We start from the raw sequence: 230686 nt of genomic DNA, 5'->3' as shown, positions 1-230686 counted from the left end.
GAAGCGGCCATTAACTGCTGCTGCAACCGCCATTGCCGGCGATACAAGATGCGTGCGTCCTCCGCGGCCTTGACGGCCCTCGAAGTTACGGTTTGAAGTCGATGCACAGCGTTGGCCTGGCTGCAATACGTCAGGGTTCATTGCAAGGCACATCGAGCAGCCTGCTTCACGCCATTCGAAGCCAGCTTCGATAAATACTTTATCAAGGCCTTCTTTTTCTGCTTGAATCTTAACGCGTCCCGATCCTGGAACGACAATTGCCGTTACACGGTCGCTAACTGTGTAGCCTCTAGCAATTTCAGCAGCGGCACGCAGATCTTCGATCCGGCCATTCGTACAAGAACCGATAAAGACATAGTCGATCTCGATCTCGCTCATTGGTGTACCTGGCTTCAAATCCATATACTCAAGTGCTTTTTCAGCAGCTTTACGCTCATTCTCAGTAGGCAAATCTTGCGGGAATGGAACGGAAGAAGTGATGTCCGTACCCATGCCTGGGCTTGTTCCCCAAGTTACTTGCGGAATTAGGGAGTCTACGTCGAAGTCAACGATTGTATCGTACGTAGCGCCTTCATCAGTCGTCAGTTTCTCCCATTCTTGCACAGCCAGCTCATAATTGGCTGGGGAGTACTCACGGCCCTTCAAGTATTCAAAAGTCGTTTGGTCAGGTGCGATCAGACCAGCGCGTGCGCCGCCTTCAATCGACATGTTGCAGACCGTCATACGCTCTTCCATCGTCAGCGTGCGGATTGCTTCACCTGTATACTCGATTACATAACCTGTTGCAAAGTCAGTACCGTATTTCGCAATAACGCCAAGAATCAAGTCTTTTGCTGTTACGCCAGGCTTACGGGAGCCAATGAAGCGAACTTCCATTGTTTTTGGCTTGGATTGCTGCAAACATTGCGTTGCCATAACATGCTCAACCTCGGAAGTACCAATGCCAAATGCCAATGCGCCAAATGCGCCATGTGTCGATGTATGGCTATCGCCGCACACGATTGTTTTACCCGGATGAGTAAGGCCAATCTCAGGTCCCATTACGTGAACGACACCTTGATCAATATTATCGAGATCAAACAGCTTAACGCCGAAGTCTTTACAGTTCTGCGTCAGTGTGTCGATCTGTTGCTTCGAGATTGGATCTGTAATGTTGTAACGATCCTTTGTTGGTACGTTGTGGTCCATCGTTGCAAACGTCAGGTCTGGACGGCGTACTTTACGGCCGGACAAGCGAAGACCTTCGAACGCCTGCGGCGATGTTACTTCATGCACCAGCTGCAAGTCGATATAAATAATGCTAGGCTTGCCTTCTTCCTGATGAATGACGTGATTGTCCCAAATTTTCTCAAACATTGTTCTTTTTTTCGTCATTATATTCACCCCATCGTTCAAGCGTATATTCTCGCTTTGCTCTTTATTAGATGCATTAAGCATAGCATTTCATTCTTGATTGATCTAAGATATAATATCTATAATATTTATAGGTGCGAACTATAAAGCCTTTGCCCCGCATAGAAAGGAATAGATCAATGGAACTAAGACAACTCCAATATGTGATACAAATCGCGCTGGAAAAGAACTTTTCAAGAGCCGCTGAGAAGCTCCATATTGCACAACCATCCCTCAGCCAACAACTATCGAAGCTTGAGCAGGAACTCGGCGTTCTCTTGTTCAGACGGACGACGAATTCAGTAGAGCTGACGCATGCCGGGCAAATATTTGTCGACCGCTCCCAAAACATTCTCGATGCAGTCGAACAATTGAAGCAAGAGATGGATGACATGGCTCAAATGAGGCGTGGACGTCTCGTCGTTGGCACCTTGCCGATTACAGGCTCGCATATTCTTCCGCTCGTGCTTCCCGTTTTTGGAGAGCACTATCCGCAGATCGAGGTCATTCTGGTCGAGGATACCACTTCTCGTCTGGAGCAGCTCACCGCAAGCGGAGGAACAGACCTTAGCTTATTGTCACTGCCGCTTGGAGACGATACGCTGTCGTGGATACCTTTTATGGAAGAAGAAATTTGCTTGGCTGTCTCGCCGCAGCATCGTTTCGCTGATCGAACCGATGCCATTGATGTAGAAGAGCTGAAGGATGAGCCCTTTATCGGACTCAAGAAAGGACAAGGCTTCCGTCAAATAACAGTCGAGCTTTGCCAACAGCATGGCTTTTCTCCGACGATCGTATTTGAGAGCAGCAATATCGAGACGGTTCAATCCTTGGTCGCTGGCGGAATGGGCATAGCCTTCGTTCCTCAAATGCTGACACGGCAAAAAGGGAGCGAATTCGCTCCCAATTATCTTCGTTTGTCTTCAAGTCCATCTAGAACGCTTGTCATTGCCAGCCGCAAGGGCCGCTATTTGTCCAAAGCTGCCGACGCCTTCATTCAAACGATGACAATGACCATTCATCACTACAAATAAATTCCTCTTCATCTAATAGAGAGACGGTCTGCGATCCTCGAATACTGGAATTTTCGAGCGAACGGAATCTACCAAGGACAGATCAATGTCCGCGTAGACGATCGTCTCTTCTTCTCCTGCTTCCGCGATAGCTTCCCCCCAAGGGTCGAGAACCATGGAATGACCGAAAAATGAGGTATCTCCACTCTTCCCTACCCGATTGCAAGCGATAACGAACATTTGGTTCTCAATCGCCCGGGCAGTCAATAATGTACGCCAATGATGAAGTCTTGGATGCGGCCATTCCGCAGGTACGAAGAGCAGCTTGGCGCCTCCAAGAGCGAGCTTGCGTGATAATTCCGGGAACCGGATGTCGTAGCAGATCATCATGCCCGCATCCTCTCCCTCCAATTGCAAGTTACCCAGCTTGTCACCAGCTGCCAAATACTTCTCCTCATCCATCAATCGGAACAAATGAATTTTGGAATAATCTGCGATCACTTTTCCTTCACGGTCAAAAGCATAGATGGTGTTAAAAATACCATCTTCTTTCTTTTCTGCAATCGAGCCTGCCACTATATTAATGCCATGCTTGGAACAGAAGTCGGAGATGAACGCTTTCGTACGCTCCCCTTCACGATCAGCGAGCTCATTAATTTCTGTCAGGGCGTAGCCGGTATTCCACATCTCCGGGAATACGATAACGTCTGGCTTTGGCTCCGCACTAGCTGCTTCTTCCAACATACGGGACAGCTTGGTGAAATTCACTTCCGGCTTCCCAACTTCTATATCCATTTGTAATAGTGCTACACGCAATTGTTTACTCATGATATGCCTCCCAACAATCTAACGCTTATATCCCCTAATGATACCCTCTCATGGATTTGTGTCAAGTTGGGAACGTTATGAGGGATGAGGTTATCCACTGTATAAAAAGGAGAGAATACATGATGCATCTGAACCGATTAGCAGCTCTGCTGCTCACGTTATGCTCTGTTTTATTGTTTGCGGCAGGTACAAGCGTATCCGCTCAATCTGCTCCAGCTCCGGTAGAGCCCGTAAAACCTGTACAAGTATTTGATGTAAAGGCAGAAAAAGTTATTCAAACGCTTCCCAATGAGCAAGCCTATCAGGATTTCGCTAAGAGCTGGATTGACTCCGTAACAGGGTTGTCCCCACAGCTGACGAATGACGAAAGCTGCAGCTACGTCTATCGAATCCCTCTTGTTAAACCGGCTACAGTATCCGTGAATGGCATGCAGCTTGCTTCTGACGAGGTATTTTTATTTTATTGTGAAGGCAAGCCGCCGCTCTTGCTTGTATTCGATGAGCAGCGCAGGCCTTATTTGCTTCTCTTCAAAGAAGATATTAAGCCTTTCATCAAAAAAATCGGCGTTCCTACGCTCTAAAAGGTAGGGTAGCACTCGAATTCCACTCCATACCGACTAATATACTCGACATAAATGGTTTTGACATGCTACATTTATGCTAATGTCGTTATAATTTAGAGAGCAAGTGGAGTGTGAGCCCATGGAAACACAAATCGGTCAACAAATAATCAAGCCTGCGGATCGGATGACGGGACTGCCGACGCAGTTTTTTGCCAAGCTCGTCGGCAAAGCCAATGCCCAGATCGCCAAGGGGCGAGATGTCATTAACTTGGGGCAAGGCAATCCCGATCAGCCTACTCCCCCACATATTGTAGCCAAGCTTCAAGAGGCAGCAACCAATCCTTTGTACCACAAGTATCCCCCATTCAGTGGATATTCGTTCTTGAAAGAAGCGGTCGCCCATCGTTACAAAGAGGATTACAATGTCGATATTGATCCAACCACGGAGGTTGCCATTCTGTTCGGCGGCAAGACGGGCCTTGTTGAGATCAGCCAATGCCTCCTCAATCCCGGTGATGTCTGCTTGGTGCCAGACCCTGGCTACCCGGATTATTGGTCAGGCGTGGCCCTTGCAGGTGCGACAATGGAATTCATGCCTTTGAAGGCGGAGAACGCCTTCTTACCGGATTATAATGCAATTCGTCCAGAAGCACTGGAACAGGCCAAGCTTATGTTCCTGAACTATCCCAATAATCCAACTGGTGCTGTAGCAAGCTCCGAGTTTTATGCGGAGACAGTTGCATTCGCCAAACGAAATAACGTTGTCGTATCCAGTGACTTCGCATACGGTGCCATCGGGTTCGATGGCAAGCGCCCGGTCAGCTTCCTCCAGACACCCGGCGCTAAGGAAGTAGGCGTCGAGTTCTATACGTTATCCAAATCCTACAATATGGCGGGCTGGCGTGTTGGATTTGCTATCGGCAATGCTCAGGTCGTATCCTTAATCAATTTGATCCAGGACCATTATTACTGCAGCCTGTTCGGCGGCATTCAAGAAGCAGCCGCTGAAGCTTTGACAGGCTCTCAGCAATGTGTGGCCGATTTAAACACGATGTATGAAAGCCGTCGCGAAGCTTTGTTTGGCGCACTTGAGCGGATCGGCTGGAAGGCTGAGCGTCCGGGAGGCTCCTTCTTCTGCTGGCTCCCTGTGCCTGCTGGCCACACCTCTGAATCGTTCGCAGACCTCGTGCTGCAAGAGGCTGATGTTGTCGTTGCTCCAGGTGTTGGGTTCGGAACGCATGGCGAGGGCTATGTCCGCTTGGGACTGCTCACCAATGAAGCTCGCCTTGTAGAAGCGGTTGAACGTATAGGAAGGCTTGGCTTATTCAAATAAAACGATCGTATATTCGCTTAATGAGAGCGGCTAAAAATGCTTCATTTGCCTTTCTTTACAGCATACAAGGATCATGATATGCTACTAATAATTAAACACTTAACGTGATGACGGGAATAGTAAGCTTGATTGGATCGTGAACAGAGAGTAAATTCCTTAGGCTGCAAGAATTTACCTTGATCGCTCGCTGAACCAACCCCCGAACGGCCGGTGATGAGCCGGACAGCGCCTCCTGTTACGAGGCTCAAGCAGGATCGTAGGCTAATTTCGCCATGCGATCAACAAAGGTGGTACCGCGGAAGCCCAGACTTTCGTCCTTTACGGACGGAAGTCTTTTTATTATGTATGGAAATGGGATGGGATCGCATGTCGGAGAGAATCATTGTCAAAATCGGTAGCAGCTCGCTTACCTCTGAAGAAGGTGGATTGAACCGGGAACGAATTACCTATTTCGCCACAGAGCTGGCTGCCCTTCACAAGCAGGGCATACAGGTTATTCTAGTGACCTCTGGAGCAGTAGCCGCTGGATTCCGGCAGATTGGCTACCTCGTTAGACCTAAGGCTGTACATGAGAAACAAGCTGCTGCTGCAGTAGGCCAGGCATTGCTTATGCAAGCGTATCAGGAGGCATTCAACAAGTTCGAGATTGGTACTGCGCAAATTCTACTTACACGAGCTGACTTCTCCAATCGCAAGCGAATTCAGAACGCGCTTATGACGGTGGAAGAGCTGCTCCGACTACGCATCATACCAATTATTAATGAGAATGATACCGTCTCAACGGATGAGCTGGAGCTCAAGTTCGGGGATAATGATAAATTGTCCGCACTCGTCGCTGCTATGACCAAAGCAAGCCAGCTCATTATGATCACGGACATGGATGGATTATACACGGAAGACCCAAGGAAAAATCCAAGTGCGGTTAAGATCGATCGCGTGGAGCAAATATCCGAGGAAATTATGAAGCTTGCCGGCGGAGCTGGCTCATCTGTCGGAACCGGCGGAATGCGCTCCAAAATTGAAGCTGCACGAATTGCTATGCGAGGCGGCGTACATGCTTTTATCGGCAAGGTCCAACAGCCGGGCGACCTTCAAATCGCTGTAGACGGAACGGGCAGAGGCACTTATTTCGATACACAACTACATAGCCTGCCCATGAAGAAACAATGGCTTGGCTTCCACTCGATGCCGCAAGGCAGAATTATTATTGATGAAGGCGCCCAGCATGCCCTGCTAGCTTGCGGCAAGAGCTTGCTGCCTGCCGGGATAAAAAGCATTGAGGGTGAATTCCACCCAGGCGATGTCGTCGAGGTAGCAAGCTTGTCAGGTGAACTCGTTGGCAGAGGCGTCGTTAACTACGAAGCCTCTCAGATTCAAGCCGTTGCTGGTTTAAATACGGATGAGGTTCGCCGGCGCGTTGACGTCAGTAGAATTGAAGTCATCCACCGTGATGAATGGATTTCCATGCAATAGCCATTATTCGATAGGGGGTTTTATTTATGATAAGCGAAGTAAGAAGTAAAGCAACACTGGCACAAGCTGCTGCGAGCCTTATGAACCGTGTAACGACTGAGCAAAAAAATGCGGCATTATTAGCAATGGCAGATGCTTTAATCAACAATCAGGAATCCATTATTACAGCCAATAAGCTGGATCTTGCAAGAGGCCAGCAGCTTGGAACCAGCCCTTCCCTGCTTGATCGCCTTGCGTTGAACGAAGAACGGATCGGAGCAATTGCCGAAGGACTTCGCCAAATTGTCGAGCTGCCGGACCCTGTCGGTGAACTGCTAGAGCAATTCGATCGTCCCAACGGACTTCGCGTTGAGAAATCCCGAGTGCCGCTAGGCGTTATTGGCATGATCTATGAGGCACGTCCCAATGTAACAGTAGATGCAGCCGGTCTTTGTTTAAAGACAGGAAACTGTGTCGTTCTGCGCGGCGGATCAGCGGCCTTGGAATCAAACCGTAAGGTTGTTGAAGTACTGCGTCAAGCTTTGAGCGCTACGGCGCTTCCTGCTGATGCCATTCAGCTCATTGAGGATTCCGACCGCGCTTCGGTTAATGAAATGCTGAAGCTGAACGGCCTGCTCGATGTCGTTATTCCACGTGGCGGAGCAGCTCTTATCCGCAATGTTGTCGAGAATGCAACTGTTCCCGTAATCGAGACAGGAGCGGGCATTTGCCATACGTTCGCAGACGAAAGCGCCTCTTATGAAATGGCTGAGAATATTGCAATCAACGCGAAGGTTCAACGTCCTTCGGTATGCAATTCCATGGAAACCCTTCTATTGCATGAAAGCTTTGCCGACCGGTACTTGCTCCAGCTTGCAGATAAGTTCATCGCTTCTGGCGTGGAGCTCCATGGCTGTGAGCGTACGGTAGAGCTTATCTCGCAAGCAATACCTGCCACTGAGCAGGATTATGCAACCGAATATAACGACTATGTGTTAAATATCCGCATTGTAGCAAACTTAGATGAGGCGCTGGAGCATATTCGCACTTATGGTACGAAGCATTCCGAATGTATCGTAACGGAAGATCAGAATCATGCGGACCGGTTCCTTCAGGAAGTCGATGCTGCCGCTGTCTATCACAATGCCTCTACTCGCTTCACGGATGGTTTTGAATTCGGGTTCGGCGCAGAGATCGGCATCAGCACACAGAAGCTGCATGCGCGCGGTCCAATGGGACTTCCCGCTCTCACATCGACGAAATATCGTATTTACGGGAATGGGCAAATAAGAGGTTAATCTATATAGGATGGTTTGGAGGGATACACTATGAATAGAACAACAGATACAGAAGTCGTTTCCAGCATACATGCCCTGCAGCTCAGCTTCTACGGCGCAGGCTCGATGGCTGAAGCTATCGTACGTGGCATTCTTAACAATAAGCTTACCGCTCCCGCTCAAATCTCAATGCTGAATCGCCAGAACAGCGAGCGGCTCAATGAACTGACCAAACGCTATAGCGTGCAGACGATTCTGGAAGGCTCCAGCAATGAACAGTTTTTGCAACAGGCTGATGTTGTATTCCTGGCTATGAAACCGAAGGATGCGGCAGCTGCTATCGCAGCGATCAAGCCGCTGCTTAATGAGAAGCAAATGATCGTTTCTGTTATCGCTGGCCTTTCGATCGCTTCAATAGAAAGGCTGCTCGGCAGACCAATGTCCATCATCCGTACGATGCCCAATACATCCAGTACGATTGGGCTAGGCGTTACCGGAATTAGTTATTCCAGTTCAGTAACAGCTGAGCAGCGCCAGCTTGCCGAGACTATTTTCCAATCCGTGGGCATTACCTCAGTTGTTGAGGAATCGCTGCAAGATTCCATTACAGGCGTATCGGGCAGCGGACCTGCCTATATCTATTATGTAATGGAGGCTATGATGACAGCGGCCGAGAAGCTTGGGTTCAATGCTGAGCAAGCGAAGGAGCTTGTCGTTCAGACTGTTCTGGGCGCTGCCGAGATGGTTCGTACGACAGGCGAAGAACCTGCTGAGCTTCGAAAAAAGGTCACCTCCCCTAACGGAACGACGCAAGCGGCAATCGAATCCATGACCCAAAGCGGGCTGCCTGAGGCAATTATAAAAGGCATGCTTCGCTCAACAGAGCGTGCAGGCGAAATCGGTGCCGAGATTGAAAGGAGCACTTATTCATGAACGGAATGTGTATAGCCACTTACCGCAGCTTCGATGATAAAGCTGATTTCCATAAAAAAGCGCTGTCCATTGCTGTAGGACTTACAGTAGGCAGTTGGACAGAACTTCCCGAAGCACAAAAAGCTACAATGGAGAAGCATTTGGGTAAAGTATTGTCCGTTGAGGTTCACGAATCGCAGCAAGGCAGCGAACGCTATGCAGATATTCAAATTGCCTATCCTGACATCAACTTCAGCCGTGACATCCCTGCCCTGCTCGTAACGATCTTCGGCAAGCTGTCCATGGATGGTCGTATCCGCTTGATTGATTTGGACGTGTCTGAGCAGTTCCAAGCAGCTTTCCCAGGTCCTGCATTCGGCCTTCAAGGCGTACGCGAATTACTGGGTGTCCATGATCGTCCGCTGCTTATGAGCATCTTCAAATCAGTAGTTGGCCATGATTTGGCTAATCTTCAAGAGCAATTCTATAAGCAAGCGCTCGGCGGCGTAGATTTGATTAAGGATGACGAGATCTTGTTCGAGAACCCGCTCACTCCACTGGAGAAGCGTGTTGAGGTCTGCATGGAGGCAGCAAGGCGTGCTCAGCAGGAGACAGGACAAAAGCTGCTCTATGCCGTGAACTTGACCGGGCCGACTTCACAGCTGGCCGATCAGGCTCGCAAAGCGATTAGCGCCGGTGCGAACGCTCTATTGTTCAATGTCCTGTCCTATGGCTACGATGTACTCCATGAGCTAAGCAAGGATACCTCCATTAATGTACCGATTGCAGCACATCCGGCCTTGGCAGGCGCCTTGTATCCATCGCCGCATTATGGCATTGGCGCGTCAGTACTCCTCGGGAAGCTCATGCGGCTCGCAGGTGCTGATCTGGTTCTATTCCCTTCTCCTTATGGCTCAGTCGTTATGCCCAAAGAAGAGAATCTCGCCGTCAAAGATGCCCTGCTCGCGCCATCGGCAACGATGCGCACAAGCTTCCCTGTTCCATCTGCTGGCATTCATCCCGGCCTCGTTCCGCTTATCCTGCGTGATTTCGGTACGGACGTTGTCGTGAACGCAGGCGGCGGCATCCATGGCCATCCAATGGGAACGGCCGCTGGGGGTCAAGCCTTCCGCAGCGCCATTACTGCAGCTATGCATAATATTCCACTTCGTGAAGCAGCCGCGCAGCTTGGCAACGAACCGTTGCAAGCAGCTATCGACATCTGGGGAATTAAGGAGGATTAAGAATGACTACTACAGCTAAGAAACGCATCATCTTCTGTGATTTTGACGGAACGATAACGGTTAATGATAATATTATCGCGATAATTCGCCACTTCAACCCTGAGGGCTGGGAGCCTATTGCAGAGCGTGTCATCTCTCAGGAAATGAGTATCCAAGAAGGCGTAGGACAAATGTTCCGCCTTCTGCCTGCTTCCATGCAGAAAGAGGTCGTAGAATTTGGCATATCCAATGCTCGAATTCGCGATGGCTTCGCAGATTTGCTCGCCTATTGCAAGGAAGAACAGATCGAATTCTATGTAACGAGCGGCGGCATCGACTTTTTTGTATATCCAATCTTAGAGCCATTCGGCATTCCTCAGGATCATATTTATTGCAATGGCAGTGATTTCAGCGGAGATCGAATTGAGATAACATGGCCTCATCCTTGCGATGACCAATGCAACAATAAATGCGGCATGTGCAAAACAACCATTATGCGCCGCTTCCCTGCAGAGCAATATGAGCGTATTCTAATCGGGGACAGCGTAACTGATTTCGAAGGGGCAAAACTGGCTGATGTCGTTTTCTCCCGCTCCCATTTGACGGTCAAATGCAAGGAGCTTGGCTTGCCTCATCATGAATACGAGGACTTTCATCAAATTATCCATGAGTTAAAACAGGAAAGGAAGGCTTAAAGATGGGTTTTCAAGAAATTAAGCTAGAACAAAAACAGAAAGCATTCGCAGAATTGCGCGACGTCAAAGAGCTATTCGCTTCCCGCGGTTGGTTCCCTGGGACGAGCGGCAATCTCTCGGTCCGCGTCGGTGACTATACCCCAGAGGAATTTTACTTCGCTATTACTGCAAGCGGCAAAGACAAGACGGTACATACGCCGGAGGACTACCTATTCGTTGACCAAGATGGCAAGGCTTGCGAGGCAACTGGTCTTAAGCCCTCCGCTGAAACCTTGATCCATAACGAAATATATCGCCTTACGGGTGCTGGTGCTATTTTTCATGTGCACACCGTGTTCAACAGCGTTATTTCCGAATGGTTCTGGGAGCGCAAAGCTGTGCCAGTAGATGGCGTGGAGCTGATTAAAGGCCTTAATATCTGGGAGGAAGAAGCCCATATCGACATCCCAATTGTCTCGAACTTTGCGGATATTCCACGTATCGTCCCTGAGGTGACCGAGCGTCTGGACCAGCGTATTCCTGGTATTTTGCTAAGGAAGCATGGCATCTACGCTTGGGGCGCGAATGCGTTTGAAGCCAAACGCCATCTTGAATCCTTCGAATTTATATTCGAATATGTATATCGCTGGGAACTGCTGAACAATAGAAAATAATGATGAAAATAACAAAGACCGATTCTCAAGGTAGTGAACGATGAGGATCGGTCTTTGTTTGTGCCGTTCTTTTTTGTATAATTTTTAGAGAGCAATAGCAGAATTTCTTTCGTAAACTTATTAAAGACTTTTAGCTGCGAAGCGTTTGAGCAGGCTTATTGTATTATAATGCATTCCCTCGTGATACAGAGTAAAATTCAGAAATTCTCCAATTGTATGTAAAGTTATACCGCTGCCTGTGGTGAATGGAGTTTTCACTGGTTCGTTTACGCGATGCTGCAAAGCTTGCTGAATACGCTTCGGCTGCTCTGCAAGCAGCTCTAGCAATGATTCGATTGTTGGAGGCTCCACTTGCCAATCAGCTGGTTTGGTGCCTTTTGCGAACAGTGTCTCAAAATGATCAGGGATTTGGGTAGGCTCACCCGAAAAATGAAACGCAAACTTTTCTTGTACCAGATAAATATGACCCAGATTCCATCTCACATTGTTATTGAACCCTTCTGGAATGCTATCTAACAGTTGTTCAGATAGTCCCTCTGCTGCTTTAACCGTTACTTGGCGTACGAATGCAAGTTGTTTGAACATAATAGGCTCCATAATATCCCTCTTCCCATTGATTGCTGTTCGAAGACGATAATGATTATAATACCGTCAGTTTATCACACAACAAATGTTAGGTGAAGAAAAATTCCTTTTTTTGGTCGAGAATGGACCTTATTTAAATAGTGCTTGACCTTTCCGTTACGGAAAGGTTCATGCTTGTAGGATGGAGGCGATTCGAGTGAAGGTTCATGAGGCTGCCAAGCAGCTTGGCATTACACCGCGTACGCTGCGATTTTACGAAGAAAAGGGCTTGATCAGCCCACGTAAAGAACAGGAAAATGGCTATCGGCAGTATGAAGATGAGGACCTGCAGCGCTTGAGATGGATCGTCGCGCTTCGGGAGTTAGGAATGCCGGTTAGCTCCATTGCAGACGCTTTGGCTGTCAAAGAGAGCAATGATTCTTTTATTAGAAAAGCAGATGAAGCCAGAGCCCTGTTATATGCAGAATGGGTCTCTGCTTCCCAACGGCTGGATGCCCTTGATCAAGCGATTGCAGCTTGGCAGCAAAGCCCTCTTCCTCTTGCATTGGAGGTTGCCGAACAATTAGCTGAGCGAATTAAACATACTCGCACTCTTCGTTCCTCCTGGAATGATCAATGGGGTTATGATGAGCTCGCACGCCTTCATGGCCAATCTGCTCCTCTGGCAGCGCTGGAAGGAGAACTAACGAACGAGCAATACGAATACGCCTTGCTGCAAACACTGGAATGGCTTGATCCTCGCGTTGATGAGCATGGTCTAGAGCTCGGTGCTGGTACGGGAAACTTAACCGTCATGCTAACTGCTGCCGGCACGGAGGTTACCGTAGTTGAACAATCCGTAGAAATGCTTGCCGTGCTCCGCAGCCGCTTGCCACAGGTCGAAGCCAAGACAGGCAATTTACTCGCAATACCCGTTGCGTCGCAATCTTATTCTTTTATAGTCAGCAGCTTTGCTATGCATCATTTGGACCCATCTCAGCAAATCATCGCACTGGCCGAGATGGATCGTGTTCTAATGTCCCAAGGGCGTATCGTCATTACCGATACCTTCACAATCACATCTTCCCTATCTCGTGAGCCGCAAAAATTAAGCGACTGGCTAACTGATCGAGCCTACTCTGTTTTAACACAATGCTTAGACGGCGGTGTCACCCTCTTACTCGCTGTGAAATCCTAGATAAGTATTCATGATCACGCACTAAGGCTGCCTCTTGGCAGCTTTTAACTTACCCATAAAGTCTGTGCACTTGTTACTTGCCATTTATCTTTTTTCAACTCAACCACGATTCTCGTTCCAATTGCTCCTAACCCTGATCGATATTTAGAGCCTTCAACAATAAATTGTTTTTTTGAGTTTACTATCTTTTCGACCCGTAACAATACACCGTCAAGCGCCGTTGTATTGGGGTCATATAACCCCTTAGCTTTTAATTGCTCATAGGTTGCTTCCATTACTTCAACGTTATATTTATTGAACTGCTGTAAAATTTGTTCCTTATCTGATTCATCAAGCCCTTCAAAGTTGCTCATGTCAATTGCAATATATTTCATATTATAATTCAGAGCTTCATCATTAGACATATACGCATCTAACGCCAAGCTATATATTTCCCCCATATCTTTTGCGGTCTTAGTATTCGAACAGGCAGTCGCCAGTAATACACTGAGTAAAGAAAGACATAACAATAGCTTCGTTAATCTCATTGCTTTCCCTCCTGAATAAACATCTTTTACTACTAGAGGTTCTTTTGGTCAGACCTCATCTGCCGATTGAAGTAGAAACTCCAAATGATAATCTATGCTCTAATGAAATAAATAATTGGTCTAATAAAACGTAGTTATCCTTTTCACCAAAGAACATACGATTTATTGCTGCGAAACCTATTAGTTTGTTGCTTTCATCAAAAGCTCCAACTGCTTCACCTTCACATAAAATAGTTGCTTTCAATCTATTATAATGGTTGTCATAACCATTAGCCCAATCCGAATCTTGATAATTAATTTCGACCAACTGGCGAATTCCTCTTACTTCTCTCCATGCTCTTTTTATGTATTGAGAGGGATCTATATCATTTATTAATCGACATTCCTCCACCATTAGCTTCCTATACTCTATATTTAACATTAATTCCCTCCACCATAGGTATGGAATAATTCTGCTCGTTTGTTTCAACGAACGAACCATTTTCCGAAGTAGAATCTTCCATCATTATACATAAAAAAGAAAATGGCGACCACAAAGACCGCCATTTTTGAATGAGTCACTATTTAAGGTTTGCAACACTTATTTCGCATTTGTTTCATAAACGTAGCCCGTCACTTGAGAATCTCTTAACCAACTAGTCTATATTCCTGACTGCTTCTGCAACGATTGCAGCACGTCATCGATTTTTTTGCCATGGGCGAGAATCCCATAATTCATCCAACTGAGAAAATCAACCTCGAAGACGCGATTACAGCGAACGGCCGGAAGTGATCTCCAGAGCGATGTTGCGAAAAGCTTGTGCTTCTCCTTCTCTGAAATATCAAATGTCACGAAAAGATTATCCGCATCGAGTTGGTTCAGCATGTCTGGCGTTAACTCCGCTGTCCTGTCGCAATTAACGAGCTGCTGCACCAGCGGATGAGGCGTCAATTCCAAATCCTTATAAAGGACAGGTCCCGTGAAGCTTTTATCTGGACCCCCATACAGCCTTATTCCATTGGAGTTAACCCGCAGAAAAGCCGTCGTTTGACGACGCATCGCACGCAGCTTTTTCCGAGCTGCTTCCGCTTTGCGTTCATAGCTTGATATGGCTTCCACCATTTTGGCACTCTTGCCCCTTCCGATTATATCGGCTATCGTCTGCAAGGTTGCTTGCCAGTCCTCTCCTTGGTTAGACATTCGATAGATCGGCGCCTTCTCACTGAATAGATCGGAATCCCATTGTGAAGAAAATCCATAGTCTACCATAATCAAGTCAGGCTTACACGGTAATGGGATGACATCCTTCGCAGACATTTCAACAGCCGGAATAGAATGAAGCTGCAAATACGATTGTGCTCCCCATCTCGAAAATGAGCTTTGCAGCACAGGCGTAATACCCAGCGTTACGAGGAAATCTTCAAGAAAGGGAGCAAATATACGAATTTCCTCCCGATAATGCCGACGATATTGGCCTGGCGAGACACCCACCGTCTGCTTGAAGCGGCGATTAAAATAAAACTCGTCTCCAAAGCCTACGTTCTCGGCGATATTAAACAAGCGATCATCGGTTGCTTGCAGCAGATACTTGGCTTGTTCGATTCGAATACTAGACAAGTACTGCAAAGGAACCTGTCCCGTCATTTCCTTGAACAAACGCGTATATTGCCAACGTCCGAGATCTGCCATCTTCGCCATTTGGCTTACCGACCACTCGTGCCGATACTCCTGACGAAGCCGATTAATTGTAGCCTCTACAGCCTGACGGCTGTTCTGGAGAGGAGAGGTCTGTATATTCTGCCTAACAATATGACGAAGAAGCTCTTGGAAGTGAATATGCTGTTCCAAGCTCCCCAGCTCGTTCTTCGACTCTGATGAAGCGTAGCTGTAGATTGCTTGTATCCATTCCAAGCACTGGGATAACGGAGCACATTCCACTTCTCCTACAAAAGGAAAGGCAGGCTTCTTGTGCGTGGCAGGTTTGCCATATTTCTCAACCGACAGTACCTCGAAGGTCAACTCATAGCATTTAAGCCCATGCTTGTACGCTTCGCTTGTGACCGTCATGTCTGGCTCTGCTATAACACATTTGCCGCGCTCGACTTGATAGCCCAGACCATTCACAACCAGCCGTCCTTCCCCTTCTGTAAAGAGATGAATGCAATAAGCTTCATTCTTGCTTGCTTTCTTTTGTTCAAAAGGGCTATATGTAGAATATGCTATTCCCACCAAGCGATAGAGCTTGTCAGGAGAAGTATTTGGCTCAGGGCTGCTCTCTCGCATCGTTGAAATGTCCTCCTCCAATATTGAGAATGATTATCATATACATACTATAAACCAAAAAGAAAAGCACATCAACAATGTGTTGAAATGCTTTTCTCACCCTATTTTAGAAATATTTTTTGCAAGTCTTGAATTTTAAGCTGGTTGGCTTGAAAAGCTCCCGTCTGCCAGTAGGTTCTGTCAACTCGATAAACATTGCCTTTCTTCACTGCAGGAACACTTTTCCAGATAGGACTGTTCATTAACCCATCAATGGATTCTTGATTCTCGGATGATGACCATGATCCATTCGAGGTCAGAATAATAATATGATCCGCATTCAGCTCTGGCAATGCTTCCATGGAGAGAGTATCAATGAAAGCGTCCATTTCTGCCACCATTTTCGGAGGGGTTAGGCCTAATTCTTTATACAAAATAGAACCGACAAACTTATTCTTAATGCCAAGCAGATTCAAGCTCTTCTCGGCGACATTAAGACGCAGCACCGCTACAGACTCTTCTCCGATTGCTGCATGCAGCTTAGCTTTCGTATCCGCAATATTCTGGTCATACTCCTTCAACAGCTCCTCCACCTTATCTTGCTCACCGATAAGATCAGCAATCTTACGAAGCATGTCAGCGGAGCTGCCTGTCACAATTTCATCTGGCATGCGATAGGTAGGAGCGACTTTCGAATATTTCTGATAAATAGCCTCATCCGCGAAGGCATCGGTAATAATTAGATCCGGCTGGGCTTCTAATAGAGCTTCAATACTTCCGGTTATATCGAATAGCGGAACACTCAGATTCAAATACTCCTGTTTGCCCCAGCTAGGATGATACCATTGAACAATAGGCTCTACATCCAATGCCACTAGATAATCCTCTAAGTAAATAGCTGCTATACGCTTTGGCTTGACTGGAATTTCCACTTCACCGAATTGGTCAGTCACGATCCTTGTTTCATTTTCTGAAGCTGGCTCGCTTTCGTTATTTTTTGTATCTTTATTTGCCTGCGTGCTTCCCGTACCATTGTCGCTCACGGCTTCTTCTGCCGGCTTCTCCTTTGGCGAATTGCCACACCCTGTAAGTACCATCATGATCATTAGAAGGGTAATAATGCCCCCTAATAGAATGCTGCGTGATTCTCGGTGCTGTAACATCTCTTCCCCACTCCTGTATATATAAAATAGTAACGAAATGATATTAATGATTATCATTCTCATTCCGTTCATGAGCAATTATATCATTTGGAACTTGGAATGCAATGTCTATTCTATCGGTCCTCTTTTATCTAAATGCGTGATTGGTGTGTGAGAGCCAGCAGAACCTGCAATGGAATAATAAAAACCACAAAAAAAGCCCTCCAAGTTACTCACTTGAGAGAGCTTTCGCCAAGCTATAAGGTTCTTCAATCACCCGCGAGGGCCTCTAAATTTCTGTGAATGGGCTCTTGCTTCGTCTGCGTTCGTTACTCTATTGCGGCTCCAATCAATTAAGATCCTATCAATATAGCGAAAATTCAGCTTGCCTGCAAATACAGCCTCTTTGAGCGCAAATCGAATAAGCTCATCCGAATATTTATCCTCGTCCAGCCAGCCGCCAATGGTCTCACATTCAAAGGGCGACAGCAGCCTTCCGAATTCCTGCTCGAACACGGTGAATAGATTCGTTGGATCAATAGAACGTTTGACTGGCTTACGCTGCTGCGCTCGCTTCGACTCGCGCTGCTCCTGCGCAGCCCATTCCGCTGCCTTCAACAACCAACCATTCCAATTATAGCACTCGGATTGAATGCCCGACTGGGAATCAATTTCTTCCTCTATGGTTAGGAAGCCATCCTTCATTAATCGAGCGATAAGCTGCTCAACTGTACTAGTTGTTGTGCCTAATCGTTCGGCCAATTGGACGGGCGTAGGAAACTCATTGCCTTCTGACTCTCGGTACAGCATAAGCTGGAGCAGCAGCAGCGCTTCGGTATCTGACAGCTCCAGTTGGCGATAGGAGCGCAGCAGCAACGCTGACACATACATACCGCCCTCATTCATTACCGCAGCCATGCCGCGCGAATAAGCCTTCCAGATGTCGTCATTACTCACGATGTTGTCGTCTCTCCCTTCGCTTATACGGTTGCAGCGCTCGCTTTGGCGATGGTGTACGTATCACGTGCAATCAACAGCTCTTCATTCGTTGGTACGACCAGAACCTTCACGAGGGATGCATCCGTCGATATATAACGAGCATCCTTCCCTCTTTGCGAATTGCGCGCTTCGTCCAGCTCTATTCCGAAGAATGTGAGTCCTTCACATACCGCCTTGCGGAATACATCCGAGTTCTCACCCACGCCTGCTGTAAAGATCAGTACATCCAGTCCGTCCATAGCTGCCGCATAGGCACCGATGTATTTGCGAACACGATAGATATACATGTCGAAGGCCAGCTTCGCGTTGCGATCGCCTTCCTCCATCGCCTCTACAACCTCGCGCATATCACTGCTCACTCCGGAGATAGCCAGCATACCGCTATGTTTATTGAGCATGGAATTAACCTCATTGAGGGTCAGCTCTTCTTTGTTCATCACGAACGGGACAATAGCTGGATCTATGTCGCCGCTGCGGGTACCCATCATCAGGCCTTCGAGGGGAGTCATGCCCATGCTCGTATCGAAGGATTGACCGTCCTTAATCGCCGTACAGCTCGCCCCGTTACCAATATGACAGCTGATCATTTTGAGAGAGGAAAGCGGTTTTTCCAGAAATAACGCAGCCTGCTCACTAACATATTGATGCGAGGTGCCATGGAACCCATAACGGCGAACTTTATGACGGCGATATAATACCGTTGGGATCGGATACAAGTAGTTCGTGCTTGGCATCGATTGATGGAAGGCCGTATCGAACACGACGACCTGAGGAACTTCAGGCAGGTTCACCTCGACTGCTGTAATCCCCATCATATGGGCTGGGTTATGCAGCGGGGCCAGATCGAACAGCTTGCGAATCTCCGCCTTCACCTCAGGTGTAACAAGTACCGACTTCTTAAATACTTCACCGCCATGAACGACACGATGACCAACAGCCTGAATCTCATTCATGGAGGTCACTGCGCCATAATCAGGATGCCTTAACATATCAAGCACCCGCTTAATCGCCGTGACATGGTCAAGAATTTCACTGACATCACGAATCTCAGGCTTTCCTGGCGGCTCGTGGGTCACGATCGAGGAATCCATGCCGATACGCTCAACCTTGCCGCTCGCGAGTACAGACTCGTCCAGCATATTATACAATTGATATTTGAGAGAGGAGCTGCCTGCATTGATGACTAGTATTTTCATGAGATTCGGTCTCCATCCTTATCGTATTTGAAAAAACCTACGCCGGATTTCACGCCCAAATGTCCGGCTCGCACCATTTTTTTCAGAATGGTTGACGGGCGGTATTTAAGCTCCCCATATTCACGAAACATTCGCTCAAGTGCAGCCACTACTGAATCCAGGCCAAAGCGATCCGCCATCTCAAGCGGTCCGTGCTGGAAGGAATAACCTATTCTCATCGCATTGTCGATATCTTCAGCGGACGCAACGCCCTCTTCCAGAACATGAAGAGCTTCGTTAATAAACAGACAGATAAGCCGGGAAGTTACATAGCCCGGTGATTCGAATACCATGATACCTTTTTTCAATATAACCTCATCAATAAATTGCTTGGTCCGAACAAAGGTATCCTCTGATGTCTTCAATCCTCTAACAATTTCCACGAGATCAATCTTAAAGACCGGATAAATAAAGTGCATGCCGATGACACGATCCGGATTATTCGTCGCACTTGCGAGCTCCGTCATACTAAGCGTAGAAGTATTGCTCGCGAAAATAACATTAGGTCCGCATATGCTGTCCATTTGCTGAAACACTTGTTTCTTGCTATCCATATCCTCAGTAATGGATTCGATCACAAGTTCACAATCCGCCAAGCTGTTGTAGTCTAAAGTCATATGGATGCGATTCATAATCAGCTTCTTCTCAGCCTGAGTAAGTGCCCATTTCTCTATCTGCTTATCAAGGCTTAGCTCAATCATTTCCTTGCCATATGTTAAGCGCTCCGGTGAGCACTCAATTAAATTCACGTCCAGCCCTTTGGAAGCAAGCATTTCGGCAATGCCCTGCCCCATCGTTCCAGCTCCGATAACTCCTACTTTTTTAATAGACATGGTTCTCTCCTTATGGCTTCCTACTACGTATGTAATAGAGAAACATTCCTATAAAATGATTAGTCCTCTTCATTATAACGGTTTTTAGAGAAAAATGAAGACAGACATCCCGTCTGTCTCCAAATTGTTAGAATTATGCACTATGGGAAAGTTTATCGAGCAGCCTGCGGAATTCATCCCCGCCAATCGTTTCCTCACGGATTACAACATCAAGTGCATTTAGAAATACCTCACGCTTAACTTCCAGCATTGCTTTAGTCTGCGCCATAAGCCTGTCTAATATTGATCGGTTAACCTTAGCCCAAGCCTCAGGCGTCATCATGTTGGCATCAATAATGCCAAGCTCTGTTAATCCAGACTCCACAAGCGTTTTTACAATATTCATCGCTTGCTCAAAGTCACCTCTGGAGCCTGTACTGCGTCCGCCGTAGAACATCTCTTCAGCTGCAGCTCCACCGAGCGCAATCATTATTTGCCCATTTAAGAAATCAGGCGTATACAAATAATGATCCTGCTGCGGATTATGCCGAACATAACCGAGAGCTTGCCCGCGTGGTGACAGCGCCACCTGAGAGACGCTTCCGGGACGAATGAGCTCAGCCATAATCGCATGCCCTAACTCATGAAGGGCAACGCGCTCACGCTCCTCCTTCGTCGCCTCACGATCCGTCTTCTCGCCCATCATAACCTTATCTATCGCACTCGCTAGATGATGCTCCTTAATCAGCTCGCTATGATCCCGCATGGCGTAGATGGCTCCTTCATTCATAACGCCCTCTAGCTGTGCACCAGAGAAGCCGAAGGATTCAGAGGCAAAACGCTCCAAATCAACGGATGGGTCAAGCGGCTTATTAGCGGCGTGAAGGTTAAGAATATGAAGCCGGCCTTTCTTGTCAGGCAGTTCAACCCCAATATGACGGTCGAATCGTCCTGGGCGCAATAACGCGCTATCCAGCATTTCTTTTCTGTTGGTAGCGGCAATGATAAGAATTCGCGGCGCCTCATCAGAATGAATACCATCCATCTCGGTTAGCAGCTGATTCAAGGTCTGGTCATATTCACGATGCTGCCCGCCATCGCGCTTGCCGCCAATAACATCAATCTCATCTATGAAAATAACCGCGCTGCTCTTGCCTTCCTTCTTCGCCTTCTGTCTAGCTTCCTTGAACAGGTCACGAATGCGTCCAGCACCAACCCCAACATACATTTCCACAAACTCACTGCCCGAGGCTGCCAAATAAATCGAATCCGTGTATTGAGCAGCTGCTTTGGCAAGCAACGTTTTTCCTGTTCCCGGCGGTCCAGTAAGCAATATCCCTTTCATCGGGCGAATGCCCAGCTTCTTGATCTCTTCATATCTTACTAGAAAATCGAGCGCTTCTATAAGCTCCTGCTTCGCTCTGTCCTGACCGCCGATCTGTTCAAAGGTCATCGAAGTCTGATGCAGGTCCGCACGTCTCTTCTGCCCATTCATCGCCGTCATTCGCCCTTTACCGCCGCGTGCAGCATAGAAGAGCGCTGCTCCCAATATGGCAAGCAAAAGCACCGGCACGACATTATACCCCGCAAAAACAAGGAATAAAAAAAGTACGGGCACAAAACCAATCGCTATTTCCTTCCAATATTTAAGCATGGGCAGACACCTCCAGCATAGCCGGCGTACGAGGTAATACGACATATTTGGAGGATGTCTCGTCTTTGATCGTTACATAGACATTCGTCTGATCCATCTCGGTTACAACCTTGATGCCTGAATTCGTTTGAGCAAGCTTATCCATCGCAACGGGTATATCCGAATAGCGTTTCGTCTCCATCGATTCAGCTACAGTAAACAATACAGTAGACCATAGCTTTTCAAGCCGTTCGCTTGATGTAGCATTATTAATGGAAAGCTGCAGCTCCCGATTGCCTATAGAGCTTTTTCCTTGCTTATTAATTGAATCATAGACAGCCTTTAAATTGGCATCTGGCTCTAGTGTAACCCGAAGGGCCACTCGTTCTTTATCCATCTGGGGAGCATCTGCCGAAGCGATGCCTGATATTTGATTAACCGCCTTTTGCAAAGGCGCTTCAACAGCAAATTGATTATATAATACCCAACCGCCAAACAATACAAGAGCGGAAGCTGCAACAGTGAGCAATATCGGAGTAATTCGTAGTTTCACGCAAAAAGCCCCCTTTTGAAATGCATCAGTAGCATACCTGCGTATATCATCTCTGCTATACGGAAGTATATCACATTCATGCCTTCAAAAGAGGGTGTAAAATTAGGAAACTCGCCTTATGCGGCTATTTTGCAGTTTTTGCAGGAAGTCTGTATTGATCAATAAATGCTCCGTCCTTGAACGAATAGAAGGCGTAATAATAGATGCCCTCTTTATTCGTATAAAACACTTCGTAAGCAAGCTCGTTGTTGATTATTCCAAGCTGCATTCGTTTAATCTCTGCATCAGGATTGGCATTTATAAAGATGCTCTTCACGTCTGCCTTCAGTATGCCTTCACTAGTCTTCACCACTTGGATGTCTTGTTGCGCCTTGGCATCCTCTGCCTTCACATCAGGAACAGATACGATAACAGCTTCGCCAGCTTGATTGGTTCCTTCCACAATCCAGAATGGCTTCTCCCATACATATCTTGTTGCCAACTCGACTGAAGTCAGCTCAGCAGCTTCCACAGCCTTAGTTGTTGCTGCATTTTCCTCTGACCAATAGGGCCTTTGGATTGTATTATAGTACATAATCACGCAACCAACTATCGCTACTACAGCTACAAGGGCAACAGCCAGCCACCTTCGGCCGGACATGATGGACTTACGTTTCTTCGTGATCACTCTCATTAAGCATTCAGCAGCCGATCGAAGCTAGCTGCTGCCTCATAACGAATCTTCTCCTCATCCATGAACGTACATTGGCCGTTATCAACAACCTTGCGTCCATCCACCCATACATGCTTAACATCTCTTCCTGATGCGGAATAGACCAGATGCGACACAATATCCGTCTGTGGATAGAAATGAGGCTGTTCCAGATCAATCGCTATGAAATCTGCCTTCATTCCAACACGAAGCTGACCAATCTGATCCTCCTGCCAAATCGAACGTGCACCATACAATGTCCCCATACGCAATGCTTCCATAGCCGGAACGACTGTCGGATCACCCGATACACCCTTATGAAGAAGAGCAGCAAATTTAATTTCTTTGAATAGGTCTAAATTATTATTGCTCGCCACACTATCCGTTCCTAACGAAACGGTAACTCCGGCACGCAATAGCTCCGGTACGCGCGCAATGCCGCTTGCCAGCTTCAGATTGCTTGCCGGATTATGAGAGACCGCGACCTTGCGTTCAGCAAGCAAAGCAATCTCATCATCTGTTAGATGAACAGCATGTGCAACTAAAGAAGGACGGGAGAAGAATCCAAGCTTATCTAGATGCTCAACAGGGCGGGTTCCATAATCGCGAACATTTTGTTCAACCTCTGCCAATGTCTCAGACATATGCGTATGAAGAGGCAAATCATATTCATGCGCCGCTTGAACAATTTGCTCAATATAAGCTGGAGGGCAAGTATACGGTGCATGTGGCGACAACATCGTCGTAATCCGACCATCTGCCTTGCCATTCCAATCGCGCGCAAAGCTCAGTGCATCCTTCAATTTGGCTTGCTGCTCTTCAGGAGAGCATAGCCCAATAACCCCGCGGGTCAGAGCTCCGCGAATACCCGATTGCTCAACCATTTGCGCAACCTGGTCCATGCGATCATACATATCTACAAAGGCGGTGGTACCTGATTTGAGCATTTCAACAATAGCAAGAGCGCTGCCAGCACGAGTATCTTGATCAACATACTTCGCTTCCATTGGCCACATCTTTTGCTCCAGCCATACCTGCAGGCTTTGGTCATCGGAATATCCGCGCAGCAAAGTCATCGCCGCATGACCATGCGTATTAATCAGGCCTGGCATGAAGGCCAGCTTGCTTCCGTCGATCCGTTCAGCTTCTGTGCTAAGCCCCTCTGGTGCAGCTTCTCCGATATATGTAATTCGATCATCCGTCACAACCAAATGACCACGAAGTGTAGGTTGCTTCTCATCCATCGTTATGAACAGCCCATTCTCAATCCAGATCTGACTCATTGGCTTCATTCCTCTCTCGATTCAAATAATAAGCTAAGCTTAACAATTCCTTCGTAAAGTCAGCATGATGAATGCGAACCTCTTCCGGTACTCTTAGAATAGCCGGCGCAAAGTTAAGTAAGCCTTCAATACCTGCTTCAACGAATTGATTCGCCACATTTTGCGCCTCAAATCCGGGTACTGTAATGATGCCAAGACGTATATTATTTTCTTGTACCGTCTGCTTCAGCGCTTCCATTGGCATGACGACCAGATTGTTGATCATCGTGCCAATCTTGCTGGGATGCACATCAAATACAGCGATGATTTTCATATTGTCATTGGAATATTTATTATAATTGCATAGGGCATGACCCAAATTCCCGGCGCCGACCAGCGCGACATTAATCGTCTGGTCAAGCTTGAGGATTTGCCGAATCTTTTCAATTAAATAAGAAATTTCATACCCTATTCCTTTACGACCGAAATCACCGAAATAAGCCAAGTCCTTTCGTATTTGAGCTGGATTCAGATCAAGCTTAACGCCCAGTTCCTGCGATGAAACGGTCTGTATCTCCCGATGGTGAAGTTCATTCAACACCTGCAGATAAATGGGCAGCCTTCTGACTACAGCTTCGGATATTTTGGCTTGCTTCACCCGATTTCCTCCTCTTCCTTACTTAGCCACTCACGCATTCTTGGTACCATTTGTTCGATATGCATATGCTCAATTTTGGGTCCGGGCAAAGAATACAAGAAATGCTTGCCATAATAGGTCTCAATGACTCTTGTATCATAAATAATGACGATGCCTTTATCCTTCGCCGTACGAACGAGACGGCCAAATCCTTGCTTAAAGCGAATAACTGCCTGCGGTATAGAAAGCTTCATGAATGGATTCTGCTTTTGCTTTTGCAGCAGCTCTGACTTTGCTTCAACCAATGGATGATTAGGCGGCTGGAACGGCAATCTGACGATTGCCAGACAGGTCAGCGCTTCTCCTGGAATGTCTACCCCTTCCCAGAAGCTGCTTGTGCCGAGCAGAACGGTCTCTGGATGCTGCGTAAACCTTCTGGTTAGCTTTGTTCGATTGCCGCTATCGATTCCCTGTCCGAGCACAGTAATGCCCGTAGCCGAAAGTGCCTCCTTCAAAGGATCATACACCTGCTTCAGCATGCGATAAGACGTAAATAGAACGAGCATTCTTCCCTTAGTCTCCACCGCTGCATCCGACAATGAGCTAACCAGCATAGAAATAAATTGCGGGTCTCCGGCTGAGCCTTTCAACGTCGGGAAATTCCGGGGAATAATAACTAATGCTTGCTCTCTATAATTAAATGGGGATGGAAGCTGAACCGTCTTCAACCGATTGCTTGCTTCGAATCCTTCCAAGCCTAGCTGCTCCTCCGCATATTGAAATGATTTCTGTACGGATAAGGTAGCTGAGGTTAGAATAATGCTATCTTTTACATCGAAAAAATATTGCTGAAGCTGTCGGCTCACATCTACAGGCACCGAATAGAGCTGCACCGAGCGATAGCGGTAGGTCAAGCTCGCTTCAATCCACAGTACCTCAGAAGGCTGCTCCATCTTCATAAAGGTGCGAAGATCGTCCTTCACACGCATCAAATCACGTATTGCGCCATTCAAGTCGGTCACTAAGCCTTGAATGGAAGGATCGTCAATTCTTTCCTTAATATCGGCAGCCATTTTCTCTACTGTACGAACTACGCGGTTAAGCTCAGTATGAACATTCGTCTCAATCGTAATGGCATCCTCCCAATTGCCGGGGAGATTATCACTCCTTAGACGATATACCGACTGGCCATTCTCATTCGCCCCGCTTTCAACGGCAGCGCCCACCAAGCTGTAGAACAGCTCGAACAGCTTCTCCCAATGCTCCTTCACATCATTGAAGTGCGGAATAACGGTATCGATAGTCTCCGTCCACGCTTGGACGCGCTCATCATCTTCATTCTGCAGCCTCATTCGAAGTGCGGGCAATAAGCCGGATCGGTTGTCCTTGAATAAACGGCTCGTATTATGTGTCAATGAGAAATAGTTCAATTGCATGCCTAAGTGCTTGCTAGCTACTTCCTCCACATGATGGGCCTCATCAATAATCAAATGATTATAGCTTGGCAGCAGCCGATGATCAGCTTGTACATCTGTGAACAGCATGGAATGATTAGTCACGCATACGTCGGCAATATTGGCCTCATGCTTCGCACGATGATAATAACAACGCTTGAACCACGGGCATTGCCGATTAAGGCAAGAATCCGCATCACTTGCAACAGTCGACCAGAAGTCTGCGCCCTTGTTGCCAAAGTTCAGCTCTTCTTGATCCCCCGTCTCGGTCTCCCCGAGCCATACCACCATTTGGGATGCGGTAATTGCATCTTCAATAGGCGACACAAGGTCTTTCGTATTTATTTTACTTTCAAATTTGCGCAGGCACAAATAATTGCCGCGTCCTTTGAATATCGACGCACGAAACTCAAAGGGAAGAATCTCTTTAAGCAAAGGCAAGTCCCTTTGGCGCAGCTGCTCTTGCAGATTGATCGTATGCGTACTGACGACTATCTTGGTATTGTGCTGGACACCATAATACAAAGAAGGTATTAAATACCCAAGCGACTTGCCTGTTCCAGTGCCTGCCTCTATAAGAAGATGGCGGTCACTGTTAAGCGCATCATATACCTCGTGGAACATCGTCGTTTGTGCCTCACGCGCTTCATAATTCGAGAATTTTTCCATGAAACGCTGCTTGATGCCGTCGAGATAGTTCTCGAAAGACACATCCTGCAACGGTTCTGCTCCCGAATCAGCCCGTGCTGGCTGCTCTTCGTTCCATTCTCCTGCCTTCAATGCAAATTGATTGAAGTAATGGTAGTCATTGTTCTCAAAAACGACTTGCTGTTCCGCTCGCTGAAGCGTAACTCCAAGAAACCAGCTCATATCGCTTCCGTTATCCATAATAAAGGATAGCCGTTGCAGGGTAAGCAACGGCAATTCGCGAAGCTTGCGTACGGAATCGGTGAAAATAAGGGCGGTAGCCATAGCATCACTGTCAGCGCGATGATGCTGCTCATGCTTAATGCCGAACAGCTCGGAGACCACTCCGAGCTGATAAGTTGTAATAGATGGATAAAGAATTCTTAGAAATTCAATCGTATCTAATCGGCGGCCGACAAAGGTATGGTAACCGCATCGGTCTAACGCTTGATTAAGGAATCCTGCATCAAAATTAACGTTGTGCGCAACAAGAATCGCATCATCCAGCAAAGGAATCATTTGCATCAGAACTTCATCCAGCTCAGGCGCATCTGCTACCATTGCCGCATCAATGCCTGTCAGCTGAGTAATAAAAGCAGGAATTTCAACAGTTGGTCTTACAAAAGAATTAAACGTTTGTACGATAGCCAGATTATCGTCGAGAACAACAAGGCCTACCTGTAAAATATCATCATTTACACTATGCCCTGTCGTCTCCAAATCCAATACTGCATATTTCATTTGTTACCGTTCCCCTCACAAGCAGCAAAGTTCGGTACTACCGAAAAATAATGACAATTGCTGCGGCGTTTCTTTACAACATTTCAAGTTGTTAAGCGGGTCCTTGAAGCTAGGGCAGGCCTCATATGCCTTAATGAAGAATTGCTCTGCTCGCTCCATATTCATGTAAACCGCTTGAATGCACCCAAGGGCATTATAGCCTAAAGCACGCCACTTCGGATAGTCCGTTAGAGAAACTAACAGTTGGAAGTGACGCTGGGCTTCACTCCAATTTTGAAGATGCATGTAAGTCATCGCCAAGTACAACCGAGCCAGATTGCATTCCGGAAGACTGCCTACAACGACTTGGAACTGTGAAGCTGCGTTAGAAAACATAAATAATTTATAATACCCTTGGCCTTTTGTAATCAGGTCGGCCATTTCCCAAGATAATTCCATATCGAGCTCTTTGTCATAGATCGGCTTAGTCAAAGGGGCTGCTTCTGGCGGCGGTTGCTGTGAGGCACAAGGCTCCATCGAAGATGAATCCTCCAGCTCCACGAATCCTGTAAATTTCTCTTCAAAATCCATCCATTGCTCGACAACAGAATCACTCATTTTTTTGAGCATCATAATCTGTTCTTCATATTGCTTTTTCTGATCGCCTACTGCATCTGGATATGCTTCAATAATCTCATCGAGCATTTCGTTCATTACGGTAAATAGCTGCTGGAACATATATCGCATCCCGCCTTCACCAAAGAAATGAGGAGTGGTATGCTCATTCTTTGTTAAGGTGGTGCTTTTCATACCCGAGTACCAATGGTTACAGCTTTATCTCACAATATGGTCGCATGTATTTCTTCTGTCAAGCTTGTTAGCGGACGATTATGGCTGTCAAGAATGGTTATAAGCGGCTTATGGGTCCGCGCTTCTTCATTAGACATGGATGCGTAGGAAATAATAATGACTTGATCGCCTGGTTGAACTTGACGAGCAGCAGCGCCATTCAAGCATATAACACCAGAACCGCGCTTCCCGGTAATGACATACGTCTCAAATCTGGCTCCATTATTATTATTTACAATTTGCACTTTTTCGTTTTCCCAAATATCTGCTGCCTCCATCAAATCTTGATCGATGGTAATGCTTCCGACATAATTAAGGTTCGCCTCGGTTACAGTGGCACGGTGCAGCTTAGATTTCATCATCGTTCTATACATGGTATTCCACCTCTTCTGGCACCCATAATTCATTATCAATTAGTCGGGTAGCTCCGAATTTAACAGCTAAAGCCAATATATACGTTCGTGATTGGATTTGAATAGGATCATCTTGCACAGGAAGCGCAAGACTCGGATATTCAAGAAACTCCACGTAATCAATTACCGCCAAGCTTGCCTCTTCAATCTGTCCCTTTACTCTTTGGGTAAGCATTGCAGCCGTCATACCCGGCTCTGCCGCCCATTCTCTTGCCTTCTGAAGGGATTGCGACAATATAACCGCTTGCTGTCTCTGTTCGGCCGTTAAATAGACATTACGCGAGCTCAGAGCAAGTCCATCAGGCTCCCTCACAATAGGACAGGCAACGATAGCTACTGGAAAATTCAAATCATTCGTCATTTGTTGAATGACCGCGACCTGCTGAGCATCCTTCATTCCAAAATAAGCTTTATCCGGTTGAACGATATGGAATAGCTTGCTGACCACCGTTCCGACACCGTCAAAATGACCAGGCCTTGAGGCTCCGCATAATCTGTCTGTCAGCTGCCCAACCAATACGGTCGTAAGCGGCTTGCTAGGATACATCTCCTCTACCGAAGGAATGAATACAATGGCAATGCCATTCTCCTTAGCTTTCTCCAGATCACGTTCTTCATTGCGCGGATAGCTCTCAAAATCCTCATTCGGTCCGAATTGCAGCGGATTAACGAAGATAGACAGCACGGCTGCCTTATTCTCAGACACTGCCTGCCGCATCAGGCTTGCATGGCCTTCATGAAGAAATCCCATCGTTGGGACAAGTCCAATGCTTGCCGACCCTGATAATAAATGTTTGATCTTCCTGAGCTCAGCCTTTAATTCTGCAATCGTTCGACAGACGATCATGATTGGACAAACTCCTCTCTAGAGGGGTTATCCTTCTGATTCGGCTTGGACGTCCCGTACAAATCCTTCACTTCTTCTACAGGAGCTGACGCACCAAATACATGCTCCTCAGCCGGGAAGACTCCTGTCTTCACCTCTGAAACATAGGAACTGATCGCTTCTCGAATGGTTGTACCTACATCCGCATATGTTTTTACGAAACGCTTCTCCATATAAGGCGAAGCATATTGAATCAAGTCGTGATACACCAATACTTGGCCATCGCAAGCACGCCCTGCCCCAATTCCGATAATTGGAATCGACAATTCCTTGCTGATAATCTCGGCGATGGATTCCGTTACAAGCTCAATAACAATCGCGAACGCGCCTGCCGCCTCCAATGCTTTTGCATCCGCAAGCAGTTTCGCCGCATCAGTGTCAACCTTGCCCTGTACCTTGAAACCGCCAAGCTGATGGATGGATTGCGGGGTCAGGCCGATATGGCCCATCACAGGAATTCCTGCTTGTACAAGAGCGGATACGTCCTCTGTTATTTCTGCTCCGCCTTCGAGCTTAACAGCCTGAGCTCCGCCCTCTTGCATAATTCTTGCTGCATTACGTAAAGTCGCCTCGCGTCCAATACCATAAGTCATGAAAGACATATCCGTTACAATCATCGTCTGGTGCGCTGCTCTGGCTACTGCTCTCGTATGGTAGACCATATCATCTAATGTGACGGGTATCGTTGTTTCATAACCCAAGACGACATTGCCAAGTGAATCACCGACAAGAATAATATCAATTCCTGCCTCTTCAGCAAGCTTAGCAGAAGGATAATCATAAGCAGTCAACATCGAGATCGCATTTTTTTCCTGTTTCATTTTTCTCAAAGCAGTTATCGTTAATCGTTTCCTCATTCCTCTTCATCCCCTTTAGTTGATAGTAGTTAGGATAAACACAAAAAAACCTTTTAGCCGCCGCTAAAAAGGTTCCCGAACGAAAAAAGGAAACGAATGCTTAAATAAAGCTTCCTTCTGTCTCGGTCCCTTCGGCTCAGAGCAGAGTGTACATTCCCAATGCTTTCCTACATCTCTTGCTGTACGGCTAGTGCAGCTCCATAGATATGGATACCGCCTGCTATTCTATAGTAGCAAAAAATAGCGAATCCGTAAACGATTTCAGTTTACGGGTTCGCCCATTTCTGCAGAAAATACGACAACTGTATTTCCGTCTGCCTGCTCTACGATAATTGCTCCGCTTGCAGCCAGGCCAGTTGGAACTCCTTCAATAACGCCTTGAGGCGTAACTAGCCTAGCAGGACGATGAAGGGATACGGATAATGCTTCCCATAATGTAATAATCGGAGCAAAGCCCTGTTCTTGATACAGCAGGTATAGCTGCTCCCATTCCATCATGAACTCGGCAATAATCGTCGCACGATCAAGCTTGTTCCCGGAAGCCATACGAAGCGAGGTGACTCGCTCCAACATATCCGGAGAATAATCTGCTTCCTCAAGATTCACGCTAATGCCAATACCAGCAATGACATAACGCAGCCTTTCCTCTTCTGCTGATGACTCTAATAAGATTCCGCTTATTTTTTTGCCATCAATAAGAAGATCATTGGGCCATTTAATCCCAATTGACAATGCGGTCAAACGTTTAAGACTGCGGCATAGGGCGACAGCTGTCAATAGAGTCAGCTGTGGGGCGAAATGGATCGGTACAGTAGGTCTCATCACCAGACTCATCCAAATGCCTTTGCCTTTGGGTGAGATCCATTCCCTGCCCATTCTGCCTCGGCCATTCAATTGCTGCTCCGCAATAACCAGCGTCCCTTCAGCTGCCCCTTCCTCCGCAAGCCGCTGTGCAATATTTTGAGTGGAATCCACTTCATCATGCCAGTAAATGACTTGTCCGAATCGGGTAGTTTGCAGCTTATCTTTAATGTCCGCTACGTCGAGCTTATCCGGAACAAACAATAGGCGATAGCCAAGCCTGCGGGAAGCTTCAAACTGATAGCCTTGAGACTCCAGCTTTTTGATTTGCTTCCAGACAGCCGTTCGACTGACGTTCATTTGTTGACTAATCATTTCACCTGATACATATTCACCTGGCGTAGCTGCAAGCAGCTCAAGCAATTTAGTTGTGCTCATCGTTATTATCCTCAACATTCCAAATTCCGGCTTGTAGGAACAGCTGCTCACTCTCATTAGGAAGCTCCAGAGACGCCACGGCAAGCAATAGGCGCTGGAGCATAATTCCCGTCCAAGCACCTGGCTTGCGATTTAAGTAAAGGGCTAGCTGCTTGCCGTTAATATCCAGCTGCTTAACAGTCAAAGCGGGCATCGCTTCCAGCCAATCTTTGAAGTCATCTGTAAGCCTTGCCAGCCTATGATTAAGATTGACAGATGTCATCTCCAGCCAGCCCTGTGCGATCTCAAGACCATATCTCAGAACAATCCGTGTCCATTCGATGCGTAAGACTTCGGTTTGCTTTCCTGCAAGAGCAAGCATGTCCCAATCCATGGCAACAAAACCGCAGATTGTATTCATTCTTCGAACAGGGAGACGCAGCGCCTCTAATGTCTCTTCGCAAGCAGCTGGAGCAGCTTCTGACTCTAGGAGCAGCGCTGCATATCGAAGCTCCACTGTGCTTAACTTGCTTATATAAGCATAATGATTGCCTGCTGCAAAAGTCGACTTAGCTGGGCTTGCATGCCATGTCGCCACTGCTGGCAAAGAGCGAGCAGTATGGAGGAGAAGCTGGCTTGCCATTAACAATTCAATCGCGCGAAGCGGGTTCGCCCCACTAATCATACGATCTAATTCCGAGCAGACCCGCTCCATTGCAATATGCTTCAATAAACCCCGATGACGTTTGAGTGCCCTCCATGTACAATATCGGATGCCAAAGCCGAATTGAGCCGCAAAACGAACCGTTCGCAGCATCCGCAGCGCGTCCTCCTGATACCTTGCATTGGGATTGCCGACACAACATATTTGACCGCTCTTCAGGTCAGCAAGACCGCCATAGGGATCGTACAATTGACCATCCATTCTCATTGCCATAGCGTTTATGGTCAAATCCCGCCTTAATAGATCGCCATCCAGCTCAGAAATAAACGCTACGCTAGTCGGCCTGCGATGATCCTCGTAAGCTGATTCCGTACGGTAAGTCGTTACTTCATACATGTCATTATCCTGCAGTACAGTTACTGTCCCATGCTGAAGCCCTGTTGGTACGCAGCGAGGGAATAGTTCCATCACTTGCTCCGGTCTTGCAGAGGTAGCAATATCAACATCCTTAATAGGAAGACCCATTACAGAATCTCTGACACAGCCACCTACAAATACAGCTTCATAGCCATGGGCTTGCAATCGCTCCAGTACAGGCAGTGCCTGACGCATCGGCTCCGGCAGAATAAGGCGCCTGCTCATACGTATGCACCAACCTTCATTAGGCAGCAGCCATTATTCACACACGGGCACAGGGAGCTCTGCCTCAATACCCAGAACACGATAATAAATTTCTTCATACTGTGTTGTAATTAAGTCATTGCAGAATTCATTGCGAGCTCTGAACATGCAGGCCTCTTTGAAGCGCTTGTGCAGCTTCTCATCGCTAAGCAGCTCGGTCGCGTAATTGGCCATTCCTTCGACATCCCCGATCGGACATAAGTAGCCAGTCTCGCCATGGGTAACAAGCTCCGGAATTCCCCCTGCATTAGAGCCAACGGTAGGAACGCCGCAGGCCATCGCCTCCAAAGCGACTAATCCAAAGCTTTCTTTCTCCGATGGGAGCAGGAGTACATCTGCGAGCGAAATAACCTGGGCTACATCCTCTTGCTTCCCAAGGAAATGGACGCGATCCTCTAAGCCCAGCTGCTTGATTTTACACTGAATTTTGGATAATTCCGGGCCTTCCCCAACTAGCAGGAGCTTCGCAGGTACCCGCTGTGAGACGCGCTCGAATATGTCAACGACATCGCTTACCCGCTTCACTGGACGGAAGTTGGAAATATGCATAAGCACTTTTTCATGAGGCTCTGCATAATCCGCTCTTAGAGAAGCTGTGTCCCGCGGATAATAGACCCGTTTGTCAACAAAGTTATAGGTCAGGTCAATTGGGTTCGTAATATCCAGCAAACGTCTCGTTTCTTCGATAAGATCGCGAGATACCGCTGTAACTGCATCACTCTTATTAATCGCCAGCCTAATCAGATCTTTTAGCGACTCATCCTGTGCCAGAACGGTAATATCCGTCCCGTGCAGTGTGGTCACTGTCTTGAGATCATCCCCTATCATCTCTTTAGCAAGATGAGCGCATACAGCATGAGGTACTGCATAGTGGACATGCAATAAATCCAGCTTCTCCATCTTAGCCACCTGTGCCATCTTGCTGGCGAGTGACAAGTCATAAGGCGGATAGCGGAACACATAATAATCATTCACTTCGACTTCATGGAAAAAAATATTTTTATTAAAGTGCCCTAGTCTAAACGGGATGCTATGTGTAATAAAATGGATCTCATGGCCTCTCTCCGCCAGAAGCTTGCCAAGCTCCGTAGCAACGACACCAGATCCTCCTAAGGTGGGGTAACAAGTTATCCCTATTTTCAATTTGCGTGCCACTTTAGTCGCACCCCCTTTACTTACATTCCCATACTATAATCTATATCATTCTATTCTGTCTTATTGTCCTTTTTGTCAGAAAATTGTTCCAGCTTAAAATATTGAAACGGCGTGTGGGCGTTTGAGCGCGAAGCCCTCCGCATATTTCCAAGACCTTGCCTGACCGAGCAAAGCATCCCTTGCCTCAACCCGCTCGATATAACGGTCAGTCAAAGGCGTTGCTACACGGTCCTCGCCTGCAGCTGATGCTTGGAATTGTGAGCGATAAGCCATTAAAGACTTGCGTTTCGTCTCATAATAATCACTGACATCAACGACCAGCGAAACTTGATCTACATCATTAATATAATAGTAAACCAACTGCTCGACCTGAACAGCCGCAAGCTCAGGCATGTAGCGTCTTAGCTTGGCATTGAATACCGCTTCTTCTACAAGCTTGCTGCAGGCAATATGATCGGGATGACGATCAATCCAATACGGTGCGAAGACGACTCGCGGTCGTGACCGCCTAATTTCTGCAACAATCGCATCTATATGTCGTTTGGAAAGCTCCAATCCACGATCTGGCAAGCCCAGATTTGTACGCGAATACAAGGAAAGCGCCGAAGCAGCCTCAGCCGCTTCACGCTCTCTTAATTCCACGCTGCCGTTGGATGACATCTCCGCTTGTGTCAGATCGCAAATCCCTACACGCAAGCCAGCAGCCGTATGCTTCGCAATTGTTCCTCCCATGCCGATCTCTGCATCATCCGCATGAGCGCCGAAGATTAGAATGTCGAGGGGCTCGCTGTTCATAGCAATTCCTCCGCTTTATATTTGTGGACAAGCTCTCGCCATGCGAAATCGCCACGCTCCAAAGCTTTAACAAGCAGTTCTGCTGTTGCAACATTCGTTGCCACAGGAATGCCCTGCACATCGCATAAACGCAAAAGCGCAATAATATCCGGCTCATGAGGCTGAGCCATTAACGGATCACGCAGGAAGATAATCAGATCCATCTCATTTTGTGCCACCAAAGCCCCGATCTGCTGATCCCCGCCAAGCGGTCCTGACATAAAACGATGGATCTTCAAATCGGTCTGTTCCATAATTCTTGTCCCTGTTGTACCCGTTGAATACAACCGATGGGGAGCAAATACATGCTCGTATGCTATAACAAAGTTAACGATTTCCTCTTTTTTTCGGTCATGCGCGATAAATGCAATTTCTAACATGTGAAATACCCCTTTTCCTGCTATCTGAAGTCATTAATCCATAAGATGCTCAAAACCATAAACAAGCCCACTGTAAGTCATCACTTTCTTAATTGCAACGTTGACACCCGGCATATAACCCGCCCGATCATAGGAATCATGACGAATCTTCAAGGTCTGGCCATACCCGCCAAACACGACCTCCTGCTGGGCAAATACACCCGGAAGCCTCACGCTATGTATACGAAAACCGTTATAATAACCGCCGCGAGCACCCTCTATTGTTTCTTCCTCTTTTGGGTTGCCCTGTCTAAATTCCTCACGTACTTGTGAGATCAGCTCTGCTGTCTTAATGGATGTCCCGGATGGCGCATCCAGCTTCTGGTCGCCGTGGTATTCAATAATCTCGACATGAGGCAAATATTTGGATGCCTCTGCAGCGAATTTCATCATAAGAATAGCTCCGATTGAGAAGTTGGGCGCAATTAGAGCACCGAGGCCTTTCTCTTGGCAAAGCTTGTCCAACTCTTCGATTTGTTCTGGCGTAAAGCCTGTTGTGCCAATAATAGGACGAACCCCATATTCAATAGCTGTTTTTGTATTGCTGTAAGCGACCTGGGGTACGGTGAAATCGACTAATACATCCGCCTTCGCACTATTGAGCGCTTCTTCCAAAGTAGCACTTACTGTAACTCCCGTATTTGCTTTGCCTGCGAATATCCCCGCATCCACGGGGCCCGCTGAAGGAGCGACCGCAGCGACGAGCGCTAACGACTCATCCTCCAGCACCATTCTCACAACCTCACGGCCCATTCGTCCGCTCGCTCCGACTACTGCTACTTTTATCGTTGACATCTCTATCACCTGTTCCTTTTTCTTTGTGTTCCGATCTTAGATTTCCGCAGCAAACGCCGTTTGCGGTTCGCATCCGCGAATAGCCTGCGTGCAGCTGAATGACCAGGATCAAGCCGAATCGCTTCTCGCGCATGCAAGGCTGCTGAATCAAACTGCCCCGTCTCTGCATAGGCTAGTGCCATTAGGAAGAGCGCTTCAAAGCTGAGCGGATCAAGCTCAGCAGCCTGACGCAGCAAAGACAGGGCTTCTGTATACCGGGGCTCCGCCGTATTCAGCAGCTGCTCCGCAGATGCGACCAGAAGCTTCGCTTCAATAGTTTGCAAGTAAAAGCCATACTCCAAATGTGTATCATCCAACGCTACAGCCTGCTTCGCATATTCATGCGCTTTACTCCATTTGCCGCTGCGTGCGTAGGAAACCGCGCATTTGTGATGGTAGCCGGCATTGCTTGGATCTGTGGCTATCGCTTGCTCAAACCAATAAATCGCTTGCTCGAAATCACTATTCAAAATATACTCATACGCCTTTTTAACACAGCTCTCCCCATCCAATATGCCCATCCTCCTTGTACACAGGTTGATGGTACAGCATATGTAGGAAGTCATTCTACTGTTCGGCGTTTTTTCTTGTCCAGCGGTCTGCATCTCGCGTATTAAATTTATTCATCACCTTATTATGGGCTTCAGTCAGATCGATACCGAGCGAATTCGCAAAACAGGATAAGATAAACAAAATGTCTCCTAGCTCCATCTCGACTGAATTATCGGCTTCATCGGCCTTTTTCGGTTTCTCGCCATAAGAATGATTCACTTCTCGCGCAAGCTCGCCGACTTCCTCACTCATTCTCGCCATTAGAGCAAGCGGGCTGAAGTAGCCTTCTTTGAATTGAGAGATGTAGGCATCCACTTCACGTTGGATCTCAGCTAATGATTTTTCCGCCATTGTCTATATCCTTCCCGCTAAATAAGTGTCGTTAATAATTCATATGTTAACGTAAAGAGACGACGAAAACAATGTTTTTTGAACTTCAAGCTTTGTGAAATACTATGGAACAGCCACTTGAAAAGGAGCTCCCACCATGCTTCGTACACTCATTCGTCAATTACAGCTCATCCTTCCGATCATGACAGGTACAGCCATCTATGCCTTTGGCCTGCATTACTTCATTATTCCCAATCAATTAATGGAAGGCGGTCTTACGGGCATCGCTGTTCTGTTGAACTATGCCGCAGGCTGGCCGCTGTCGCTCTCCACGCTCCTGCTTAACATTCCATTATTCCTGCTAGGCTGGCGAGCACTTGGCAAGCAAGAAATGATCTATACGCTCATTGGCGTCGTCTCCCTTTCCTCCTTCCTTGCGCTTGTAGAATTTCTGATCGAGAAAGGCTGGCTCGTCCCCTTCCACACATCTCAGGATTATATTCTGGCAGCTCTATATGCTGGCGTTACTTTAGGGGCTGGACTCGGCATTGTATTTCGTTTTGGCGGAACAACCGGCGGTGTCGATATCATCGCAAGAATTGCCTCTCGCAAAAAATCATTCAGCATGGGCCAGATCATTCTTTCACTGGATGCAGTCATTATCGGCCTGTCTTTATTATACATCCCGATTGAAAAGGTGCTATATACGCTAGTCGCTGTGTTCGTAGCTTCCAAAATGATTGATTTCATTCAAGACGGCGCTTATTCAACTAAGGCTTTCTCCATCATAACCGATCATGGCTCCGCTATGGCAGCTGCCATTATGGAGCAAATGGAGCGAGGCGCTACTCTGCTTCCTGCTAAGGGAGCCTTTACCGGGCAAACAAAAGAGGTCGTATACTGCGTCATTCAAAGGCAAGAAATCAGGCGCCTCAAAACGATAATTCGCAGTATAGACCCCAGAGCATTCACTGTAATCAGTGAAGTTCATGACGTTCTTGGAGAAGGCTTCAAAGAAGAATAAGCTTCAACTAAGCGGCTTGACGCCGTACGGATTTTGTTTGTATTTTCTCCAGCCAATATAAGTTAGGACAGCCATAATAATTGCCCCGATTAAAAAAGTCCAGCTCACCGGGTTAGCCGCTCCGATAGGAGCAATGACAGGCTCTTCCACTTGCAAGAGCCCTCCTGCGAACAAACGGGACACCGCATACTCCAAATCTCGAATAGAGTCATCTGTCCAATCCTGCTTGGACTGCCCTCTTATTCCGGCATCGAGCAATACTTTTGTATAGCGAAGACGCTCACGAAGCTCATTCATGCGCTCATGGGGCCGCTGCATCTCTGCCGCTGCTTCGATTCGGGATAAATGCAATTCGAAGCTATCGAGCGCTGCTCTTGCTGCAACAGCACCATCACCGGTCTGCCGATTCCAGGCGAGAGTTACTCTTCGCAAATCATCCTGCATGACCTTCTCATATTGCAGCCACAGCGCACTAGACGGCCTTAATAGTGAATCTGTACTCAGTTGAATGCGAGCAGCAGCCGTTACCCAGTCTCGAGAAGAGCTTTCATACTGCAAAGTTGACTCAATAGAAGCAATGCTTTGCTGGATAAGCTCCCACCCTGCCGATTGCCCGGTTTCACGCAGTCCATCTTTCCCCAATAGCTGCTCAAGCTGCTGTACATATTTATAGCCTGCTTGGCGGTTATTCGTATAAGCAGCCTTATATAAAGAGGTAGCAGCTTCATTCAAGCGTTCCAGCTCCCGATAGGCTCCCTGCTCACTATGACTTGTCCACTCTTCTGATGGAAGAGCACGAACTGATGTTACTGTACCAATCAGCATGACGATACATAATACGAATGGAATAACAACTCGTATCTTCATGGACATCCCCCCATAGATAACTCTATGAGGGGATGTCCATCATTATTCCTGTTTTCGTGCGCGCAGCGCCAACCAACCAATGATAAAGCTGAAGATCGACAAGCCGTAGGTGAATCGTTCTACCTGAGGCAAATCATCCATTAACACTCTGGAGAGCCATGGAAAGACACCGTAGGTATAATCGATCGTATCATTCAGCAGCAGCCACAACGCACCGACAATCGCTGCTGCAGTGCCTGCCTTCATAAATCGGGCATAGAGCAGCACCTCAATAGCCATACCCAAATGTGACCCAATCAGCATAATATCCTGCCAAGCGACATCCGCACCTTGTACCCATGCTCCCACAATCATCGCGACTGCCCAAATTCCATATTTAAATGAAGTGAGAACCGCCAAGCCTTCAATAACCATTCGGGCGCCATTAACGAGTCTCGAGGTAGACTTCGGAGGGAAAAGAAAATAGAGCAGCACCAGCGTAAAGAATAGGCTGGCAGTAGGGCTGTCAGGAACGAATACGATCTGCCAGAGCGGCTGAGTCTCAAGCGTATCCACCAATTGATTGCCATACCAGATGTAACCATATATTGTACCTAAGAAATTAACCAGGAAGAGCAGCCATAGCATATAGCGATTCATTAAAAATGAGCGGCTCCAAAACCACGAGAGTGCCATCGTTCATCTACCCCTTTATTTGGACAAAGAACCTGACCGTAGAATACGATCAGGTTCTTTGTTGTGAAACTTTTATTCAGCAGCAGCCTTTTGCTTGGACAGCCAAGTAGCAAGCTGGTCGATCTCCGCATCGGAAATTCCACCTTTGAAGGCAGGCATTCCTCCGCTTTTACCATTGGTAATGATATCAACGATCTCTGCTTTCTCATATCTATCACCGACACCAGTTAGTGCAGGGAAAGAAGCTTGTCCCTTAAGCTCTGCAGCATGGCATTGCAAGCATTGTGCTTTGTAAATGTCCATTGCCGGGTCATCAGCGTCTACAAGAGCTACGGATGCCGATTCAGGCTTCTTGGTCGTAACTGGAGCAGGCTGGCCCTTCTCGAACGCTTCACGAGCCTTTTCTTCACGCACATGATGCTCTGGAATCGTATTCGTGATCTCCAGTTGGTGCTGGTAGTGATCCCAAGAAACCACTGTCAGATAAACGGTCGCAATTAGCGAGAGAATCATCAGTGATGATGCAATTGGACGACGGTAGAAACGACGTTCCTTGCCTGTATCCAAGAATGGAGCAAGCATTAGAGCACCGAACATAACCCCAGGAATACCTATCGTGCCTAGCAGGATATAATCCTGCGATACGTACGGATATTTCAGAAATTGATACAAGAACAAGAAGTACCAGTCCGGCATTGGAATGAACGAAGCATTCAATGGGTCTGCTGGGTAACCAAGCGGTGCCGGCTCTGCAATAACCCATGCTAGGAAGCCGACGAGAACTACGCAGCCGACCATCCATTCCTTAAGCAGGAAGTTCGGTATGAACGCTTCTGATTTCCCCGGAAAGGACGTATAGTCCGGCGGTATGTTCGGATGACTGGTTTTCTTCACCCGCGAGTCGCCGACATATACAACCTTCTCGTTTGATTTATGACCGTGCGCCATAATAAGTCCTCCCTTCGCTTAAAGTGGTCCCGAAATACCTTGCTTCCGAATCATCAAGAAATGCGCTGCCAGCATAGCAATCAATGCGCCTGGCAAGAAGAACACGTGAATCGCGAAGAAGCGAGTCAGCGTCTGTGCACCTACGATGTCGCCGCCATAAAGGAACTGCGCAATGTACGGGCCTAGATATGGTACAGATTCAGCGATTTGAACGCCTACTTTAGTTGCATAGTAAGCTTTGTTATCCCAAGGCAACAGGTAGCCTGTAAAGCCAAGGCCTAACATAATAAAGAAGATTGTCATACCTACAACCCAGTTCATTTCACGCGGAGCCTTATAAGAACCGGTGAAGAAGACGCGCAAGGTGTGCAGGAACATCATGACGATAACCAGACTTGCTCCAAAGTGATGCATACCGCGAACAATTCCGCCGAATGCAACCTTATGGTTCAAATAATCAACGCTGGCATAAGCATTGATAATATCCGGTACATAATACAGGGTCAGGAACATGCCGGACAAAATTTGGATGACCGTAATAAAAAACGTCAGACCGCCAAAGCAGTATACGAAGGCGGAGAAGTGATGCGCAGGGTTAACATGCTCAGGCACCTCATGGTCCGCGACATCTCGCCACAGCGGCGTAATATCAAGACGTTCGTCGATCCAGTTGTACATACTTTTAAACATCTGAAATACGCCCTCCTTAGACTCGTGTATTCGCTTTAATTGGACCTAAGTACACAAAACCGTTTTCAACCTTGACTTCATATTCATCCAAAGGATTTGGTGCAACGGTAATGTTCTTACCGTCTTTTGAATAACGAGCGTCATGGCAAGGGCAATCATATTCATTCTTCCCCTTCGCATTCCATGCGATCGTACATCCCAAATGCTTGCAGACCGGCGAAAGAGCGAAAATTGCATTATTCGCATCTTTGGAAATCCAGGCCGCAATTTCAGGATCACTTATGTACCACCCGTCTACCTGATGAATCTGAAACTTGAACTCTTGTGGCTCAGCAGTGATCTTGCTTTCTTCAACTACTTTTACCCAAGTGCCTTCGCCCTTTTTTACTAACAGCGGGTCTACTGCAAAACGGACCATAGGCAATACAGCGCCACCCATCATAAAAGCAGTCGTACCGCCGAGCGTATACGACAAGAATTGACGCCGGGACATCTCTTTGCGCTGAACCGGTCTGTGCGCGGTATCTTGATGTTCGTGGTTACTCATTTTCTGTTCTACCCCCTTTGCCAACCATTTCTCGCGTTTTGCTCCACAGCAAAACACATGACGAACTAGGACATAACTTATAATAGCCTAGGTGCTTGGGAGCGTCAAGAATATGGCTAGAGTTTTGTTTACCTATAAAATGTCGTTCATAAATTTGTAAGCAATTTGTCACATTTAACCTTGTCTGGCATTTGTTTTCCCCAAAACTTGATTTTATTATACAAAGTTTGAATAAGTTGACTTCATATTTGTGAAGTATTAACCGGATTCCATAGCTGCTGAACCCCCCTGGAAACGGTCAAGGAATCAGGCAAAATCCCCTCTTCATTAGGGCAGAGAATTAAGTCCGCCTCCGGGCATTCCAAGTCGAACTGATTCTTCGCCGAGGCAACGATTACGAACCGAAAGCCTGTTTTTTTCAAGGAGCTGCATAATTGATTCACAATGTCGGACTTCGAGGCTTCATTCGAATAATGCAACGCCGGGTAAGTAACCACCCTTCCCTTGAATGGGATTTCGATTAAATCCATCACATCCCGAAGCTGCTCGAGCGCTACTCTTGCTTCATGTGGCTGTTCAGAGCCCGTCATGCCAGTAACCGGCAGCAAGCAGGTATCCAGATAAGGACGAAGCTCGTCCCACTGTCCGTCTGCTATGTCACTAAACTTCATTGCTGTCTCTCCTTCATTAGCCTTTTTTACCTATCTCTTCTATGGTACTCGTATTTCGTATAATTGCCAATTGTTCCTCATAAAAAAACTTCCGCTTTCATGAAAATTGGCCAACCTGACCTTTCCATGAGGCGGAAGCTCTATTCTTTTATCTCTTGATTTCATTTAGCTGCTTTGCTAAACGATAAAACGTATCCTCGTCACCGGACGCTAACGCACGATCAATTCCTTTGTAAATCTGATCAGTGCGATATTTTAGAAACGCTTCATCGAGTACCATTTCTGCTGCTAATCCTAGCATTGCCTCATACGTAACCTTCATTTTGTCCATAGGATACACCTCCAAACGGGCGTTTAAAAGATCCTATTGTTCTTAACGATTTCCACCTTGCTGTTCATCGTCCTCGTGTTCTGTCAGCTATTCATTTTGTCTATACAACGACTACAACAGGTGTTAAAAGAAAGAGCATAGGTTGGAAAAGATTTCTCACAATTGATTCGGCTCCTACTAAAGCATATTCATCTGCATGCTTATCGTTTAGTACGATTGCCCCTATTCCAATTAATATGCCTCAGCCTACTAATCTTAAGGCCATAGCAAGGTAGAGCTAATAGAGGAACATTCTATCATTTGCCTCTAAGCTGACTCCTGATACAACAGCTCTTCCAGCTTTGGTCATCCGCACGACTGGCCCATGAATCTCATGCTCGCCGATGCGCAGCAGCCCCAAATGCATCATCATGCCGAGCAGTCTCTCCTCCAAGATTCGATCGGCATTATCATAATAGAAAGGCTTCACCAAAGGGATAAGCACTTGGCGCAGTGAATCTATCGTCACCCATTCCTCCGCCAGCGCATTCGTCCAATTGACCAGTGACAGTACATTCGGTATGGGGCCCTTGTATACCTTAAGCCAATACTTATAGATTTGCGCCAGTTCATTAGCTGGTTTTGCCTTAAGCCTCTCTATACCGGCAGGCGTTAACGTTATAACCAAGTTGTCGTCACTAAAAAATTTCATAGAGCTGCAGTAGTCATACAAGAGTGACATTCGATTGGGATAATGGTGAAATTGCCTGCCATAACCAAATCTCCATTCTCCCTTCATCGGGAGCTCTTCGCGAATGGCCAATCTTTCGAGAATTTGTGTGCTGAAGCGTTTGTACATGGAGCCATCTGCCGATAATTGAACCTCATTCTGCTCCATATAATGAAGAAGCTGCTGAACGTCATCTTGAAAAAGCTCCTGCTCATCCCGATACACCTGGGGTTCATCGGTATAGATGAGCTCTGCCGCGAATTTTCGTTTTAGCGTATCCCGAAATCGCGTCTTGAGATCTTGGGGAACCTGAAACAAATAACGATTGGGACCGCTTATTCCATTGAATAACCATCCATGCTGCTTGAATCTTGCAATCATGTCCCGCGGACCAGCATCCTTTGCTGGAGGAATTTCTGCTTGTTTTTTTTTCGTACGTCTCGGTTTCTTTGCCTGCTCCTCTGTTACACTTTGCTCTGGTTCCAATTCTCCGAATTTACTCTGCTGAACTCTTGCAATGAGATCCTCCAGACTAAAGGATTCTCTTACTTCAAAGAGCAGAGAATTCATGAATCTTAATTCCTCTAGCTTCATCGTGCTGATCTGCGCCTCGAAAACATCTTTACGGCTGACGGTAGAGAGAATAGATTGAATCAACTCATTCTTGGAATGCCCATTGCACTCGCAGCGATACACGGAAGCGATTCGACTGAGCTGCTGAATATCAGCAAAGCCCAGCATATCTGAGAAATTCATTGTTTCTCTCCTTCCCGCAATTGTTGCACTAGTTAGTACCATTATGGGAAAATTCTCAAATTTTATAACCGAGTGGAATTAAAAATATGACGGAAGTCCATTGGAGGGGAAAACTGAATGATTCCAGAGGGGCCAAGCAGCGCCATGAGCTATGTGATATTTCCACTCAAGCAGCACGCCATATATTCGCAAACTCCTTACGGAACTACTACTTATGCGCCAACAGTTAGGAATAGGTTAGTTTAATGAAAGGCGAATGGTTAAAGCTGCGGTTAATGGCTGGCGGGAGCCTTACAGATGGGGAAATTCGTTGACGCTGTGAGCATCGAGTGAGGATAAGGGAGGAATTGGGCTGGAGACAACTGCTATGAGGCGGGATCACATAGGTATGAGGGAAAGTGACTATAATTGGAGGGGAAAATAAAGGAATTTGCAAGGTATGAGGCTAGACTCATACCTCGGGAAGATAGACTCTTGAGCTATGAGGCCAGGCTCATACAATGCTTGTCTTATAGGATAAGCAGGTCGAATGGATGAGGATTGCCTCATACAAGAGTGAGGTTTAGTTGACTGCCCCTACATTTCGCCGCACCCCGCTGGAGGCTGGCTCAATGCAGAAAACAGAACACGATCTAAGTAGTCTCGATATTGTGACGAAGGCCCACTATTCAGTAGATAATTGCTATTTGATAACATGAATCCGGTATTATTTAGATAGTGAAAGAGCATTTATGCTCTAGGAAGGAACAGCATTCGCTAATTGGTGAATCCTATTACGTTGTTCTACTCCCTGTAACAGCAGAAAAATGAGACAGTGAAGCTGGGTTCAGTAGTGAGAAACCGAGTTTCTCGACTAAAAACCTTAGTGACGCTAATCCGCAATCAAGCTCGTAAAGTAATCCTATTAGCGAAAACATCCTCATTATGTAACGAAAATGCTTCACTAAGGGTCATCAAGCATATGAACTAGCTTTACTACCCTACCTGTTCATTCATTAATAAGTAAAAAAGATGCCCCATAAGTCCATATGCAAGTAGGCACTCCCACCGATATATAGCGCTACGAAAAAGAAGCTTCAAATCCACTTTACTTGTGAATTTGAAGCTTTTTATTAAAATCGGATTCTCTACCTTATATAAGTGCTTATCACAACGTCCTGAGGCAATCCTTACTTAGCTCTTCATGTATCTAAATGTCTTGTACAATTATATAAGAGAGAATTCCATTGTCCCTCATTAAATTGAAGAATAGAATAGGACATATTGTTCAAAAACTCATTGTTTAACGATACACATAGCTCTTCGAATATTTGGGCAAGGAAGGCCCCATGTGATACAACGAGCAATTTGGCATGCGGCTTGCGAGACTGCCATTCTTCAATAAACTCGCGGCCGCGGGAGCGCATTTCTGCATCCGTCTCTTGCCCCGCATCAGCATCCTTCCATTGCTCGCCCCATCTCTCAACTCGCTCCTCGGAGGTCGTGCCTTCGATCTCGCCAAAAAAACGTTCCCTCAACCGAGCATCGCTGGCAAGCAACGGTATATTCAGCTTCGCAGCGATAATTGCAGCTGTTTCTCTTGCACGCTGCAGATCGCTTGATAGAACGGCATCCCATTCTGCAGAATCAGCACTAAGCCGCTCCGCCAATCGCTGCGCCTGCACAATTCCTTGATCGCTTAACGGAATATCTGTCTGTCCTTGTATCCGCCCTAACGTATTCCACTCCGTATTGCCATGCCTTACAAAACCCATAATCACAATTGCGTCATCCCTTCTTATACAATAAAAAGAACCCCTACAGGAGCTCTCATCCAATCAGCTTCGTGTTCGAGATAACCAATTCAAGATCAACAAGGCAATAACCATGCCCAGCAAAGATAAAGCAACCCAATATTGAGGCAACGAAGGCACGACCTGCAGAACAAAAGGATCGCTAATACTTGCTACAGGAACTTCGAACTGGGCGCTAATGATCATTCCACTGCCGGAAGCATTGGCCGTATCCATTAAGCCGGATAGCGTCTCTCTTCTTTCAGGTGAAACGATATTCTCATTGCCTGTTACAAAATAAATCAGTGCACAAGCAAACATCGCCATACAGCCCGCTATAATTAGCGAGAGATTGCGACGAAATGATTTGGAGAATTGGTAGCTCTTATGGGCTACGGGCATTAGCCACGATTGCTCGGCATAAATGCGATCCATAACCGTACGATTGACATGCTCTGCCGGACCGAGAAGTTCAGGATCTTCCTCAGAAAAGAAGCGGATCATTTCGTCACTCTCTTCCCATAGACGAAATTGCTCCGCACAATGCTCGCATTCGAGCAAATGTGCCTCTATCGCTTCCCTTTCCATGTCGTCCTCGGACAAACTCCAATAGGAGCTGAACTTCTCTTGAACGTCATCACATCTCATCTCGTCTTCATCCCTTCGTATTCCTCCACCATCGGCGAATCACCAAAATAAGGCTCCAGCTGTGACTTTATGCTCGCCCTCGCCCGGAATAGCAGTGATTTGACAGAACTGACCGTTTGCCCCAATATGTTAGCAATTTCTTGATAGTCCAGCTGATCATATTCCCGAAGAATAAGTGCCGAGCGTTGCTTCTCAGGCAAATTGTTTATTGCATCCCGAACCATACTCATTCTCTCATTGCGCAAGACCTGCTGTTCAGGAGCAGATTCGGGCGCCGTGGTCGGGATAATGCCCGACTCTTCCAAGGGTAAGTTCGCTGTCTTCTGCTTGCGAAGCTCGCTTAATACAGTATTACGTGCAATCGTATACAGCCACGTCGAAAAAGAAGCATCCACTTCTCGGAACGAATGGAGACTACGATACGCTTTATAGAAAGTTTCCGAGCATAAATCCTCGGCCATTAATTCAAGCTTAGCGCTCTTAAGCATGTGGTAAATGAAAGACAAAATCTTTCGTTGGTAACGACCCATCAGCTCTGAATAAAGCTCGATATTGCCGTCTTTAATCTCTCGTATTAATTGGGAATCAGTCATGACAGGCGAACCTCCTCACCTGCGAATTCTTCTTCCCAGTTCGATTATGTAACATTGTACCGAACCGGAAGCGAAAAGTTGCGGTCATATAATAAATTTTTTAATAAAAATACGAGTACACCTTTAATTCGAGTCTTTTTATCAAATTCCTGCTGCCTTCGACAATAGGTTATTCTAGAACTATTAACCCAGATTTTAACAAGTGAAACATCCCTATGTATTGTATCATATGAGTCTATGCGCGTCTGTTAAATAAGTAAACTCTAATCTAAACAAAAAACCACCTCATGAGGTGGTTTGCACATAGTGTCCAGAATGTGAATCGGGAATTATTTCTTGGTAGCCATTGCCAGCAAGCTTTCCGTAATAACGTCCAGTTGAGTATTCAAGGAGAACAAATCGGTATAAAAGAACAGTCCAAATTCAGCTTCTAATACTCGACCTTCTTTTATTGCAGGTATGCTGCTCCAGATCGGATCCTTCGTAAGGTCGTCCATTCCTTCCCATGAGCTGCGCAACAAAATATCTCCTACAAATTGCGGGAAAACCTCCATTGAAACAACTTCGCTGAACACCTTGTCTGTCTGATCCATCTTCGTCTGAATGACCTCTGGTGCTTTCATTCCTAAATAATCGTATACAACCTGAGAGCCGCGACCGTATTCCTTGCTTTCAACAATCATCATTTCTTTCGCTCCGCCTTCAACAATAGTGACCGTCTTATCTAGCATGCCAGCTGCACGAAGCTTCTCCTTGCTCTCCTCTACATGGCTAGCGAAATTGTCAAGCAGCGTCTGAGCTTCCTTCTCCTTGCCTAATACCTCACCCATTTTTAGAATCCGTTCCTTGGTCGGCAATGTATCTGCTTGAATAATCACAGTGGGTGCAATCTTATTCAGGACGTTATAGGACTTCTCGTCTGGTACAATAATCACATCCGGATTAAGCGCTAATACGGCTTCAGGATTAACCTCACTATGATGGCCTAACGTTTGAACGCCTTCTAATTGCTCTGTGAATGCTGCCCCGTCATAAATTTCAGATATGCCGACTGGCTTGACCCCTAGAGCAACTACATCACCCAGCATATATAGCACCACAACACGTTTTGGAGATACTGGAACAACGATGTCTCCTTTAACAGTCGCAACTGTCCGTGTACCCTCTTGGCTTCCTTGTTCGGCATTAGTAGCTACTGGAGTTGGTGCAACTGAACTAGACGCGTTCTGACCAGCGTTAGCTCCTCCTCCTGAGCATGCGCCGAGCAACAACGTCAAACTGAGCAGCGTGCTCAGAAGAAGCATTGTTTTTGAATTCTTTTTCATGATGGTAAACCCTCCGCCCTTGTATTGGTAATGATTATCATTACCAATTAAATTATAGCGTCGCCCGATCAGACCGCCAATGGACAATCTGGAACCTGCGGATGGACTATCACCCGATATCGTCTTTTCTTGTACCATTGCTTGATATCGCGCTGGAGGCAGGCCTGTCTGTTTTTTGAATAGCCTGCTGAAATAATATTCGTCTGCATAGCCGACCTGGGACGCGATCACCCGTAATGTGCCTCCCGTCTCAAGCAGTTTTTTAGATTCATTAATACGAACCTGAATGAGGTATTCGATTGGGCTGCATCCTGTCTGTTCCTTGAATTTACTCGAAAGATAACGCTGACTATAATTGAATCGAGTAGACAGTAAGTCTAGTGTGATGCCCTCTTGAAAATGATTATGCAGATAACGCTTTACCTGGCTCACGAGATCAGATGGGTTGCTATTAGACTCGAATGCATGCTGGCTGCGCAATACTTCATGTATGAATAGATAGAAGTAACCTTTAATCTCCACCATGCTTCCCGAGCCTTTTAAGGACTGCTCCATTGAAGACATCAGAAGCAGCATAGTACGAGGCTCATTGGGCTCGAATCCGTAGCAAAGCTCAAGTGGCCGACTATGATCCACTAATCTTCTCAATTCCCGCCAGCCAGAGAAAGCAAGCTTGGCTCGATAAAAGAGCAAGTAAAATTCAAACTCTTCCTTCGCCTCAATTTCTAATTTCATCCCTTTTGCTCCATGCAGCAAGTAGAATCTCTCTGTCTGATGCAGATGTCCATCCAGCCCAAGATTGGCAGCACCTCGAACTCCATAAATAAAGCCACTCGCTGGAAATTGATAGTCCAGCCATTCCCCCGCATGCATTACAGTATGCCTGATATCAAAAACCTTAACTGCTGTATGATTCCATACAGCTAGCAGTTCACTATATTTCATGCTAGTTCCCCTTCAGCTTGAATTGCTATTTTCAATATTATAATTGAAAATGATTCTCAATGAAAGGCATTAAAGAAGAATGTTTCAGCCTGAGACATTTTCCCTGCCTTGTCTGCTTTTCTATTCATGAATGCTGCTTAATGCAAAACAAGGGATGTCCCAAAAAGCAGGTTCCCAAGCCAGAGAAGGAATGTCATGTACAATGTAATGAATACAATTGCTCTATCTCCCTGCTCAGACAGATAAAAAGGGGCAACAGTGAAGATATGTTCACTAGTGGAGCAGATCGGTTTCCGACTACTGAATATAGCTGACGTTATCTTTAATATCCCCCTAGAGCAAGCCCATTTTTACGAAAAACGCTTCCTAAAATAGGGTAAGCTCTTCCTATGCGCCATCAGTAGCGAAAGGGATAAGCTCCTAGAAGTTTAGGAGCTTTAAGCCCTTCTACCTTTAAATCTACCTGTGAAGGAAAGAGGCTGTCCCAAAATCATCTTCATAACTTTTGGGATAGCCCCTCGTTGTTTTTGTTATTTTGAAAAAACCACTCCAACGAGTGGACAGCACTCGTAGTTAGCACTTCTATTTTACTAAAGCTTTCATTTTCTTCTTTACTTTTTTATAAGATTGGCCGTCTAAATCGTAAAAATCAGATGTCCCCTGATAAATCGATTTGACCTTGTTATTGTCATCAAGTTTGTAATAGCTCGCTGTTGGATGAAAATCTATGTACCGTCCTATCATTTTGTTCCAGCTTAATAGAAAAATAAAATGCCCTCCTACTTTCAACTCCGGTCGCAAGATTTTATCTCCATCTGTGTGATACATCGTAATTTGTTGGCTTTGAATGCTTCCTTTTAGTACATCCCCAACTTTAATGATATAGTTCGTCCCGCTACGCGTTTCTGTGCTGCTTTGCCCCCTCAAGTCAGCTACTTTTCTTTCTGGTGTTCCCTCTTTTAATTCAAACCCTTCTTCCAAATCCGTTGTTTCAATAATCTCACCCTCAACAATAACTGTCGCGTAATCTACCATTTCAGCTAATCGCCGGGGATTCGTAATTTCAATTATAGGACCTTGACCATTATAACTAACCAATTCAGTTTCCACATAGTTACTTTCATCTATAACATCGTGACTCTTCCAGTCCTTAAACCATAGAGCAGCACCTATAATTGCAACTAAACAAGTCAATAGGATGTATTTCTTCATTGCATCGTTCCCCGCCTTCGGTTTAATATCCGTTTGAACACCGGATTCATTTCTTAAGCGTTAGGATTAACATCGGTAAAGTGATTCCCATTAACATGATAAACAGTTATTATATTCCCTACACCATCAAAGTTTTCATCTGGTACAGCTATGTCTTCATAGACCACTGTAATAGGATTAGCAATACCCAGATGGGTTTGAATGAGCTGAACAACTGCAGGCGTTGCAAGCAGCATCTCGCCATAATTATTCAAGTGAGTGCGAATAGCGATCAGCTCAGCCAGAGTCGGCTCCACCCCTCTGGCTGCCACCGAAATGGCATGAATAAGGCAGTTATTCACACCCAGCAGCAGATTCGCATCCGCATCAATACGTGAGGAAAGCCCACTCGAAGCGCTCTCGTGGCTATATCGATCTCCTACTTGCTTCAAGGCGGCAGATTCAACCAATTCATGAAACTTCTCGGGAGTTACCCCACCGCCTATGCCAATACTAAATCCTGCTTCGCCTGCTGACTCTGCCTTCACTCCAATATCAGTCGGGGAGGTTCCCTGATCTTTGCTAGAAACCGGAAACGAGTCGCCACCGATCGCTGTCGCCATTTTCTTCAAACTATCAGCACGCACTTCCGGAAAAGCTAATTTACTACTAAATAAAATGGCTTCGCTACCAGCCTTTAATGTAAACTCAACCATTACTTTTGAGTCAGAGCTTTTCCCTATGAAATATTTGAGAGCTTGCTTGAAGTCCCCTAGATGTCCACTTTTCAATACCGAATAATCACCCTTTTCTATTGCTTTCCAATGTTCTATTGACATGGTTCTATATATCTTGAGTTTTTTTGATTTGTCAATCCCACCCATTTTGGAGGGGGTTAGCGCTGCTTTCCAACCATATTGGGTCATGTAGCGCTCCTGAAGCGTCATTTGCTCTTTGGCCTCAGGATAAGACTTTGTTTGTAGGTCATATTCAAGTTCAATTCTAAACTGCTCTAGGTCGGCTATATCCTCTCCATCCTGAGAGAACAGTTGTCTAGCGAAAAACTCTACTCTGCTTTTTTTTTCGACATCCTTAGCATCATACATTCCAGTGATCATCTCAAAGAACTCTTTATTCTTCATTGCATTATCAAGATTGGCTAATTTCTTTTTTCCAATATTGAGCTTGCGCAGCTGTGCTGGACTTAAACCTGCTATATGATTTACACCAGTCAGCCTTGTTGATCTATCCACCATAGCTTCCACCGTCGGTGTCTGAGCAGCCTTCTTCCCCATTACATCCGCTTCATTCTCCAGCCGCTCATTATCATTAACTTGAAAACCTTCTTTCATTTGCAACGTCGGCTTTACTCTGCCCTGTGCCTGTTGAACCACATGCCACGCCTCATGCGCTAGATGCTTCTCTTGTCCTGGACCCATATGGATATCTGTACCTTGTGCATAGGCTAATGCCCCAACTTGAGCAGGCTTGGGTGAGTTATAATGAACCTTTACATTATCCATGGATATTCTCGAAATATTCTCAATCCCGGCTTTCAAACTATCAGGCATTCCGGTCGTATTTTCTCTTTTGGGCTGAATCGGTTGCTCTTTGTTGATTCTTTCGGACTCCAATTTTTCTAACACATTTTTCTGCTCAATTTTAGAATTGCCATTCATGGCTCCGTTGTTTTTTAAGTATTGAATAATGCCTTGATTTCCTAAAGAGCTTTGCATTTGAGCAACCATTCCATGAGTTAAATCTTTAAAATTACTTATTCCGTTTCCCAAACTATTTTGAATATCCAAATTTGCTGATGTTTTATTTTCCATCTTATATGACGCATTTGTATTTTCTCTTTTGCTTGGTTGATTGTTCATTTTTTGATCGCTAAGCATTCCCAAATTCACCGCCGCCAAAATTTTTCAAAACGTGAATCTAATCTCCTTTAAGCATAATTCACTCTAACTTTACCACATTTTGGTTCGGTATATTTTTTTTATTGCGTAATACCAATCCTACTACTAATTTTTTTAAATAATATGATGGTAAGAAGTAAAGCTATGACTACAGCAACAAAACCCAGCCAATTCAAATACAGGACTGATGTACGACTAATGAGAAGCCCCCCTAATCCAGATCCCAGTGCAAAACCAAATTGGATGAACGAAGTATTTATGCTAAGGGCAATATCCGGATTTCGAGGCGCTAGAGTAACCAAATATAGTTGCTGGGCAGGGGATATACTCCACGTGGCTAACATAAAAATCATTAAAACCAAGAGCAATACAAAGAAATTAACACCGGCTAGAACGAATAAAAGAAGAGTCATCCCTTGTAACAGAAGCCCGAGGTAAATTGTAAATTTCGATCCCTTTGCATCTGCCAATTGTCCGCCCACTCTTGATCCGACAAAGCTGCAGATTCCCGCCAAGAATAGAACACCGCTAATTTCGGTTATGGAAAGAGAGGATGTTGCTTGCAGGAAAGGCGTAATATAAGTGAACAGTGTAGAATAGCCGCCGATATAAAATAAAGTAATAGCCAAGGCAGTTAGAATGGCTGGATTCCTTAAAATAGAGAGCTGCATTCTGAGGGTAACCTTTTCTTCTTCTTTGATTGCCGGAACCTTTTTATAGATGATAAGTAAAGGAAGAATGCTTAATAAACCAATTAAAACAAATAAGACTCTCCATCCAAACAGCTCACTAAAAAATGTGCCAATGGGAACACCGAGGACTAACGAACTGCTGAGCCCCATCAAAATGATACCGATGGCATTGCCCCTTTTTTCTTTTTCAACGAGTCGTGTCGCTATTGCCATGGCCACTACAGTAGTGATTCCTCCGCTAGCCCCTTGAATAATTCGAACCCATAATACTGTTTCGTAAGCAAGATCTACAAACATAAGTCCGTTGCTGGCAATAAATACACTTAAGGCGGTCATCAGCAGCTTCTTGCGATCTGCATTTATCGTTATTGCAATCAGAATCGGAGCAACAATGGCCGCTGCGAGAGCAAACATAGTAACTAGTAACCCAGCCTCGGAAGTGGATACTCCCAAGTCCATGGCGATCATTTCAATGACTCCTGTAATGATGTATTCAATGGTTCCGATCAGAAAGACAGCCAGCGCTAGGACATAAATGATCCATTTATTTTGCAATTCACTCCACTCCTTCTCCAGTTATCTATTTAATATTGGAATTTGTATTTCCATGTAATGTGCATCATGTTCTGGCGATAATGGTAAATAGATTTCCCTACCGGATTCGTTTTCCTTGATTTGATAGTGATTTTTCTCAATCCATTTAGCTAAATAAACACAGGCTGTACGAGCAAAGTTAGAATTTGAACGAAAAGCCATTGTAGCCATCATCGGCTCAGCAGGAAGAGTCCTTAGCTGAAATGGCTCAGGCGGTAATAGCAGCTCACAAGTTAAAAAATAACCAACTTCAAATTCAAACTCATCCTCTTTTCCATCTATTTCTTTCCACAACACGACCTGCGGACCTTGAGTCAATTGGCGAATTTCCCTTGTTAATAACTGATTGAATTTATGGAACAGGTCTGGAATGTCTTCTTCTCTCCCGTAAGCTTTCTGAAAAAGAAACTGCTGAGCATCCTCTGCTTTGACTCTGATTTCTTGCCCTGTTTCGACTTGTCCCTCTTTTTCTATTAGCTGCATACGCTCCTCAATCCTGACGAGTTTGGCTTGTTCCGAATCGATGATTTGCTGGATTTCGCTTTTTTTCAGCTTAAACATCCCTTGAATATTCTCTAATGTAATATCTTCATGGAGCAACTGTGTAATTTGTGGCAATGTGAAACCCAATTCCTTATAAATTAAGATTCTATTGAGCTCAAGAAGCTGATCTGCAGAATAGTAACGGTAGCCAGTATCGTGATCCACCTTTCTCGGCTTTAAAACGCCGATCTGGTCATAGTAACGCAGTGCTTTTAGTGAAACCTTGCTTAGCCTAGAAAACTCACTGATTTTAAACAAACGATCATCTCCAATCTATAACATAATGGGAGTATACAGTTTCCCGTGCAGGGGAAAGTCAAGGGTGTGAACTGCCTTCCTTGTCATCACTCTATGTTGGTGTGATCGGCAAGTCAAAGAAACGTTATTGAATAGAACGTTCATTTTTTTTGAATTAAAAGGTGAGAACTGCCGTAGACTTGCACCACCTGAAGGCCTCTTGCTTCCACGCAATTAATTTTTCAGTATGCAATCTATCAAAGTCCAATCATCTGAAAAGGCCTTGCACAAAAAAAGACCACTTCTCAAAGTGGTCAGCCTTCTTATATAAGTACAGACTAGATAAGCAAATCAACACAATTCATCTGGAGATAACATATGTACCGATACGTGTAGACAATTTGGATCAACTTCTGGGTCACACCCTAATCCAAGATATTTTGAGATGCTCGAAATGATTGATTAATGCTTCCCTTTCGAAGCGTAGGGTTTTGATTTTTAGGATATCTCAAGCCTCCGTTCTGCTGGGGTGTTCGCTCTGCCATGTTCGAGGACGAGTTTGTAATGGTGTTTGTCGATTTCCGTTAATGGCATGTCGGTGATAAAGTCTATAATTTCGGGCTTTGACTACCTCACCATGTTTCCGAATCTCACACTTCTCATTTCTTAACGTTCTATAAATGAGTGAAGCAGTGCGCCTCTTGTCCTGTGCTAGAAAGATTGTCGCCTTCTAGTAGAGGGCAATAAAAAAAGAGAGAACCGACATTTTGAAAAAACGTGAGTTCTCTACAATCTGAAGCAGATTTCATCTGCTCTTTTGTTAAAGGATTACAGCCTGCCCCATCTTTTCCTTCAACAGAACCCTCTGCTAACGGTTGATTTCTCAGCGGGCTATTAGAACTAGAAAAAGCAAAACATGCAAACCCAAAATCATGAATTCGGATCTGCGTGTTCAGTGCCGCTTGAGGCTAACGGAATAAGCAGCAAAAGCTTCTTCGCGAGAAATGCCGGGCTATAAATCATATCATTGCGAAGCCAAGAAATAATAATTCCGAGGAATGCAGAAGCGCTATACCACAGAAGTATATCTTTTGGAACGTCTATAGCTGAAGCGGACGAGGATACGCCATACTTATCGATTTTTTCTGTGAAGTCATCAAGTATTAGCGTAAGGAATCGTTCGGTAAAAATTGGAATTCGCTTCGAAGCTAACAAAACTTTGTAAAGTTTTGCATTCTCCGCAAAATGCTCCAGCATCTTAATTAATCTAAACTCCCTAGGTTGTGCAGGGTCAGTCCCCCCCTCATTTAAGAAACTCTTGATTACACTTGACATGTCATCCGCCATCCTTTCCAGCATGTCGGGAATATCACGGTAATGAAGATAAAAGGTTACCCGGTTAATAGTTGCACGTTCTGTAAGGCGGTTCACCGTAATTTTCTCAAGTTCAATTTCTTGCAATAAATCAATAAACGCATCTCGTATCAGCAGACGCGTTCGTAGGACGCGCGGGTCCAAACGTAGTGATTCAGTAGACATATCGACTCAGTTCCTTTCACAATACCTTCTCTGGACGACAATCAAATAGGGTTTGTAGATCATCATCTATGTAGACGACAAATAAGAGAATTTCGTTAATTAATAAACAATTTGATAAGATATGTCGCTTGTGAAACAGGAGAGAGGCGATTATAGTTATTTGTATTCAGTTAATTATACAACAAACTGTCTATTAGTTTCTATTATGGAGAGGATTGAATTAGTGTGAGTAAAAGTTCAGATTTTGACAGCAACACGATTAAGAAAGGTCCGCTATTGTTTGTTATGATTCTAGGGGCGTTTATCGCCGTTCTGAATCAAACTATAATGAGTGTTGCGACCCCAGAGCTTATGATCGACTTTGACATTGCAGCGACAACAGCCCAGTGGTTGACGACAGGCTATATGCTGGTGAACGGCGTTCTTATTCCGATTACAGCTTATCTGATGCAACGTTTTACGACCCGTGAGCTATTTCAGACTTCCATGATAATTTTCCTTATAGGAACCACTGTTTCTGCATTGGCACACAGCTTCGACATATTGTTGGTGGGTCGCCTGATTCAAGCTGCAGGTGCCGGTATTATTATGCCTCTGTTGATGACTGTTGTTCTGACTATTTTCCCTCCTGATAAACGGGGGGCGGCAATGGGAATGGTCGGATTCGCAATTATTTTTGCTCCCGCCATCGGTCCTACACTCGCTGGATATGTCATAGAGAATTATTCGTGGCGTACGATGTTTTACGGTATGATTCCTTTTGTCATTATTGTGATTGGAATTGCCCTCTTTTATTTGAAAAACGTCTCTGAGCACAGTTATCCTAAATTTGACATATGGAGCGTTCTTTCTTCAACTATTGGTTTCGGAGCTATCCTTTATGGATTTAGTAGTGCTGGAAGCGCGGGATGGTCTAGTGCGGAGGTGCTGGTATCGCTTGCTGTGGGTGTAGTCTCCCTAATTTTATTCAGCTGGCGACAGTTAATCTCGAGCAGCCCATTACTTGATCTTAGGGCATTCAAATATAGTATGTTCTCCTTAACAACCATTATTAACATCGTGGTCACGATGGTCATGTATGCGGATATGATGCTCCTGCCATTGTACTTGCAAAGCGCGCGCGGCTACACCGCAATCGAGTCTGGGCTGTTGATGCTCCCTGGCGCACTTCTGATGGGATTTATGATGCCTATAACAGGAAAACTATTCGATCGGTTCGGTGCCAAGTGGCTTTCGATAATTGGCTTAATCATTACAATTGCAACGACGATCGGCTTCGTGAATCTAAGCGACTCCACCAGCTATACGTATTTGCTTCTAATGTCCACGGGACGGCGCATAGGCATGGCTATGTTCTTGATGCCAATTACGACGGCGGGCTTGAATCAACTACCAGCTAGGTTGAACGCACATGGAACAGCCATCTCCAACACCATTAAGCAAGTAGCTGGTGGGATTGGGACTGCCTTACTCGTTACGGTAATGACAACCGGTACAAAGAACCATCTCACAGAAATGATGGCTTCTGGCGGTTCTACTTCACAAGAACAATTAATCCAGCAGGCGGCTATTCAAGGTATTAATGATGCTTACTTGGTCATTGTCGGAATCGCAGCCATCGGATTATTGCTTTCGTTCTTCATTAAACGCACAGGGCAGGCCGTGGAGAAAGAGCATGCAAACCAGTTTGCTATTAAAGAAGTTAGCAAAGCTTAAGTTGATTACACACATTACACCTTTGTTCAGCCCTTTTAAGCAGTAAAAAACTTGCCCAGTAAACCACCTCAGTGCGAGGTGGTTTATTTGAACGATTGTTCCCCGTTTTCGTAACGATCCTTGGTAGAGCTCGAAATGAATTCTCTTGATTAGCTAGCTTATCATTTTACTGTTCTTTCGATGATCTGTTCTCTGCTAGGACCAATGGATATCCAACGTATCGGTACGCCTATTAAATTTTCAACATGGATCACATAATTTTGAGCCTGTATTGGAAGCTCATCAAATGAACGAGCCTGTGAGATATCACACATCCATCCAGATAATTTTTCATAGACAGGCACTGCCCGCCCTACTTGCGAAGGACTTGGAAAATCAAGCGTTTCTTCACCATCAATTTGATAGGCATAGCATATTGGGATTTCATCAAGATAGCCTAAAACATCGAGATTCGTTAATGCCACCTCTGTAGCCCCCTGTATTTTACAACCATACCTTGTTGCTACCCCATCGAACCAGCCTACTCGCCTTGGTCTCCCCGTCGTCACACCATATTCTCCAGCATCCCCTCCACGCTTACGCAGTTCCTCTGCAGATTCTTGGAAAATTTCCGATACAAATGGTCCTTCTCCGGCACAGCTTGAGTAGGCTTTCGTTACTGCTACAATTTTATTAATCATTTGTGGTGGTACGCCAGCACCAACAGCAGCAAATCCAGCTAGTGTGGACGAAGATGTCGTATAAGGGTAGATACCATGATCGGGGTCTCTCAGTGCTCCCAATTGTCCCTCTACTACTATGTGTTCTCCTTTAGCCAGGGCCGCTTGAAGAAGCTCTGTTGTATTACATACAAAAGGTTTGATGAAATTCGCTTGGCTCTGCAAATCTAACACCAGTTGTTCAACCTTAAACGATGGTTTCTTATATAAATGATTAAGAAGCACATTTTTTGCTTCAAGGGATGCTTTCAGCTTAGCTCTTAGATTCTCCTGGTCGAAAATATCTGCAACTTGAATACCAAGCTTTGCATACTTATCTGCATAAAAAGGGGCGATTCCCTGCTTAGTCGAACCAAACTTTCTCTCGCCTAGCCGTTCCTCTTCTAATTCATCAAATAAGATGTGATAAGGAAGAATGATTTGCGTCCGATCTGAAATACATAGCTTAGGCTCAGGTACTCTTCTCTTGGACAATTCATCCAGCTCATTACGTAGATAATTGATATTCAAGGCAACACCAGGACCAATAACATTAGTAACTCCTGGATAGAAAACTCCTGATGGTATTAAATGCAGAGCAAACTTTCCGTAATCATTAATGATCGTATGCCCCGCATTGCTACCTCCCTGATACCTGACAACAAATCTAGATTCCGCTGCAAGAATATCAGTTATTTTTCCTTTCCCCTCATCGCCCCAGTTCGCACCCACAACAGCTGTAATGGCCATTTCCGCACTCCTTCTCAATTGGAATAACTTTCTATAATTAAGTATAATGAAATACATTAGATTAGAAAAATTAATATTAATAATATCAGCTATAAACACTGATAATGGAGTTAGAGGTGAAGAAGATGATCCACAACATGGATTTGTATCAGGTTTTTTATTTCACGGCGAAGACAGGAAGCCTATCTAGAGCAGCTGAGGAACTTTACATCACACAGCCAGCCGTCACGCATTCTATTAAGCAGTTGGAGGGTAAGCTTGGCGGGCAGCTATTTCACCGAACATCCAGAGGAGTAACCTTAACTTCAGAAGGGGAAATGCTTTTTACGTATATCGAACAGGCCTATCATTTTATTCTTAATGGTGAACGTAAAATTGGAGAAATGCATCAACTTACTAACGGGGAGGTCAAGATTGGAGCAGGCGATACACTTTGCAAACACTTTTTATTGCCCCAGCTTAAAATATTCCATGAGTCTTTTCCAAAAATTAAAATTCAGGTGATCAATCGTACCACTGCTGATACGATCACTCTTTTAAAAGAGGGAAAGATTGATCTCGGCATCGTTAATCTTCCAATACATGATCATCAAATTGAAATCCAAGAAAGCATTGAAATTCACGATTGTTTTATAGCTGGCGACAATTATAAGTTTTTATCTGATACAGCCATCTCATTTGATAAATTACTTGAATTCCCAATCATACTTCTTGAGAAAGGAAGCAGTACACGAGCCTTCATTGACGGGTTTGCTGCGGAGAATGGTTTTACTATTAAACCGGAGATTGAGCTTGGAAGTGTAAATCTACTCATTGATTTTGCACGCAACGGATTCGGAATTGCTTGTGTGATTAGAGAGTTTATTGATCCAGAACTAACACATGATAACTATTGTGAAATTCGGCTGGAGAAGCCCTTCCCGGCAAGGAAAGTAGGTATTATTAAACTAAAGAGCACCCCGTTATCTGCTGCCGCAAAGCATTTACATAGCATGTTATTACAAAAGTAAACCTTTAAACTCTTTTAATTCCACCCAATGTCTGTACTAGCTGAAACCTTAATTGAATACACTCAAAAGTGGACTACCACAAGTAAAAGGAGGATTATTTATGGCGGTTAGACCTATCGGAATTATTGTATCGGAGTCCAAGCCTCTGCCAGGCCAAGGCAGTCGTTCGAGCGGCAACTTCTCGACGGTTTGGTTCGGAGGTGCTCATCAAATCCTCGTGGAAGTTACGGTCGATGGCCAAATTAATGATTCGATTGTTTTTAAAATCGCGGAAGATAAGAGCGGAAGCGACCCTGTAAGAGCTGACAATGTACGCCACAACACAGTATTACCTTATATCGAGAGCAATTCGCTATATATTATTGTACAACAGTGTCCTCCGAACAAAAATTTTAAGGTTACGCTTAATCCTTATGTGAGCAAATAAATTCAAGCTATTCAATGAATGAAGGACAATTATCTATAAAAGTTTGATTTCGAATAGGAGGAAAAAGCATGAGCAGGCCTATTGCAATCGTAGTTTCTAGCTATACAGAATTAACAGATCAGAGGAGCCGCGCAAGCGGTAATTTTTCAACAAAATGGTTTAGCTCCTGCTCATCCATGGAAATTGAAATAACGGTTGACGGCGTATTAAACAATGATATTACGTTCAGTATGGCAATTGATAAAGGCGGCAGCGATGAATTGAAATTTTCTGAGGTCAGAAATGGCTCTCGGTTAAACTATGTTGATTCTAATACGTTTTATATTTGCGAGGTGAAGGCCCCTTTAACGCAACATAATAATTTTACGGTAACAATCAAGCCCGTTTAAAACTTCGCGCTGTCTATAACAGCAAAAAAGGGTCATCCTCTTTGGATGGCCCTTTCTTTTTCTCGCGTTGTTCAATTATCGTTATCCATACTTTTTCTTTACTGGTATCCAGATTTCACCCTGTGTATGCCCAGGCATTCCATAATACATTTCGAATTGAGGGCCCTCAACCTGTTCATATCCAGATATCGGAAACCACTCGGCATATATTCGTTCCCTTAGTTTTTGCAAATCACATTGCGGCTCCGGGAAAATAGCCCATGTTAATGCCGGGACCGAAAGCTTTGTAAATCTCTCTGGAATTTCAAGTCCTTTCGGTAAATGATAGCATACCATGTACTTGAATGATTCTCCCGTATGATCATATAAGGCAGCATGCAGAACGGTATTGCCAAACCGCCCCAGTAACTCGTTCATTAGATCTACACTGCCGTCTTCATCACATTGTTCACGGAACTGAGGAACTTCAATAAATGCCGTTTGCATATCCTGGCTAACAAGGCCATAAACGCCGAACATCTCAAAAGGCCCTCTTTGTTCAATACGATAATTCATCTCGACATCTCCTTTTATTGAGATATGAAAGGACATTCGAGGATAGGCTTTTAAAGAGACGCCTTTATCGCGTGCAGATATCGGCATGATCCCCTGGAGATTCTTGAACGCACGTGCGAACGCTTCCGGCGATTGGTATCCATATTTCATGGCTACATCGATCACCCTTGCATCGGTTGTCTGCAGTTCAAAAGCGGCCAATGTCAGTCTTCGACGCCGGATGTACTCGGATAACGGGACTCCGGTAATGAACGGAAACATTCGTTGAAAATGATACGTAGAGCAACAGGCGATCTGCGCTATGTCATCATATGAGATATTGTCCGCCAAATTCGTTTCGATATAATCCATGGCGCTATTCATTCTCTCGAGCCAATCCATCGTTCACCCTCCCTTCGAGTTAAATACTATCGCAAATAAAAATGGCTTGCCGTGCATTTCCTGCACCAAATTATCAGCATCTTTCAGTAGTGATTACACTAAACTTAGCTTTTCAATTGCTTGCCTTTCATCTGGGAAGAAAAATATATCCCTCCCGTTATTACACTCATAAATAAAATCTCTCAAGCTTTTACTTGAATATATAGAAAAGTCCCCTATAATGGCTATTTTCACGTGGTAATTGATGAACTTTTGTAATATTTCCCCTGCAAGTTTTGTGCTCAAGTGAAAAAAGTCCTCACATATTGCCGCTTTATTCAACATTATACGATTACAGCCCGTTTCATACTGTACTGTCGCTATAAAATCCAAGGCCGACTGGACATCACTTATTATAATCTCGTTACTGCTTATAACAGCAATTTCAACATTATTCTGTTTAATAATATTTGTTTTCATTAACAGTCCCTCATTTCAGTAGATAAGTTTGATTCTGCTCTTATTCCAAAATCCCTTTTTCTCTTGCTTCCTTCAGCCATCTTGGGAACTCATTAAGGAGCCGATTATATAACTCCTCATCTGTTATTTTATCTAAATCATCTAATGCAAAAAAACTAGCATTATCAATGAATCGTCCTGGCAAATTATCCAGTCTCTTAAGAACGCCATAATTTGCATTTCCAAGGCCGACAAATTGCCAAAATATATTTTGTTTCGAGGCATTCACTAAAATCTTTGCAATCTCATTATCTTTATAAATGCCGCCATCACTAAAAAATATGACATATGCAGGAATATCTTTTCTGGGTTCCTTTTTTATATAGTGCTGGATGATATCCTTCATAACAGGCGGCTCATTATTTCCTGAGCCTAGACCGCCGAATATTCTGGGCGCAGGATAGGTTTTTTTAATATAACCTTCATAATCTCTCTCTGTTACACTTCTTGCTTTCATAAATTTAGAACCAAAGAACCAAACATCTAATTCGCCATTATCATCCATACAGGCAGCGACAGCCAGCACGCGTTCAAAAGCACGTTGAACGGTTCCACTATAATATAAGTGTGACATAGAGCCTGATGCATCAAAAACAACGGCTACACGAGATTTCTCAAGTGCAAGATTCTTCTTTTCCAACGAAATTGAAACTTTTCGTTTCAATAAATCAATTTTGCTTAAATTAAGTTCTTGAACTGGCTCCCTATGAGGGACAGATGGAGCTGGAGGAACTTCAGGAGCTGGAGGTTCTTCAACCTCCACTCCATACGATTCAGCTAACGGCTTTAGCCCGCCATTAAACCCTCTGCCGATCGCCCGAAATTTAAATTTGGATTGATGCCGATATATTTCTGCAAGAACCAATGCCCTTTCTTCAGTAGCATCATTGATTTGATAACAAACTTCTCCTTGAGCACCCTTTACTGTGATACTTAGCCCTTGAACGGTATTAAATGTAGAGTTTCCTTCTAATGTTGCAGTAAAAAAACAATGTTGTATAGTTCGTGAAAGCTTCTCCAACTCAATCGTAAAGACCACTTTATTTACTTCATTCGCTTTCAACCACACACTTCGTTCTGGGTCTGTTTCTTGGTTATAAAATATCATGTAATCATCTGATGGAACTTTGCCATTAGCAGTTACTAAAAAAGAACTGACATCTAATACGGACGTAGAATTCCATCGCACTTCCACTGTAATTATGCCACTCTCTGCAAGAACTGTATTGCCGCCTTTTTGTAACGAAACAATGTTAGTCATGTCCAAACTCCTTTATATATAATAAATATTACAAGTTTTATTAAATCAGACATTACATCTATTCAAGCCTATCTCACCTCTGCAAGTAGAGCAGTATATAACTGCTTTAGAGAAATGGTGTACTATAAATCCAGACTAACTTTCAAGAAAATTATACCATTTTATAAGAAAAAGCTTGAGCAATTTATATATGAATCTACTCTTTCGCAGCGACAAATTTATAAGCTACAAGCATTCAATCAAAAAAGGAACTCCAACGCAGCTAGCAAGCTGGCGCGAAATTCCCTACCTTTAAGCTTTTAAGACTATGGCAAAACGTTGTCAGAGGCCCCACCAATACGCTTTTTCCTATATACTTGGACAAGTTGAGAGCCAACTTTTTTTATTGAAAATTTCTTTCTGACTATTCTCGCACCAAATTTACCTAATGATTTAGCCTTACGGGGTCTAGTCAAAATACTATGGATGTCCTGCGACAGCTTTTTGACCTGGATTGGTGCAAAAGCGCCATGATCTCCAAAGTGAACTCGAATGATTTGTTTTATATTTTTAGGCTCTACAACACCACAATATCCCGCAACACCTGCCGCAATAACCGGTCTTGCACATGCCATAGCTTCGAGTGCAACACGCCCTGTTCCCACAATCATATCTGCTGCATAATAGGCATGTTGTATGGCAGTCAACGCGGGGCGAATATATATCGCTCTTCTACCAAGACGATTGTTGACTTTAGCAGCAAGCTTGACAAGCTTGGATCTCGTCGATGAAGACCCCGGGCCAAATAAAACGGCTACATATGAACGATTTTTTTGAGCAATGATTTCTGATGCCAAGATCACTTTGCTTGCTATGGGGTACTTATCAGCGGAGAATCTCCCAGCATAAACAAGAATCTGAGCAGCTTGTGGCAAGTTAAGTGCCCTTCTCCATTTATTTTTAACGGATGACGATTTAAATACAGAAGTATTAATTCCATTAGGTACAATCAGAATTTTATTGGCAGAAATTTTGAAATTCCTGACTAACCAGGTTGATAACTTCGGAGAAACAACAATTAGGTGTCTAGCCACTTTGGACATAGCTTTCAATGCAGAGCGATTATGATAAGTGCCATGTACTGTCGCAATCAATGGTATTTTAAGTTTTCGGCGTAAGTTTGCTGCATGGCGAAATGTCTTTGAATCATGGGCGTGTATAATCTCATAATTCCCTTTGGAAATGATTGAGGATAGTGAGGATATGCGTTTATCTAATGATTCTTTTGTTGAAGGAAGAAGGTGAACTGTAATCCCCGACTTTTTATACGAATTTAAAAGTGGCCCTCTATTAGCAACAACGCCAACTCGAAACCCCTTTGATATTAAATGCCGGGAAATAGATTGAATATATTGCTCGGTTCCTCCGATATTTAACCGCGAAACCAACATCAAAATTTTCACATTTGCACCAACCTACATTACCGATTTTCTCTTCAAAATAGAATCTGCACACTAACTAGCCTCTCTCCACATAGCATCCGTATAAATGTATGTGCCTTTAGTCTATATTGCCTGTGTGATTGCCTGTAGCAGAAACGAAAAAGCTGGCGCCTGTTGTATACAGGCGCCAGCTTTTATTACATGTAGCCAAGCTCTCCAAGCAGTCGGCTCAGCATAATTGCCATTTCGGCACGGGTTGCGGTTTGATGCGGCTTGAAATTGCCTTCGGGGTCGCCTTTAACGATGCCGTAAGCAAGCATTTGCTGCACGGCCTCGGCAGCCCATGTCGATACCTCACTCGAGTCGTTCAACAACGCTGAACCGTTGTTCAAGGCATTGGAGGCGGAGCCGCTATCGTAAGTAATCGCTCTCGCAAGGATTACGGCTAGTTCTTCCCGTGTAACCCTATCATTCGGGCGGAAGCTTCCGTCCTCGTATCCGGTCACCAATCCGGCCGATGCTGCAGAGGAAACCGCTGTTTCGTACCATTGCCCAGCAATATCGGATAAAGCTGCGGGCTGAGATGCCGCGGGAATACCTAGCGCTCTAACCAGCAGCGCTGCTGTCTCCGCTCGCGTTAAGCCGGCATTCGGATCGAAGATGCCTTCCCCTTTTCCTTCAAAGATGAGCAGGGAGGCCAGCTTCTCCGCTTCGTTTCTCGCCCAGTGTCCTTGCATATCGGCAAAAGCTTGTCGGTTAACAATATTCACGTACAAGCCGACGCTTCTGACGGGAAGCAGCGCATAGGCATGCCCTCCGATATTTTCATATCGGACCGGAACATATTGCAGCTGCCGAAGCTGCTCATTCCATACCGCCACCATGGTATCTGCGTCGGTAGTTGGAACTGCAATTCGCCTTTCTACTATGCTGCCTAATTGGTCAATGGAAACCTCAGTCCCGTCGCCAATGCTCATCACAATCTTAAACTGAACAGGGCCAGACAATAATTGTGCACCCTTGGATTGCAGCTCTGTCAATAAAGGAGCATCAACTTTAACCTCTCCAGCATGTATCGCAAACTTGAGCTTACTGCCGTCCTTGCCTGCATATTGCTTCTCAGCAGCAGCAGCCAGCTCGGAGACAGGCAGCCACATTATACCGCCGGACGTTGTCAATTGAATCGCAAATGAAGGATTCAACTGAAGCAGCTTGTGTACCGTTTCTCCATTTAGCTCGAAATATCCCTTTGCTGTGTTCCTAACGATCTCAATCCGTCCAGATTTCACTTCAGATGATGTAAGTTTAATTCGTTCCTTCTGATTATTCTCGTTAATGAAATCGATATAAAAATCCGATTGCGGCTGTTTAGGCTCCTCAGGCAGAACAATTGCACTATTCTTTAAAACAGTCAATTGAAACTGGCGGCTATCCGATTCCAGCTCTTTCGTAACTGTAGCTGTTAGCGTAACCATGTGGTCTCCAGCCTCAAAGGTTGGTCGTGAAACCGAACCATCAGTAGGACTAATCAGCTCCGATCGGCTAGAAGCCCATGTAATGGCAGAGCCATTCGTCCCTGCAGTTGGGAGCGTCAGCTTATTGCGCACATGCGTTTCGTCATCTCCGGCTGTATAGCCGATCGCAATCAGCGCTATGTCCCTCGCTACTGCCTCTTCATCCGTCATATCGGCAGCGGCAATCGTTAAGTTGTATTGGACGTTATAAATTGTCTGATTCGCATCAACAGCAGCTTCCAGCGTCACGGCGGAGTCGCCCGTCGAGTAAGCCGGCCGATGAACAGCTCCTGTTGTTGCATCAAGTAGGGTATTATCCGAAGATGTCCAGTGGATCGTACGGCCTGCGGCATCTGTACTCGGCAGCCCAACATTCGACTTCACCGCATCGGCCGTCTCTCCTGCGGCAAAGACTGGCTTGGGAGCAGTATAGACGGTTAGCTTGCCAGTGTCGGTAATGACGTGATAATTGGACAAACGGTTCAACGGATCGAGAAGCTGTGCAGTAATATCATAAACACCTTCAGCGCTAGCTTCTGTCGCTACAGATTCATACTGTGCCGTAATGGAGTCGTCGGCAACAACGCCTGCAAGACTGCCATTAAACTTCGGATTCGCTTTACCTACCCATCGCGATACCGAATCCGTCGCAACACGAAGCTCGGCTTTCGTAACCGTCAGCTCGCCTTCCTCCACGACAACATGATAGTTACTCAGCTTGCCTCCCGGATCAGAAAGGGACGGAACGATTGGATACAATCCCACAGGACTTGATGCGGTTGCTGCTGTCGAATAGGAGGCCAGAATAGAGTCTCCATTCACAAGACCGGTAAGTGAACCGGTCAAGGATGGATTGCTTTGCCCATATGCCCGGGATTGATCTGCAGCACTGACAGTTAAGGGTGCTTGTGTCACAGTTAGAGTGCCCGGCGAATAGTTGATTGTGTACTTCGTTGATGTCAAGCCGCTGGCTGTTATATCATAATTACCGATTGGGCTAGATGCATCAGCAGACGTCGAATACACCGGCTGCCCGAGCGAGGCAGCTGTGTCCCACGCCATTAGTCCACTAAAGTTCATTGTAAAATTGCCATTAGAAGCCCCATATGGTTTAGTCACATTGTTAGGCTTTACATCGAGTGGAGCTTTCTCGACCGTAAGCGTCGTTGTCTGCTCTGCAGCAGGGTACGGATACGAAGCTGCTGTCGATACTTTCAGTTCATAGCTTCCTGCAGCTTGCCTAATTGAATAGCTGCCTGAAGCATAACCCGCTGCATTCGTCGTTAAGTACCCAATAGTGCTTCCGTCAAGGTAGACATTAACTCTCTTTCCTGCAAGCGGACCTTCTGGCGTTGTCAGCGTTGCCGAGATATTGACTGCCTTGCCGTATGTACCGGTTATGGGAGATACGGCGAGCGCAGTCGTATAATCCCTTGGAGAATCACCCACATAAGTGGTAAAGCCCATGTCGTAATCAGACCCACTGGAAGCAGTATAAGCTCGTCCACCTGCGTATACGTCAGTAGCATAGAGCTTCCACGTCGTTTGCGGCGTGTCTCCGATGGAAGACGTTAAGTGCATCGTATATTGCTGTCCTGCTTGCAGCTGTGTTGGATGATCGAATAATACGGGCATCCAGCCTCCCGGATTGTAAGGGATATTGCTGCTGCCAAAAGTCGCTGAAGCAAGCACCGTACCGGACACGCTTTGTCCTGCATAGATACTAAGCGTGAACACAATTCCCGAGCTTCCATAATCCGCCATGTACAAATCAATTTGATTCAAATAGCCGGACTTACCCGCCGTAAAGCTTTGAGCGAGTCCGTTCGCACGATACGTGCTCCCCGGATCCCCTGCTCCTGATGTTTGGTCAGGCGCATCGGCAGCTGCTGCCGATGTGGGCAGCGCGGCAAGTATCGGCACAACCGTAAGAGCCAAGACCAGCAAAAAGCGGACCATCCAAGATATCGTCGAGATGTAAACAGGTTTGTTCGTATTCATGCTTATCAACTTTTTCTCTCCTATCTCAGGTATCTTCCAAATGCAATACTCGCCCCAATATACCTACTCTATTACTCTTTCTTTTTCATGCATTCCTATCTCCGGCATATGGAGCTATGAACTCTATTTTAACATCTTAATCACTAATTATCTTCAATTGATTCTACAACTATTTTTATGATGGAGTAACTCTCTGATCAGTATTGAGCGGAAGATATACAAAAAACAAACCGTGCTCTTACTCATACATTCTCCAGCCTTCTTTATCTGCTACGGCTCATAAATATGGACGATTAGTCACTTATGCCGATCGCTAATTTGACTTAGAATTACCTTAATAGATTGAAAAAGGCTGTGATTCCAATGTTATTCAAAAGAGACAAATGGTTGCAGTATCGCATTCTCCGCAAGGGTTCCTCTATCGCCAGACAGCTGCCAGAAACACAGTTGCTTAACAAGAACGCTTTAGCGAAGATGCTGCTTCATTATCAAAGTGTTGTACTGAAGCCTCGCGACGGGAGTTACGGAAAGGATATCCTATTCATTAAACGGATTAGTGCGAATTCCTTTCGTATTCGCAGCGAAAAGAATGCTGTCACCATGCGAGACACCGATAAGGTATTCCAAGAGCTTCGCAAAAAAAAACGTAGTGGTGGATATATTGTCCAAAGGCGTCTGCAGCTTGCCCAAATTCAACATAAGCCGTTCGACATTCGGATAATGGCTCAGCGAAAAAAAGGTTCTTCATCCAGTTGGAACGTGACTGGCTCGTACGCAAAAGTGGCGGCGCAAGGATATCTAGTCACAAATGTGACGAGCCGTATCATTCCAGCGCTTGAGGCGCTTCAATTAGCCAGAATCGGAGAGCGGAGCTTGCTTGCCAAAGCGGAACGGATCGCACTATTGGCTGCCAAAAGACTAGGAGAGCGTTACCCCAAGCTTCGACAAGTCGGCTTCGATATAGGTATCGACAGGAAACGTAGAATTTGGATTATCGAAGGCAACTATCAACCGGACTTGCGCCCTTTTCGGCGCTTAAAAGATTCCACGATGTATCGCAGAATAAAATGGTACAACAAACATTAAAGGAAAAAAAGACGACTAGCCATAAATCTGGCCCGTCGTCTTGTCATGCTTGCTCCCTAATGCCACGCTTGGAATTTTACCTGCGTTTACTGGTACTTACAACGCGCGTCACTTGAAACTTATTTACCCCGACTTGTATAATGGCAAACTTGCTGTATGAAGTGCCGGAAGAAGTATAAGGTTCCGCTTGAATATTTCCACTCGGCGTTCTAACCGTTGCGGTGATTCTAGTCACCAAACAGACTCCACGGCTAGAGGCTCTCCAAGTCTCATCACGCTGTACCTCATAATTGTCGTCACTGCAAAAGATAGATGCATATTCAACTCTCCCAAACGCATTAAACGAAGTAGAGTTAAATATCTGAACGGGGTCATAACCGTTAGGTCTTCTAATTCCCATCCTCAAAACCTCCTTATTATTAATATAGTTTAGTAGATGCAATTGAATCTTTTTGGTGAGGTATAAATGTGGACAAGGGAAAAAAAAAGCGTTTGTCTAGAATCGTAAGGATATGGCAGCTTAAGATGCTGTATCTTAAACAAAAAGAACCACCCTAATCGTTCAATAGGTGGTTCTCAGCCAAGCTACTTATATTAAACTTGCCTTGTTTTAATTTGATGCCGGAAGTGACAATTTATAAAGTTTGTCCCCCTTCTCCTCTGCAATTCCACGACCATCTGTATTATTGCTAATGAAATAAAGGAAGTTATCTTCAATTAGCACATCCCGGATTCTGCCCAGTCCGGTTATGAGATTCCGTTGTTCGCGTGTTTCAAGATCAAACACCAATACAGCGGATCCTCTTAATGCTGCAACATATAAATTCCCATTAAAGTAGTCCATGCCAGATGGAGCCCAAGTTGCTTCATCCCCAGAAGTAAATAGTGGCGCTCCCATTCCTTCTTGTTCCATATATCCTTCAATCAGCGGCCATCCATAATTTCTACCTGCTTGTATTTCATTAATCTCATCATTTGCACTGTTGCCATGCTCGCTCGCATAAAGCGTTCCGTCAGAGGACCAAGCCAACCCTTGCGGATTTCGGTGTCCATAACTAAAAACATAGGAATCCGGTATTGGATTATCGTCAGGTATCGCCCCATTTAGATTCATTCTTAAAATTTTACCGCCTAAAGAATCCAATTCTTGTGCCAAACTGGCTTTAGATGCATCGCCTGCTGTTGCATAAAGCTTGCCATCCGGTCCAATCTTGAGCCTTCCCCCGTGGTGATAGGAACCGCTGGGGATACGATCGAGAAGCAATTGCTCCTCCCTCCAAATGTCCCCTTCCAAACGGAGGGTTACAATGCGGTTAAATTGTCCGGAATTGTCTTCATACGTATAATAAGCATAAGCTAAATTCGTACTGGTGAAGTCAGGGGCTAGCACAAGCCCTAATAGCCCTGCCTCCGAGGCTGTCGCAAGTTCTTTATTTAGTTCAACATGCTGACGCTCCGTTTTACCATTCTCGAACTTCACTATGTTGCCTGATCTTTCAGTTAGATAAAAGATATTGCCCGATTTAGTAATTGACCAAGGAGCCTCAAGATGATCTGCAATCACTTCTGGATGATTAGTAGACAGTAGTTCTTTATCCTTCGAAGTATTCTTCTGGCTGATAGTAGAATTAGCTTGCTCCTCTTCGGAAGTTTGTTGCCTGCTATCAGAACATCCAGTGATCAATAGCAATACGAACAGAAATGGTAAGATTCGCTTCAACTCCATTGCCTCCCCTTAATCTATTCTTTCGATTATCACTTGAAAGTCATTACTCATACTTGCAAGCTTATCTAAAAGCCTCTCCATATCAGATCAATCTCTGGCGCCTCCTCAGTAGTTAGTCTTTCTTCTATTATAATCTATACCAAACCTATAACTCTATTGAAGCTCAGGAGAGTTAGGAACAACAATAACTCCATGAGCAAAATAAAAACATGCGAACCATAAAATGATTCGCATGTTTTTGTAAACCTGTCGTATTACATTGTTGTTACGCTAGACTATCTCGAGAGCGCAGGCTCGTGATTCCGTACACTAACAGATTCAGGAGATACGACGACGTGATGATTAAGTTGCAATAGGCCACACCCTTCCAGTCTCGGGTCTTGTGCGAGTGAAACGGTTCGTTTTATTAGCTGGGCATAGATTTCCGGTTCTGTGAATTTTCTTCTATATTTAGTCTCAAGAAAATTAATGAGCAAAGCAGCAGCACCAGCCACATGTGGGGAAGCCATTGAGGTTCCTGCTAATTGTGCATATTTAGGCTGAGTATAAGTCGACCAGATGCCATCACCAGGCGCAACAAGATCCACCTGATTATTGGTATTGGTGAACCCAGGGAAAGTGCCATTCAGACTAATCGCTCCTACGCATACAGACTCTGGGTAAGCGCCGGGGTAACTGACTTCGTCTCGTTCTGCACCAGATCCAGCGCCTGCATTGCCTGCTGCGCAGACGACCAAGATATCGTTATTAACAGCAGCCTTCACGGCATCATGCAGAGCTGGATCGTCGAATTCACTACCTAGGGACATATTAATGACGCGAACTCGCTGCCTATTGTCTGGACCGCCACGCCAATTGATACAGAATTGAATCGCTTTTACGATATCCTCGTTAGACGCGCTGAATCGCACGCCTTCAGCTGTATTCATTCGCTGCATTACTTTTGCGATCAGCAGCTTCACTTTAGGCGCTACACCGATAACACCGTTCCCATTCTCTACAGCCGCGATCGTACCTGCAACATGTGTGCCATGACCGCTGAAGTCAGTAACATCACTATCCGCTCCTTCAGAAGCAACGAAGTTGCGAGTTGCTACAATATTGCTGCTCAGATCGACATGCTGCACATTACATCCACTGTCGATAATCGCGACAACAACATCCTCGCCTTTACGGCTTTCTTGCCAGACTTGTTCTGCTTTTATCATCTGAACACCAGCAGGCATCTCGTGAATCGCTTCTTGTTGTGCTAATACTTCATATTTAGGTATTCGAAAATCAGTCATATAAACATCTCCTTCTGTACAAGATATTCCTGTTTACCATTGAGTAGCGTGGTCGATATTAGATTTCACTATACTCAGTAAAAAATGCCAGTAGATGATAACCATCAATTTGCTTGATTTGCTTGATCAGTTTGAATAATTGAAGAAAAGCTCTTTGGTTCATTAGATATAATAATGTAGCCATTCTGCTTGTTGTTATAAAAATCGAAACCAAAACAAGTAGTTTCCCAGATAGCGTGTTGCCACTGCTACGTAAACTGTGCGTTTGAAAACCACCTTTGTTAAAAACGCTGTTCTTTGCAATCTGCTCTTCCTTAATAATAAAAAAAACCACTCCGAGGAGTGGTCTAGACTGGACAAGCCTCAATATTATAGACAATGAATAAAGCCTACAAACTGAGCTATTTAATGACAAATCGAATCTATCGCTGCGTTATAGTCCTGTTAGCTTAAAGCAAACTCCTTCTTCAAAATTGAATAATAATACTGGTCTGTCCATTGATTCCGCCAATAAAGTTCTTCCTTAAAAACAGCTTCCTTGGTCATACCAATACGTTCCATCAATGCTGCCGATTTTTTATCCATTGAATTGCACATTCCTACGACTTTATGAGCATCCAATTTGTCAAAAGCAAATTTTAATAATAAGTTAGCTGCTTCGCTGCCAAACCCTTGTCCTCTAAATTCAGGAAGAATTGCAAAGCCAAACTCCCAACTCCTTCTATGTTCAATATAGCTCCAAATTTGTGCCAAGCCTATTGGTGTTTTATTACCTTCCACCGGCAAATTAATCACAAAATCATAACTATTCACCTTGTCCCTATTTTCAATTTTTTCGGTATATTCCCTTCGCACAGCTTCTTGATCCGACTGGACACTTTCCTCGAAATACCATAAATCTTTGTCACACCCCATTCGTTCAATTAAGGTCGCCGATGGACCTACATTATTATATACCAGCTATTCCGCATTCCTCCTGTGCCTCAGCTATATGGTTTGCCGATGCTGTCATTATAGGAACGGTCAATCGACCTTGATGGTCCATCTCTATTAAGCCCCGCTTCCAGCCTATACTCGATGGCAGCCTTTACGTGAAAAGCTACATTGGATAGAACTAGGAGTGGAGAGTCCTATCCTGATACCGCAGTTTTTTCAGACTGAGGTATAGACGGTAAGGTAGCCTCAATCGCTTTATTCAGCAGGAGCACTCACAGGTAAAGTTTTTAGTACAAAATCTAGCGTTTCAAATACCAAAGTTTATTTTTGATTTACTTTTATCATATCAACACTAGCAGGCATCTTGATATGCTCCACTCACTTTTACACTATGTGCATATCAGAAAATTAAGGCAGCAGCTTGCAGCATAGAAATAGCGCCTGCTGGCACGAAGCCAGCAGGCGCTATTTCTATACTAATTCAGATAAATGATTGCTTCGTTTATTTTAAATATTTCATGAGATTAGACCAAAAGGCCGAATAATGCTCCCAATTCATGAATTCCAGTGAACCCCAGTGCGGAGAGCAGTCGCTTGCAAAAGCGGCCGTCTTGCCTTTGCCATAAGTTCCGACTGTCAGAATGGCATCCCCCTCATGGGTAAGCAATTCTTCTGCGTCCGACTTGGCTGACAGCTTATTATAGCCCAGAAGCCTTGGCCATTCTCCCAAATCATCCACTAAGGGATGGGACTTAGAGACAACAGGCGAGAAGCCGCTCGGCATTTCTACGCGATCATCATAATTCGTCATGACAACCGGCAGAACCTCTGCCAAGACCGTATTTTTATAATTTGCTTTCCCCTCAATCCCCATAAAAGTCAGGTAACCGCCAACCATCAGGAGACCGCCGCCTTCAGCAACATATTGCTTAATTAGCTCAAGAGCATTCGGAATAATTTTCATTTGATAAAAAGTAGAATTTTGCAGCAGGAATGTATTCGCGCCTACATCACTAAGCACAATCGCATCATAAGCTTTGAGCTCTTCCAATGATTGCGGAAAGCGTACCTGTACCTCATGCGCCGGCATGTAGGTGACATCAATGCCCTGCTCACGCAGACAGGATAACAAATACGTCGCTCCCTCCTCATATTTGGTTGAAGTAAAGCTGTCATAACCTTTCGTATGAATCATATGCACTATCCAAGATTCTCCAATAAATAAAATCTTCATTGGGTAAGCACCTCCGTTTTTTTTATATCGCAGCTTTTCTGCCATTTTGTCAAACCTTAGGCCTCTTCAATTTCACACCAGTCCACAATCGTTTTGGCAATCATCTTGACAGCCTGAATCACTTCATCTATAGGCGTGAACTCATCACTGTGATGGGCAAGACTAGGGTCGCCGGGACCAAAGTTGACGGTTGGAATGCCTACGTTCACCGGCCAACCCATATCGGTATGGAAGCCGAGTCCTTCAATTTTGCCTTCCTCTCCAATCGCCTTGAGTGATTGTACACAAGTCTGAACGAAAGGATCAGATACATCGGTCTCTGCACAGTCTGCATCAACCATCCATACGATTTCTGGCATATGCTCGCTTAGCCATGGATCTGATTCGGCCACCTGCCGTAGAAAGTCGGTCAATTCCTTCTTCACATTGCCGCCTACCAGCTTCTCATCGCGTTCGGACGGCAAGTACTGGGCATTAAATACGATCTCCGCTTCATTCGCGAAAGAGGTTGGATACTCCCCCGCATTTAATTGAGCTACATGCACCTGGCAAGGAATAGATAAATAAGGATGTGTCTTGCTTACTGCCCACTCCTCATTTAAGCGATCCAAATGTTCCAGAATATATCTCGCTTTTTTAATAGCATCTACAGCACCGCCATCCTTATGATCCGCTTGCGGCATTTCAATATGGCCACTGCGGCCTTGAATCCTGATTTTGCCCCATAAAATCCCTCTGCATAGAGGGGCGATGGTCAGCGAGGTTGGCTCGGTCAATATGCATGCATCTGCCCTGTAGCCATGGTGAATGAAATCAAGCGCCCCCATGCCTCCAGCTTCCTCATCTACCACGGTTCCAACCACAACTGGCCCTTTCAATTTAAAGCCGCTGCGCAGGATAGCCTCGACAGCCATAATCATAGCCGCTACGCCACCCTTCATATCGACAGTGCCTCGGCCGTACATTTTTCCATCGATAATCTTGCCCTCGAACGGATCGACCGTCCATTTCGTGCCTGCCATAACAACGTCAATGTGACCGAACAAGAGCAGGGACTTTCCTTGAGTTCCTTGGCCGAACGTAGCTGCCAGATTAGGCCGGCCTGAAAAATCTCTCCCCGGATAATAACCCGCCATGCCTTCGTATTGCTTCAATTCATCGGCAACTGGCTCCCACATTTCGATATCCGCACCTAGACCTTCCAGCTTGCCGGCAAGAAACTCTTGAAGCTCTTTTTCTTTGGATGGGGCTGGCTCATCGAAGAACCAGGGATTCACGCTTGGAATTTGAATAAGCTGCTGCAAAAATTGAATAATTTCATCTTGGTGGCTCTCAATCCACTCCATCACTTGCTGTTCTTGGTTCATGACTTTCTGTTCTTGGTTCATCGCTTATGCTCCTTCTTGGCAGGAGTAGTGCCTGCTCTGTTATTCGAACCGAACGGTATGTCCGCCGGCAAAATCAACCCATGGATTAATCATTTCATCGCCAAACTTATCCTTTTTCTTCTCAATTCCGAACATATATCGGGCATCGTCAGAGGCCGGGTAGGCCGGGCTATGCCAGACTCCGCGATTGATTACAATGGCTTGTCCAGGCTTTATCCTAAAACACCTGACAGTAGAGTAATCAGGATGCTCATCCGGGTCTTCAATGTCGATACATTTTGCTACGGGCTGTACTATCTCACGGTCAAAGGTAAGCAGCAGTTCTTCACGACTGACATGCCTCTCCATCGCCGTCACGACAAATTCACGCCGCTTCGTGACCACTAGGCCGAATCCGATCGGTTCTGATACGTCCAGCATTTGAATATAGCTCCAACAATCCCATCCGTCTCCGGCTTTGGAAGGGTCTATAGCAGGCAAATCAATCAATTTGCCATAGGGCGCAAAGGCCTTCTCCGTCAAATCTTCGATGAGCACTTTATGTTCCATCTAAACTGCCTCCTAGCAAGGGGATAATTAGAAATCAAAGCTGTCTACATTTTCTTTGGTAACTTCCAGCGTTCCGATAAATACATTTTGTCCATCGACCTTAATCGTGCCTACTGACGGAATTTCCATGCCGTCCGTAATCTCTTTGCCCTGCGCCAATTGATCCAAAATATAGACCGTCACATAGGCTAACTTACCTGGATCCCAAATAATATCTGTTTTGATGGTGCCGTTTTTGATGTAATTTTTCACTAAGCTTGGTACGGCAATACCCGTTATGGCAATTTGGTTTTTCTCCAAGGTGCCTGCCTTCACAGCTTGTTCTACAACCTCTGCCGCTGCTGTCGGTTCACCGCCTGCGAATCCGATAATCCCTTTTAAATCAGGGTACGTCTTGATTAGGTTTTGCGCATTGGCATACGCCTTCTGTTGATCATCATCGCTGGCAACGGTCGTAACGACCTTCACCTCTGGATAGTTAGCCGCAAAATAAGCTTTTGCCGCATTAGATTTGGCAATCTGATTTTGAGAGCCCAGTCCGGCTACCATGAACGCTACTTGTCCTTTGCCGCCAATTTCTTCACCAATCGTTTTGGCCAGCAGCTCTCCGACCTCTTGATCTGTCCCTGGTGCTACATAATATTGACGATCCGTCTCTGGAGCATCACTATCCCACGTAACGATCTTGACATCTTGACTCGCTGCCTTCTTGAAGACTGGTCCTACAGCTTTTGCATCGTTAGGCGATACGCCGATTCCGCTCACTTTGCGTGTCAACATATCTTGAATCATATTAATTTGCTTGGCGGAATCCGCTTCTGTCGGAGCATTGAACAGAACCTCTACGTTCAAATCCTTCTCCGCTTTCTTGGCTCCTTTCTCTGCTGCTGCCCAGTAGGCTGGTCCGATCGACTTTGGATTCATGAAGTACGTTCTTTTGCCCGATGGGGAAGCTCCCTCATTGGTATCTCCTCCGGCATTATTGCTCGTATTTCCGCAAGCTACCAAATTCAAAGACAATACACCCGTTAGTAACGCCAAAGCTAGTTTTTTCATGGGTTTCACACTCCATTGAATTTTTTATTTCCTACAGCGAGCAGAAGCAGCGCGCCTAGGATAACCGCCTGGTAAAGCACTGATACGCCGAGCAAATTCAAGCCATTACGTAAAAACACAATGATCAGCAGCCCAACAAATGTCCCTGCAAGACTCCCCCTTCCCCCAAAAATATGCGTGCCTCCTATCAGAGTAGCTGTGATAACATCAAGCTCTATATTTGTACCCGATGTCGCCTCTGCGCTTGCTAGACGAGACATCAGGAATACACCCGCCAAAGCCGAAAATAAACCGCTAAGCATAAAGAGTATAAATCGTATGCGTACTACTGAAATGCCCGAATAGTGAACGACTTCTTCTTTATTCCCAATCCCATACACATAGGTGCTGAATCTTGTTTTCTTCATGATGAAGCTGGCTATCAGAAACATCACCACGAGGAATATCGCGTTGAATGGAACTCCCCCAATATACTGTTGGCCTAAAAAGTAAAAAGAATCGGGAAATCCGCTGATCGGCCTGCCTTCATTAATGACGTACACTAGACCTCGAAGCATGACCAGCATCCCGATGGTGACGACAATCGCCTGCATCCGGTGCCTCGCAATCAAATAGCCGTTAACCGCTCCGCATAATACTCCTGCCAGCAAGCCGATCCCCATACTGACCCAAATATTGATGCCACGCTCAAATGCAACTCCCATACAAACGGCGGAGAACGCTAGAATCGAACCTACCGACAGATCCATGGCACCGGATATAATAATCATGGTCATAGGAATCGCGATCAGGCCGACCTCAACCATCTGATTCAGCACATTCATAAAGTTAGTAACAGACAGAAAGTAGGGAGACAAAATACTGAACAGAACGAGAATGAAAAACAGCAAAACCAACTGAACCACCAATTTATTTGACTTGAGCGAGAACTGGCTTGTCCATGCACTCATATCAAATCACCCTCTTTGCCTTTGTTTTGACGGCTGCGCTGCAGTGTATTAATAACAATTGCCAGAATAATCAGAAAACCGGTTGTAGCATCTACCCAGAACGGAGACACCTTAGAGATAATCAGTCCGTTTTTAATAATGCCCATAAAGAGGACGCCCAGCATCGTTCCTGCTACAGTACCGATACCGCCGAATATGCTTCCGCCGCCGATCAGAACGGCTGCCATCACTTCAAATGCTAAGCTGTTTCCTGCTGTTGATGCCTGTACGCTGCCTACCTTGGAGGCAAAAATAACCGATGCCACCCCAACAAGCAAGCCTGTTAACACGTACACCTTAAATTTCGACTTGGCTACGCTGATACCCGCAAGCTTGGCGGCGGAACCATTTCCTCCGATCGCGTAGATCCTTCTGCCCACCCGAGTGAATTTGAGCAAGTAGATGAAGATCGCTATAAGAAGAACCGCTATTAACAAGGGAAAGGAAATGCCAAGCAGTGTACCTTGTCCGAAGTAGCGAAAGCCTTCCGGAAAGTTGGTCATCCAGGTTCCTCCACTGATGCCAACCGCAATTCCTCTGAATATATACATGGTGGCTAAAGTAACAATGATATCGGGAATCTTCCTCACTGCAATAAAATAACCATTGACCATCCCGCACAAGACTCCGATGACTATCCCCATTAACGCTGCAAGCCACGGATGGATACCATGACTGAGAAACAGCCCGACAGAGGTTGCTGTCACTGCTAGAACAGAGCCTACCGATAAATCCATCCCTCCCAAAAGGATAACCATGGTCATTCCTATCGCTACAATAAACATGGAGATGTTCTGATCCAAAATCAGCCGTATATTATCGAATTGAAGAAAATCGGGCGAAATAATTGAAAACAATAGAATGACAAGAATCGTAAATACAATGATAGGCGCTTCATGTACATTCAAAAGACGTTTCATATAGTGCCTCCTTCTAGGCGGGGATGTGAAGCTCGCTGCAGCAATTGCTCCTGATCAGCTTCCCCATGTGCGAATTCATGCACGACCTCACCCTTATACAGCACCAAGATGCGATCACTCAGCCCTATTACCTCCGGCATTTCGGAAGAAATCAGCAAGATGCTCAACCCTTCCTCCGCCAGTTGATGAATTATATTGTAGATCTCTGCCTTAGCCCCAACATCGACGCCTCGTGTCGGCTCTTCCAGAATGAGAATTTCCGGTTTGGCTGCAAGCCATTTGCCAATGACGACCTTCTGCTGATTGCCTCCGCTCAGAAAATCTACGCTTTGCTGATCGCTGGGCGCTTTAATCCGCAGCTTCTCCATATATTCGCCGCTCATCTGCTGGATTCGAGCACGATCCATGACGATACCCTTGGATAGCTGGGGCAGTATAGGAAGCGACAAATTTTGCCGAATCGACATTGGTTTAATGATGCCCTGACGATGACGATCTGGGGGAACATAAGCAATTCGCTTGGCTTTGGCTTCGCTAGGGCTATTAATTTTAACTGCAGTGCCATTGATTATAATTTCACCCGTTCCACGTTTTAACCCGAAGAGACGCTCTGCAATGGTATGTGAACCTGAGCCCGGAACACCGAACAAACCTAGAATTTCTCCCCTGCGGAGCTCGAAGGAGATGTGATGAGTGGAATCAAGCGACATTTGATTCACCTGCAGCACGACCTTTTCCCCATGCTCTTGCTTACGTACCGGATACAGCTGATTGACCTCTTTGCCAACCATCATTTGAATGAGGCTCTGTTCAGTTACCTCATCGATGCTTCGGGTATTAATCTTGATTCCATCCCGCAGAACCGTCACCTTGTCCGCAATTTCGAAAATTTCCTTCATGCGGTGAGAGACATACACAATAGCTACGCCCTGAGCCCGCAATCGGTTGACAACCTCGAACATCTTCTTCACTTCGTTTTCGGGCAAAGCGGCCGATGGCTCATCCATAATCAACACGTCAGCTTGAAAGGAAAGCGCTTTCGCAATTTCGATGACTTGCTGGCTATGAACGCCAAGATGGCGAACCTCCTTGCGGACATCGATTTCACCTCCTCCAATGGAATCAACCAGACGCTGCGCCTCGTCAAACATCTTTGACCACTTAATTCGTCCGAGCTTACCTACCATTTCCGGCCGATCGATAAATATATTTTCCGCTGCTGACAAATTGGAGAATAAATTAAATTCCTGATGAATAATCGATACTCCTTGCCGCTGAGCATCCAGCGGGTTGCCGAAGGTCACTTCCTTGCCCTTCAGCTTGATCTTTCCCTGTGTCGCTGAATAGACGCCAGATAAAATCTTCATCAGCGTAGATTTTCCCGCTCCGTTCTCCCCCATGAGTGCATGAACCTCACCTGGATACAGCTCAAAGCTGACATCGGACAGCGCCTTTACTCCCGGAAATTCCTTGCTGATTCCTTCCATTCTCAGAACCGGATGCCTCATCATTCGACCTCCTCTTCATCTTGACTAGCTGAAGTTTTTAGGTAACTTTAACAAGACTAAGCGTTAATGAGTCAAAGTCTTGAGCTATAGGGATTCCTTTCAAGAAAGAAATCCCGTATATGATTTGAAATTGTGAGTTTTATCGCTCTAAAATGATACACTTGCCAGAAATGCGCTTACCTGTTCTTCTGTCGGAATAGAGCTTTGTGCACCAGCAGCTGATACGGCGATTGCCGAAGCTGCTGTCGCATAATACAAGCTTTTCTTGATCTCTTCTCCCGCTGCATATTTGGCAGCGAAAGCTCCGATGAAGGTATCTCCGGCAGCTGTCGTATCCACGACAGCTACTGGGAATGCAGGCATTTCAACATGCATTCCGGCTTGGTCCATATAGAGTGAACCCTTGCTGCCCAATGTAATAATAAGATGAGGAATACCCGCTTCAATCATTTGCTTCGCCGCTTGCCGAGCCTCGCTGATCCCATCAATCTTAATACCACTCAGCTCTTCGGCTTCCAGCTCATTTAGTATCAAGAAGGTGACCTTCCTTAGCTGATCGGGGTCAAAGCCGGCGATCGGTGCCGGGTTCATAAATACCGGAATGTTTGCCTCGGCTGCCCGGTCCAGAACTAGCGTATTCGCAGCGCTAGAAATTTCATTTTGCAATAAAATGATGTCGTATCCCGCTAGCTCTAGTTTATCCACATCAGCTTCATCATAAGCCTCATTAGCGCCGGCAGATAAAATGATGTTATTCTCGCCTGCTTGATCTATCGCAATCAATGCGATGCCGGTCATCACCGGCTTCTTAATAACCAAGCCAAGGTCAATTCGATCTTCCGCTAATCGCTCGCTTATATCGATTCCGAAGGAATCTGTTCCTAGTGCCCCGGCCATCGCTACGAATGCCCCGGAGCGCGAGGCGGCCACCGCCTGATTAGCGCCCTTGCCCCCAATATAAAAGTTGGTTGCGTTGCCTTGTATGGTTTCGCCAGGAACAGGATGTCGATCAACCTTTGTGACAATATCCATATTCATGCTGCCAACTACCAAGATCTTCGCCATAGTTATCCTCCCGTATGACTAATTCAGCTTCTTTACCGAGCCGAATTTCATCAATTCAACATCCAAAATCATTTTTTTCAGCTTCGTCTGCCCCTTAGGTGCTTCTTTGATTTTTTGGATGAGCATTTCAGCCGCTTGAATCCCCATTTCTCTTGTAGGTCTGCTAACTACCGTTACTCTAGGCTGAACAAACTGAGCAAGCTCATTCTCATCGAATCCTATCAATGAAATATCCTCTCCGATATGGAGATTCAAATCCCGCAGCGCCTTGATCGCCCCCGTGCAGATGACATTGTTGGCTGCAAAAATGGCGGTCGGCGGCTGTTCAGATTGCATAAGCTCAACTGTAAATCGATAGCCATCCTCTTCGAGCCAGCTCCCTTGCTTATGAAGCTTAGGATCGGGTGTCAATCCACTTTCATACATAGCCTGATGATAGCCCCAATAACGATCCTTACCGTCATTAAAATCATGTGCCCCATCTATAATGGCAATTCGTACATGGCCATATTCCACGAAATGTTTGGTCGCCTCATATGCCCCGCGATAATTATCGATCAAGACGCCATCATGTCCACAATCATTAATATAGCGATCCACGAGGATGGTTGGCTTGCGAATATTCCGATAAAAGTCTGCATCCTTGTGCGTGCCAATCAAGATAATGCCGTCTACGTTTTTTCCGAGAAAGCTTTCAAAAAACTCCGCCTCTTCTGCCTCATCCTCATTTGTAGAGACAACAAGCGTGAAGAAGCCTGCTTTCTTGGCTACTTCTACCATGCCTCCAATTACTGCTGTGTAGAAGGGATTCTGAATCTCTGGAACAACGACCGACAGCATATTTGTCTTTTTGTTAACCATAGAGGCAGCCATTGTGTTGGGCACAAAGTTCAGCTCTTCAATAATCTTCAGTATTTTCTTTCGCGTCGCATCGCTTACACGATCCCGTCCATTCATCACTCGGGATACCGTAGCTACAGATACGTTTGCTTGCTTGGCTACGTCTTTTATTGTAATTTCCTTGCCGGTCATAGCTACCTCCAATCCTTTAAACATTCCTTGTCATAACGTTTTCTCATTTTTAATCATTTCACCATAAACGATATTCGCTTAACCTTTATATTAAGTTGCTAAACCGTTTACGCAATTTCTAATTTCATATTAGTACATGCTCATTCAGATTTCAATAGTTATTTTTGAAAATTAAAAAAAATTAAGCGTTTCCATTTTAGATACATGACATAATGATGTTATCTCAAGAGAGATCCTATTTATATATGATCAAAAACCATTGATTTTATGTCATTTTAACTAACATGAATTATGATTTTATTGTGTAAATATCTTTTATTAAGTTTCTTCACATTGATATACTCATTCTCATCTCTCTATATTTCTCTGTTTATGACAAATTATATGCAACATACTGCTTCAAAAAAAGCTGCGATTTTGCGAAAATAAGTGCGATAACGTTTTCGCAAATAATTCCTTTTTTAACTAATGACTGTAGCATGAAAAACAAGTGTTTTAAAATTGGGGGCGTACAACTTTACACATGCAAATATGGATAAATTTTAACGAGGACGCCGTTATATATTGTTTGCTACCCCTAACAGGTCTAGCGGTCAAAACAAATGGCGACCCAATGGCCGCCATTTGTTTTTATTAACTTGAGCTTCATGCAATGCAATTCTTTGTCTCGATGGCTTGATGGCCTCAATACTCTCCTTTAATGACGAAGAACGAGCCTCGAATGGTCCCAGCTAGTTTGGACTTCTGTCTTGCAAATTTGAAGTTCTTCTCTTCTAGCTCCTTAGGCACTTCCATCCCCTCAGATAGCTTAAACCCTACGGCCCGCTTCTTAGGATTATCCACTGTATACAGGACATTGACCGCTAGACCGTCCTCATAAAAGACGAAGGCCCATTTAATATTTTCTACTTGAAAATGTGATGTTTCCAGTGGTTTGGCCGCAAACACAATACCGCGTTCGTCTTTCAAAACTCGATTCACATAATCCAGCGTCTCCTGGCTTTTGTCGGCTGGTACGGTTGTAAATTCATGCTTGTATTTGTTCATGAAGTACCGGGCCTCATTCGCCCGCAAACCAGCTAGTGCTTCTGCTATCGGCGAAGTTTCCAGACCAACGGTTGATACATTTTTAAAATCAACGATAGTGGACATTGTACATTCCTCCTACTAATTTCGTTTACTTCTCTACAACTGGAATCCACATTTCCCCATATACAAGGCTGTCTCGCCGCCCCATCTCAACCGTTGCATTGGGCCCGCCAACATAGGCGTAACGATCGGCTGCTGGCAAGGCTTGACCGAAGGCAATGCCAGTAAGCATACTACTCAACTCATCAGCCGACTTCCCCTCGCCTTTAACGACGAGATATTGCCCCTTAGGGAATTGAATCACTCTGTGTTCTTCCGGCACCAATGAATCTGTCATCACGCCAGCATAATACATCATCTTGTGATTTACCGCTTCGTTTACGGCAAAAATATAGTCGTTCGCAGCGATTGCCTTTAACGTGTCCAGCCTTCCATCCTGCTCCACTGACCGCCAGAAATTTTCCTTCTCCTTATTTATGCCGGCATAATCCGTGTAATCGCTCTTCAGTTCCGTTCCAATACCAAGAACGATAAAGCTGTCTTTTTCCTCAAAGGTATACGTTGCCATTATATTTTAGCTCCCTTTTTTAAATGGTTTAATAAATATCTTACCTAATAATAGTGCCTTAGGTAGTAAAAGTCTATTGGAGTGACGAATGGGCTAGCGTTACTAGCATGCCCCATTAGAGTTTGCGGCTTGTCGGACGCAGCGCCCAGGAGGCGAAGCCAAGCAATTCCCAAATCCCGAGAGTACCCGTGATATATAACAGGAATCCAATATCGGTCACTTAGTCGACATTGCCGCCATATCGCATTAATTGCCCTATCCCGGTAAGTGTGCTCATTTCAATTCCTCCTTTGATCTTGTTTATTGCGTCATACAATGAAGCTGACTTTTTCTTTAAAGGTTGTATGCTGCCATTATCCACACTCCTTTTTAAATGAATCAAGTCATTTGTTTTTCCACTTGATAGGTTTATAATAACGATAAACCATGTCAAAATATGATACTGTTTAGAGGGCCTAATGAAAAAAGTAGAACGGATTAATATCATGATGCGGTACATCAACAACCGCGCCCATTTTACCATTTCGGAAATTATGCATGAGTTTAACATCTCCCGTTCGACAGCTATTCGAGATATCAGGGAAATTGAAGCGATGGGAATGCCTCTAGTCGCCGAAGTCGGGAGGGACGGGGGCTATTTTGTGATGAACAACTCCGTCCTGCCCACTGTTCGCTTTACCGATAATGAGATTAAAGCGCTTTTTATCGCCTTTATGGCCACAAGAAATTTGCAACTCCCTTATCTCAAGAGCCGCCACTCTTTAGCGGAAAAATTGCTCGGACTCATCTCTCAAAACCAGCAGGATGATCTTGTTCTGTTGAATCAAATCTTGCTCTTCGAAGGTACCAACCCTCACAATCCCGACCTGCTTGACCTATCAGATCTGCCCCACCCTATGTTAGAACAACTCATCCAGCTCCTACTTAAAGACTGCTACTTAGTGGTGTTCGTCGAAGAAGGAAGGGAATTAAAATCCTATCCTATCTATCTCATGCGTTTATATCGTGAAAAAAGCTCTTGGCAAATTGAAGGCTTTGATCTAGAGGAGGAGAAGAGACGGATTATTCCTGTCGATAATCTCGCCGATGTCAAACCATACCCCGAGAAAAAAAGAATAAGCAAGAAAAAAATTGTAGAAAAACTAAGCAAGCAAGGAGAAGCCATCAACCTAATCCTCGAACTTGGTCCCAAGGCGATTGCCCAGTTCAAAAAGTACCATCCTTTAAAAATTTCAATTTCATACACGAATCCTTATCAAACTACGGCTATTTTAAAGGCGTTCATCCATGTTCAGCATCCAGATGAAGTGGCCGAAATAACAAATTGGCTGCTTTTCTTAGGGAGAGATATCAAGGTCAAGGAAATACCGAAGGAAGTTGTTGAAGGATTGCAGGAGAGAGTAGATATATTAGAGAACAAGTAATTGACCATAACTACGGCTTGTAAAGTTCATTGAAGATAAAGCGATCGCATAGTTTCGATTTATGAAAGAGACATTTCCACACTCCACTCCACGAAATGTGTTTTGACGTATATGCACGACACAAAAAAGAACACCCCCAGAAAAACTAAGAAGTGCCCTTTATTTTTATTAAACAATTTTATTATTAACCATTACCTACTTTGATGATGTAATCATATACCAATGTACCGGAGGCGTTATAAATTTTAACTGGAACCGTTGTAGAAAAAAACGTTCTTACCTTTCCAGTAGAGGTAATCTCAATCCATGTATTATCATACACGTACGAGTAACCTGGTGAATAAGGAAGACTATACCAAGAATAATGAGTTGGTAAAGTTATTACTGTTGCGGCAGCATGAACAGGAGTTGACAGGGGCCCAACGGCAGCAGCGCCTGTAGCTATTGACGATGCTATTACAGCTGATAACAAAATCTTTTTAAACATAGTTCTATTCCTCCTTAAAATTTGTATTCTAGCACAACTAGAGTATACATATCCTAATTTGGAATTACAATACATTTTTAATTAAAATTACCTTCTAATCTAGCTTAGGTTGATCCAACTTACCAGCTTGCTGATTTAACAGATTTACTATTTCCTTTGAATTAACACTCATCCCATCATCAATATACTGATTCTTATTAGAGTTGGAAATTAACCGTGAATAATTTTCTGTACTTGTCGCTTCGTCCTCAACTAGTTTTGTTTCACTTAATAGAACCTTTGTTCCGTTTGAAGTCACAAGATACTGCCTTGTATAAGCTCCCTCCCTAGCTGTAACCAATTTACCCTTTTTTTCTACTGATTTGTCCTTCTTCTCATCGTCTTCTTTCTGTTCAACTGTCTGTACGAGAAGCGTTGATTTAAATAACTCATTGTTAGTTGATAGATTGTTGCGTTGCTTAAAGTGATAAACGCTAGGACTAGAATTAGTAATACGCAAGAACAAACACCCTCTTCGAATGGAATTTTTTTGAAATAATTGTAACATATCTTTTAATATCGGTAACTGTTCTTTAGAAATGAATACAAATTGCGAATTGGACAAAAAAGGGATGCTCGCGTTTATCCTTTGAGGAAATTACAAGAGTTGTAAAAAAATATTTATAGGATCATACTTGCGAGGGTGGAAATTTAATAATTCAATGATCGATTCACTTTTTCTTTCTATCCTCCAATTATGTAATGCTGGTTAAGAATCCATATCAAACTGCACGACAATTTTATGATCATCAGCAGGAACACATTCGGGAAGTAGGGATTCAAGGGAGTTAACTAAATCAATTATCGGTTCAGTTAGAAAACTTGGGAAAATATAGATTTCAGAATTCCGAATTTGTTCAGCGTTATTCGAATAATACTCTTGAAGTTCCACATCGATATACTTTATATCCAAAGTGAAATGGGTTTTCGTATCTAGGTAGTCCCGCTAGTATAAATCTTGCCTCTTTCTAAAAATACCAATTCCTTCTTTTAACGAGTCCTAATTGAGCAATTTCTTTACAAGTCAATCTGTTTAATCTACACGACTCGTCCTTATATGCAAATCATATGCCTATTTCTCTCATTTTCATTGCTACCAGCTCTACCCTGTCATCCATATCATTCCCTTTATACTTCGGAAGTCTCAATTCATCGACGATTACTCCATCATGCATGAATAGAATTCGCTCCGTTTGCGCAGCCACCTTGTTGTCGTGGGTAACTAGCATAACAGCAGTGCCCTCTGCATTAATCTCGGATAGCAGGTCCATAATCTCCTGTGCGGATATTGAGTTAAGTGCGCCTGTTGGCTCGTCTCCAAAAATAATTTTCGGGTTATTCATAAGAGCGCGGCATATTCCCGCACGCTGAAGCTGACCACCCGACACCTGCGTTATGTCGCGCTTTTCAAGCTCTGCGATGTCTACCCTTTTCATTAGCGATCTAGCTTTTTCTGTCAATTTCAAGACATTTCTTCTGTTGTCCCTCATGGACGGAAGTAGGATGTTGTCGAGAATATTCAAGTTTTTCAACATCGTCGGCTGCTGGAATATAAACCCCATGGTTGTTCTGCGTAAGTCTGAAAGCTCATTTTCTCTGATCTTCGACAAATCCTTGCCGTCAACGAGTACCTTTCCAGCATCCACTCCGTCCGTTCCACTGAGCACATACATCAGCGTTGATTTTCCCGAGCCCGAGGGACCCATAACCGATACGAACTCTCCTTCATTGATTTCAATAGATACGCCGTCCAGTACATTGCGCTTTTCATCGCCTTGGCCAAAAGATTTCACAATACGCTCGCCGATAATCATCTGCTTCATAGGGCTACTACTCCTTTATATTTTCGGAAATTGTAATATGTCCTGCACGCGATGTGCCGATTATTGTTGCTATAAGCACTGAGCCCATCAACATCAGTGGACTAAGCAAATACGCAGAGAGCGAATCGACCGAAAAATGAAATGTTGTCGCTCCGAACGAGGACAACACCGCACCCGCAAGCATTTCTCCAAGCGTGTTAGCCAGCAGCGTACCGAGAAGAATGCCTATTACAAAAACGAATACCGATCGCGATATATATTGCTTCTGAATATCCGAGCTGGTATACCCGAAGGCTTTCATGACGGATATAGAATATTTGTCCTTCATCACTAGCATGTTCATAAACAGCAAGGTAACCAGAAACGCTATGATCAGGGCGATTGCAATAGCTGTATACGATCCTTTTTGAACAGAGCTTATGGTCGATCCATATGTCTGCGCTATATATTTATCAATGTCCGAAACCTTCGCATAATGGAACTTGTCTGTATATTCCGCAACTTTGCCGGCGGCAAGCGCTGGATCGGCCAGTTCCGCATAAATGACATACCACATAATAGGAGCTGACTGGTCAGAGAAAACAGCCTTTGCTGTTTTTCCACCGTTTGTAATATCTGAATAAATGCCGCTTACCTTGAGATTCTTCTTCTTCCCTTTCACCATGAGCGTAACAGTAGCACCGGTCTTTTTGCCCAGCTCACTAGCGTTTAATGCCGAAAGTGCAATTTCATTCTCTTCGACAGGCGCTCTGCCCGCGGAATACTGTACCGGGAATATAGAATGATCACCAAGCTCAACTTTCATCCTTTCCTCTGAGCCATCAGCCATTTTCACTTTAAACGTTTTGGTTGTAAGCGCGGCATAGGCGGTAATGGCACTGTCTGTGCCCATCGTATGTATCGTTTCAGCCGCTTTATCAGCTATATGGTCAGTCTGCTGAATATCGATGCGCATATCACTGCTGCCAATCCCCATATATTTGATGAAGCCATTCGAGGAAATCGTATTGTACAGGTTCTGCGGAACGATCATGATAAATGACGAAATGACAAGTACTGCAAGCATGGTGGCATAAAGCTTTTTTCTTGCTAGAACATCTTTGATTCCGAGAAATATATTCGTACTAAACAGCCGATTCCCGCTCAAAGTAAATCGCTTTGCGCCTGTGTTGTTTTCTTGTGAAGCCCCAAAACGGATCGCTTCAGCGGCAGATATTGTCCGAAAGCGCCGCAGCACGCCGGTAACATAGGCCATTATGGCAATGCATACAAGCAGCATTCCGATGATTCCGAACAATGAGGCTAATGTTGTATGCTCACTGTCCCCCATATAAAGCCGGATATTTTCTAAAAGTATCCCTTTGAAAACGAAAGAAAGCGTGAAACCGAGAATGCCTCCTGTCGCCGCAATGACCGCATACTTTGCCAAATAGATTTTCTTAATATCAAAATCACGCAGACCTACAGCCTTCATAACGCCAATTTCACGATAATCATCCTCGATTTTTGCAAGAAGCGTAAAGCGTATGCACAAGAATGAAATGATCACGACAAGCACGCTTATAAGCAGAATAACTCCAATCATCATTCCATCAGAAAGTGCGTTAAGCATTTTGAATAGTGGATAGGTAACCGTTGGTCCGTTCGCTTCTAACCCAGCTGATGCATACGCCGTTTCGAATGCGCCGAGCTCCGTCATATCCTTTAATCGAAATTCAATGAGGTACTCCATACTTCCAAGGCTCTTAATGTCTGCGTAATCGTTTGGACTGACAAGAAACCGCTTGGAGGAGGACAGTGCAGCATTCATCTGCGAATCCCGTAAAAATCCCGCAACAGTAAATTCCTTCCCACCAATGATAGCCCTGTCACCAACCCAAGTAGTGCCGTCCTTCATATAGCTTATCGGGACAAAAAGCTCGCCATCAGACGGGTTAATGATGCTGCCGTTTAGATCGAGCAGATAATCGAATGATTTGCTTTGGACGCTGAAGCCGTTGTCCTGAATGCTATTGGCGAGCGAGCTGCCGCTAAACCTAATCTGCGATCCGTCTAAGTTCAGAAACTCAACGACCTGAAATTCATCGACATGGCTGTTTTCCTCCGCAAATGCCTTGAGCCTCGCCATTTCAAGCTCACCCGAATGCATCTGCATAAAATGAGGTGTTTTTGCCGCTGTCATCAGGTTATCCAGCGCCCCGGTAAGATTAACCGCAAGAATCGCCGCTAGTGAAACAAGCATTGCTGCGGCAGCAACAAATAGCATGGTTGTCAGCGTAACAGCTTTGCTCTTTAATATGTCATTGCGAATTATTCGGTAATACATACGGCACCCCTGTTCTCTAGCTGTTTCACCGATTTTATTTGATATAGAATGACCGAAAATGTACATAGAAGAAGTCCGGCAGTAATAATAAGAAATCCTGTCCCTCTGCCGCTCCCTATTCCGATGATTTGCCCTATACTGCTGCTAAGCAAGCCGTCGCCTTCGGCTAACAAAGGAGTGAACACGTAATCCGCAAGTACGCCCGAACAAGCATATGCAGCTACAAAGCCTAATTGTGAAATGACCCCAATAAGCCCCCAGGCTCTCCCTTGAACAGAATTTTCAACATTTGTGCGGATGAGAAAATCCAGGCTCGTGTTTGCAAATGGAAGCATAGCAAAAAACAGAAAACCCGAAACGCTAATCATTACAATATTTTCACGCAGCCCGAATAGTGCCATAAATATTCCAGCACAAAACAGGGAAGCCGAGAGCATTTTCACATAGCCTTTTTTGATAGGAAGAATACCCATAATGACACTTGTAACTAACATTCCTGAGGCGGCAATCGTTTCAACCGTTCCCAATACAGTGGTGCTATTCGTAAAAGCAAGGATCATCGGCACCGAAAGCGTCTCAATAAAGCCGATGAAAAATAAAATGGCCGACATCATAATCACAAGCACCAATACACCTCTATTTTTAGAAACGGCGCCCCAGCCTTCCTTGAATTCAGCAATGAAAGATGTTGCCTCTTCTAATTTCTTCGAGCTTAAACCTTTTCGTACAGCCAGCGTAGATAATACGGTAACAAACAAGGTACAAATATCGATGATTAATAGCAGCTTTATATCTGAAAAGGAGAGCAGAGCTCCGGCAATTATCGGTGAAATCAGATATTTGGCAGAACCAGCGACCTGAACTAGACCACTTGCCTTTGTATACTGCTCTTCGGTAAGCAAATCCGTAATGGTAGCTTTGTACGCAGGATCAAGCAGTGATGAAAACACAGAGCTTATAGTTACACCCACACAAATCTGCCACAGCTGTACTTCGCCAAAAAGCATGCAAATCAAAATATATATAAGTCCCGTGGCAGAGAGACTATCGCCCAGTATCATGAGAAGTCTCCGATCATACCTGTCAGCAAGCACACCTGCCAAGGCACTTAGTAGAAGCGAAGGCATAAATGCAAGTAAAGTGACCAGCGCCATAGCCGACGCCTTCCCTGTTTGCTCAAAAACATAAACCCCTAGGCCAAATGAAGTAAGCCCGCTTCCTATCGCTGAGCAAAACTGCCCCGACCACAATAGGATAAATTTTCGGAATGAGTTCGAAGCATTATTCATGGCTTCCCTCTGCTGCTGCCAAAGATCTCCATGATAGGCATGAGGCCGCCGCTTTCGACACCCAGTAACCTTTCTAAATTGAAGATAAAGGCCAGCATACGAGAGACTCTCTCTTCATCCGTCATATCAACCTTATCGCCATCAAAAATAGTGTTCGCATAAATAACAACCATTTCCATGCATTCATACGGATAGGGTGTATGGAACAGTCCCTGCTCAATACCCTCGCGGATAATTCCAGTCAGTATTGGAGTAAGACCGCGGATAATGACCTTCTCGATTTTCTGATGCATAAGTGCATTTTGCGGCTTATGGATATGCTCCATAATTTCCTTACTGCTTTTGCCGCTAATATTCATGGACATTACCACGCGAATAATGCGCTCGACTATGGGCACCCTCTTATCCGCCGCATTTTCCTGCGCTGCATCTAATAGACGGATGCTATACCGATCAATTAGGGCGTCCATAATATACTCCTTCGACTTGAAGTGATGATATAAGGTCCCACGCGCAATGCCGACCTTTTCGAGAATATCGTTTGTACTCGTTCCGTCAAACCCCTTCTGACTGAAAAGCTCATCAGCCACATCGAGTATCTCATTTCTTCTTTCTTCGGCGTCTTTTACAACTCTCACTGATATACCTCCTCAAACTACCGACCGACTGTCTGTCTACTTAACAATACCATAATATTCCTCGTAGTCAAGAAGTCACGATTAAAGTCGATTTCAGCAAAAAACCATCCGCTTATTACACATAGCAAAAATCCACAACCCTTATGGTTGTGGATTTACGTCTGGAGGTAAACTATGGTTGTCCAGAACCACAATTCGCCGCCGCTATACTTATATTATATTTTGTATGCATTTTGCAATTCTACAAGATCAAATTTCTTCATACTGAGAAATGCTTTTGTTACGGAAGCAATTTGCTCTGGTGTACCCTTGCTCATCATCTCATCCATCTCTCTCGGCACGATTTGCCAGGACACACCATACTTATCTTTCAGCCAGCCGCATTGCTCGGCTTCAGGAACTGCCGATAGCTTGTCCCAATAATAATCAATTTCAGCTTGGTTGTCGCAATACACCATGAATGAAACTGCCTCATTGAAACTAAATCTATGCTCGTGCGCACTTTCCATTGCGACAAACCATTGATTCTCAAGCATGAAATCAGCGAACATGATCGTCCCTTCTTTGTCAGGTTCCATGCCTTTTGGGTAGCGTGTAGTAAGGCCCTGCTTTGAATTCTTAAATACGGATAAGTAAAAATGAATCGCCTCCTCCGTTTTTCCGCATATATCACCGACAAACAATAGCGAGGGTATGATCGCGGGCCGAACTTCACTTTCTGAGTTAATAAGAAATAACTGCCACGTCAAACCATACTTGTCCTGGATCCAGCCAAACCTTTCACTGAACGGATACTTATCCAGCGGCATTAATGCTGTGCCGCCATCAGATAATTTGTTCCAAACCTCATCGATTCTTTCTCTCGCATCTTTGTCTCGAGATAGGTCGAAATTAACCATGAAAGATACAGAAGGATTAATTTTAAAATAAGGTCCTGCGCTGATCGCCATGAACTTTTGGCCCCATATGTCAAAAGAGACCAAGTGGCTATCCCCAGATGGTGTGTTATGCAAAGTGGTTACATTGTTAATCTTCGAGTCCGGGAACAAGGAAGCATACAACTCTGCTGCCTCTTTGGCCTCCTTGTCGTACCATAAATGTGGAACGATTTTTTGATCTGTTAAACGAAATGACATTATCAACAGCTCCTTTATGGTGTAATTTTGACAACTCTACATTGATATATACCATAGTTGAGCCATTCACGCACTGTTAAGAATAAACTAATACAACTAGGGGAGCCCATTCACTTATCTCCACTCCTACATACAATGTTTTAGCCCACCAATTAAGGAGTGACACAATCATGTCATTTATCCCACCACCTCCTCCAGGTCCCCCAGGATTTCCTGGTCAGCCGGGACCGTCAGGACCGCCAGGTTCATCAGGACCCCCGGGCATTATGGGACCCAGCTCACCTCCACCGGGATTCATCCCTCAGCAGCCTGCAGCTTCGTCCTTTGCTGTCGACCCGGGAGCGATTGCTGGTTGTTTGTTTCGGAATACGTATGTTTGGCTCGTGAATAGAAATCAATTCTGGTTTTTCCCAATTTTCGTAGGACGTACCTCGGTTGCGGGGTTCCAGTGGAACGGAAGGTTTTGGGTATATACCGGATTGAGCTTGCAGTCCATTCAATCCTTTACGTGCTTCTAAATGAACAGGGAAAAAGCTCCATTCCACAGTGGAACGGAGCTTTTCCCGTCATAGAACTTCGATAAATTCAGTGAACCGACAACATTCGACACTATTAATATGGCGGGTTAACTATTATTGCTTAGCTTCAACGAGTTGTATTAGCTTTGTCAACGCACTGGAGTAAATTGAATCCTGTCTATGTACAAACCATACCTGCAAATCTCGGTACTCTTCAGGTAAGCGGTGGGAGGCGACTATACCCTTCTCTTCCGCCTTGACAATCGATGATCGTGGTAGCATAGAAACACCGAGCCCAGCGGATACCCCATCTAGAATAACTGCTAATGTACCAAATTCCATAATCTGATATGTGGTCAGGCCAGTTCCTCTCAGAAAACTCTCCGCTTTTGCCCGATGCGTACATCCAACATCGAAAAACAACATCGGCTTCAAAAGCAACTCGTGCATATCGCTTTTTCCCGGCTCCGAGATCAGTACCAGCTCCTCTTCAAAGGCCTCGACATATTCTATATCTGGATGGTCAATGGGTCCATAGACAAAAGCCCCGTCAAGCTCGTAATCCAACACCTTTTGTAAGAGAGTATGTGTTACATCCGTCATGAGCGAGACATGAACATCCAGATATTGAGATTGATATTCGGCCAATAGAGGCGTCAGATGAATGACAGCAGTCGCTTCAATCGAGCCTATCCGAAGAGGCCCTGATGGATGGTCCGAGTATTGTGTAGATTTCACTGCCTCGTCTATTAGAATCAGTATTTTATCCGCATATCCCAGTAAATTCTCGCCAGCCTGCGTCAGCGTCATCCCTCGATTGGATCGCCGAAAAAGAGGTGTTTTCAACTGCGCCTCAAGATACTGAATTCGGTTCGTCACATTAGACTGTACATAGTTCAACATTTGCGCAGCCTTGGTTATGCTCCCCTCTCGAGCTACAGCTTGAAATATTCTTAAATCTCCACTTTCCATTTCTATGTCACCTGCTTGGTATGATCATTTATGATACTCACATTCGGTTTTGTTCATTTTACTGTATGATTCCCATTCTGTACAATTCACAATAGATTCACTGAAATACGACTTAATGGAGGAATTAGAATGAAAGCAATCGTACACGGCTTGAAGGGCTTGACATATGAAGATGTTAGTGACAAACAACCGGGCTTCGGCGAAGTAAAAGTGAGGCTGAAATCTGCGGGGTTGAATCATCGAGATTTATTTCTCATGGCGGATCGAACAGCTAAGAATGCTCCCCTAATTATGGGTTCAGACGGCGCTGGTACAATTGAAGCGATAGGTGATGGCGTAACAAATCTTACAGTAGGTACCGATGTCATCATTAATCCGTGTATCGGATGGGAAACCGCCCACGATGTCCCGACCGTTCCAGCCATTGTGGGCGGTCCTTCGGATGGAACATTTGCTGAGTCGATCATCATCCCCGCGCAAAATGCCGTCAGCAAACCTGCTTACTTGTCTTGGGAAGAAGCTGGCGTGTTGCCCTTGTCTGCCTTAACGGCCTATCGGGCTTTGTTCACGAGAGGTCGCTTACAGCAAGGCGAACATCTCCTTATTCCGGGTATTGGAGGCGGTGTGGCGACTTATGCCATGCTTATGGCTTCAGCGGCGGGTGCACGAGTCAGTGTCACATCTCGCAGTGAAACAAAGAGGCAAGCTGCTCTTGCATATGGGGCATCCCATGCCTTTGACAGTCATAGCGATTGGAAGGAAAGTATGGGAGGAGAAAGCGTGGATCTCATTCTGGACAGTATCGGGCCAGCGACGTTCCAACACTACTTCGATGTCATTAAACCGAATGGCCGTATCGTAACATTCGGCGCAAGCTCAGGAGATCGAATAGAATTAGCAGCTCGATCCATATTTTACCCCCAAATCAGTATCATCGGCACCTCAATGGGAAGCAGTGAAGAGTTCATTGCGATGCTTCAATTTATGGAACACCACTCAATACGTCCTATCATTGATAGTGTCTATCCTTTACAAGACACCCTTCAAGCCTTTCAGCGAATGCAACAGGGAGAGCAATCTGGGAATATTGGAATAAGAATAGATTGAGACATATGAAATACAGATAGACCGCTTATGGAAATGGACCCCTAAAAGTCACGGCCTGCATCTCTACATTCGTCGGGGCCAGCTTGCTTTTCGTTCCTCGACAAACATAACCTGAATACTAAACATTACTTTATTCAGCAGTAATCGCAAACAAAATGTGATCTTCCCACGCACCGTTAATTTTTAAATATTTCTTTGCTAGTCCCTCATGTCTAAATCCTGCCTTTTCTAAAACTCGGATAGATGACAAGTTCTTGGGCATAACCCCAGCTTGAACACGATGTAAACCGATTTCATTAAAGGCACTTTTCAAACATAAAGAGACTGCCGCTGTTGCATAGCCTTTGCCGTTATGTTTTTCATCAATAAAATAACCTAAATTTCCATTTTGGAAAGGACCTCGAGCAATACCACTCAGTGCTATTCTTCCTACAAGTTCATCCGTCTCTTTAAGAAAGATTCCAAAAGTATAAGCTTGATCGTTAGCTGCCCCTTGAATTCCAGCTGCAATTTCTCTTTCCTGTCCTTCTAGGGTGAAATGTGATTCATCCCTGATTGGTTCAAACGGTTGATAAAAATTACGATTTCTTATCTTTAATTCAAGAAGATTGCCTGCATCTTTCATCTCAAGATACCTTAAATAGATGTCATTGCCACTCAAATAATATCAATCCTTTCTAAAGTAAGAAATGAAACGCCTACGATATCATTCCCACACAAATCCTTACCTCATATGTATACAATTTATTCGGTTGTTCTCTTTTCCTTATAAAAATACACCTCCTCAAGTATCATCGGTTTCCCATATGGGTTTTTCCAATGTCTACTATAAGGGGTGCACTTCAAAGTGGGCTGAGGTATTTCTTGTTATCCCTATCAGTTAACCGGCTCTTGTCGATTTTGAATTACAGAAGTCACTGATGACTTTTTAAAAATTCAGTTCAAAACTTTACTAAAAACAGTTCCTTTTGTCGTCCATTTCTCACAGAGCTGTCCCCCTATAAGAGCTAGGTCTTCACCGTTAATTTGAATTCTTACGGGAATATCGCTTAATGAAAACTCCATTTTTGATTTAGGTAATATTCTCTTTCTTACACCACTTGTGGTAATAAAATAATCGCCCGAGATTTCAACATGCTGATCTAGCTTATTATTATAGTATATTCCACTGGGATACGCCCCACTCTTATGATCAGATTGAATATAAGGTAAGTCCAAAAACCGGAGTAATGAGTGTTGGTACTTCGACCAATTCCCTTCCGTGATTTCTAAAGCGAGTTTTGGAAACGGTGCAATGTCAAAGAGCTTATATGCATATTCTCCGTAATCAAGCAAAAACATTTTATACCCCTCGCTGCCAGAGGGACGATTTATATAGTAGGGTCGATTTCGATCTCTTTCCCAGATACTCTCTAGAAAACGCACTCCACGATCTTGAACGAGATAGTCGATAGTATCATTCGTATTTTCTCGATAGTAATAAACCAGTGAAGGGTTAAGCGGCGTAATGATATCGAAAAGCTGCTGAATAAAATATCGGAGCTCCTCATATGATTTTCCTTCTAACAAAAAACTGTAGATTTGAAACTGGAATATACTGCTATCCAATATGATGATTTCGTCTGAATTTAGCTGTTTTTTCACAAAGGATCTCCATTTTTCAACAGCTATTTCCGTATAACGATTGATAGAATAATTCCAAACATCATATTGTTTCAAGTCGAGGATGGCCTCTTCGGAGAAAAAAGCATGTTGATTCCACTTAATGTCCAAAAGATCGATTCCGTAAGAATCGCCATGCTTAATAGCCAATTCCCCCAAGATCGAAGCCGTTTGAGGATAGCGTGAAATATAATCACGATACTCAACCTCACCCAGGGACGCCTCGAAGAAAAAAAGTGTAGGATGAGGTCGGGCTACTTCATGAACCCACTTCGCTCGTCGGCCATTTCTCTCCAGTTGATCCAATAGAAATCCCGAATTTGTAGATTTTCCTGTAGACGGAAGACCTTCCATTAGGATGAGCTTTGTTTGTTTCATTCAACGAACCTTCTCCTTCACCATGTATTTGGATCCTCTTTATTCTAGCAGCTCTTGCTTGCACCAGATGATCATACTTATACTCCACAAAGTAATTGCTGCCTCGATTGAATCTTAAGGCTCAATGATGTGCGTTTCGTCATATTCGAAGAGTAGCTGTGTCATCACAAAATGATACCATTCTTTAATAGGAATGCAACGTTCATATGATACGCTCCACCTTTTGACGATTCCGAGTAACAACTTCTATCCTGGCTGATACCTTGTATGATTTAGGTGTAAGAATGTAGGTGTTGTCAAGCTTATGCTCATTGTACAAGCATAACCGCAATGTACATTCTACTACTGCAAAAAAAACCACTCCGGAGGAGTGGTCAGCCTTCATGCTGAAAGCTATAGGATTTGGATAGGAGGGGAGAGTCCTATCCTGAAACTGTACTCGTAGTTTTCGAGATTCACCCTTTCTTCTTGTTGTCGGATGACAACTCCCCTCAACTCTACGTATCGTATCGGCTTAGCCGCAGAAATAAAAACAACGTTCATGCTTTTATCCGGAAACGCTGTTTTTTTTCTTTTATATTTTCAATCGAGCTACATATTGGTCTAGCTTTACGTAACTTCAATATAATCTTTTGCTGGCATCTTCAACTTAAAGACAAATCTTTTAATGCTGACTTGCTTCATATTTTTTAATGATATGGCCTTCGCACCAGACATCCCAAATTTTCGATTCGTCAGACTTCATTAAGGAACATAGGTGATGGTAGCGGCGCCGAGTGAGTTGCCATTTACCTTTTTCGTGATTACAACATAGGTGATATGCTCTCCACTAACATAATCGTCATCAACGTATAAGGTATATCCATAAGTTACCGTTGCTTCTTTAATTACATATTCCCCATTTGCTTTTTGCTGGATGCTTCTGATGACAACCACATCGCCGGAAGGGGAATTCTCGGCGTACCCCCACTTAAGAATACGTTGGGACCGCGATGCACTTAAGAATTGAAGATTAACAATTTGTGCTGGAACTTCGTAGCTTGAAGTAGCTAAGCTTGACCCAGTAACGCTTGACGTAGCGAAGCTTGATCCAGCAAAACTTAACAATAAGATAACAGCAAATACGGCGGAAACCGCTGATTTAAAACCCATTTTTTTGTGCTCCATAATTATCCTCCAATGTTCATTTGTTTTTAAAATATAGGTATTCCTGTCATTCGTATTCGTTATATCTGAACAACTGTAGAGCCTTATAACCAGGAATATCGCGAATAATGCCGTTTAGTGAATAAGTAAGGTGGCAGAGGCAGACATCGCCGGCGTCAACGTAAATATTACTCAGCAGAGCAACATTGCTGATAACAAATCGTTTTTTTCATCATTCATCACGATCCTTTCAATTTGATTTTGTTTTGAATTCAATATTCTTCAGTTCGAGCCTTTCAAATTTAAGTAAACGCTTACTCAGAAGTTTTAAATCTCCTTCGTTTGATTTTTATATCATATCATGTAATTTATGGAATGTAAAAACATTATTAGAGATCAATTTTTATCTAACCAAGAAAAAATAAAGCGTATACAATTTATTTTTATAAAATAAAAGATATTCGGATATATATATCATTACATATTTTAAACAATAACATTGCATTTCTTGTTAAATATGATTAATTTTTATTATATTAATTAATTAAACTTACAATAATTATTATCCATAATTACAACTGCAGTTTCTGTGGAATAAGGAAGTGAGCAATTTCAGAAAATAGTTTTCGTATAAAATGGTTTTCTGTAATGACTTTCGCTACTGCCGCAGCTTGAGCGGCCGACATCAGGCGATGGAATTGAATTTCGTATAGGGAAGTGTGTTCGTTTCAATTATACCTGCTCACTTACAAACTTATCGCTATTTTAATTCTGATTTGCAATAAGGATTTGTATAAAAAAAAAAAAAAAAAAAACCACTCCGGAGGAGTGGTCAGCCTTCATGCTGAAAGCTATAGGATTTGGATAGGAGTGGAGAGAAACCATACTGTACTTTTATTATATGAATACGCTTCCATATTGTCAACTGTTTTTTTGTAAACGCTTTAAAATCCAATCCTGAGCGATCATCCCCAATGCTTTGCCCTAACAAAAAAAAGAGCCTCCGCAGAGGCTCTAATAGAGTTATTGATGTACAGAATAGCCTGCCTTGCCCAAAATAACAATGGCTTGATCCAAATCCTCTTGTGTTCGGAAAGAAAGACGCAGGACGCCCGGTACTTCTTCCCTGCTCTCTTGAATATTAATATTGCTCAAGTTAATTCGCTCATTGCCAAGCACACTGGCAATCTTGCCGATAATGCCTGGATGGTCGGGAATATCGACATAGCAATCATACGTAGAATGAATCATCCCTTTGCGGCGTTCCGGCAAACGACTGCGGAATTCGCCAGCCAAGCGGAACTCCTCTTCGACCGCCTGTCCATCTTCCCGCTCCAGTATCTGAACGAACTTTTCTGTCTCAGCATTCCAATCCTTCAGCAGCTTGAGCAGCACTCCCCGATTATTAACGAGGATATCGCGCCAAACGACCGGATCACTAGCCGCAATTCTCGTAATATCACGGAAACCGCCTGCTGCCAGCGATTCATACAATCCATTGCTTTCATTGTAGCCGCGGATTTGATTAACAAGTGCCACAGCAATAATATGCGGCAAATGGCTAATCGCACCGACGATCTCGTCATGAGAATGAGCATCCACGCTAACAATATGCGCCTTCGTATGCACTAGAAGGCTTTTTAGCCTCTCCAGCGCTTCAGGAGGTGTCGTGCTGTCAGGCGTTAATACATAATAAGCATTCTCGAATAAATGCGTAGATGCCGCCTCTACCCCAGAACGTTCGGAACCAGCCATAGGATGGCCGCCAATAAAAGTGACCCCTTGCAGCTCAAGGCTTCGTGCGCATTCTGCTACGGATGCTTTCGTACTGCCTACGTCCGTGAGGATGCATCCAGGCTTCAAGGACAGCTTGTTAAGCTCTGTCACATACTCTGCCAAGTTGCCGACGGGCACGCATAAAAAGATGAAGTCGGCTCCTTCTGCGGCCTCTTGAATGGATGTAGTCGCATAATCGACCACACCACGTTTCATATATTTGTCAACAGAGGACTGTCGGTTAGAATAGCCAACCACCGTTACGCCCGGTTTGCCCTTAAAGCATAACGCCAGCGAGCCTCCGATCAAGCCTACTCCGAAAATTGCAATTTTCACCATAGGATTATCCGTGCACCGCCGATTCCTGCAAGACTTGCTCCAGCGCAGCAATGAACTTTTCATTCTGTTCTTTGGTGCCGACAGATACCCGCAGATAGGTTGGATAATAAGTCCAACGCGCTCTCGTTATAATCCCTTTGAGCAGCAGTGCCTGGAAGATCTCCGGCGATGAGGTCTTGACATCCACCATCACAAAATTGCCCTGGGCAGGGAAATAAGATAAGCCCATACGATCAAATTGCTCGCAGAAGTAAGCAATGCCCTCAGCATTCTTCTCGCTCACAAATTCAATAAAAGCAGTGTCGCGAAGTGCCGCTCTAGCAGCTGCTTGAGCAAGTCTCGTCGTATTAAATGGTTCGCGAACCTGATTAATGTAGCGGATGACTTCAGCATGTGATACGCCATATCCGATCCGTAAAGAAGCCAATCCGAATACTTTGGAGAATGTACGCAATACGATCACGTTCTTGTAGCTCGGAAGCAGCTTGATTCCATCTGGATATTCCGCATCCTTTACGAATTCACAATAAGCCTCGTCCAGAACAACCAATACATGCGCAGGCACCTTATTTAAAAAGCCTGTCAGCTCAGATTCGGATACAATCGTACCCGTCGGGTTATTCGGATTGCATACCCAAATAATTTTCGTACGGCTGGTTACTTTCGCCAGCATCGCATCCAAGTCATGCTTGCCGTCTTTCAGCGGCACTTCGATAATCGTCGCATTCTCAACCTCTGCATTATGTTTATATTGCGAGAAGGTTTCATCTGCCATAATGGTTTCATCGCCAGCCGCCAGAAAAGCTCTTGCCAGCATAAGTATAATTTCACTAGATCCCGTACCGAAAACGATCTGATTCTCATCAACGCCTAATTGTGCCGCTAATGCAGCAGTCAGCTCAACGCTCGCTCCGTCCGGATACATGTTGATATTGTCTAATTCCTGTATAATTGCCGCTTTGACTTGCTCTGAGCATCCGTATGGGTTCTCATTAGAAGCAAGCTTAATGACTTCTGTTAATCCAAGCTCCCTCTTGACGTCCTCAACCGGCTTGCCTGGCTGATAGACAGGAAGGTGCACGATATTGCTTTTTGGCTGCATGTGCCGTTCACCTCTTTATTATAATGACTCGCTATTGTAACCTGTTGTCTATTGTCTCACATCTTGTTTCCCTTTAAAAGAGTTTAAGCACGGAATCCATACTTCTACCTGCTGATTATGCACAAAAATACCCCTTGCTTGTATGCAAGGGGTACTCTATATAGGGCGATCCGTCTATCCTTTCAGCTCCGCAACGAAATCGCCAATCTGCTGAAGGCCCGCTTCCCGCTGATCCTCATCGTTCAATAAAGGAATCGTCTCCTCGATTTTGCGAACGATCGCGCTGCCTACAACAACTCCATCGCATTGCTTGGAGAAGCGCTCTACCTGCTCGCGGCTGGAAATGCCGAAGCCGATCGCTATCGGGAGATCCGTCGCCTCTCTTACCGTTGCGAGAAAATCATCAATGCCCGTATGGAATTCAGCACGAACACCTGTAACACCGAGCGAAGAGACACAATAAACGAAGCCGCGCGCTTGACGGGAGATACGCACAACACGATCCTTGGATGTCGGAGCGACTAGAGGGATCAGATGGATCCCGGCAGCCTCTGCCAGCAGCCTAACCTCTTCATCCTCCTCCATCGGAAGATCAGGAATAATTAGGCCGCTTATTCCCTTCTGCTTCACCAGCTCCATGAAGGCTTCGAGTCCGAACTGCAGCACGGGATTGAAATAAGTAAACAAAATGAAAGGAATGGTCACGCCAGCTTCACGAGCCTGTGCGACCGTTTCAATGCAATCTCTAATGGATATCCGATGAATTAATGCTCTTTGGGAAGCACGCTGAATAACTGGACCGTCAGCCAGTGGATCGGAATAAGGAACACCGAGCTCGATCATATCAGCTCCCGCTTCCTCCAGCTTCTTGATAATCGCAATAGTCGTACGGATATCGGGATCACCCGTCGTAATAAATGGCATAAGCGCCGTTTTCCCTTCACTTTTCAGCCGTGCAAAGGCAGCATCAATTAAATTCATTTCTGTTCGCCTCCAAGATAGCCCATAATAGCTTCAACGTCCTTGTCTCCGCGACCTGATAAGCTGACTACGATGATCTTATCTTTATCCAGGGTCGGAGCAAGCTTAATGGTTTGTGCAATCGCATGTGCTGATTCTAATGCAGGAATAATGCCTTCTGTACGAGACAGCAGCTGAAGCGCATCAAGCGCCTCCGCATCACTAATTGGGAAATATTCCGCACGTCCAGAATCCTTCAAGTATGAATGCTCAGGTCCGATTCCGGGATAATCCAGCCCTGCAGATATGGAATGGGCAGGCAGTACCTGTCCGAATTCATCCTGCAGCAAATAGCTCATAGACCCTTGGAATACACCGTGGCTGCCCTTAGTCATCGTCGCGGCATGCTCATCCGTATCTATGCCGCGTCCAGCCGCTTCAACTCCAATGAGACGAACGGACTCATCTTCCACGAACGGGTAAAAAATACCGATGGCATTGCTGCCGCCGCCGACTGCAGCTACCACATAATCAGGAAGTCTGCCTTCTTCCGCTACAATTTGTTTGCGAGACTCGTCGCCAATAATACGTTGGAAGTCTCTTACGATCATTGGATATGGATGAGGACCCGTCGCTGAGCCTAGAATATAATACGTATCTTCAACGTTGCTAACCCAGTAGCGAAGCGTCTCATTGCAAGCATCCTTGAGCGTCCGCGTTCCGGATAGAACGGGAACGACCTCTGCACCGAGAAGCTGCATGCGGAATACGTTCAACTGCTGACGCTTCATATCCTCTTCGCCCATGAATACTTTGCATTCAAGACCGAGCAGCGCTGCTACCGTTGCCGATGCTACACCATGCTGGCCAGCACCCGTCTCAGCGATAATTTTCGTTTTGCCCATACGCTTTGCGAGTACGCCCTGCCCTATCGTATTATTGATCTTATGAGCGCCTGTATGGTTCAGGTCCTCACGCTTCAAGTACACCTTTGCGCCGCCCAAATGCTCACTTAAACGTTCAGCATAATAGAGGGAAGTAGGACGTCCTGAGTATTTGTGCAAAAGATATTTTACTTCATCTTGAAATTCAACGTCCTGTGAATAATGCTTGTATGCTGTCTCAAGCTCCAGCAAGGCATTCATCAATGTCTCCGGCACATACCGCCCACCGAATTTGCCATAGCGTCCATTCTCATCTGGAAATTGGCTCATTATTCCATCACCCTTCTTACAAATAGTCTGATTTTGTCGATATCCTTTATGCCGTTCGTTTCTACTCCGCTTGATACATCTATGCCATCCGGCTTATATTGCGTAAGCAGCTGTCCTACATTATCCACATGGAGACCGCCCGCAACGTATAAAGGCACACCAATTTGTTCTGCCGCTGCTTTGTACACCGAAACTACATCCCAATCAAACGTCTGGCCTGTTCCACCGCCTGCTGTATCAATAAGAACCGCATCTACGATTCCTTTATAAGGAGCAAGCGTCTCGTTAGCGAGATTCTGATCCGAAGTGTCCTCTCTCCCGATGGAAAATACTTTCCATAGCTTAACCGGGAGCTCCTCCTTAATCGAATGCAGCAGCTCCAATGGCTCTTGCCCATGAAGCTGTACAATATCAAGCTTGGTGAGTTCGACTATATCCTTTAATTGCTTCAGCTCCGGGTTAACAAAAACACCTACTGTAAGCGGGCGCAAGCCTCCAGCCGTCCGTAAGCGATGAGCCGCTTCAATAAGTGCAGCAGCAGCCATAGGCTCTACCTGGCGTCTGCTTGGAGCAAAGATAAAGCCGATTTCATGAATCGGCAAGCCATCCATTAAGGCTATGGTAGCCGTATCCTTCAAGCCACAAATTTTGATGCGCGGTGCCATTATGCGTTCACCGGCCCTAGCAGATCAATAACCGCCTGACCCGCATCCGGTTGACGCATGAAATGCTCTCCGATCAAGACGCCCTTCGCACCTACCGATTGGAGATAATCCATGTCGGCTCTTCCGGCAATTCCGCTCTCGCTAATGACGGTAACATGACTAGGCATCAGGTCAATAAGCGCTTCTGTCGTATGCAGATCCGTCACGAAGGACTTCAGATTGCGGTTATTGACGCCAATTAGAGTTGACTTATTCAGCTCCAGCACTTGCTCCAGCTCCACACGGTCATGGACCTCCACTAGTACGTCCATGCCCAGCGACAGAGCAACATCATAGAGCTCCGATAATTCGGACGGCTTAAGAATTGCCGCAATAAGCAGAATAGCGTCGGCGCCTATTGTTCTTGCTTCGTACACTTGCCGGTAATCAATAATAAAGTCTTTGCGCAGCAAAGGTACGCTCACAGTCTCCTTAACTAGGCTCAAATAATCATTAGACCCTTGGAAGTAATCACGATCCGTCAGCACGGATATGCAATCTGCGCCTGCCCGTTCATAAGCGGCTGCAAGCTCCGCCGGATGAAAGTCGGGACGAATAAGCCCTTTGGAAGGCGAAGCCTTCTTTACTTCGGCAATCAGACCGATGTCACGCTTGCGGCCTGTAGTCAATGCACGTTCAAACCCGCGGCAAGCAGGAAGCTCGGTAATTTGGCGCTCATATTCTGCGAGTTGGAATTGCGCAGCCAACGCGGCAACCTCTTCTCGTTTCGTAGCGACGATCTTATCCAGAAACATGTATCAACTCTCCTGTCGTGTGTATAAGCGCATGCAGCTGCTGCTCCGCTTTGCCTGAATCAATCATTTCCGCTGCTATTGCAGCACCTTCTGTCAAGGTATCCGCAAGGCCTCCTACATAAATACAGGCGCCCGCATTCGCTAATACGATATCGCGGTAGGCTCCGCGCTGCTCACCGCGGAATATAGCGCGAATAAGTGAAGCATTCTCCAGCGGATCGCCGCCCATTACCTCGGTAATCGGATATCGTGTTAGACCAAGCTCTTCCGGCGTCAGCTCATACGTTCGAACCTCGCCATGTAGCAGCTCCGATATTTGAGTCGGGGCAGATATGCTTATTTCATCCAGCCCATCATGGCTGCTGACAACCATCGCTCTTTTTACACCAAGCTCACTCAGCACAGAAGCGACCGTCTCCGTCTTGCTCCGATCATATAGGCCCAACAATTGACGATCGGCACCAGCGGGGTTCGTCAACGGACCCAGCATATTAAATATCGTGCGAATGCCCAGCTCACGGCGAGGTATAGCCGCATGCTTGAGTGATGGATGATACAGCTGCGCGAACATGAAGCAAATGCCGATCCGATTCAAGCAGTCTGTTGCTTGCTCCGGCGTAAGGGTAATCTGCACCCCCAAGGCTTCCAGTACGTCTGCGCTGCCAGCCTTGCCGGACATTGCCCGATTGCCATGCTTCGCTACGCGAATTCCGGCTGCAGAAGCAATAATTGAAGATGCCGTTGAAATATTGAATTTATGAATGCCCGATCCGCCGGTCCCGCAAGTATCCAGCAGTCCCTCTTGCTTCGTGTGTACATGGTTGGACAGCTCACGCATCACTTCGGCAAATCCGGTAATTTCTTCCTTTGTTTCACCTTTCATCCGAAGAGCTGTAATGACACCGGCTATCTGAACAGGCGTGGCTTCGCCCTTCATAATAATTTCCATAACTGCGCGGGCTTCCGCTCTAGATAAATCCGCATTGCCCATTATTTTGTTCAAGGCCGATTGCATCGTGATCGATTCTGTAAGGAAAGTCATTGTCCTACCCCCTCTTTGGCATGAACGTAATAATCGGTATTTACCGCATTACGTTCATCGGACAGCGAGCCCTTTTTCGCAAATAATTGCTCAGCAGCGCGAATCGCCTTCAGCATTCCCTTCGCTTTGTTCACCGTCTCCAAATATTCATTCTCAGGAACCGAATCCCATACAATGCCTGCCCCGCTCTGTACATAGGCTTTTCCATTCTTGAAAATAATCGTTCGAATCGTAATGCAGGTATCCAGTGATCCGCCGAATCCAAGATAGCCGATCGCACCTCCATAAGCGCCTCTCGCTTCATTCTCAAGCTCTGCAATGATTTCCATCGCTCTCAGTTTAGGTGCACCGGATACCGTACCCGCAGGAAGACAGGACAAGAAGGCATCAAAGAAATCCTTATCTTCCCGCAGCTTGCCTGATACGTTAGAAACGATATGCATCACATGGGAATAACGTTCGATCTCCATATAGGAGTCACAATGTACAGATCCGAATTGCGATACTCGCCCGATATCATTACGGCCAAGATCAACCAGCATCAAATGCTCTGCCCGCTCTTTCTCATCCGCCAACAAATCAACCTCTAATGCCTGATCCTCTTCAGGCGTTTTGCCGCGTGGACGGGTTCCTGCGATAGGCCTTGTTTCCACCTTGTCGCCATTGACCTTCACAAGCGCTTCCGGCGATGTGCCGACGATAACTTCTTCTCCCATTTTTAAATAGTACATATAAGGGGAAGGATTCATCGTGCGAAGAACTCGATAGACGTGGAGAGGATCGATATCCGTCTCAATATTGAAGCGCTGCGACAATACTACTTGAAAAATATCTCCTGAACGGATATATTCCTTCGACTTCTCAACATTAGCAATATACTGCTCTTTGGTGAGATTCGATTGAATATCGCCAAGATCGGGATCATGATCAATTGTTGAGCCTGTTGGGACAGGAATTTCTACCGGCTGCTTGATCCGTTCAATCGTTGCTTCTATCTTAGCAACAGCCTCAGCATAAGCCTGCTCCACAGCGGCATCCGTCGCCACTTGCGGGATATGAACATTCCCAATGATCTGCAGCTGCTGCTTAAAGTGATCGAAGACGATTACTTGATCACAGAACATGAACTGTAAATCATTCATAGCAAGATCATCGATCCTGTGCGCGGGAAGCTTCTCGTAATATTGCAGCAGATCATAGCCGAAGAACCCTATTGCCCCGCCTGTGAAAGGCGGCAGCCCCGGCATAGATAAGCTCCGGAACGAGCGCAGATGCGCTTTAAGCAGCTCGATCGGCTGATCATCAAGTATTTGCTTCTGACCATTGCGCTCAAGCACCATTCTGCCATTCTTCCCATACAGCATCATGAAAGGGTCGGTACCAATAAAAGAATATCTCGCCCATTTCACTCCGCCTTCAACGCTTTCCAGCAGGAAGGCATGCTGTTCCTTGGCAAAATGCTGAAACAATCGAATCGGCGTTTCCGTATCCGCCATCATATAACGTGCAATCGGAATAAGATTATATTGGCCCGCTAGCTTCTTTACTTGCTGCAATTCACTTGTCATAGAGGTATCCTCCTTATGGTTGCTGCTACTTCATGGAAGAAGGAGCAGTACATGTCATCGGTATAACGAAATAAAAAAAGCTCCTGCGGAAGCAGGAGCGTTGGTTGGCGATGATTGCGAAAGTGATTGCCAGCAAATAAAGAATAGACCATGGGCGTCATGAAATAACAAATAACATTCCTCGCCCTGAGGAAACTACTCTCTACTGTACTGCTCTCGTCTCTGCTCTGCTCATCTCTACTCAACTAAAAACCTGCTAACACACTAAATACAAACTAACTATTACTAATCAATATACAACAGCTTTTGACTGTCCGTCAACTTATGTTTTGGATAAATCGGGACGAAGCGCCTGTGCGCCGCCAAGATACACATGCTTCACCTCAGCCTGTGTTTTGTTCGTATTGACATGCAGCATGAACCGGATGCAGCGTTCCAGGCTTCCCTTCACTGGAACCTCTAGTGCGCACATAAGCGGCACTAGCTCCCAACCGCTCATCTGGCGAATAGCGCTAGCAGGGAATGTCGAATCCAGATCATTGGTAACTGTAATCAATACGCTGCAAATATCTTCAGGCAAAATATTATTGTCTGCTACAATGCTGTTAAGCAGTTCAATTGTAGCTTGCAAAATCGGTTGCGGCTCATTCACCTCAACCGTAATAGCTCCGCGAATTCCTCTGACACTCATTGTTTATGCCTCCTGTTTCAATTCCTCTACGATCTCGCGTACCCATTGTGCTGGAATATCCTTCTTAATTTCCACTACTCCAATTGCAGTTGGCACTACGAATATCATCGTGTTCTCGCTAAACTTCTTATCATGCATCATAGCAGCCATGATCGCATCCACATCGAAATGTGCTGGAAGCTTCACTGGCAGCCCGCATTTGGCAAGTGCCCGCTTCGTGGTCTCATAGACTTCCTCCGATGCGCCATAGCGAAGGCCTAGCTTCGCCGATCCAATCATTCCAATTGAGATTGCCTCGCCATGCAGCAGCTCATTATAGCCAGCTACCGCTTCAAGCGCGTGGCCAATCGTATGGCCAAGATTCAATATCGCGCGCAGATCATTTTCTTTCTCATCCTGCGACACGACAATGGCCTTAACACTGCAGCCCTTGTATAACCCATAACCAAGAGCATCCGGGTCTAGTGCGAGCAACTTATCCGCATTATCCTCACACCACTGCGTGAATCCTGCATCCCAGATCAGTCCATGCTTGACCATCTCAGCCAATCCCGCACTTACCTCACGAGGAGGCAACGTTTGCAACGTGCTCAAATCATAGAGGACCAGCTCTGGCTGATGGAACGCACCAATAATATTTTTGGCTAGTGGATGATTAACTGCTACCTTGCCGCCAACACTGCTGTCATGTGCCAGAATTGTAGTAGGCACTTGGACGAACTTCACGCCACGCATATATGAAGCAGCCAAGAAGCCAGCCAAATCACCAACAACGCCGCCGCCAAGAGCAACGATTGTCGACTTGCGGTCAAGGCCTGCTTCCAGCGCCTTCGTTACAAGAGATTCTAATACAGACAAGGACTTCGAGCTTTCTCCCGAATTCACCACCGCAGTAGCAACCTCAAAGCCACCGCTGCGAAGATTGGCAACAAGCGGCTCCAAGTGATACTTGGCCACCTGATCATCCGTGACAATCATAAGCGGTGACTTGGCACTGATGCCATGCTTGTTGAAATATGAAGCAGCCTCTTGCAAGAGGCCTTCCCCGATATAAATAGGATAAGAGCGATTACCTAAGTCTACTGTTAGTTCACGCATATTAATACCGCCCCAATTGTTCTAAGTAGTTGTTCACATTCGCACGGATTTCTTCAATTGAATCGCCGCCGAATTTTTCTAAAAAAGCTCTAGCCACTTCCCATGCTACCACATGCTCCATCACAACACTCGCCGCAGGAACCGCACAGCTATCCGAACGCTCCACTTGAGCGGTAAAAGGCTCTCTAGTGTCGATATCTACACTCCGAAGTGGTTTGTACAGCGTCGGGATTGGCTTCATAACACCGCGTACGACAATTTGCTCGCCATTTGTCATGCCGCCCTCGAAGCCGCCTAGACGGTTCGTTGCCCGGTGATAGCCTCGCTCCTCATCATACAAGATTTCGTCATGAACCTGTGAACCGCGAAGCTTAGCCGCTTCGAATCCGATTCCAATCTCGCAGCCTTTGAATGCGTTAATTGATACAACTGCTCCTGCAATGCGCCCCTCTAGCTTACGATCCCATTGAACATGACTGCCAAGACCAATCGGTACGCCTTCGATGATACATTCGACTATCCCGCCGATGGAATCACCCTCTGCCTTAATCTGATCAATATAGGCCGTCATTTTCTCTTCCGTCGCCTTATCGACTACCCGAACTGGTGAATCCTCCGTTAATCGAATCAGTTCATCCACGGAGAGTTGATTGGCAGGCGCTTCGATCTCTCCTATGCGGATAACTTGTCCAGCTACCTTAATGCCAAATTCCGCTAGAAATTGACGAGCGACCGCTCCCACTGCGACACGCGCAGCTGTCTCGCGGGCACTGGAACGCTCCAGGACATTACGTAGATCCTTCAAATTATATTTCAAACCACCGTTCAAATCGGCATGACCCGGACGTGGACGATGTACCCGGCGTTTGTCTTCATCTCCGCCTTCAATCGGCTCAACATTCATAACCTTCAGCCAGTGCTTCCAGTCATTATTCTCGACCACGATAGCAACAGGAGCTCCTGTTGTACGCCCATGGCGTACGCCGCCTACAATATTCGCCGTATCCTTCTCAATCTGCATTCGGCGCCCGCGGCCATGGCCCTTCTGACGACGCTGCAATTGAAAGTTCAGTTCTTCGAAATCAATAGTCAAATTACTAGGCAATCCCTCAATAATAGCAGTTAATTGGGGACCATGCGTTTCTCCGGCTGTTAGATAACGTAAACTCAACCTTAGCTCCTCCTCCAAGTAAACCTGAGTCTGCATCCACTTGTACTGATCAACTGCCCTTAACATCTTTGCTCATTATAGTACAGCCCTGCTAGTTTGACAAGAAATGCTACCTTTTGCGAAAAAGTAGAGATCAGATGATTCAAGCTGGATTCTCTGCAATAAAAAAGCAGATATAAAGGCTTCAAACTGCCTGTATATCTGCCTTATGGATAAATAACTTAGCTTAGCCGGTCGGCTAAGGATAGGAATGATTTCATTATACCTGATTAGCTGTCCATGCGCCGATAGAAGAAGGTATCTGCCGTCTCAAATCCGTATTGGGCAGGAGAGAATATTTGTTCCGTGCTGCCTACGAACAGCAGTCCTCCCGGACGAAGCGCCTTGGCAAATTTATGATACAATAAGTGCTTGGCTTCTTCCGTAAAGTAAATCATCACATTCCGACAGACAATGAGATCAAAGGAATCATCGAAAGGATCATGCAGCAGATTTTGCTGTTTGAACTTAATCGTCTGCTTCAATTGGTCTGCAATTGCAAAAGCTCCGTCCTCCGCGCGAAAATATTTCTGCTTGCAGGCAGTCGGCACATCTCTAAGCGAACGCTCTAGATAAATGCCTTCCATAGCCTTCTGCAAAACGATAGAATCCAGATCCGTCGCTAATATGGAAGCCCGATTAGTTACGCCAAGCTCTGATAATATCATCGCAATCGTATAAGGTTCTTCGCCAGTCGAGCAAGCCGCACTCCATATTTTCAGCCTATTGCCGCCAGCAAGCATTTCCGGAAGAAACTGCTGCTGTAGAATTTCCCATCGGTTCGGGTTGCGCCAAAATTCCGATACGTTAATCGTCATCCGATCCAAAAACTCATTCAATAAACTACGATTCTTCTCTATAGCTTGCCAATAAAGCTCAAAGGATTCATAGCCATGCTTCATGCGAAGCGTAGTCAAACGACGTTTCATTTGTGCTTCCTTGTATTGTGATAAATCAATGTGAGTCTTCTCCTTCATCCGCTGGATGAAGAGCGCAAAATCCCGATCCTCCGACATGACAGCCTCCCGTAAACTCTACTGCGCTACAGCCTATACCCAGCGCTGAATCGTTTGTTCATATTGTACAAGCTCCTCGGTTGAGAAGAAATTACCGATCTCTCTAGCTGCACTCTCTGGTGAATCAGAGCCATGAATCAAATTGAAATTCGTATGGACAGCAAAATCAGAGCGAATCGTGCCCGGCATAGCTTCAACAGCATTCGTCTTGCCGATCATTGCTCTAGTCAAGGCAACCACATTCTCGCCTTCCCATACCATCGCAAATACGGGGCCAGAGGTAATGAAATCAACTAATGGTTCGTAGAATGATTTGCCGATATGTTCACCATAGTGAGTTTCCGCGAGTTTTTCGCTGACGAGCATAAATTTGGCTGCGACAAGCTTGAGTCCTTTTCTCTCAAAACGAGTGAAAATTTCACCAATTAGTCCACGCTGCACTCCATCGGGCTTCACCATCAAAAAAGTTCTTTCCATAGTAAACACTCCTGTCTGTTCATTCTAATAATTGCGTTTTCCTACAAAATGTGCAATATCGATTAGATTCTTCTTCGCTCCGATACCTGGCAATCCCTCTAATGCAGCCAAAGCTTTTTCAATATAACGTGTTGCCAATTGATCTGCAAAATGGATTCCATTGCTGCCCTTAATAAGGGCAATGGCTGGCTTCGTATTGACTAATCCATTATTCTCCTTAATACCAGCAATTTCCTTCAATAGCGGCTCACGTACGGACTCGTCCTGCAATGCCAGAATAACAGGAAGCGTTATATTCCCTTGACGAATATCAGAGCCCGGCGGCTTGCCAATTTGCTTCTCGGTACCGAAGAGATCGAGAAGATCATCACGAATCTGAAAAGCCATGCCGACATTATAGCCATAACGATACAGTTGGTTGACCGTTACCCGATCAGCACCAGCAGCGGCAGCACCCAATTGACAGCTTATCGCGATGAGTAAAGCCGTCTTCCGGCGAATACGCAGCAAGTAATTGCGGATGCTCTGCTTTGTATTGAAAAAATCACGGATTTGCTCCATTTCCCCGATACTCATCTGAACGAGCGATTTCGAGAGCATCTGATGAATAAAAGGATTATGAAGCTCTGTGGCGATCGTTAAAGCTTTGCCGAAAATATAATCACCTGTATACATCGCAACGCGATTATCCCACTTTGACTTTACGGTCAGCTGACCACGCCGAGTAGAAGCATCATCAATCACATCATCATGGACCAGAGAAGACATATGTATAAGTTCAAGCGGAACCGCTATTTTTTTCAATATATCCAGGTTATATTCGCCAAACTTGCCTGACAGCAGCACGAATACCGGCCGCAGACGCTTTCCACCCGCTTGAAGCAAATGGAGTGAGGTCTCGCTGAGCAGCTCATGGTCAAAGGCTACGCTGCGCTCAAGCTCCTCTTCTATTTGATTAATATCGCCCTTTAACTTTGCATAAATGTCTAGTAGTTTCATTGGTTCACCTATTCGGCAGTTTGGTCTTCATACAGAAATGTCAATTGCACATCATGCTCGATAAGCCCTAATTCCCTCGCATAGCGGAAATATAATGCTAGCCCTTCTTGCTGCTTGCGCCCAAAATCATATTGGAGGCTGTTAAAATACATCTCCCAATAAGCGGGTTCTCCCCCAAGCTCCGAGCAAGCCTTATTAATTAAAGGAGTGAAGTCCTTCTTGCACTGCAGCCTGCTGAACCTAAAGGCCTCATACAGCTCCCGGAATAATTCAGGATAAGCAGCCGCTGCCTCTTTGCGCGCAGCTACTACGGCATAAGTCATCGCAAGCCCCGTCCAGTCATTCCACAAGCGGCCTAAGTCAATAACATGCAGCTGATGATTGCTCCAGGACGCATGGATAGCAGGGTCGCCAATTAAAAGCGCAGCATCTGCTGTCTCCAGCATTTTATCAAGATCAGGCTCCATCGGCTCGTACTCTGGGGTGAGCCCATAATAATTCGCCATAATAATTTTGAGCAGATTGACAGATGTAGCAGAAGTCGAAGTAACAGCAATTCGTTCCGGTCGAGCCTGCTCGATCGGTTCTTTCAGAAATAATAATATCGAATGTACGTTGCCTTCTGAACCTACGGACAAATGAGGAAGCAGCACATAATCATCGCTATGCATCCCATAAGCAAAAGAAGAGACCGCTGATACTTGAAGACTCCCCTCATGCAGCATCCGATTCAATTCTGAAGGCACTTTTGAAACCATAGTAATAGATCCTTGCATCAATTGCGAATCAATATAGTGAAACAACGGCCAAGCATTCGCATAATCAATACGACCTACGGAGAGCGAATCAATTGTCTGACTGCCCATGCTGCTCATCTCCCCATCTTCTGTATAACGCATGTTCGATGGACATATTATCCAGCACTTTTCCGACCAAAAAGTTAATCATTTCATCCATCGATTGCGGTTTATAATAAAAGGCCGGCATCGCTGGAATCATTCGTACACCAAGTCGAGATAATGTAAGCATGTTCTCCAAATGAATCGCATGCAAAGGCGTCTCTCTTGGGACCAGCAACAATCTGCGGCCTTCCTTCAACATCACGTCGGCCGCACGAGTCAACAAATCATCTGAGATGCCGTGAGCCATAGAAGCAAGCGAGCCCATGGAGCAAGGAATAACGACCATTCCTTCTACCTGAAAGGAACCGCTTGCGATAGAAGCTCCAATATCTGCATTGGGATGAAACACGAGTATTCCAGATGCAAGTGCCTCGCCAAAACGCTCTACCAAAGCAGCCTGCCTTCTAGAGGCTTCCCAGCCCAGCTCTTCCTTCAATACGCGCCAGCCTGCCTCCGTTACGACAAGATGAACGATATAATCTGCTCGAAGAAGCTCCTCGATCAGACGAATTCCATAGATCGAACCACTAGCACCTGTTATACCAACGACCCATCGTTTTCTCCTGATCATCGGCTCTTTCTCTACCACTGACGAAGCACCACCAAATCAACGATCGTGAACAGAAACAACACAACGCTGAGCGTTCCGTTCATTCCAAAAAATGAGATCTGCACACGAGACAAATCATTAGGGCGTACTAACCAATGCTGGTAAAACAGCATCCCGATAGATAATACTGCCCCTATCAAGTATGCCCAACTTAATTCTGTCATCCAGAACAACGATATAAAGCCTGCCGCAGTTACAATATGCAAGCTTCGTGCAATCCAGAGAGCACCTGCCACGCCAAAGCGTGACGGAATAGAATGCAGCCCGCTATTACGGTCAAACTCAGCATCCTGTGTTGCATATACGATATCAAAGCCCGCGATCCATAAGGAAACGGTAATATAGAGCAGCCATGCCGACGGATCAAAGGCTCCTGTTATGGATACCCATGCCCCTAATGGCGACAGCCCTATCGTTAGTCCAAGTATCAAATGGCAGAGCCAAGTGAAACGCTTCGTATAGGAATACAGAACAAGCAGTATCACTGCGATGGGAAGCAGCTTAATCGCAATTGGATCAAGGTTAAGCGCCGCCAGTATAAGCAAGCCAAAAGAAACGATAATAAAGAGCAAAACTTCAGCCGATTTAAGCAATCCGGCAGGCAATGCGCGATTCTCCGTACGCGGATTGCGCAGATCAATCGCCTTGTCAATTAAGCGATTCAAGCTCATCGCCGCACTTCTTGCACCGAACATAGCCAGCGAGATCCAACCGATCTCCGCCCATGTCGGCAGGCGGTCCTCCATAACAACAGCACCTAGAATAGCGCCCATAAAAGCAAACGGCAGGGCAAACACCGTATGCTCAAACTTAATCATTTCAAGAATTATACGTAGCTTGCGAATCATTGTGCTTCTTTCTCCTTTGTGCCTATATGCAGCGCAGCAACACCACCAGCAAAAGAGTAGGCTTTCACTTGCTTAAGCTCTGCTTGACGGAATAGTTGAGATAATTCCTCTGAATTTGGGAATGGCTTCAAAGATTCCGGGAGCCACTTATACTCTTGGAATCGCTTAGCTACCAGCTTCCCCATCAAAGGAAGAATCTTCTCGAAATAAAAATAAAACAGCGCCTTAAACGGCTGCCACGTCGGCTTGGACATTTCCAGACAAACAACCTTGCCGCCTGGCTTGACGACCCGCTCCATTTCTTTCAATACCTGCAAATAATCCGGTACGTTACGTAACCCAAATCCAATTGTAACAAAGTTAAAAGAATCATTCTCGAAGGGCAAGGCCATTGCATTTCCTTGGATGAGCTTTATTTGTCCATCCAATTGCTCGTTGCTTACTTTCTTTGCGCCCACGCTCAGCATATTCTGACTGAAGTCCAGTCCAACAATAGCGCCGGTCCCACTTGCCTTCGCCAGAGCAATTGTCCAGTCTGCTGTTCCGCAGCACACGTCGAGCGCGGTTTGTCCTGGCTGTACATTCATTTTTTTCATGGTAAACTTCCGCCAAGCCTTATGCCTGCGGAAGCTGATAAGATCATTCATCAAATCATATTTGGGTGCAACATTCTCAAATAGCGCTTGTACATGATCCTTTGATTGTGCCTTCATTATTCTCTCTTCACCTCATGAGTTCATTTCATTCAAAGCGGAAGCGGGACCAACCAAATACCCGGAATAATCATTTGCAATCTCATGCAGTACTTGAATAAGCTTGTCCGATTCGAGCCGGTTAGCAACGGAGCGCACACTATCAAGCGTGAGTCTAAGCTTGCCAATCAGCTGCTCTCTACACTCATACTTCTTCACAAGCGAGCTTATCCCTGAAGCCTCCTGCGGGTTTTCTTTAAGCATACGCTTCTCTTCCTCTGTTCCTGCTTGCAGCACATGCCAATAGGCCCAGCTCATGGGAAAACGGCTCGGCGATTCGCTTCTGGCCAGTTCCTCAACGATGACCTCGCATCGGCTTACGACTTGAAGAAGCTCCGGCCATAATCTTGATGAGGTACCTTCCAGCATACTGTCAAATACATGGAACAGCTCGCTCTTGAGCTGAACGGTATAGCTTAAATAGTCATCTGCCGTTACTTTCAATTGCTTCATCTTTATGTACAAATTCATTTTAAGTTTGTTTACTTCGCAGACGGCCTCGCTTAGTTTCGTGATCATCTCGATCTGGCCAGCTTGTGCTAATAAACGATAGAAATGCGTGCTGAAGTAATCGCCTGCCAGCACCTTTAATTGCCGGGATCTCATCTCACGCTCAGACCGTTGATTCGTCTCGGTATCAATCAAATCATGCGTGTCCATCCCCAATTGAACGAGGGAGGCTACTAGCGTATAGAGCTCGCTATATTGCGATGCAAGGCGATGCTGATGAAGACAAGCGTAAAGCAGGCGCAAACGCGCATCTGGAAATACGGGCAGATTCGTATTCTGCTGAATCATGTCATATTCCACATATTTTTTAGCCAATTCATCGATACGATAGGGTGTCATGGGGTAAGCCTCCGAACAGAGAAGCAGTAATCGCCGCTCAATAATCTAAACTATTATAGCACAACTTTAGAAAAGAGCATACGAAACGACCCTGCCTTGTTCAATATTCCTAACATCCCTTATGTCCCTAAGTTCGAGGGTGAGTAGAATAAGCAGCAGACTTCCCGAATCTTTCCTCCCATGCAGACGTCAGGCTAATTCGAAGCCGCTCTCTCCACTTCTCATCATGGATCGGATCAGCAAGGCTTAGCTGTTCGAGCTCATCGTGAAGCCAACTGTCCGTCCGTCTTATATCAGCAGCAAGCATCAGCCGTGAAGCACCGCTCTGTGTCTCTGAGTCCACATACCGAATCAGGATTCGATTCACATTGTCCATCTGGATAAAAGAGAGATAGATCATTTTCTCCATATCTTGAATCCAGCGCTCAGGCTGCGCCTGATCCGAGCTCATCTTCAATTCAACAGACAAGATGGAATGCTTCCACTCCACTTTAGACAAATGCCCGATAAGCTTCAGCCCAATCATGACATCCACTAAGTTAAGATTAGTCAAGCGCGTCACTGATGCCGGATGAAAAACAGCCACCTCATTCTTGCCCTTGCCTGGTGCAAGGCCGGAATGAGGAAGCCAAGTTATCACAATCATGACCACGATTGCTATAGCCATCGCTGCCATATAAGGTCTTACTATGCGCATTACCGGCACCTCCTTGCCCAAATGATCCTCATACCCCATTGTACAAACGAATCAGGCAAGCTATGCCTTTATACAAAAAAACTCCCTTCCTGCCTGGAGCAGTAGGGAGTATGCGATGCTATTGGTCGGTCTCCATCGTACCGTATTTCGTCATCACGATCGCTTTGCCGCGAATCTTAATTGCTGAAGTATGATCCGTAAACTGTGCAATAAGAATTTCATTCTTGTCCAGCTTCTCAGTATGATGGAACTTCGTATCCTGTCCGCGTGTCAATCCAATTACCTGAACACCTTGGTCTTTCGCTTTGATCACAATGTAATCGCCGTGATTAGGCTCCATCTTTAATCCTCCCTAAGTCATGCTTTGTCCGCTATTAGCTTTATTCATTATAAAAGCGCCGTTAGCAGTTGTAAAGCGAAAGCGCCCGAACGATAATCGTCCGGGCGCTAATAGGTGACTTATTCTTAATTGGAGACTAGATCCTTAAGTGATTTACCCGGTTTAAAGGCAGGCATTTTGCTTGCAGCGATATCAATTTCCTCGCCAGTTTGCGGGTTGCGGCCTTTGCGAGCTTGACGCTCACGCACTTCGAAATTACCGAAGCCTACCAGTTGTACTTTATCTCCGCTTTGCAATGCATCCGCAATCGCATCAAATACAGCATCTACCGCTTTAGTCGCGTCTTTCTTCGAAAGATCGGACAATTCGGCTACTTTAGCAATCAAATCCGTTTTATTCATGGTTTCACCTCCCCTAATAGGCAAATGAAGAGTCATCTTATCCCTCTTATTCACTGAAAACTTCAAAAATATACCTACTTCTTGAACAAACCTATAGTAATACAGCCGTTTGGCAATTTCAAGTGCTTGCAAGGCTTTCATCGCTTTCAATTTATTACAATACATTTTCCTAGCGGTTTCGTCGTCTCGACAAATGAATGAAAGTCACCGCTAAAGCGAGTACCAGCACCGTGCCCTTAACGATATCATTCGCATAATATTGCACCTTCATCATCGTCATGCCGTTGAGCAGCACACCAATCAGAATGGCACCCATAAAGGTCCCGAATACATTAGGCTTGCCAGCCCCAAATACAGAATAACCAACAAACACGGCAGCGACGGCTTCCATCATCATGGGTGCTCCTGCATCAATCTGCCCTGTTCCAACTCTGGCAGCATATAAGATACCGCCGATTGCGGCAAACACACCAGAAGCAATATAGGCAGCCGTACGGATGCGGCGAACGCGAATGCCTGACAGCCGCGCTGCCTCTTCATTGCCCCCCGTCGTCTGCATTTGGCGGCCCCATCTTGTGTATTTAAAAAATAAATGTACAGCAGCTACCGCGATAACCATCAGGATAACAGGCACTGGTATGCCCAGCAGCTTGCCTTGCCCGAGCCACAGGAAGGAAGCGTTGAAGGTACCCGGCGCCGTGGAGCCGTCTGGCATTGGCATATTATTATAAATAGAGTAGCCCTTCGTGTAGGTTTTGTGAATCCCGGCGACGATGTACATGACCGCTAGCGTCGCAAGCAAATCCGGGATTCGAATGCGAACAATAAGCAGAGAATTCAAGAGACCTACCGCAGCGCCGATTAATAGAGCTGCGATAATAACAACGATAAGCGGCTGCTGATACCATACCATCAGTGCAGCTGTCACCACGGTCGTAAGGGAAACCGTAGAACCTACTGACAAGTCGAAACCATCTACAGTCAGAGAAAAGGTCACGCCGATTGCAACGAACGTTACGATCGAGATCGAACGCAGAATGTCAGATAAGTTGGCATAAGTGAAAAAATGCTCGTCCCATAATGAAAAGAACACTATTACAAAAGCAATAACAATTAGTGAGCCGTATTTAAAAATAAAATTCAATGATTTCTCTTTCATATCTGTTCTCCCTTTCCGCCGCTGGCATGGAGCAACAGCAGCTCTTGCGAGGCTTCTCCACGAGAAAATTCCTTCACCAATGTCCCATCGCACATCACTAGTATCCGATCAGCTATGCCGAGCGCTTCAGCGAATTCACAGGTTAAATAGACGATGGCTTTGCCCTGCCCAGCCAAATCTCCAATGATGCGAAAAATGTCGCTTTTCGCCCCAATATCAACACCCTTTGTCGGTTCATCGAATACATAGACCTTGGATTCCGTAGGCAGCCATTTGCCGATAGATACTTTCTGCTGATTCCCTCCGCTTAGATGGCCTGTCTTCTCTTCAGGCGAAGAGGTTTTGATGCCTAGTCTGCCAATTAGCGCTTCGGCATTATTCGACTCTTTTCTCCCCGATAGGAAACCAAAATGAGATAGCCACTTCAGACTTGGAAGGCTTAGATTTCGCTTTACCGATTCTTCGACAAGAATCCCTTGTTTTCGCCTTTCCTCCGGAATAAGCACAATACCATTCTCGATTGCATCGGCTGGCTCTCGGTTATTAATCACTCTGCCAGCTATCGCTATATTGCCGGCATCACTTGCATCCGCACCGAACAGCAAGCGAGACAGCTCAGTCTTGCCCGCACCGACAAGTCCTACAATAGCCACAATTTCACCGCTTCGCACATTAAAGGTAACATTCCTCACATGATGACCTCTAGATATGCCCGAGACCTGTAAAAGAGCTTCCCCTATCGAGACATCTGCCTTTGGGTACTCTTCTTCGAACACACGTCCAAGCATCGCATGAACGACTTGCTCCATCGACGAATCTGCTGTCTTTTCGGTTAAGACACGCTCTCCATCACGCATGACCGTAATGCGATCGCAGATACGGAATACTTCCTGCAAACGGTGAGAGATAAATACGATACCGATCCCCTCATCCTTCAGCTGCTCAATAACACGGAATAACCGCTCCGCTTCTTCAAGGCTTAGCGGTGCGGTCGGTTCATCGAATATGACATATTTTGCTTGCTCCGTTAACAATCTTGCAATCAGCACCAGCTGTTTTTCTGCTAATGTCAGCTCCCCTGCCTTTTTCCGTACAGGAATGGATGCTCCCAGCCGTGCCAATGTTGCTTCAGCGTCCTGCTCCAGCTTGCTCCAATTAACCCACCAGCGGCTTCCCCTTGCAGAAATCCGGTCCAGCATGACATTCTCCGCTACGCTTAATTGCGAGACAAGTGCCGTATCTACCTCCTGATAAACACAATGGATGCCCAATTGTTTGGCATCCCCTGGTGAATCTATTCGCGCGAGCTTGCCATCAATCAAGATCTCGCCTTGATCCTGTGTGTAGGCGCCCGACAATATTTTCATCAATGTGCTTTTGCCGGCACCGTTAGCGCCGAGCAGCGCATGAACCTCACCGCTTTGCAGAGTAAGATCAACCTCGCGGAGGGCGGGAACTCCGGAAAATGCTTTCCGGATTCCCTTCATTTGCAATTGCTTCACTATGCTCATTAGTTGCACCTCTCCAGCGTTCGTTAGAGTGGAATTAATTCGCGGCTTCCAGCTCTTTCATCCAATCCTCATAGCCTTGCTCACTGCTGCCCCAGCCTTCAATATGCTCGGAGAGCTGCGTAGTGTTCACTTTCTCTTGCGGAAGCGCATCACGATGAACATATACTGGACTTAGAACGACCAATGGTTCATTCTTTTCCCCTTTGAATTCCTTGTAAAGCGTACGAACCTGAATACGTCCAATATCCTTAGGATCTACAGCAGCTGAAGCGATCCATGGGCTTGCCGGATCTTGAATCATTTGAAGATCCTCATCACTTAGGTCGATGCCATATACTTTGATCTCAGTACGGCCAGCTTGTTGAATTGCCCTTGCAGCGCCTTTGGCGAACTCATCCCAAGCAGCCCATACTGCTGTAATGTCGCCTTTGTTCGGGTATTGCTTGAGAATAGCTTCCATCTGTGCTTGTGTATCCATAGCCGGATTATTTGCATTGCCGAATGCAGCAATTTCTTTAATATCCGGATATTTTTCTTGGAAAGCTTTGTAGGCAACCTGACGGCGTTCCATCGGCGCGAAGCCAGCTACCCATACCTTCACGATATTGCCTTTGCCGCCCGCATCTTTAGCTAATTGCTCCAAGGTTACTTCTGCCATCTCCTGATCATTCTGCTGAAGAACAGGCACGCCGTCTACTTTCACATCAGCATCAAATACAACGACAGAAATTCCTTTCTCAATCGCTTTCTTCACACCAGGCTCAAGCGCTGACGCATTTCCATGATCGAGGAGAATCCCATCATAGCCTTGATTAATAGCAGCATCAAGATTAGAAGACATCTTAGCCATATCATTATCAGAAGCAAATACGGTAACTTTGCCGCCGAATTTTTTAATTTGTTCTTGAACGCCTTCTACGTATTGGGAGGAGAATGTTCCTGTATTAAACTGCATCACCAATGCAATTTTTTTATTCTTAAGCGCGTCCAATTCATTATTGCCAGCATTCGTCGCTTCAGGTGATCCTGAGCCCTCATTAACCGGTGTATTGCTCGATTTATTGCCGCATGCAGCAATAACCAATAGTACTGCGACCAGCAATACCGTTAAAGATAATTTTCCCCATTGCTTCATCTGTTTTCTCTCCAATCTTCTCTTAGATCATAATAATTCTATGAGTATCATACCATTTTCGCCTAGTATGTCAATCGGAATTGTTTGTATTGATGCAATTTACGCAGGGGGCATTAAGTCACAAATGTCATTATAGGTATTGCTTCACATTTATGCAAACCATTTATTGGTCATAATAAAAAGCGATTAAACCAGTAATTTCCTTGGTTTAATCGCTCTTCAGAAGGAAACAGCTTATAGAATAATCGCAATGAGGCCGCCCGAGCCTTCATTAATAATTCTGCCAAGCGTTTCTTGAAGCTTGTAACGGGCATTATCAGGCATCATTGCAATTTTCCCTTGAATGCCTTCACGTACTAACGAATGGAGAGAACGACCGAATATATCGGACTCCCAAATTTTGATTGGATCGGATTCAAAGTCTTGCATTAAGTAGCGCACAAGCTCCTCTGTCTGCTTCTCTGAGCCGATAATCGGAGCGAATTCCGACTCGACATCCACTCGAATCATATGAATGGAAGGAGCAGTAGCTTTCAGTCTTACTCCAAAGCGTGAGCCTTGGCGAATCAACTCCGGCTCGTCAAGCGCCATCTCAGCAAGTGTTGGTGCTGCAATGCCATAGCCTGTAGCCTTGACCATCTCCAGCGCCTCTGCAAAACGGTCGTATTCGCGCTTGGCATGCGAGAATTCCTGCATCAACTGCAGCAAATGGTCTTTTCCGCGGATTTCTACCCCGACCACTTCCATCAAGATTCGATCATATAATTCATCCGGTGCATATAGATCGATCTCGGCTACACCCTGCCCCATGTTCATACCGCTGAGGCCAGCTCTTGCGATAAAGTCATAGTCCATGAACTGGGCGACTACTCGATCAACATCCCTTAACCGGCGAATATCTTTTACTGTATCACGCACAGAGTTCTCGTAGTTGTTTCTCAGCCAATGCTGTTCACTCAGCACCATTACCCAGCTAGGCAGATTCACATTTACTTCATGAACTGGGAATTCATAAAGCACTTCGCGCAGGACAGAGATTACTTCTTCCTCGCCCATCGTCGCCACACTAAGTGTAATGACAGGTATATCATATTTGGATTGCAGTTCGCCGCGCAGTTGGAGCGCTTCTTCGCTGCGAGGGCGTGTCGAGTTGATAATCAACACGAACGGCTTGCCAACTTCCTTCAACTCATTGATTACTCGCTCTTCCGCTTCAACATAGGAGCTGCGCGGAATTTCAGCAATCGAACCGTCCGTTGTTACAACAACACCGAGGGTGGAATGCTCTTGGATGACTTTTCTCGTTCCGATCTCTGCCGCTTCCTGGAACGGAATCGGTTCATCGAACCAAGGCGTAGTAATCATACGGGGACCATTCTCATCCTCATAGCCTTTTGCTCCCTCAACCGCGTAGCCGACACAATCAACAAGTCTAATGTTAACCTCAAGACCTTCGCTAACCTTCAATTGAACCGCTTGATTCGGAACGAATTTGGGTTCAGTTGTCATGATCGTTTTACCTGCGGCGCTTTGAGGAAGTTCGTCAACGGCTCTGACACGATCAGCTTCGCTCGTAATATTCGGAAGCACAACCGTCTCCATAAACCGCTTAATAAACGTTGATTTGCCCGTTCGGACCGCCCCAACCACACCGAGGTAAATATCCCCGCCGGTACGTTCGGCAATGTCCTTGAAAATGTCTACTTTCTCCACTGAATATCCCCTCCCAATTGATTTTCCGGTTCGCCGCCTTCCACCGGACAAGAGGGCAGGCCAGCGACGCAACTCGTACAGCTTTTTGGACTAGTAATAGCATATTGTCCTAGCTCACCGATTATGACGATTTCTTCAACGAAATCTTTTCAACCGGGTCACGTTCTTGCCCTTCCAAGATTGAGTTATATGAGACGCGAAGACATTCTATACCAAAAAAATCCCCATCACCGATCGAATAACGATCAGCAATGGGGATAAATGCGGCTATACAATCGCTTGCTGCAGCCTATAGGGCAGCTGCTTGCGGCTGGTTGTCAATCCAGTGATAGACAGGTGACTTTATAGGCACGAATAAATGATCCTCCACAAGCAGCTCTCTCAGGTCATAGGCGGGCTCCCAACGGCTTGAGTCCTGCTTCTGAATGAGCTGCATAAGATCCAGACCATAATCTATATATACTTTTCCTTGCTCGTCCATTATAGCGGCAAGCGTCTGCCCGGAGAACTCGCTATTAATAGTCGGAGCTTTCTTATTCAATAAGCTGTAATTAATATAGTGAAAACCAGGATACGCTTCTTCGCCTGCAGGCAGCTTGCCAGCCTCTTTATCCTTATAAGCATTCACCCAGCTTTGCATATCATTGATTAACTGTGAATTGACCAAATTCATTAGCCTAACCGTTGGCTTGGTCTCTTCGTTAATGATTAGAAAATAATAGTTGCCGCCTTTTTCGAATGCCGCCGTTGGAATGTCACTCAAATAACCCTTGTTTTTGAGCATCTCGAAATCAATAACAAACTTCTCATATCGAGGCGTTTCGGAAGAGCTGTTCTTAATAGGCAGCATGCCCGTCTCTTCCTGAAATTGCTCTACTGCAGCTTGAACATTACGTACAGCCTCTTTGGGCGGAATCTGATTCTGCTTCATTTGATCCTTCGGATACATACATCCGCTTGCTATCAATAATATAGCTAGAGATACAATAAGACACGCCTTCCGTCCAAGCTCCCTGCGTTTCCTGCTAAGACTGCTAGTCAACATGTAATCCTTTCCTCCCAACAATTCGCTCAACTACTCCAAAGCATCTTGCAAGCTACCACAGCTCGTCATCCTGCTCCGCCTGCTGCCTTGCTAATTGCCTCTGCACGGCCGAACGCAGCGGGTCAAGCGGAATGTCAGCTTCCGTCTTCCCTCTCACCTTAGCTTGACAGGACAGGCGTATACCCTGCTCATCAAGCCCTGACAACTTCCGGCGTTCCTGGTCACCGATAGGCAGCAGGTCGCTCCCTGGTCTAATCGATACCTTACACATGAAACAGGCTGCTTTACCGCCGCATCGCGTCCTTATCGGTACACCTGCACGGCGAGCTGCATCTAGAAGGGTCGTTCCGGGCTTCACCTTGATCGTCTTGCCTGCTGGCCAGAACGTAACCTCTACACTCATACAAGTACACCTGCGTGCTGCTCTGCGATCCAATGGCGCACCTTGCGTTTCGCTTCAAGGGTGAACATATTTCGGCTCTCCAGCTCTGCCATGGCACGCTCATGCTGACCTGGATCATTGCCATAAGCCTCGATAATTAACTGGCTGCGATCTCGCCGATCCCGCAGCACATTGAACCAGAGCTCATGCGCAAGCGGAACGACAGGCACGATGGTCTCGTTATTAATTACAACCGATTCTGCATGAGGCAGCAGGCATGATTTAACCTCTGTCTCATAGCGGCAGCCATGTGCACGAACGACAAAGCCTCCTACTAACTCAACAGCTATGCCTTCAATGACAAAATGGCATAATATCGAACGATAAATACCACTCTCGCTCAGCATAGGCTTATCTACTGCATATTGCTGCAGCATGCCGTAAAGACGATCGATATCGGCTTCATCGCTGTATATATCCAAATCTCTAGGCTCGCTGGATAACGACAAGCCCCTTAGCATCAAGCCGGCGCTTCCACCGACTACCCAGGCATTATTGCTTTCCTTTGTTGCCTGCGAGATAGAAGTCAGGGCGCGCTCGATCCGTTCTCTTACGTTCATTGCTGCACTTCCTTTAGAAATAAGGTTTATTTATTGCTTTAATATTCGCATCATTGCTTTTAATAATGGTCTGGCAAGCAAGCCGGTAGCCCTCCTCGAACTCCTCAGGGTCCATCCGATCCCATTCCGCATCGGTTATTCCTTCCAGCCCTTCAGCCCCTTCAACGATAAGACAGCGGCATCTAGCGCAGGTTCCCCGCGTGCAAGAGGAAGCCCAATCAATATTATGCTTAAGCGCCAACCGCAGCAACGACTGCCCAGCCTCCGCTTCCACAACTGCTGATTTTGTCCTGCCCTTTAGTTCGATCATCGGATGTGATTTCCTTTCAATTCTCTTTTCACTGCATGTATGTACTCGGTAATAACTACTAGATAATGGAGATTAGTCCGCAAATGAAGCCTATTACGAGGAAAGCAAATGCAATCAAGGATAAAATAAATTTAATAACGCCTTTCGTTTTCAATCGGGCAAGTGTAATAATAACGGCAGCAATCGCCATAAGCCCAATGCCAATTAAAGATACCCACATCTTCGTCATTGCATCCATGAATTCGATTCTCCTAATCTATAATAAACATAATTAATGCAACCTCATTATACCATTAGCTACAAAAAAGGACAAAAGTCGATAAGGCGCCTTTTGCCAAAATAATAATATTTCAGCAGCGCCTTACGCTTTTTGCCCAACTTACTTCTTAATCATCATCTTCATCAATGATTCCATATTGCTCATATTCATCCCGCTAGCTTTGACCGCCTTGACAATGTCATTAACGGTCGATTCCTTCACGGGCACTTTGGCCATTTCCGAAACTTGCTTAATCAGCTTACGCAGTTCTGCTTCGCTTTGCATCGTCGATTCTGTTACAGTGCTAGCCAGCTTCTTTACTGAGCTCTCGGTAATGTTTTTGCCTGTTTTTTTGTTAATAGCACCAAGCACATCTTTGGACAGGTCTTTCCCCATACTGCTCTCCTCCTGATATGTCTGCATTAAGCAAACATGCGTCGTAAGCATATGCTTGCAACATCATATGAGGGGGAGATTCGATTGGTGTAGGCGCTAGTCTTAATCGAGCTGTTCGATTTCATGTGTTTTGATGCGTCCCATCAAGTTTTCTACCGCTGCTTTTGGTGAACGATTGGCGAATAATACCTGATACAGCTCATACGTAATAGGCATTTCCACATTCACCTGCTTAGCCAGCTCATAGGCAGCCCTGGTCGTACGAACGCCCTCAACAACCATGCCCATCTTCTCTAGTACTTGATCCAGTGAAGTTCCGTCAGCCAGCATCGAGCCTGCGCGCCAGTTACGGCTATGCTTGCTCGTACAAGTAACTACAAGATCTCCGACTCCAGCAAGGCCGGCAAAGGTAAGCGGATTCGCCCCCATGGCTGTGCCTAACCGGCTAATCTCAGCCAGCCCGCGTGTAAGCAGGGCTGCCTTGGCATTGTCTCCAAAGCCTAGTCCGTCAGATAAGCCAGCACCTAGAGCAATAATGTTCTTGATAGCTCCAGCAACTTCAACGCCTACTACGTCCGGATTCGTATAGACTCGGAAATAAGTATTCATGAAAGCATCCTGTGCCAGCTCTGCAGCCTCTATATTCGCTGAAGCGACTACAACCGTTGTAGGCTGATTGCGAATAACTTCCTCTGCATGGCTAGGCCCGGAGAGAACAACGATATCGCCAGGCAAACGACCAAGCTCCTCAGAAAGAACTTCTGTCATCCGCTTCAGCGTATCGGCTTCGAATCCTTTGGTCGCATGTATACATACGGTATCCTTGTTGATATAAGGAGCTGCCTGCCTTGCCACCTCACGCATGGCAGAAGAAGGGGCAACGAATAACACAAGCTCCACATCTTCAAGCGCTTCTTTCAGCTCCGTGGTAGACCTCAAAGAATCTGGCAGCTTAATGCCAGGCAAATATTTCGGATTTTCGCGATCCAGGTTAATTCGTTCTGCTTGCTCCGCATTACGCGTCCACAGGCGCACATCATAACCGTTATTCGCTAATACAGCTGCAAGTGCAGTCCCCCAGCTGCCGGCTACTAATACTGCAGCTCGCCGTTTCTGTTCGGTCTTTACTTGTGCCATACGCTCATCACGTCCCTTTCTTTGCTCCAAGCTTGTTCTCCGTTCCCTGCATAAGTCTTACCACATTCGCCCGATGACGAATGAATGCAAATAGACATAAAATAATACTAATTGTTATTAAAGGATGAGAATAATCAATAAGTGCAATAAAAATTGGCGTTAAGGCTGCGAACAATAATGAACCTAACGAAACATAACGAGTAATAGCAATGGCCGCAATGGCAACAATACCAGCCAGCAATGCAGGGATAAATGCCAAGGTAACAATAACACCTACCGTCGTTGCTATCCCTTTGCCGCCTTTGAAACGGAACCAAATCGGCCAGTTATGACCGATTATCGCTGCCAGACCGCATATCGCTGCCGTCCATTCATTCCATTCCTCTATTCCCAGCCAACGTCCAAGCAAGACAGCTGCAATACCTTTGGCAATATCTAAGAAGAATACAAGTAAACCTGGACCTTTGCCAAGCACACGAATTGTATTCGTAGCTCCGGCATTGCCGCTGCCATGCTGCCTAATATCAATACCCTTTACCCATTTGGCGATAACAATACTGAATGAAACTGACCCTAATAAATAACTCGCAACAACTGCAATCACAGCGTACAACAAGCTTCTTCTCCCCTAATCTTCTTCGGACTTCCGCCTTGTAAACAGACGTACAGGCGTTCCTTCGAAATCGAATGCGGCGCGTATTTTATTTTCCAAATAGCGCTCATATGAGAAATGCATCATCTCCGGATTATTCACGAATATGACAATGGAAGGCGGCTTCGTAGCTACTTGCGTTACATAATTGATACGCAGACGTTTCCCTTTATCCGTTGGCGGCGGGTTGAATGCAACGGCATCTGCAACGACATCATTAAGCAGATGAGTTTGAATACGCATCGCATGCTGCTCAGATACATGGTTAACGACTGGGAGCAGCTTATGTAAGCGTGACTTCGTCAATGCTGACAAAAACACGATAGGCGCATAAGTCATGAATAAGAAATGATCACGAACGTTTTGCGTAAATTCTTTCATCGTCTTATCATCTTTTTCAACAACATCCCACTTATTCACAACAAAAATGGAAGCTTTTCCGGCTTCATGAGCATAACCAGCAATATGCTTGTCTTGCTCAATAATGCCTTCCTCTCCATTGATTAGCACCAGAACAACATCGGCGCGCTCAATAGCTTTCATCGCTCTCATCACACTGTACTTCTCAGTGGATTCGTATACTTTGCCACGTTTGCGCATGCCTGCCGTATCGATCAGCACATAACGCTGGCCGTCACGCTCGAACGGCGTATCGATCGCATCGCGAGTCGTTCCCGCTACATTGCTCACGATAACACGCTCTTCTCCAAGCAACGCGTTGACCAAAGAGGATTTGCCGACATTCGGCCTGCCAATCAAAGCGACACGAATAACGTCCTCATCATAGCCATCTTCCTCAAGCTCAGGCAGCTTCTCAACTGCTGCATCAAGCAAATCACCAATTCCGATACCATGCGAGCCGGAAATAGCAATAGGCTGGCCAAAGCCAAGACCGTAGAATTCATATACCTCATCCATACGGTTCATATTATCCACTTTATTGACTGCTAGCACGACAGGCTTACGGGATCTAAAGAGCATTTGCGCTACTTCATCATCTGCATGAGTCAAGCCGGATTTAGCGTCAACCATAAAAATAATGACATCCGCTTCTTCGATAGCAAGCTCAGCCTGCATACGAACGGATTTCATGATCTCATCTTCACCATCAATTTCTATACCACCAGTATCGATGATACTAAATGCTGTTCCATTCCATTCTCCGGTGCCATACAACCGGTCCCGGGTAACGCCCGGCTTATCTTCAACAATTGCTAGCCGGTCGCCGATCACCCGATTAAATATAGTGGATTTTCCCACGTTCGGACGCCCGACAATGGCGATAACGGGTCTTGCCATAGGTTCATGTTCACTCCTTCAGAAATACTCACGTTTACCATCATAGCAAAAAACAGCGATCTTGGCTAACTTTTCATCTAATGATGATTTACTAGAATGATTGTGCCGTTTTTCAAGTCATGTGCGTTTGCATCCATTATTTTCTCTAAAAGAAACGAAATTTGTTGAAGCTCCGCTTCATCATGCACGATAAAGATCGGTGCCCCGCCATCGACATTCTCTCGATTAAGGGATACGACCGCGACAATTTTAGCCATTATCTGCAGCCTCCTTATTGACCGAAGCCTCTGTGGGCATTCGTACCGCTTCCTCCAGAATCGGCACTCGTTCAATAACCTTCAGTGCCTTCTCCACATCCTGCTCTTGCGGCAATAGAAAAACAGCCAATCGCCCATCTTTAATATCAAGCTTCGTCATCGGAATCAGGGAGGGTTCCCCGTCATCGCGATAAACGCCCATAATTGTCGAAAGATCATAGAGGATCGCTTGTCTTTGTCCCAAATTACAAAGCGTCACTTTCCCATTCGAATTGTAGGGCTGGAGAATAAACCCCATTCCTCTTTCTCGAATGATTGACTGGGTGTCTACCAAACCAACGTTCATAATATAAATATCGCCTACATACAAATCCGGCCCTTCCATTCTAATAGCTGCTGCCTCAGCCTTAATAATATGGGAAAGAGACTTGCCTGAGCGAAGATGCTTAACGAGCATCAGCGCCAGTATTCCAGCGATCACACCTGCTACAATATGAATGGCAATCGCAAAAAGACTGGTCAGAAGCGCTGTCATAATTACGAGATAATTACGTCCCTCGAATACCATTGCAATTCCTTCAATATAAGTCGCTCCTCGACCGACAAGCTCCATACTGTCAATTTTGGTTAACGTTTCCCGCTCCATTTTCCTTACATCACGGAACTGCTGAGCAGCCAGCGAGAGAAAAGTGATAGCGGTATAGTCCTTATTGAATAAAGCAGGAACGGCGACTGCTCCTAAGGCTGCGGCAATGACGCCTAGCGAAATATGGATAATCTGGCCATGTGGATATGTCGGATATTGCCGATAATCCGTCCTAAGCATAAGCAGACGAGAAGTAATCCCGAATACAATACCTAAGAGCACACCTAGCAAATACTTATGTTCGACAAGATATGCGCTCATTCGGGCGTACCTCCTTCCTTGCTCTTCCAGACTCTAGGCATTAATCGTGCCGCAGCCGTACTGCTTACAGTAATGGTCATGCTGATCAGTCTCGCTGCCATAAAAGCAATCCAAAATCCATCCCACCAAGCGACAGAGCCTAGGCTCATAGATGGAGAACCCTCCATAAGCAGAGCAGACATCAATTCTGCTGCCATCACTGAAAGAAGAAGCATAGCGAATTGCTGTTTAGCTTTCATCGAGAAAGCGACCGCAAGCAATCCCCCTAGAAGGGGAGCATCCCACTTCGGGCTAATCCAATAGAATACGGGATCTACACTGTACATTTTTTGAAGGCTGCCCCAGATTATTCCTGTAAGCAGAATGGTAACAAGCAAATATGCCTTGTTATCCGCACTTAATGTCCCTCTTATCGCTGCTAGTGCAAAGAGCATAACAAGCGGAAAGCTTGCATAAACCTCAATCTGCACATGAAAGAACGAAAAACTCGTATGCAAGGCTTGCAAAGCGATACAGCATAGGCTAACGAGCAGCACTTTATTTACATGTCCCGTTATCCCAACAACTTCCTTCCAGCCCGTTGTCACTAAGATTAGTACAATCGTAAGCAGCCATAAAGAAATAATCCCATCATTCAAAGCATAATCACCTCTTGTTGACCTATTATGCTCCAAATTAAAGAGGCTATTCCTGACGTAACCACATCAGGAATAGCCTCTTAGGCAATCTTATATGACCGGTCTGAACCGGACTGTATTATTTCAGTTTGCTCAGCTTGTCGCCGAAGCGCTCAGCCAGAGAGTAGCTCATGCTTTGGCTGTTAAGGCTAACATTCGGGTTGTTGCCAAGATCTTCTGGTCTAACCGCACGCTCACGTTGCGGCTTACCTGAACGAGGAGCTTGTTGCTTCTCTTGCTCAGTTTGCTCAGGTGCTTCTTCTGTTTCTTTAATGCTCAGGCTTACGCGTTTCTCAGCAGGGTTGAAATCAAGCACTTTCGCTTGAACCTCTTGCCCTTCTTTCAATACATCGTAAGGTGTAGCAATGTGGCGGTGTGCGATTTGGGAAATGTGCACAAGGCCTTCAACGCCTGGAGCAATTTCAACAAATGCGCCGAATGTAACGATACGGCGTACAGTACCTGTTACGATGTCGCCAGTAGTGAATTGGCCAGCAGCAGATTCCCATGGTCCTGGTTGAGCAGCTTTCAAGCTAAGGCTGATTTTGCCAGCAGCTGGATCTACTTTAAGTACTTTAACCGTAACCGCTTGACCTTCTGATACTACATCTTTTGGATGAGCAACATGCTGCCAAGACAGCTCGCTCACGTGAACCAAGCCATCAATTCCACCGATATCAATGAAAGCACCGAATGGCGTCAAGCGTTGAACTGTACCTTCCAGTTGTTGGCCAGGCTCCAATCCAGCGATTACTTGTTGTTTGCTTTGCTCGAACTCAGCATCCAGTACTTCCTTCTGGGAAAGGATAACTTTGTTGTTCTCGCGATCGATTTCTTTTACTTTAACGCGAAGCGTACGACCTTTGTAGTCACTGAAATCTTCTACAAAATGACGTTCAACCATCGAAGCTGGAATGAAGCCGCGAACGCCAACGTCAGCCACAAGTCCGCCTTTTACAACGTCTGCAACTGCAACTTCGAATACTTCGCCGCTCTCAAAACGGTTTTGAAGAACATCCCAAGCGCGTTCGCCGTCGATAATACGCTTCGACAGAACCAGCTTTTCTTTCTCATCATCGATGCTAACTACTTTCAACTCAACCTCTTGACCGATTTGAACAGCATCGGTTGCATTGTCAAGCTGAACTGCAGAAAGCTCACGAATCGGAATGACACCGTCATATTTATATCCAAGGCTAACATAAGCTTGGTTATCTTCGATTTTGACGATCGTGCCTTTAACAGTATCACCTTTTTTCAAAGACACAAAATTATCCATAGCCTCTTGACTCTCCTGTGCTACGGAGTCCTGAACATTAATTTCTTCTGACATTGAAATAACCTCCTCAATTCATACCCCAACTTTATTTAAATCCGCTTTCGTTATGCACGGTAAGCAGCATTTAAAACGATCATTTTTTGTTCTGCTGTAACATCTCGCGAATGCGAGCCATAATAGCATCCGTCACTTGCTCGAGCATATCCGGCGAGGAATCTTGTATAAGTGCAGAAATATCAACCGGCTTGCCGTATAGGACGATCATTTTTCTAAAAAGCTTGTATTCACCGATTACGGCGACCGGTACAATGACAGCACCGCTTCTAACCGCAATCATTGCTGCGCCTTTCTTGGCCGCTGATCCCTCTGAGCTGTTTCTCGTGCCCTCAGGAAAAATCCCCATTATCTTGTCTTCTTTAAGAAGATTGATAGCTGAACGGATCGCATCCTTGCTGACGCCGCCGCGTTTAACGGGAAAAGCGCCAAGACCTCGAATTAACGGGCCGAACAGGGGAATCTTGAACAATTCTTCTTTTGCCATATAATGGACTTTTCGTTCTAGCTTAATGCCGACAGTCGGCGGATCAAGAAGGCTGATGTGATTTGAAGCTAATACGACTGGCCCATCAGAAGGTACGTTCTCTTTACCTCTAGCTTCCAATCGGAATAGCACCGTGTAGATGACACGAAGTAAAAATCTGCAAAACCGATATAACATAGTTTACTTCGCCTCCGCCAATTTGGTTCGGCTTAATTTGACAATTGTCGCAACCACTTCGTTGATCGACATTGTTGTACTGTCCAAAATGACAGCATCCTTGGCACAAACAAGCGGCGATATTTCACGTTGTTCATCCAACCGATCACGCTGTGCAATCTCTTCTTCGAGCTGCTCTAAAGTGATCATCTGTGAATCTGAGATTTCTTTGAAGCGACGAAGCGCCCGCTCTTGTACAGTAGCGGTAAGAAAAACTTTCAATTCAGCATTCGGAAGCACATGCGAGCCAATATCTCGCCCATCCATAACAACGCCCTTCTGCTGCGCAAGATGACGTTGCATTGATCCTAACAGGTTTCTGACCGTTTCATTGGCAGCCACTTGTGACACGCTAAGCGTCACTTCCCTGGAACGAATGAGATGGGTTACATCCTCTCCGTCCAGGAACACCAATTGCCCCCCGCTGCCGGGCAAAAGTTTGATGTCCAATTTTTTTGCAAGATCGGCAAGTTCATTATTGTCTTCCGGATTGATGCCAGCCCTTTGCGCACTTAATGTTACTGCCCGATACATGGCGCCGGTATCAATATAAACATAACCAAGCTGTTCAGCAACCTTGCGTGCAACGGTGCTTTTCCCCGCTCCCGCAGGCCCATCAATTGCAATATTAATTCGGTCGCTGTCACCGTCTTGCAGTATCACGAACAGTCACCCCCCTTAGATAGAGATGGCTGGCCGATACTCAAGATGCGACGCAAACCTCTCAAGAAAAAAGCAGGCTTTGCCTGCGATCGTGAAAATTATACCACACTATGGACATAGATGCAAAAACGCCCGCCTGCATTTCCCTGCTATGTCCTCTTCTTGAGCCGTCAACAAATGCTCTTCACTTCAATCAATTGCTGTCCCTTCCCACCGATCAACGCCCGTTACCCAACCTCTTATATGGTCATTTTGCAAGGCACATTGCGATAGAAAAATAACAATTAACAGCATAATAGCGATGATCATTAATCGCCTGCTGACAAGATCCGACAGCTCTCTTAGACGACTCTTTGAAAAAGCTTCTACATCCATGCTCTTCTTGCTTGGCATCCTCATAGTAGGCCCTCACTTTTCTAAAATTTCCCTTAGTGAGCATAGCATGCCTATGGGCAGCAAGAACTATTCATCGATTGCGGAATTCCAACTGCTTCTCGAAACAATATCTTATTATTTTTTGTCTCTCATTATCGCTAATGCTCGCAAATTTAATCATGACATGTTTGCGGCCCGTATCGAGCTCGATAACTCGAACGACTTCGGCTGTAAAGGAGGCATGTTCAATTGAACCATTTTTATAAGGAATTAATAACCAGCAGGCAAGCTCCATATCTTGCTGGACCGACCATTTCCCATCACAAAGAAATGAAATTCCTCCGCCGCCAACATCATCTGTCAGCGTTACGAATCGAACATTTCCTGACATATTGACTGCAATCTCCAGTTCAGCAGCCACACGCAAAAAATGACGCCTTTGGACCTTCGTAATCCGGTCTGGATCAGGCTTGCGAATTTTGACCAGCTTAACGGCCTCTTCTCTGAATCCAATAACATGGGAATCAAAAAAAGTTTTGACGCCATCCTCAGCTAAAAAGTAAACCGACAGCTCGTCCCCAAAGAACAAACGTTTCAATCGTCCCGTCTGATTATTGATTGGACATTCTATCAGTAAACCATCTTCCAATTCATCTGCAATTCTTGCCTTATACTCAATAGCCGCCTCTGCTGCGTCAGAAGATGCAATTTCGAAATACAACATTTGGTTTACTTTAGGTAACAATTGGCTCCCCCTCCTACGATGGTGTCATTATAACACGCCCGATAAGGAGGAGCCATATCGTTATTTAATCCGAGCTTGCTGCCTCATCCAAGGTTGTCATTTCCTCAATCGACTCTTCCAGACCTGTATCTGCATTAATATAGATTCTGTAGATGCCGCCATTAATATGGCCGGTAAATTCATAGCACAATACTTCTTCCCCGATTTCACTCATAATCAGCGCCATTTGATCTTCTGATACTTTCATGGCTGGATTCAAAGCTTTTCGCGCTTCTGCACTTGTTATTTTTGCTTTCGGCAAATTGCGTTTGTGATGCTCATACACGAATTCTTTAGCTTGCAAGCCCACGGTCTCTCCATTATCAAGAGCCACTTTGACTGTAAGCTTTTCAGGGTAAATAAGAACATCATTTTGCGTACTAACATAAGTGAAGGTGCCTGTGTTGTTGAACAAATCATAGCTTACTGCCTTCATCCCCTTGAAATCATGCTCCTCCAGAAATTCATCTGCTGATTCTTGAGCTTCCTCCAGACCAACCTTTTTCTCACCAATATCACGGGCATCCATAAACCAAATCAATTGGCCGCCTTTTTGGGTGAAATCCATTTGCAGCTTATGACCCGTCTTAGGCTCAGTTGCCGTCGCAGAATAAGAGGCATATTCGGTTCCTTTGCCATTCTCCACTACCTTAATATCGCTGGCATCTTTCCCTAGAAACTCCGTAACCTTATTTTTAATCTCATCTGCAGTTACGAGCTTTCCGCCAAGCATCTTGATTGTCCGTTTCTGATACATGCTCGCTACAGAAGGTCCCCAGTTAATCTCGGGATATTGGCCTACTTTCTTGTCTACCGTGCGGAAACCATCCACAATCTTATTATCATTGTTGGACTTTTCTGAAGCCAGTGCCATCTCAACATCCATCCATCTTAAATTGTCCGCTAACACTTGATTTTGCATTTTCTGCAAATCTTTCGAGATTTCCTCGGACTTCGCGTGCAACGTTTTTAAAGTCTTAAATTCATCATCCGACAACGGCTGCTTCGTTAAATCACGGACCGATGTCTTATAAGCAAAGTTCGCAATTCGAGATAAGAAATCCTCCGCATCACTAAACGGCATCAATGACAACGGTAATTGATTAATCTCATTTTGCGCTTCACTAGTTAGCCGCCATACGTTGACTAGGCCTTTCCGATGAAAGCCTTGGGAGGTAGAGTTAACAGCCAGCGTATTGCCGAGCTGCTGATGAAGCTTTTCCACATGGAAGGTCAAATCGTGAAATGCTCTCTGATATTGGTTTTCTGCCTTAATCAGAATTGAATTTTTCTCCTGATGCTCTTGATACCCCCAATAGACTGCGCCTATAAGAAAAAGAGTCATGACGGGGAACAGCACCGCGCTAAGACGTTTATACATAACAAAAAGCTCCCTTCTTGTGCAAAACCTAGCATTAGTTTGGTTTGCCCTCGGGAGCTTTATGCATTTTTTTAAATACAATGTTCTTCTATATCCAATTCATGGACATTGTTGCATATGCATTGCTTGAAGCCCGTATCTATGGCTCCTTTGTCTCTGCGTCCGCGCAGCACAAACTTCTCTCCGCAAACCTTGCACCTGATTGTAACCTTAACTCTTGGTTCCATCTATACCTCCTGCGCGTTTGAGGGTGAAGCGTATCGCAAAGCTGCTATACGCCTCCAATCATTCCTCATTAAGTATAGACGGAAGTACTATAGTTTAACCTCATCCTCCCTCGTAAGGAAACGAAAGGGAGAACGAGCATTGGCGCGTTGTATTTTGTACAAGCCCCATACCCAAAGCACGAACATAAACGGAATAATTCCATACATCCAGCTCGTCTGCATCGTAATCATGATCCAATCATAAAGCCCATGCAGAAGAATCGGCAACGATAATGAAATGGTCAAATAGATATTGCGCCTGCGCTTATCTTTGGCAAATTTTGCTTTGCCTACCCAATAGCCCATCATTATTCCGAACAAAGCATGGCCGGAAACCGGAAGCAATGCCCTCATCAGCAAAGTGCCAAATGTAGCAGGCGAGAAAATCGCATACATCACATTTTCTAGCGTGGCAAATCCGAGTGAAATCGCAGAAGCATACACTATGCCATCATAAGGCTCATCAAATTCCGTATGATTATAGATCATATGGTATAGAACGAACCATTTTGCGAACTCTTCCACACCTGCAGACTCCACGAAAGAAAATAACAAAGGATTATCCCACCATAATAGCTGCAGCCCTCTTTGTATAACAATAATGGGTACTACGATTAGAACACCAAGCAAAAACATACGGATAACCATATGAATAGGCTCTGTATCATAACGGTCCTTCAAATATAAATAGGTGAGCAGCGAAACACCAGGTGCTACCGCTGCTGTCAATACGGAAAACAAGAGCATTTCGTCGTTCACCCCCCAGCTCTTAATCTTTATGTTGAACTAATCGGCTATACCCACCCTCGGTAACGAACAGCCTCTGCCATTTTACGTACCCCTGCCATATAAGCAGCGAGCCTCATATCGACTTTTTTGGTTAGATGAATATCATAGACCTGTTTAAAGCCTCGTACCATCATTTGCCGAAGCTTGGTGTCCACCTCTTCTTCATCCCAATAATAGCCCTGATTATTTTGAACCCATTCAAAATAAGAAACGATTACACCGCCGGAGCTTGCTAGCACATCCGGTACGAGCAGTAAGCCCCGCTCTGTCAATATCTTCGTAGCCGCTAGTGTTGTCGGGCCATTCGCTGCCTCAACCACGATTGCCGCTCTTATTTTCTCTGCGTTAAGCTCTGTAATCTGATTCTCGATTGCGGCAGGAACCAGCACATCGCATTCCAGCTCCAGAAGCTCTTCATTGGATATCGTGTGCGGAAATAAGTTCGTCACATTCCCGAATGAATCACGCCGATCAAGCAAATAAGGTATATCTAGTCCTTCCTCATTATACAACGCTCCGTTCACATCCGAAATACCTATTACTCTTGCACCAGCTTGATACATAAATTGGGCGAGATAACTGCCTGCGTTCCCGAAGCCTTGAATGACAATTCTTGCATTGGCCAGTTCAATTCCCTTAAGTGCCAATACTTCTTCAATAATAATAACGACACCGCGAGCCGTCGCCGTCTCCCGTCCTTGGGAGCCGCCTAACACAATGGGCTTGCCCGTAATAAAACCAGGGGAATCAAATTCACGAATGCGGCTGTATTCATCCAGCATCCAAGCCATGATTTGTGAATTCGTCATCACATCGGGCGCAGGTATATCTTTCGTTGGCCCCACAATTTGGCTAATGGCACGTACATAGCCCCGGCTAAGCCGCTCAAGCTCTCCAAATGACATGTTTCGCGGATCACAAATAACGCCCCCCTTACCGCCTCCGTAAGGAAGGTCTGCAATGCCGCATTTCAAGCTCATCCAGATTGATAGAGCTTTGACTTCATCCTCCGTTACCCCGGGATGGAAGCGGACCCCACCTTTGGTAGGGCCGACGGCGTCATTATGCTGAGCGCGATAGCCTGTAAAGATATGAGTAGAGCCGTCATCCATCTTGACAGGGATTCGAACCGAGAGCACCCGCATAGGCTCTTTCAGCAAGTCAATCATTTCATCCTTATAATTAAGCTTGCGAAGCGCTTGTTCAATTACAACTTGTGTAGATTGTAATACGTCATTGAATTTCATCTGCATCCTACCTCCGTCTTTGTCTACATGTAATATGAACGTGTAGACCAAACGATATTCCAGAGGCCGAATAGATACACACAAGAAGAGCATCACACAGACGCCTATTGGCCTGTAAGATGCTCTTCTTGTCTGTTCCTTAATTGTAGAAATGAGTGCAAATTTGCCGTACGGCTTCAGATGGCATAATAACCTTCCCATATTCCTCTAACATAGCATAAGTAACCGATGTCGCCTCGCCATACTCAGCCAATAATGCAATAACGGCATTATGTCGTGACGAATCAATTAGAGCAGGCTCAAGAGCCAGAATCCACTTATTGTTATAAGAGTACAGACGTCCATCCTCTGTCAAGCCTGACGCTTGCAGTTGCTTGCAAACGCTAATAACATCCTCGAAATCACGCAGTGCATACATAACAATGTCGCTTTGCTCCAGCGTAACTTCCATATCGTATATCTCGTCTTCCGTGTCTTCATCGTCGGTTGCCCGTTCGTCGGATTGGCTGTGCATCTTGCCACGAGTAACATTCACTACCATTCCTTGAGCAGGGAGGGCAAAAACTTCGACCGCTAATGGTCCGCTGGCATCGAATCCAAGTTCACTGTAAGCTTGATCCATCATTTCACTGAATAGTTCGTGTACCTTTGGAATTTCGCGCCACATGTCGTCCTTCTGGATCCCCCGTTCCAGCAGGTCGTCGAACGTCAGAAAAATCCTGATCTTGTCCTGACTCACTCGTTCGATTTTCATGACAGGATCCTCCTCTGCAGCATCTGTTATAACATCGTATGAAATTTAATGATGAGTTGTGATCAATTTGATCAAATATGCTATGTAACTACTTTATCATGTCTGTCCTCGGAATGCACCTAAAATGACCAAAAAAAGAATCGTTTGAGAACGCGTAATTTTCCCACGCGCTTCAAGCGATTCCATTGGTTTTGTTCTACGCTTAATGCGTATGTGTCGAGGATTCAGCCATGATTTTGCTTGCTTGTGCCTTCAGCTCGGAATCCTGGTTAATCAAAGATTCAATCTGTGACCAATTGGCAGGCGAGTGGTTGGAGCTCGCTTTGGGCTTGCTTTGGGAAGATTGTGAGGAATAAGCTTTGAGCTTTTGATTCATAATCATGGATAGCGATTTTTTGCCAACAGCAGTGCATGCCTCGGACAATGCGCTTGCCGCCCATGCTGTTGCACCCGGCCGCTTGCGGGCAACATATAAGGTTGCCGCTGCCCCCAATAGCCCTCCAAATAATATGCTGCTGAGCTTCATAGGATGAGCCTCCTTTATATAGGGATAAGCTTTCACTAATTATATTTCCCGTGAAGGGTGGGATCATCCTGTTCAAATTAAGGAAAGGTAAGATAAGCTGGCAAAATGCGAATATGCTACAATGTAATAGTTTCCATCCATTCACTAACAAGAAGCGGAGGTCATTCGATGAATCAAAAGTGGAAAACAATCAGTATCTTGATCGCTATTACAGCCTTGCTGGCTTCATGCAGCGCAAAGCCTGCCGATAAAACAATGGGGCCAGCCAATCAAGAGACAATAAGCAGCTCAACTGCACAGTCAACTCCAGAACAGACGCCAAGTCCCCCTTCAGCTACACCAGCTCCAGAGGAAAATCTGGAGACAGCGAAACCGGAAGTTGCAGCGACTCCTCTGTATCGGATGAACGAGGTTTATCGTTTCGTACCCATTGAGGAAGGAACGCCTAAAAAAGTAGTTCTGCTTACCTTCGATGACGGGCCCAAAGATAAGACCGTCTTGACCAGTCTGCTCGATACGCTGGATAAGCATAAAGCAAAGGCAATATTTTTCGTTAATGGCTATCGAGTCAAGCAAAACCCGGACCTGCTAAAGCTAATTCATGACCGCGGTCAAATTATCGGCAATCATTCCTGGGATCATATTAACCTGAAGCAGGAGAAGGCAGAGGAAATCAAGCAGCAGGTTGGAAAGGTCCAGTCGGACGTTGCTGCTCTAATCGGCGAAGCTCCCAAATTTTTCAGGCCCCCTTATGGTTCAGGCAACGATAATGTGAAGGAAATCGTAAAAAACCACGGCATGCTGTACATGACGTGGTCGAATGGATCTCTGGATTGGGAGCAAAAGGCGCCCGGCAAGCCAGAAGAAGTGATACAGAATGTTATGGACCAACTCCATCCTGGAGCTAATATCCTTATGCATGAATTAAGCTGGACAGCTGATGCCTTGGATGGCATGTTGGAACAACTGGAAGCCAAGGGTTACGGCTTCATTGATCCCGCTACCATTAGCGGTAATCCGTAAACTTATTTCCATACCAGAACAGGCTCGCTACAAGGCAAACGAACAAAATAAATAATAAATTATAATACCACTTGGTAATCTTATGTGAACTGGACGGATATTTTTTTCTTCTTGGCGGCAGTTTCGCCTCTGCACTCTTGTCGGATGCGGTGTTGGACGGCTCTGCCGCCTTACGATGATGTTTATTGCTTCTGGAATCTCCGAATTTTTGTACCCTGCTCATGAATGCTCGACCTGCTCCCTCCTGAAACGGATTATTAGTCCCATTATCAGATCGACTGCAAAATGGGCGATAATAGGTGCCCATAATGTGCCGGTTTGGATATAAATCCAGCCTAAACCATAACTAATAGAAAACACAAGCCCTGTTGGTATCCAATGCCTTAAGTATCTTATGTGAATCACTGCAAAAATAATGCTTGTCCAATACGGGCCTATAGCATGCTGAATGGCGCCACGGAACAACAATTCCTCACAAACCGCTACTACGAATGAAATAACCGCGATATGCCAAATCGGTCGATGACGGAATATGCGATCATTGACGCCCCCATCATCAGCCACCTCGTCAGGCACCCACCGGGAAATAAGCAGATCCACAACGACCACCGCTGCTGCGAGCCCAAGCCCCCACCATATAAATGCCAGCTCCTTTGGAATCGATAACAATTTAATTGGATTTTGATGCTGAAATAATACCCATATCAAACCGATAATAAGAGTAAGTGCTTGTGTCATGTACAAATTGATTAGCAGCATGCGATCGTCTAGCTCGTTTACAGTCACTTTTCGCACACGTATATTTCGAATATCAAATTTTTTCATTGCTTCCCGCCTGTCTTGAAGGTTCATATTTCCTTTTTTAATCATTTCACCTATAATGATAGGGCACAAACGACAGCATACTATTACATAGAGGAGTTTTGTGATGGATAAACGTTTATCTCGTTCCGCGATGTTTTTCAGTTTAGGATTTGTATTCATGTTAGTGTGCGCAGTCGGCGCCTTCTTCTATGGGGTCAAGCTTGGCTCAGCACAAACCGAAACAAAATATGAAATGAAGCAATTAAAAGACAGTAAGGCATCTAATAGCCCTTCCTATCAACAGCAAGATCTCGTGTCCTTCTATCATACCGTATTTTTGCCTTACCGTGAATTTCAGGATGAGTGGACGAATTCGATGAACCGATTAGCCCAAGGTAAAACAAAAGAAACCTCTTCGATCTTCAAGGACTTGTCAGCACTGGCCCGTAAGAAGCATGATGAAGCTTCATCTGTTGATCTCTTGAAATCACCACTGCTCGGTGATAGTCAGGTTGGATATATTAAAAGTCTTGAGCTGTTCGAGAAAGCAGCCGACAAAGCCGCAGCAAGTGCCAAAACATTAGGGCCAGTTGAGCTTCAACAGACGATAATGAAAGAACAATCTTACCAACTAGCCGTGAAGCAGTCCCTTGGCGCACAGCAAGCCTATTACTACGCTATGTTAAAATGGGGCGCTACAATGAATCCGGATATTCCGAATGAATTCAAAGCCGGAAACATCTCCATAAATGATTGGAAGGGCCAGCCGCTTATCGTCAAAAACAAGCATATGGCTGATCATCTAACATCAAGCCAACAATTAACCAGCTACTTTCCGCAAGATTTGACTAGTCGGGTCGATGAATTTATATTCTCAGGCCAAGCTAGCAAAATGAAAATACGGACGGTGAATGCAGCCGTAGAATTGCTTATCAATACAGAAGCAGTAAGAAGCGGTGACTTCCTCAATAACAAATCCAAGCGTTACGAGAAAGAATTGCTTCCACTGCTCCCATTCTTTTAATCGTATTGGAAACCCTGCAACAAGGCTATAGCAGCCATTCCTCCAGTAACATTATAGAGGCTGCTGTAGCCTTGTTCTTGTAAATACCCGCAAACCGCGCTGCTCCGCACCCCATGTGCACATACGATATAAAGCGGCTTGTCATCATCTAGCTCCCCCAAACGATGGGGAATCGTATTCATCGGTATATGAATGGAGGATTCCATATGATAGTAGTCCCATTCCTGTAGTTCGCGCACATCAATTATTTGTGTAGGGTCCAGTTGACCTTCACCAACTAATTGCAGCAAGGTTTCTGCATTAATCTCCTGATAATTGCTCAATTTGCTCTCTCCCCTGCTAAGTTATTAACTCAATGGTTGAATCATAACGAAAATTTCACATTTGATCAAGTTTGAGCATTGCAATCCACCTCCATATTGCTATAAAATAGTAAAGGTTATCCTTATCAGCAGAAGATGACAATCTTCTAAGGATGAATTTCTCGTCCGGCTATTACACATTGTTGCCTAGGCGGGTTTTTTTGTATTGATATTCATTATATTTGTTACGTTAGCAACTGGATGCGAAGCTGCCCCTCGTCTCTTTGTGGACAAGACAGCTTCGCAATACCTTTAGCGAAAGCTTAAGCTATTATGACTTTACACAAACTTTAGGAGGCAAACTGCATATGTTTAAAGTGTTAGTATCCGATCCCATTAGCGATCTGGGCATTCAACAGCTTGTAGACGCGCAAGACGTAGCTGTCGACAAAAAACCTGGATTAAGTGAAGATGAATTAGTAGCCATTATTGGTGAGTACGATGCGCTGCTTGTACGCAGCCAGACTCGCGTTACTCCACGTATTATGGAAGCTGGCAAGCTGCTTAAAGTTGTTGGCCGCGCAGGCGTGGGCGTCGATAATATTGATCTTGAAGCGGCTACGCAACGAGGCATCATTGTTATCAATGCTCCTGATGGCAATACAATCACGACATGCGAGCATACTTTTGCGATGATGATGGCAGTAGCCCGCCATATTCCGCAAGCTTATATGAAAACTGTTAATGGCGTATGGGATCGCAAATCGTTCCTTGGCGTCGAGCTTCGCAACAAAACATTAGGTGTTCTCGGCATGGGCCGTATCGGCAGCGAGGTTGCTAAGCGTGCCAAAGCATTCGGCATGGAAATTATGGGTTACGACCCGTTCATGACAGAAGATCGTGCAGAGAAGCTTGGCATCAAGCTTGCTAGCGTGGATGAAATTGTCCGTAATGCTGACTTCATGACGGTACATACTCCACTCACTCCTGAAACTCGTCATATGATCGGCAAGAAGCAATTCGAAGTCATGAAGCCAGGCATGCGTATCGTTAACTGTGCACGCGGCGGCATTATTGATGAGATCGCACTTGTAGATGCAATTGATAATGGTGTTGTTGCAGGCGCGGCATTCGACGTATTCGAAGTTGAGCCTCCAGCGGATGATCATCCATTCCTGAAGCATCCGAAAATCATCGTAACTCCACATCTTGGTGCATCGACAATTGAAGCACAAGAAAATGTTGCAATCGACGTATCTGAGCAAGTGCTGCACATTCTACGCAGCGAGCCATTCAGCAATGCTGTAAACATGCCTCCAATCCCAGCAGCTCTACAAAGCAAGCTGCAGCCTTATTACACACTGGGAGAGAAACTTGGCAGCTTCGCAGCTCAAATGACTGAGGGCGCTGTACAAGAAATTATCGTAAGCTACTCAGGAGATCTTGCTGAGGTTGATACACAGCCGCTTACACGTTACATTGTGAAGGGTGTACTATCCCATCACCTTGGATCGGATCAAGTGAATGTCGTTAACTCGATGCATCTTGCGAAGGTTCGTGACGTTAACATCGTGGTGAACAAATCGCATACAGCGAAGGACTTCACCAACCTGCTTACTGTCTCCCTTCGTACGAAGATGGAAGAGCGCACAATCGCAGGTACTATGTTGACTGGCTATGGCGAGCGCGTAGTTAAAGTGGACAACTTCCCTGTCGATGTTACGCCAGAAGGCAACCTTATCCTTATCTCGCATAACGATAAGCCAGGTATTATCGGACGCGTAGGTACTTTGCTTGGCAATAATGATGTCAACATCGCTACAATGCAAGTAGGACGCCAGCTCGTTGGCGGGTCTGCAATCATGGTTCTGCGTGTTGATAAGAGCCCATCCAAGGAAATTCTTGAGCAGCTTACAAGCATGCCTGAGTTGAACACTGCCAAAGAAATTACTTTGTTCTAAATAAAGATGGAAAGGCCTTTATCCAGCGCTGGATAAAGGCCTTTTTCTAGTTATAGTTATAGTTAGTATCTTATAAGGTATCTCATGAATTCATACGATTGAATAATCCTGTAAAGCGAAATTGATCTTCTGTAATTTATCTAAGAAGGTGGAATATATATTATGAAAGTTTGGAGACTAATAACGAACGTAAATAGTATGAATCTTGATTTGGTAACAGATTATAGTATTAACTTCTTTACTGATTTTGTTGGAAAACCAGTAAAAATAGCTGAGCCCGTACAGCTTCAGGTTATAAAGAAAGGTAAATTTAAAGATTTCCCCCATTTTGGAGGAGGGTCTCTCGTTTTTAATAACAAGAGCTTAGAGGTAATAGGAGAATTATTAACGGAATCTGTTCAAATATTGAATGTAGAAGTAATTAATAATGACATCCAACTAAAACTAGTGAATGTAATAAATGTGGTTGATGGAGTAAATTATAAACGTTCCATTCCAGAAAGAACCTTATCGGGATTAGTGTATGCATTTAAAAAGCTGAATTTTATTTCAGAAGCAGTAGCCTCGCAGACCATTTTTAAAGTTCCAGAGCTACCTTTTAGAGTTTTTGTTTCCGATCATTTCCGGGATGTGGTTCTAGCTTCTAAGCTCAAAGGCTTTGAATTTATCGAGGCCTGGGATTCTGAACGAACAGATAACGTAGAACAAGAAGAGCAAATCCGATACGAGCAGTTCTTATTAGAGATGGATCATAACAAAGGCATTGAATTTAATTGGTCTGAAGCGGTGGGTAAGGTTGAACAAGGACAAGCCGTTGCTAGTGGGCATTGGAAGATGCAGTGTGATGAAAACGGTATTTTACAAGTGGCACGACTTAGCTTGGATTGCAAGTATAGCTGGTCCCATTCCGATATTGTGCCGCCAATCCTCCTTGGGCTGAAGTGGCATGAAGTGGAAAAGTCGGATAGATAGCTTACCTTCAACAAAGATTAGAACGAACCTACTATCGGCTTGCTTCTAGCCATTGCTCAAACTTACTTTTCTGCTTCTTATTTTTAGTGTATTTCGCATTGTTTTTATAGTAACGATCCATCTCTAGCTGCATAATCTCCGATTGGGCTGTTTGCGCGGTGAAGACGCCTTTTTCTATCGTGAACAGCCCTTGACCTCCCCCGAGAATAGAGAATATATTTTCTATTCCATCCTCCTGCTCCTCCATAAATAATAAATAGGATTGTTCAGGCTCCATCACTGTTTCTTCGTCTATTTGACCTAGTTGATAAACAACGATCTTCTCCAAATCTTTACCTTTATACAGTGTCTTCACTTCAAGTGTTGACGCGACTGTAAATTTGGAATGGTTGGTCTGGGCCAGCACCTTCCCCACAGCAATCATCGCCGCTTGTTCTTTCATCTCATCAAGGCTGCCTACATAATCCACAAAATCAACCTGAACGGATAATGGTTTTTTCGGAGGAACTTTGTTTGATTCGATTGTACTCATTACGAAGATGATTGTAATCACACCACCAATAACAATTGCTGCCCCTGCAATAGCCGCTCCTATTTTTTTATCCACGATTATTATACCTCCCTATCCATTAAATCGACCTAACTTAAGAGCTATTAATTCCCGTTTTGAATAGATACATTTACTAAATATTAACATATTTATACAGAATGAACAGCCTTATGTTTCACGAGCAACAAGATTTAATCCGAGCATTCAACAAAAAAACGCCCCCTAAGGAGGCGTTCCGGACAACTATTGATTATTTTCGACAGGCAGCAACAACGTGAAGGTTGTTCCTTTCCCTACGATACTATCGACTTCGATTCGACCGTTATGCTGCGTAATGAGATTCTTGACGATAGCAAGACCGAGTCCCGTGCCGCTGGAAGAGCCCCTCTTACGAGCCTTATCGGCTTTGTAGAACCGCTCGAAGATATATGGCACATCCTCGCTTGGAATACCTATGCCTTCGTCGATTACTTTTAGAAGCACGTACCCTTTTGTATGAATGACAGCCAGCTCTCCAGAAATCAGAATCGACTTGCCGGATGGCGTATGCCTTAGCGCATTATCCAAAAGATTCGTCAGGACTTGCTCAATGCGATCCTCGTCAGCCTCACTTACAAGCAGGGAGCTGTCAGATAGCTCGACATTCAGCTTTACTTCCCGTTCCTTGGCATACACTTGGAACTTGCGATGCACTCTGATTACAACCTGACGAAGGTCGACCTCTTGCAGATTAAGCTCAACATGGCCGGCTTCCATCCGAGCCATATCAAGAAAATCATTAACCAGTCTTCCCATTCGCAGAGATTCATCGTAGATGACCTGAACCAGCTCTTTGCGCTCTTCCGGTGAAGCCACGATATCATCCAGCAACGCTTCGCTATAACCCTGCAGCATGGATAGTGGGGTCCTTACCTCATGGGAGACGTTAGCGACAAAATCACGACGGAGCTTCTCCAGCTTATGCTCCTCCGTCACGTTACGAATAACGGCTACTGCTCCGCGTATGACTCCATCTGTCTGCAGCGGTGCCATGACAACGGACCATACTCCGTTTTGAACCTGTACTTTGTCCGTACTGTCACGACCTTCGAGCATAACCGTCTCGAAGGTATTTCTTAGCGGTCCAGGAACACCATTATACAGACTGGATTCGTCTCCATCTTCAATTCCCTTTTGCCATTCCTTATCAATTCCCGCCCATCGGCTGATCAGCATATGGCCCGGCGGATTGGTTAGAATAACTTCTCCATCCGCATCGAACGTAATAACCGCATCCCCCATGCTTCGCAGAATACTGGATAAATGCTCCTTCTCATGATTCAAGTCATGAATAAGTGTATCGAGCTGCTCCGTCATCCGATTGAACGTATTGGCAAGCTCGCCAATCTCATCCGTAGAACTAATGGTTACTCTAGTCCCGTAATTTCCTTCTGAGATCGAATCGGCTGCTTTTTTCAACTGAAGCAGCGGCTGTTGAATTTTGGAGGACAAGAAAAAGGCAAAGAACGTCGACAGCAAGAAGCCGATAATAGCGACGACGATAAAGACGCCTTTAATCTTATGCTGCTCATTCTCAAAAGCGACATCAATATATTCGAGCAGGAACACGCCTAGAATCAAAAGGACAAGTGCCACCAGCAATATAATGGTTATCCATAGCTTGCCGACGACACTATGCAATAGATTGTTGAACCATCTTTGCCCCAACTTCATTATTTCGGAATTTCGAGCTTGTACCCGACACCCCATACCGTAGTAATCATCGAAGCAGCATCTGGAGACACTTTATTCAGCTTCTCACGCAGTCGTTTCACATGAGTATCGACAGTCCGAAGATCACCGAAAAACTCATAATTCCATACGTCCTTCAAAAGCTCCTCCCGTGAGAACACTTTATCCGGCGATACAGCCAAGTAGTGAAGAAGCTCATATTCCTTCGGTGTCAGGCTAACCTCTTGTCCGCCTGCTGATACCCGATGGGCATCATGCTCAATAACCAGATGCGGGAATACGATATTATTGCTGGAATTGACTTCCTTCGTGAGAAAAGCAGTAGCCGAGGAGCGTCTCAGAATCGCCTTCACTCTATAAATAACTTCACGAGGGCTGAACGGCTTCACGACATAATCGTCAGCACCAACTTCAAACCCTTGTACACGATTCATTTCCTCGCCCTTTGCTGTAAGCATAATAACCGGCGTTGCTTTCACTTGTCTCAGGCGGGAGCAGACCTCCACGCCGTCTATACCAGGCAGCATCACGTCTAGCAGGATAAGCGCATAATCGGTATCCGTAGCCAAACGAAGGGCGCTTTCGCCATCCTCTGCTTCATCAATCGTATAGCCTTCCTTCTCCAAGTACATTTTGAGCAAACGACGAATACGTTCTTCATCATCAACAACCAGAATACGGTTACCATAGTCGGACATGAGGTATTGCTCCTTTCAAGCGATTGTTGTATTGGATTAAACTCCTGCGTACGAATGCAAACCGGCAATAACCAAGTTAACACCAACGAGCGTAAATAAAATAACGACAAAGCCAATAACAGCGAGCCATGAAGAACGCGTTCCCTGCCATCCGCGAGACAACCGGAAATGCAAGTAAGCACTGTAGTATAACCATGAAATAAGCGCCCATACTTCCTTAGGATCCCAGCCCCAGAACCTGCCCCAGGCAATCTCTGCCCATATCATGGCAAAGATGAGCGCCCCAAGCGTAAAGATCGGGAATCCGATGGCAATCGCGCGATAGCTGATTTCATCCAGATCCTCTGGATCAACCCCATCCATCAACGGATGAATAACGGCTCCCAGCGGCTTACGGAATACCAAGCGAAGCAAACCATAAATCAGGGAACCCGTAATGATCGACCAGACAACCGTATTGAGCTTACGGCCGGCATTGGCACCGTTCATCCAATAAGGAGCTTCCATCACAGATTCTTTCATTCCAAGGAACGTGTCCGCATGAACAGCCTGACTATTATAAGGTTTCACAATAGGCGGCAATGTATAATCCACCGTCTCCTGCGTCGTTTGGACTGTCCCGGCTTTATCAACTACGGCCTTCTCCTGTATGAATTGAGCCTCGTAGCCCATCCCCCTGAAAGCGAATACAGCTACGATGAAACCAACAATAATAAGAATCGTATATAAGGAAAACTCAACCCAGAATTGTGCTTTTTTAGCTTCTTTAGTCTTCTGTTTAAAATCTATCGTGCGAAGCAAGTACATAAGTCCAGCTGCAAAGCCGACTGCGAAGAAAGCTTCACCGAGTGCAGCAGTTGTTACATGGACCTTCAGCCAGATCGAGTCCAGTGCCGGAATCAATGGCTGCACCTCTTGCGGGAATACAGCCGCATAGGCGATAATTAGCACCGTCAGCGGCAAAGAGAACATCCCGAGCAATGGCTTGCGATAGATCGCGTATATGACCGTAAAGGCAATCATAATCGCCATTCCCAGGAATGTCATGAACTCGTACATGTTGCTCGTTGGAATTTGTCCACTTCCGTACCATCTCGTAAAGAAGAAGGTCAGGTGCGCAGCAAGACCAAGCGAAGAGGTAATAAAAGCAATACGGCTCCATTTGGCTTCATGCTTCTTGGGGTCACGGCCTTTCCATTTCTTCCCCACCATAGCGATTACATAAAAAAGGAATGCAAAGCAGTATAGAAAAAAAGCCACTAGAAACGCATCACTGCTTAGATCAATATAACTCACGCATTATTCCCTCCGTTATCAAGCGACTTTGGATCTACTTCTATTCCAATCTTCTTCAAGGCTTGGGCAATATCCGCTCGCATGCCATACCAGTTCTTGTTCGTATGTGCGCCAAGCGTCAGCTGCTTGCCATCAATACGCAGCCATATCCGGCGATGCTGCCAATAAGAGCCCATGAGCAAGCCAATCATCGAGATCGCCGCTCCATACCAGACGTAAGACAATGCCTTGTCCATACGTACGTTCAAGAACGTAGATGCTTCGATAAGCTCCACATTCTCCATTCCTTGCACCTTGATCTCCAGCTTGTCCGCGATTGCCGCATTAATCTGGTCTTGACCGAATTTCTCCTTGTCCTTCTGCATAGGGAAGTACATATAAGGCTGTCCGCTTTTAGCTAGCCCAGGGCCCGTTATGACAAATACGAAAGCTGGAGCATTCGGATCACGGCCTAATGTCGTTGGCTCACCGTTGCTGTCAAGAGCAAAGTCCATGTAGTTAGCCCTTAGCTTCAGATGATACGGACCGACATCATACTCAAGCGGAGCGTTCATAATCGGCATGTAGAAGGGACCAAAGGTTTCACCTGTCTCCTTATTCACTATGACAGGATTGACCCCCTTGAGCTTCGGAGTAAGGTCATAGTCGAACTGGTACAGCTTCAGCCCGTTATACTTGAGAGGACTGTTAACCGTGATATCATGCCTCATGACCTCTTCCAGTACTGGCGTTTGATTCACATCACCGCATTGGCTTGTACAAGTATAGAGAACCGCTTTCGTCTCATAGAGCTTCGCACGGAACTTGCCCTGCAGCTCCTCAGGCAGCTCCTCATCCTTGTAATACTCGACAGTGAATTTCTCATTCTTGATGTAATAATTCGTATCTTCAATATGAACCGTTTCACCATCCGGCACTGTTACGTAACTGTCCATTTGCCAGCCTGGTATGCTTCTGGCCAGAATCGCCAGCAGAAATAATATGAGCCCGATGTGATTAATATAGGGGCCCCATCGGCTGAACCGATTCTTCTCAGCGAGCATCGCTGTTCCATCTGTATGTACGCGATAATTCTTTTTCTTAAGCTGCGCAGCAAACTGCTCTACCCATTGCTCAGGCGAGCCTTCAATCTCTGCGTTATACACAGCCTTTTGCCTATTAATGAATCGCAGATGCTTCCGTATCTGCTGTTTGCTCAGCGCCTTATAGAGAGGCAATACACGATCGAGGCTGCATATAACGAGCGAAGTCCCAATCATGACGAGCAATGTAACAAACCACCAGGAGCCGTATGTATCAGACAGCCCGAGAAGGTAATAGATTTTGCCTGGAAGCCCATAGTTCTCCTCGTAATAAACGGAAGGATCAATACTGCTTAAGAACGTTCCTTCTTGCGGATAGATCGTTCCTAGAATTGCAGACAAGAAGGTAAGCACAATTAAGTAGATCGCAATTTTGACGGATGAGAAAAAATTCCAAACCCGGTCTATCGGGTTTGGATTACTTTTCTGCGATCGACGCGCGGCTCCATCGTAACGCATCTCTAACGGCTCGTTAGATTCCGCGTCCTCTAAGATAGGCTTGCCGCAGCTCTCGCATAGCACCGTTCCAACCGGGTTCTGATGTCCGCACTCGCATTTCGTATTATGTACCGGCAACACAGAGAATCCTCCTAATACTTAAGCAACTGGTTGACCCGTTCATCAATGTCCGCTTCTGTCATTCCGCCTACTTTTATTTCCATGATTGTGCCATCCGGCTTCACGAAAAAAGTAGTTGGATATGACTTCAGTCCGTACTTACGCTCCGTCTTCCGGCTAACATCCCGCAGAATAGGATAAGTAAGGTCGAATTGTCGGACGAAGTTGTTCACAGTCAACGTATCCTCACTTAAATTAATAGCCAATATTTCAAGTCCCTGGTCTTTCCATTTCTCATATTGACGCTCGAATTCAGGCATTTCTTTTACACAGGGTGGACAAAATGTACCCCAGAAATTAATCACTACTGCTTTTCCTTTGTAATCAGCCAACTTATGCGTATTGCCGCTCAGATCGAGCAGCTCGAAGTCTGGGGGCAAGCCTCCTACCTTAGGAGGAAGGTTGTCCGAAGCAGACAAAGAAGTACTGATGGCATAACCGCCAATTATTAAAACGACCAGCAAAATAACAATTTGCACCGGCTTGCGGTATTTGCCCATTCGTTAGTTCACCTGCATTTCTTGCTTTATTAAAATCATACTCTATTTACCATTATAACGAAAATCGGGCGGCAATAGCCGCTGCCGCCGTTTACTTTTTATGAACTTTATGTGTCTTGCGCGCAGATTCACGCAGCTCTTTGACCTCTACCGGTGTAAGATGGCGGAATTGGCCTCTTGCAAGCTGCATCAAGCCAAGCTCGCCGAATTTCACCCGTTTGAGTCGAATAACCGTATGGCCGATTGCCTCGAACATCCGGCGCACCTGACGATTTCGTCCTTCATAAATGGTAATTCGAATCGTAGCGACTTTGTTCTCGGTATCCACATCCTGGTATTCCACATCTGCAGGAGCGGTCATGCCATCCTCAAGCTGGATACCCCTTTGCAGCTTCTCCAACAAAGAGCCATGCGGCACGCCCTTGACTGTAGCATAATAGGTTTTCGGTACATGATGGCTTGGATGCGTCAGCAGATTGGCAAACTCACCGTCATTCGTAAGCAGAAGAAGACCTTCTGTATCATAATCAAGTCTTCCAACCGGATAGACTCGTTCTTTAATGCCTGGCAAAAAATCAGCCACCACTTTGCGCCCTTGTGGATCCTTCGCGCTTGTGATGACACCTTTTGGTTTGTGTAGCATTAAATAGAGCTTTTTCTCACTGCGGATCGGTCTTCCATTCACGGTAATGACATCCGCTTCCGGGTCAGCCTTTACTCCAAGTGTCGTTACTTTCTCGCCATTGACCTCAACTTGTCCAGCAAGAATCATTTCTTCGCATTTGCGACGGGATGCAATACCCGCTTGCGCTAATATTTTCTGTAATCGTTCCAATGCTTTCACCTCAAACTCCATCATAACGATATGGAAGGCAAAGCACAAGCGCTCGTTATCCAAATATGTACAAGCAGACGAAAATCGCAGCTAAAAAACCGACTAAATCCGAAAATAATCCCACTTTTAATGCATAACGGGTGCGGCGAATGCCAATTGCTCCAAAATAAACGGTGATCACATAAAAGGTGGTATCAGTGCTGCCCTGAATTGTTGAAGCCATTCGCCCGATCATCGAATCAGGACCAAAGGTTTGGATTAAGTCAGCGGTAAAAGCAAGCGAGCCTGCCCCTGTCAGCGGACGTAAAATACCGAGGGGCAGCACCTCACTTGGAATATTCAGCATATCAAATAAAGGCCGTACTGCATTCAGCATCAAATCCATCGCACCAGAGGCTCGGAACATACTGATTGCGACCATCATTCCTACAAGCGGCGGAATAATGTTGATGGCTGTGCCAAAGCCATCCTTTGCCCCTTCGACGAAGGTTTCGTAGACAGGAACTTTACGAAATGCAGCATATAGCGGAATAAACACAATGATAGCTGGAATTAACCAAGCAGACATTCGAGTGAAGGCATCAAGCATGGAACTCGCCCCCTCCACTTTTTGCAATCGCTAGCGGCTTAGGCTTCGAGCCAGAATCAATGGGCTGAACAGGCGGTGGAAGTCTCCTTCTGTACCATCGGTCCGCAGCGATTGCAGCAGCTGTCGCTACAAACGTTGCAATCAAGGTCGTACCAACGATTTCAGTTGGATTCGCAGAGCCATAATTCATCCGTATTGCAATCAGTGTAGTTGGGATTAGTGTAATGCTAGAGGTGTTTAAGGCAAGTAGAGTACACATGGCTGGTGTAGCTGTTACCGGATCAGGATTGAGCTTCTGAAGCTCCTGCATCGCCTTAATTCCCATTGGAGTTGCTGCATTGCCCAGACCAAATAAATTCGCACTCAAATTACTCATTATGTAACCAAGAGCGGGATGATTCTTCGGTACATCCGGGAATAACAGTCTAACGATTGGACCGAGCAAACGAGCGAGCTTTTTCAATAACCCCGCATCATCGGCAATTCGCATAATGCCAAGCCAGAATACCATTATGCTAATCAAGCCGAAGCTAATGGTTACTCCTGACTTGGCGCCCTCGAATGCGGCTTGCGTGACGGCGTCTATCCTTCCGTTCGCGGCCGCAACAATAACACTTACGACAATAAAAAACAACCATATCCAGTTCACCATAAGTCGGCATCCTCCCCCGATTAGCCAAATAATGCATTGATGACTGATACAAATGAAAGTAACAGTGAGCGATCTCCCTGTTGTGCCCGTTTATAATCTGCAAGCGCAGCCCGCGACATCGGCTTATGCTCTGGCAATTCTATTCGGCTGCTCCCCGCTTCGTATACGGGAATCGAACCGATTTTGTTGCCATTTAGATACCACTCCAGACTCCCCCGCTCGCCTAATGCGAATCTTGTTGATACAGGATTCTCGACAACCAGCTTAGATTGAAGGGCATCTTTCTCGTCTTGGGCAAGCGGATACTTAAAGGTCTGTCCTATAGCATACGGATAACCTGCAAGCTCTTGTCCCTTGCTCGCAATCTCGAATAGCGGATAGTGGGTGAAGCCCCAGTCCAGCATGGCACGATGATCAGCCCAATCATCTCCATCATTCAAAGTAACTGCCGCAAGCTGCTGGCCTTCTCTTGTAGCCGAGCTTACTAGACAACGGAAGGATTGCTTCGTGTAGCCCGTCTTAACGCCATCTGCTCCCTCGTACATGGCCAGCATTTTATTTTTATTAATCCACTTATACTGCCACTGCTCGTGAGGATTCGGCACTTGCTTCATCTTGGTGCCTACAATCTCAGCAAAAACAGGATTGCGCAGCGCATAGGCGGTTAGCATAGCCAGATCATTTGCTGAAGAATAGTGGCCTTCCTCATCAAGTCCATGCGGGTTTTTGAATTGGCTATGGCGAAGGCCGATCATTGCCGCCTTCTCATTCATTAATAAGACAAAGCCTTCCTCCGAGCCTCCAACATGCTCAGCGATCGCTGTAGCTGCGTCATTGCCGGAGCGAAGCATCAGCCCATACAGCATATTCAGAAGAGACATCTCTTCCCCAAGCTGCAAATATATAGACGAGCCCTCCTTGCCTACTGCTCTCTTGCTTGTCTTAACGGTCTCAGACAGCTTGCCATGCTCAATAGCCACAATCGCTGTCATTATTTTGGTAAGGCTTGCTATTTTCATCGATTTATCGCCATTATCGCTATAGATCAGCCTTCCAGATTTCACATCAATCAAGGCGGAGGCTTTGGCATTCGTATGCAGCGCTGCTGGTGGTGCAGCCATTGCCAGCATGGGCAGGCTTGTCCATAGCAGAAGACTGCACACTATCAAGTTAATCAGCTTTCGACCATTCATCGTTTGAGCCTGACTCTCCTTTCATAAAAAGCACATATGATACGTTAGTACATCCTATGCTCACTTTCAGAAGTTAAGAAGCTTTTCCCTTCATTTAGAAATGAAAAACTGCCCTTGCGGGCAGTTCCCTCATTAAATGAGCGTATTTCCATCCGATATATAATCGTTGGTGCTTCCGGAGGATTTGATCATCGATTGCACTTTGTCGAATACCTGAGGTGCAGAATCAATAATTCGCTCAAGCAGATGAGTCTGGTTATCAAGCGGAACGATCTTCACTCCTTGCGTTCCAACAACGAGAAAGGCGATTGGCGTAATCGAGACACCGCCGCCACTGCCGCCGCCGAATGGCGAGGAGATGGACGCATTATGATGGCTGCCATCCGATGAAGAGGATGAGCCTGTTGAACCATCAAACCGAATATCACTGCCCCCGGCAACAAAGCCAAAGCCTACCTTGGAGATTGGCATAATAATACTGCCGTCAGGGGTCTGAACAGGATCACCGACGATTGTATTAACATCGACCATTTCCTTGATGTTTTCCATTGCCGTCTGCATAAGACCTTGAATTGGATGATCAGCCATTTGTATTCCTCCCGTAAAGTTTAGTAAATGCCTCGTCCGCTGTCTTAACCCAACCGCTTACGAAGCATATGCGCTCAGTGGAATGAGATAAGGACTTACCTACGCTTTCTGTATTGTGCGCACCTTGGGTCCATCGTATGTAACCGAGCCTCCAACTTCTTTCTTCAAGCCTTGGACAGCATAGATCGCCATGCCTGGATATCCTTCTTGCTTTTTTTCATGCGTGCCAAAAAATGAATGCCAGCAAGAATAGCATGCCCCATACGAATCTGTGCGACACAGGACCATTCTGTCTGAAAGGATGTCTTCTCATAGATGGGTATTACGTTTATTTGCGGCTCCGCCTTGAGCTTCATCAATTGGGATAATACACCCAATATCGTCGCCTTAGTCGACCATAAGAAGCCTGTTGTCATAGCAGTCCACATCGCATCGCCCGTTCCAATAGATGTCACCCAGCGCCATTCCAGCAGCTTTACGCGAGTCAACGTTTGCTTAACCCAGCCCGCCATATTTTTCGTAAGCTCCAAAGCGAGCTTGAACTTATCCACGGCCTTCTTCACTCTGTCCGAATCAATCTCATCTTCCTTGTCGCTCGCACTCTTCATGACAGGATTGGACCCGGTCAAATGCTCCTGCAGCTTAATGACATGCCCGCTGAAATGGATCGACGGAATGCACAGCTGATATCGGAATAAACCAAATACCGCTTTAACCGTCACTTCAATTTCATCATCCTCGCCGACACGCTTCGTATGACTGGTAATCGTTACCGGAGATACGAGTATCAAGACAAAAATGCACAAAAAAAAGAGACTGGCAGCCGTAATCCAACCGTAAGGGTAACTGAGCATAAATGCTTCCTCCGTTTCCCTGATATGGGTTGAATATAGTATGACCCGGCGGCCAAATCTCATTCAAAATAATGCCATATAAAACTATACTTATTCGCTCTCCTAAGGAAGCTCATCAATTGTAATCTGACGTTCACCTAGACGTTCGAAGAGAAGCTGAGTCTGTTCCTCAAGCGCATCGTCCATATCGACCTGACCTGGCTCCGGCAGCGCTTTGATACTGGATAAGCCGAAATAATCAAGAAATAATTTCGTTGTGCCATATAGAATCGGTCGGCCAATCGCTTCCGCACGGCCTACCTCCTCGATCAAGTCTTTGGCTACGAGCGACTGAATCGCTCGATCGCTCTTGACGCCGCGAATCTCCTCAATATCAATCCGCGTAATCGGCTGCCGATAGGCAACGATAGACAACGTTTCTAGAGCAGCTTGGGAAAGCTGGGCACGAGTAGGCGTGTAAGCCATCCGTTCAAAATAAGCAGCGTGCTCTTGATGCGTTGTCAAACGATAGGCACCTGCAACCTCAGCCACTTGAACGCCCCGGCCCTCTCGAGCAAGATCACGATGGAGCTCATAGACCAAGTCTGCAGCAAGGTCTTGATCCAGCTCCATAATATCGGCAATTTGCCGCTTATTCAATCCTTCGTCTCCCGCCATGAATAGCAGGCCTTCAATAATCGATTTCAATCTCTGATAATCCATCGTCTACCGTTTCCCCTCTCCAATGAATAACGATGTCTTCGAACAGCTCATGCTGATAGCACCTAATATGCTTCATCTTCATCAGCTCAAGAATCGCCAGAAAGGTAACGACAATTTCATGCTTGTCCATATTCTGTCTAATCAGCTTAGAGAAACGCACGGTCTCGAACTGCTTCAATACGTCAACAATATCTCTGATTCGATCCTTGACGGATATTTCGTCCCGTTGAACCGTCGCGATCATATTCCTGCGAGAGGCTTTGCGCATCGCTTTCTGGAATGCCGCAACCAGATCGGACAAATGAAGACCCTTCAGCGGATTGACGATCTCCGCCTTCATGAAAGGCGTCATATCATCCGGCTCGCGAGAATAGACAAGGCTTCGTTCATGCTCCTTCTCTCTAAGCTGCTCAGCTATTTGTTTGAATTTGCGATATTCAATCAGCCTTTGTATGAGCTCATCCCTTGGGTCAAACTCATCATCCTGCCAATCCTCATATTCTTCTTCAAAAACGGGAGGCTTAGGAAGCAGCTGCTTGCTCTTGATCGATAATAAAGTAGCAGCCATCACGAGAAACTCACTCGTCAGCTCAAGCTCCATCTCTTTCATCGCATGCAAGTATTCCATGTACTGATCGGTAATCTCGCTGATGGATACCTCATGGATGTCGATTTCGGCTTTATCAATAAGATGCAGCAGTAAATCGAGCGGCCCTTCAAAAGATTCCAGCTTGTAAAGCACCGTCACTTCTCATTTCACCCCGCCTGTAAAACATATAGCTTAATTATGCAGTAATTTCGACAAATTTGCCATCTCTATTGCAGAAGTTGCTGCTTCATAGCCTTTATTTCCAGCTTTTGTTCCTGCACGCTCAATTGCTTGCTCAATAGAATCAACCGTCAATACGCCGAATATCGTCGGAATGCCCGTCTTAAGGTTAATGGCTGCTACGCCCTTTGCCGCTTCATTACAGACAAAATCAAAGTGAGGAGTTGAACCTCTGATCACTGCACCCAGTGTGATAACGGCATCGTACTTACCGCTTTCCGCCATTTTTTGGGCAATAAGAGGGATTTCGAATGCTCCTGGCACCCATGCTACTGACACGTCATCATCCTCTGCTCCGTGGCGCTTGAATGCATCTAGTGCTCCACCTAAGAGCTTGCTGGAAATAAATTCATTAAACCTACCTACGACAATTCCATATTTCAAACCTTTCGATACTAAATGACCTTCGTATACATGTGGCATATTATAGCCCTCCTCTAAGTTTTGGAAATTAATTTAGCACATTTTTAGAATAAAGTTTTCCTTAAACACATGTCTTCCGACTAATGCCTATTCCTTCTCAGAATCGTCAAACCGCAGCAGATGTCCCAGCTTCGATTGCTTCGTACGCAGGTAACGCGCATTGTCCTTTTTCTCTTTCATCTGGATCGGCACACGTTCTACAACCTCAATGCCATAACCCTCCAGCCCTTTAATCTTCCTAGGGTTATTCGTCATCAAACGAAGCTTGCGAACGCCTAGATCCTTCAAGATCTGCGCTCCAATTCCGTAATCTCGAAGGTCTGCTGCGAAGCCGAGCTTCAGGTTCGCATCGACAGTATCCAGCCCTTGCTCTTGCAGCTCGTAGGCCTTCAATTTATTAATGAGGCCGATTCCCCGCCCTTCTTGACGCATATAGAGCAGGATGCCTGTTCCTTCCTCATCAATTTGTTTCAGTGCAGCTTCGAGCTGCGGCCCGCAATCGCAGCGATGCGAATGGAATACATCGCCTGTCAAGCATTCGGAGTGAACCCGCACGAGTACAGGAAGCTCGGAGTTGATCTGTCCCTTAACAAAAGCAACATGCTCCTTGCCGTCGATCTCGTTTGTAAAGGCGACAGCCCGGAATACGCCAAAGTCTGTTGGCATATTGACTTCGGCTACCCGCTCAACCAGCTTTTCCTTCCCATTGCGATACTCGATCATTCCTTGAATCGTAATCAGCTTCAGATCATGCTTCTGCTTGAAGACCAGAAGGTCTGGCAATCTGGCCATTGTCCCGTCTTCTTTAATGATCTCGCAGATAACGCCAGCAGGTTCTTCACCGCACAAATGGGCTAGATCAATAGCTGCTTCCGTATGCCCAGCTCTTCTCAGAACTCCGCCATCCTTGGCAATTAACGGAAAAATATGCCCTGGCTTGCGGAAATCCGATGCTTTTGTATCCTTGGCAATTAAGGCTTGAACAGTCTGTGAACGTTCATGTGCAGAAATGCCAGTAGTTGTAGATACATGGTCTACAGATACCGTAAAGGCTGTACCATGAAAGTCCGTATTATGGGCTACCATTGGCTTCAATTCCAACTGCTCGGCTCTCTCAGCCGTAATTGGAACGCATACCAAACCTCTTGCTTCGGATATCATGAAGTTGATAACCTCTGGTGTTGCCTTAGTCGCTAATGCGATCAGGTCCCCTTCATTTTCTCTATCCTCGTCATCGACCACGATAACCGGTTTACCCAGCATCAGATCCTTAATCGCTTCCTCAATGGAATCGAATGGACTGTTTGTCTCAAGCTGATCTTTTTGCAGCATGCTATTCCCTCCCCCACTCAAATTTCTTCTTTAATTGTCTGCATGTTATAAAAAGCCGTTCTCGCTTAGAAAAGCGACAGAAAGCTTCTTGCCACTTGATGACGACGAGAGAGAGGCTGATTCAGCCGGCTGCCTATAGTGAAGCAGGTGATCCACATATTTGCCGATAATATCACATTCGATATTAACCGAATCGCCTGCTTTCTTCTTGAGAAGAGCTGTCTCTCCGAGTGTATGTGGGATGACTGATACCGAGAAGCCTCCTGCCTGTGTATCCACGACTGTAAGGCTAATGCCATCTATCGTAATAGAGCCTTTTGGAATCACATAGCGCAATAGGTCTCCCTCGGTAATTCGAACAGTGAACACTACGGCATTTGCTTCCGACTCTCGCCCAGTAATTACGCCCGTGCCATCTACATGGCCTTGCACGATATGCCCACCGAAGCGTCCTCCTGCCAGCATAGCCCGCTCCAGATTGACTGGCTGACCGAGTCGAATATCCTGAAGATTGGATCGTCGGCAAGTTTCGGGCATCACATCTGCGGAGAAAGAATGGTTATTAAACGCAACGACAGTCAAGCATACGCCATTCACCGCGATACTGTCCCCTAGTGCAACCCCTTCAGTAACCTTGCTTGCTTCCACTGTAAGAACGAGTGCCTCTCCCTGCTTAACTACACGCTTCAGTACGCCTACTTCTTCTATAAGGCCGGTAAACACAGCATCCCTCCTTCCTATTCATTCCTTGAGCCAAGATACCCGGATATACAAATATCTTCTCCAACCATCTCAATCTCAACCTGCTCCAATTGGATTGCCTGCGACATTTTCTCATAGCCTTGGAAGGTGAAAGTACCGGGAGCGTTCAGCCCGCCAATAATTTTGGGAGCCATATAGATCATAATCTTGTCAATCAGCCCTGCTGTAAGCATCGCGCCGTTCAACTGCCCTCCGCCTTCCAGCAATATCGAGCCGATTTCCAGCTCACCGAGCTTACGCATCGCTTGAGGCAGGTCCACCTGCGCCTCGCTTCCGCATCTTATTACTTCTACGCCAGCAGCAAGCAGTTGCTCCGCTTTCCCTTGATCAGCTAGCTCTGTCGTCAGCACAATCGTTCTAGCCATCCCATCCGTAACGACCCTTGCGGTCAAAGGAAGCTTCAGCGTACTATCAACAACGATACGAACAGGGTGAATCGCTGGCACGGCTGCCCTTGTCGTTAGCTGTGGATCATCTGCAAGCAGTGTCCCGATTCCGACCATAATCGCCTCATGCTGATGACGAAGCGTATGGACTTGATCCCTTGCAGCAGCTCCTGTTACCCAGCGGCTGTCTCCGGTACGGGAGGCAATCTTGCCATCCAGTGTGCTGGCTGTCTTGAGGGTAACGAACGGTAAGCGCGTCGTAATATACTTGTTGAACTTCTCGTTCATTCGGCGAGACTGCTCTTCAAGCACGCCAACCTCCACCTCAATCCCGCTTTCTTGCAATCTGGCAATTCCTCTTCCCGACACTTGTGGATTCGGATCTGTCGCAGCCACGACAACGCGTGCCGCCTTAGCTTCAATAATTCGTTCACAGCAAGGAGGCGTTTTTCCATAATGGCTGCAAGGCTCCAGTGTAACGTACACTGTCGCGCCCTCTGCTTCTTCCCCTGCCATTTGCAGCGCATGCACCTCTGCATGGCCCGTGCCGCGCTTAAGATGCGTACCGACCCCAATAATACGCCCGTCTTTCACTACAACGCATCCTACTACCGGATTAATGCCCGTCTGACCGGCAGCCTTCGCCGCCAGCGTAAGGGCAAGATTCATATAATAAGTATCATTTAACAATTCCATTGACGCAAAAACACCCCCATCGGCAGACTAGCCAACGGGGGTGGATGTGAGTTGAGACTAATTCGAAGCATGAAAAAATAATCCAAACATACCTAAATTGACTTGTGAAAAAGAACACAAGTAAATAAGCATGAATGAGCAGATGCTCCAAATGTGTCTCCTTCTCCCATCCAGACTATACTGTCGGTCCCGGAATTGCACCAGGTCCACCGCTTCGTTACACATCTGTGCTTGAGCACTCATGCATGGAACGTTACGGGTCACGGACTAACGAACAAATGCTGCTTCGAGGTTATCCTCATCTGCTTGCGCTTGCTCGATCACCGCCGGTTGGGAATTTCACCCGACCCCGAAGGAAAGCCACAAATTTATTTGATTTTCTTAAGTTAAACTCAATCATTACTTTATTAAAGTTAGCATTGAAGAAATACTACCACCGTAAAAATAAAAAAGCAAGGAATTTCAGCTTATCGATATTTGCATGAAGTGAATGGTGCCAATGACAAACACCCAATCATTAACCTAACTTGCCGCATAAATTACAAAGTAGTCAGAAAGCAAGGAGGTGCGTTTATCATATGTCAGGTTATGTAGGTGGAGTAGGCGGAGGCTTTAATAACATTGGTGCTATTCTGGTACTATTCATTTTGTTGGTCATCATCGCTTGCAGCTGCGGTATCTTCGGAGGCGGCTATGGAAAGGGCTACTAATTAAATTGCCTGCAGCTTGGTTACCATTCCCGGCTGCCAATCTTATAGATATCCACCAGAGAGGCTCCTACTAAACGGGGTCTTTCTGGTCGTGTATAAGCACATATCGATCCAAACGAACCGAATCAACTACTAGATGAAAAAATTTAAATTACCCTAAGAGCTTTCTTTTTTGGTTATTGAATTCTTCCTCTGTAATTAAGTTATTCCTAAGCAGCGACGATAATTTAATTAGTTCATCTGCTGCGGAGAAATTTGAATGAGTATTGCTCGGTTTCTCTTGCTCATCCGCTTGCTTGATTAAATAGCTTAATAAGAAACAATCATTGAACATGGCAAATAATCCCCCGCAAACCTATGCGAGGAATTATTCTTACGGCTTGTCTAGCTTATACTTCGTAAACCTCTACCTTTTCCATCTTGTCGCGGCCTTTGAAAGCATCAACAAACTCCATGCCTTTGGCTACTTTACCAAATACCGTATGTCCGCCATCAAGGTGAGGCTGCGGTTGGTAAGCAATATAGAACTGGCTGCCGCCTGTATTGCGACCTGCATGCGCCATTGCCAATGATCCGCGTTCATGCTTGTTCGGGTTGATCTCGCAGTTAATGGTATAACCAGGACCGCCAGTACCGCTTCCTGTTGGGCAGCCGCCTTGCGCTACGAAGCCAGGAATAACACGGTGGAACACAAGGCCGTTGTAAAAGCCTTCGTTAGCAAGCTTCTCGAAGTTAGCTACTGTATTAGGTGCGTCTTGATCGAACAGGTCAATAATAACCTCTTCACCATTTGCTAATGTGATTTTTGCTTGTTTTGCCATATTTGAACAACTACCTTTCTATACCGAATAACACTACGTTACCAAACTTACCCCTTATTTCGCAAGTTGCGATTTGCTAAGGCGAGCTGGAATCACGTCATTATCGACAATATTGTGAAGGGATTCGCGTTTCACGACAAGATCGGACTGGCCGTCTTTTACGAAAACGACTGCTGGACGGCGAATGCGGTTGTAGTTGCTAGCCATCGCATAGTTGTATGCCCCTGTGCAGAATACGGCGAGCAAATCGCCAATTTCGGCCTTAGGAATTTGAAGGTCAAGAATAAGCTTGTCGCCGCTCTCGCAAGCTTTGCCCGCAACTGTCACGGTCTCAACATTTTCTTCATTGGCACGGTTAGCCAAGATCGCCTCGTACTGCGATTGATATAGAGCTGGACGCGGATTATCCGTCATCCCGCCATCCACTGCGATATATTTGCGTACGCCTGGAATATCCTTTGTCGTTCCAACTGTGTACAAGGTTGTCCCCGCATCGCCAACCATGCTGCGACCCGGCTCAACCCAGATTTCTGGAAGCGGAAATTCAGCTGCTGTAAAGTTTGTAACAATCGCATCTGTAATCGCGCACACATATTCGGAGATCGGAAGCGGCGTGTCCCCTTCTACATAACGAATGCCGAAGCCTCCGCCAAGATTGATCACTTGGAAAGTCAGCTCCAGGTCACGGCGAATCTCTACAGCAAATGCTGCTACTTTGTCTACTGCCATCCGGAACCCATCTACTTCAAAAATCTGCGAGCCAATATGGGAGTGAACGCCAAGCACTTCAAGATTAGGAAGCGTTAACGCTTCTTGAATAGCTTGTTTCGCTGCGCCATTCGCCAGATCGAATCCAAATTTCGAATCTTGCTGTCCCGTGGAAATATATTCATGGGTATGTGCTTCTACACCAGGTGTGATACGAAGCAAAATCTTCACGGTCAAGCCCTTCTCAGCCGCCAACGCATTGAGCAAATGAAGCTCCGTGAAATTATCGACAACAAAGCAGCCGATACGAGCATCAAGCGCCATATTAATCTCATCAGGAGTCTTATTGTTGCCGTGGAAATGAATACGTTCAACCGGGAAGCCTGCTTGCAGAGCCGTGTACAGCTCACCGTCCGATACAACATCAAGAGATAGGTTCTCTTGCTCTGCAATCGCACACATCGCCATCACACTGAACGCTTTGCTTGCATAAGCAACCTGGAATTGCAGTCCCGACTTCTTGAAGGACTCCACATATTCGCTGGCGCGCTGGCGAACGAGCGCCTCGTCCACTATATATAATGGCGTGCCGTATTCCTTCGCTAGATCGGTTACATCGCAACCGCCAATTTCCAAATGCCCGCTGGCATTAATTTTACTTGTACCATGTAAATACATAAATATATTCCCCTCGGCTTTCCTCCGCCAATACTATGGCAGATGGTAATAAATAGATTCCAATTGTACCAATATGATCAGTATATCGCAATCTACACCTGAGAGAAATGGATAATTCAACATTTGATTTGCACTATTAACTATTTATTTTGTCCGAGGCATTTTATCCCTTTGCTGCGGACGGAGCAAGTTAGGACGCGTCCTATTCTTAAGCACCGGCTGCCGGATAATAATATTCCAAAGTCCTTTAAAGTCAAATGGAATAAACGGCCACATGTAAGGACGGTTGAATGAACGCTGCATGCACAGCGTGATCAATATAGCCGTCGTCGCAATGACAAATCCCGGCACCTGAAAAGCTGCTACAGCGACAATAAGGATCAGCCTGACTATACGATTGGCGAGGCCCAGCTCATAGCTAGGCGTTGCGAACATCCCGATTGCTGCAATCGCCATATACAAAATAACCTCATTGATGAACACCCCCGTCTGAACGGCAATATCCCCAATTAATATGGCAGCGACTAGAGACATTGCGGTAGCAAGCGACGATGGCGTATGTACGGATGCCATCCTGAGCAAATCGACGCCGACCTCCGCCATGAGAAACTGAACAACGAGCGGCAGTTTCCCCGTCTTGGATGGCCCTAGAAACTCCAAAGCCTGCGGCTTCAGCTCCGGATGAAGAACGAACATGAGCCAAAGGGGCAGAAGGAACAGGGAGGCAAATATGCCGATAAATCTGACCCATCGCAAATAGGTACCGATGAGCGGTGTCTGCCGATTCTCCTCCGCATGCTGAACGAGGTCAAAGAAGGTCGTTGGCAGAATCATTACGCTAGGCGATGTGTCTACGAAGACGACAACTGCCCCCTCCAGCAAATGTGCAGCTACAATGTCGGGGCGTTCAGAATAACGTACGAGCGGGAAGGGATTCCAGCCCCGCTGTACGGTAGCTTCCTCTAGTTGCTTATCCGCCAAGGGAAGTCCGTCTATCTTCACCATCTTGATTTTATCCTTGATGGATTCGAGCAGCTCTTTATCCACTAGATCATTAATGTAGGCTACGCATATATCCGTTTGTGTCCGTTCTCCTACTTGCAGCAGCTCATACCTTAGCTGCGGATCACGCAGCCTTCTGCGAACGAGAGAGACGTTTACCATCATCGTCTCATTGAATCCGTCCCTGCTTCCGCGTACGACCCGCTCCAAGGTTGGCTCTTCTGGGCTCCGGCCCGGAAAGTTCTTGGCATCTATGACAATGCAAGAAGCCTCCTTGTCAATGAACATCGCCGTATCACCCGATAGAACGGATGTCAGCATTTTATTCCAATCCTTCTCTTGTCTCGCTTGTGCAGCGGGAACATACAGCTCTAAAAAGGACTGGAACGCATGACCAGACAAATCATCGGATTGGAGATAGGTAAGCCGTTGCAGCATTTCGGTTAGGAGCAGGCTTTGAGAAAGCCCATTCATATAGAAAAAAGCGGTGCGGCGGTCCCCGAAGGTCATCTCACGTACAACAATATCAAAGCTTGTCCCATAGCCTACTTCATTTTTGAGCCTTTCTAATACATGCTCCAATTGATCTGGAATTTGTTCATCCTGCTCATCCTGCTCATCCTGCTCCGTCCTCCTGCCATTGCCAGAAGAAGCAGATTTCCGTTTTCTCTTGCTGATGAACTTGAACTTAGGCATTTCATCGGATGGGTTACTGTCATCGCGCACCTGACCTAGCGGTATAAACGCCTCATGCTCAGAATCATTCTCCGTATAACGATCCGACATCTGTCCTCACCTCTAACCTTTCCCTAGTGGACTTACCATTGATACCACAGCCAATCAAACAAAGAACCAAGCGTTTTACCCAGAACCATCGCCATTACGAGTCCCACCATAAAGTCAGATAAATTCATCCGTTTGGCCAATATGGGCAGAACATTCATCACCTCTGTTAAAGCTGCTGCGAGCAGGCCGACGAAGATCCCATTCATTAAGCCTGTCAAGAGCTGCACGGCGACTCGGGGCAGTGCCAGGCGCCAATCAAAAAAATCTGCCAGCGTCCAATACATGGACCCAGAGATTACCGCTGTCTCGAACCAGACCGACATTCGGTACGCTCGAGCTATTTGGGCTAATCGCGGTATCAGATCAATCACGATAAGAAGAGCTACGAGTCCGCTCCCTACCGCAAGCCCGCCCGATAAGCCAATGAGTGCTACAAATAAATTAGGAGCCCAATCAATAATCATCGCCATCGCGACCATTATTATTTTTTTTGCGCATCTCATCCGCTACGACATAAGCATTGACGTTCTCCTGATACGTATAGAGCTCCACTTCAAGCGGGTTGGGCTCTTCATTAAACCTTTTGCGGAACAAATGATTGAAGAACAGAATCATCCCCAGGCCGATGCCAAGCGAATATGGAATCTGGAACCACAAAGGGTGATCCGTACGCTTCCCTGTTATCAACTCCACGATTCGAATATGCACCTCCTTCATGCTGACATCCGTATGAAAGTTCATAATCGCCAGCCCTGCACCGAAGAACAGCAGCAGCCATGCGAACAGCAAGACAAAAATGCGCGGCTTCACCGCCTTCTCGGAAACCATAATGAGTACTTGCGGATCGCCGTAGGCTTCCACATTTAAGCTGGGATCAGCCTCTCTAACCTTCTTTACAATTTGCAGCATATCAATTACGACCCTATTGCCATCAGCCTTCCTATGGCGATACAGCTCCAGCATATTCAGCTGCTGCTCTTGCTCCTCGGATACAGCGAGCAGCCTTGCGGCTTGGCCAAGCGTTACAATATGCTCTGGTTTAATATAGATTCTTTTTTTGAGACGCAGATAGAGGGCCGATTGACGGGATGTATCCATCTGTCATCATTCCTTTCCTTTGCCTGTAAGTTTGGCGAAGCAGGCATTCCACTGCCGCAATAGTTCTCACGCACTTTTCTGGTTCCACTTCCCTTTTAGTATGAGAAAAGGTGCTTCCGGATAGTCATGCTTATAGAGGTAAAAAGAGGAAGAGACCACAATCGCCCTATTGGGCGATCTGGTCTCTAATTGACTGCAATATTTTTTTCTCCAGACGAGACACCTGTACCTGTGAGATGCCAAGCCTGCTGGCTACCTCCGACTGTGTCTTATCCCGATAATAACGGAGGTAGACGATGAGCCGCTCCCTCTCGTTCAAGCCTTCAATAGCTTCAACGAGCGCGAGCTTGTCAAACCACCGATCCTGTGATTCATCAGCGATTTGGTCCATGAGTGTGATCGGATCTCCATCATTCTCAAATACCGTCTCATGGATCGACGTCGGAGGTTTATTCGCTTCTTGCGCGAACACAACTTCCTCTGGCGTAATTCCGAGCCTTTCGGCCACTTCACTAATGGTCGGCAGGCGACCGAGTGTCTTCGACAGCTCATCCTTCATTTTTCGAACCTTATTGGCCGTTTCCTTCAAGGATCGGCTTACCTTCAACGTCCCGTCATCCCGAAGGAAGCGTTGGATCTCGCCGATAATCATCGGTACAGCATAGGTAGAAAACTTCACGTCATAGGACAAATCAAATTTATCTACGGACTTAAGCAGCCCGATGCATCCGATCTGGAACAAATCCTCTGGCTCGTATCCGCGATTAATAAACCGCTGAACAACCGACCAGACTAACCGAATGTTGCAATGTACTAGCGTATCTCTTGCAAGGGTGTCGCCAGACTGGCTTAAAGCAATAAGCCGCTTCACTTCCGCATCATCCAAATACGGCTGCGCCGTTTGTTTCATATTGACATCCATGAGGTTCAACCCCTATGCGCTAGTTGTATAGCGCTTTTTTCGATTCGATTCGTTTCAGCATCGCTACGCGCGTACCGCCGCCCAGCTCACTTGAAACCTCAAATCGGTCCATAAAGTTTTCCATAATCGTGAAGCCCATTCCCGAGCGTTCAAGCTCCGGCTTGGAGGTGTAAAGCGGCTGGCGGGCCAAGTCCAAATCTTCAATCCCCTTGCCATTATCACTAATAATAATGGTCACGGCATCTCCTTCAATCGTAGCCTCAATGGATACCTTCCCAGCAGGATCACTGTCATAGCCGTGAATAATTGAATTCGTAACGGCCTCAGAGACGGCTGTCTTCAAATCATTCAATTCTTCGAGCGTCGGATCGAGCTGCGAGACGAAAGAGGCGACAACGATACGAGCAAATGCTTCGTTCTCCGAGCGGGCGCTAAAAGAAATTGTCATTTCGTTCCGTTCATTCACGAGACCACCTCCAGACTTGAGATCGCCGAACGTTCACTGTCATGGATCTCCAATATTTTGAACAATCCTGACATCTCAAACAATCGATGAACGCCAGGATTGACATCACAGACGACCATTTTGCCGCCTTTCCCTTTGACCTGCTTGTAACGGCCCAGAATAACACCGAGGCCTGAGCTGTCCATGAACTGCAGTTCCTTCAGACTAAGAATGATGTGATCACTGATGCCCCGGGCGATGGCTTCTTCCATTTTGAAGCGAACAATATCCGCTGTATGATGGTCCAGCTCACCTCGAAGACGTACGATCAGCACGTTCCGATAATGCTCCAATTCCGCTTGCAAACTCATTATGGCTGTTCATCTCCTTCAGCTACGCATTTGGATATAACCAGCATTTCTCTAATCATACCGCCGTTTCCTGCACGACGACAAAACTAGAAGCTGAGCGCTAGAAGCTGACAAATTATGAGATGGCTATCGGCCTAAATCAGACATATTACTACGAGAAGAGTCCTCCCAATGAACGCTTCATCAACTTCCACCAGCCAGCTCTGGCAACAGATTCAGGCGAATCTACCGGGAATTCCTTCAATATCTCATTGCCCTGATAGACTACAAGCTTGCCGATTGGATCACCATACTTCACTGGTGCTTTTAGAGAAGCATTCATTTGCAGCTCATATCTTATGTCCGCTGTAGGTGTCCCTTTTTTAAGCAGAATGCTGTAAGAATGCTTGGCTACAAGAGGCAGCTGCGAGACTGAACCCTTCTCAATATTGACGGTCCCCATCGCATCTCCTTCTTTGAAGATCGGATGAGTCATATACTGAGCAAAGGCGTAATCGAACATTTGAGAGACTTCGTTATTCCTTGTCTTCGTATTCGGCTCGCCCATCACCACCGCAACAACACGTAATTGATCTCTTTTAGCCGTCGCAGTCAAGCAGAATTTCGCTTCATTCGTGAAGCCTGTCTTCAGCCCGTCGGCACCGCTGTAGAAACGAACCAGCTTGTTCGTATTCACAAGCCAGAACGGCTTCTCTGATGATTTGCGCAAATAATCCTGATACAAGCCTGTATATTTTGTAATTTCCGAATGCTTGAGCAGCTCTCTGGACATGACCGCAATATCATGAGCCGATGAATAATGATCAGCACTAGGCAGTCCGTTGCAATTGGCAAAATGGGTGTTTTTCAGACCCAACTGCTTCGCCTTCTCATTCATCATGGCTACGAACTGCTGCTCGGTGCCGGCAAGCTTCTCTGCCATCGCTACCGAGGCATCATTGCCTGATGCAAGGGCAATGCCTTTGATCATATCGTCAACCGACATTTCTTCTCCCGGCTCCAGAAAGATTTGCGAGCCTCCCATCGAAGCCGCATATTCACTGGTTGATACTTGATCGGTAAGCTTGATTCTACCCTCATCCAACGCTTCCATAATAAGCAGCATCGTCATAACCTTCGTAATACTAGCAGGCGGCAATTTGTCATTACTATTCTTCTCATAAATAATAGTGCCGCTATCTGCATCCATCAGAATAGCCGACCGTGCAGACGGAGCAAGATCAGCCGAGTTCGGCGCTTGGTTGCTTGGAGCAGTCTCTTCGGCAAAAGCAGCAGCCGGCAAAGCTATAGCTAGAGCAATAACGAGAATGAACAGCTTCATACAGACGGTTTTCATAAACAGGTCCCCTCCAAAGAAGATGCGACAGCTCCTCCATGCGAATGGCAGGCATCAGGTCGCAATTCGGCTATATTTTCCTTTTCAGTGTCGCCCTGTTTCATGAAAATTATTCCACTTGGTTTAACATAAAAAGATGGGGCTGTCCCAGAAGTGTTAAGAGAGAGCTCCCGAATTGTAAACAAAAGAACCTTTAAACCCACAACTAAATTGGATTTAAAGGTTCTCTTTATTCATTTAAATAATATTTTGATGAGGATGAATTCTCACAAATTGATTGTCAGGTAATTCCCTTCTTCTTGCCAAGCAATGGTCGAGCGAGTGAGGAAATTAAGCTAGTTCATGTGATTAAACTAAATAGTGTACACACCCTAAGTTAAAATCTTAAAAAAACTAACTAAAAAGGTAGAGGTGTGACATGGGAATTAGCCGCCAGCAATATGATGAAATGTTTAAGCGCAATACGGTTGAGCATTTAGAGGAAACAAAGAATGCGAAGCAGCTCCACCGAAAGTAAAGAATACTTTGTCCTGTAAATTAAAAACTTGACCTCTCATCAAATGGATTACACTATCATTAATCTTATGAACGTTTCCACCATTCCATTGCTCCACTGGATATTCTTCTAGTGTGTCAAAATTCTCATGATTTCCATCAATAAACAATGTAGTCCATGGTTTTTCATTGAGTCATTTAAGCCAATATTTCTCTTCCGCGCTGTTGTCCCATACCCAGCCAAAATCACCAGCTACGATTACATAGTCATCCTTTGACATCTTCTTTTGCTCTGGAAAGTTTCTTGTATTAAATCGTCTCATAGATATGGGCATGCCATGAACGTCACCTGTGATATAGATCATTATTTCTCTCCTTTCTTCATTACGTAAGACCGAGTTTCATTAAGATTCTTTATGATATAATATTCCGCGAACTAATTTCCCCTTTACCCATAATGTTCGCATGTTTCTTCTTCATCGACAAATTTATCATGAATGGTGCAAAACAGAATATGTTCGTCATCTACGCCATCTGCACTCAAAGAATTACCACAATTTAAACAATCTCTGTACCCTCTCATTAAAAAGTCTTCTTTCCTCCATTGAAACCGAGATTTTATTTACCCATACACCATTATACCTTGGCACTTTACAATTCCTACTCAATATCATTTAATATGGATTCATAGAACTTTTTACGACGTTCCTTAGCCCCTAACATCTCTTCTAACGTCCACCCTCGATAACCTTGATTCAAGCAATAATCTGGATGAAATTGACGTATCATCTGATCTTCAGGATTTCCAAACATTAAAGGGTAACTCTTAAAGTCACACTCAGGGCAAGACAGTACAAATATTCTCGTAGTGTCCATTGTTCTAAAACTGTCGATTGGTAATCGGCACTCTGCCAAGTCATTAAACACAAGTTTATCAAGTGTAACTCGTATACTCCAATGTTGCTTTATTCTTTTTCCTATATCATTAGCTATCCCAATGTAAACTTGACAATAATCGTCCAGAACCATAACATAGAACCCTTTAACACCACAGACATCGTTAAAATCGGTAATTTCACGGAATTTAAATGAGTCTACGAAATCACACAATTTTTTATTAAATTCGTCCCAAGGTAAGGATTTAAAGAATTTCATATTTAAATGGAACTTAGTTTGAGCTTTTTCCCAACTACTTATTAACTCCTCATTAAAATCCTTATCCCTTAATTTAATGTAGTTGTCAATTGTTAGTTTAAACCCACCTTCTTTATTGCGCAACTTCAGTCCTAAATGTATTGTCATTTAGTATCCGTCCTCCAGAATATTGATAATAGTCTCCAAATAAAAGAATTATTTTTCATTTGATTATCGCATATCTTCACGCTGTTCAATATATCCTTTAAAACACTTCCACTGTTTATTAAGGTCATCAATGTTTCTCTTAATATAGTTTTCGGCAACAGATTCATCTACTAGACCTTGAATAGACAACTGAAACATCATTTCAACTTTAGTTACTGACTCAAGGAATTCCTTTGCGTACCCTTTTGCACCATTCAATCTATACTGACTTAATCCATGTTTTGATACCATCACTGATACCTCACTCCATCAGTCAAATAATACATGGCAGCACTATATCTATTTAATCGACTCTGATCTGCATCTGTAAACTCCTTTAATCGGGAAACATCCATATTGTCCTCGATATCAAGAAGCTTCACAGAAGTTGCTAATTTATTTAGCTTTACACGTTGAATAAATTCTTCATACGTCTCTCCATCTCTTTTAGTTAATGAATCTATAGCAGAAACAATCTTTTCACTAAATCCATGTACCTTCAAGCTATCAAATGTCATTTCGGTATCCTCTACAATATCATGAAGAACTGCAACAATTCTTTCATCATCATCTAATGCTTTCAACATTACCCTCAATGGATGTAAGATATATGGTTGACCGCCCTTATCAAATTGCCCTTTATGTAATTCAGCAGCCAATGAAATAGCTTTCGTTAAATCCGACATATTTACTTCTCTCCCTAAAAGGATTAATTTTCTTTCACAAAAATAGATTAACACTACAATTAATCATGAAAAGTAGAATGAACATTATTAAAAAAACTAATAGTGACTTCCCGAATGTTGTTGCAACATCATGCCCCTCACTCACATATCGCTTTCTTTTAAAATCAAAGCAGTCAACAAATATATATCCTATCATACCCACTACAGCTATTATTCCAACAATTTGATTATCATGCGGAACGATAATCTTGCAAACAATATACAACAATAATTCCAATGTCATGACTATGATTGCAGCAAACAAATTTGGTACCTCCTTATGAAACACTTGTTTTATATTCCCTCAAATTAGGGGATTGGTTTAAACTTTTTCTTAATTGATTTAATAAATTCCCCTACGTTTTTAACCATCATCACAGTGCAGAAATCGTTAAGGATTTCATTAATTAACTCATCTGTAAATGCTCTATGCTTAATACACAGTTCAATAATTTGACTTCTTTCTGGATAACCCACTCTATAACTTGCCTGCTTATCTGGGTTCTTATTTTGTTGTTGAAACATTGTGTGTATATTATGAAATTGACTGTCTGTGAAAGCATTTTGTTTGAATGATTGAACCTCTGCTCTAATTTCCATAAGGAGATTTATGGCTCTACAATAATTAGATCTGAAAATATCAATGCCCAGATTTACAAATATCTTATACAATCCAAAATCACCATACTTTAGATGTGTAAGTTCATGACCAATCATACACCTAACTGCATCTGGGTTTGACGAATATATTTCTAATAGCGAGTCTGATATTAAAATGTATTTTGAATTAGATGCAACTCCATTGTACAAATCATCATAGTAAATTTTTATATCAACACTCTTATCTAGCCCAATTTTTTTGAGTAATTCTTTGAAATCATTAAATAATTGCTGATGCTGGTTTTTATCTAATTTCTTTGGGAAAATCATTGAAAACTCACTTCTTAAGCCCATCCTATTCACCTCTATCTGTAAACTGAACAGTATTAAAATTATCCTTTTACTTGATTGTTAGCAAAGCTTTCAACATTTTTTGTAACTACAGATTCGTTACCCAACTTCTTCATTATAAAATTCAAATCCGACCAACCAAAACTTAGTTTTAAGTCTGATTGCAGCTCTTATAAAAGCATGGATATAGCGCCTTAATACTCGTAGCCATTCACCGAAGATTTTGCATAAGAACTCTATCTATTAGATTGCAAATGATATCATTATTTTTTTCAAGAACTATGTAGCTATGATTATATTCCTCTACCGCCTCAATTTTCTTCAAATTATTAGTCAGTTTATCGCCTTCTAAATAATCAAAAATAATTGTAAGTGTAGGGTACTTAAAGGTTGAAACAGATTTGACATTCATAATCCTAAATAAGTCTTGAGTTATGTTTTTACTTCCATATTGCTCCTTAAGCTTCTTACATACATCAGATTCCTTCTCATGTTTCTCCCATGACGTTCCACTATATCTATGCTTGACTGAACATCCCAAAACAATTTCTCCATTCATATTTCTTAATACAATATCTAGTTCATTAACTTTCCCATTGCAGCCTTTAATGGAATAATTGGTAGAGATCACAATATTTTTGTCTTGAATATAGTTTATAAAAAAGATGTTAATAATCAATTCGGTAATACCAGTTAGAGTGTCAGTATGATTCATAAATTTATTACAATCCCTATAAAAATCCCTCTTATATTTATGTAGTCCATCACAAGTAATTGTCTTAAAATCTTTACCAATTTCATTGTATATTTCCTCAACAAAACTAATCTGTCTCACTGCACATCACCTTTAATTTTTCTTTCTGATGCATCTCGCATTCTGATTAACTTATTAAGATTTTTTGGGTCATCCAACCATATTATTGGTATTTCAAAGCGATGAACCAATTTAAAATGATGAATCAATCTAGGAAACCTTTTATAAAACCTAATATCAAAACTACAACTAAATAAATAAGTCATTAAAAAATATGACAAAGAGTAAATAGGAATATTTTTAATTCCGTATTTATTCAACGTGAAATTAAAATCACCAATTAGTGCAGATTCGCCGTAAATAACTTCGATATTCTTTAAATGCCATTCTGTCTTAATTCTATTATATGTGATAAGGATCGTGTCGAATGTTTGATATAATAAAAAATGTCCTCTCTTGCTCTCGGGGAGAGATTTGAGTGCCAATAGCCCGTTTTTAGTATCTAGATGAATTGCTACTGCTGGCTTTGCCGTAATTCCATTAAACAAATACTCTTTAGTATACCTTCCAAGAACTGATACAGTTTCTTTGAAAATGAATATCCTTCCAGTAAGAATACTCACAATAAATATAGAGAGACATAACATATTTATTGTGAGTATGTAATACGAAAGGTTCCATATATCCACTGCTAATTCGGTATAGAGCACGATGTTATTATGGCGATAAAAATACAATACAATATAGAGAACAATTATTACATCGACACATAAGTTTATTAATCTAAATGAAGGATTCTTAATTAAGCTTTTGAGGAAGAGCATAAGCTTACTCCTATCATAAGTAATGAAATCAACCTTTCATGTATACTAGTGTCGAACTACGGCATAGCTTGATATTTCCTTAATTCGATATATTTATCGTAGGTCTTAGGCTTTGGACATTCTTCTTTTGGTTTTGCACCAATAGGAGTAAACTCTTTCAAAATGAATTTGCTCTACTTTATAACCAAGTGAACAGTAATATTCGCCATTACTTTCATCTAAGGCTCTACAGCTATTGCAATTTCTTTTCATATCATCCACCCTCTGTTGCCTTATGTGTCAACTATTTATCGTCCAGACTATATGAAACTAGTCTTTTATTTAGTATCTAAATACCTGCAATGTGTTTGTCTTCTCTGTATATATCGTCAAGAACTTCATTATAATAACTCTCAAGTGCCATTTCGTGATAAATAGCTAACATTTCTTCTTCATATTCCTCATTAGTCAATTCAAATCTAGCTCTTCTAAGCAATTGCTCAAGATTATCAATATGTTCTCTAAAAAATTTAACTGTGTATTCATAACATAATTTAAGCTTAACTGTGAGTTCAAGAAACTCGTGATCTTCTAAGTTAATTTCGTAATGAGTTATTTGATTTCTTTTTTTGTTCATATATTCAATAACAGTCTTATAATCATTGGAGATTGGAATGTCGCACAAAAATTCAATTCTACGCATCGCTTCATACAATGTTATAGTTTTCAAATGCGGGTTGACTTCAAAAACATTATTTTTTCTTTGTTCAATCATTTTTTCTTTCGCAGCCATATACCTATCTAGTTCGCTGAAAACAAGATATTCACAATGACTCTTAAGGATCAATTTAAAGAGAATTTCAATGGCATGATTTAAAGAAAGTATGCTATCTTTTAAACAATGTTCTGCACCTTCATAGAGCACTCTCATCTTCTCAATACTCATATAAGATGCTTTCAAAGAATCCACACCATTTTCTAGCAGCGTATATCTCATCATTTTCCTCTCCCCATTAAAATAACCATTTCAAAACCATGCTCTATTTTTCGGTTCTCCCACTATATCTTTTTCTCGTGCAGCTCGTTGTTGATCTCTAAATGACTCAATGGCTGCCAAGCATTGCTCTGTTTCCATACTCCAAAATTCCGTTTGTGTATGCCCTTTAGCATTTGAAAATATACTATCTATCATTTCTCCGAAACTCATTTCTCGATTTTCATCCCAACAAGTTGCGAGAAGTTTTGTAATTTGATGGAGCTGTTCTGGATTTTTCATATGTAATCATTCTCCTAATAAAAAGCGATGTACCACACTTTCCCATTTCTAGATTTAGTGTAGCACATCGCTCAATTGATCGTCAATTAATATTTATGTATTCATATTTTTTGTTTTATATGTTCTTCCTAACTCATTTCAAAATTCATTTGTTTGTATTTTACCGAATCCTTAAGTGTCTTTTGTCTGGTGCAAATGAGGCTCCAATAATTTCTCTACCATCTTTTAAGGCTTTCAGGATATCAGAATTCTTGATTTTATCTGGTTGAGGTTCACGGAATTCAATAGGAATAAGGTTTTCATTATGAATAAATACGGAAGGTGGGTTCTTCTGAAGAGACACTACAAATGTGCCAGACTTGACCTTATCAAATCCATTAATATCAAGTGTCCCCCGCAAATATTCCTTAAGACCATCAAATTTATTTTCAAGGTATTTTCGACGCTTTGCAATACGTGTCTCTTCTTCTTTGAAAGATTTGATATCGCCTTCGATATTCTTAAGGAATTTCACTGTGTTCTCAACCTTCACATCAATTGCGTCCTGTATTCCATCAAGTGTCTCAATAAAAAGTTCCAAATCATCTTCTGCTAGATCCTCACCGTCCCATGCAGCATCAATATAATCATTAAGCTTACGATAATTCCCTGCCACTTCATAAAGCTTCATATTTTATAGTTCTCCTTTATATATTTAACTTTCATGACATTTCAAACAAGAATAGAAGCAATAAAACCTTCCTAGATCTAATCCAGAATAATAGGCTGCCCCATCATCTTCTTTGATTATCTCTTTACAAAATTCACATGGATGTTTCTTTTTGTTTTGTTTCTGAATTCTAACTCTTAGAATACGGCTATCTAAACTGGAGTATGTATGTGCCTTTCCTAAACGTTCATCGTTTGCTATAAACACTGAAACAATACCACCTACTCATTCCTTATAAAACTCTCGTTTCAATCCCTTGGTGTAGTAGTTTTTATGCCCATGTGTTTAAATATTGTAGAAATAAGTCTATAACCACATTTGTCAAATGCTGTCCAGTATTCATTATCATCTTCATTTTTTGCGTTATCTTGAACCCAAACAACGTCTTTATCAACAACTATTTCATATCTGCTATTATCTTTGCTGTGTTCCAGAATATTCAGCTAATCATCATCGGTTAACCCACCCATAGATTCATATCCCCTTCAAATGATTTTTCGCTTTCCGTGCAGCATTGACCTTCATCACAATTCATTTACAAACTCCTATTTTATATTGTTGTTATGATCATTCATAACTAATTGCTTATCCTGAAAGTTTTAGTTAAAGTATATATTACAATTATTGCATTAGAGGAATTTTCTTTATGTCGTTTGTAAGAGGCTTTATCTATGCATTATCTCGTATAAAATTCGATACACTTTTAAACTATGCTGAAGATATGGAAGATTCAATTGCAAAATCAGCAAAACATTATTTCAAATCCATTGAAGATGAAGCACAGAAAATTGATGATGAAGATGAGTTAGATAGATATTGGGAAAACAGATCTGACAGGCTGATTGAGGTTAGAGATGAATACACCAACGTCCTAAGATCCTCGATACTGGTGTCGTGTTACAGCAATCTAGAAAAACCATGGTGGATTTGTATGAAAATATAAAAAAGCCTGATAGCAAATATCACATCCAATTGAAGAGTATTAAAAATAGAAATCTAAAAGGAAGTCTTACCGAGAAAATTGTACATTCAATACACGAAAGCATCGAGATTTCAGAAATTATCAAATCAGAGAGTTGGAGCAACATCTTGTTTTATATCAAACTTCGCAATCTGGTTGTGCATAAGAACGGAAAAGTTAATATCAATAAGTACCCTGAACTTCTTACTCAGATTGAATCTTATGTTAATGTGTCACTCAATACGTATAATGAAATTATTTTCACTTCTCAATTCACAAAAAAGTTGATCAAAGATTGTCAATATTTTCTACAAAGCTTATTCTTAGCAGTGCAGACACACAAAAAGCAATAATTAAAAATTTTGTTCGTAGCCTCTCTAAAGAGGCTTTTCCTATGAAGTTACAAACTTATTAAATACTGTCCAAAATTACTCGTAAGAATCTAGATTTAAAAAAACAAATCTCAGCATCAGTATATCTTTACTTGCGTCATATACATCTTCATCAGTAAAAAAGAAAGTAGCCAACTCTTGAAATCACGATTTCATTTCAAATATTAATATGCAAACATTTTCATTAACTTTTACTACACATGTTTACACCTACCCAAAAAGGGAAACAGTTAATATAGTAAGCCTATTGTTCCTTCACAAATTTATAAGGGGTGTTTATTATGGTAGTTCATGTTTGTGTTAAACAAGTAGATTTTAAGCAGGTTGTGGTCGCTAAAGTTGATAGGGAATATTTCCTCAGCGAAAACGAGTCTAAAAAAATTATTGCTCATTTATATCACTTATTCGATAGACCAGTTTACCTATACTCTGATGAAATCTCAAGCGATGGCGTAGGCGAACATGAATGGGTCAGGTCGTACATCAATATTTTTGAGTCGCATTGGGAATTCGATCTAATGGAAATAGAATAGAACTCATTTCGTGAGTTGTCGTTAATTCGGCAACTCTTTTTTATTGGAATGAAATTCTCACTTCATAGTAAAACTTTATAGATTTATTCATAATCGCTGCCTAAGTAACATAAGTGCTCTCTGTTGAATATACCCTATCAATATCACCAATCTGACAAGTCCATTCTTTATATTCTTATTATCTGTCCTTATTCACCACGATGTACAACTCTCAACACTTATTTATCTCCCGCTATTTCTTCGATTATCTTAACTCTACCTTTATCTACTCTGTGATCAAATCCAACTAAGAACCCAAAAATAGCAGTTACAAGTCCTAGGCAAATTATTTCGATCATAATAACTCTCCCTTGAAATTGAATTTTTTTGGAATAAGGATAGTATATCTAAGTCAATTGAAAAAGATTGTCGAACGATGTACTCGCTTCAAAAAAAATAACAAAAAATTTAATCACACTATACGAAATGTCGTTTTACATTTTTTTATATTTGTTTTATTTAAATAGCAACAACTTGCCAACATGTCTCAACTATTCTGCGCTCGATATCCGTCGCATAGAGCATCTTACATATCATTGTCGTATACGTAATGTGGAAATTCTATTGTACTGAAAATATTAAAAACCCTTTTTTATTTTTCTTGATTATATATCCTTTATTGCAAATTATTTACATCAATGCTAAACTATTTTCGAAAGGAGGTGATATCTAATGGAATACAAGAAATCTAGAAGTAAACCGCTCATACTATTCTTTGTTTTAATGTTGCTAACTCTGGCTTTCACTGTACCAGCATCAGCGGAGAAGGTAGAACCAAGAAACTTTTATGACACATCTCCTAAATATGTTGAGATAGTAAAAATCTATCATTTTTCAAGCGGTGGTGGTAGTAGTTTTTTCCCTTCACAAACCTACTTCCATATCACTTATTTTCCAGCAGGTCGGTTTATGGGCACTCTTCAACTTAGCAACCCATTTTACACTATTACTAGTAGTGATGGTTCGGGCTATCACGAGGTTACTTACAAGGGATATGTATTCTTCAACCCTTAAAATTTTTTGGCATTCTCAGCAACTCTGAGAATGCTTTTTCTTTGAATAATTTATAACTCGAAGCACTATTCCATTTCACTGGCAGTAGTTTCACCAACGTAAATCCTTTCTTAGTTATTAAAACAATCATTTAAATAATAGTTGTGAACATCATTAACTAAATCACCTTTGGCATCAATCAATAGATGATCGTATTGCGAATCATAATAAGGTTAAACCTTATACACTATTCCATTATCATATCTTATTTTGTCAAAATTATTGATTATTATAATGATCACCTCTATATTTATTAAAGCTCCCTATTTTTCTTCTAACAGTAAAGTTATTTTCATCAAGCAGCCTAGTTAGATCTTCACTTTTTTACAACTCCGTTATATGTATTGTTAATATCAGTTATAAGTAAACTTAACGCATCTTTCGCTTTTCCTTTAGGAATCTCAGGCTCAGATATAAGCCAGTATTTTGTTATTCCGTTGGGTGATTCTTGTTTATTAATTATGTAGCCTTGTTGATACAATTCCTGAAGTCTTGCATTGTACCTTAAGGCAATATTTGAAAGTCTAGCATTGGTGACTCCGTTATCTCCAGATGACCTCAATACTTCTAGGATCTTCTTAGTTTGACTTTCTGTACGTAACTTTGTATCAAGATCCAATTCCTCTTCACCTCCTTTCTCACTTGTATTTTAGATGATTAACTATTAAAATAGGAATCATTCTAGATTTGGAGGTAGTTTCCAATGCAAGTGGCTGATATTTTTATTAAAGTCGGATCAATAGTAGGCGCAACATCATTAATATTAGCTTTAACGTATTTATTCAGATTTATAGGATTAATAAAATCTGATACAATAGAAAACATTTTGATTACAGAGCAACAAAGGATAATCATTTTAGTTTCAAAAACTGCAACATACAGTTTAATATTTCCCATTCCGATATATTTAATAGCTTATATCACTAGTCAAGATTTAAAATTTGCAATCATAACCTACATAGGAACTTCTTTATTCTTGTTTTTAATTTCTTTACTACCAAAAAGTCCAACATCGTTTAAAAACTCTACAATATCATATGTAATTGATGGTGGTACTAAGCTTTATATCCATAGGATGACTGCTGCTGGTGATATCATACTTAGTGCTGACAAGACACTCTATTCTACTAGCCCAGTATTCATCCAAGAAAAAGCTTTTATATATGGTATGGAGATAAAGTTTGAAAATTTATAATAAAGTTATTAATCCAAAGGCTGAATTTCAAACCCATATTTCTTACGTCTAAATTCAGCCTTTTCATAAAATTGCTTTTCAACGAATTCCTTCTTCTCTTTTACTTTCTCAGATCTAACTAAGTTTTCATCATATAGTATACCTTCAGAATCTTCTCTGTAGTCCCATACACCACTAAGATATTCGTTCCCATCACCGTCAAATTTAATCTCCAGTGCCAAACCTAATGGATGAAAAAACTGACGATTAGCTTCCATAAAATAACCCTTTTCTCTGAATTCTTTGATATCTAAATATTTCACTTTTGACATTTAACATCTCCCTCATAAAAGTTCTCTTTCATGCCCTATTTACTACAGCAAGAGTTTGTTGACATGAAGATTGATTTGATGAAAATGTTCAGTAGCTACATTTGAATCGTTTTCGTTTTTGACATAGTTGTCATAAGCTGCTTTGATTCTCAATGCTTGCTCTCTGATTCTACTGTTTTCACTTCTAAGTTGTTCGACTTCAGTTGGAGTAAGAAGCCACGACCAATACTTTTTATAGTCTGCTGTTATGTCCCATCTACCATTATTTCTCTTTGAGATCAGAAATTCTTCATTTCCAGTATCAATAAATTCTAAAATTTTTGCACCGATCTCTTTCTTATCATCTACATATATTTGAATACTCACTTTTATAGTATCCCTCCTTTAAAATCCGTCTTTCATTCAGTAATATTCTCTACACTCAAGCGCACTTATATCATCTTGGTATGTAGTACACCGATCATTTTCAATTTCCTTTATTCCTGCTTTGATCATTTTCAGACTAACACCTTGATCATACAATTTACACAGCGTTCCCATTGCTCCACTATCATCTAGAAATTCTTCAACATCATTATGCTCATTGATATGTAGCTGCCACTCATTACGTTTTAGCATATCCCCCCCTTGAAGCCTGTATTTTATAGTATAAAATCCCCTATTTTATTTATAAATTAATATCTCAATAATAACTACTATTAGAGAGATATACTTTCAAACTATTCTTCTAGCAAATCATCGTTCCAATCTTCAACTGATACCCAGACATCTTTCACCTTTAATTTATTATAAATAATAGTTATTTTAATTTTACCTTCTCGTGATTGACCGACTTCCATATACCTAAGTCCATCCGATATCGATTTTATGCTTTCACTCTTATAGAGCATAAGTAATCTCTTTTCATTTTCATCACTTGAAAGTCTTGATTTGCCATGTGTAGCTTCACCAACAAGAACAGAATCAACTGGCAGATATGTTTGAGCAATGGCTACTGCCTCATCTTTGCTTAAGCCTTCTTTGAAATTACTTCTATTATCTACATCATTATCTATCCTCACTTCAAATACTTTGCCTTTCCTATTAGGATGAAATGTAAATGCATAGTTTTCATAGTTATAGACATCAGAAGATTTTTTATACTCCTCTCCAAAATGTTTTAAATAATCTGCTTTGAGATCACCAAGTTTGGGTGGCTCATTTCCTACACGTTCATACAAACTAAAGTCAGTCGCTATTACTTCTTTAACTTCTTTAATCCCTTCTACTGGAACAATTGCTTTTGGAGGCTCCTCACTAGTAGGAATTGATGTTTCTTCTTTTGACGATAAAGGTTGTTGAACAGTCTCATCTGAAACATTTCTTCCTAAAGCTGTGCCAATGATAACTAAAAGTGCTATTGCGCCATAAACTATTTTCTTATTCAATGTTATTGCTCCCCCAAAAATCATATTCTATATAATCTCTAGAATTATAAACTATTTTGGATATTGGGGAAATACGGAAATAGATTTTAGAGATATTGATTATAATTAGAGCCCATTAAATCTTCATTTTATTTCCCATATTTCTCTTTAACATATTCCTTTTTCAGTTTTGCCGAAGTTAATCCTAACTTTTTCAATGCAAAGCTTAATAAATCACCAGTATCGACTTTTGTACCATTGCACCAATCACATTCTTTGAGCGAATCACCGTACCAACTATACCGCTCATATTCTTCATCAATCTCTCCATATTTCTTAGAGAATTTGTCATAGCATTTACCACAATACATATCCTCACAGTTTGAACAGTGTCCGTAATGTCCAGCATCGTGAAATGTTTCATCACAATTTTTACAAGAATACCAATCAACACCCATTTTCAACTAGCTCCATTCTTAATTAATTCTTGACTATTCAATTTCTTGTTTGATTATTCATATTTAGAGTTAGTTCAGTGCAGTAATCATCGTCTGTTTTACTCTCATCCACTTTAGTGATTGTTGCTCCCTTAAGATTTGGTACTCCGCAATACAAATCTTTCCCGCCAAATACAGTTCTTGCGATTAGTACATTCACATAGTTCATCTCCTTGTTTCACCTAATCAAATTTCCATTTTATTCACTTCAGTTCTTCTCCATTCCATCTTTCCGCTTTTACTGTTTGACCATCTCCTAAACCATCGGATGCTTCACAAGAAGGACACACGATTAGATCTTCTGGATATCCTTTTGTGTAAAATTCAAAACCACAAGTACAAGTCCATTGTTCAAGCAAAAATTGCCTCATATTTCACCCCCTTTCCTATTGAATTTCCAGTTTCATTCACTTTTAAATCCCTTCAATGTCACAGTTATATCTTCGAGTAATATTCCATTGTTCGACAATTTCCACGTATTATATTTGTTTACATATTTATACATATATGATAAAATCCAATTGCATCATAAATCCCAAGTCAAAGGAGTGTTGTATTTGAAGAAATTCTCTAAAATTGTTTTTGGACTAGTAATCGCTTTAATGTTAACAAGTTCAAGTGCGTTTGCTTCCGAGAGCATTCAAAACACACATCAATCTATTGCCTCATTGTTCACTTACGAAATTAAAATAACTACAGGTGACTACCCATTTGCAGGAACTGATGCCAATATTTCTATAAGATTAAATGGGTCAAATGGATCAACCTCATTTTATCTATTAGATAAACCGAATTACAATGACTTCGAACGAAATGATACTGATTCTTATTACATTAATACCACTTTATTTCTAGGTACTATTAATAGCATTAGTATTATTCATGATGGAACCAGTGGCGGAGTAATTGATGACTCAGCATGGAATCTTGCCGCTATTACAGTATATCTGAATAATAACTCTATTAAATCATTCTTCCCAGGTCGTTGGATAGGGTCAAATGGAAATTTCACGCAAACAACTGTTAGTTAATTCATAGTTTTTTTACGATAAACAAATTTTCATTATAATGAAATCGCACCAAAAAATTTGACTTAGGGAGTGTTGGAATGTGAGAAAATTATCAAAAATCTTTGCTGGGTTAGCTATTGCTTTTGCTATGACTGGAACAACTGCCTTCGCCTCAGAGAGTATTCAGAACTCGAATCAATTGGCTACTACAACTTATTATTATAGTGTTACCATTAAAACAGCAGATGTTCAATATGCGGGCACGGATGCCAATATATCTATTAAGTTAACTGGTGTAAATGGTTCAAGCACTGAACAATTGTTAGACAAGTCTAGCTACAATGATTTTGAAAGAAATGCACTTGATACTTATACAGTCACCACAAATGCAGATCTTGGACTAATTACAGGCGTTACTATTTATCATGATGGAAGTTACGGTGGAGTTTTGGATAATTCTGATTGGAAACTTGCATCAATAAAAATCACGCTCAATAATACCCTTGTTGGATTATTCACTCCTAATGTGTGGATCGGCTCCAATTTCGTAAACACAATACAATATATATCTTAGTCCGCAGAGCGAGATATTTAACTATCCTAAAATTACTTTTAGGATAGTTTTCTTTTAGTTAAGATTAAATTTTATAGAGTAATGAAAGACAAATTTCATTTCCATTTCCCATAATCTTTTCGTAGTACTATTGCCTTAATTCAAGGCTTTATCGGCAATAGATTTGAGATTATGTACGTCTTGGGATGTAATCATTAATTTTGCTCAATGCTTTACTGTATTTTTCAACTTTCTCAAGTAATTCGTAATACTGACCATACTTCTGAATAAATAAGTTACATTCTCCAACCGTAAAAGCTCCAACAGGATCTTTTGATACCCATTGTCTGCTTGCTTCTTACATGATGTATCCGAATTGATGTTGGTTGTTTAATATAAATCTTTGAACTTCATCCAATTCATCTATTCCCCTTCAATTTCGCAATATGGTTCAACAGCACTTAAAATCCTGATTTCATCTACCGTACCTCATCACAAAACTCATTTATAGTATCTTCATAAGACTGCTCCAACAATTCCATTAAACTCTCATACAGCCATTCTGCTTCTTCTTTTGTTTTTGGGTGTGCCATTATAAAAAATTTATCCATGGCACACCCCAAGTCCAGACGATTGATTACAATCTTTCCTTTGTCATTTCTGCTGATCATCTAAACAAGTTTCTCCATTCCACGCCATAATTTATAATCGTCTTCAACTAAACAAAAAAAATGAGAAGAATATTCTCACCGTATTTTCGATTTAATGCATCAACAATAAAGTTTCCGTAATACTCACGTACATTCTCTGCAACAAGTTTATCGGCAGCATGTTCTCTATCGTAATTATCTTTACATATAATTTTCATTTGATTTCTCCTCTTCGATGTTCATATCAATCCACTTTGCCCAATAATCCCAATCGTATCCTTCTTCTCTTGGTGTTCGAAGTTCCGTTCGATCATTATCAATCACAGTAACTACCTTTTTAATAACTATGTAGTCCTCAAAATCATTCTCACTCTCAACTATCTCAACATAAGATTCTTCAGCAAAAACACCCTCAGACATCTTACTATCTTTCCATAACTCATATTGGGTTTCTGCTTGTTCATATGTATCATATTCAAATGAAATGTCTATATCAGTATGGACTCTATATTTTTTCATTTCCAAGCTCCTTTCATAATGTATGAACGATTTCAGCGTCTCATTTCCTATCAGTAATCTTAAAGTAAAGCCACATGCATGCAAAGCACAGAGCAATCAATGGCATTGCACAAACGTAATGATACCAAGTTACATAATTCTTTGGGTTTATAGGATTAAAATTCCCACTACACAAAACGATTGCGTCCAATGCGATTCCAAATTCAAGTACATTTTCAATTAATTATTGTCACAATATGATACTATTAGCTAAACAACACAAAAGACTGGAGCGATTTCTTTGTTGAAAAATAGAGTCTTGTATTCATTAGCTCAAATACAGTTCGATACTCTCAAAGCGTATTCTGAGGAAATGGAACATACAATTAATTCAAAAAAAATTGATTATATTAATTACTTAACTGAAGAATCCAAGGACATAGAAGTTTAAGACCTTGATCAATATTGGGAACACCACTCAGACAGCTTAAAAGAGCTATCTGTAGACTACCCAAACTTACTACGGTCATCTTTATTGATTTCATGTATAACCAACCTAGAAAAGACTTTCACGAATATCCATACTGATATTAGGTCAGAGTCAATTAAAGATTTGTTAAGTCTTAAGAATGGGAATCTCACTGGCAATACAATTGAAAAAGTTGTGTCCGCTATAAACCGTCATATTTCACTTGATAATCTTCTAAATTGTACCGAATGGAGTAACCTACAAAGGTACATCCAAATGAGAAATCGTGTTGTGCATGATATTGGCGTTGTACATCCAGTAGATTACAAGGAGTTACACTACTTTATCAAAGAGCAGGAACTTACTGAAGATTGTGTAATTGCACTGAATCCAAGCCATGAGCTAATGTTCTTGGACAAATTTTCAGAAAAATAATTTCAGACTCAAGAGCGGTATTGAAGACATTCATAGATACAATTATTATATATTTTAAATCATACAAGCCTCTATAGAGGCTTGTATTTGTAGTTGATGATTCAATTTATTTTCTTTATATACTGCACAGTCTGTTGCCTTAATTTTTTCAATTCATCAATGACATTCTTGAAGTGTAGTTCAGTTTCATCAATCAGTTCACCACAACGCTCATACCACTCATTCATCTACTCTCTAGTTAACTCTGTGTCGTTTTGTATCATACTTGCGCCATACATCTCTAACTTGCTAAATGATCTCTTATGTATTTAGCTGCATCAAATTGAGTCATGGAGATTACTTTATTTTTTCCCACCCTCATCCTTGATTAAGCCTACTTTTGAAGCCATGAAGATCTCAGCTTTTCTTTGCGCTCTTTATAACGATCTGCCCATTTAACTATATACTCTTTTTTATTTTTCTTATCAGTACTATCGACTAGTTTAACTGTTTCAATTTTAGCACCCATCATTTCAACATAAACTGAAGCATTATGATTTACCTTTACAGAGAAATTCAAACGTCTCTAATCATTTCCGTTCGTCTTTCCTTCGCTGAAAAATTTATCGGACTGTGTTCCACCAACAATCCCTCGCAAAACAAAATTTCCGTATGTAGGCTGCAAATTACTCATTATTAATATCTACTCCCTCATTTTTTATTATTTAATGTATAATTCGTTTTTATGAGTTGAGGTGTAGAAAGGTGGATCTCGACCATTATCTATGGTACATCACATCCTCTCAATGTTTCGTTTCTAAGTCATCACTCAGTTTCGTGTGGGGCATGATCCCACAACCTACCGCTTATGAGACGGTTGCTGCTAACCAATTGAGCTAAGAATCCAAAATAGGCGATTTTTAAAACCGTTGAAAACATTTACATTTTTCGATGTGAATTTACGATGAAATGTATGTTTTATTAGCTTTTGATGATCAGGCTGCTTTATAGATTGTTGCCTTCGAATTTGTTAATTTAACACTTATTAGTTTTTTATATGACCATCTATCTTTTATCTCCTAGCCACTTTCATCAATAACAATTCTACTCAATGCCTACCCACCTCACTTCGATGTGAACAATTTAACATTTAGTCAGTTTAAAAGTCGATATATTTTTTTATATTTAATTTATTACTTAATCGAATATGTTAGAAATCTAGCTAAGACGATTTTTATCTCATATAATTATTGAGTTATTTGAAGAGTTAAATACACTACCCAGCTATTGAAACACTTACTTTATAGGGCTTCTCAAATTAAACAGAGAAGCCTTTAATACTAAGTCTAAATATTTCTTTCTTTCCATTCCAGATAATTAATAGTAGCTTCTTTGATATTGTCTATATTTCCATTAAAAAAATATGAAATTTTCAATCTCGCTCACACTGAAAATATTTGTTTTAAGTATTGAGTAAGTATTTGATGACTTCTCAATTCTACAAATAACAACTATCCATTCAAAAAAATCTGCAACATTAATCTCCCAACTTTCTAATAAATGATCACTGTTTTTCATTAAGTATACCTCCGTATTAATATATAGTGTGCGTTACTTCTATCTCTATAATAATGGAAGTTGAACATTATTTAAATCAATAAATCCCAAAAATATTATGTATTTACACAACACACACTATGTGTAGTCATGTCGAATTATAGCGAATTCTATATAGAAACTAGTATTACTGTGTCGAAAATGATATTTTATGTTATAATTGAAAAAGACCGCAATATTACGGTATTATTCTGACCCAAAAACTATAATACCATGATTAGATATTAATTCTTTATTGAACCGTATATCTTTCTCTTTTCCAATTACATCTTTTACAATATTCTTAATAGCAATACCTGAAATAGGAATAGAGTGTTCCCTTGAGAAGTAAATTCTATGAAGATCAGAATCATAGTACTGGATTAGGTTCATGTTAACTAACACTCCTGTATCAAGCCTCATAAAGTTAAAATGACTTTCTAAATGCCTCCATAGTTCATCAGTTGTAACTGCATACAGATATTCTCTTCCATCTGTCATATGAATAGAGGCAGTTTGCTTTTTAGGCTGGAAGATATAAAGTATCATTTCTATAGAGACAATTTCCACCTTGTTTACACCAAGTGGAATAACAACGAACTGACTGTCTTCCAATTTTGATATTACAATCTTTCCTATTTCAGCATACTGATGCTGCATTAACACCTTTTCTTTTAAACTTTGTTTCATTTTTTGAAAAAAACATCATTTTATAATCACCTCATAATTGAATTTTAAAGTATGTAAAAATTTATATTTCATGAACGCACTAATAATATTATTAGTGCGTTCTCTGATGTATAAACTATTTCTTCGGATCGTAGAACCATAGAAATTTTAGAGGAACAACAGTCGATAGTAAAAGTGTTACTTTAAAGATACTTGCTGCAATGAGATTCTTAGTCAGATTTATTCACCTCCTTCACTCTCTTATATTCGTAATTATCCCTCTTATAAGAAAGACTGACCAGAACTACGGTTGCTATTAACATTAGCGTAAAAAACATAATAAGCAGATATAGCGAGTTAACGAATAAGTTGCTTGCAAAAAATAAAAAACCAATTGCCATAAGTAAAACCACAGAAATTATTGTGAATTTTCTGTGATTGCCATTCCTGAAGGTAAAAGCAAAACCACTTCTAGTATGATTTATATAGAGGGAAACGCAGACTATAATGACGGCAGTAAGAGTTTGTATGTAATATGTTTTTGATGTGAATGAATCTTGAAGATTTGTTCCATCAATAAAACCAGTCTTCATAAACAAGAAAATTATTAATGTCTGTAAAAAACCACATATTATAAATCCAATTGTGGTAATAACAAATGTATACAATTTGTTTTGTTTAATAGACAAATGTATCATCAACCACATCACTAATACTGTCAAAATTGGCGTGGGAATCACACTATAAACTTTTGTGATAATTAGAACGTAAGTCATAAGAGTAACAATGAGTGAAGAGAAGATTATTTCTTTAATATAGTATCTAGGGTATTGATTGAAAATCGAAAAAATAAATAGAAATATTGCTAAATACTCCAAAGAACTGAAGAACATATATCCCGAAAAATCTATAAGCTTGTTTAGCATTCTGCTCTACCGCCTTCGAGTGTTAATTAAATCGAATCCTAGAACAAACCACATCGTAAGGAATATTTCATTGAGATAGTATGAAAATATGCATAAAACTACTGATACACATTTCTTGAATAAATAGTTCTGTTGATTTTCATATAGATAGAAAGGCGCAGCCTTTAAATTAAACCCTAGTGCTATAATCAGTATAATAGTCGGGAAATATGAAACTATGTATGATAAAGGAACTACTCCAAGTATAACTGACGCTGTAACAATATAACAGATGTCAACACTAAAATGATGACCTCCGTTACACCATCTAATTATAAAAAAACGAAACAAGAGAGTATCCAACCTCTGCCCATATATTAAAAGCCCATGACGTTAAAATGAAAGTAATTATTAAACTCAACCAAAGAAAAATGAGTTTCATCTTATTTTGTATTGATACTAAATCATTTTTTTCATTCATTGCTCTCGTTCTTGTTTCTTCATCTAAATTACTCCAAATCCATTCACCACTAAGTAAAGCCAATTTCTTTAGAAACATTATCCAACCCTCTTTCGATACGATAAATATACCACGAGGAACAAAGTATAGTAAATATATTTATATTTTATCTTTAAAAAGAAAAACTACCCTAAATAATTAGGATAGTTTATAAGTTTCTTTCATAGTTGCAATGTTCAAGAAGTCATTTTTCAAACGATAAATTGAACTGCCTGACTCACCGAACTGGATCGCAATTTCTATGATGTCTTCATCAGTCAAATTGCCCTCATTAGCTAAATACCGATCTTTAGCCATTATTAACATACCAGAACGACTTAAGTTAATTGGAGTGAAGTTAGGTTCATTCAGCTCATCAGCTATCTTCCCTAGTCTTCTATGAATGATGCTCTTTTCAGCTTCGTACTTATGAACTGTTCTCGTATTAGCATTTCTCAATAAAAATTCATTGTCTATGAGTTGAGCCATAGGAGATTTTATATCAGGACTAGCATTGCCATTCATCTTGCTGTATTCAGTTTCACTTAATGCTTGTTGACATAACTTCATACACTTATCACTTACTGTAATTGTTCTCTTCGATCCGTTGTCATCTTCAAGATGCAGCTGATTATTTAAAGCATCTATAGACTTTCTGTTTAGGTTGAGTATTTCACTGTTCCCTGACCCTCTTACGCCAGATCTCAGCAATTCAATTATAATTGCATCCTGTGCATTCTCCCTGCTATCAATTATCTTGTCTAGTTCTTTATCAGTCCAGAAACGCTTTAGGATGTCGCTTGCAAATTGCTGTTTCCACTCTGTATCTACTAGATCCAAAGGGTTCAAACCTCTTTTATAGTCATTGTCAATACACCATTCAATGTATTTTGATACATACGCAATGTTACCAACGCTCGAAGCTTTTGTTGCTGGACGAAATAGATAGAACAAATTATATAGCTCATCTCGGTTAAATTCCGCAAGATCCTTACCCAATTGCTCTTCTAGTGGTTGAGAAACCTTAAAAATTCTCAAGTTAATATCTCTCGTACCTTTCTTTTTTGTATCCAAGTATTCTAATTTACGATTTTCGTCGTATAGTTTGTCTTCATGAACCGTATTAGACATTTTCCATGACTCCTCACGTAAATTTATTCAAATGAACTATTCAAAGCTTCTTTAAAGTATTTTCTGATCAACTCTTTACTTTGATTAGAGTTGCGATTTCCTTGTTCGATCATGATCTTATCAAGATCATTTCCAGTACCTTTTGCAAAATCAATCTTCTCAATTGAATCTGAAATCAGACTAACTGGGAAATCTAAAGATCCATTGTATTTATCAAAAATGAACTTAGCCAATACAATAAAACCTACATGCATATTGTGGTGATTAAACCAACTTGCTGCTCTTCTTTTCTTCATATCAGTTTTAAAATCTTCAGGGTATGAAGAAATTAACACACCATAGAATTTTTTCAAGAAGTCAGTAATCTGGTACTGTTCCTTAGTGTTTTCTGGGTTAAATGTTGCATTGACTGATTCGGCAAGGATTGAGTAATTAGTAATCATATTCAATGCTTTACTAACAGTAGTCTTATCTGTCTCTACTCTATCTCTCAACTCAGTAATTTGAATCAAATCTTTAACAACTAGACCGCCGTATGAGTCATCTGTATTGAACTTCACTAGGTTCTTATCGAACCTGTTAACATGATTGATAATGCCTAATTCAAATCTTGCATCGTTTAAACGACGATTTCTAATAGAAACATCAAATGAACCTTCAAGATCTGGATTAATTTCTAATGCTGCAATAGTACCCATTAATCTATGCATACCATCAATTAAATCTACTTCAGTACCTTCGCCTATCGTTAAATCTCCATCTTCATATTCGTAATTATCATTGCCATCAGCTAACATATTAAAAATAAGTTGCGTCCTTACAAACTTACCTTCTAGTAAAAGTCTAGTAATGTTTTTAACACTTTTATTAATAACAGTTGGCGTTTTCTTTATATTACCTTTTGCCATCAGTTTTTTCTTAGCTGGACGCTGCGTGTCTGGATTATACTTCAATATTCCGCTATTCCATAGTTTAGCCAGCTCTTTGAAGCTAATTATTGTATTGAATTCAGTGTCAGATGCTCTAAGCACACCTTCAATCGTATAAGGCAATTCAATTGTCTCGTTCTTGTGTTTATACTTTAAAGCTTTATTAATGTCTTTGCTTGAATAAAACAAACTAGGCTTTACTCTTTCATCTTTTGTTACTTCATGAATTGCATTGATTATTGCGATTACTTCATCTTGTGAAAAGTACTGGAGTTTTTCGATATTGTTTAATAGTATGTCAAAGGTTCCTAGAGTAATTTTATGATTAGATGCTAAGTATTCATCAATCTCTCTTTGTTGTTCTTTGCTCTTACTTATTTCAGCAAATACTTCAGCCAAGACTTCGTAAAGATCCATCTCTTTTTCTGTTAAAGCATCACTCATCATAACAACTCCTAATTATATATTTATTTACACTTATGTCCCGATAAAGCAAAAACATTCCCACTAAATAGTTTATCATATAATCAAAAAAATATACATACTGCACTCGAAATAATCGTGTGAAATATGTATATCTGGTAAGGACATCTTGAGAAAACTGTAGTTTCATGTCGATAAAAGATGAATTTCAAGACCTAATTTTATAGTGACTTTTGATATTTCAATGCCAGCTTCTTATAAACGAGATCTATTCTTGGGGCTGACTGAATAATATTTAATGCCTCTGTTACATATTCCGATGATTCAAACAGCTTTCCACTGAACTCAACCCTCATTTTAGCACCTGCATAGTCATACTTATATAATAAAATGTCTATTTTCTGATTGTTATTTAAATTGCTTTTGTATACACTAAAGTCCTCAATAAATGCGCTCTTTCCAATCGTTTCAAGATATCCCTTTACGTTAATTTATAGCACCTCCACTAAGATTATGAAGTTATAGTAACATAAAATAAAGTAATAGTATCGCAATATTTTATCTGTTTATGATATATTGCAATGCTAAACACTAATCACAATTGTTTTATGTTCTACCGTTATGTTAGCCGTTATGATAAGATTGTAATAGGAAATCTGAATTTCAAACATAGGATTGAGGTACTAATCTATGGACATTGTTTTTGATTCCATGTATGAAATATTGTTGTTTGATAAATTAATAGAAGCCGATGTCTCTTTTGAAGCTCAAAAGACAATTACTACTCGATTAAATGAAAATTACAGATTTGACTTTGTTATCTATGGGAAGTTCGCAAGAATTATAGTTGAATGTGATGGTGAAGATCATACTTTTGACCATATCAAAGCAAATGATGCAGTGAGAGATTTATGGTCAATTCAAAACGGCTATCATGACGTTTTAAGATTTACAAACTTTCAAATTTTTAAATCTGCCGAATGTTGCGTTAAGGAAATACGAGATCGCATCACTGAATTAGATAACTTGCTCCAATGCAGTAACACATATCACGAAACTAACAAATTTCAATTTGAAATAAAAAATAAGAATGAAATGCCTTATCGAGATTTTCCAACAAATCTTGCTTCTTCTCTATCTAATGTTGCTTTAAGCGGCCAAGAGTCTAGCACTAACAAACTTCCTAATGAACATCTTTCCTTAAGCGATGAGTTAATGTTAGCAAAATTGAGAGAACTTTCAATCTCAGATAAAAAAACGATTTGGCAAATCATAAAATCTAGCAATGCAAATGGATTCATTATAATAAATGAGTCATTAATCAATATTGATTCGGATTTATTCAAAATAAGATCTATAAAAAAGATGATCCACAATAGAAATATGTGCTCTATTCTTGTTTTGCCAAACAATAATAAACTTTTGCAGTATCTAAAATCTAAGATCAGATAGGATATTTTTCTATTGGCTATCCTATCTGATAATATTACTCACGAGTTTCAAATTGACTTAATTCAATGCTTGAATGTGTTTTTACAATCTCAGTCCAAAAATTGGATTTGAGATGTTGATTAATCTCAAACAAACAAAACGCTGTTTCCTCATCAAAATTGTAAACAACTGATTTGACTTCTGGATCTAACTCTCCCGCATCAGTTTCCCATAACCATGTACTATTACCTTGTTTGAACTTCATTCCAATTGACGGAAGAAATGGTAGATCAACATATCTTGTATACGCATTAACTGTTTCATTAAATTGGTTAAGCACCTTTACAACTAAACAAACTTTCATATTCGATCTCTCCTTCAAAATCGTCATTTCATTCCTTGTTACTCATATTATGTTGAATGAATTTATTCAAATTCTCAATAGAATCATTGATTCTAGCAACTTCTTTTGTTAGATCGTGAATTGTCTTATCTGTTATTTGTAAGTTCCCTTTGTACATATTGGCGTCAATGATATAGGAAGATAAGTATTTTTCACCTACGATATCTGAATAGGATACATTGACCTTATACATCGGGTATTCGTCATCAGTATTTTTTAGATTGACTAATGATCCGACCATTGTTTTGATTGATTGATCAGGTGCAAGAAAGGCTATTCCTTTAAGCAAGGAAAATCGATCCAAATATTTGACATTAACAATTTCATTTACAGCCTCGATTGTTGCTTTTATATTTATCGCAGCACTCCTTCCAGTATTCTTAACTCTCAGATCGAGTACATTAAATATTGTCATATCAAAATAAACAATAACATTTGGGCTATTGTTCTCTTTTCTAATAATCTCATTTTGTTCAACAACTCTTTTATTTGCTCTTTGAATCAGTACTGTGAAAATCACATAAACAAACGTAAGTAGTATCATTCCAAATGCATTAATCATCGCAATTAGTGCTGCATTATCAGCCGCCCATTGATTCATCGTATTATCCCCCATTAATTCATCATTTCACCGTTGTATCAATTTCACCTTATCTAGTTCTGAAAATAGCTTTCCTTCACTCTCATTTAAAATTAGACATTGATAAAAACCCCCATTACTTTTATATTGATCTATCTTTTTCTTAATGGCTTTACTTTTAACCTCAAATGCAACGGTACAAGTCACAATATTGGGGTGTTCAAGCACTACTTCTTCATGTCTCCCGAAATCCTGATCAATATTGTAGTAATTTGATTTTACTTCTACAGACAAGATAGGATTTCTCAAATTATTGTAAACCACTAAATCAGGCTGTCGATTAACTCCTACAACTTTTCTCTCGATTGTTAAATTATCTCGTTCAATAGTATTTTTATTTAAGTGGTAAAAGGCTCTAAAGAACAAGAACTCAGTCAAGCCCTTAATATTGCTAGTACTACCACCTAATAATTCAATAGCTGAGCTAAAATCGAAATAGAGCTTTGCAAATTCTTTGCAACTTATTTTTCTTACGTTCTCTTTTAAATAATCGTCAATATCGCTGACATATCTAAATCCCAAGGACACAATAAACCTCCTGAAAAATTCATCTTTTCAACTAAATTTTGTCTTTAATCAATTAATAACTACTTTGTAATTCGTCAAAAAAACAATCAGAAATTTTTCTTCTGCTGCTCACTTTATATTCATCATACAAGGTGTGATGTTCTTCAACTAAAACTTTGTCTTCAAAATCAAATTGATCTGCTGTAATGTCAATCTTATACCCATTGTATTCAAGCCACACATGAGTTGTTTGTTTATTTCCCTCGACGAATACACCACAAACATAGTCACAATTAATATCGAATCCATCCAATAAAATCTTACCAAGTATCATACTTGAATCTGCACAAGCACCATCAGGGAAAGAATGATGAAACTGGCACTCTTCAGGAAAGCACGAAGAGTCAGTACTCTCAATAACTTCTCTCACCTTAACCGCAATTAGTCTCATCTGCTCTTTGATGACCAACACCCCTTGAAACCATTAATTTATGTGAGCTTTCACAAATGCTTTAAAGGTTTGTACATTTAAATGTTTATAGGCGCATAAGCGATGTAATCCATCTCTGACTTCATAGCCATTGCTATATCTATTTCCTAAGATGATAGGAGGTAGTTCTGTGGCACTCTCGATTGCATCTACCAACTTCTCTGTATAGCTTAATTCTTTACCGCTTAGTCGATTTATATTGAATTCACGGAGTAAGAAATGCCAGTCTTGCATATCGTGATTAAACGCAAATTGAGGGTGCGGTATTGCTTTATAAAAGTTTTTAATTTCCTCGAAAGTATATATCTTATTATTCATACAGTAACCTCTCAAATTGTCTCATTCATCAGTTAATTAATCCAGTCAATGATTTTGCTCATAAAAATGGTGTGATTCTCTTACATATGTTTTCACACTTTTGTTAACAAATCGCCTTTTATTAGTAGAATAACTTTTGCAAATCTTGAAACAATAATCATCATAAAAATGCCGTTATTTCATCCCCATGTAATTATCTACAATATGTTTATAAAGGCTATTCACATCTGCATCATTAGGCAATTGATTAATCAATTCAACAACATCTTGCTTCCTAGCCCAATTGCTAATGTATTTAAACTCTATTAGTGCATTGGGGTACTTCTCGCTCCAAAGTTCTAAATATGAGAATGGATGAATATCATCCATGTCAAAATAAAATGTCCCCTCGAATTTATGTATACAGGTATTATCAGTGAAAACAATAAAGTCGTCATATATATAACTAACAGTTTTCCCCTTATAGTCTTCGGTGAGTATGGGAACTCCATGTTTCTTTAGAAAATCAGGAAAAACAACACTATAAAATTCTTCTTCAGATATATTCATCATTTCTGTGCACTCCTTTGAAATGGATCTTTTATAGCTACTTCATGATAAAGTCTAAACTGACCAATTCTTCTTTTTCGATAAACTTTCTATACAATTTTGAATTGAATGGTGCTGCGTCTTCATTTAGAGCCACTAGCGGCTCATCAAACCTGATCATATATTTGCCATACTCACCAGTAGAGTAAAGTTCAACCTCGGTATTATTAGGAATGTAATAATGCTTGGTGAAACTTGCTCCATCTGTAGCAAAAGTAGTATCGAAGCTATTTATATCAATATTCACTCGATATCTTCCCATGTGTATGTGTCCAGAAAACACAGGAACTTCCCTCATTTTTATATTCACTCCCAATAAATCTGACATTTCATCTCCACTCCAAATATCAAAATGAAAATTTACCGTAAATAGCCGCCAGCTCTTAATTCGTCAATAAAGCTATTTAATTTTTCTCCACCATACATTATAGGTTCGAATGCATCTTTGGAATTAGTTACGGTAAGCCATTCTTTCATAACATCAACCATAAGTGTTTGATCGTTATTCTCTCTGCGTATAGTTCAACTCAAAAGCAAGCTTAACTTGTGACATACCTGATCTTATCCTGCAAGCTTTTAGAACCATGCATGTTAATGTGTTTAAATCTTCTGTCATATAATCATTCCTCACCTATATATAGCTTCTGAAATTGACCATACATCTTAATTATTAAAAGTGAACACTCATTTGCTATTATTTATTAGAAGCTGTATTGAATAACGGCTTATGCTTCTGAATCAATTCTATCTCCTTTAGGGAAATTGTAGCATTATTATCATCTTGTAAGTCTAAAAATGATAAGTAATAATTACTCTTAATAAAATCAACACTTTGATCGCCAGCAGCTAATTGGTACATTCGAGCTACTTTCTTACGAAATGTACTTTTATCAATTAATACCTTACTGTTTATAAGCAAAGGATTGATTAAGGTTTGATAACTATCAAACTTACTAAATTTACTTTCTCTTGCTTCCAAGTATTTGGGATTAAGATGTTGTCTTATTATTCGACCTCTAAGACCATTTTTATTTGTTGCTTTTCCGATATACACAATCTCTAATGTATCTTTAGATGTCCATGCATATATACCTTTTGAAAATGGAATAACATCATCAGCCATGACTAATGGATCAAGTTGATTTTCAAACAAATAACTCACCGCTATCTTATAGAATGAAAGTCAGTTTTCATTGGCAAACTTCTTAATTTCTTAATTGATCAAAAGGAAAATTCCGCTTTAACTTCTTTTATATAATAATCCTCAACAAGTTTTGAGAATTCTTCGACATGAGGCTTTAGTCCATATTTAGAAGTAAAGTAATCACGAATTTTATTTACGTATTCCTCTTGTTCTTCTGGATCGCCACTCCAGACTCGCATATCCCCTAATCTCTCATGAACTTCATTCATAACTTCGTCCATTTCTGCTGAGGTCACGTCATCAACAACTACATACTCCATCCAAGATTCTATATCACTACGTGAGTGTGGAGTTAAATAGTCATCTGCACCCTCGATATAATTACTCAAGTCGCTCATCACCATACTGACTAGAAACATGACTGAAGCTTTTATAAATCCATAAACACCCCTCCTAAATTTCATTCAAATCATCCAAATCAACTTTCCCGCTTCTGCCAGTATCATTAAATTTAACTCTAGCTTTTTGCGAGGACCTGCCCTGAACTATCTCAAATCCTAGTATGAGACACTCTCGTCCTCTATGCTTAAGTTTGTTTTTATTAATTGGATCTACCATATAAGTCGAACCAATCTTAATCACGACTTTTCTAAGATTCAAGCCATCTTTAGTTAAATTATATTTAATAGTTGATTCATCTTGTTGCTTCAAATCAATCATAAACATAGCAGCGTCTCCTTATTGTGTGGTATTTTTTTATCAATATTGTCACGATTCTTCAATAATGTTCATTGAAACTGCATGTTCCTTAGTAATTTCAAATATGTATCTGTAATCATCCGTGAAATTTTCCTAAATTTTTACCATGATTGTGTATGTTTTATCAGATCTCATCCAATGTTCCAAGGCAAGAAATGAAGCAAGTTCTTCTGCATCTTCTAAAGATATATAGTGTCCAATCTTCTTATAGGCTGTTCGAACTTTATCGTAGATGAAAAATCTGTCTAAATCCCAATCCTCAATTTCATCTGTCTTCATTTAATTTTCCCCCATTGAAATTCAGGTTTTATTAACTGAAAGTATAGTAGACCATATCTTTTCTTTTTCGGCTACATTAAATAACAGAGATTCCTCTTCATTGGGCAAATATAAGCATACGTAAGAACTACCCACATCAATTTTCACATCATCTTTTACCATGCGGTATGCAACAAAAGATACTTCACCTGTTGTTACCCGTATTACATCAACACCAGCTTCAGAGTAATGAAACCCTTGAGTTTCTAGAAAATCCATTAATTTTTCCATATAAACACCCCTTTCCTTAAACAAATTATAGTCAAATATTTATCCTTACTCCAAACATCAAGTCTATTCTCATGTATATCAATTTCTTTTATTTGAACAATATCGCCATTTTCCCAAAGCATATTGCCTTGATTAATTCTTGACACATTAGTTATTTTGATAAATTCATTTGTAGCAAAGTCTTTAATGATCAATTCATATTACTCCTCTTATTTTGGTTTATTTTTCGTAGAATCGACTTTATTTGATCCTGTATTAAATTTAGATGTCTTATATTGATGGCTGCTGATGTTAAACCCCCCTATAAATCTGAACTTACTATTCAGTCTACCAGCAAGACCACATGCGGGACATGCCAGTTCTGATTCTGGCAGTTTCTTCGCTTCGATTCTGATATGTCCATATGTACACGTATATTTCAATTTCTTAAGGTCAGGGTTTTTATTTCTTGCATCCTTTTCCTTCTTGATATAATTCTCTTTCCATTTAGATGACTTTTTTCGCAATATACTACCTCCTTCACAGCGACAGCTCTTTGCTTATTTAATCTCCGTACACTTTTTCACCAGTCTCTTTATTTCTCATATATTCTCTCCAACCACAATTACCGTCAGAGCATCTATAAAGTAATTTCTTCTTCATCGCTAACTCTCCACATTTGGGGCAATATACTTTTCTTGTTTCAGAATCATAAATTGGTGCGTTGTTAATATCGTCAATCGAATTTTTATCAAAGTTCATTGGAAATCCTCCCTTTGAAACAACTCTTTTATGGTCTATTCGTGCTCACCATAGACTTGATAATTTGGCATGGTATCGAGTATGTTTGTCCATCTTAAGCCTGATACTTCTGGCATTAACTGCTTAAACAATCCCCAGTTAAGTATATGAACATTAAATAGATCTTGATGTGGAACTGTTTGAAGACTCATAGAATTAAACGCTGGTTTGTGTGCATAAATTAGCAGTCTTTCAGCGAGATCTATTTCTTGCATCCAAATTTCATTTGATGGTGTATTGCTGCCAGCGAGTCTTCCAACATAGAATTTTATATCCCCGTAGTTATTAGTGTTATCCCACTTCTCTTGAAGTAATCTTTTCCCGAATGTTTGACTCCCTGTCTTTCCAATATACAAAAGAACATCATTTCCATAAACAGGATGAGTCCCGTATACTTGATAGATTCCTTTTTCTGTTTTACTGTCCATAAGTTCCGTTAATTGATCTAAAGAGTAAGGACCATCCCAATCAATATGTATTACTAATTGCTGTGAAATGTTCAAAGGGTTCCTCCTCATGAATCTAGTATTTCATATCCTTTTATTATATAGCTTGCCTATGAAGTCATTTTGTATTTTCTTTTGCAAATCTTCTAGTTTTTCAAAAACACTTAGATTTAAATGGATAATTCGATTTTCGATCTCCGATATGCTAAACACACTAATATCCTCATGTACAGCTATAGGAGTATCAATATCAGTTGTACACTTGTTTTTTAGTTTCCTTAGATTATCTGAAATACTAAAGCCTTCATTTAAAATTGACTCCATATTTTTATCATATTTGATCATAATAATTTTTCTTTGGTTATAAACTTTTTGTAATTCCAAGGTTGCATCTTCAACAATTTCCATACTTTCAGCAACATGCACTAAAAATCTATTTAGCGCTAGTTCATCTTCAATATTCATACTTATATCCTTTTGATTAAAATAGTGTCCCATTTTTCTGTTTAAAGAAGTGATTGCCGCAATCATTTCATCAGATGCTTTAAGATTTAAATCTCTCCTAAACTTCTCTTCATCATTACGCATACTCTTTCTTTGTGTCCGATTCACATTAATAATAACAAATATTAATGTGATGGCTGTGATTATTGGTGAAGCTATTTGAGCACATTTTTGCAATAAATCAACTTGAACCATTTTCTCCAACCTCTTTTATCACTCATATGAAACCAATCTTTCAACTATTTTTCTTGCAAGACAATTTGTCTATCTGGGACTTCATTGTCTTGCACTGTAAAAGCGAACGAATAAAATTCAGTTAAATTCAGTGAAAATTTTTCAAGAACTTCAATCTCGGAAGGATCAAAGTTTCCATAAATAAAGATATTCCCTTTTCCAGAAGTCACATCAGAATTTAATACATTAGCCATCAACTTATTAAGATCAGACTCAAGTTCAAATAAATCGCCATAGCTTTTTTCCGACCTAGAGTATATCAAGCACCCGTCGATCATCATTAAGTTCTGAGGTCTTTCTTTTCCATAGATAATCATCAAAGGTTTGTACGCATCATTGTATAGCATCTTAAAGTACACGGATTTCCTTGCTTTCCCACGGATCAAAATCATACCTTCACTCCTTTTGAAATCTCCGTTTTATCCAATTATCCAAAATGTGTTATGAGTATTGTTAAAACTCACTTCTCCCAAATCATGATATTCCTTTAGAAAGATATTGAGCGTTGAGTAGAATTCATCACTGACATGAGGAGTGCAAGTATTATCATTAAATCTGTCAGGCGTAAACTTTACATAGCCACAAGATCCCTCGAATGCGACTCGCAGGATGCTATCTTCTTGCTCAAGTAGCTTATTAAAATCGTCAACAATTTCTTTAGTAAGCAGTTGTTGCATTTGTCTTACCTCCTATAAGTCAGAATAATGATTTCCATTTGATTAGAACTGACTAAATGCCTCTTGCAAATATAATGCGCCAAACTTTTGTTCACACATGTCCTTACTCACAGTGATAATTTTCTATCTGTGCAAAATAGATATCGACTATTAATCTTCTTCAAACTCATATACTTTTACAAAGTCTTCGTTCTCTGCTGCTTCATGATAGAAGAAAACGCGACACCCATTCTTTTGTTATCTTGTGGCGGAAATACACAGGGTATTTTAATCATATCAACATCTCTTCTCTTTGAGATGAAATCAGTTTTTTATCAGATTGTTGGATCTTTATAAGATGTAAAAGGTTTTACATTTTCAGCCAAATTCATTATCTCTTTGTGAATTTCAGCCGCATCTTCTACTCTCTTGAATTGCCCTGCCAACCATGCCTGTTGAATGAAATCTGGTGTGCTTTGATCACCAGTTAGAAGTTTTATTGTTGCACTATGTGTTTCTTTGAATAAGTTTTCTTTGTCATGAACATATTGATCTTTAAAAATTAATTCAAGCTTTTCATATAATCGCTTGAAATTCTCATCGCATTGATTTAGCAAGTAAAGTGCATGATTAAATTTCTTTTCAAGTTCATTGTAATCCCTAATTTCTGTGTTCATTCTAATAACATCCTCTCTTTATGAAATCCGTGTTTCATTTCTTCTCATTCTCTCGTAGGCACCCCTATATACAATCCCTCAGGTCTAACCTCTGGGTACAAACCTAGATCATTCCAACATTTAAGAACAGCATTACCCAACTCTTTAAACTCATGGACATCATTCCATTTAGGATATTTAATATACATGGCATCTAAAGATGGTCCCATTAACTTCCAACAACCAGAGAAATAATCGAATTTATCAACTATTTGACTCTCAAAAAAAGAAAGCACATTTGGACTCGAAGCATCAGCATTATTCCGCATCTCATGAAGAGTGCCGAGTAGAGTTCCACAAATCTTCAACATCAAAGAAGTTTTTTCTTCTACCTCTCTGAGTAAATAATTAATATTCTTATGACCTCTATATTTTTTAATGTCGGTTTCGATCTCTGTTTTTGTTCTCTCTAATAGCAGAATTAGATGATCATATGTTGTGGATATATTTTCAACGTTATTCGTAGAAAAAGAAAGTCGCTCCACACAATATTCGCTCCATATAATTTCTGCGTGCAGATTAAGTTTATGAGTCAATGAGTCAAATATATCACCACTTCTACCTTCTTCGCTAAATATCTGATCTGAATAAAAATTCTCATGTACATGTGCTAATTCGTGGTGCAGAATATGATAAGAAAATTTCCATTTATCAGTAAGTAATAGTTTAGCAATCTCATCTGTCATAAAAACAGATTGTTGGATTTCATTGTTGGAGTGATGAAGCATAACTTTTGCAATCGCTTTCTCATTTTCAGTATTAGTTGCACCTATTTCACGCAACCCATGCAACTTTTGATACTCTGATATATCACTAAAAAAATCACCCGTGATAACCAAATCTTTAAGAGAAACTAGATTTAAAGATTCACTGAAAAAGATCAAGCTTTCATCAAGTATTTTCATAAGACTTTCATGCATTTCAACATCTGAAAATAGCCCTGTAGACTTAATAATTATCCGAGTAATATTAATCTACCTCCATATGTATAAAATCAGACTTTAAATAAGCCTTTATACTGTGCAGTGCTTCGTTATATTATGAAGCAGTCTTTTTCAGAATATTAGTGACTGACTTCTTTACTACTTCAAGTTTCTCTATATACGAAAGCTCCTCAAATGCTTCCCTCACTTCCTCAGGAATAGTTTCGCTTTCGTCAAAGCCGCTTTCTAACTCATGGACATTATCAAGGAAATTAAGGTCTGAATTAGTTAACCATTCGATTGCAATGCGTTGATTTTTCTTCAATATTTCACTTACTCCCTTCTTCACATAATGAGTAAATAGTGCATGAAATTAGGTTTTTAATGTCTATTATTGGCGTTTAGGTTCTCTCTGGTGGAGCATCTGGATAGGCAGTAATAAAGGCAATGTAGCGTTCTATCTTTTCTTCAGCCATCGGGTGATTGTCTTTCTTCTCCCACTGCGACAGATGAGCATAACTTACCTGCACATAATCTGAGAGTGCTCCACTTAAAGGAATCTCTTTCTCCCTCCTTAGTTTCCTGTAGTGCGACCTATCGTATTTTTGTGTTTCGCTCATATTAATTACCTCCAATGTTATATCCTCATATTACCAGTTTACATATGTAAAGTCAATGAAGATTAACGCTTCATTCTTTTATTATTTACACAACATTCAAACATCATTGGGAGATGATAATCAGATGACAAGTCAGATGTTTACCGTGCAAGGAACACTAATACTGCCCCTGAATTTCAGGGTTAAGGCTACTTCTCAGGAAGCAGCCAATGAATATGCTGAAGCTATTTTCAACGAAGAATCAATCATTAGGATGGAAGCTGACTTGCACGATAGAAAAGACAAGATACACTATCTTTTGGCTGATACTTGCATTTTTGATTGGGTAAAATAAATCTCCCGACCTGTTAGAGTGATGACTCCGACAGGTCTTTTTATTTTTCATCAGTTAGTAAAATGAGACCTAATTAAATGCGGATTTCAATGTGTATGCGAATTGAGTATTTTGCCTCATCTCATTGTAATATTAAATGTTATAATGGTCCTTTGGTCCTTTTAGGGGCTAATATGTACCTCTGTGTTAGTCTAGAAACAATTTAATAGAAGGGAAACCCATTCATGACTAAATCATATCTTGATTGTGGCATTACAATTGATCCATTGATTGATTTCAAATTGGATATAACACACTCAGCATTCACTTCACTATCCATTGCAATAAAATCATATTTTAAAACATATCGAATCTTACATGATGCTGGATATTCTCTAAATGTTCTCACTTCAGAAATCGAAAAAGACTTTTGCAAAGATTCCGAATATCAGGAATGTTATATACAAACTATTTTTCACTTGCATCATTTTATTGAACTAATTGTGAAAGATGCATTACGTTCTATTGCACCAGAACTCGCTCTTAACTTTAACGCTAATAGAAGAGCTAATGAAAAACTTATAGTTGAAAAGTTAAAATCTAATGATACGAGTTTTAGTGATTTTTCTTTTAATCATAGTACAACAGTTGACTTCAATATTTCCTTAGAAAGAATTGTGAGTATACAGAACTCTTCCATCGGCAAAATTATCTCCCTACATAGGAAAACAATAAATACAATTCAAAAATTGAGAAACAGTGCTTTTCATCAAGGTTCCTATTTTTTAACTTACTCCCAGCTTGATAAATTGATGGTAACAGAGATATTACCATTGTTAGATGAATTCACTTTTAAATGCGATGATTTATGGGATGCGGATATCTTTAAGGAATGTTGGAAGTATGATGAACAAAATATTGTTGACATCGATCCTATTAGTGCACTTATTAAGACATCAAGTGGAGATTTAAGCAGTATCGCTTTTTACAAAGCTCTCGGATTGGCTCTATATAAAAAACCAAGGTTTTCTCTAATGATGTCTAAAATTTACTTTAAACATGAAACAGAAAGGGCGAATAATTATATTTTTCATGAATTTCTTAGGAAATGCTTTTCCTGTTACCATGACTCACTTTTTCTTTATCCTCAAGAGGACCGCGCTAATGTTGATTTCTACAAAATACAAGAGGTCAAATGCGATAATTGTGGTCTAAACTTATTTGATGATGTCAAAAACCCCCGAGATTATGGACTTCATGATGTGCAGGATATCTGGCATTCCAAGAAATACAAACAATAAAATTAACCCACTTGAAATCCTCTATTAATATAAGTTTCACATAATAATAGGGTGATTCATCATATCGATGTTCTCCCTATTACTTTTGTCCATTAAAATGAGCAATAAAAAATTTGCAACAATAAATTACGAATTTTATTTGAAGATGTTTTGAGTTATTATTAAGAGCAAATGACAAGAAAAGGAGACTACGATATGAATGATGAAACAGTAAAACTTCCAGATGGTTATTCACTAATTACAGATGAAGATTTTTCTATGGCATTGAATCAGAAGAAAACTGTTTTTGTACATCAAAACGGAATACCTGCCTGTTACCCATCTCCTATTATTAGTTTTGATTCTAATCTGGTACAGATGGGAGACGGAACGTCATTAAGTGGACGTCCAAATATTTTTATGACGATCAACAATAAAATAAGAACAGAACTATTGAAGGATATCTTCACGTAATTATCTGATTATCCTAAAATCCCTAAAAAAGACTCCGACTGGGTGTCTTTTTTAGTATGAAGACGAGTTTTATTTGACAAGTGCAGCAAGTGTTTTTCCAATCTCTTCTTGTTGTCCATTAAACATACGATCAACTCTATCTTCATGTTCTTTTATTTTATTCTTCAATATTTCATTTTCAGATTCTAGATCAAACATCCTTTCAAATGCTGCTACAGCACCTTTAGCGTTCTGATATGCTCTCCACATCAATTCTTGCTCTTCATAATCAACTTTGTTCATTTCACATTTCCCCTTTACGACTGAAACACAAATTTTTAAAATCCTAATTCCTCTCGCAGCTCATTTATGTATTTCTTCTTATCTGCTATCTGTTCTCGAAAATCTTTAAATAGTATATCTCTTTGACGGATCTCATCAAATAAAATCCAATACTGTGGTGCAAGGAGCCTATCCATATCTTTTACATTTTTATCGTAGTGACCTTTCACTTCTTTTAATCTCATATTCATTCCCATCATCTCTACTCCTCTTGAAATACCGATTTCATTTACCATTAATCCAGATAAAAACGACCTTCTTTTAATCTTTCCTTGTATTCATCATCAACATCAAGTGTACCAATGAATTTCAATACTGCCTCTTTGGCTGCTTTACGCTTCTCTTTTTTCACCTTATACTGGTCATTACTTTGACAAATAGAGAATTGTGATACTTCACTTCTATCGAAATTGGGAATATATTCAATCCTCTGATCACAAAGAAAAGTTCGTGTCTCCCATAGTCCACCGTTGCAATGCTGATTCAGTGCGCCGTGAAAGATTTCAACCTCTTCTTTAACTACTGTTGTTTCCCCGCATGCTGCACAGGAACTTTCTTTGATAAATCGTAAATTCATTTTTTCATCTCCCTATAAAGTAGTGATTTCGTTACCTAGTTCACATTATCTTCGTACTATGACACATCATTCGTAAATGATATTAAATTTCAATACTTCATCCCATCCCAATATAAAGGCTTCACGTATATCTTTTCTTGATTTACCTTTGCGAGATTCTTCGAAATGTTGTATTTCCTTTTTGTTTGTTATCCGACTATCCATTGGTGAGTCTTAGACCTTAGAGGATGGCAATGGAAAAGAAATAAAGGTTACACGAACAGCTTTGTGACAGGAGGATTAATTAATGAAAGAAGGTCTATATTATGATAGACGAACAACTGAGATAATTCTGTGCTATCATTTTAGCAGAAGTTCTCATATGTTTATCAATCGAAACAATGTCTATATAGATAGACATTGAGATACTTAAACCTGTTTCAACGTTGTGAATAGCCAGCATTGCTTTGAAATCATTAGTCATGTGAAACAAAGCATCTTTTGTGGAATCTAATGAAATTTCATTTCCATTGTTGGAAATTAGGAACATATTGTATTCACCTCTCTGTCTCCTTATGTGTCTATTACCTATTGAAAGAACAATTTCAACACCCTTCTAACAAGCCACAAGGCTCCTTTGATGTTCTTTCCACTTCCTATATACATCTATAACAATTCGAACGTCATGACTCACAGGCTTCATTTTGGGCTTCCACATATCCGAATCTTGAACGAGAAGCATAAGTAAGTCATATTGAAAGTTTGTTAATCTTAATTTTAAGTTCTCTCTCTGTAAATTGAATAATATCCATAGGCATTTTAACCCCATTCTATTCTGATATATTTAATCTTATTTTGCTAATTGATATTTGTTACCTTTTTCTTCCCACTTTTGAAACATTTCTTTAATCTTCTTAATACAAGTATCAGAACGTTTGTCTTTTTGCTGCTCTTCTTTCAATACCTGTCTTGCATGTGCTTGCACTACTGATATGACTTCTGTTCGCTTAATATAAAAGTCGAATGCAACATTGTTAAGATCATCGACCGTAATCTTAGTATTATTGATATTGTCTATAATTCTAGTTGCAAATCCAGATTTACAAGGTATGAAGATGAATGTTATGTCAGATAAATCAGGCTGGCTGTCAATCAATGAATATATCTGTTCGTCAGTTATGTATTTTGCTGCTGCCTTTTCGATATTAAATAAATACTCTCTTTCTATAAACCTTATTCTAATTCCAGTTTCGTTTATTCTCATTACATTCATCTCCCATTTAGTTTATAGTATTAATTAAACCTTTAATTGTTTGCCCCTCAACTATATCTTTAATTCACTTTTCATTGTCTCATTACTCTTGTTTCAAATATTCAGCAGCAGGCACACACTTGCTCCAATCAATATCTTCAGGACAGTCAAATTGCGATTCACAATGCCAGCCATTCTTATACATTTCTCTGCGATGCTTTTCTCTTTCTTCACTATCCTCGTATTTAAATAACTCTCGTTTGATTATAGACTCATGATATTTAATCAATGTTAATAGTCACCTCCATGAAATCTGCTTTTTATGACCTGTATGTTTGAGTCATTTTTAATTGCTATTCTTTGAATACATCATTAGAAAGATTTTCATTTCTCTTTGATAGCTGAAGAAACTTTTCAAACTCAGCATCAGATAAGTTGCGAATTCTGTTGTAAACATCAGCAATATCATTTTCATCCATATCCTTATACCTCCTTATGAAATCAATCATTTATTTGTTAATCAAAAAAAATATAAGTGTCAACTACTCAATCATCATAATTTTATTTTTCTTTTTTTGTATTAACAATCACTTTATATCCTAATAGATATTTCACTATTAGTTTTTACATGGTAACTCAATTTGTAACCTTTGCCCAATTTATTGGATATACTAAACCACACTAAAGGAGGTTGAAGAATGCAATTAAACTATACAAGAGATGACTGTTGCACAGGGTTTAAACAAAAGAAGAAACGAGACAAATTCAACTTAGGATACATCCCTGCGGATAACATTAAGGAGCTTTTAATTCTTAGCAAAACAAATCCATATAATTTACTTTCAACTCCAGAAAAACTGTTCAGATTTCTGCAAACGAATCACTTGTCACTTTCTCACGATGTAATAAACAACTTTTGGATGTCAGTTGTAATGACAGAAAGAGGTATAGCAGGTTTTAGATATGCTCAATTATCAAATTCCCTATCATTTGATAATTTTGAAAAATTTTTAGCACACTTAGGTATTTCTTTAAAATACTTTTATGATGACAATGATAAGATTTGCACTTTTGCACCTGACGTACCCAGTTTTTGTGATGATGATGCTGGATCGTTTTGCAATGAATATTGCTGCTGCCATGATATCGGAGGTAGTATAGTATTAGCAAATGGCATACTTTACTATTAACAAAACTCATCCAAGTACTCAAAAGTACTCTGGATGAAAATACATAAAGCTTAAAAGACTTATTTTATTTGGGTTCCATAGGTTCGAATTCCACATCGGACACAACAAACGTATCCATCTCATATGTTTTTCCTTGTGGTGTGAAAACCCACTCATTTTCCTTGAGAGAATAATATTTATTCTTTTCTACCATCCCAAGTGTATTAGGACCAAATGATGCTCCCCCAGCATATATAGATCTTTTCCATACTAACAATTTAACTAAGTTAACCAAGTTAATCACTCCTTATAAAATACTTCTTTCATTACCTATGACTGTATTCGGATGAAAACATATCTTTTCTTAGTTTAGCCATTTTTCCATTGGCTCGATTTAAAAACACAATTCCTTCAGCTTCCACTTCTGGATTGAGTATGGAACGAAGATCAAGCAGCCATTCCTTCCAAGAATCAAAATCTGATGTTTGTGGATAATCTTTATAAGCGCCTAACCCGTCTTTGTGAGGCTCTAATGTGTACCACAAATTTCTGTCTAATCCGTACTTATTTCCTTGAATATTAAGTCCAATTGCTTCGCCATAATACTCACCATCTTTTAATTTCTTAGATCTTTTCGAAACTCTATTAATAACGGCTTCATTAATATATTTGTACTGAGGATCATTAAACTCAGTTTTTACATATCCTTTATGCTTTTGATTCCTTGCGTATATTTCAAGCTTTGTTCCTTCAACAACAATCTTCACATTTGTTCCGTCAATCTTTTCAAGAACAATTGCTTGGGCTGGATCAAAGCACCATTCCCATCCTTCAGCAACCCTAGGAATACAAAGTCCACTTTCAAAATTTCTTAAATAAGGTGGAAACATTTTTTCAAACTCTAAATACTTTGTAACTAGTTCATAATTTTCTCTGTTCATTTAAAACATCTCCTCTTGGTTCAATTGTTTTTAATTTCAAAAGAAAGAATCCTTTCATTGCCTTAGAAATCTCAGTTCATTAATGGCTAAGAACATGATTAGATTATTATTATTAACTTTAAAAATATTTGTTATTGCTCCTCTCAATAGTGTCTTGTCTAAATTATCTGTTACATATTTATCTAGAGCACTATTAATATGATCCACAGCTTTTGATAATTCATAGTCTAATTCGTCTTGATATTTCATTAATTGTCACTCCTTTCGAAAAAATCATATTCATACATAACATATTTATCGCAAAAAATCTTTTTAACTTCTATTCTTCTTACAAATCTTTCAAATCTATTGTATAGTTAATATATTGTTATAGTTCAAAAGTAGTGAGGAGATATATTCATGAAGTTTTTATTAACATTGTTGCTGATATACATTATTACCCGTTTCCCCCTTAGAGCATGGAAAAATTATGGAAACAGAAAAATAGATGATTTCCTTGAGAATCATTCAGGTGCCAATACGAATTTCAGTGAAACATTTAAAGATCTTAGAAGTCTTAAATTATCCATGTATGCAACAGAAACAATAGAAGCAATCAACCATATTAAAGAATTTTTGTTGACTGATGAGGTTATTCTCCTTAATGGATATAATCCTGCCAAAAACAATTTTACGTTTAGTGTTTATGCAATGACCAACAATAGGTTGATAATTAGTACTGTTACCGCATCAACCAAATATCTGGAATCAATCAATTACAATAAAATTAACAATGTGGAACTCTACAATACTTTTTTAATGAATTATGTACTAGTAACAGCTAAAGGTACATCCACAGTGGTTCGTGTTTATAGCGAAGCCAAGTGTATTGAGCTGTATAAAGCACTGCATGCGAAAATAGAGTAATTCCTTGAGTAGGATAAGAACGTTTCTTATTTATTTTCTATCAAGCTATTTCAATAAAATATTCATTTTACCTACACTGTTAACATTTGAGAAATTGATATCCTTGAGTTTGCAGGTACTTCTTCAACATTTTCATAGTCAATTCTTGCATTTTAGCAGCTCCTATCAAAAATTTATTAATCTGTATTTCCCATTTCCAATTCTCTCATAATCATTAAACACGATTGCATGATTTTTATTAGCATTTATACAACATTTAGACCTTATGTGCGTGTTTATCGTTGATTCTTTATAAATCGTTTCATTTGCTATCATTGCGTTAATGACATCCTGCCCTGTGAACTCATTTGCCCCTTTTTGTTTTACTAGATTTCTAACTACAATCAACATCTCTTCTCTACATGTTCTGTGCATCGGGGAACACCTCATTTATTAATCTAGTAATGTGTAGTAACTTCTTATTCAACTTTTAATTTCGTGATGTTTAACAATACCAACACATATATCCTTGATTATCCAACAATGTTATATCTTAATTAACTATTACTAAAAAAGAAGATCCTAACCAATAAAGGTTAGAATCAGTCCTTGTCTTATTATAAAATATCATCCGTATATCTATTTCCGTCTTTTGAAAAAGTCACATCTGAAGGAAGCAAATTTATTCCCATGAATGATTGGGCTCTTAATGAATCCATCCAGCTATAATAATCATTGGGAACACGATACACAACCACTTGCCCCTTCTCTTTTATTGTTACAATCATTTCATCATTTGAACTAGGGTGATTTCCTGCTGATAGAACGTGATATGTATTTCCTTGCTCTGTAATTTCTAACACATCATGTTTATTGATATCGCCATATATTTCCCCACGACGCTTATTAATGATGAATTCTTCATTACCTGTTACTGTTACAATATCTAATCCACCAATTTTATCTACAATATTTTCTTGATACATTTTTCTTCTTGATTTTTCCCCCACACTGATAGATCTCCAATATTATATATTTATGTATAATTATACCGCATTGATATATTTGAGAGTGTGTCAATAATAATTAAAAATCAAAACAAAAAAATCGCAGTCCTTAGACCACGATTCAAACCCTATTTTTTAAGATCATCTAAATTTATCTGGGCTCATTATTATGATATCAATTCACTTGTTTTAGTGTTACCTTTCGCTTATCTGTTTTTATTAATACACTGTGTGTAACCATACTGACAATTTTAGTATTTACTCGATCTTGAATAATTAGGACTGAAAACCTGTGAGATTTCTTTACAACATATCTCAATTAGTCCTTCTGTTGAATTAAGCTGTATGGTTTCATTTTCAAATTTTTCTGCAACACCTCTTAATGTTTGGCTATTATTTAAAATCAGTACTATTTCCCGTTTTTCATATGCAGCCCACTCAGCGAATCGAGTAATTTCAGTCAATGGTTCCACCTACACTTTACTTTTATTTAATCACTTTAACAAATTGTATCAGACTTTGAAAGCTAGTCGATACTGGATTAATACCTTCATTGACCGCTATTATATCAGACAACATATTTTCATCCTTATTGTTAAGGACTAGTATAAATTGGTCAATGTCTTTTTTCAAATAGCTACTCATTTTTTGATCCTTAATGGTTAAAACCGTATTATTGTCTTTTTCATGTAGAAAGTCAGAAAACAAGAGTTCTGAATCTCCTAGTTCGTTGATATAAAGAACATCTAATAATGTATCTTTAGAAATTGCTGAGAGCAAAAGTGAATTATATACATCATTTGTGATGACCTTATTTTCTATAATTTCAGTATAAACTTTCTGATGGTTACTGTTTAACCAAGTTAATTCTGAAACCAATTTTACATTATCAGCTTTCTCAATTTTGTTCTTTTCTAGCTCACTATCTGTAAAAGAATACTCTTTGTTATCTCCAACAAATAGCCTAATAACTGACGCATGAGCTCCAGAATAGAAATCTCCATAAGACTGGATGAGAGGGAATACTATTAGCTCATCACTTCCAGATTCATCCCACTTAATATCTATATCCACATTAACTATATCCCCTTTTTTGCTGGGAATTGTAATATATTTTCCCCATTCATTTTCACCACTTGGACTTATTAAAGTTGTTTTCCTTCCCTGTAGTACAATAAGCTTTACTTGGGTATCAAATTGTGTGTTTTCTATATACATGTTGCCTTTTATATTATTTTTAAAATTTTTCGTTAGTTTAAAATACGGATAAGCACTTTCCTCTATTTGTTTAGAAATGTGTTGATCTAGTTTAAAATCAAGAAAGAAATGTGGGTTTTGAGCTTCTTCTTCACCAACCAACGGATTTGTTCTCTTTTCTGTTTTATTTACTTCAACTATTGGGGTATTCGTTCCTGTATTATTCGGAAGATTACAGCCTACTAAAAAACAAGAAAGAATCAAAATTATAAAAACTAACTTTACATTGTTCATAATATTATCTTGTGCCTCCTACATCAATTAAATCATATCTAAAACTATAAATATGCACCCCTCAATAAATAAGAGGGGTGCATAAGATGTATATTAAATTTAAAAATTATGAACTAAACGATCTTTCATAGTCAGTATATGCATGATATATCGAACCGCTGTAAGCAACAGAGTGAGCTCCAACGGCTTTATAATCTCCACCTTGACCATATGGAATATATACGCCTATTTCAGAAAATGCTGTTTTGTCAAAATCCCAAAAAGCAGATCCTCGATCAATATTACCAATAGCGATAATTGAATAATTACCGTTTGCAGCCTTGCTATACAATGATGCTTGAGCGCTGGCAGAGTACAACTTGCTCTTTGCTACTGTCTTAGCCTCGGCAAATATTTCCCAAATATTACCTAGACTTGGGACATACCCACTGTCTCTAGTAATAGCACTCGAACCTGTTGCACCAATAGTAAAGCTAGCAGCACAAACATCTCCTTGACAAGATGAAAATGTTCCGAAATCAGTAGTCTCTGGATAATCAATATTAGGATTAGCCGAAGTTACATCTGGCACTATTCCTCCATCAGCTGAAACCACAGAACCTCCAATAACTAAAGTTGCTGCCATCAAAAAAGACACGATCTTTTTTTTCATAAAAACACTCCTTTTCCATTTCTGTATGTTTGTTACCAAATGAATTATAAACCATATTTTAGTATATTACAACACATATTTGATATTTTAGTAGTAAACTAATATTTTACTATATATATAGATAGTTTCAGCATTGTAAAAAAAGAACCGTAGTCTATTAACTACGATTCATACCCTTTAAAATTGAAGTAGCATTGTTCTGATATCTATTCCCTTCTTGTACATACCTATCAAGCTGATTTCTGCTTTTGTGTGCTGTTTGCTTCAAGATAGCTGCATCATTAAAACCTTCAGACGCTGCACTAGTTGCAAATCCAGATCGAAGCGAGTGACCACTATATTGATTTTCGTCTAAGCCTGCTAATTTCGCATACTTTTTTACTATCTTAGCAACAACTCCACCTGTTAACCGTTCGCCTATTGAATTGACTTTGTTAACACCTCTAAAGATAGCGTTTGATTTAATTTTGGAAACCTCTAAGCATTCTTGAAGTGAGGATACTGCACAATACTTATTGTCTGAGTATAGGATTGACTCTGTAATATATTCTTTTGTCTTACCCTGATATATTTGATATCCATTCCCTGTTGAGTAAATAGTATATCGTCTAGATTTATGGAAACCAATTCTGAGCGTCTAGAAGCTGTTGTAAAACCTAATAACAATATAGCCTTATCTCGTATCCCTGTAATAGTTGAAACGTCTATAGAGTCAATGAGAGCCTTCAAATCATCGAGTATCAAAGCTTTTTTAGGTGACTGCTTATTGCCATTTGTACGGGCAATGCCATTAAGCAATTCTTTAATTGTTTGGATGTTAGTTGGTGAAGGGTGATTAGACATGCTGTGAGCTTTATTTACAGATGATACTTTTCGTCTGATCGTAGAAAACTTTAGTGTTTTTGATAACTCAGATAGATACAAAAGGATAGTGTTAGGTTGAACTGGTAAGGAAATGAGATTGTGCAGCATACAAAATTGAACAAAGTCGTTCCAATCAGATTGGTATGCTCTTATTGTGTTGTTTGCTTTAGAAGACTTCAGCAGAGCGTTGATGCGTTGTTGTTGTTCTGGAGTGTTCATATGGATATTAAGATGATTCGGATTCGACTTAATTGCGAATTGATTCGTCATTTGCATGGTCTCCTTTATGAGGAATTTATGATTGAAAATATCGGTACGCCAATCGAGGCCACTGAAGAACTAAGCACTTGGGGAGAAATGTTTCGAACTAACAAAAAATACAGCCAATCATCCGGTATTTGGATGGTTGGCTGTCCCTTTTTAGTGCTAATTTCAATCCGCTAATTTCAAGATTCTCTTTAGATTTACGGCGAAGATTGCCATAGCGCCTTGCAGCTCCATACCTAATAGACCCGAGGTTGTGGCTACATCATACCCGTGTCGGTGTTTGAGTTCGCTGTTCTTCGCTTCAATCTTGTAGCGTTCCTTCGCCTTCTCTTTAAAGGCATCACTTTCTTGGAATGCCATTTGTTCCGAATGCGCGTTAGATTTTATGCTGACGGAGTAGGTTTTACTTGCGGACCCTTCCTTGTAACACCCTTCTTTGAGCGGACACTGTTTACACTTCTCCACGTCAAAATAATAAGTATCCTTTTGGTTCTTACCGACGTTTTTCTTGCCCTGACGCGCTTTTCGAATCGCTAGGTGTCCGGCTTTACAGACATACATGCCTGCATCTTTGTTGAATTCAAACTCGTCTTCTTTTTTTCGCACGCCTTGTGTAATCAGAGGATTGAGCTTGGAGATTAACATCATGTCGTGTTCTTTGCTGTACATTAGGTTGTCCTTCTCTGAGTAAGCCGTGTCCCCAATGACCGTTTTGACCTCCATGCCAGTTGCCTGGCTCTTCTCAATAAGCATCTGCAGTTGTTTCCCGTCATTCTTCTCACCTGTTGTTACAATAGCAGCCGTAATAATCCGTTCTTCGGTCATCGCGAGATGCGTTTTGTAACCGAAAAATGAGGAATCTGCCGTCTTGTGGCCGATCCGCGCCTCGGAATCGTTTTGCTGTTGCAATCGTTCCGTGTCATCTTGGACTGTTTCCTTTAGCAGATTGAGTGGCTCTAGAACTTTGGGGATTTGAGCAATGCCAGACTTGGATTCAAGGAACTGAATCAGGTTGTTACAATAGGCTATTTCATCTTCCAGTGCATCGCTCACGTTTTGGGCTGGTAGTTTGGCTTTCATGGATTCGTCTACGGTGTAGATGGCTTTTCGTAGTTTGCGAGCACGGTCTTGAAGGATTTCACGAGGCGTTTGTTGGTTGTAACGCGCTTTGGTATGAGTCGCATCAACAATGATGGATGTGCTCTTCAGGAGACCTTGCTCGATTGCGACGCTGACCGTTTTTCCTATCAGGAGATCGAGCATGTTCGTGTCATTCAACCGCAGTTTGCGAAATTTCGTTAACGAACTTGCATCGATGACCGGATCTTCCGGCGCCATGTTCAAGAAATATTTAAACGACATATCGTATCGGGAGCGTTCCACAATATCGACATCGTACAGGTCAAAAATCGCCTTGAGCAACAAATATTTAAACATTCGAATGGGGTCGATGGCATTTCGACCGTTGTTCAGACAATACTTACTTTTCAACTCTTCATAGATGAATGAGAAATCCACCAACGCATTGATTTGCCGCAGCATGTTGTCCTTCGGCACCACAATATCGTAAAGCGCCGCGTAGGAGCTAATCATTAATTCCTGCTGTTGTTGAATCATCCTGTCACCTACTCTCCCGTATTGACACTATTATAAAGCAAAAAAGGAGCAAGCTCCTCATGAAGATGAGTACTTGCTCCTAGTTAACTTTTTCAGTGGCCTCACGCCAATCCAAGGTGGTTTTCCTTGGTTGGTGGAACGGAACAAAGAAAGGTGAACTTTCCTTTCTACGTTAGGCTCTTAATCTTTAAAAGTTTCACCCTATTTTCCTTTAAGAGTAACCCATCTAAAAGTAATGATATTATTGACTTCTTCAACTGTGTTTAGTAAGTTGAATTTACTATATTTCGTTTTCTAACCACAACTCCAAAATAGTCCTCATTCGTTTAGATGGTATGTAAAGTGATATTTCCTTGTTATCACGGATTGCGCTTCTCCATATCCATTGAACGAGTTCTGATAATGCAAACATATCTTCGTTGATATCAATCCCCTTATCGTAAAAAAAATCCTTTTTTAATTGGATTGATGAGACGGTTAATAATGTTAAAACATAGTCATCAAGCCCCATATATTGTTAGCTGCGAATTCAGGAGTAGCAATGATATTTGCATTCCCACCATAAGCTTTAACAGTTGTTGTTAATTTCACCATTTCAGCAGGATCGAAAGTAGCACCAGTAAATCGAATTCCCATGAAAACAATCAAAAAACGTCAACCTAAACATTTCTGATAATTTGCTGCAACGATGCGTCATAAGCCTCCCTCAAGAAATCTGCATAATGAGTCGCTGTCGACCTAAAATTAAATTGTCAGAAAAATTGTCTTGAGGGAGGTAATTTTATTAATCAACGTGATATGATTGTCTATCTGGTGATATAAATACGCTTGCACCGTCTTTGAATGCGATTCTAAGCGTTTCTTTTTTCGGACTGATCAATATTTCAATAACTCTATCCAAAAGGTTCTCAATGGCAATCTGCGGTTTTGAAGGACTCTTCTTGCTCCCGTCTACCTTCCCATTTTTAATAAGTTCAATTTCATAATGATTGTAGATGAGTTCTAAAAGAAAGTCCTGATCCAGTTTCCATCTAGTAAAAAAATCAGTTCCGTAGTTTGAGTAGCCAGAGCATATTAATACAATTCGGTTATTGCGTTCTTTCAAACCTTTATAGTTCTTGTTACAATCCAAACATTTAATACGCTTTGTGAAGTAATACATATGTTCACCTATTTAATTATGTCGTAAATCAATTTAAGTTCAGATATAGAATTATTTGATATTGAAAAAGCATTTTTTAACTCGCTTAAGTTCTCCTCGGATAAGTCTTTTTGAGTATAAACTTTACACAAAATGTCTCCTTCTGACACTTCATCTCCGATTGTCTTAACCAGTTCAATACCTGCATGGTAGTCAATTTTGTCTCCCTTTTTTTGCCTACCTGCTCCTGCAATCATTGCAATGCGACCGATCACATCTGCTTCAATTTTCTCAATAACACCATGCTTACTAGAAATTATCTCGATCTTATCAGAAGCAAAAAACCAATCTTTAGTCTGTAAGTTTTCTGTATTTCCTTCATGGGCTTCTACAAATTCGATAAACTTAGAATAAGCCTCTCCTGAATTAATAACCTTTTTAACTTTACTTTTGGCAATATTAATATCGTCAAATTTATCAGCAAGAAGCAATAATTGAGCGGAAACTTCAATACAGAAATCAGAAAGTAATTTATTTCCCCTGCCTTTGAGAATTTCTAAACTTTCAAAAATCTCAAGTGAGTTTCCAACCATATTTCCTAATGGTTGATTCATATCTGTTAAAATAGCTACAAATTTCTTATTAAATTTCTTTCCTATATTTAGCATGGTTTCAGCAAGCTCTCTTGCAGACTCTTCATTTTTCATAAATGCACCATTTCCAAACTTCACATCTAGTAAAATTGCATCAGCTCCTGAAGCAATTTTTTTACTAATAATTGAGCTTGATATTAATGGTATTGAATCAACCGTGGCTGTCACATCTCTTAGTTCATATAGTTTTTTATCTGCTGGAACAATGTTTCCTGATTGTCCTATAATTGAAAATCCCACTTCGTTCACAACTTCTATAAAGCGTTCTCTTGTAAGTTCAACTTTAAAATTTGGTATTGATTCTAATTTATCAATTGTTCCCCCTGTACTACCCAAGCCTCGACCTGACATTTTCGCCATTGGTACATTAAAACAAGCTACAATTGGAGAGATAATCAATGAAACTTTATCACCTACTCCACCCGTTGAATGTTTATCAACTTTTATTCCTGATATTTCAGAGAGATCAATTATATCTCCAGACTCTGCCATTGCTTTGGTTAAATAATAAGACTCATCTATGGTTAGACCATTAAACAATATCGCCATTAAGAACGGTGATATTTGATAATCAGGAATCTCTCCTGATACATATCCATTTACAATGTATTGAATTTCATCAAAAGTAAGTGTCACGTTGTCTTTCTTTTTCTGAATAAGATCAACCATTCTCATGTGCTAGTTCCCTCCTATGCAAGCCCACTCTTTCGATTCTATTCAATACTTCGTACATGGAATCAAAATCCAAACTGATTCCAGCAAACCTCAAAAAATCCTCTGATTTTTTATTCAAGAAGTTCGAAATCTTAAGCATATTAGTTTTAGTAGGAAACATTTCAATATTAAAGTACATTCTACACATAAAATAACTAATTCCAGTCCCCTTATGAAGTTTGTGGGGATTAAGAGCAGAATTGCAGCTCTTAATCCATAGAGGAAGACTGGTTTTAGCTTTATTATATATATCAAGCGTCCAACTATCTAAATTCCCTTGAATATTTGGGATAACATTCATTGAGAATTTTATGCTCTTGGGTGTCGTTTTGTCGCCTACACCGCCTGTACTATGTTTGTCCACTTTGGTTCCATGAATGGGTGACAAGTCAATCTGGTCGCCCGAATTCGCCATAGCTAACGTCAAAGCTGCTGTCTCGGCTGCTGTCATTCCGCGGAATAAGACAGCCATCGCCCATGCTGACATTTGATAATCAGGAATTTCTCCGTTGCAATAACCATCCACGATAAAAGATAATTCCGCAGCACTCAGTTCGCCGCCATCACGTTTTTTTTGAATCAGATCTACAGCCCTCATGTCCCGTCACTCCGTTCGCTGCGTTTCATTTCATCCGCGATAATGCCCTCTGCTCTTCTTGTGCTCGAACGATAAGCTCATCCAGCGTTTGACTAAGCTGAAGTACCTCACGATTAAGAAACGTTTGTTTTACTAATGCTGTCTCCACCATCTTATCGCGCAGCTGTTCCATCTCCAAGACTAGTTGCTTGTCCATGATCTTCACTCCATCATTCTGTAATCATGGACATTATACGACGATAACGTAGAAAAAAGCTGTCACAATGAGTCGACAATATTGTGACAATATTGTTACAAAACCTGCTAAAATTGAGGGATTAGTCCCTTTACTAATGCAAGGAATTGGGACTTCACACGCTCTGTTGTCTCCATTACTTCAGCATGCGACAAAGGTTGGTCCAGAATACCTGCCGCCATATTGCTAATGCAAGAAATACCTAATACTTCGATACCCGAATGACGTGCCGTAATGACCTCCGCCACAGTGGACATTCCGACAGCATCTGCCCCAAGCACACGCAGCATGCGAATTTCTGCTGGCGTCTCATAAGTAGGGCCAAGCAAGCCTGCATAGATGCCTTCGCGAAGCGTCAGGCCTTGGCTTGCTGCTGTATCCCGGGCGATGCCGCGCAAACGTTTGCTGTATGCCTCGGACATATCAGGGAAGCGCACACCCAGCTCATCATCATTAGGCCCGATAAGCGGGTTTTTGCCGGTCAGGTTAATATGATCGGAGATGAGCATTAGATTGCCCGGCTCGTAATCGGTATTGACGCCGCCAGCCGCATTGGTAACAAGCAGCGTGTGTACGCCAAGGGCTTTCATTACACGTACAGGGAAGGCAGTAAGCTCAGGTCCGTAGCCTTCATACATATGGAATCGTCCCCGCATCAGGACAACTGTCCGGCCGGATAGTGTGCCAATGAGCAATTCTCCTGCATGGCCCTCTACCGTTGATACAGGGAAATGGGGAACGTCTTTGTAATGAATAGTAACGGCATTCTCCAAATGATCTCCAAGAACGCCAAGGCCAGAACCCATGATTAATCCTATTTCTGGTTGTAAATTCGATTGAGCCGCGATATATGCAGCAGCCTCTTGAATATGAGATGCACTTAACAAGGTCATTTCGATTCCTCCAATTTATAATTTAAGTATGAAGCAGGTCTAAAAAGCTTGAACCGTTTGGTGGTGCCTGTACACCAAAATTATGAGCGATCGTCGCACCAAGATCGGAAAATGTAGCACGCGTCTCTAAGGCGACGGGCTGCCTAAAAGCAGGACTGTATAGAAGCAGCGGCACATACTCCCGCGTATGGTCGGTTCCAGGATGGACAGGGTCATTCCCATGATCAGCCGTTACGATCAAAAGATCTCGAAAGCCGATCTTGCTTTCCAATTGGGGCAGTGCCCGATCAAATTCCTCCAGCGCCTTGGCATAGCCGTCTGGATCACGCCTGTGACCAAATAGCGAATCGAAATCAACCAAATTCGTGAACAGCAGTCCTTTAAAGGGCGTGCTCAGCGCATTTATCGTTCGAGCGATACCATCGGCATTACTCTTGGTCGGAGTGCTCGATTGGATGCCCTCTCCATCAAAAATATCATTGATTTTACCAATAGCAATCGTATCCAAGCCGCCATCCTTAAGCGCGTCCAATACAGTTGGCTGAGGGGGCTTAACCGCATAATCATGTCGGTTAGGCGTACGTTTGAATGAACCAGGCGAGCCCAGATAAGGCCTTGCAATAACACGGCCTACGGCATAACGCTCGTCCATCGTAAGCTCTCTTGCAATCTCGCAAGCACGATATAGCTCTTTTAGTGGAATCACTTCCTCATGAGCAGCTATCTGGAAGACGCTGTCTGCGGACGTATACACAATCCAAGAGCCGCTCTTCATTTGCTCTGCTCCGAGTTCATCCAGTATCTCTGTTCCGCTAGCTGGCTTATTGCCAATTACCTTGCGCCCTGTTCGTTCTTCGAACGCTTGAATGAGTTCATCAGGGAAGCCCTCGGGAAAGGTCTGGAAAGGAACCTCAATGTTGAGCCCCATTAGCTCCCAATGCCCCGTCATCGTGTCTTTCCCTACCGATGCTTCGGCCATCTTGCCATAATACGCTGCTGGAGGTCCCTCTGCAGGCTCCCAAGTTGCAATTGGGGCTATGCGATCCAGTCCCCATCTCCGCAAATTGGGCAGCTCTACCTGACCTACATGCTCTACAATGTGGCCTAATGTATGGGCTCCTTTATCGCCGAATGACTCCGCATCCGGCAATTCCCCAATTCCTACACTATCTAGTACAATGACGGCAATTCGATCAAATTTCATAGATTACTCTTCCTTTCTCCCGTGAATAGCCCAATAGTGGCGCGATGGCGGATATCAAGCACGGGGATGCGCATTCGTGTATGCTTCTTTCATTCTTACTTTGGACAGACGGGTATATCGCTGCGTTGTCGAAATATCGGCATGACCGAGCAGTTCCTGTACAGCCCGCAGGTCAGCGCCATTCTCCAGCAGATGTGCGGCAAAAGAATGCCGAAGCGTATGCGGCGTTATATCTTCCTGAATGCCTGCTTCCTTGGCGTACTTCTTCACCATTTTCCAAAAGCCTTGCCTAGTCATTCTCGTACCCAGCTGATTGAGAAATAAGGCTTGCTCGTCACGGCTCTGCTTCAGCAGCTCATCCCGGCCCGCCTCTAGATAATCAACCAAGGCGTTCGCGGCCATTCGGCCAAATGGTATAATTCTTTCTTTGAGCTTGCTGCCTACACATTGAATAATGCTTAGCTGTAAATTAAGGCTGTCCTTGTTAAGTGAAATCAGCTCCGATACCCGTATGCCTGTTGCATACAATAACTCCAGCATCGCTTTATCTCGTTTGCCTGCGGGAGTTGTCGGCATGGGTGTCTCAAGCAGCAGTCCTGCTGTCTCAATAGACATGACACTCGGCGGCTTATGCTCCTGCTTAGGCGATTCTATGTATATCGCAGGATTATGCTGAATAGCTCCTTGTAAAGCCAAATAATGAAAAAAAGCCCGAATAGACGCAATATGTCTGGACAGCGTAGAGGATTTGCGCCCGCTTTCTTTCAATTGCATTAAATAATGTGATAAATGATGCCTGTGAACGGAACTCGCATGGGTGATAGTTTGTTTCTCCATATAGTCGAGCAGCCCGTTTAAATCCCGTCCATACGACTCGATCGTACTGGGAGACAACGCACGTTCAACCGATAAATAATGAATAAACGATTCGACTTGTGCTCTCATTGCGCTTCCTTTCATCATACAGACCTTATACAAGCATACGTAGACCATATTCCACATTCATCTAGCCAAATCCTGCTTGCTCCTGCAATAATGGCATGTCCTCATTCTCCATACCAATAAAACCATCTTAGCCTATCGGTTATGCTTCCACCTTGTACGGAATCTGGATCGAGCTGGAATACTTTTAGAGCATCACCCTTCGGTACTTGATAAGGATTAAAAGGTGTCATTACATCCTCTAGCCATTCATAGCCGCCCGTCGCCACAAAAAACAAGAGCGTAAATACAAGGATAAATACAATTCGACTTAGCCATCTGCGTAAAGACAGCACCATTCGCTTCGCCCCCTCCCATCCCTCGACGGTTGTCCGTCCGTATCACCCTATGTGCTGGACGAAGCGAATATTCGCCTTATAGATCTAATTGTTCGAATGCAATCGTGCTTAGCCATTGTTCCAATGGCTTATAGGGCAGCCCTGCTGCAACAGCAACAGGCTCATAAGTAACTGTTCCTTTATAGGTGTTTACACCCTTTTGAAGAGCAGGATTGAGCCTGATCGCTTCCCACCCCCGATTAGCAAGATCAATTGCATAAGACATCGTGACATTTGTCAATGCAAAGGTCGAAGTCCGAGGTACGGCACCAGGAATATTCGCAACGGCATAATGAACGACACCATGCTTCACATAAATAGGGTCCTTATGCGTTGTAGGGCGGTCTACGGTGGCAATTGACCCTCCCTGATCAACAGCAACATCGACGATGACCGACCCTTTTTTCATCATATGAACCATTTGTTCCGTTACTAAATGCGGGGCTCTCGCTCCGGGAATCAGGACAGCTCCAATAAGGAGATCTGCCTTCGAGACAGCTTCGGCAATAGGATAAGGACTAGACATAACGGTATGGACCCTTCCACCGAATATATCATCGAGATACCTCATCCGATCCGCACTTTTCTCCAAGATAACTACATTCGCTCCCATTCCAAGCGCAATCTTTGCCGCATTCGTCCCTACAATTCCTCCGCCGATAATGACGACCTCCGCAGGAGGAACTCCTGGCACGCCCCCTAGCAGGACACCGCGCCCTCCATGGAAGGATTCAAGAAATTGCGAGCCAATCTGTACAGCCATGCGACCTGCCACTTCACTCATTGGAGTCAATAAAGGCAGGCTGCCATTCGGCAGTTGAATGGTCTCATACGCGATAGCGGTCACGCCAGCATCTACTAGTGCACGGGTAAGCTCAGGAGCAGCAGCCAAATGCAAGTATGTGAACAGCACCAGCCCCTCCCGAAAATAACCAAACTCCTCGGCAAGCGGCTCCTTCACCTTCATAATCATATCCGCTTGTGCCCATACTTCTGCGGCTGTCGCTTGAATAGCTGCTCCTTCTCTTACATAATCACGATCCTCAAATCCGCTGCCATCTCCTGCTCCTGCTTCAATAATAACCTCATGCCCCGCCGCTTTGAGCATTGTTACTCCAGCAGGGGTCAGGGCAACCCGATACTCACTCGCTTTTATTTCCTTTGGCACACCGACAATCATGATGAGCCCCTCCTCCATTTTTCATCCTTACTATGATGTATGAACGGTGATACACAAATGTTAGTCCTCTGCGATACCTTTTCCTGCTAGAACAAAAAATATGTGTTGCAGGACATCTATCCCTTACCTCTCTTGGTAAGAGTCCATACACTGCATTAATGGATTTTAGAGGGGGAACCTCAATAATGCGGACGAAGCTGGAAAAGCTCATTACGATACGTTCAGTAAGTACGTCTTCCAAACATACGGTACG

The 230686-nt window shown here is 42.9% G+C and carries 269 protein-coding genes, 1 pseudogene and 1 riboswitch (2 of these 271 only partly in view); of the genes and pseudogenes, 37 read left to right on the top strand and 233 right to left on the bottom strand.

From position 1 onward, the window contains the following. Positions 1–1374, bottom strand: the 5' portion of a protein-coding gene (gene leuC / locus AC50YO_RS11285) for a 3-isopropylmalate dehydratase large subunit (protein ID WP_494846927.1). Its footprint begins 45 nt before the window's first position; only the first 1374 of its 1419 coding nucleotides appear in the window; the start codon lies at positions 1372–1374; its stop codon lies beyond the left edge, outside the window. A 158-nt stretch (positions 1375–1532) separates the two neighbouring features. Here leuC and AC50YO_RS11280 point away from each other — a divergent pair, with 158 nt between their 5' ends. Then, positions 1533–2426, top strand: a complete 894-nt coding sequence (locus AC50YO_RS11280; protein WP_494846926.1) for a LysR family transcriptional regulator — start codon at positions 1533–1535, stop codon at positions 2424–2426. Positions 2427–2438: 12 nt separating this feature from the next. Here AC50YO_RS11280 and AC50YO_RS11275 read toward each other — a convergent pair whose 3' ends face one another. Beyond that, positions 2439–3233, bottom strand: coding sequence for a carbon-nitrogen family hydrolase (locus tag AC50YO_RS11275; RefSeq protein WP_494846925.1), 795 nt, complete (start codon positions 3231–3233; stop codon positions 2439–2441). A gap of 119 nt (positions 3234–3352) precedes the next feature. On the opposite strand from AC50YO_RS11275, the gene AC50YO_RS11270 reads away from it, so the two are divergent. The 8 genes from AC50YO_RS11270 to mtnB all read left to right on the top strand — a co-directional run bounded on the left by AC50YO_RS11270 (position 3353) and on the right by mtnB (position 11341). After that, positions 3353–3814 carry a hypothetical protein gene (locus AC50YO_RS11270; RefSeq protein ID WP_494846924.1) on the top strand — a complete coding sequence of 154 codons (462 nt, stop codon included), beginning with the start codon at positions 3353–3355 and terminating at the stop codon, positions 3812–3814. A 121-nt stretch (positions 3815–3935) separates the two neighbouring features. Next, a complete protein-coding gene (locus tag AC50YO_RS11265; RefSeq protein ID WP_494846923.1) occupies positions 3936–5129 on the top strand; it encodes a pyridoxal phosphate-dependent aminotransferase in 1194 nt (397 codons plus the stop codon). Between the two features lie 366 nt (positions 5130–5495). Next, the gene (proB, locus tag AC50YO_RS11260) at positions 5496–6602 is read left to right on the top strand and encodes a glutamate 5-kinase (RefSeq protein ID WP_494846922.1); all 1107 of its coding nucleotides are present in this window, start codon (positions 5496–5498) and stop codon (positions 6600–6602) included. A 26-nt stretch (positions 6603–6628) separates the two neighbouring features. Next, the gene (locus AC50YO_RS11255) at positions 6629–7879 is read left to right on the top strand and encodes a glutamate-5-semialdehyde dehydrogenase (RefSeq protein WP_494846921.1); all 1251 of its coding nucleotides are present in this window, start codon (positions 6629–6631) and stop codon (positions 7877–7879) included. 30 nt (positions 7880–7909) lie between these two features. Continuing rightward, positions 7910–8791, top strand: a complete 882-nt coding sequence (gene proC, locus AC50YO_RS11250; RefSeq protein ID WP_494846920.1) for a pyrroline-5-carboxylate reductase — start codon at positions 7910–7912, stop codon at positions 8789–8791. Then, positions 8788–10014, top strand: coding sequence for a 2,3-diketo-5-methylthiopentyl-1-phosphate enolase (locus tag AC50YO_RS11245; RefSeq protein ID WP_494846919.1), 1227 nt, complete (start codon positions 8788–8790; stop codon positions 10012–10014). The genes proC and AC50YO_RS11245 overlap by 4 nt, the downstream gene beginning before the upstream one ends. 2 nt (positions 10015–10016) lie before the next feature. After that, positions 10017–10688 carry a 2-hydroxy-3-keto-5-methylthiopentenyl-1-phosphate phosphatase gene (locus AC50YO_RS11240; RefSeq protein WP_494846918.1) on the top strand — a complete coding sequence of 224 codons (672 nt, stop codon included), beginning with the start codon at positions 10017–10019 and terminating at the stop codon, positions 10686–10688. 2 nt (positions 10689–10690) lie between these two features. Further along, positions 10691–11341 carry a methylthioribulose 1-phosphate dehydratase gene (mtnB, locus tag AC50YO_RS11235; protein WP_494846917.1) on the top strand — a complete coding sequence of 217 codons (651 nt, stop codon included), beginning with the start codon at positions 10691–10693 and terminating at the stop codon, positions 11339–11341. Positions 11342–11461: 120 nt separating this feature from the next. Here the strand turns inward: mtnB and AC50YO_RS11230 are convergent, their stop codons facing one another. Next, the gene (locus tag AC50YO_RS11230; protein ID WP_494846916.1) at positions 11462–11926 is read right to left on the bottom strand and encodes a DinB family protein; all 465 of its coding nucleotides are present in this window, start codon (positions 11924–11926) and stop codon (positions 11462–11464) included. A 196-nt stretch (positions 11927–12122) separates the two neighbouring features. On the opposite strand from AC50YO_RS11230, the gene AC50YO_RS11225 reads away from it, so the two are divergent. Beyond that, positions 12123–13103 (top strand): MerR family transcriptional regulator, encoded by a 981-nt coding sequence (locus AC50YO_RS11225; protein WP_494846915.1) that lies wholly within the window; start codon positions 12123–12125, stop codon positions 13101–13103. Positions 13104–13147: 44 nt separating this feature from the next. On the opposite strand, the gene AC50YO_RS11220 is transcribed toward AC50YO_RS11225, so the two are convergent. The 25 genes from AC50YO_RS11220 to AC50YO_RS11100 all read right to left on the bottom strand — a co-directional run bounded on the left by AC50YO_RS11220 (position 13148) and on the right by AC50YO_RS11100 (position 37410). Continuing rightward, a complete protein-coding gene (locus tag AC50YO_RS11220; protein ID WP_494846914.1) occupies positions 13148–13630 on the bottom strand; it encodes a peptide ABC transporter substrate-binding protein in 483 nt (160 codons plus the stop codon). Between the two features lie 55 nt (positions 13631–13685). Beyond that, complete coding sequence (locus AC50YO_RS11215) at positions 13686–14051, bottom strand: hypothetical protein (protein WP_494846913.1); 366 nt, start codon at positions 14049–14051, stop codon at positions 13686–13688. A 219-nt stretch (positions 14052–14270) separates the two neighbouring features. Next, entirely contained in the window at positions 14271–15893 is a 1623-nt protein-coding gene (locus AC50YO_RS11210; protein WP_494846912.1) for a helix-turn-helix domain-containing protein, read from the bottom strand. A gap of 101 nt (positions 15894–15994) precedes the next feature. Further along, entirely contained in the window at positions 15995–17035 is a 1041-nt protein-coding gene (locus tag AC50YO_RS11205; RefSeq protein ID WP_494846911.1) for an ABC transporter substrate-binding protein, read from the bottom strand. A gap of 252 nt (positions 17036–17287) precedes the next feature. Beyond that, the gene (locus AC50YO_RS11200) at positions 17288–17971 is read right to left on the bottom strand and encodes a DnaD domain protein (RefSeq protein WP_494846910.1); all 684 of its coding nucleotides are present in this window, start codon (positions 17969–17971) and stop codon (positions 17288–17290) included. A gap of 23 nt (positions 17972–17994) precedes the next feature. Continuing rightward, entirely contained in the window at positions 17995–19209 is a 1215-nt protein-coding gene (locus tag AC50YO_RS11195; RefSeq protein ID WP_494846909.1) for an acetate kinase, read from the bottom strand. Then, the gene (locus tag AC50YO_RS11190; protein WP_494846908.1) at positions 19206–20081 is read right to left on the bottom strand and encodes a 3-hydroxyacyl-CoA dehydrogenase family protein; all 876 of its coding nucleotides are present in this window, start codon (positions 20079–20081) and stop codon (positions 19206–19208) included. The genes AC50YO_RS11195 and AC50YO_RS11190 overlap by 4 nt, the downstream gene beginning before the upstream one ends. 133 nt (positions 20082–20214) lie before the next feature. After that, positions 20215–21714 (bottom strand): AAA family ATPase, encoded by a 1500-nt coding sequence (locus AC50YO_RS11185; RefSeq protein WP_494846907.1) that lies wholly within the window; start codon positions 21712–21714, stop codon positions 20215–20217. After that, a complete protein-coding gene (locus tag AC50YO_RS11180; protein ID WP_494846906.1) occupies positions 21707–22246 on the bottom strand; it encodes a hypothetical protein in 540 nt (179 codons plus the stop codon). Before AC50YO_RS11180 ends, AC50YO_RS11185 begins: the two co-directional genes overlap by 8 nt. Before the next feature lie 124 nt (positions 22247–22370). Then, positions 22371–22913 carry a cell wall elongation regulator TseB-like domain-containing protein gene (locus tag AC50YO_RS11175; protein ID WP_494846905.1) on the bottom strand — a complete coding sequence of 181 codons (543 nt, stop codon included), beginning with the start codon at positions 22911–22913 and terminating at the stop codon, positions 22371–22373. Positions 22914–22918: 5 nt separating this feature from the next. Further along, the gene (locus tag AC50YO_RS11170) at positions 22919–24220 is read right to left on the bottom strand and encodes an amidohydrolase (RefSeq protein ID WP_494846904.1); all 1302 of its coding nucleotides are present in this window, start codon (positions 24218–24220) and stop codon (positions 22919–22921) included. Next, entirely contained in the window at positions 24201–24857 is a 657-nt protein-coding gene (locus AC50YO_RS11165; RefSeq protein ID WP_494846903.1) for a redox-sensing transcriptional repressor Rex, read from the bottom strand. Before AC50YO_RS11165 ends, AC50YO_RS11170 begins: the two co-directional genes overlap by 20 nt. Further along, entirely contained in the window at positions 24854–27718 is a 2865-nt protein-coding gene (gene dinG, locus AC50YO_RS11160) for an ATP-dependent DNA helicase DinG (RefSeq protein WP_494846902.1), read from the bottom strand. Before dinG ends, AC50YO_RS11165 begins: the two co-directional genes overlap by 4 nt. A 15-nt stretch (positions 27719–27733) precedes the next feature. Further along, entirely contained in the window at positions 27734–28507 is a 774-nt protein-coding gene (locus AC50YO_RS11155; protein ID WP_494846901.1) for a tetratricopeptide repeat protein, read from the bottom strand. Between the two features lie 29 nt (positions 28508–28536). Next, the gene (gene panD / locus AC50YO_RS11150; RefSeq protein WP_494846900.1) at positions 28537–28920 is read right to left on the bottom strand and encodes an aspartate 1-decarboxylase; all 384 of its coding nucleotides are present in this window, start codon (positions 28918–28920) and stop codon (positions 28537–28539) included. After that, positions 28913–29806, bottom strand: a complete 894-nt coding sequence (gene panC, locus AC50YO_RS11145; RefSeq protein WP_494846899.1) for a pantoate--beta-alanine ligase — start codon at positions 29804–29806, stop codon at positions 28913–28915. The genes panD and panC overlap by 8 nt, the downstream gene beginning before the upstream one ends. Next, the gene (gene panB, locus AC50YO_RS11140; protein ID WP_494846898.1) at positions 29803–30702 is read right to left on the bottom strand and encodes a 3-methyl-2-oxobutanoate hydroxymethyltransferase; all 900 of its coding nucleotides are present in this window, start codon (positions 30700–30702) and stop codon (positions 29803–29805) included. The genes panC and panB overlap by 4 nt, the downstream gene beginning before the upstream one ends. Positions 30703–30963: 261 nt before the next feature. Continuing rightward, the gene (locus AC50YO_RS11135; protein ID WP_494846897.1) at positions 30964–31941 is read right to left on the bottom strand and encodes a biotin--[acetyl-CoA-carboxylase] ligase; all 978 of its coding nucleotides are present in this window, start codon (positions 31939–31941) and stop codon (positions 30964–30966) included. Then, the gene (locus AC50YO_RS11130; protein ID WP_494846896.1) at positions 31928–33226 is read right to left on the bottom strand and encodes a CCA tRNA nucleotidyltransferase; all 1299 of its coding nucleotides are present in this window, start codon (positions 33224–33226) and stop codon (positions 31928–31930) included. The genes AC50YO_RS11135 and AC50YO_RS11130 overlap by 14 nt, the downstream gene beginning before the upstream one ends. A 33-nt stretch (positions 33227–33259) precedes the next feature. Then, positions 33260–34420, bottom strand: a complete 1161-nt coding sequence (bshA, locus tag AC50YO_RS11125; RefSeq protein ID WP_494846895.1) for an N-acetyl-alpha-D-glucosaminyl L-malate synthase BshA — start codon at positions 34418–34420, stop codon at positions 33260–33262. Between the two features lie 93 nt (positions 34421–34513). Beyond that, positions 34514–35215, bottom strand: coding sequence for a bacillithiol biosynthesis deacetylase BshB1 (gene bshB1, locus AC50YO_RS11120; RefSeq protein ID WP_494846894.1), 702 nt, complete (start codon positions 35213–35215; stop codon positions 34514–34516). Continuing rightward, positions 35212–35634 carry a methylglyoxal synthase gene (locus tag AC50YO_RS11115; RefSeq protein WP_494846893.1) on the bottom strand — a complete coding sequence of 141 codons (423 nt, stop codon included), beginning with the start codon at positions 35632–35634 and terminating at the stop codon, positions 35212–35214. The genes bshB1 and AC50YO_RS11115 overlap by 4 nt, the downstream gene beginning before the upstream one ends. 33 nt (positions 35635–35667) lie before the next feature. After that, the gene (dapB, locus tag AC50YO_RS11110) at positions 35668–36468 is read right to left on the bottom strand and encodes a 4-hydroxy-tetrahydrodipicolinate reductase (protein WP_494846892.1); all 801 of its coding nucleotides are present in this window, start codon (positions 36466–36468) and stop codon (positions 35668–35670) included. A gap of 5 nt (positions 36469–36473) precedes the next feature. Next, complete coding sequence (locus tag AC50YO_RS11105) at positions 36474–37028, bottom strand: tetratricopeptide repeat protein (protein WP_494846891.1); 555 nt, start codon at positions 37026–37028, stop codon at positions 36474–36476. A gap of 46 nt (positions 37029–37074) precedes the next feature. Continuing rightward, a complete protein-coding gene (locus AC50YO_RS11100) occupies positions 37075–37410 on the bottom strand; it encodes a nucleotide pyrophosphohydrolase (RefSeq protein ID WP_494846890.1) in 336 nt (111 codons plus the stop codon). A gap of 136 nt (positions 37411–37546) precedes the next feature. On the opposite strand from AC50YO_RS11100, the gene AC50YO_RS11095 reads away from it, so the two are divergent. After that, positions 37547–38413 carry a YitT family protein gene (locus AC50YO_RS11095; RefSeq protein WP_494846889.1) on the top strand — a complete coding sequence of 289 codons (867 nt, stop codon included), beginning with the start codon at positions 37547–37549 and terminating at the stop codon, positions 38411–38413. A gap of 3 nt (positions 38414–38416) precedes the next feature. On the opposite strand, the gene AC50YO_RS11090 is transcribed toward AC50YO_RS11095, so the two are convergent. The 17 genes from AC50YO_RS11090 to AC50YO_RS11010 form a co-directional block, all read right to left on the bottom strand. Beyond that, positions 38417–39280, bottom strand: coding sequence for a sporulation protein YpjB (locus AC50YO_RS11090; RefSeq protein ID WP_494846888.1), 864 nt, complete (start codon positions 39278–39280; stop codon positions 38417–38419). Between the two features lie 42 nt (positions 39281–39322). Further along, the gene (locus AC50YO_RS11085) at positions 39323–39955 is read right to left on the bottom strand and encodes a DUF1405 domain-containing protein (protein WP_494846887.1); all 633 of its coding nucleotides are present in this window, start codon (positions 39953–39955) and stop codon (positions 39323–39325) included. A gap of 72 nt (positions 39956–40027) precedes the next feature. Then, the gene (locus AC50YO_RS11080; RefSeq protein ID WP_494846886.1) at positions 40028–40903 is read right to left on the bottom strand and encodes a c-type cytochrome; all 876 of its coding nucleotides are present in this window, start codon (positions 40901–40903) and stop codon (positions 40028–40030) included. 18 nt (positions 40904–40921) lie between these two features. Then, positions 40922–41593 (bottom strand): menaquinol-cytochrome c reductase cytochrome b subunit, encoded by a 672-nt coding sequence (qcrB, locus tag AC50YO_RS11075; RefSeq protein ID WP_494846885.1) that lies wholly within the window; start codon positions 41591–41593, stop codon positions 40922–40924. 16 nt (positions 41594–41609) lie between these two features. Then, entirely contained in the window at positions 41610–42140 is a 531-nt protein-coding gene (locus tag AC50YO_RS11070) for a Rieske 2Fe-2S domain-containing protein (protein ID WP_494846884.1), read from the bottom strand. Positions 42141–42382: 242 nt separating this feature from the next. Further along, positions 42383–42811: a DUF2487 family protein gene (locus AC50YO_RS11065; RefSeq protein WP_494846883.1), complete on the bottom strand. Its 429-nt coding sequence runs from the start codon at positions 42809–42811 to the stop codon at positions 42383–42385. 148 nt (positions 42812–42959) lie between these two features. Then, positions 42960–43142, bottom strand: coding sequence for an IDEAL domain-containing protein (locus tag AC50YO_RS11060; protein ID WP_494846882.1), 183 nt, complete (start codon positions 43140–43142; stop codon positions 42960–42962). Positions 43143–43419: 277 nt separating this feature from the next. After that, positions 43420–44607, bottom strand: a complete 1188-nt coding sequence (locus AC50YO_RS11055; protein ID WP_494846881.1) for a hypothetical protein — start codon at positions 44605–44607, stop codon at positions 43420–43422. Between the two features lie 1181 nt (positions 44608–45788). Continuing rightward, a complete protein-coding gene (locus AC50YO_RS11050) occupies positions 45789–46361 on the bottom strand; it encodes a histidine phosphatase family protein (protein WP_494846981.1) in 573 nt (190 codons plus the stop codon). A 63-nt stretch (positions 46362–46424) separates the two neighbouring features. Further along, positions 46425–47027, bottom strand: coding sequence for an anti-sigma factor family protein (locus tag AC50YO_RS11045; protein WP_494846880.1), 603 nt, complete (start codon positions 47025–47027; stop codon positions 46425–46427). After that, positions 47024–47620 (bottom strand): RNA polymerase sigma factor, encoded by a 597-nt coding sequence (locus AC50YO_RS11040; RefSeq protein WP_494846879.1) that lies wholly within the window; start codon positions 47618–47620, stop codon positions 47024–47026. The genes AC50YO_RS11045 and AC50YO_RS11040 overlap by 4 nt, the downstream gene beginning before the upstream one ends. Positions 47621–47949: 329 nt before the next feature. Then, complete coding sequence (locus AC50YO_RS11035; protein ID WP_494846878.1) at positions 47950–49890, bottom strand: AraC family transcriptional regulator; 1941 nt, start codon at positions 49888–49890, stop codon at positions 47950–47952. A 582-nt stretch (positions 49891–50472) separates the two neighbouring features. Beyond that, a complete protein-coding gene (locus tag AC50YO_RS11030; RefSeq protein ID WP_494846877.1) occupies positions 50473–51102 on the bottom strand; it encodes a hypothetical protein in 630 nt (209 codons plus the stop codon). Between the two features lie 53 nt (positions 51103–51155). Continuing rightward, the gene (locus AC50YO_RS11025; protein ID WP_494846876.1) at positions 51156–52961 is read right to left on the bottom strand and encodes an eCIS core domain-containing protein; all 1806 of its coding nucleotides are present in this window, start codon (positions 52959–52961) and stop codon (positions 51156–51158) included. Between the two features lie 119 nt (positions 52962–53080). Beyond that, the gene (locus tag AC50YO_RS11020) at positions 53081–54247 is read right to left on the bottom strand and encodes an MFS transporter (protein ID WP_494846875.1); all 1167 of its coding nucleotides are present in this window, start codon (positions 54245–54247) and stop codon (positions 53081–53083) included. Between the two features lie 21 nt (positions 54248–54268). Next, the gene (locus AC50YO_RS11015; RefSeq protein ID WP_494846874.1) at positions 54269–55087 is read right to left on the bottom strand and encodes a MerR family transcriptional regulator; all 819 of its coding nucleotides are present in this window, start codon (positions 55085–55087) and stop codon (positions 54269–54271) included. A 909-nt stretch (positions 55088–55996) separates the two neighbouring features. Continuing rightward, a complete protein-coding gene (locus AC50YO_RS11010; RefSeq protein ID WP_494846873.1) occupies positions 55997–56605 on the bottom strand; it encodes a TetR/AcrR family transcriptional regulator in 609 nt (202 codons plus the stop codon). A gap of 225 nt (positions 56606–56830) precedes the next feature. On the opposite strand from AC50YO_RS11010, the gene AC50YO_RS11005 reads away from it, so the two are divergent. Then, positions 56831–58321, top strand: coding sequence for an MDR family MFS transporter (locus AC50YO_RS11005; protein ID WP_494846872.1), 1491 nt, complete (start codon positions 56831–56833; stop codon positions 58319–58321). 161 nt (positions 58322–58482) lie between these two features. Here the strand turns inward: AC50YO_RS11005 and AC50YO_RS11000 are convergent, their stop codons facing one another. Then, on the bottom strand, positions 58483–59769 hold the full coding sequence (locus AC50YO_RS11000) for an adenylosuccinate synthase (protein ID WP_494846980.1): 1287 nt from the start codon (positions 59767–59769) through the stop codon (positions 58483–58485). A gap of 137 nt (positions 59770–59906) precedes the next feature. On the opposite strand from AC50YO_RS11000, the gene AC50YO_RS10995 reads away from it, so the two are divergent. The 3 genes from AC50YO_RS10995 (at position 59907) to AC50YO_RS10985 (ending at position 61595) form a co-directional block, all read left to right on the top strand. Next, positions 59907–60779, top strand: a complete 873-nt coding sequence (locus AC50YO_RS10995; protein WP_494846871.1) for a LysR family transcriptional regulator — start codon at positions 59907–59909, stop codon at positions 60777–60779. 100 nt (positions 60780–60879) lie between these two features. Beyond that, on the top strand, positions 60880–61206 hold the full coding sequence (locus tag AC50YO_RS10990) for a hypothetical protein (protein WP_494846870.1): 327 nt from the start codon (positions 60880–60882) through the stop codon (positions 61204–61206). A gap of 68 nt (positions 61207–61274) precedes the next feature. Further along, entirely contained in the window at positions 61275–61595 is a 321-nt protein-coding gene (locus AC50YO_RS10985; protein ID WP_494846869.1) for a hypothetical protein, read from the top strand. A gap of 81 nt (positions 61596–61676) precedes the next feature. Here the strand turns inward: AC50YO_RS10985 and AC50YO_RS10980 are convergent, their stop codons facing one another. From AC50YO_RS10980 to AC50YO_RS10960, 5 genes are all read right to left on the bottom strand, one after another. Then, positions 61677–62531, bottom strand: a complete 855-nt coding sequence (locus AC50YO_RS10980) for an AraC family transcriptional regulator (RefSeq protein ID WP_494846868.1) — start codon at positions 62529–62531, stop codon at positions 61677–61679. 93 nt (positions 62532–62624) lie between these two features. After that, positions 62625–62990, bottom strand: a complete 366-nt coding sequence (locus tag AC50YO_RS10975; protein ID WP_494846867.1) for a DUF4180 domain-containing protein — start codon at positions 62988–62990, stop codon at positions 62625–62627. A gap of 40 nt (positions 62991–63030) precedes the next feature. After that, entirely contained in the window at positions 63031–64290 is a 1260-nt protein-coding gene (locus AC50YO_RS10970; RefSeq protein ID WP_494846866.1) for a vWA domain-containing protein, read from the bottom strand. Between the two features lie 305 nt (positions 64291–64595). After that, positions 64596–65732: a glycosyltransferase gene (locus tag AC50YO_RS10965; RefSeq protein WP_494846865.1), complete on the bottom strand. Its 1137-nt coding sequence runs from the start codon at positions 65730–65732 to the stop codon at positions 64596–64598. Between the two features lie 176 nt (positions 65733–65908). Then, on the bottom strand, positions 65909–69226 hold the full coding sequence (locus tag AC50YO_RS10960; protein WP_494846864.1) for an immunoglobulin-like domain-containing protein: 3318 nt from the start codon (positions 69224–69226) through the stop codon (positions 65909–65911). 363 nt (positions 69227–69589) lie between these two features. Here AC50YO_RS10960 and AC50YO_RS10955 point away from each other — a divergent pair, with 363 nt between their 5' ends. Continuing rightward, on the top strand, positions 69590–70312 hold the full coding sequence (locus AC50YO_RS10955; RefSeq protein ID WP_494846863.1) for a YheC/YheD family protein: 723 nt from the start codon (positions 69590–69592) through the stop codon (positions 70310–70312). A gap of 76 nt (positions 70313–70388) precedes the next feature. Here AC50YO_RS10955 and AC50YO_RS10950 read toward each other — a convergent pair whose 3' ends face one another. The 15 genes from AC50YO_RS10950 to AC50YO_RS10880 form a co-directional block, all read right to left on the bottom strand. Next, positions 70389–70712: a hypothetical protein gene (locus AC50YO_RS10950; protein WP_494846862.1), complete on the bottom strand. Its 324-nt coding sequence runs from the start codon at positions 70710–70712 to the stop codon at positions 70389–70391. Between the two features lie 210 nt (positions 70713–70922). Then, positions 70923–72032 (bottom strand): PQQ-dependent sugar dehydrogenase, encoded by a 1110-nt coding sequence (locus AC50YO_RS10945; protein ID WP_494846979.1) that lies wholly within the window; start codon positions 72030–72032, stop codon positions 70923–70925. Positions 72033–72313: 281 nt separating this feature from the next. Continuing rightward, the gene (locus AC50YO_RS10940) at positions 72314–73324 is read right to left on the bottom strand and encodes a S8 family peptidase (protein WP_494846861.1); all 1011 of its coding nucleotides are present in this window, start codon (positions 73322–73324) and stop codon (positions 72314–72316) included. 444 nt (positions 73325–73768) lie between these two features. After that, positions 73769–74239, bottom strand: coding sequence for a GNAT family N-acetyltransferase (locus tag AC50YO_RS10935; RefSeq protein WP_494846860.1), 471 nt, complete (start codon positions 74237–74239; stop codon positions 73769–73771). A 523-nt stretch (positions 74240–74762) separates the two neighbouring features. Next, on the bottom strand, positions 74763–75494 hold the full coding sequence (locus tag AC50YO_RS10930; RefSeq protein WP_494846859.1) for a glutamine amidotransferase: 732 nt from the start codon (positions 75492–75494) through the stop codon (positions 74763–74765). A gap of 56 nt (positions 75495–75550) precedes the next feature. Continuing rightward, a complete protein-coding gene (locus AC50YO_RS10925; protein WP_494846858.1) occupies positions 75551–76882 on the bottom strand; it encodes an ArgE/DapE family deacylase in 1332 nt (443 codons plus the stop codon). 39 nt (positions 76883–76921) lie between these two features. Next, positions 76922–77431 carry an ureidoglycolate lyase gene (locus AC50YO_RS10920; protein ID WP_494846857.1) on the bottom strand — a complete coding sequence of 170 codons (510 nt, stop codon included), beginning with the start codon at positions 77429–77431 and terminating at the stop codon, positions 76922–76924. A 27-nt stretch (positions 77432–77458) separates the two neighbouring features. Next, positions 77459–78487 (bottom strand): autoinducer 2 ABC transporter substrate-binding protein, encoded by a 1029-nt coding sequence (locus AC50YO_RS10915; protein WP_494846856.1) that lies wholly within the window; start codon positions 78485–78487, stop codon positions 77459–77461. Positions 78488–78492: 5 nt separating this feature from the next. Next, positions 78493–79437, bottom strand: coding sequence for an ABC transporter permease (locus tag AC50YO_RS10910; protein ID WP_494846855.1), 945 nt, complete (start codon positions 79435–79437; stop codon positions 78493–78495). After that, positions 79434–80396, bottom strand: coding sequence for an ABC transporter permease (locus AC50YO_RS10905; RefSeq protein ID WP_494846854.1), 963 nt, complete (start codon positions 80394–80396; stop codon positions 79434–79436). Before AC50YO_RS10905 ends, AC50YO_RS10910 begins: the two co-directional genes overlap by 4 nt. Further along, a complete protein-coding gene (locus AC50YO_RS10900) occupies positions 80393–81904 on the bottom strand; it encodes a sugar ABC transporter ATP-binding protein (RefSeq protein ID WP_494846853.1) in 1512 nt (503 codons plus the stop codon). Before AC50YO_RS10900 ends, AC50YO_RS10905 begins: the two co-directional genes overlap by 4 nt. 147 nt (positions 81905–82051) lie before the next feature. Continuing rightward, complete coding sequence (rbsK, locus tag AC50YO_RS10895; protein WP_494846852.1) at positions 82052–82969, bottom strand: ribokinase; 918 nt, start codon at positions 82967–82969, stop codon at positions 82052–82054. An 18-nt stretch (positions 82970–82987) separates the two neighbouring features. Next, positions 82988–84025 (bottom strand): LacI family DNA-binding transcriptional regulator, encoded by a 1038-nt coding sequence (locus AC50YO_RS10890; RefSeq protein WP_494846851.1) that lies wholly within the window; start codon positions 84023–84025, stop codon positions 82988–82990. 660 nt (positions 84026–84685) lie between these two features. Next, positions 84686–85153 carry a DUF8821 family protein gene (locus tag AC50YO_RS10885; RefSeq protein ID WP_494846850.1) on the bottom strand — a complete coding sequence of 156 codons (468 nt, stop codon included), beginning with the start codon at positions 85151–85153 and terminating at the stop codon, positions 84686–84688. Between the two features lie 25 nt (positions 85154–85178). Next, the gene (locus tag AC50YO_RS10880) at positions 85179–85658 is read right to left on the bottom strand and encodes a GyrI-like domain-containing protein (RefSeq protein WP_494846849.1); all 480 of its coding nucleotides are present in this window, start codon (positions 85656–85658) and stop codon (positions 85179–85181) included. 458 nt (positions 85659–86116) lie between these two features. Between AC50YO_RS10880 and AC50YO_RS10875 the strand changes: the two genes are divergently transcribed. After that, a complete protein-coding gene (locus tag AC50YO_RS10875; protein WP_494846848.1) occupies positions 86117–87082 on the top strand; it encodes a helix-turn-helix transcriptional regulator in 966 nt (321 codons plus the stop codon). Positions 87083–87266: 184 nt separating this feature from the next. Here AC50YO_RS10875 and AC50YO_RS10870 read toward each other — a convergent pair whose 3' ends face one another. The 7 genes from AC50YO_RS10870 to AC50YO_RS10840 all read right to left on the bottom strand — a co-directional run bounded on the left by AC50YO_RS10870 (position 87267) and on the right by AC50YO_RS10840 (position 94820). Further along, positions 87267–87569 (bottom strand): hypothetical protein, encoded by a 303-nt coding sequence (locus AC50YO_RS10870; protein ID WP_494846847.1) that lies wholly within the window; start codon positions 87567–87569, stop codon positions 87267–87269. A gap of 94 nt (positions 87570–87663) precedes the next feature. After that, a complete protein-coding gene (locus AC50YO_RS10865; RefSeq protein WP_494846846.1) occupies positions 87664–88068 on the bottom strand; it encodes a hypothetical protein in 405 nt (134 codons plus the stop codon). A 604-nt stretch (positions 88069–88672) separates the two neighbouring features. Beyond that, positions 88673–89431: an ABC transporter ATP-binding protein gene (locus tag AC50YO_RS10860; protein WP_494846845.1), complete on the bottom strand. Its 759-nt coding sequence runs from the start codon at positions 89429–89431 to the stop codon at positions 88673–88675. A gap of 7 nt (positions 89432–89438) precedes the next feature. Next, positions 89439–91757: an ABC transporter permease gene (locus AC50YO_RS10855; protein ID WP_494846844.1), complete on the bottom strand. Its 2319-nt coding sequence runs from the start codon at positions 91755–91757 to the stop codon at positions 89439–89441. Next, positions 91742–93046 (bottom strand): MFS transporter, encoded by a 1305-nt coding sequence (locus AC50YO_RS10850; protein ID WP_494846843.1) that lies wholly within the window; start codon positions 93044–93046, stop codon positions 91742–91744. Before AC50YO_RS10850 ends, AC50YO_RS10855 begins: the two co-directional genes overlap by 16 nt. Next, positions 93043–93684, bottom strand: a complete 642-nt coding sequence (locus AC50YO_RS10845; protein WP_494846842.1) for a TetR/AcrR family transcriptional regulator — start codon at positions 93682–93684, stop codon at positions 93043–93045. Before AC50YO_RS10845 ends, AC50YO_RS10850 begins: the two co-directional genes overlap by 4 nt. Positions 93685–93899: 215 nt before the next feature. Next, positions 93900–94820 carry a VOC family protein gene (locus AC50YO_RS10840; RefSeq protein ID WP_494846841.1) on the bottom strand — a complete coding sequence of 307 codons (921 nt, stop codon included), beginning with the start codon at positions 94818–94820 and terminating at the stop codon, positions 93900–93902. A 170-nt stretch (positions 94821–94990) separates the two neighbouring features. On the opposite strand from AC50YO_RS10840, the gene AC50YO_RS10835 reads away from it, so the two are divergent. Beyond that, on the top strand, positions 94991–95338 hold the full coding sequence (locus AC50YO_RS10835) for a collagen-like protein (RefSeq protein ID WP_494846840.1): 348 nt from the start codon (positions 94991–94993) through the stop codon (positions 95336–95338). Between the two features lie 114 nt (positions 95339–95452). Here AC50YO_RS10835 and AC50YO_RS10830 read toward each other — a convergent pair whose 3' ends face one another. Beyond that, positions 95453–96310 carry a LysR family transcriptional regulator gene (locus AC50YO_RS10830; protein WP_494846839.1) on the bottom strand — a complete coding sequence of 286 codons (858 nt, stop codon included), beginning with the start codon at positions 96308–96310 and terminating at the stop codon, positions 95453–95455. A gap of 129 nt (positions 96311–96439) precedes the next feature. On the opposite strand from AC50YO_RS10830, the gene AC50YO_RS10825 reads away from it, so the two are divergent. Further along, positions 96440–97417 (top strand): zinc-binding dehydrogenase, encoded by a 978-nt coding sequence (locus AC50YO_RS10825; RefSeq protein ID WP_494846838.1) that lies wholly within the window; start codon positions 96440–96442, stop codon positions 97415–97417. Positions 97418–97547: 130 nt separating this feature from the next. Here the strand turns inward: AC50YO_RS10825 and AC50YO_RS10820 are convergent, their stop codons facing one another. The 53 genes from AC50YO_RS10820 to AC50YO_RS10560 all read right to left on the bottom strand — a co-directional run bounded on the left by AC50YO_RS10820 (position 97548) and on the right by AC50YO_RS10560 (position 143233). Continuing rightward, entirely contained in the window at positions 97548–98078 is a 531-nt protein-coding gene (locus AC50YO_RS10820) for a GNAT family N-acetyltransferase (RefSeq protein ID WP_494846837.1), read from the bottom strand. A 275-nt stretch (positions 98079–98353) separates the two neighbouring features. Next, positions 98354–99457 (bottom strand): P-loop NTPase family protein, encoded by a 1104-nt coding sequence (locus tag AC50YO_RS10815; RefSeq protein WP_494846836.1) that lies wholly within the window; start codon positions 99455–99457, stop codon positions 98354–98356. Between the two features lie 744 nt (positions 99458–100201). Then, complete coding sequence (locus AC50YO_RS10810; protein WP_494846835.1) at positions 100202–100624, bottom strand: hypothetical protein; 423 nt, start codon at positions 100622–100624, stop codon at positions 100202–100204. 1002 nt (positions 100625–101626) lie between these two features. Continuing rightward, positions 101627–102718, bottom strand: coding sequence for a prephenate dehydrogenase (locus tag AC50YO_RS10805; protein WP_494846834.1), 1092 nt, complete (start codon positions 102716–102718; stop codon positions 101627–101629). A 4-nt stretch (positions 102719–102722) separates the two neighbouring features. Continuing rightward, positions 102723–103820, bottom strand: a complete 1098-nt coding sequence (gene hisC / locus AC50YO_RS10800) for a histidinol-phosphate transaminase (RefSeq protein WP_494846833.1) — start codon at positions 103818–103820, stop codon at positions 102723–102725. A 174-nt stretch (positions 103821–103994) separates the two neighbouring features. Continuing rightward, positions 103995–104801 carry a tryptophan synthase subunit alpha gene (gene trpA, locus AC50YO_RS10795; protein ID WP_494846832.1) on the bottom strand — a complete coding sequence of 269 codons (807 nt, stop codon included), beginning with the start codon at positions 104799–104801 and terminating at the stop codon, positions 103995–103997. Beyond that, positions 104798–105994 carry a tryptophan synthase subunit beta gene (trpB, locus tag AC50YO_RS10790; RefSeq protein ID WP_494846831.1) on the bottom strand — a complete coding sequence of 399 codons (1197 nt, stop codon included), beginning with the start codon at positions 105992–105994 and terminating at the stop codon, positions 104798–104800. Before trpB ends, trpA begins: the two co-directional genes overlap by 4 nt. After that, on the bottom strand, positions 105994–106659 hold the full coding sequence (locus AC50YO_RS10785; protein WP_494846830.1) for a phosphoribosylanthranilate isomerase: 666 nt from the start codon (positions 106657–106659) through the stop codon (positions 105994–105996). The genes trpB and AC50YO_RS10785 overlap by 1 nt, the downstream gene beginning before the upstream one ends. Further along, a complete protein-coding gene (gene trpC / locus AC50YO_RS10780) occupies positions 106659–107453 on the bottom strand; it encodes an indole-3-glycerol phosphate synthase TrpC (RefSeq protein ID WP_494846829.1) in 795 nt (264 codons plus the stop codon). Before trpC ends, AC50YO_RS10785 begins: the two co-directional genes overlap by 1 nt. Then, a complete protein-coding gene (gene trpD / locus AC50YO_RS10775) occupies positions 107440–108495 on the bottom strand; it encodes an anthranilate phosphoribosyltransferase (protein ID WP_494846828.1) in 1056 nt (351 codons plus the stop codon). The genes trpC and trpD overlap by 14 nt, the downstream gene beginning before the upstream one ends. Further along, entirely contained in the window at positions 108492–110063 is a 1572-nt protein-coding gene (gene trpE / locus AC50YO_RS10770; RefSeq protein ID WP_494846827.1) for an anthranilate synthase component I, read from the bottom strand. The genes trpD and trpE overlap by 4 nt, the downstream gene beginning before the upstream one ends. Next, entirely contained in the window at positions 110060–110308 is a 249-nt protein-coding gene (locus tag AC50YO_RS10765; RefSeq protein ID WP_494846826.1) for a hypothetical protein, read from the bottom strand. Before AC50YO_RS10765 ends, trpE begins: the two co-directional genes overlap by 4 nt. Before the next feature lie 77 nt (positions 110309–110385). Beyond that, positions 110386–110754: a chorismate mutase gene (aroH, locus tag AC50YO_RS10760; RefSeq protein WP_494846825.1), complete on the bottom strand. Its 369-nt coding sequence runs from the start codon at positions 110752–110754 to the stop codon at positions 110386–110388. 3 nt (positions 110755–110757) lie between these two features. Further along, the gene (gene aroB, locus AC50YO_RS10755) at positions 110758–111852 is read right to left on the bottom strand and encodes a 3-dehydroquinate synthase (protein ID WP_494846824.1); all 1095 of its coding nucleotides are present in this window, start codon (positions 111850–111852) and stop codon (positions 110758–110760) included. Position 111853: 1 nt separating this feature from the next. Next, positions 111854–113023, bottom strand: coding sequence for a chorismate synthase (aroC, locus tag AC50YO_RS10750; RefSeq protein WP_494846823.1), 1170 nt, complete (start codon positions 113021–113023; stop codon positions 111854–111856). 269 nt (positions 113024–113292) lie between these two features. After that, positions 113293–114078: a CheR family methyltransferase gene (locus AC50YO_RS10745; RefSeq protein ID WP_494846822.1), complete on the bottom strand. Its 786-nt coding sequence runs from the start codon at positions 114076–114078 to the stop codon at positions 113293–113295. A gap of 33 nt (positions 114079–114111) precedes the next feature. Further along, positions 114112–114555, bottom strand: coding sequence for a nucleoside-diphosphate kinase (gene ndk, locus AC50YO_RS10740; RefSeq protein ID WP_494846821.1), 444 nt, complete (start codon positions 114553–114555; stop codon positions 114112–114114). Positions 114556–114579: 24 nt separating this feature from the next. Beyond that, a complete protein-coding gene (locus AC50YO_RS10735) occupies positions 114580–115554 on the bottom strand; it encodes a polyprenyl synthetase family protein (protein ID WP_494846820.1) in 975 nt (324 codons plus the stop codon). An 8-nt stretch (positions 115555–115562) separates the two neighbouring features. Beyond that, positions 115563–116420: a menaquinone biosynthesis protein gene (locus AC50YO_RS10730; RefSeq protein ID WP_494846819.1), complete on the bottom strand. Its 858-nt coding sequence runs from the start codon at positions 116418–116420 to the stop codon at positions 115563–115565. Beyond that, complete coding sequence (locus AC50YO_RS10725) at positions 116401–117027, bottom strand: UbiX family flavin prenyltransferase (RefSeq protein WP_494846978.1); 627 nt, start codon at positions 117025–117027, stop codon at positions 116401–116403. The genes AC50YO_RS10730 and AC50YO_RS10725 overlap by 20 nt, the downstream gene beginning before the upstream one ends. 11 nt (positions 117028–117038) lie before the next feature. After that, the gene (locus AC50YO_RS10720) at positions 117039–117914 is read right to left on the bottom strand and encodes a UbiA-like polyprenyltransferase (protein WP_494846818.1); all 876 of its coding nucleotides are present in this window, start codon (positions 117912–117914) and stop codon (positions 117039–117041) included. Beyond that, positions 117911–118627, bottom strand: a complete 717-nt coding sequence (locus AC50YO_RS10715) for a demethylmenaquinone methyltransferase (protein ID WP_494846817.1) — start codon at positions 118625–118627, stop codon at positions 117911–117913. The genes AC50YO_RS10720 and AC50YO_RS10715 overlap by 4 nt, the downstream gene beginning before the upstream one ends. Positions 118628–118642: 15 nt before the next feature. Then, the gene (locus AC50YO_RS10710; protein WP_494846816.1) at positions 118643–119515 is read right to left on the bottom strand and encodes a heptaprenyl diphosphate synthase component 1; all 873 of its coding nucleotides are present in this window, start codon (positions 119513–119515) and stop codon (positions 118643–118645) included. A 127-nt stretch (positions 119516–119642) separates the two neighbouring features. Then, the gene (locus tag AC50YO_RS10705) at positions 119643–120212 is read right to left on the bottom strand and encodes a hypothetical protein (RefSeq protein WP_494846815.1); all 570 of its coding nucleotides are present in this window, start codon (positions 120210–120212) and stop codon (positions 119643–119645) included. Between the two features lie 118 nt (positions 120213–120330). Then, a complete protein-coding gene (gene mtrB / locus AC50YO_RS10700; RefSeq protein ID WP_494846814.1) occupies positions 120331–120552 on the bottom strand; it encodes a trp RNA-binding attenuation protein MtrB in 222 nt (73 codons plus the stop codon). A 125-nt stretch (positions 120553–120677) separates the two neighbouring features. After that, the gene (locus AC50YO_RS10695; RefSeq protein WP_494846813.1) at positions 120678–120953 is read right to left on the bottom strand and encodes an HU family DNA-binding protein; all 276 of its coding nucleotides are present in this window, start codon (positions 120951–120953) and stop codon (positions 120678–120680) included. Between the two features lie 169 nt (positions 120954–121122). Beyond that, positions 121123–122112: an ABC transporter permease gene (locus AC50YO_RS10690; RefSeq protein ID WP_494846812.1), complete on the bottom strand. Its 990-nt coding sequence runs from the start codon at positions 122110–122112 to the stop codon at positions 121123–121125. After that, the gene (locus tag AC50YO_RS10685; RefSeq protein ID WP_494846811.1) at positions 122109–123623 is read right to left on the bottom strand and encodes a sugar ABC transporter ATP-binding protein; all 1515 of its coding nucleotides are present in this window, start codon (positions 123621–123623) and stop codon (positions 122109–122111) included. Before AC50YO_RS10685 ends, AC50YO_RS10690 begins: the two co-directional genes overlap by 4 nt. A gap of 34 nt (positions 123624–123657) precedes the next feature. Further along, the gene (locus AC50YO_RS10680) at positions 123658–124758 is read right to left on the bottom strand and encodes a sugar ABC transporter substrate-binding protein (RefSeq protein WP_494846810.1); all 1101 of its coding nucleotides are present in this window, start codon (positions 124756–124758) and stop codon (positions 123658–123660) included. A gap of 234 nt (positions 124759–124992) precedes the next feature. Further along, positions 124993–126471 (bottom strand): stage IV sporulation protein A, encoded by a 1479-nt coding sequence (gene spoIVA, locus AC50YO_RS10675; RefSeq protein WP_494846809.1) that lies wholly within the window; start codon positions 126469–126471, stop codon positions 124993–124995. A 289-nt stretch (positions 126472–126760) separates the two neighbouring features. Next, positions 126761–127516, bottom strand: coding sequence for a YphF family lipoprotein (locus AC50YO_RS10670; RefSeq protein WP_494846808.1), 756 nt, complete (start codon positions 127514–127516; stop codon positions 126761–126763). A gap of 52 nt (positions 127517–127568) precedes the next feature. Further along, a complete protein-coding gene (locus tag AC50YO_RS10665) occupies positions 127569–127919 on the bottom strand; it encodes a 2Fe-2S iron-sulfur cluster-binding protein (protein ID WP_494846807.1) in 351 nt (116 codons plus the stop codon). Next, on the bottom strand, positions 127916–128518 hold the full coding sequence (locus AC50YO_RS10660) for a nucleotidyltransferase family protein (RefSeq protein WP_494846806.1): 603 nt from the start codon (positions 128516–128518) through the stop codon (positions 127916–127918). The genes AC50YO_RS10665 and AC50YO_RS10660 overlap by 4 nt, the downstream gene beginning before the upstream one ends. Before the next feature lie 13 nt (positions 128519–128531). Continuing rightward, entirely contained in the window at positions 128532–128828 is a 297-nt protein-coding gene (locus tag AC50YO_RS10655; protein ID WP_494846805.1) for a 2Fe-2S iron-sulfur cluster-binding protein, read from the bottom strand. A 58-nt stretch (positions 128829–128886) separates the two neighbouring features. Next, a complete protein-coding gene (locus AC50YO_RS10650; RefSeq protein WP_494846804.1) occupies positions 128887–129066 on the bottom strand; it encodes a DUF2768 family protein in 180 nt (59 codons plus the stop codon). 141 nt (positions 129067–129207) lie between these two features. Beyond that, complete coding sequence (locus tag AC50YO_RS10645; RefSeq protein ID WP_494846803.1) at positions 129208–129483, bottom strand: stage VI sporulation protein F; 276 nt, start codon at positions 129481–129483, stop codon at positions 129208–129210. Between the two features lie 102 nt (positions 129484–129585). Next, positions 129586–130620 (bottom strand): NAD(P)H-dependent glycerol-3-phosphate dehydrogenase, encoded by a 1035-nt coding sequence (locus tag AC50YO_RS10640; protein ID WP_494846977.1) that lies wholly within the window; start codon positions 130618–130620, stop codon positions 129586–129588. A 7-nt stretch (positions 130621–130627) separates the two neighbouring features. Beyond that, entirely contained in the window at positions 130628–131236 is a 609-nt protein-coding gene (gene plsY, locus AC50YO_RS10635; protein WP_494846802.1) for a glycerol-3-phosphate 1-O-acyltransferase PlsY, read from the bottom strand. Positions 131237–131248: 12 nt separating this feature from the next. Then, positions 131249–132571 (bottom strand): ribosome biogenesis GTPase Der, encoded by a 1323-nt coding sequence (der, locus tag AC50YO_RS10630; RefSeq protein ID WP_494846801.1) that lies wholly within the window; start codon positions 132569–132571, stop codon positions 131249–131251. Between the two features lie 77 nt (positions 132572–132648). Further along, entirely contained in the window at positions 132649–132828 is a 180-nt protein-coding gene (locus tag AC50YO_RS10625; RefSeq protein WP_494846800.1) for a capping complex subunit for YIEGIA, read from the bottom strand. Continuing rightward, on the bottom strand, positions 132821–133735 hold the full coding sequence (locus AC50YO_RS10620; RefSeq protein ID WP_494846799.1) for a YIEGIA family protein: 915 nt from the start codon (positions 133733–133735) through the stop codon (positions 132821–132823). Before AC50YO_RS10620 ends, AC50YO_RS10625 begins: the two co-directional genes overlap by 8 nt. Further along, on the bottom strand, positions 133732–134373 hold the full coding sequence (locus AC50YO_RS10615; RefSeq protein ID WP_494846798.1) for a YphA family membrane protein: 642 nt from the start codon (positions 134371–134373) through the stop codon (positions 133732–133734). The genes AC50YO_RS10620 and AC50YO_RS10615 overlap by 4 nt, the downstream gene beginning before the upstream one ends. A gap of 118 nt (positions 134374–134491) precedes the next feature. Next, positions 134492–135745, bottom strand: coding sequence for a 30S ribosomal protein S1 (gene rpsA, locus AC50YO_RS10610; protein ID WP_494846797.1), 1254 nt, complete (start codon positions 135743–135745; stop codon positions 134492–134494). Positions 135746–135824: 79 nt separating this feature from the next. After that, complete coding sequence (locus AC50YO_RS10605; RefSeq protein WP_494846796.1) at positions 135825–136409, bottom strand: lysophospholipid acyltransferase family protein; 585 nt, start codon at positions 136407–136409, stop codon at positions 135825–135827. 3 nt (positions 136410–136412) lie between these two features. After that, complete coding sequence (cmk, locus tag AC50YO_RS10600; RefSeq protein ID WP_494846976.1) at positions 136413–137117, bottom strand: (d)CMP kinase; 705 nt, start codon at positions 137115–137117, stop codon at positions 136413–136415. A gap of 183 nt (positions 137118–137300) precedes the next feature. Next, positions 137301–137510 carry a hypothetical protein gene (locus tag AC50YO_RS10595; RefSeq protein WP_494846795.1) on the bottom strand — a complete coding sequence of 70 codons (210 nt, stop codon included), beginning with the start codon at positions 137508–137510 and terminating at the stop codon, positions 137301–137303. Positions 137511–137577: 67 nt separating this feature from the next. Then, entirely contained in the window at positions 137578–138231 is a 654-nt protein-coding gene (locus tag AC50YO_RS10590) for a flagellar brake protein (RefSeq protein ID WP_494846794.1), read from the bottom strand. Positions 138232–138295: 64 nt separating this feature from the next. Further along, positions 138296–139651 carry a germination protein YpeB gene (gene ypeB / locus AC50YO_RS10585; protein ID WP_494846793.1) on the bottom strand — a complete coding sequence of 452 codons (1356 nt, stop codon included), beginning with the start codon at positions 139649–139651 and terminating at the stop codon, positions 138296–138298. A 71-nt stretch (positions 139652–139722) separates the two neighbouring features. Continuing rightward, positions 139723–139878, bottom strand: a complete 156-nt coding sequence (locus AC50YO_RS10580) for a hypothetical protein (protein ID WP_494846792.1) — start codon at positions 139876–139878, stop codon at positions 139723–139725. 87 nt (positions 139879–139965) lie between these two features. Next, positions 139966–140664 (bottom strand): glutamic-type intramembrane protease PrsW, encoded by a 699-nt coding sequence (gene prsW / locus AC50YO_RS10575; RefSeq protein WP_494846791.1) that lies wholly within the window; start codon positions 140662–140664, stop codon positions 139966–139968. A gap of 47 nt (positions 140665–140711) precedes the next feature. Further along, positions 140712–141953 carry a Glu/Leu/Phe/Val family dehydrogenase gene (locus AC50YO_RS10570; protein WP_494846790.1) on the bottom strand — a complete coding sequence of 414 codons (1242 nt, stop codon included), beginning with the start codon at positions 141951–141953 and terminating at the stop codon, positions 140712–140714. A 139-nt stretch (positions 141954–142092) separates the two neighbouring features. Beyond that, positions 142093–142707, bottom strand: coding sequence for a genetic competence negative regulator (locus tag AC50YO_RS10565; protein WP_494846789.1), 615 nt, complete (start codon positions 142705–142707; stop codon positions 142093–142095). A 202-nt stretch (positions 142708–142909) separates the two neighbouring features. After that, a complete protein-coding gene (locus AC50YO_RS10560; RefSeq protein WP_494846788.1) occupies positions 142910–143233 on the bottom strand; it encodes a hypothetical protein in 324 nt (107 codons plus the stop codon). Positions 143234–143401: 168 nt separating this feature from the next. Here AC50YO_RS10560 and AC50YO_RS10555 point away from each other — a divergent pair, with 168 nt between their 5' ends. After that, positions 143402–144256 (top strand): polysaccharide deacetylase family protein, encoded by an 855-nt coding sequence (locus AC50YO_RS10555; RefSeq protein WP_494846787.1) that lies wholly within the window; start codon positions 143402–143404, stop codon positions 144254–144256. Here the strand turns inward: AC50YO_RS10555 and AC50YO_RS10550 are convergent. Both AC50YO_RS10550 and AC50YO_RS10545 read right to left on the bottom strand, forming a co-directional pair. Then, a complete protein-coding gene (locus AC50YO_RS10550; protein ID WP_494846786.1) occupies positions 144240–144479 on the bottom strand; it encodes a hypothetical protein in 240 nt (79 codons plus the stop codon). The two genes, AC50YO_RS10555 and AC50YO_RS10550, sit on opposite strands and share 17 nt — an antisense overlap. Next, a complete protein-coding gene (locus AC50YO_RS10545; protein WP_494846785.1) occupies positions 144476–145081 on the bottom strand; it encodes a CPBP family intramembrane glutamic endopeptidase in 606 nt (201 codons plus the stop codon). Before AC50YO_RS10545 ends, AC50YO_RS10550 begins: the two co-directional genes overlap by 4 nt. Before the next feature lie 103 nt (positions 145082–145184). Here AC50YO_RS10545 and AC50YO_RS10540 point away from each other — a divergent pair, with 103 nt between their 5' ends. Further along, the gene (locus AC50YO_RS10540) at positions 145185–146084 is read left to right on the top strand and encodes a hypothetical protein (protein WP_494846784.1); all 900 of its coding nucleotides are present in this window, start codon (positions 145185–145187) and stop codon (positions 146082–146084) included. Here AC50YO_RS10540 and AC50YO_RS10535 read toward each other — a convergent pair. Next, positions 146081–146407, bottom strand: coding sequence for a rhodanese-like domain-containing protein (locus AC50YO_RS10535; RefSeq protein ID WP_494846783.1), 327 nt, complete (start codon positions 146405–146407; stop codon positions 146081–146083). The genes AC50YO_RS10540 and AC50YO_RS10535 overlap by 4 nt on opposite strands. 347 nt (positions 146408–146754) lie before the next feature. Between AC50YO_RS10535 and serA the strand changes: the two genes are divergently transcribed. Together serA and AC50YO_RS10525 are read left to right on the top strand one after the other, a co-directional pair. Further along, a complete protein-coding gene (gene serA, locus AC50YO_RS10530) occupies positions 146755–148347 on the top strand; it encodes a phosphoglycerate dehydrogenase (protein WP_494846782.1) in 1593 nt (530 codons plus the stop codon). A gap of 162 nt (positions 148348–148509) precedes the next feature. Continuing rightward, complete coding sequence (locus AC50YO_RS10525) at positions 148510–149319, top strand: imm11 family protein (RefSeq protein ID WP_494846781.1); 810 nt, start codon at positions 148510–148512, stop codon at positions 149317–149319. 31 nt (positions 149320–149350) lie between these two features. On the opposite strand, the gene AC50YO_RS10520 is transcribed toward AC50YO_RS10525, so the two are convergent. The 18 genes from AC50YO_RS10520 to ribD all read right to left on the bottom strand — a co-directional run bounded on the left by AC50YO_RS10520 (position 149351) and on the right by ribD (position 165635). Further along, complete coding sequence (locus AC50YO_RS10520; RefSeq protein WP_494846780.1) at positions 149351–149926, bottom strand: hypothetical protein; 576 nt, start codon at positions 149924–149926, stop codon at positions 149351–149353. 186 nt (positions 149927–150112) lie between these two features. Continuing rightward, complete coding sequence (locus AC50YO_RS10515) at positions 150113–151582, bottom strand: HAMP domain-containing sensor histidine kinase (RefSeq protein ID WP_494846779.1); 1470 nt, start codon at positions 151580–151582, stop codon at positions 150113–150115. Continuing rightward, positions 151582–152298, bottom strand: coding sequence for a response regulator transcription factor (locus tag AC50YO_RS10510; protein ID WP_494846778.1), 717 nt, complete (start codon positions 152296–152298; stop codon positions 151582–151584). Before AC50YO_RS10510 ends, AC50YO_RS10515 begins: the two co-directional genes overlap by 1 nt. A gap of 36 nt (positions 152299–152334) precedes the next feature. Further along, on the bottom strand, positions 152335–153594 hold the full coding sequence (ccsA, locus tag AC50YO_RS10505; RefSeq protein WP_494846777.1) for a cytochrome c biogenesis protein CcsA: 1260 nt from the start codon (positions 153592–153594) through the stop codon (positions 152335–152337). Further along, positions 153591–155255, bottom strand: coding sequence for a cytochrome c biogenesis protein ResB (resB, locus tag AC50YO_RS10500; protein WP_494846776.1), 1665 nt, complete (start codon positions 155253–155255; stop codon positions 153591–153593). The genes ccsA and resB overlap by 4 nt, the downstream gene beginning before the upstream one ends. Positions 155256–155266: 11 nt before the next feature. After that, complete coding sequence (locus AC50YO_RS10495) at positions 155267–155794, bottom strand: redoxin domain-containing protein (protein WP_494846775.1); 528 nt, start codon at positions 155792–155794, stop codon at positions 155267–155269. Between the two features lie 91 nt (positions 155795–155885). Continuing rightward, positions 155886–156629, bottom strand: a complete 744-nt coding sequence (locus tag AC50YO_RS10490) for a pseudouridine synthase (RefSeq protein ID WP_494846975.1) — start codon at positions 156627–156629, stop codon at positions 155886–155888. Between the two features lie 55 nt (positions 156630–156684). After that, a complete protein-coding gene (locus AC50YO_RS10485) occupies positions 156685–157218 on the bottom strand; it encodes a spore maturation protein (protein WP_494846774.1) in 534 nt (177 codons plus the stop codon). Continuing rightward, a complete protein-coding gene (locus tag AC50YO_RS10480) occupies positions 157211–157870 on the bottom strand; it encodes a nucleoside recognition domain-containing protein (protein ID WP_494846773.1) in 660 nt (219 codons plus the stop codon). Before AC50YO_RS10480 ends, AC50YO_RS10485 begins: the two co-directional genes overlap by 8 nt. A gap of 20 nt (positions 157871–157890) precedes the next feature. Beyond that, on the bottom strand, positions 157891–159063 hold the full coding sequence (locus AC50YO_RS10475) for a D-alanyl-D-alanine carboxypeptidase family protein (protein ID WP_494846772.1): 1173 nt from the start codon (positions 159061–159063) through the stop codon (positions 157891–157893). Between the two features lie 132 nt (positions 159064–159195). Continuing rightward, positions 159196–159651, bottom strand: coding sequence for a GerW family sporulation protein (gene ytfJ / locus AC50YO_RS10470; protein ID WP_494846771.1), 456 nt, complete (start codon positions 159649–159651; stop codon positions 159196–159198). A 164-nt stretch (positions 159652–159815) separates the two neighbouring features. Next, positions 159816–160568: a DUF2953 domain-containing protein gene (locus AC50YO_RS10465; RefSeq protein ID WP_494846770.1), complete on the bottom strand. Its 753-nt coding sequence runs from the start codon at positions 160566–160568 to the stop codon at positions 159816–159818. A gap of 39 nt (positions 160569–160607) precedes the next feature. Then, a complete protein-coding gene (gene scpB / locus AC50YO_RS10460) occupies positions 160608–161207 on the bottom strand; it encodes an SMC-Scp complex subunit ScpB (protein WP_494846769.1) in 600 nt (199 codons plus the stop codon). Continuing rightward, positions 161176–161955 (bottom strand): segregation and condensation protein A, encoded by a 780-nt coding sequence (locus tag AC50YO_RS10455; RefSeq protein ID WP_494846768.1) that lies wholly within the window; start codon positions 161953–161955, stop codon positions 161176–161178. The genes scpB and AC50YO_RS10455 overlap by 32 nt, the downstream gene beginning before the upstream one ends. Before the next feature lie 33 nt (positions 161956–161988). Then, on the bottom strand, positions 161989–162459 hold the full coding sequence (ribH, locus tag AC50YO_RS10450) for a 6,7-dimethyl-8-ribityllumazine synthase (protein ID WP_494846767.1): 471 nt from the start codon (positions 162457–162459) through the stop codon (positions 161989–161991). Between the two features lie 87 nt (positions 162460–162546). Then, entirely contained in the window at positions 162547–163791 is a 1245-nt protein-coding gene (locus AC50YO_RS10445; protein WP_494846766.1) for a bifunctional 3,4-dihydroxy-2-butanone-4-phosphate synthase/GTP cyclohydrolase II, read from the bottom strand. A 45-nt stretch (positions 163792–163836) separates the two neighbouring features. Beyond that, complete coding sequence (ribE, locus tag AC50YO_RS10440; protein ID WP_494846765.1) at positions 163837–164514, bottom strand: riboflavin synthase; 678 nt, start codon at positions 164512–164514, stop codon at positions 163837–163839. A 14-nt stretch (positions 164515–164528) separates the two neighbouring features. Continuing rightward, positions 164529–165635 carry a bifunctional diaminohydroxyphosphoribosylaminopyrimidine deaminase/5-amino-6-(5-phosphoribosylamino)uracil reductase RibD gene (ribD, locus tag AC50YO_RS10435; protein ID WP_494846764.1) on the bottom strand — a complete coding sequence of 369 codons (1107 nt, stop codon included), beginning with the start codon at positions 165633–165635 and terminating at the stop codon, positions 164529–164531. 154 nt (positions 165636–165789) lie between these two features. Beyond that, a riboswitch (FMN riboswitch) is annotated at positions 165790–165996 on the bottom strand. A gap of 217 nt (positions 165997–166213) precedes the next feature. Here ribD and AC50YO_RS10430 point away from each other — a divergent pair. Next, positions 166214–166345 carry a hypothetical protein gene (locus AC50YO_RS10430; protein WP_494846763.1) on the top strand — a complete coding sequence of 44 codons (132 nt, stop codon included), beginning with the start codon at positions 166214–166216 and terminating at the stop codon, positions 166343–166345. Positions 166346–166496: 151 nt separating this feature from the next. Here AC50YO_RS10430 and AC50YO_RS10425 read toward each other — a convergent pair whose 3' ends face one another. From AC50YO_RS10425 to AC50YO_RS10335, 19 genes are all read right to left on the bottom strand, one after another. Beyond that, a complete protein-coding gene (locus AC50YO_RS10425; protein ID WP_494846762.1) occupies positions 166497–166679 on the bottom strand; it encodes an SHOCT domain-containing protein in 183 nt (60 codons plus the stop codon). Between the two features lie 55 nt (positions 166680–166734). Continuing rightward, positions 166735–167166 carry a peptidylprolyl isomerase gene (locus AC50YO_RS10420; RefSeq protein ID WP_494846761.1) on the bottom strand — a complete coding sequence of 144 codons (432 nt, stop codon included), beginning with the start codon at positions 167164–167166 and terminating at the stop codon, positions 166735–166737. 54 nt (positions 167167–167220) lie between these two features. Next, positions 167221–168552 (bottom strand): diaminopimelate decarboxylase, encoded by a 1332-nt coding sequence (lysA, locus tag AC50YO_RS10415; protein ID WP_494846760.1) that lies wholly within the window; start codon positions 168550–168552, stop codon positions 167221–167223. A 144-nt stretch (positions 168553–168696) separates the two neighbouring features. After that, on the bottom strand, positions 168697–170340 hold the full coding sequence (locus AC50YO_RS10410) for a spore germination protein (RefSeq protein ID WP_494846759.1): 1644 nt from the start codon (positions 170338–170340) through the stop codon (positions 168697–168699). A gap of 32 nt (positions 170341–170372) precedes the next feature. Beyond that, positions 170373–170810: a stage V sporulation protein AB gene (locus AC50YO_RS10405; protein ID WP_494846758.1), complete on the bottom strand. Its 438-nt coding sequence runs from the start codon at positions 170808–170810 to the stop codon at positions 170373–170375. Continuing rightward, positions 170794–171438, bottom strand: a complete 645-nt coding sequence (locus tag AC50YO_RS10400) for a stage V sporulation protein AA (RefSeq protein WP_494846757.1) — start codon at positions 171436–171438, stop codon at positions 170794–170796. Before AC50YO_RS10400 ends, AC50YO_RS10405 begins: the two co-directional genes overlap by 17 nt. Before the next feature lie 166 nt (positions 171439–171604). Further along, a complete protein-coding gene (sigF, locus tag AC50YO_RS10395) occupies positions 171605–172360 on the bottom strand; it encodes an RNA polymerase sporulation sigma factor SigF (protein ID WP_494846756.1) in 756 nt (251 codons plus the stop codon). Between the two features lie 19 nt (positions 172361–172379). Then, positions 172380–172808, bottom strand: a complete 429-nt coding sequence (spoIIAB, locus tag AC50YO_RS10390) for an anti-sigma F factor (protein WP_494846974.1) — start codon at positions 172806–172808, stop codon at positions 172380–172382. Positions 172809–172822: 14 nt separating this feature from the next. Next, positions 172823–173176, bottom strand: a complete 354-nt coding sequence (spoIIAA, locus tag AC50YO_RS10385) for an anti-sigma F factor antagonist (RefSeq protein WP_494846755.1) — start codon at positions 173174–173176, stop codon at positions 172823–172825. Positions 173177–173327: 151 nt separating this feature from the next. After that, positions 173328–174512 (bottom strand): D-alanyl-D-alanine carboxypeptidase family protein, encoded by a 1185-nt coding sequence (locus tag AC50YO_RS10380; protein WP_494846754.1) that lies wholly within the window; start codon positions 174510–174512, stop codon positions 173328–173330. A 689-nt stretch (positions 174513–175201) separates the two neighbouring features. Then, positions 175202–175372: a hypothetical protein gene (locus AC50YO_RS10375; RefSeq protein ID WP_494846753.1), complete on the bottom strand. Its 171-nt coding sequence runs from the start codon at positions 175370–175372 to the stop codon at positions 175202–175204. A 295-nt stretch (positions 175373–175667) separates the two neighbouring features. Then, entirely contained in the window at positions 175668–176309 is a 642-nt protein-coding gene (locus AC50YO_RS10370) for a GIY-YIG nuclease family protein (RefSeq protein WP_494846752.1), read from the bottom strand. Positions 176310–176372: 63 nt separating this feature from the next. After that, a complete protein-coding gene (locus AC50YO_RS10365) occupies positions 176373–176600 on the bottom strand; it encodes a hypothetical protein (protein WP_494846973.1) in 228 nt (75 codons plus the stop codon). Beyond that, a complete protein-coding gene (locus tag AC50YO_RS10360) occupies positions 176600–177034 on the bottom strand; it encodes an HD domain-containing protein (protein WP_494846751.1) in 435 nt (144 codons plus the stop codon). The genes AC50YO_RS10365 and AC50YO_RS10360 overlap by 1 nt, the downstream gene beginning before the upstream one ends. 348 nt (positions 177035–177382) lie before the next feature. Then, the gene (locus tag AC50YO_RS10355; RefSeq protein WP_494846750.1) at positions 177383–178027 is read right to left on the bottom strand and encodes a M48 family metalloprotease; all 645 of its coding nucleotides are present in this window, start codon (positions 178025–178027) and stop codon (positions 177383–177385) included. A gap of 208 nt (positions 178028–178235) precedes the next feature. Then, positions 178236–178859, bottom strand: coding sequence for a hypothetical protein (locus AC50YO_RS10350; RefSeq protein WP_494846749.1), 624 nt, complete (start codon positions 178857–178859; stop codon positions 178236–178238). Positions 178860–179930: 1071 nt separating this feature from the next. Continuing rightward, a complete protein-coding gene (locus AC50YO_RS10345; RefSeq protein ID WP_494846748.1) occupies positions 179931–180578 on the bottom strand; it encodes a hypothetical protein in 648 nt (215 codons plus the stop codon). A gap of 30 nt (positions 180579–180608) precedes the next feature. Further along, positions 180609–180857 (bottom strand): hypothetical protein, encoded by a 249-nt coding sequence (locus tag AC50YO_RS10340; RefSeq protein WP_494846747.1) that lies wholly within the window; start codon positions 180855–180857, stop codon positions 180609–180611. A gap of 160 nt (positions 180858–181017) precedes the next feature. Beyond that, positions 181018–181527: a siphovirus Gp157 family protein gene (locus AC50YO_RS10335; RefSeq protein ID WP_494846746.1), complete on the bottom strand. Its 510-nt coding sequence runs from the start codon at positions 181525–181527 to the stop codon at positions 181018–181020. A gap of 685 nt (positions 181528–182212) precedes the next feature. On the opposite strand from AC50YO_RS10335, the gene AC50YO_RS10330 reads away from it, so the two are divergent. From AC50YO_RS10330 to AC50YO_RS10320, 3 genes are all read left to right on the top strand, one after another. After that, on the top strand, positions 182213–182509 hold the full coding sequence (locus AC50YO_RS10330; RefSeq protein ID WP_494846745.1) for a hypothetical protein: 297 nt from the start codon (positions 182213–182215) through the stop codon (positions 182507–182509). 691 nt (positions 182510–183200) lie between these two features. Next, a complete protein-coding gene (locus AC50YO_RS10325; RefSeq protein WP_494846744.1) occupies positions 183201–183452 on the top strand; it encodes a hypothetical protein in 252 nt (83 codons plus the stop codon). Positions 183453–184163: 711 nt separating this feature from the next. Next, positions 184164–184505 (top strand): hypothetical protein, encoded by a 342-nt coding sequence (locus AC50YO_RS10320; RefSeq protein WP_494846743.1) that lies wholly within the window; start codon positions 184164–184166, stop codon positions 184503–184505. Positions 184506–184860: 355 nt separating this feature from the next. Here AC50YO_RS10320 and AC50YO_RS10315 read toward each other — a convergent pair whose 3' ends face one another. Further along, positions 184861–185163 (bottom strand): hypothetical protein, encoded by a 303-nt coding sequence (locus AC50YO_RS10315; protein ID WP_494846742.1) that lies wholly within the window; start codon positions 185161–185163, stop codon positions 184861–184863. An 84-nt stretch (positions 185164–185247) separates the two neighbouring features. Between AC50YO_RS10315 and AC50YO_RS10310 the strand changes: the two genes are divergently transcribed. Next, the gene (locus tag AC50YO_RS10310; protein ID WP_494846741.1) at positions 185248–185739 is read left to right on the top strand and encodes a hypothetical protein; all 492 of its coding nucleotides are present in this window, start codon (positions 185248–185250) and stop codon (positions 185737–185739) included. An 8-nt stretch (positions 185740–185747) separates the two neighbouring features. On the opposite strand, the gene AC50YO_RS10305 is transcribed toward AC50YO_RS10310, so the two are convergent. The 7 genes from AC50YO_RS10305 to AC50YO_RS10275 all read right to left on the bottom strand — a co-directional run bounded on the left by AC50YO_RS10305 (position 185748) and on the right by AC50YO_RS10275 (position 188324). Next, a complete protein-coding gene (locus AC50YO_RS10305; RefSeq protein WP_494846740.1) occupies positions 185748–186050 on the bottom strand; it encodes a hypothetical protein in 303 nt (100 codons plus the stop codon). 42 nt (positions 186051–186092) lie between these two features. After that, entirely contained in the window at positions 186093–186416 is a 324-nt protein-coding gene (locus AC50YO_RS10300; RefSeq protein ID WP_494846739.1) for a hypothetical protein, read from the bottom strand. 36 nt (positions 186417–186452) lie between these two features. Further along, a complete protein-coding gene (locus AC50YO_RS10295) occupies positions 186453–186668 on the bottom strand; it encodes a hypothetical protein (protein ID WP_494846738.1) in 216 nt (71 codons plus the stop codon). A gap of 101 nt (positions 186669–186769) precedes the next feature. After that, the gene (locus AC50YO_RS10290; RefSeq protein WP_494846737.1) at positions 186770–187477 is read right to left on the bottom strand and encodes a hypothetical protein; all 708 of its coding nucleotides are present in this window, start codon (positions 187475–187477) and stop codon (positions 186770–186772) included. A gap of 128 nt (positions 187478–187605) precedes the next feature. Next, positions 187606–187914: a hypothetical protein gene (locus AC50YO_RS10285; RefSeq protein WP_494846736.1), complete on the bottom strand. Its 309-nt coding sequence runs from the start codon at positions 187912–187914 to the stop codon at positions 187606–187608. A gap of 37 nt (positions 187915–187951) precedes the next feature. Next, on the bottom strand, positions 187952–188113 hold the full coding sequence (locus AC50YO_RS10280) for a hypothetical protein (protein WP_494846735.1): 162 nt from the start codon (positions 188111–188113) through the stop codon (positions 187952–187954). Between the two features lie 43 nt (positions 188114–188156). Further along, positions 188157–188324: a hypothetical protein gene (locus tag AC50YO_RS10275; RefSeq protein ID WP_494846734.1), complete on the bottom strand. Its 168-nt coding sequence runs from the start codon at positions 188322–188324 to the stop codon at positions 188157–188159. A gap of 186 nt (positions 188325–188510) precedes the next feature. On the opposite strand from AC50YO_RS10275, the gene AC50YO_RS10270 reads away from it, so the two are divergent. Both AC50YO_RS10270 and AC50YO_RS10265 read left to right on the top strand, forming a co-directional pair. After that, positions 188511–188984: a PLAT/LH2 domain-containing protein gene (locus tag AC50YO_RS10270; RefSeq protein WP_494846733.1), complete on the top strand. Its 474-nt coding sequence runs from the start codon at positions 188511–188513 to the stop codon at positions 188982–188984. A gap of 79 nt (positions 188985–189063) precedes the next feature. Then, complete coding sequence (locus tag AC50YO_RS10265) at positions 189064–189537, top strand: PLAT/LH2 domain-containing protein (protein ID WP_494846732.1); 474 nt, start codon at positions 189064–189066, stop codon at positions 189535–189537. Between the two features lie 458 nt (positions 189538–189995). Here the strand turns inward: AC50YO_RS10265 and AC50YO_RS10260 are convergent, their stop codons facing one another. The 7 genes from AC50YO_RS10260 to AC50YO_RS10230 form a co-directional block, all read right to left on the bottom strand. Then, entirely contained in the window at positions 189996–190187 is a 192-nt protein-coding gene (locus tag AC50YO_RS10260; RefSeq protein ID WP_494846731.1) for a hypothetical protein, read from the bottom strand. A 47-nt stretch (positions 190188–190234) separates the two neighbouring features. Then, on the bottom strand, positions 190235–190384 hold the full coding sequence (locus AC50YO_RS10255) for a hypothetical protein (protein WP_494846730.1): 150 nt from the start codon (positions 190382–190384) through the stop codon (positions 190235–190237). Continuing rightward, a complete protein-coding gene (locus AC50YO_RS10250) occupies positions 190368–190685 on the bottom strand; it encodes a hypothetical protein (protein ID WP_494846729.1) in 318 nt (105 codons plus the stop codon). Before AC50YO_RS10250 ends, AC50YO_RS10255 begins: the two co-directional genes overlap by 17 nt. A gap of 2665 nt (positions 190686–193350) precedes the next feature. Then, positions 193351–193833, bottom strand: a complete 483-nt coding sequence (locus tag AC50YO_RS10245; protein ID WP_494846728.1) for a LytTR family transcriptional regulator DNA-binding domain-containing protein — start codon at positions 193831–193833, stop codon at positions 193351–193353. A gap of 1212 nt (positions 193834–195045) precedes the next feature. Next, positions 195046–195276, bottom strand: coding sequence for a hypothetical protein (locus AC50YO_RS10240; RefSeq protein WP_494846727.1), 231 nt, complete (start codon positions 195274–195276; stop codon positions 195046–195048). A gap of 99 nt (positions 195277–195375) precedes the next feature. Continuing rightward, the gene (locus AC50YO_RS10235) at positions 195376–196347 is read right to left on the bottom strand and encodes a phage lytic cycle repressor MrpR family protein (protein ID WP_494846726.1); all 972 of its coding nucleotides are present in this window, start codon (positions 196345–196347) and stop codon (positions 195376–195378) included. A 23-nt stretch (positions 196348–196370) separates the two neighbouring features. Then, positions 196371–197720, bottom strand: a complete 1350-nt coding sequence (locus tag AC50YO_RS10230; protein WP_494846725.1) for a DNA sulfur modification protein DndB — start codon at positions 197718–197720, stop codon at positions 196371–196373. 669 nt (positions 197721–198389) lie between these two features. On the opposite strand from AC50YO_RS10230, the gene AC50YO_RS10225 reads away from it, so the two are divergent. Beyond that, complete coding sequence (locus AC50YO_RS10225) at positions 198390–199151, top strand: endonuclease domain-containing protein (RefSeq protein ID WP_494846724.1); 762 nt, start codon at positions 198390–198392, stop codon at positions 199149–199151. A gap of 34 nt (positions 199152–199185) precedes the next feature. Here AC50YO_RS10225 and AC50YO_RS10220 read toward each other — a convergent pair whose 3' ends face one another. The 23 genes from AC50YO_RS10220 to AC50YO_RS10110 form a co-directional block, all read right to left on the bottom strand. After that, positions 199186–199494 (bottom strand): hypothetical protein, encoded by a 309-nt coding sequence (locus AC50YO_RS10220; protein WP_494846723.1) that lies wholly within the window; start codon positions 199492–199494, stop codon positions 199186–199188. A 28-nt stretch (positions 199495–199522) separates the two neighbouring features. Further along, positions 199523–200134 (bottom strand): DUF8453 domain-containing protein, encoded by a 612-nt coding sequence (locus AC50YO_RS10215; protein WP_494846722.1) that lies wholly within the window; start codon positions 200132–200134, stop codon positions 199523–199525. A gap of 27 nt (positions 200135–200161) precedes the next feature. Beyond that, entirely contained in the window at positions 200162–200701 is a 540-nt protein-coding gene (locus AC50YO_RS10210) for a hypothetical protein (protein WP_494846721.1), read from the bottom strand. Between the two features lie 52 nt (positions 200702–200753). Further along, a complete protein-coding gene (locus tag AC50YO_RS10205; protein WP_494846720.1) occupies positions 200754–201131 on the bottom strand; it encodes a hypothetical protein in 378 nt (125 codons plus the stop codon). 33 nt (positions 201132–201164) lie between these two features. Then, positions 201165–201488, bottom strand: coding sequence for a ParB N-terminal domain-containing protein (locus AC50YO_RS10200; RefSeq protein ID WP_494846719.1), 324 nt, complete (start codon positions 201486–201488; stop codon positions 201165–201167). A 174-nt stretch (positions 201489–201662) separates the two neighbouring features. Beyond that, positions 201663–202040 (bottom strand): hypothetical protein, encoded by a 378-nt coding sequence (locus AC50YO_RS10195; protein ID WP_494846718.1) that lies wholly within the window; start codon positions 202038–202040, stop codon positions 201663–201665. 34 nt (positions 202041–202074) lie between these two features. Next, positions 202075–202404: a hypothetical protein gene (locus AC50YO_RS10190; RefSeq protein WP_494846717.1), complete on the bottom strand. Its 330-nt coding sequence runs from the start codon at positions 202402–202404 to the stop codon at positions 202075–202077. A gap of 366 nt (positions 202405–202770) precedes the next feature. Beyond that, complete coding sequence (locus tag AC50YO_RS10185; RefSeq protein WP_494846716.1) at positions 202771–203199, bottom strand: GIY-YIG nuclease family protein; 429 nt, start codon at positions 203197–203199, stop codon at positions 202771–202773. 98 nt (positions 203200–203297) lie between these two features. Beyond that, entirely contained in the window at positions 203298–203684 is a 387-nt protein-coding gene (locus AC50YO_RS10180) for a hypothetical protein (protein ID WP_494846715.1), read from the bottom strand. Next, on the bottom strand, positions 203674–203946 hold the full coding sequence (locus AC50YO_RS10175; RefSeq protein WP_494846714.1) for a hypothetical protein: 273 nt from the start codon (positions 203944–203946) through the stop codon (positions 203674–203676). Before AC50YO_RS10175 ends, AC50YO_RS10180 begins: the two co-directional genes overlap by 11 nt. Before the next feature lie 126 nt (positions 203947–204072). Next, positions 204073–204258: a hypothetical protein gene (locus AC50YO_RS10170; RefSeq protein ID WP_494846713.1), complete on the bottom strand. Its 186-nt coding sequence runs from the start codon at positions 204256–204258 to the stop codon at positions 204073–204075. Positions 204259–204279: 21 nt separating this feature from the next. After that, positions 204280–204528 (bottom strand): hypothetical protein, encoded by a 249-nt coding sequence (locus AC50YO_RS10165; RefSeq protein ID WP_494846712.1) that lies wholly within the window; start codon positions 204526–204528, stop codon positions 204280–204282. Next, positions 204516–204722, bottom strand: a complete 207-nt coding sequence (locus tag AC50YO_RS10160; protein WP_494846711.1) for a hypothetical protein — start codon at positions 204720–204722, stop codon at positions 204516–204518. Before AC50YO_RS10160 ends, AC50YO_RS10165 begins: the two co-directional genes overlap by 13 nt. Positions 204723–204737: 15 nt before the next feature. Continuing rightward, positions 204738–205034, bottom strand: coding sequence for a hypothetical protein (locus AC50YO_RS10155; protein ID WP_494846710.1), 297 nt, complete (start codon positions 205032–205034; stop codon positions 204738–204740). A 37-nt stretch (positions 205035–205071) separates the two neighbouring features. Further along, positions 205072–205269 carry a hypothetical protein gene (locus AC50YO_RS10150; protein WP_494846709.1) on the bottom strand — a complete coding sequence of 66 codons (198 nt, stop codon included), beginning with the start codon at positions 205267–205269 and terminating at the stop codon, positions 205072–205074. 35 nt (positions 205270–205304) lie between these two features. Beyond that, on the bottom strand, positions 205305–205811 hold the full coding sequence (locus AC50YO_RS10145) for a hypothetical protein (protein ID WP_494846708.1): 507 nt from the start codon (positions 205809–205811) through the stop codon (positions 205305–205307). 27 nt (positions 205812–205838) lie between these two features. Further along, positions 205839–206453: a hypothetical protein gene (locus AC50YO_RS10140; RefSeq protein WP_494846707.1), complete on the bottom strand. Its 615-nt coding sequence runs from the start codon at positions 206451–206453 to the stop codon at positions 205839–205841. A gap of 44 nt (positions 206454–206497) precedes the next feature. Further along, on the bottom strand, positions 206498–206884 hold the full coding sequence (locus tag AC50YO_RS10135; protein ID WP_494846706.1) for a hypothetical protein: 387 nt from the start codon (positions 206882–206884) through the stop codon (positions 206498–206500). 27 nt (positions 206885–206911) lie between these two features. Beyond that, the gene (locus AC50YO_RS10130) at positions 206912–207169 is read right to left on the bottom strand and encodes a hypothetical protein (protein ID WP_494846705.1); all 258 of its coding nucleotides are present in this window, start codon (positions 207167–207169) and stop codon (positions 206912–206914) included. Positions 207170–207483: 314 nt separating this feature from the next. Continuing rightward, complete coding sequence (locus AC50YO_RS10125; protein ID WP_494846704.1) at positions 207484–207825, bottom strand: hypothetical protein; 342 nt, start codon at positions 207823–207825, stop codon at positions 207484–207486. A 44-nt stretch (positions 207826–207869) separates the two neighbouring features. After that, positions 207870–208769, bottom strand: coding sequence for a hypothetical protein (locus AC50YO_RS10120; RefSeq protein WP_494846703.1), 900 nt, complete (start codon positions 208767–208769; stop codon positions 207870–207872). A gap of 133 nt (positions 208770–208902) precedes the next feature. Continuing rightward, positions 208903–209112 carry a hypothetical protein gene (locus AC50YO_RS10115; protein WP_494846702.1) on the bottom strand — a complete coding sequence of 70 codons (210 nt, stop codon included), beginning with the start codon at positions 209110–209112 and terminating at the stop codon, positions 208903–208905. 76 nt (positions 209113–209188) lie between these two features. After that, positions 209189–209407, bottom strand: a complete 219-nt coding sequence (locus AC50YO_RS10110) for a hypothetical protein (RefSeq protein ID WP_494846701.1) — start codon at positions 209405–209407, stop codon at positions 209189–209191. A gap of 124 nt (positions 209408–209531) precedes the next feature. Here AC50YO_RS10110 and AC50YO_RS10105 point away from each other — a divergent pair, with 124 nt between their 5' ends. The 3 genes from AC50YO_RS10105 (at position 209532) to AC50YO_RS10095 (ending at position 211474) form a co-directional block, all read left to right on the top strand. Further along, positions 209532–209741 carry a hypothetical protein gene (locus tag AC50YO_RS10105; RefSeq protein ID WP_494846700.1) on the top strand — a complete coding sequence of 70 codons (210 nt, stop codon included), beginning with the start codon at positions 209532–209534 and terminating at the stop codon, positions 209739–209741. Between the two features lie 224 nt (positions 209742–209965). Beyond that, positions 209966–211021 (top strand): hypothetical protein, encoded by a 1056-nt coding sequence (locus tag AC50YO_RS10100; protein ID WP_494846699.1) that lies wholly within the window; start codon positions 209966–209968, stop codon positions 211019–211021. Positions 211022–211216: 195 nt separating this feature from the next. Continuing rightward, positions 211217–211474: a hypothetical protein gene (locus AC50YO_RS10095; RefSeq protein WP_494846698.1), complete on the top strand. Its 258-nt coding sequence runs from the start codon at positions 211217–211219 to the stop codon at positions 211472–211474. A gap of 69 nt (positions 211475–211543) precedes the next feature. On the opposite strand, the gene AC50YO_RS10090 is transcribed toward AC50YO_RS10095, so the two are convergent. The 6 genes from AC50YO_RS10090 to AC50YO_RS10065 all read right to left on the bottom strand — a co-directional run bounded on the left by AC50YO_RS10090 (position 211544) and on the right by AC50YO_RS10065 (position 214082). Next, entirely contained in the window at positions 211544–211756 is a 213-nt protein-coding gene (locus AC50YO_RS10090; RefSeq protein WP_494846697.1) for a hypothetical protein, read from the bottom strand. A 35-nt stretch (positions 211757–211791) separates the two neighbouring features. Further along, on the bottom strand, positions 211792–212031 hold the full coding sequence (locus AC50YO_RS10085; protein WP_494846696.1) for a hypothetical protein: 240 nt from the start codon (positions 212029–212031) through the stop codon (positions 211792–211794). Beyond that, complete coding sequence (locus AC50YO_RS10080; RefSeq protein ID WP_494846695.1) at positions 212031–212372, bottom strand: hypothetical protein; 342 nt, start codon at positions 212370–212372, stop codon at positions 212031–212033. Before AC50YO_RS10080 ends, AC50YO_RS10085 begins: the two co-directional genes overlap by 1 nt. An 829-nt stretch (positions 212373–213201) precedes the next feature. Further along, positions 213202–213615: a hypothetical protein gene (locus AC50YO_RS10075; protein ID WP_494846694.1), complete on the bottom strand. Its 414-nt coding sequence runs from the start codon at positions 213613–213615 to the stop codon at positions 213202–213204. A 91-nt stretch (positions 213616–213706) separates the two neighbouring features. Beyond that, positions 213707–213892 (bottom strand): hypothetical protein, encoded by a 186-nt coding sequence (locus tag AC50YO_RS10070; RefSeq protein WP_494846693.1) that lies wholly within the window; start codon positions 213890–213892, stop codon positions 213707–213709. Positions 213893–213956: 64 nt separating this feature from the next. Then, positions 213957–214082: a hypothetical protein gene (locus AC50YO_RS10065; RefSeq protein ID WP_494846692.1), complete on the bottom strand. Its 126-nt coding sequence runs from the start codon at positions 214080–214082 to the stop codon at positions 213957–213959. 219 nt (positions 214083–214301) lie between these two features. Here AC50YO_RS10065 and AC50YO_RS10060 point away from each other — a divergent pair, with 219 nt between their 5' ends. Further along, positions 214302–214793: a hypothetical protein gene (locus AC50YO_RS10060; protein WP_494846691.1), complete on the top strand. Its 492-nt coding sequence runs from the start codon at positions 214302–214304 to the stop codon at positions 214791–214793. A gap of 64 nt (positions 214794–214857) precedes the next feature. Here the strand turns inward: AC50YO_RS10060 and AC50YO_RS10055 are convergent, their stop codons facing one another. The 3 genes from AC50YO_RS10055 to AC50YO_RS10045 are packed head-to-tail and all read right to left on the bottom strand — an operon-like array spanning position 214858 to position 215962. Then, positions 214858–215067, bottom strand: coding sequence for a hypothetical protein (locus tag AC50YO_RS10055; RefSeq protein ID WP_494846690.1), 210 nt, complete (start codon positions 215065–215067; stop codon positions 214858–214860). A gap of 31 nt (positions 215068–215098) precedes the next feature. After that, positions 215099–215713: a hypothetical protein gene (locus tag AC50YO_RS10050; protein ID WP_494846689.1), complete on the bottom strand. Its 615-nt coding sequence runs from the start codon at positions 215711–215713 to the stop codon at positions 215099–215101. 54 nt (positions 215714–215767) lie between these two features. Beyond that, on the bottom strand, positions 215768–215962 hold the full coding sequence (locus tag AC50YO_RS10045) for a hypothetical protein (protein WP_494846688.1): 195 nt from the start codon (positions 215960–215962) through the stop codon (positions 215768–215770). 150 nt (positions 215963–216112) lie between these two features. Between AC50YO_RS10045 and AC50YO_RS10040 the strand changes: the two genes are divergently transcribed. Beyond that, positions 216113–216619, top strand: a complete 507-nt coding sequence (locus AC50YO_RS10040; protein WP_494846687.1) for a PH domain-containing protein — start codon at positions 216113–216115, stop codon at positions 216617–216619. A gap of 165 nt (positions 216620–216784) precedes the next feature. Here AC50YO_RS10040 and AC50YO_RS10035 read toward each other — a convergent pair whose 3' ends face one another. The 19 genes and pseudogenes from AC50YO_RS10035 to ald all read right to left on the bottom strand — a co-directional run bounded on the left by AC50YO_RS10035 (position 216785) and on the right by ald (position 230433). Continuing rightward, on the bottom strand, positions 216785–217009 hold the full coding sequence (locus tag AC50YO_RS10035; protein ID WP_494846972.1) for a DUF7669 domain-containing protein: 225 nt from the start codon (positions 217007–217009) through the stop codon (positions 216785–216787). Positions 217010–217215: 206 nt separating this feature from the next. Beyond that, positions 217216–217608, bottom strand: a complete 393-nt coding sequence (locus tag AC50YO_RS10030; RefSeq protein WP_494846686.1) for a hypothetical protein — start codon at positions 217606–217608, stop codon at positions 217216–217218. Between the two features lie 248 nt (positions 217609–217856). Further along, entirely contained in the window at positions 217857–218069 is a 213-nt protein-coding gene (locus AC50YO_RS10025; protein WP_494846685.1) for a hypothetical protein, read from the bottom strand. A 22-nt stretch (positions 218070–218091) separates the two neighbouring features. After that, a complete protein-coding gene (locus AC50YO_RS10020; protein ID WP_494846684.1) occupies positions 218092–219096 on the bottom strand; it encodes a hypothetical protein in 1005 nt (334 codons plus the stop codon). Between the two features lie 106 nt (positions 219097–219202). Further along, on the bottom strand, positions 219203–219748 hold the full coding sequence (locus AC50YO_RS10015) for a hypothetical protein (RefSeq protein WP_494846683.1): 546 nt from the start codon (positions 219746–219748) through the stop codon (positions 219203–219205). Positions 219749–219905: 157 nt separating this feature from the next. Next, positions 219906–220280, bottom strand: a complete 375-nt coding sequence (locus tag AC50YO_RS10010; RefSeq protein ID WP_494846971.1) for a tyrosine-type recombinase/integrase — start codon at positions 220278–220280, stop codon at positions 219906–219908. Next, a complete protein-coding gene (locus tag AC50YO_RS10005; protein ID WP_494846682.1) occupies positions 220226–220882 on the bottom strand; it encodes a tyrosine-type recombinase/integrase in 657 nt (218 codons plus the stop codon). The genes AC50YO_RS10010 and AC50YO_RS10005 overlap by 55 nt, the downstream gene beginning before the upstream one ends. A 162-nt stretch (positions 220883–221044) precedes the next feature. Then, positions 221045–222496, bottom strand: coding sequence for an IS1182 family transposase (locus AC50YO_RS10000; RefSeq protein WP_494846681.1), 1452 nt, complete (start codon positions 222494–222496; stop codon positions 221045–221047). 280 nt (positions 222497–222776) lie between these two features. After that, entirely contained in the window at positions 222777–222908 is a 132-nt protein-coding gene (locus AC50YO_RS09995; protein ID WP_494846970.1) for a YonV C-terminus-related protein, read from the bottom strand. A gap of 74 nt (positions 222909–222982) precedes the next feature. Further along, on the bottom strand, positions 222983–223144 hold the full coding sequence (locus AC50YO_RS09990; protein WP_494846680.1) for a hypothetical protein: 162 nt from the start codon (positions 223142–223144) through the stop codon (positions 222983–222985). Positions 223145–223280: 136 nt separating this feature from the next. After that, positions 223281–223628, bottom strand: a complete 348-nt coding sequence (locus tag AC50YO_RS09985; protein ID WP_494846679.1) for a hypothetical protein — start codon at positions 223626–223628, stop codon at positions 223281–223283. 38 nt (positions 223629–223666) lie between these two features. Continuing rightward, the gene (locus AC50YO_RS09980; protein WP_494846678.1) at positions 223667–224965 is read right to left on the bottom strand and encodes a thymidine phosphorylase; all 1299 of its coding nucleotides are present in this window, start codon (positions 224963–224965) and stop codon (positions 223667–223669) included. Between the two features lie 361 nt (positions 224966–225326). Next, positions 225327–225602: pseudogene (gene deoA, locus AC50YO_RS09975) on the bottom strand (pyrimidine-nucleoside phosphorylase); the annotation flags it as partial. 25 nt (positions 225603–225627) lie between these two features. Then, a complete protein-coding gene (locus AC50YO_RS09970; RefSeq protein ID WP_494846677.1) occupies positions 225628–225798 on the bottom strand; it encodes an aspartyl-phosphate phosphatase Spo0E family protein in 171 nt (56 codons plus the stop codon). A 107-nt stretch (positions 225799–225905) separates the two neighbouring features. Continuing rightward, positions 225906–226730, bottom strand: a complete 825-nt coding sequence (locus tag AC50YO_RS09965; RefSeq protein WP_494846676.1) for a purine-nucleoside phosphorylase — start codon at positions 226728–226730, stop codon at positions 225906–225908. A 22-nt stretch (positions 226731–226752) separates the two neighbouring features. Further along, positions 226753–227934: a phosphopentomutase gene (gene deoB / locus AC50YO_RS09960; RefSeq protein ID WP_494846675.1), complete on the bottom strand. Its 1182-nt coding sequence runs from the start codon at positions 227932–227934 to the stop codon at positions 226753–226755. A 54-nt stretch (positions 227935–227988) separates the two neighbouring features. After that, the gene (gene xerD, locus AC50YO_RS09955) at positions 227989–228879 is read right to left on the bottom strand and encodes a site-specific tyrosine recombinase XerD (RefSeq protein WP_494846674.1); all 891 of its coding nucleotides are present in this window, start codon (positions 228877–228879) and stop codon (positions 227989–227991) included. Between the two features lie 101 nt (positions 228880–228980). Continuing rightward, complete coding sequence (locus tag AC50YO_RS09950; RefSeq protein WP_494846673.1) at positions 228981–229214, bottom strand: DUF4227 family protein; 234 nt, start codon at positions 229212–229214, stop codon at positions 228981–228983. A 76-nt stretch (positions 229215–229290) separates the two neighbouring features. Beyond that, positions 229291–230433 carry an alanine dehydrogenase gene (gene ald / locus AC50YO_RS09945; protein ID WP_494846672.1) on the bottom strand — a complete coding sequence of 381 codons (1143 nt, stop codon included), beginning with the start codon at positions 230431–230433 and terminating at the stop codon, positions 229291–229293. Between the two features lie 185 nt (positions 230434–230618). On the opposite strand from ald, the gene AC50YO_RS09940 reads away from it, so the two are divergent. Continuing rightward, a protein-coding gene (locus AC50YO_RS09940; RefSeq protein WP_494846671.1) for a S8 family peptidase crosses the window boundary here: on the top strand, positions 230619–230686 show its start. 1072 nt of this gene lie beyond the right edge of the window; only the first 68 of its 1140 coding nucleotides appear in the window; the start codon lies at positions 230619–230621; its stop codon lies beyond the right edge, outside the window.

The organism is Paenibacillus sp. J22P59 (assembly GCF_059383895.1).
Note: the sequence above shows the minus strand (reverse complement) of the source record. Positions and strands in the feature narration are given on the sequence as shown.

Excerpts from the sequence above, each read along its gene's own strand:
- AC50YO_RS11280 (WP_494846926.1), top strand. The coding sequence starts at position 1,533 with ATGGAACTAAGACAACTCCAATATGTGATACAAATCGCGCTGGAAAAG.
- AC50YO_RS11275 (WP_494846925.1), bottom strand. The coding sequence starts at position 3,233 with ATGAGTAAACAATTGCGTGTAGCACTATTACAAATGGATATAGAAGTT.
- AC50YO_RS11270 (WP_494846924.1), top strand. The coding sequence starts at position 3,353 with ATGATGCATCTGAACCGATTAGCAGCTCTGCTGCTCACGTTATGCTCT.
- AC50YO_RS11265 (WP_494846923.1), top strand. The coding sequence starts at position 3,936 with ATGGAAACACAAATCGGTCAACAAATAATCAAGCCTGCGGATCGGATG.
- proB (WP_494846922.1), top strand. The coding sequence starts at position 5,496 with ATGTCGGAGAGAATCATTGTCAAAATCGGTAGCAGCTCGCTTACCTCT.
- AC50YO_RS11255 (WP_494846921.1), top strand. The coding sequence starts at position 6,629 with ATGATAAGCGAAGTAAGAAGTAAAGCAACACTGGCACAAGCTGCTGCG.
- proC (WP_494846920.1), top strand. The coding sequence starts at position 7,910 with ATGAATAGAACAACAGATACAGAAGTCGTTTCCAGCATACATGCCCTG.
- AC50YO_RS11245 (WP_494846919.1), top strand. The coding sequence starts at position 8,788 with ATGAACGGAATGTGTATAGCCACTTACCGCAGCTTCGATGATAAAGCT.
- AC50YO_RS11240 (WP_494846918.1), top strand. The coding sequence starts at position 10,017 with ATGACTACTACAGCTAAGAAACGCATCATCTTCTGTGATTTTGACGGA.
- mtnB (WP_494846917.1), top strand. The coding sequence starts at position 10,691 with ATGGGTTTTCAAGAAATTAAGCTAGAACAAAAACAGAAAGCATTCGCA.
- AC50YO_RS11230 (WP_494846916.1), bottom strand. The coding sequence starts at position 11,926 with ATGTTCAAACAACTTGCATTCGTACGCCAAGTAACGGTTAAAGCAGCA.
- AC50YO_RS11220 (WP_494846914.1), bottom strand. The coding sequence starts at position 13,630 with ATGAGATTAACGAAGCTATTGTTATGTCTTTCTTTACTCAGTGTATTA.
- AC50YO_RS11215 (WP_494846913.1), bottom strand. The coding sequence starts at position 14,051 with ATGTTAAATATAGAGTATAGGAAGCTAATGGTGGAGGAATGTCGATTA.
- AC50YO_RS11210 (WP_494846912.1), bottom strand. The coding sequence starts at position 15,893 with ATGCGAGAGAGCAGCCCTGAGCCAAATACTTCTCCTGACAAGCTCTAT.
- AC50YO_RS11205 (WP_494846911.1), bottom strand. The coding sequence starts at position 17,035 with ATGTTACAGCACCGAGAATCACGCAGCATTCTATTAGGGGGCATTATT.
- AC50YO_RS11195 (WP_494846909.1), bottom strand. The coding sequence starts at position 19,209 with ATGAAAATACTAGTCATCAATGCAGGCAGCTCCTCTCTCAAATATCAA.
- AC50YO_RS11190 (WP_494846908.1), bottom strand. The coding sequence starts at position 20,081 with ATGTCTATTAAAAAAGTAGGAGTTATCGGAGCTGGAACGATGGGGCAG.
- AC50YO_RS11185 (WP_494846907.1), bottom strand. The coding sequence starts at position 21,714 with ATGCTTAAATATTGGAAGGAAATAGCGATTGGTTTTGTGCCCGTACTT.
- AC50YO_RS11170 (WP_494846904.1), bottom strand. The coding sequence starts at position 24,220 with ATGAGTCAGATCTGGATTGAGAATGGGCTGTTCATAACGATGGATGAG.
- dinG (WP_494846902.1), bottom strand. The coding sequence starts at position 27,718 with ATGAAATATGCAGTATTGGATTTGGAGACGACAGGGCATAGTGTAAAT.
- AC50YO_RS11155 (WP_494846901.1), bottom strand. The coding sequence starts at position 28,507 with ATGAAAAGCACCACCTTAACAAAGAATGAGCATACCACTCCTCATTTC.
- panD (WP_494846900.1), bottom strand. The coding sequence starts at position 28,920 with ATGTATAGAACGATGATGAAATCTAAGCTGCACCGTGCCACTGTAACC.
- panC (WP_494846899.1), bottom strand. The coding sequence starts at position 29,806 with ATGATCGTCTGTCGAACGATTGCAGAATTAAAGGCTGAGCTCAGGAAG.
- panB (WP_494846898.1), bottom strand. The coding sequence starts at position 30,702 with ATGAGGAAACGATTAACGATAACTGCTTTGAGAAAAATGAAACAGGAA.
- AC50YO_RS11135 (WP_494846897.1), bottom strand. The coding sequence starts at position 31,941 with ATGAGCACAACTAAATTGCTTGAGCTGCTTGCAGCTACGCCAGGTGAA.
- AC50YO_RS11130 (WP_494846896.1), bottom strand. The coding sequence starts at position 33,226 with ATGAGCAGGCGCCTTATTCTGCCGGAGCCGATGCGTCAGGCACTGCCT.
- bshB1 (WP_494846894.1), bottom strand. The coding sequence starts at position 35,215 with ATGAACAGCGAGCCCCTCGACATTCTAATCTTCGGCGCTCATGCGGAT.
- AC50YO_RS11115 (WP_494846893.1), bottom strand. The coding sequence starts at position 35,634 with ATGTTAGAAATTGCATTTATCGCGCATGACCGAAAAAAAGAGGAAATC.
- dapB (WP_494846892.1), bottom strand. The coding sequence starts at position 36,468 with ATGTCAACGATAAAAGTAGCAGTAGTCGGAGCGAGCGGACGAATGGGC.
- AC50YO_RS11105 (WP_494846891.1), bottom strand. The coding sequence starts at position 37,028 with ATGGGCATATTGGATGGGGAGAGCTGTGTTAAAAAGGCGTATGAGTAT.
- AC50YO_RS11100 (WP_494846890.1), bottom strand. The coding sequence starts at position 37,410 with ATGGCGGAAAAATCATTAGCTGAGATCCAACGTGAAGTGGATGCCTAC.
- AC50YO_RS11095 (WP_494846889.1), top strand. The coding sequence starts at position 37,547 with ATGCTTCGTACACTCATTCGTCAATTACAGCTCATCCTTCCGATCATG.
- AC50YO_RS11090 (WP_494846888.1), bottom strand. The coding sequence starts at position 39,280 with ATGAAGATACGAGTTGTTATTCCATTCGTATTATGTATCGTCATGCTG.
- AC50YO_RS11085 (WP_494846887.1), bottom strand. The coding sequence starts at position 39,955 with ATGGCACTCTCGTGGTTTTGGAGCCGCTCATTTTTAATGAATCGCTAT.
- AC50YO_RS11080 (WP_494846886.1), bottom strand. The coding sequence starts at position 40,903 with ATGGCGCACGGTCATAAATCAAACGAGAAGGTTGTATATGTCGGCGAC.
- qcrB (WP_494846885.1), bottom strand. The coding sequence starts at position 41,593 with ATGTTTAAAAGTATGTACAACTGGATCGACGAACGTCTTGATATTACG.
- AC50YO_RS11070 (WP_494846884.1), bottom strand. The coding sequence starts at position 42,140 with ATGAGTAACCACGAACATCAAGATACCGCGCACAGACCGGTTCAGCGC.
- AC50YO_RS11065 (WP_494846883.1), bottom strand. The coding sequence starts at position 42,811 with ATGAAGTTTAGTGACATAGCAGACGGACAGTGGGACGAGCTTCGTCCT.
- AC50YO_RS11060 (WP_494846882.1), bottom strand. The coding sequence starts at position 43,142 with ATGGACAAAATGAAGGTTACGTATGAGGCAATGCTAGGATTAGCAGCA.
- AC50YO_RS11055 (WP_494846881.1), bottom strand. The coding sequence starts at position 44,607 with ATGAATTTCTCAGATATGCTGGGCTTTGCTGATATTCAGCAGCTCAGT.
- AC50YO_RS11050 (WP_494846981.1), bottom strand. The coding sequence starts at position 46,361 with ATGGGTTTTGTAAGGCATGGCAATACGGAGTGGAATACGTTAGGGCGG.
- AC50YO_RS11045 (WP_494846880.1), bottom strand. The coding sequence starts at position 47,027 with ATGAGATGTGATGACGTTCAAGAGAAGTTCAGCTCCTATTGGAGTTTG.
- AC50YO_RS11040 (WP_494846879.1), bottom strand. The coding sequence starts at position 47,620 with ATGACTGATTCCCAATTAATACGAGAGATTAAAGACGGCAATATCGAG.
- AC50YO_RS11035 (WP_494846878.1), bottom strand. The coding sequence starts at position 49,890 with ATGAAATATAGTGAACTGCTAGCTGTATGGAATCATACAGCAGTTAAG.
- AC50YO_RS11030 (WP_494846877.1), bottom strand. The coding sequence starts at position 51,102 with ATGAAGAAATACATCCTATTGACTTGTTTAGTTGCAATTATAGGTGCT.
- AC50YO_RS11025 (WP_494846876.1), bottom strand. The coding sequence starts at position 52,961 with ATGAACAATCAACCAAGCAAAAGAGAAAATACAAATGCGTCATATAAG.
- AC50YO_RS11010 (WP_494846873.1), bottom strand. The coding sequence starts at position 56,605 with ATGTCTACTGAATCACTACGTTTGGACCCGCGCGTCCTACGAACGCGT.
- AC50YO_RS11000 (WP_494846980.1), bottom strand. The coding sequence starts at position 59,769 with ATGGCCATTACAGCTGTTGTGGGTGCGAACTGGGGCGATGAGGGGAAA.
- AC50YO_RS10995 (WP_494846871.1), top strand. The coding sequence starts at position 59,907 with ATGGATTTGTATCAGGTTTTTTATTTCACGGCGAAGACAGGAAGCCTA.
- AC50YO_RS10990 (WP_494846870.1), top strand. The coding sequence starts at position 60,880 with ATGGCGGTTAGACCTATCGGAATTATTGTATCGGAGTCCAAGCCTCTG.
- AC50YO_RS10985 (WP_494846869.1), top strand. The coding sequence starts at position 61,275 with ATGAGCAGGCCTATTGCAATCGTAGTTTCTAGCTATACAGAATTAACA.
- AC50YO_RS10980 (WP_494846868.1), bottom strand. The coding sequence starts at position 62,531 with ATGGATTGGCTCGAGAGAATGAATAGCGCCATGGATTATATCGAAACG.
- AC50YO_RS10975 (WP_494846867.1), bottom strand. The coding sequence starts at position 62,990 with ATGAAAACAAATATTATTAAACAGAATAATGTTGAAATTGCTGTTATA.
- AC50YO_RS10970 (WP_494846866.1), bottom strand. The coding sequence starts at position 64,290 with ATGACTAACATTGTTTCGTTACAAAAAGGCGGCAATACAGTTCTTGCA.
- AC50YO_RS10960 (WP_494846864.1), bottom strand. The coding sequence starts at position 69,226 with ATGAATACGAACAAACCTGTTTACATCTCGACGATATCTTGGATGGTC.
- AC50YO_RS10955 (WP_494846863.1), top strand. The coding sequence starts at position 69,590 with ATGTTATTCAAAAGAGACAAATGGTTGCAGTATCGCATTCTCCGCAAG.
- AC50YO_RS10950 (WP_494846862.1), bottom strand. The coding sequence starts at position 70,712 with ATGGGAATTAGAAGACCTAACGGTTATGACCCCGTTCAGATATTTAAC.
- AC50YO_RS10940 (WP_494846861.1), bottom strand. The coding sequence starts at position 73,324 with ATGACTGATTTTCGAATACCTAAATATGAAGTATTAGCACAACAAGAA.
- AC50YO_RS10935 (WP_494846860.1), bottom strand. The coding sequence starts at position 74,239 with ATGGGGTGTGACAAAGATTTATGGTATTTCGAGGAAAGTGTCCAGTCG.
- AC50YO_RS10930 (WP_494846859.1), bottom strand. The coding sequence starts at position 75,494 with ATGAAGATTTTATTTATTGGAGAATCTTGGATAGTGCATATGATTCAT.
- AC50YO_RS10925 (WP_494846858.1), bottom strand. The coding sequence starts at position 76,882 with ATGAACCAAGAACAGAAAGTCATGAACCAAGAACAGCAAGTGATGGAG.
- AC50YO_RS10920 (WP_494846857.1), bottom strand. The coding sequence starts at position 77,431 with ATGGAACATAAAGTGCTCATCGAAGATTTGACGGAGAAGGCCTTTGCG.
- AC50YO_RS10915 (WP_494846856.1), bottom strand. The coding sequence starts at position 78,487 with ATGAAAAAACTAGCTTTGGCGTTACTAACGGGTGTATTGTCTTTGAAT.
- AC50YO_RS10910 (WP_494846855.1), bottom strand. The coding sequence starts at position 79,437 with ATGAGTGCATGGACAAGCCAGTTCTCGCTCAAGTCAAATAAATTGGTG.
- AC50YO_RS10905 (WP_494846854.1), bottom strand. The coding sequence starts at position 80,396 with ATGAAACGTCTTTTGAATGTACATGAAGCGCCTATCATTGTATTTACG.
- AC50YO_RS10900 (WP_494846853.1), bottom strand. The coding sequence starts at position 81,904 with ATGAGGCATCCGGTTCTGAGAATGGAAGGAATCAGCAAGGAATTTCCG.
- rbsK (WP_494846852.1), bottom strand. The coding sequence starts at position 82,969 with ATGGCGAAGATCTTGGTAGTTGGCAGCATGAATATGGATATTGTCACA.
- AC50YO_RS10890 (WP_494846851.1), bottom strand. The coding sequence starts at position 84,025 with ATGTTTAAAGGATTGGAGGTAGCTATGACCGGCAAGGAAATTACAATA.
- AC50YO_RS10885 (WP_494846850.1), bottom strand. The coding sequence starts at position 85,153 with ATGTCCACTATCGTTGATTTTAAAAATGTATCAACCGTTGGTCTGGAA.
- AC50YO_RS10880 (WP_494846849.1), bottom strand. The coding sequence starts at position 85,658 with ATGGCAACGTATACCTTTGAGGAAAAAGACAGCTTTATCGTTCTTGGT.
- AC50YO_RS10875 (WP_494846848.1), top strand. The coding sequence starts at position 86,117 with ATGAAAAAAGTAGAACGGATTAATATCATGATGCGGTACATCAACAAC.
- AC50YO_RS10870 (WP_494846847.1), bottom strand. The coding sequence starts at position 87,569 with ATGTTTAAAAAGATTTTGTTATCAGCTGTAATAGCATCGTCAATAGCT.
- AC50YO_RS10860 (WP_494846845.1), bottom strand. The coding sequence starts at position 89,431 with ATGAAGCAGATGATTATCGGCGAGCGTATTGTGAAATCTTTTGGCCAA.
- AC50YO_RS10855 (WP_494846844.1), bottom strand. The coding sequence starts at position 91,757 with ATGTATTACCGAATAATTCGCAATGACATATTAAAGAGCAAAGCTGTT.
- AC50YO_RS10850 (WP_494846843.1), bottom strand. The coding sequence starts at position 93,046 with ATGAATAATGCTTCGAACTCATTCCGAAAATTTATCCTATTGTGGTCG.
- AC50YO_RS10840 (WP_494846841.1), bottom strand. The coding sequence starts at position 94,820 with ATGTCATTTCGTTTAACAGATCAAAAAATCGTTCCACATTTATGGTAC.
- AC50YO_RS10835 (WP_494846840.1), top strand. The coding sequence starts at position 94,991 with ATGTCATTTATCCCACCACCTCCTCCAGGTCCCCCAGGATTTCCTGGT.
- AC50YO_RS10830 (WP_494846839.1), bottom strand. The coding sequence starts at position 96,310 with ATGGAAAGTGGAGATTTAAGAATATTTCAAGCTGTAGCTCGAGAGGGG.
- AC50YO_RS10825 (WP_494846838.1), top strand. The coding sequence starts at position 96,440 with ATGAAAGCAATCGTACACGGCTTGAAGGGCTTGACATATGAAGATGTT.
- AC50YO_RS10815 (WP_494846836.1), bottom strand. The coding sequence starts at position 99,457 with ATGAAACAAACAAAGCTCATCCTAATGGAAGGTCTTCCGTCTACAGGA.
- AC50YO_RS10810 (WP_494846835.1), bottom strand. The coding sequence starts at position 100,624 with ATGGAGCACAAAAAAATGGGTTTTAAATCAGCGGTTTCCGCCGTATTT.
- AC50YO_RS10805 (WP_494846834.1), bottom strand. The coding sequence starts at position 102,718 with ATGGTGAAAATTGCAATTTTCGGAGTAGGCTTGATCGGAGGCTCGCTG.
- hisC (WP_494846833.1), bottom strand. The coding sequence starts at position 103,820 with ATGCAGCCAAAAAGCAATATCGTGCACCTTCCTGTCTATCAGCCAGGC.
- trpA (WP_494846832.1), bottom strand. The coding sequence starts at position 104,801 with ATGAATTTAATTGATGCTGCCTTTGCACGGCTGAAAAGTGAAGGGAAA.
- trpB (WP_494846831.1), bottom strand. The coding sequence starts at position 105,994 with ATGAGCCAATTTCCAGATGAGAATGGACGCTATGGCAAATTCGGTGGG.
- AC50YO_RS10785 (WP_494846830.1), bottom strand. The coding sequence starts at position 106,659 with ATGGCACCGCGCATCAAAATTTGTGGCTTGAAGGATACGGCTACCATA.
- trpC (WP_494846829.1), bottom strand. The coding sequence starts at position 107,453 with ATGTTTCTGGATAAGATCGTCGCTACGAAACGAGAAGAGGTTGCCGCG.
- trpD (WP_494846828.1), bottom strand. The coding sequence starts at position 108,495 with ATGACTTTCCTTACAGAATCGATCACGATGCAATCGGCCTTGAACAAA.
- trpE (WP_494846827.1), bottom strand. The coding sequence starts at position 110,063 with ATGACAAGTGAATTGCAGCAAGTAAAGAAGCTAGCGGGCCAATATAAT.
- aroH (WP_494846825.1), bottom strand. The coding sequence starts at position 110,754 with ATGAGTGTCAGAGGAATTCGCGGAGCTATTACGGTTGAGGTGAATGAG.
- aroB (WP_494846824.1), bottom strand. The coding sequence starts at position 111,852 with ATGCGTGAACTAACAGTAGACTTAGGTAATCGCTCTTATCCTATTTAT.
- AC50YO_RS10745 (WP_494846822.1), bottom strand. The coding sequence starts at position 114,078 with ATGTCGGAGGATCGGGATTTTGCGCTCTTCATCCAGCGGATGAAGGAG.
- ndk (WP_494846821.1), bottom strand. The coding sequence starts at position 114,555 with ATGGAAAGAACTTTTTTGATGGTGAAGCCCGATGGAGTGCAGCGTGGA.
- AC50YO_RS10735 (WP_494846820.1), bottom strand. The coding sequence starts at position 115,554 with ATGAAACTACTAGACATTTATGCAAAGTTAAAGGGCGATATTAATCAA.
- AC50YO_RS10730 (WP_494846819.1), bottom strand. The coding sequence starts at position 116,420 with ATGGGCAGTCAGACAATTGATTCGCTCTCCGTAGGTCGTATTGATTAT.
- AC50YO_RS10725 (WP_494846978.1), bottom strand. The coding sequence starts at position 117,027 with ATGATCAGGAGAAAACGATGGGTCGTTGGTATAACAGGTGCTAGTGGT.
- AC50YO_RS10720 (WP_494846818.1), bottom strand. The coding sequence starts at position 117,914 with ATGATTCGCAAGCTACGTATAATTCTTGAAATGATTAAGTTTGAGCAT.
- AC50YO_RS10715 (WP_494846817.1), bottom strand. The coding sequence starts at position 118,627 with ATGAAGGCACAATCAAAGGATCATGTACAAGCGCTATTTGAGAATGTT.
- AC50YO_RS10710 (WP_494846816.1), bottom strand. The coding sequence starts at position 119,515 with ATGACACCCTATCGTATCGATGAATTGGCTAAAAAATATGTGGAATAT.
- AC50YO_RS10705 (WP_494846815.1), bottom strand. The coding sequence starts at position 120,212 with ATGCGCATAGTAAGACCTTATATGGCAGCGATGGCTATAGCAATCGTG.
- mtrB (WP_494846814.1), bottom strand. The coding sequence starts at position 120,552 with ATGGAGCCTAATCACGGCGATTACATTGTGATCAAAGCGAAAGACCAA.
- AC50YO_RS10695 (WP_494846813.1), bottom strand. The coding sequence starts at position 120,953 with ATGAATAAAACGGATTTGATTGCTAAAGTAGCCGAATTGTCCGATCTT.
- AC50YO_RS10690 (WP_494846812.1), bottom strand. The coding sequence starts at position 122,112 with ATGAAAGAGAAATCATTGAATTTTATTTTTAAATACGGCTCACTAATT.
- AC50YO_RS10685 (WP_494846811.1), bottom strand. The coding sequence starts at position 123,623 with ATGAGCATAGTGAAGCAATTGCAAATGAAGGGAATCCGGAAAGCATTT.
- AC50YO_RS10680 (WP_494846810.1), bottom strand. The coding sequence starts at position 124,758 with ATGAAGCAATGGGGAAAATTATCTTTAACGGTATTGCTGGTCGCAGTA.
- AC50YO_RS10670 (WP_494846808.1), bottom strand. The coding sequence starts at position 127,516 with ATGTTGACTAGCAGTCTTAGCAGGAAACGCAGGGAGCTTGGACGGAAG.
- AC50YO_RS10665 (WP_494846807.1), bottom strand. The coding sequence starts at position 127,919 with ATGAGTGTAGAGGTTACGTTCTGGCCAGCAGGCAAGACGATCAAGGTG.
- AC50YO_RS10660 (WP_494846806.1), bottom strand. The coding sequence starts at position 128,518 with ATGAACGTAAGAGAACGGATCGAGCGCGCCCTGACTTCTATCTCGCAG.
- AC50YO_RS10655 (WP_494846805.1), bottom strand. The coding sequence starts at position 128,828 with ATGATCGAACTAAAGGGCAGGACAAAATCAGCAGTTGTGGAAGCGGAG.
- AC50YO_RS10650 (WP_494846804.1), bottom strand. The coding sequence starts at position 129,066 with ATGGATGCAATGACGAAGATGTGGGTATCTTTAATTGGCATTGGGCTT.
- AC50YO_RS10645 (WP_494846803.1), bottom strand. The coding sequence starts at position 129,483 with ATGGGGAAAGACCTGTCCAAAGATGTGCTTGGTGCTATTAACAAAAAA.
- AC50YO_RS10640 (WP_494846977.1), bottom strand. The coding sequence starts at position 130,620 with ATGGCACAAGTAAAGACCGAACAGAAACGGCGAGCTGCAGTATTAGTA.
- der (WP_494846801.1), bottom strand. The coding sequence starts at position 132,571 with ATGGCAAGACCCGTTATCGCCATTGTCGGGCGTCCGAACGTGGGAAAA.
- AC50YO_RS10625 (WP_494846800.1), bottom strand. The coding sequence starts at position 132,828 with ATGGCTAAAATTGTCGCGGTCGTATCCCTTAATCGAGAGAATGTCGAT.
- AC50YO_RS10620 (WP_494846799.1), bottom strand. The coding sequence starts at position 133,735 with ATGAGCGCATATCTTGTCGAACATAAGTATTTGCTAGGTGTGCTCTTA.
- rpsA (WP_494846797.1), bottom strand. The coding sequence starts at position 135,745 with ATGTCAGAAGAAATTAATGTTCAGGACTCCGTAGCACAGGAGAGTCAA.
- AC50YO_RS10605 (WP_494846796.1), bottom strand. The coding sequence starts at position 136,409 with ATGTTATATCGGTTTTGCAGATTTTTACTTCGTGTCATCTACACGGTG.
- AC50YO_RS10595 (WP_494846795.1), bottom strand. The coding sequence starts at position 137,510 with ATGAGGATGCCAAGCAAGAAGAGCATGGATGTAGAAGCTTTTTCAAAG.
- ypeB (WP_494846793.1), bottom strand. The coding sequence starts at position 139,651 with ATGTATAAACGTCTTAGCGCGGTGCTGTTCCCCGTCATGACTCTTTTT.
- AC50YO_RS10580 (WP_494846792.1), bottom strand. The coding sequence starts at position 139,878 with ATGGAACCAAGAGTTAAGGTTACAATCAGGTGCAAGGTTTGCGGAGAG.
- prsW (WP_494846791.1), bottom strand. The coding sequence starts at position 140,664 with ATGCTCTTGTTTTCCGTATTGACAGCAGCGGTAGCACCTGGTGTTTCG.
- AC50YO_RS10570 (WP_494846790.1), bottom strand. The coding sequence starts at position 141,953 with ATGAAATTCAATGACGTATTACAATCTACACAAGTTGTAATTGAACAA.
- AC50YO_RS10565 (WP_494846789.1), bottom strand. The coding sequence starts at position 142,707 with ATGAAAATCGAACGAGTGAGTCAGGACAAGATCAGGATTTTTCTGACG.
- AC50YO_RS10560 (WP_494846788.1), bottom strand. The coding sequence starts at position 143,233 with ATGAAGCTCAGCAGCATATTATTTGGAGGGCTATTGGGGGCAGCGGCA.
- AC50YO_RS10555 (WP_494846787.1), top strand. The coding sequence starts at position 143,402 with ATGAATCAAAAGTGGAAAACAATCAGTATCTTGATCGCTATTACAGCC.
- AC50YO_RS10550 (WP_494846786.1), bottom strand. The coding sequence starts at position 144,479 with ATGAGCAGGGTACAAAAATTCGGAGATTCCAGAAGCAATAAACATCAT.
- AC50YO_RS10545 (WP_494846785.1), bottom strand. The coding sequence starts at position 145,081 with ATGAAAAAATTTGATATTCGAAATATACGTGTGCGAAAAGTGACTGTA.
- AC50YO_RS10540 (WP_494846784.1), top strand. The coding sequence starts at position 145,185 with ATGGATAAACGTTTATCTCGTTCCGCGATGTTTTTCAGTTTAGGATTT.
- serA (WP_494846782.1), top strand. The coding sequence starts at position 146,755 with ATGTTTAAAGTGTTAGTATCCGATCCCATTAGCGATCTGGGCATTCAA.
- AC50YO_RS10525 (WP_494846781.1), top strand. The coding sequence starts at position 148,510 with ATGAAAGTTTGGAGACTAATAACGAACGTAAATAGTATGAATCTTGAT.
- AC50YO_RS10515 (WP_494846779.1), bottom strand. The coding sequence starts at position 151,582 with ATGAAGTTGGGGCAAAGATGGTTCAACAATCTATTGCATAGTGTCGTC.
- AC50YO_RS10510 (WP_494846778.1), bottom strand. The coding sequence starts at position 152,298 with ATGTCCGACTATGGTAACCGTATTCTGGTTGTTGATGATGAAGAACGT.
- AC50YO_RS10495 (WP_494846775.1), bottom strand. The coding sequence starts at position 155,794 with ATGGGCAAATACCGCAAGCCGGTGCAAATTGTTATTTTGCTGGTCGTT.
- AC50YO_RS10485 (WP_494846774.1), bottom strand. The coding sequence starts at position 157,218 with ATGCTTGATGCCTTCACTCGAATGTCTGCTTGGTTAATTCCAGCTATC.
- AC50YO_RS10480 (WP_494846773.1), bottom strand. The coding sequence starts at position 157,870 with ATGGTGAACTGGATATGGTTGTTTTTTATTGTCGTAAGTGTTATTGTT.
- AC50YO_RS10475 (WP_494846772.1), bottom strand. The coding sequence starts at position 159,063 with ATGAATGGTCGAAAGCTGATTAACTTGATAGTGTGCAGTCTTCTGCTA.
- ytfJ (WP_494846771.1), bottom strand. The coding sequence starts at position 159,651 with ATGGCTGATCATCCAATTCAAGGTCTTATGCAGACGGCAATGGAAAAC.
- AC50YO_RS10465 (WP_494846770.1), bottom strand. The coding sequence starts at position 160,568 with ATGAGATTTGGCCGCCGGGTCATACTATATTCAACCCATATCAGGGAA.
- scpB (WP_494846769.1), bottom strand. The coding sequence starts at position 161,207 with ATGGATTATCAGAGATTGAAATCGATTATTGAAGGCCTGCTATTCATG.
- ribH (WP_494846767.1), bottom strand. The coding sequence starts at position 162,459 with ATGCCACATGTATACGAAGGTCATTTAGTATCGAAAGGTTTGAAATAT.
- AC50YO_RS10445 (WP_494846766.1), bottom strand. The coding sequence starts at position 163,791 with ATGCTGCAAAAAGATCAGCTTGAGACAAACAGTCCATTCGATTCCATT.
- ribD (WP_494846764.1), bottom strand. The coding sequence starts at position 165,635 with ATGGAATTGTTAAATGATACTTATTATATGAATCTTGCCCTTACGCTG.
- AC50YO_RS10430 (WP_494846763.1), top strand. The coding sequence starts at position 166,214 with ATGTCAGGTTATGTAGGTGGAGTAGGCGGAGGCTTTAATAACATTGGT.
- AC50YO_RS10425 (WP_494846762.1), bottom strand. The coding sequence starts at position 166,679 with ATGTTCAATGATTGTTTCTTATTAAGCTATTTAATCAAGCAAGCGGAT.
- AC50YO_RS10420 (WP_494846761.1), bottom strand. The coding sequence starts at position 167,166 with ATGGCAAAACAAGCAAAAATCACATTAGCAAATGGTGAAGAGGTTATT.
- lysA (WP_494846760.1), bottom strand. The coding sequence starts at position 168,552 with ATGTATTTACATGGTACAAGTAAAATTAATGCCAGCGGGCATTTGGAA.
- AC50YO_RS10410 (WP_494846759.1), bottom strand. The coding sequence starts at position 170,340 with ATGTCGGATCGTTATACGGAGAATGATTCTGAGCATGAGGCGTTTATA.
- AC50YO_RS10405 (WP_494846758.1), bottom strand. The coding sequence starts at position 170,810 with ATGGCGATGATTATTGATTGGGCTCCTAATTTATTTGTAGCACTCATT.
- AC50YO_RS10400 (WP_494846757.1), bottom strand. The coding sequence starts at position 171,438 with ATGGATACATCCCGTCAATCGGCCCTCTATCTGCGTCTCAAAAAAAGA.
- sigF (WP_494846756.1), bottom strand. The coding sequence starts at position 172,360 with ATGGATGTCAATATGAAACAAACGGCGCAGCCGTATTTGGATGATGCG.
- spoIIAB (WP_494846974.1), bottom strand. The coding sequence starts at position 172,808 with ATGACAATTTCTTTTAGCGCCCGCTCGGAGAACGAAGCATTTGCTCGT.
- spoIIAA (WP_494846755.1), bottom strand. The coding sequence starts at position 173,176 with ATGAGTTTGCAAGCGGAATTGGAGCATTATCGGAACGTGCTGATCGTA.
- AC50YO_RS10380 (WP_494846754.1), bottom strand. The coding sequence starts at position 174,512 with ATGAAAACCGTCTGTATGAAGCTGTTCATTCTCGTTATTGCTCTAGCT.
- AC50YO_RS10375 (WP_494846753.1), bottom strand. The coding sequence starts at position 175,372 with ATGATCTATATCACAGGTGACGTTCATGGCATGCCCATATCTATGAGA.
- AC50YO_RS10370 (WP_494846752.1), bottom strand. The coding sequence starts at position 176,309 with ATGACAATACATTTAGGACTGAAGTTGCGCAATAAAGAAGGTGGGTTT.
- AC50YO_RS10365 (WP_494846973.1), bottom strand. The coding sequence starts at position 176,600 with ATGGTATCAAAACATGGATTAAGTCAGTATAGATTGAATGGTGCAAAA.
- AC50YO_RS10360 (WP_494846751.1), bottom strand. The coding sequence starts at position 177,034 with ATGTCGGATTTAACGAAAGCTATTTCATTGGCTGCTGAATTACATAAA.
- AC50YO_RS10355 (WP_494846750.1), bottom strand. The coding sequence starts at position 178,027 with ATGGGCTTAAGAAGTGAGTTTTCAATGATTTTCCCAAAGAAATTAGAT.
- AC50YO_RS10345 (WP_494846748.1), bottom strand. The coding sequence starts at position 180,578 with ATGAGATATACGCTGCTAGAAAATGGTGTGGATTCTTTGAAAGCATCT.
- AC50YO_RS10340 (WP_494846747.1), bottom strand. The coding sequence starts at position 180,857 with ATGAAAAATCCAGAACAGCTCCATCAAATTACAAAACTTCTCGCAACT.
- AC50YO_RS10335 (WP_494846746.1), bottom strand. The coding sequence starts at position 181,527 with ATGAAGCTTTATGAAGTGGCAGGGAATTATCGTAAGCTTAATGATTAT.
- AC50YO_RS10330 (WP_494846745.1), top strand. The coding sequence starts at position 182,213 with ATGTCGTTTGTAAGAGGCTTTATCTATGCATTATCTCGTATAAAATTC.
- AC50YO_RS10325 (WP_494846744.1), top strand. The coding sequence starts at position 183,201 with ATGGTAGTTCATGTTTGTGTTAAACAAGTAGATTTTAAGCAGGTTGTG.
- AC50YO_RS10320 (WP_494846743.1), top strand. The coding sequence starts at position 184,164 with ATGGAATACAAGAAATCTAGAAGTAAACCGCTCATACTATTCTTTGTT.
- AC50YO_RS10310 (WP_494846741.1), top strand. The coding sequence starts at position 185,248 with ATGCAAGTGGCTGATATTTTTATTAAAGTCGGATCAATAGTAGGCGCA.
- AC50YO_RS10305 (WP_494846740.1), bottom strand. The coding sequence starts at position 186,050 with ATGTCAAAAGTGAAATATTTAGATATCAAAGAATTCAGAGAAAAGGGT.
- AC50YO_RS10295 (WP_494846738.1), bottom strand. The coding sequence starts at position 186,668 with ATGCTAAAACGTAATGAGTGGCAGCTACATATCAATGAGCATAATGAT.
- AC50YO_RS10285 (WP_494846736.1), bottom strand. The coding sequence starts at position 187,914 with ATGGGTGTTGATTGGTATTCTTGTAAAAATTGTGATGAAACATTTCAC.
- AC50YO_RS10275 (WP_494846734.1), bottom strand. The coding sequence starts at position 188,324 with ATGAGGCAATTTTTGCTTGAACAATGGACTTGTACTTGTGGTTTTGAA.
- AC50YO_RS10260 (WP_494846731.1), bottom strand. The coding sequence starts at position 190,187 with ATGATCAGCAGAAATGACAAAGGAAAGATTGTAATCAATCGTCTGGAC.
- AC50YO_RS10255 (WP_494846730.1), bottom strand. The coding sequence starts at position 190,384 with ATGAAAATTATATGTAAAGATAATTACGATAGAGAACATGCTGCCGAT.
- AC50YO_RS10250 (WP_494846729.1), bottom strand. The coding sequence starts at position 190,685 with ATGAAAAAATATAGAGTCCATACTGATATAGACATTTCATTTGAATAT.
- AC50YO_RS10245 (WP_494846728.1), bottom strand. The coding sequence starts at position 193,833 with ATGAAACAAAGTTTAAAAGAAAAGGTGTTAATGCAGCATCAGTATGCT.
- AC50YO_RS10240 (WP_494846727.1), bottom strand. The coding sequence starts at position 195,276 with ATGTTTCTAAAGAAATTGGCTTTACTTAGTGGTGAATGGATTTGGAGT.
- AC50YO_RS10235 (WP_494846726.1), bottom strand. The coding sequence starts at position 196,347 with ATGTCTAATACGGTTCATGAAGACAAACTATACGACGAAAATCGTAAA.
- AC50YO_RS10230 (WP_494846725.1), bottom strand. The coding sequence starts at position 197,720 with ATGAGTGATGCTTTAACAGAAAAAGAGATGGATCTTTACGAAGTCTTG.
- AC50YO_RS10225 (WP_494846724.1), top strand. The coding sequence starts at position 198,390 with ATGGACATTGTTTTTGATTCCATGTATGAAATATTGTTGTTTGATAAA.
- AC50YO_RS10220 (WP_494846723.1), bottom strand. The coding sequence starts at position 199,494 with ATGAAAGTTTGTTTAGTTGTAAAGGTGCTTAACCAATTTAATGAAACA.
- AC50YO_RS10215 (WP_494846722.1), bottom strand. The coding sequence starts at position 200,134 with ATGAATCAATGGGCGGCTGATAATGCAGCACTAATTGCGATGATTAAT.
- AC50YO_RS10205 (WP_494846720.1), bottom strand. The coding sequence starts at position 201,131 with ATGAGACTAATTGCGGTTAAGGTGAGAGAAGTTATTGAGAGTACTGAC.
- AC50YO_RS10200 (WP_494846719.1), bottom strand. The coding sequence starts at position 201,488 with ATGAATAATAAGATATATACTTTCGAGGAAATTAAAAACTTTTATAAA.
- AC50YO_RS10195 (WP_494846718.1), bottom strand. The coding sequence starts at position 202,040 with ATGATGAATATATCTGAAGAAGAATTTTATAGTGTTGTTTTTCCTGAT.
- AC50YO_RS10190 (WP_494846717.1), bottom strand. The coding sequence starts at position 202,404 with ATGTCAGATTTATTGGGAGTGAATATAAAAATGAGGGAAGTTCCTGTG.
- AC50YO_RS10185 (WP_494846716.1), bottom strand. The coding sequence starts at position 203,199 with ATGGCTGATGATGTTATTCCATTTTCAAAAGGTATATATGCATGGACA.
- AC50YO_RS10180 (WP_494846715.1), bottom strand. The coding sequence starts at position 203,684 with ATGAAATTTAGGAGGGGTGTTTATGGATTTATAAAAGCTTCAGTCATG.
- AC50YO_RS10175 (WP_494846714.1), bottom strand. The coding sequence starts at position 203,946 with ATGTTTATGATTGATTTGAAGCAACAAGATGAATCAACTATTAAATAT.
- AC50YO_RS10170 (WP_494846713.1), bottom strand. The coding sequence starts at position 204,258 with ATGAAGACAGATGAAATTGAGGATTGGGATTTAGACAGATTTTTCATC.
- AC50YO_RS10165 (WP_494846712.1), bottom strand. The coding sequence starts at position 204,528 with ATGGAAAAATTAATGGATTTTCTAGAAACTCAAGGGTTTCATTACTCT.
- AC50YO_RS10150 (WP_494846709.1), bottom strand. The coding sequence starts at position 205,269 with ATGAACTTTGATAAAAATTCGATTGACGATATTAACAACGCACCAATT.
- AC50YO_RS10140 (WP_494846707.1), bottom strand. The coding sequence starts at position 206,453 with ATGGTTCAAGTTGATTTATTGCAAAAATGTGCTCAAATAGCTTCACCA.
- AC50YO_RS10135 (WP_494846706.1), bottom strand. The coding sequence starts at position 206,884 with ATGATTTTGATCCGTGGGAAAGCAAGGAAATCCGTGTACTTTAAGATG.
- AC50YO_RS10130 (WP_494846705.1), bottom strand. The coding sequence starts at position 207,169 with ATGCAACAACTGCTTACTAAAGAAATTGTTGACGATTTTAATAAGCTA.
- AC50YO_RS10125 (WP_494846704.1), bottom strand. The coding sequence starts at position 207,825 with ATGAACACAGAAATTAGGGATTACAATGAACTTGAAAAGAAATTTAAT.
- AC50YO_RS10120 (WP_494846703.1), bottom strand. The coding sequence starts at position 208,769 with ATGAAAATACTTGATGAAAGCTTGATCTTTTTCAGTGAATCTTTAAAT.
- AC50YO_RS10110 (WP_494846701.1), bottom strand. The coding sequence starts at position 209,407 with ATGAGCGAAACACAAAAATACGATAGGTCGCACTACAGGAAACTAAGG.
- AC50YO_RS10105 (WP_494846700.1), top strand. The coding sequence starts at position 209,532 with ATGACAAGTCAGATGTTTACCGTGCAAGGAACACTAATACTGCCCCTG.
- AC50YO_RS10100 (WP_494846699.1), top strand. The coding sequence starts at position 209,966 with ATGACTAAATCATATCTTGATTGTGGCATTACAATTGATCCATTGATT.
- AC50YO_RS10095 (WP_494846698.1), top strand. The coding sequence starts at position 211,217 with ATGAATGATGAAACAGTAAAACTTCCAGATGGTTATTCACTAATTACA.
- AC50YO_RS10090 (WP_494846697.1), bottom strand. The coding sequence starts at position 211,756 with ATGAACAAAGTTGATTATGAAGAGCAAGAATTGATGTGGAGAGCATAT.
- AC50YO_RS10085 (WP_494846696.1), bottom strand. The coding sequence starts at position 212,031 with ATGGTAAATGAAATCGGTATTTCAAGAGGAGTAGAGATGATGGGAATG.
- AC50YO_RS10080 (WP_494846695.1), bottom strand. The coding sequence starts at position 212,372 with ATGAATTTACGATTTATCAAAGAAAGTTCCTGTGCAGCATGCGGGGAA.
- AC50YO_RS10075 (WP_494846694.1), bottom strand. The coding sequence starts at position 213,615 with ATGAGAATAAACGAAACTGGAATTAGAATAAGGTTTATAGAAAGAGAG.
- AC50YO_RS10065 (WP_494846692.1), bottom strand. The coding sequence starts at position 214,082 with ATGGATGAAAATGATATTGCTGATGTTTACAACAGAATTCGCAACTTA.
- AC50YO_RS10060 (WP_494846691.1), top strand. The coding sequence starts at position 214,302 with ATGCAATTAAACTATACAAGAGATGACTGTTGCACAGGGTTTAAACAA.
- AC50YO_RS10050 (WP_494846689.1), bottom strand. The coding sequence starts at position 215,713 with ATGAACAGAGAAAATTATGAACTAGTTACAAAGTATTTAGAGTTTGAA.
- AC50YO_RS10045 (WP_494846688.1), bottom strand. The coding sequence starts at position 215,962 with ATGAAATATCAAGACGAATTAGACTATGAATTATCAAAAGCTGTGGAT.
- AC50YO_RS10040 (WP_494846687.1), top strand. The coding sequence starts at position 216,113 with ATGAAGTTTTTATTAACATTGTTGCTGATATACATTATTACCCGTTTC.
- AC50YO_RS10035 (WP_494846972.1), bottom strand. The coding sequence starts at position 217,009 with ATGTTGATTGTAGTTAGAAATCTAGTAAAACAAAAAGGGGCAAATGAG.
- AC50YO_RS10020 (WP_494846684.1), bottom strand. The coding sequence starts at position 219,096 with ATGAACAATGTAAAGTTAGTTTTTATAATTTTGATTCTTTCTTGTTTT.
- AC50YO_RS10015 (WP_494846683.1), bottom strand. The coding sequence starts at position 219,748 with ATGAAAAAAAAGATCGTGTCTTTTTTGATGGCAGCAACTTTAGTTATT.
- AC50YO_RS10005 (WP_494846682.1), bottom strand. The coding sequence starts at position 220,882 with ATGACGAATCAATTCGCAATTAAGTCGAATCCGAATCATCTTAATATC.
- AC50YO_RS10000 (WP_494846681.1), bottom strand. The coding sequence starts at position 222,496 with ATGATTCAACAACAGCAGGAATTAATGATTAGCTCCTACGCGGCGCTT.
- AC50YO_RS09995 (WP_494846970.1), bottom strand. The coding sequence starts at position 222,908 with ATGTTTGCATTATCAGAACTCGTTCAATGGATATGGAGAAGCGCAATC.
- AC50YO_RS09980 (WP_494846678.1), bottom strand. The coding sequence starts at position 224,965 with ATGAGAATGGTTGATCTTATTCAGAAAAAGAAAGACAACGTGACACTT.
- AC50YO_RS09970 (WP_494846677.1), bottom strand. The coding sequence starts at position 225,798 with ATGGACAAGCAACTAGTCTTGGAGATGGAACAGCTGCGCGATAAGATG.
- AC50YO_RS09965 (WP_494846676.1), bottom strand. The coding sequence starts at position 226,730 with ATGACCTTGTTAAGTGCATCTCATATTCAAGAGGCTGCTGCATATATC.
- deoB (WP_494846675.1), bottom strand. The coding sequence starts at position 227,934 with ATGAAATTTGATCGAATTGCCGTCATTGTACTAGATAGTGTAGGAATT.
- xerD (WP_494846674.1), bottom strand. The coding sequence starts at position 228,879 with ATGAGAGCACAAGTCGAATCGTTTATTCATTATTTATCGGTTGAACGT.
- AC50YO_RS09950 (WP_494846673.1), bottom strand. The coding sequence starts at position 229,214 with ATGGTGCTGTCTTTACGCAGATGGCTAAGTCGAATTGTATTTATCCTT.
- ald (WP_494846672.1), bottom strand. The coding sequence starts at position 230,433 with ATGATTGTCGGTGTGCCAAAGGAAATAAAAGCGAGTGAGTATCGGGTT.